The 223,614-nt window shown below is 69.4% G+C and carries 206 protein-coding genes and 9 tRNA genes (1 of these 215 cut by a window edge); 84 read left to right on the top strand and 131 right to left on the bottom strand.

Going from position 1 to position 223,614, the window contains the following annotated elements; genetic code table 11:
- Positions 1–23 precede the first annotated feature (23 nt).
- The 5 genes from phaR to EV670_RS13065 all read right to left on the bottom strand — a co-directional run bounded on the left by phaR (position 24) and on the right by EV670_RS13065 (position 4,508).
- The gene (phaR, locus tag EV670_RS13085; protein ID WP_130432727.1) at positions 24–626 is read right to left on the bottom strand and encodes a polyhydroxyalkanoate synthesis repressor PhaR; all 603 of its coding nucleotides are present in this window, start codon (positions 624–626) and stop codon (positions 24–26) included.
- A 135-nt stretch (positions 627–761) separates the two neighbouring features.
- Positions 762–1,007: a hypothetical protein gene (locus tag EV670_RS13080; RefSeq protein ID WP_130432725.1), complete on the bottom strand. Its 246-nt coding sequence runs from the start codon at positions 1,005–1,007 to the stop codon at positions 762–764.
- 105 nt (positions 1,008–1,112) lie between these two features.
- Positions 1,113–1,189 (bottom strand) — tRNA-Val (locus tag EV670_RS13075).
- Positions 1,190–1,232: 43 nt separating this feature from the next.
- Complete coding sequence (locus EV670_RS13070; RefSeq protein ID WP_130432723.1) at positions 1,233–3,521, bottom strand: RelA/SpoT family protein; 2,289 nt, start codon at positions 3,519–3,521, stop codon at positions 1,233–1,235.
- A 90-nt stretch (positions 3,522–3,611) separates the two neighbouring features.
- Entirely contained in the window at positions 3,612–4,508 is an 897-nt protein-coding gene (locus EV670_RS13065; protein WP_207225061.1) for an alpha/beta fold hydrolase, read from the bottom strand.
- Between the two features lie 79 nt (positions 4,509–4,587).
- Between EV670_RS13065 and EV670_RS13060 the strand changes: the two genes are divergently transcribed.
- On the top strand, positions 4,588–5,376 hold the full coding sequence (locus tag EV670_RS13060; RefSeq protein ID WP_130432721.1) for a 3-hydroxybutyrate dehydrogenase: 789 nt from the start codon (positions 4,588–4,590) through the stop codon (positions 5,374–5,376).
- A 76-nt stretch (positions 5,377–5,452) separates the two neighbouring features.
- A complete protein-coding gene (locus EV670_RS13055; protein ID WP_130432719.1) occupies positions 5,453–5,941 on the top strand; it encodes a hypothetical protein in 489 nt (162 codons plus the stop codon).
- 12 nt (positions 5,942–5,953) lie between these two features.
- On the opposite strand, the gene EV670_RS13050 is transcribed toward EV670_RS13055, so the two are convergent.
- The 4 genes from EV670_RS13050 to EV670_RS13035 all read right to left on the bottom strand — a co-directional run bounded on the left by EV670_RS13050 (position 5,954) and on the right by EV670_RS13035 (position 10,444).
- Positions 5,954–6,772: a thioesterase family protein gene (locus EV670_RS13050; protein ID WP_130432717.1), complete on the bottom strand. Its 819-nt coding sequence runs from the start codon at positions 6,770–6,772 to the stop codon at positions 5,954–5,956.
- A gap of 102 nt (positions 6,773–6,874) precedes the next feature.
- Complete coding sequence (locus tag EV670_RS13045) at positions 6,875–7,606, bottom strand: SIMPL domain-containing protein (protein WP_130432715.1); 732 nt, start codon at positions 7,604–7,606, stop codon at positions 6,875–6,877.
- 47 nt (positions 7,607–7,653) lie between these two features.
- Positions 7,654–8,844: a DUF1501 domain-containing protein gene (locus tag EV670_RS13040; RefSeq protein ID WP_130432872.1), complete on the bottom strand. Its 1,191-nt coding sequence runs from the start codon at positions 8,842–8,844 to the stop codon at positions 7,654–7,656.
- Between the two features lie 22 nt (positions 8,845–8,866).
- On the bottom strand, positions 8,867–10,444 hold the full coding sequence (locus EV670_RS13035; protein ID WP_242616943.1) for a DUF1800 domain-containing protein: 1,578 nt from the start codon (positions 10,442–10,444) through the stop codon (positions 8,867–8,869).
- A 231-nt stretch (positions 10,445–10,675) separates the two neighbouring features.
- On the opposite strand from EV670_RS13035, the gene ompR reads away from it, so the two are divergent.
- Positions 10,676–11,410 (top strand): osmolarity response regulator transcription factor OmpR, encoded by a 735-nt coding sequence (ompR, locus tag EV670_RS13030; RefSeq protein WP_130432713.1) that lies wholly within the window; start codon positions 10,676–10,678, stop codon positions 11,408–11,410.
- 303 nt (positions 11,411–11,713) lie between these two features.
- On the top strand, positions 11,714–13,087 hold the full coding sequence (locus EV670_RS13025; RefSeq protein ID WP_130432870.1) for a sensor histidine kinase: 1,374 nt from the start codon (positions 11,714–11,716) through the stop codon (positions 13,085–13,087).
- 105 nt (positions 13,088–13,192) lie between these two features.
- Here EV670_RS13025 and ispF read toward each other — a convergent pair whose 3' ends face one another.
- From ispF to ispD, 3 genes are read right to left on the bottom strand one after another with little or no spacing between them, the layout of a single operon-like run.
- Entirely contained in the window at positions 13,193–13,708 is a 516-nt protein-coding gene (gene ispF / locus EV670_RS13020; protein ID WP_278044421.1) for a 2-C-methyl-D-erythritol 2,4-cyclodiphosphate synthase, read from the bottom strand.
- Positions 13,701–14,282: a GNAT family N-acetyltransferase gene (locus EV670_RS13015; protein ID WP_207225060.1), complete on the bottom strand. Its 582-nt coding sequence runs from the start codon at positions 14,280–14,282 to the stop codon at positions 13,701–13,703. Before EV670_RS13015 ends, ispF begins: the two co-directional genes overlap by 8 nt.
- A complete protein-coding gene (gene ispD / locus EV670_RS13010; RefSeq protein WP_130432711.1) occupies positions 14,282–15,343 on the bottom strand; it encodes a 2-C-methyl-D-erythritol 4-phosphate cytidylyltransferase in 1,062 nt (353 codons plus the stop codon). Before ispD ends, EV670_RS13015 begins: the two co-directional genes overlap by 1 nt.
- Before the next feature lie 80 nt (positions 15,344–15,423).
- Between ispD and mfd the strand changes: the two genes are divergently transcribed.
- The gene (mfd, locus tag EV670_RS13005; protein WP_130432709.1) at positions 15,424–18,909 is read left to right on the top strand and encodes a transcription-repair coupling factor; all 3,486 of its coding nucleotides are present in this window, start codon (positions 15,424–15,426) and stop codon (positions 18,907–18,909) included.
- Positions 18,910–19,013: 104 nt separating this feature from the next.
- Here the strand turns inward: mfd and EV670_RS13000 are convergent, their stop codons facing one another.
- The gene (locus EV670_RS13000; RefSeq protein ID WP_130432707.1) at positions 19,014–19,721 is read right to left on the bottom strand and encodes a winged helix-turn-helix transcriptional regulator; all 708 of its coding nucleotides are present in this window, start codon (positions 19,719–19,721) and stop codon (positions 19,014–19,016) included.
- A gap of 105 nt (positions 19,722–19,826) precedes the next feature.
- Here EV670_RS13000 and EV670_RS12995 point away from each other — a divergent pair, with 105 nt between their 5' ends.
- Together EV670_RS12995 and EV670_RS12990 are read left to right on the top strand one after the other, a co-directional pair.
- A complete protein-coding gene (locus EV670_RS12995; protein ID WP_130432706.1) occupies positions 19,827–20,768 on the top strand; it encodes a carbon-nitrogen hydrolase family protein in 942 nt (313 codons plus the stop codon).
- Positions 20,769–20,826: 58 nt separating this feature from the next.
- Positions 20,827–22,248, top strand: coding sequence for an FAD-binding oxidoreductase (locus EV670_RS12990; RefSeq protein ID WP_130432704.1), 1,422 nt, complete (start codon positions 20,827–20,829; stop codon positions 22,246–22,248).
- Positions 22,249–22,328: 80 nt separating this feature from the next.
- On the opposite strand, the gene EV670_RS12985 is transcribed toward EV670_RS12990, so the two are convergent.
- Positions 22,329–24,272 (bottom strand): sigma-54-dependent Fis family transcriptional regulator, encoded by a 1,944-nt coding sequence (locus EV670_RS12985; protein ID WP_130432702.1) that lies wholly within the window; start codon positions 24,270–24,272, stop codon positions 22,329–22,331.
- Between the two features lie 314 nt (positions 24,273–24,586).
- Between EV670_RS12985 and exaC the strand changes: the two genes are divergently transcribed.
- From exaC to EV670_RS12970, 3 genes are all read left to right on the top strand, one after another.
- Entirely contained in the window at positions 24,587–26,110 is a 1,524-nt protein-coding gene (exaC, locus tag EV670_RS12980; protein WP_130432700.1) for an acetaldehyde dehydrogenase ExaC, read from the top strand.
- A gap of 80 nt (positions 26,111–26,190) precedes the next feature.
- Positions 26,191–27,864 carry a PQQ-dependent dehydrogenase, methanol/ethanol family gene (locus EV670_RS12975; RefSeq protein WP_130432698.1) on the top strand — a complete coding sequence of 558 codons (1,674 nt, stop codon included), beginning with the start codon at positions 26,191–26,193 and terminating at the stop codon, positions 27,862–27,864.
- Positions 27,865–27,869: 5 nt separating this feature from the next.
- Positions 27,870–28,985: a c-type cytochrome gene (locus tag EV670_RS12970; protein ID WP_130432696.1), complete on the top strand. Its 1,116-nt coding sequence runs from the start codon at positions 27,870–27,872 to the stop codon at positions 28,983–28,985.
- 91 nt (positions 28,986–29,076) lie between these two features.
- On the opposite strand, the gene EV670_RS12965 is transcribed toward EV670_RS12970, so the two are convergent.
- Entirely contained in the window at positions 29,077–30,537 is a 1,461-nt protein-coding gene (locus EV670_RS12965) for a carotenoid oxygenase family protein (protein ID WP_130432694.1), read from the bottom strand.
- 75 nt (positions 30,538–30,612) lie between these two features.
- On the opposite strand from EV670_RS12965, the gene serB reads away from it, so the two are divergent.
- The 3 genes from serB to EV670_RS12950 all read left to right on the top strand — a co-directional run bounded on the left by serB (position 30,613) and on the right by EV670_RS12950 (position 33,533).
- Positions 30,613–31,320 (top strand): phosphoserine phosphatase SerB, encoded by a 708-nt coding sequence (gene serB, locus EV670_RS12960; RefSeq protein ID WP_130432692.1) that lies wholly within the window; start codon positions 30,613–30,615, stop codon positions 31,318–31,320.
- The gene (locus EV670_RS12955) at positions 31,317–31,895 is read left to right on the top strand and encodes a flavin reductase family protein (RefSeq protein ID WP_130432690.1); all 579 of its coding nucleotides are present in this window, start codon (positions 31,317–31,319) and stop codon (positions 31,893–31,895) included. Before serB ends, EV670_RS12955 begins: the two co-directional genes overlap by 4 nt.
- 111 nt (positions 31,896–32,006) lie before the next feature.
- Positions 32,007–33,533: a Na+/H+ antiporter NhaC family protein gene (locus EV670_RS12950; protein WP_207225059.1), complete on the top strand. Its 1,527-nt coding sequence runs from the start codon at positions 32,007–32,009 to the stop codon at positions 33,531–33,533.
- Between the two features lie 19 nt (positions 33,534–33,552).
- Here the strand turns inward: EV670_RS12950 and rraA are convergent, their stop codons facing one another.
- Both rraA and EV670_RS12940 read right to left on the bottom strand, forming a co-directional pair.
- Positions 33,553–34,092, bottom strand: a complete 540-nt coding sequence (rraA, locus tag EV670_RS12945; protein ID WP_130432688.1) for a ribonuclease E activity regulator RraA — start codon at positions 34,090–34,092, stop codon at positions 33,553–33,555.
- A gap of 39 nt (positions 34,093–34,131) precedes the next feature.
- On the bottom strand, positions 34,132–34,635 hold the full coding sequence (locus tag EV670_RS12940) for an Lrp/AsnC family transcriptional regulator (RefSeq protein ID WP_130432861.1): 504 nt from the start codon (positions 34,633–34,635) through the stop codon (positions 34,132–34,134).
- Positions 34,636–34,737: 102 nt separating this feature from the next.
- Between EV670_RS12940 and EV670_RS12935 the strand changes: the two genes are divergently transcribed.
- Positions 34,738–35,670 carry an EamA family transporter gene (locus tag EV670_RS12935; RefSeq protein WP_130432686.1) on the top strand — a complete coding sequence of 311 codons (933 nt, stop codon included), beginning with the start codon at positions 34,738–34,740 and terminating at the stop codon, positions 35,668–35,670.
- An 11-nt stretch (positions 35,671–35,681) separates the two neighbouring features.
- Here the strand turns inward: EV670_RS12935 and EV670_RS12930 are convergent, their stop codons facing one another.
- From EV670_RS12930 to EV670_RS12920, 3 genes are all read right to left on the bottom strand, one after another.
- Positions 35,682–36,164 carry an META domain-containing protein gene (locus tag EV670_RS12930; RefSeq protein ID WP_165393317.1) on the bottom strand — a complete coding sequence of 161 codons (483 nt, stop codon included), beginning with the start codon at positions 36,162–36,164 and terminating at the stop codon, positions 35,682–35,684.
- 22 nt (positions 36,165–36,186) lie between these two features.
- Positions 36,187–37,920 (bottom strand): thiamine pyrophosphate-binding protein, encoded by a 1,734-nt coding sequence (locus tag EV670_RS12925; protein WP_130432682.1) that lies wholly within the window; start codon positions 37,918–37,920, stop codon positions 36,187–36,189.
- Between the two features lie 63 nt (positions 37,921–37,983).
- A complete protein-coding gene (locus EV670_RS12920; protein WP_130432680.1) occupies positions 37,984–39,258 on the bottom strand; it encodes an MFS transporter in 1,275 nt (424 codons plus the stop codon).
- 64 nt (positions 39,259–39,322) lie between these two features.
- Between EV670_RS12920 and EV670_RS12915 the strand changes: the two genes are divergently transcribed.
- The 5 genes from EV670_RS12915 to EV670_RS12895 all read left to right on the top strand — a co-directional run bounded on the left by EV670_RS12915 (position 39,323) and on the right by EV670_RS12895 (position 43,192).
- Positions 39,323–40,198: an AraC family transcriptional regulator gene (locus tag EV670_RS12915; RefSeq protein ID WP_130432678.1), complete on the top strand. Its 876-nt coding sequence runs from the start codon at positions 39,323–39,325 to the stop codon at positions 40,196–40,198.
- Positions 40,199–40,226: 28 nt separating this feature from the next.
- Positions 40,227–41,339: a quinolinate synthase NadA gene (gene nadA / locus EV670_RS12910; RefSeq protein WP_130432676.1), complete on the top strand. Its 1,113-nt coding sequence runs from the start codon at positions 40,227–40,229 to the stop codon at positions 41,337–41,339.
- 30 nt (positions 41,340–41,369) lie between these two features.
- Positions 41,370–41,819 (top strand): hypothetical protein, encoded by a 450-nt coding sequence (locus EV670_RS12905; RefSeq protein WP_130432674.1) that lies wholly within the window; start codon positions 41,370–41,372, stop codon positions 41,817–41,819.
- 57 nt (positions 41,820–41,876) lie between these two features.
- Entirely contained in the window at positions 41,877–42,761 is an 885-nt protein-coding gene (gene nadC, locus EV670_RS12900) for a carboxylating nicotinate-nucleotide diphosphorylase (RefSeq protein ID WP_130432672.1), read from the top strand.
- A 134-nt stretch (positions 42,762–42,895) separates the two neighbouring features.
- Positions 42,896–43,192: a late competence development ComFB family protein gene (locus EV670_RS12895; RefSeq protein WP_130432670.1), complete on the top strand. Its 297-nt coding sequence runs from the start codon at positions 42,896–42,898 to the stop codon at positions 43,190–43,192.
- Positions 43,193–43,199: 7 nt separating this feature from the next.
- Here the strand turns inward: EV670_RS12895 and nadB are convergent, their stop codons facing one another.
- The gene (gene nadB / locus EV670_RS12890; protein WP_130432668.1) at positions 43,200–44,882 is read right to left on the bottom strand and encodes an L-aspartate oxidase; all 1,683 of its coding nucleotides are present in this window, start codon (positions 44,880–44,882) and stop codon (positions 43,200–43,202) included.
- Positions 44,883–45,018: 136 nt separating this feature from the next.
- Between nadB and EV670_RS12885 the strand changes: the two genes are divergently transcribed.
- The gene (locus EV670_RS12885; protein ID WP_130432666.1) at positions 45,019–46,242 is read left to right on the top strand and encodes a hypothetical protein; all 1,224 of its coding nucleotides are present in this window, start codon (positions 45,019–45,021) and stop codon (positions 46,240–46,242) included.
- A gap of 46 nt (positions 46,243–46,288) precedes the next feature.
- On the opposite strand, the gene clpB is transcribed toward EV670_RS12885, so the two are convergent.
- The 10 genes from clpB to EV670_RS12835 all read right to left on the bottom strand — a co-directional run bounded on the left by clpB (position 46,289) and on the right by EV670_RS12835 (position 56,765).
- Positions 46,289–48,901: an ATP-dependent chaperone ClpB gene (gene clpB, locus EV670_RS12880; RefSeq protein ID WP_130432664.1), complete on the bottom strand. Its 2,613-nt coding sequence runs from the start codon at positions 48,899–48,901 to the stop codon at positions 46,289–46,291.
- A 79-nt stretch (positions 48,902–48,980) separates the two neighbouring features.
- On the bottom strand, positions 48,981–49,379 hold the full coding sequence (gene crcB / locus EV670_RS12875) for a fluoride efflux transporter CrcB (protein ID WP_242616942.1): 399 nt from the start codon (positions 49,377–49,379) through the stop codon (positions 48,981–48,983).
- Positions 49,380–49,452: 73 nt separating this feature from the next.
- A complete protein-coding gene (locus EV670_RS12870; protein ID WP_130432660.1) occupies positions 49,453–49,950 on the bottom strand; it encodes a molybdenum cofactor biosynthesis protein MoaE in 498 nt (165 codons plus the stop codon).
- Positions 49,951–49,984: 34 nt separating this feature from the next.
- A complete protein-coding gene (locus EV670_RS12865; protein WP_130432658.1) occupies positions 49,985–50,635 on the bottom strand; it encodes a hypothetical protein in 651 nt (216 codons plus the stop codon).
- A 62-nt stretch (positions 50,636–50,697) separates the two neighbouring features.
- Complete coding sequence (locus tag EV670_RS12860; protein WP_130432656.1) at positions 50,698–50,955, bottom strand: MoaD/ThiS family protein; 258 nt, start codon at positions 50,953–50,955, stop codon at positions 50,698–50,700.
- Positions 50,952–52,232 (bottom strand): molybdopterin molybdotransferase MoeA, encoded by a 1,281-nt coding sequence (locus EV670_RS12855; RefSeq protein ID WP_130432654.1) that lies wholly within the window; start codon positions 52,230–52,232, stop codon positions 50,952–50,954. Before EV670_RS12855 ends, EV670_RS12860 begins: the two co-directional genes overlap by 4 nt.
- A complete protein-coding gene (gene mobB / locus EV670_RS12850; protein WP_130432652.1) occupies positions 52,141–52,758 on the bottom strand; it encodes a molybdopterin-guanine dinucleotide biosynthesis protein B in 618 nt (205 codons plus the stop codon). Before mobB ends, EV670_RS12855 begins: the two co-directional genes overlap by 92 nt.
- On the bottom strand, positions 52,755–54,164 hold the full coding sequence (gene thrC, locus EV670_RS12845) for a threonine synthase (RefSeq protein WP_130432650.1): 1,410 nt from the start codon (positions 54,162–54,164) through the stop codon (positions 52,755–52,757). The genes mobB and thrC overlap by 4 nt, the downstream gene beginning before the upstream one ends.
- The gene (locus tag EV670_RS12840) at positions 54,164–55,492 is read right to left on the bottom strand and encodes a homoserine dehydrogenase (RefSeq protein WP_130432648.1); all 1,329 of its coding nucleotides are present in this window, start codon (positions 55,490–55,492) and stop codon (positions 54,164–54,166) included. The genes thrC and EV670_RS12840 overlap by 1 nt, the downstream gene beginning before the upstream one ends.
- A 43-nt stretch (positions 55,493–55,535) precedes the next feature.
- Positions 55,536–56,765, bottom strand: coding sequence for a pyridoxal phosphate-dependent aminotransferase (locus EV670_RS12835; RefSeq protein ID WP_278044420.1), 1,230 nt, complete (start codon positions 56,763–56,765; stop codon positions 55,536–55,538).
- Positions 56,766–56,934: 169 nt separating this feature from the next.
- On the opposite strand from EV670_RS12835, the gene EV670_RS12830 reads away from it, so the two are divergent.
- The 7 genes from EV670_RS12830 to EV670_RS12800 all read left to right on the top strand — a co-directional run bounded on the left by EV670_RS12830 (position 56,935) and on the right by EV670_RS12800 (position 63,280).
- Positions 56,935–57,315, top strand: coding sequence for an Mth938-like domain-containing protein (locus tag EV670_RS12830; RefSeq protein WP_130432644.1), 381 nt, complete (start codon positions 56,935–56,937; stop codon positions 57,313–57,315).
- A gap of 144 nt (positions 57,316–57,459) precedes the next feature.
- Entirely contained in the window at positions 57,460–57,966 is a 507-nt protein-coding gene (locus EV670_RS12825; protein WP_130432642.1) for a peroxiredoxin, read from the top strand.
- Positions 57,967–58,155: 189 nt separating this feature from the next.
- Complete coding sequence (locus EV670_RS12820) at positions 58,156–59,820, top strand: PhoH family protein (RefSeq protein ID WP_130432640.1); 1,665 nt, start codon at positions 58,156–58,158, stop codon at positions 59,818–59,820.
- Positions 59,821–60,059: 239 nt separating this feature from the next.
- Positions 60,060–60,593 (top strand): FxDxF family PEP-CTERM protein, encoded by a 534-nt coding sequence (locus tag EV670_RS12815; protein WP_130432638.1) that lies wholly within the window; start codon positions 60,060–60,062, stop codon positions 60,591–60,593.
- Between the two features lie 26 nt (positions 60,594–60,619).
- Positions 60,620–61,660 carry an EpsD family peptidyl-prolyl cis-trans isomerase gene (locus EV670_RS12810; RefSeq protein WP_278044419.1) on the top strand — a complete coding sequence of 347 codons (1,041 nt, stop codon included), beginning with the start codon at positions 60,620–60,622 and terminating at the stop codon, positions 61,658–61,660.
- 28 nt (positions 61,661–61,688) lie between these two features.
- Positions 61,689–62,597 (top strand): exosortase, encoded by a 909-nt coding sequence (gene xrt / locus EV670_RS12805; protein ID WP_130432634.1) that lies wholly within the window; start codon positions 61,689–61,691, stop codon positions 62,595–62,597.
- Positions 62,594–63,280, top strand: a complete 687-nt coding sequence (locus tag EV670_RS12800; protein WP_130432632.1) for an exosortase C-terminal domain/associated protein EpsI — start codon at positions 62,594–62,596, stop codon at positions 63,278–63,280. The genes xrt and EV670_RS12800 overlap by 4 nt, the downstream gene beginning before the upstream one ends.
- Positions 63,281–63,315: 35 nt before the next feature.
- On the opposite strand, the gene EV670_RS12795 is transcribed toward EV670_RS12800, so the two are convergent.
- The 10 genes from EV670_RS12795 to paaA form a co-directional block, all read right to left on the bottom strand.
- Positions 63,316–63,392: transfer RNA gene (locus tag EV670_RS12795), tRNA-Arg, on the bottom strand.
- A gap of 31 nt (positions 63,393–63,423) precedes the next feature.
- On the bottom strand, positions 63,424–64,734 hold the full coding sequence (gene paaK / locus EV670_RS12790; RefSeq protein WP_130432630.1) for a phenylacetate--CoA ligase PaaK: 1,311 nt from the start codon (positions 64,732–64,734) through the stop codon (positions 63,424–63,426).
- A gap of 15 nt (positions 64,735–64,749) precedes the next feature.
- The gene (gene paaI, locus EV670_RS12785) at positions 64,750–65,148 is read right to left on the bottom strand and encodes a hydroxyphenylacetyl-CoA thioesterase PaaI (RefSeq protein ID WP_242616959.1); all 399 of its coding nucleotides are present in this window, start codon (positions 65,146–65,148) and stop codon (positions 64,750–64,752) included.
- Between the two features lie 104 nt (positions 65,149–65,252).
- A complete protein-coding gene (gene paaG, locus EV670_RS12780) occupies positions 65,253–66,041 on the bottom strand; it encodes a 2-(1,2-epoxy-1,2-dihydrophenyl)acetyl-CoA isomerase PaaG (protein ID WP_130432626.1) in 789 nt (262 codons plus the stop codon).
- Positions 66,042–66,055: 14 nt separating this feature from the next.
- Entirely contained in the window at positions 66,056–66,664 is a 609-nt protein-coding gene (locus EV670_RS12775; protein WP_130432624.1) for a phenylacetic acid degradation protein PaaY, read from the bottom strand.
- Between the two features lie 11 nt (positions 66,665–66,675).
- Entirely contained in the window at positions 66,676–67,764 is a 1,089-nt protein-coding gene (locus tag EV670_RS12770) for a 2Fe-2S iron-sulfur cluster-binding protein (protein WP_130432622.1), read from the bottom strand.
- Positions 67,765–68,304, bottom strand: coding sequence for a 1,2-phenylacetyl-CoA epoxidase subunit PaaD (gene paaD, locus EV670_RS12765; RefSeq protein WP_130432859.1), 540 nt, complete (start codon positions 68,302–68,304; stop codon positions 67,765–67,767).
- Positions 68,305–68,306: 2 nt separating this feature from the next.
- Positions 68,307–69,050, bottom strand: a complete 744-nt coding sequence (gene paaC, locus EV670_RS12760; protein ID WP_130432620.1) for a 1,2-phenylacetyl-CoA epoxidase subunit PaaC — start codon at positions 69,048–69,050, stop codon at positions 68,307–68,309.
- Entirely contained in the window at positions 69,047–69,334 is a 288-nt protein-coding gene (gene paaB, locus EV670_RS12755) for a 1,2-phenylacetyl-CoA epoxidase subunit PaaB (RefSeq protein WP_130432618.1), read from the bottom strand. The genes paaC and paaB overlap by 4 nt, the downstream gene beginning before the upstream one ends.
- A complete protein-coding gene (paaA, locus tag EV670_RS12750) occupies positions 69,331–70,326 on the bottom strand; it encodes a 1,2-phenylacetyl-CoA epoxidase subunit PaaA (protein ID WP_130432616.1) in 996 nt (331 codons plus the stop codon). Before paaA ends, paaB begins: the two co-directional genes overlap by 4 nt.
- 97 nt (positions 70,327–70,423) lie before the next feature.
- Here paaA and EV670_RS12745 point away from each other — a divergent pair, with 97 nt between their 5' ends.
- Complete coding sequence (locus EV670_RS12745; protein WP_130432614.1) at positions 70,424–71,083, top strand: TetR/AcrR family transcriptional regulator; 660 nt, start codon at positions 70,424–70,426, stop codon at positions 71,081–71,083.
- Here EV670_RS12745 and EV670_RS12740 read toward each other — a convergent pair.
- From EV670_RS12740 to EV670_RS12725, 4 genes are all read right to left on the bottom strand, one after another.
- Positions 71,046–72,194, bottom strand: a complete 1,149-nt coding sequence (locus EV670_RS12740) for an ABC transporter substrate-binding protein (protein WP_130432612.1) — start codon at positions 72,192–72,194, stop codon at positions 71,046–71,048. The two genes, EV670_RS12745 and EV670_RS12740, sit on opposite strands and share 38 nt — an antisense overlap.
- A 169-nt stretch (positions 72,195–72,363) precedes the next feature.
- Positions 72,364–72,440: transfer RNA gene (locus tag EV670_RS12735), tRNA-Pro, on the bottom strand.
- A 43-nt stretch (positions 72,441–72,483) separates the two neighbouring features.
- Positions 72,484–76,422 carry an ATP-dependent RNA helicase HrpA gene (hrpA, locus tag EV670_RS12730; RefSeq protein ID WP_423213581.1) on the bottom strand — a complete coding sequence of 1,313 codons (3,939 nt, stop codon included), beginning with the start codon at positions 76,420–76,422 and terminating at the stop codon, positions 72,484–72,486.
- A gap of 42 nt (positions 76,423–76,464) precedes the next feature.
- A complete protein-coding gene (locus tag EV670_RS12725) occupies positions 76,465–76,857 on the bottom strand; it encodes a VOC family protein (protein WP_130432610.1) in 393 nt (130 codons plus the stop codon).
- Positions 76,858–76,968: 111 nt separating this feature from the next.
- Here EV670_RS12725 and argA point away from each other — a divergent pair, with 111 nt between their 5' ends.
- The 4 genes from argA (at position 76,969) to EV670_RS12705 (ending at position 80,254) form a co-directional block, all read left to right on the top strand.
- Complete coding sequence (gene argA / locus EV670_RS12720) at positions 76,969–78,309, top strand: amino-acid N-acetyltransferase (RefSeq protein ID WP_130432608.1); 1,341 nt, start codon at positions 76,969–76,971, stop codon at positions 78,307–78,309.
- A 14-nt stretch (positions 78,310–78,323) separates the two neighbouring features.
- Complete coding sequence (locus EV670_RS12715) at positions 78,324–78,596, top strand: oxidative damage protection protein (protein WP_130432606.1); 273 nt, start codon at positions 78,324–78,326, stop codon at positions 78,594–78,596.
- A 146-nt stretch (positions 78,597–78,742) separates the two neighbouring features.
- On the top strand, positions 78,743–79,780 hold the full coding sequence (locus EV670_RS12710) for an extracellular solute-binding protein (protein WP_130432604.1): 1,038 nt from the start codon (positions 78,743–78,745) through the stop codon (positions 79,778–79,780).
- 138 nt (positions 79,781–79,918) lie between these two features.
- Positions 79,919–80,254 (top strand): H-NS histone family protein, encoded by a 336-nt coding sequence (locus EV670_RS12705; RefSeq protein ID WP_130432602.1) that lies wholly within the window; start codon positions 79,919–79,921, stop codon positions 80,252–80,254.
- A gap of 94 nt (positions 80,255–80,348) precedes the next feature.
- On the opposite strand, the gene EV670_RS12700 is transcribed toward EV670_RS12705, so the two are convergent.
- The 23 genes from EV670_RS12700 to senB form a co-directional block, all read right to left on the bottom strand.
- Positions 80,349–80,424: transfer RNA gene (locus EV670_RS12700), tRNA-Glu, on the bottom strand.
- A gap of 63 nt (positions 80,425–80,487) precedes the next feature.
- A tRNA-Ala gene (locus EV670_RS12695) sits at positions 80,488–80,563 on the bottom strand.
- A gap of 88 nt (positions 80,564–80,651) precedes the next feature.
- Positions 80,652–82,064: a glutamate--tRNA ligase gene (gltX, locus tag EV670_RS12690; RefSeq protein WP_130432600.1), complete on the bottom strand. Its 1,413-nt coding sequence runs from the start codon at positions 82,062–82,064 to the stop codon at positions 80,652–80,654.
- Complete coding sequence (locus EV670_RS12685; protein WP_130432598.1) at positions 82,061–83,311, bottom strand: O-succinylhomoserine sulfhydrylase; 1,251 nt, start codon at positions 83,309–83,311, stop codon at positions 82,061–82,063. The genes gltX and EV670_RS12685 overlap by 4 nt, the downstream gene beginning before the upstream one ends.
- Before the next feature lie 70 nt (positions 83,312–83,381).
- Entirely contained in the window at positions 83,382–84,914 is a 1,533-nt protein-coding gene (gene purF, locus EV670_RS12680) for an amidophosphoribosyltransferase (RefSeq protein ID WP_130432596.1), read from the bottom strand.
- Positions 84,915–84,917: 3 nt separating this feature from the next.
- The gene (locus EV670_RS12675) at positions 84,918–85,448 is read right to left on the bottom strand and encodes a CvpA family protein (RefSeq protein WP_130432594.1); all 531 of its coding nucleotides are present in this window, start codon (positions 85,446–85,448) and stop codon (positions 84,918–84,920) included.
- Positions 85,449–85,470: 22 nt separating this feature from the next.
- Positions 85,471–86,223 carry an SPOR domain-containing protein gene (locus EV670_RS12670; RefSeq protein ID WP_130432592.1) on the bottom strand — a complete coding sequence of 251 codons (753 nt, stop codon included), beginning with the start codon at positions 86,221–86,223 and terminating at the stop codon, positions 85,471–85,473.
- Positions 86,224–86,289: 66 nt separating this feature from the next.
- A complete protein-coding gene (gene folC, locus EV670_RS12665) occupies positions 86,290–87,615 on the bottom strand; it encodes a bifunctional tetrahydrofolate synthase/dihydrofolate synthase (RefSeq protein WP_130432590.1) in 1,326 nt (441 codons plus the stop codon).
- Positions 87,616–87,681: 66 nt separating this feature from the next.
- Positions 87,682–88,554 carry an acetyl-CoA carboxylase, carboxyltransferase subunit beta gene (accD, locus tag EV670_RS12660; protein WP_130432588.1) on the bottom strand — a complete coding sequence of 291 codons (873 nt, stop codon included), beginning with the start codon at positions 88,552–88,554 and terminating at the stop codon, positions 87,682–87,684.
- Positions 88,551–89,384: a tryptophan synthase subunit alpha gene (gene trpA / locus EV670_RS12655; protein WP_130432586.1), complete on the bottom strand. Its 834-nt coding sequence runs from the start codon at positions 89,382–89,384 to the stop codon at positions 88,551–88,553. Before trpA ends, accD begins: the two co-directional genes overlap by 4 nt.
- Positions 89,381–90,649, bottom strand: coding sequence for a tryptophan synthase subunit beta (gene trpB / locus EV670_RS12650; protein ID WP_130432584.1), 1,269 nt, complete (start codon positions 90,647–90,649; stop codon positions 89,381–89,383). The genes trpA and trpB overlap by 4 nt, the downstream gene beginning before the upstream one ends.
- Positions 90,650–90,673: 24 nt before the next feature.
- The gene (locus tag EV670_RS12645) at positions 90,674–91,324 is read right to left on the bottom strand and encodes a phosphoribosylanthranilate isomerase (RefSeq protein ID WP_130432582.1); all 651 of its coding nucleotides are present in this window, start codon (positions 91,322–91,324) and stop codon (positions 90,674–90,676) included.
- Positions 91,321–92,106 carry a tRNA pseudouridine(38-40) synthase TruA gene (gene truA, locus EV670_RS12640; protein WP_130432580.1) on the bottom strand — a complete coding sequence of 262 codons (786 nt, stop codon included), beginning with the start codon at positions 92,104–92,106 and terminating at the stop codon, positions 91,321–91,323. The genes EV670_RS12645 and truA overlap by 4 nt, the downstream gene beginning before the upstream one ends.
- A gap of 47 nt (positions 92,107–92,153) precedes the next feature.
- On the bottom strand, positions 92,154–94,622 hold the full coding sequence (locus EV670_RS12635) for a motility hub landmark protein FimV (RefSeq protein ID WP_479725210.1): 2,469 nt from the start codon (positions 94,620–94,622) through the stop codon (positions 92,154–92,156).
- 314 nt (positions 94,623–94,936) lie between these two features.
- A complete protein-coding gene (gene asd / locus EV670_RS12630; protein ID WP_130432576.1) occupies positions 94,937–96,064 on the bottom strand; it encodes an aspartate-semialdehyde dehydrogenase in 1,128 nt (375 codons plus the stop codon).
- Positions 96,065–96,157: 93 nt separating this feature from the next.
- On the bottom strand, positions 96,158–97,276 hold the full coding sequence (gene leuB, locus EV670_RS12625) for a 3-isopropylmalate dehydrogenase (protein WP_130432574.1): 1,119 nt from the start codon (positions 97,274–97,276) through the stop codon (positions 96,158–96,160).
- Positions 97,273–97,650: a hypothetical protein gene (locus EV670_RS12620; protein ID WP_130432572.1), complete on the bottom strand. Its 378-nt coding sequence runs from the start codon at positions 97,648–97,650 to the stop codon at positions 97,273–97,275. Before EV670_RS12620 ends, leuB begins: the two co-directional genes overlap by 4 nt.
- Before the next feature lie 3 nt (positions 97,651–97,653).
- Positions 97,654–98,301 (bottom strand): 3-isopropylmalate dehydratase small subunit, encoded by a 648-nt coding sequence (gene leuD / locus EV670_RS12615; RefSeq protein WP_130432855.1) that lies wholly within the window; start codon positions 98,299–98,301, stop codon positions 97,654–97,656.
- Positions 98,302–98,310: 9 nt separating this feature from the next.
- Positions 98,311–98,445, bottom strand: a complete 135-nt coding sequence (locus EV670_RS12610; RefSeq protein WP_130432570.1) for an entericidin A/B family lipoprotein — start codon at positions 98,443–98,445, stop codon at positions 98,311–98,313.
- Positions 98,446–98,466: 21 nt separating this feature from the next.
- The gene (gene leuC / locus EV670_RS12605) at positions 98,467–99,879 is read right to left on the bottom strand and encodes a 3-isopropylmalate dehydratase large subunit (protein ID WP_130432568.1); all 1,413 of its coding nucleotides are present in this window, start codon (positions 99,877–99,879) and stop codon (positions 98,467–98,469) included.
- The gene (locus tag EV670_RS12600; protein WP_130432566.1) at positions 99,876–100,814 is read right to left on the bottom strand and encodes a LysR family transcriptional regulator; all 939 of its coding nucleotides are present in this window, start codon (positions 100,812–100,814) and stop codon (positions 99,876–99,878) included. Before EV670_RS12600 ends, leuC begins: the two co-directional genes overlap by 4 nt.
- Before the next feature lie 284 nt (positions 100,815–101,098).
- Positions 101,099–102,166 (bottom strand): selenide, water dikinase SelD, encoded by a 1,068-nt coding sequence (selD, locus tag EV670_RS12595; protein ID WP_130432564.1) that lies wholly within the window; start codon positions 102,164–102,166, stop codon positions 101,099–101,101.
- Complete coding sequence (gene senB, locus EV670_RS12590; RefSeq protein WP_130432562.1) at positions 102,153–103,127, bottom strand: selenoneine biosynthesis selenosugar synthase SenB; 975 nt, start codon at positions 103,125–103,127, stop codon at positions 102,153–102,155. Before senB ends, selD begins: the two co-directional genes overlap by 14 nt.
- 216 nt (positions 103,128–103,343) lie before the next feature.
- On the opposite strand from senB, the gene EV670_RS12585 reads away from it, so the two are divergent.
- From EV670_RS12585 to EV670_RS12550, 8 genes are all read left to right on the top strand, one after another.
- Positions 103,344–104,204 (top strand): putative selenate ABC transporter substrate-binding protein, encoded by an 861-nt coding sequence (locus EV670_RS12585; protein WP_130432560.1) that lies wholly within the window; start codon positions 103,344–103,346, stop codon positions 104,202–104,204.
- 13 nt (positions 104,205–104,217) lie between these two features.
- Positions 104,218–105,045 carry a phosphonate ABC transporter ATP-binding protein gene (locus EV670_RS12580; protein ID WP_130432558.1) on the top strand — a complete coding sequence of 276 codons (828 nt, stop codon included), beginning with the start codon at positions 104,218–104,220 and terminating at the stop codon, positions 105,043–105,045.
- Positions 105,042–105,887 carry a PhnE/PtxC family ABC transporter permease gene (locus EV670_RS12575; RefSeq protein ID WP_423213580.1) on the top strand — a complete coding sequence of 282 codons (846 nt, stop codon included), beginning with the start codon at positions 105,042–105,044 and terminating at the stop codon, positions 105,885–105,887. Before EV670_RS12580 ends, EV670_RS12575 begins: the two co-directional genes overlap by 4 nt.
- A 7-nt stretch (positions 105,888–105,894) precedes the next feature.
- A complete protein-coding gene (gene phnE, locus EV670_RS12570) occupies positions 105,895–106,728 on the top strand; it encodes a phosphonate ABC transporter, permease protein PhnE (RefSeq protein WP_130432554.1) in 834 nt (277 codons plus the stop codon).
- A gap of 129 nt (positions 106,729–106,857) precedes the next feature.
- Positions 106,858–107,229 carry a hypothetical protein gene (locus EV670_RS18690; protein WP_165393313.1) on the top strand — a complete coding sequence of 124 codons (372 nt, stop codon included), beginning with the start codon at positions 106,858–106,860 and terminating at the stop codon, positions 107,227–107,229.
- Complete coding sequence (locus EV670_RS12560; RefSeq protein WP_130432552.1) at positions 107,226–108,284, top strand: NAD(P)H-dependent flavin oxidoreductase; 1,059 nt, start codon at positions 107,226–107,228, stop codon at positions 108,282–108,284. The genes EV670_RS18690 and EV670_RS12560 overlap by 4 nt, the downstream gene beginning before the upstream one ends.
- Positions 108,285–108,325: 41 nt before the next feature.
- Entirely contained in the window at positions 108,326–108,787 is a 462-nt protein-coding gene (locus tag EV670_RS12555) for a YccF domain-containing protein (protein WP_130432550.1), read from the top strand.
- Between the two features lie 5 nt (positions 108,788–108,792).
- On the top strand, positions 108,793–109,671 hold the full coding sequence (locus EV670_RS12550; protein WP_130432548.1) for a rhamnogalacturonan acetylesterase: 879 nt from the start codon (positions 108,793–108,795) through the stop codon (positions 109,669–109,671).
- 60 nt (positions 109,672–109,731) lie between these two features.
- On the opposite strand, the gene EV670_RS12545 is transcribed toward EV670_RS12550, so the two are convergent.
- The 7 genes from EV670_RS12545 to EV670_RS12515 form a co-directional block, all read right to left on the bottom strand.
- Positions 109,732–111,042: a citrate synthase gene (locus tag EV670_RS12545; RefSeq protein ID WP_130432546.1), complete on the bottom strand. Its 1,311-nt coding sequence runs from the start codon at positions 111,040–111,042 to the stop codon at positions 109,732–109,734.
- 54 nt (positions 111,043–111,096) lie between these two features.
- Positions 111,097–111,387 carry an FAD assembly factor SdhE gene (locus EV670_RS12540; protein ID WP_130432544.1) on the bottom strand — a complete coding sequence of 97 codons (291 nt, stop codon included), beginning with the start codon at positions 111,385–111,387 and terminating at the stop codon, positions 111,097–111,099.
- Between the two features lie 24 nt (positions 111,388–111,411).
- The gene (locus tag EV670_RS12535) at positions 111,412–112,119 is read right to left on the bottom strand and encodes a succinate dehydrogenase iron-sulfur subunit (protein ID WP_130432542.1); all 708 of its coding nucleotides are present in this window, start codon (positions 112,117–112,119) and stop codon (positions 111,412–111,414) included.
- 25 nt (positions 112,120–112,144) lie between these two features.
- Positions 112,145–113,884, bottom strand: a complete 1,740-nt coding sequence (gene sdhA / locus EV670_RS12530) for a succinate dehydrogenase flavoprotein subunit (RefSeq protein ID WP_242616957.1) — start codon at positions 113,882–113,884, stop codon at positions 112,145–112,147.
- Positions 113,885–113,953: 69 nt separating this feature from the next.
- A complete protein-coding gene (gene sdhD, locus EV670_RS12525; protein WP_130432538.1) occupies positions 113,954–114,316 on the bottom strand; it encodes a succinate dehydrogenase, hydrophobic membrane anchor protein in 363 nt (120 codons plus the stop codon).
- Between the two features lie 11 nt (positions 114,317–114,327).
- The gene (gene sdhC / locus EV670_RS12520) at positions 114,328–114,762 is read right to left on the bottom strand and encodes a succinate dehydrogenase, cytochrome b556 subunit (protein WP_130432536.1); all 435 of its coding nucleotides are present in this window, start codon (positions 114,760–114,762) and stop codon (positions 114,328–114,330) included.
- 110 nt (positions 114,763–114,872) lie between these two features.
- Positions 114,873–115,655, bottom strand: a complete 783-nt coding sequence (locus EV670_RS12515) for a GntR family transcriptional regulator (protein ID WP_130432534.1) — start codon at positions 115,653–115,655, stop codon at positions 114,873–114,875.
- Between the two features lie 194 nt (positions 115,656–115,849).
- Between EV670_RS12515 and EV670_RS12510 the strand changes: the two genes are divergently transcribed.
- The 10 genes from EV670_RS12510 (at position 115,850) to EV670_RS12465 (ending at position 124,645) form a co-directional block, all read left to right on the top strand.
- Positions 115,850–116,836: a malate dehydrogenase gene (locus EV670_RS12510; RefSeq protein WP_130432532.1), complete on the top strand. Its 987-nt coding sequence runs from the start codon at positions 115,850–115,852 to the stop codon at positions 116,834–116,836.
- Positions 116,837–116,938: 102 nt separating this feature from the next.
- Positions 116,939–117,964, top strand: coding sequence for an HpcH/HpaI aldolase/citrate lyase family protein (locus EV670_RS12505; protein ID WP_130432851.1), 1,026 nt, complete (start codon positions 116,939–116,941; stop codon positions 117,962–117,964).
- 5 nt (positions 117,965–117,969) lie between these two features.
- Positions 117,970–118,854 carry a methylisocitrate lyase gene (gene prpB, locus EV670_RS12500; protein WP_130432530.1) on the top strand — a complete coding sequence of 295 codons (885 nt, stop codon included), beginning with the start codon at positions 117,970–117,972 and terminating at the stop codon, positions 118,852–118,854.
- Positions 118,855–118,876: 22 nt separating this feature from the next.
- A complete protein-coding gene (prpC, locus tag EV670_RS12495) occupies positions 118,877–120,037 on the top strand; it encodes a bifunctional 2-methylcitrate synthase/citrate synthase (RefSeq protein ID WP_242616941.1) in 1,161 nt (386 codons plus the stop codon).
- A 95-nt stretch (positions 120,038–120,132) separates the two neighbouring features.
- Positions 120,133–120,741, top strand: coding sequence for a hypothetical protein (locus EV670_RS12490; RefSeq protein ID WP_130432526.1), 609 nt, complete (start codon positions 120,133–120,135; stop codon positions 120,739–120,741).
- 29 nt (positions 120,742–120,770) lie between these two features.
- Complete coding sequence (locus EV670_RS12485; protein ID WP_130432524.1) at positions 120,771–122,222, top strand: bifunctional 2-methylcitrate dehydratase/aconitate hydratase; 1,452 nt, start codon at positions 120,771–120,773, stop codon at positions 122,220–122,222.
- A gap of 86 nt (positions 122,223–122,308) precedes the next feature.
- Positions 122,309–122,815, top strand: a complete 507-nt coding sequence (locus EV670_RS12480; protein ID WP_130432522.1) for a hypothetical protein — start codon at positions 122,309–122,311, stop codon at positions 122,813–122,815.
- 7 nt (positions 122,816–122,822) lie between these two features.
- A complete protein-coding gene (locus tag EV670_RS12475) occupies positions 122,823–123,179 on the top strand; it encodes an ArsC family reductase (protein WP_242616940.1) in 357 nt (118 codons plus the stop codon).
- A gap of 87 nt (positions 123,180–123,266) precedes the next feature.
- Positions 123,267–124,052 (top strand): class I SAM-dependent methyltransferase, encoded by a 786-nt coding sequence (locus EV670_RS12470; RefSeq protein ID WP_130432518.1) that lies wholly within the window; start codon positions 123,267–123,269, stop codon positions 124,050–124,052.
- Between the two features lie 149 nt (positions 124,053–124,201).
- Positions 124,202–124,645 (top strand): YciI family protein, encoded by a 444-nt coding sequence (locus tag EV670_RS12465; RefSeq protein ID WP_130432516.1) that lies wholly within the window; start codon positions 124,202–124,204, stop codon positions 124,643–124,645.
- A gap of 142 nt (positions 124,646–124,787) precedes the next feature.
- Here EV670_RS12465 and EV670_RS12460 read toward each other — a convergent pair whose 3' ends face one another.
- On the bottom strand, positions 124,788–125,735 hold the full coding sequence (locus EV670_RS12460; RefSeq protein ID WP_130432514.1) for a hypothetical protein: 948 nt from the start codon (positions 125,733–125,735) through the stop codon (positions 124,788–124,790).
- Positions 125,736–125,923: 188 nt separating this feature from the next.
- Between EV670_RS12460 and EV670_RS12455 the strand changes: the two genes are divergently transcribed.
- Positions 125,924–128,371, top strand: coding sequence for an ATP-binding protein (locus EV670_RS12455; protein ID WP_207225058.1), 2,448 nt, complete (start codon positions 125,924–125,926; stop codon positions 128,369–128,371).
- A 63-nt stretch (positions 128,372–128,434) separates the two neighbouring features.
- Entirely contained in the window at positions 128,435–129,169 is a 735-nt protein-coding gene (locus EV670_RS12450) for an aldolase (RefSeq protein ID WP_130432510.1), read from the top strand.
- Positions 129,170–129,219: 50 nt separating this feature from the next.
- Here the strand turns inward: EV670_RS12450 and EV670_RS12445 are convergent, their stop codons facing one another.
- From EV670_RS12445 to EV670_RS12435, 3 genes are read right to left on the bottom strand one after another with little or no spacing between them, the layout of a single operon-like run.
- Positions 129,220–129,531: a DUF6958 family protein gene (locus tag EV670_RS12445; RefSeq protein ID WP_130432508.1), complete on the bottom strand. Its 312-nt coding sequence runs from the start codon at positions 129,529–129,531 to the stop codon at positions 129,220–129,222.
- On the bottom strand, positions 129,524–130,060 hold the full coding sequence (locus EV670_RS12440; RefSeq protein WP_130432506.1) for a GFA family protein: 537 nt from the start codon (positions 130,058–130,060) through the stop codon (positions 129,524–129,526). The genes EV670_RS12445 and EV670_RS12440 overlap by 8 nt, the downstream gene beginning before the upstream one ends.
- Before the next feature lies 1 nt (position 130,061).
- Positions 130,062–130,811, bottom strand: a complete 750-nt coding sequence (locus EV670_RS12435) for a TetR/AcrR family transcriptional regulator (protein WP_242616939.1) — start codon at positions 130,809–130,811, stop codon at positions 130,062–130,064.
- A gap of 100 nt (positions 130,812–130,911) precedes the next feature.
- Between EV670_RS12435 and EV670_RS12430 the strand changes: the two genes are divergently transcribed.
- Positions 130,912–132,576 (top strand): FAD-dependent oxidoreductase, encoded by a 1,665-nt coding sequence (locus EV670_RS12430; RefSeq protein WP_130432504.1) that lies wholly within the window; start codon positions 130,912–130,914, stop codon positions 132,574–132,576.
- 60 nt (positions 132,577–132,636) lie between these two features.
- Here EV670_RS12430 and acnA read toward each other — a convergent pair whose 3' ends face one another.
- The 8 genes from acnA to EV670_RS12390 all read right to left on the bottom strand — a co-directional run bounded on the left by acnA (position 132,637) and on the right by EV670_RS12390 (position 139,833).
- Complete coding sequence (acnA, locus tag EV670_RS12425) at positions 132,637–135,357, bottom strand: aconitate hydratase AcnA (RefSeq protein WP_130432502.1); 2,721 nt, start codon at positions 135,355–135,357, stop codon at positions 132,637–132,639.
- Positions 135,358–135,417: 60 nt separating this feature from the next.
- Positions 135,418–135,849, bottom strand: a complete 432-nt coding sequence (locus tag EV670_RS12420) for a type II toxin-antitoxin system VapC family toxin (RefSeq protein ID WP_130432500.1) — start codon at positions 135,847–135,849, stop codon at positions 135,418–135,420.
- Positions 135,846–136,109: an AbrB/MazE/SpoVT family DNA-binding domain-containing protein gene (locus EV670_RS12415; RefSeq protein WP_130432498.1), complete on the bottom strand. Its 264-nt coding sequence runs from the start codon at positions 136,107–136,109 to the stop codon at positions 135,846–135,848. Before EV670_RS12415 ends, EV670_RS12420 begins: the two co-directional genes overlap by 4 nt.
- Before the next feature lie 77 nt (positions 136,110–136,186).
- A complete protein-coding gene (locus tag EV670_RS12410; RefSeq protein WP_130432496.1) occupies positions 136,187–137,062 on the bottom strand; it encodes an aldo/keto reductase in 876 nt (291 codons plus the stop codon).
- Entirely contained in the window at positions 137,059–137,964 is a 906-nt protein-coding gene (locus tag EV670_RS12405) for a recombination-associated protein RdgC (protein WP_130432494.1), read from the bottom strand. The genes EV670_RS12410 and EV670_RS12405 overlap by 4 nt, the downstream gene beginning before the upstream one ends.
- Before the next feature lie 114 nt (positions 137,965–138,078).
- Positions 138,079–138,672: an IMPACT family protein gene (locus EV670_RS12400; protein WP_130432492.1), complete on the bottom strand. Its 594-nt coding sequence runs from the start codon at positions 138,670–138,672 to the stop codon at positions 138,079–138,081.
- Positions 138,673–138,741: 69 nt separating this feature from the next.
- On the bottom strand, positions 138,742–139,317 hold the full coding sequence (locus EV670_RS12395; RefSeq protein WP_130432490.1) for a BPSL1445 family SYLF domain-containing lipoprotein: 576 nt from the start codon (positions 139,315–139,317) through the stop codon (positions 138,742–138,744).
- Between the two features lie 138 nt (positions 139,318–139,455).
- Complete coding sequence (locus EV670_RS12390) at positions 139,456–139,833, bottom strand: SHOCT domain-containing protein (RefSeq protein WP_130432488.1); 378 nt, start codon at positions 139,831–139,833, stop codon at positions 139,456–139,458.
- Between the two features lie 77 nt (positions 139,834–139,910).
- Between EV670_RS12390 and EV670_RS18940 the strand changes: the two genes are divergently transcribed.
- A complete protein-coding gene (locus tag EV670_RS18940; protein ID WP_278044418.1) occupies positions 139,911–140,042 on the top strand; it encodes a hypothetical protein in 132 nt (43 codons plus the stop codon).
- A gap of 131 nt (positions 140,043–140,173) precedes the next feature.
- On the opposite strand, the gene EV670_RS12385 is transcribed toward EV670_RS18940, so the two are convergent.
- Positions 140,174–140,250 (bottom strand) — tRNA-Asp (locus EV670_RS12385).
- Positions 140,251–140,526: 276 nt separating this feature from the next.
- Here EV670_RS12385 and EV670_RS12380 point away from each other — a divergent pair.
- A complete protein-coding gene (locus EV670_RS12380; RefSeq protein WP_130432486.1) occupies positions 140,527–143,592 on the top strand; it encodes a bifunctional diguanylate cyclase/phosphodiesterase in 3,066 nt (1,021 codons plus the stop codon).
- A gap of 13 nt (positions 143,593–143,605) precedes the next feature.
- Here the strand turns inward: EV670_RS12380 and EV670_RS12375 are convergent, their stop codons facing one another.
- The 4 genes from EV670_RS12375 to EV670_RS12360 all read right to left on the bottom strand — a co-directional run bounded on the left by EV670_RS12375 (position 143,606) and on the right by EV670_RS12360 (position 148,164).
- Positions 143,606–144,565: an NAD(P)H-dependent flavin oxidoreductase gene (locus tag EV670_RS12375; protein WP_130432484.1), complete on the bottom strand. Its 960-nt coding sequence runs from the start codon at positions 144,563–144,565 to the stop codon at positions 143,606–143,608.
- Between the two features lie 17 nt (positions 144,566–144,582).
- Entirely contained in the window at positions 144,583–146,373 is a 1,791-nt protein-coding gene (locus tag EV670_RS12370; RefSeq protein WP_130432482.1) for an acyl-CoA dehydrogenase, read from the bottom strand.
- An 85-nt stretch (positions 146,374–146,458) separates the two neighbouring features.
- Positions 146,459–147,394, bottom strand: a complete 936-nt coding sequence (locus EV670_RS12365; protein WP_130432480.1) for an electron transfer flavoprotein subunit alpha/FixB family protein — start codon at positions 147,392–147,394, stop codon at positions 146,459–146,461.
- A gap of 14 nt (positions 147,395–147,408) precedes the next feature.
- Entirely contained in the window at positions 147,409–148,164 is a 756-nt protein-coding gene (locus EV670_RS12360; RefSeq protein ID WP_130432478.1) for an electron transfer flavoprotein subunit beta/FixA family protein, read from the bottom strand.
- A 164-nt stretch (positions 148,165–148,328) separates the two neighbouring features.
- Between EV670_RS12360 and murI the strand changes: the two genes are divergently transcribed.
- The gene (gene murI / locus EV670_RS12355; RefSeq protein WP_130432476.1) at positions 148,329–149,153 is read left to right on the top strand and encodes a glutamate racemase; all 825 of its coding nucleotides are present in this window, start codon (positions 148,329–148,331) and stop codon (positions 149,151–149,153) included.
- 418 nt (positions 149,154–149,571) lie between these two features.
- Here the strand turns inward: murI and EV670_RS12350 are convergent.
- The 9 genes from EV670_RS12350 to EV670_RS12310 form a co-directional block, all read right to left on the bottom strand.
- Positions 149,572–149,645 (bottom strand) — tRNA-Cys (locus EV670_RS12350).
- Between the two features lie 75 nt (positions 149,646–149,720).
- A tRNA-Gly gene (locus EV670_RS12345) sits at positions 149,721–149,796 on the bottom strand.
- A 109-nt stretch (positions 149,797–149,905) separates the two neighbouring features.
- Positions 149,906–152,335, bottom strand: coding sequence for an endopeptidase La (lon, locus tag EV670_RS12340; protein ID WP_130432474.1), 2,430 nt, complete (start codon positions 152,333–152,335; stop codon positions 149,906–149,908).
- A gap of 134 nt (positions 152,336–152,469) precedes the next feature.
- A complete protein-coding gene (gene clpX / locus EV670_RS12335; protein ID WP_130432472.1) occupies positions 152,470–153,744 on the bottom strand; it encodes an ATP-dependent Clp protease ATP-binding subunit ClpX in 1,275 nt (424 codons plus the stop codon).
- Positions 153,745–153,845: 101 nt separating this feature from the next.
- Entirely contained in the window at positions 153,846–154,454 is a 609-nt protein-coding gene (gene clpP, locus EV670_RS12330; RefSeq protein WP_130432470.1) for an ATP-dependent Clp endopeptidase proteolytic subunit ClpP, read from the bottom strand.
- 133 nt (positions 154,455–154,587) lie between these two features.
- Positions 154,588–155,898 (bottom strand): trigger factor, encoded by a 1,311-nt coding sequence (tig, locus tag EV670_RS12325; protein WP_130432468.1) that lies wholly within the window; start codon positions 155,896–155,898, stop codon positions 154,588–154,590.
- A gap of 69 nt (positions 155,899–155,967) precedes the next feature.
- Positions 155,968–156,054 (bottom strand) — tRNA-Leu (locus tag EV670_RS12320).
- 78 nt (positions 156,055–156,132) lie between these two features.
- On the bottom strand, positions 156,133–159,330 hold the full coding sequence (locus tag EV670_RS12315) for an efflux RND transporter permease subunit (RefSeq protein ID WP_130432466.1): 3,198 nt from the start codon (positions 159,328–159,330) through the stop codon (positions 156,133–156,135).
- 13 nt (positions 159,331–159,343) lie between these two features.
- Complete coding sequence (locus tag EV670_RS12310) at positions 159,344–160,540, bottom strand: efflux RND transporter periplasmic adaptor subunit (RefSeq protein ID WP_130432464.1); 1,197 nt, start codon at positions 160,538–160,540, stop codon at positions 159,344–159,346.
- A gap of 209 nt (positions 160,541–160,749) precedes the next feature.
- Between EV670_RS12310 and hpnC the strand changes: the two genes are divergently transcribed.
- The 3 genes from hpnC to hpnE all read left to right on the top strand — a co-directional run bounded on the left by hpnC (position 160,750) and on the right by hpnE (position 163,859).
- Positions 160,750–161,616 (top strand): squalene synthase HpnC, encoded by an 867-nt coding sequence (hpnC, locus tag EV670_RS12305; protein WP_242616938.1) that lies wholly within the window; start codon positions 160,750–160,752, stop codon positions 161,614–161,616.
- Positions 161,617–161,683: 67 nt separating this feature from the next.
- Positions 161,684–162,547, top strand: coding sequence for a presqualene diphosphate synthase HpnD (hpnD, locus tag EV670_RS12300; RefSeq protein WP_130432847.1), 864 nt, complete (start codon positions 161,684–161,686; stop codon positions 162,545–162,547).
- Positions 162,537–163,859: a hydroxysqualene dehydroxylase HpnE gene (gene hpnE / locus EV670_RS12295; RefSeq protein ID WP_130432460.1), complete on the top strand. Its 1,323-nt coding sequence runs from the start codon at positions 162,537–162,539 to the stop codon at positions 163,857–163,859. Before hpnD ends, hpnE begins: the two co-directional genes overlap by 11 nt.
- A gap of 7 nt (positions 163,860–163,866) precedes the next feature.
- On the opposite strand, the gene EV670_RS12290 is transcribed toward hpnE, so the two are convergent.
- Positions 163,867–167,175, bottom strand: coding sequence for a UvrD-helicase domain-containing protein (locus tag EV670_RS12290; RefSeq protein ID WP_130432458.1), 3,309 nt, complete (start codon positions 167,173–167,175; stop codon positions 163,867–163,869).
- Positions 167,172–169,835, bottom strand: a complete 2,664-nt coding sequence (locus EV670_RS12285; protein ID WP_130432456.1) for a PD-(D/E)XK nuclease family protein — start codon at positions 169,833–169,835, stop codon at positions 167,172–167,174. The genes EV670_RS12290 and EV670_RS12285 overlap by 4 nt, the downstream gene beginning before the upstream one ends.
- A 112-nt stretch (positions 169,836–169,947) precedes the next feature.
- On the opposite strand from EV670_RS12285, the gene trxA reads away from it, so the two are divergent.
- The 5 genes from trxA (at position 169,948) to EV670_RS12260 (ending at position 175,421) form a co-directional block, all read left to right on the top strand.
- Complete coding sequence (trxA, locus tag EV670_RS12280; protein ID WP_130432454.1) at positions 169,948–170,277, top strand: thioredoxin TrxA; 330 nt, start codon at positions 169,948–169,950, stop codon at positions 170,275–170,277.
- 253 nt (positions 170,278–170,530) lie between these two features.
- The gene (gene rho / locus EV670_RS12275; protein ID WP_130432452.1) at positions 170,531–171,799 is read left to right on the top strand and encodes a transcription termination factor Rho; all 1,269 of its coding nucleotides are present in this window, start codon (positions 170,531–170,533) and stop codon (positions 171,797–171,799) included.
- A gap of 166 nt (positions 171,800–171,965) precedes the next feature.
- Positions 171,966–172,232: a type B 50S ribosomal protein L31 gene (locus tag EV670_RS12270; RefSeq protein WP_130432450.1), complete on the top strand. Its 267-nt coding sequence runs from the start codon at positions 171,966–171,968 to the stop codon at positions 172,230–172,232.
- A gap of 151 nt (positions 172,233–172,383) precedes the next feature.
- The gene (locus tag EV670_RS12265; protein WP_130432448.1) at positions 172,384–174,042 is read left to right on the top strand and encodes a hypothetical protein; all 1,659 of its coding nucleotides are present in this window, start codon (positions 172,384–172,386) and stop codon (positions 174,040–174,042) included.
- Positions 174,039–175,421 carry an MATE family efflux transporter gene (locus EV670_RS12260; RefSeq protein ID WP_242616937.1) on the top strand — a complete coding sequence of 461 codons (1,383 nt, stop codon included), beginning with the start codon at positions 174,039–174,041 and terminating at the stop codon, positions 175,419–175,421. Before EV670_RS12265 ends, EV670_RS12260 begins: the two co-directional genes overlap by 4 nt.
- A gap of 7 nt (positions 175,422–175,428) precedes the next feature.
- Here EV670_RS12260 and phoR read toward each other — a convergent pair whose 3' ends face one another.
- The 7 genes from phoR to pstS form a co-directional block, all read right to left on the bottom strand.
- Positions 175,429–176,805, bottom strand: a complete 1,377-nt coding sequence (gene phoR, locus EV670_RS12255; protein ID WP_130432446.1) for a phosphate regulon sensor histidine kinase PhoR — start codon at positions 176,803–176,805, stop codon at positions 175,429–175,431.
- A gap of 67 nt (positions 176,806–176,872) precedes the next feature.
- A complete protein-coding gene (phoB, locus tag EV670_RS12250) occupies positions 176,873–177,574 on the bottom strand; it encodes a phosphate regulon transcriptional regulator PhoB (RefSeq protein ID WP_130432444.1) in 702 nt (233 codons plus the stop codon).
- 13 nt (positions 177,575–177,587) lie between these two features.
- Positions 177,588–178,295: a phosphate signaling complex protein PhoU gene (phoU, locus tag EV670_RS12245; protein ID WP_130432442.1), complete on the bottom strand. Its 708-nt coding sequence runs from the start codon at positions 178,293–178,295 to the stop codon at positions 177,588–177,590.
- A 19-nt stretch (positions 178,296–178,314) separates the two neighbouring features.
- A complete protein-coding gene (gene pstB, locus EV670_RS12240; protein ID WP_130432440.1) occupies positions 178,315–179,100 on the bottom strand; it encodes a phosphate ABC transporter ATP-binding protein PstB in 786 nt (261 codons plus the stop codon).
- A gap of 16 nt (positions 179,101–179,116) precedes the next feature.
- Positions 179,117–179,989 (bottom strand): phosphate ABC transporter permease PstA, encoded by an 873-nt coding sequence (gene pstA, locus EV670_RS12235; RefSeq protein ID WP_130432843.1) that lies wholly within the window; start codon positions 179,987–179,989, stop codon positions 179,117–179,119.
- 82 nt (positions 179,990–180,071) lie between these two features.
- Entirely contained in the window at positions 180,072–181,094 is a 1,023-nt protein-coding gene (pstC, locus tag EV670_RS12230) for a phosphate ABC transporter permease PstC (RefSeq protein ID WP_130432438.1), read from the bottom strand.
- 105 nt (positions 181,095–181,199) lie between these two features.
- The gene (gene pstS, locus EV670_RS12225) at positions 181,200–182,243 is read right to left on the bottom strand and encodes a phosphate ABC transporter substrate-binding protein PstS (protein WP_130432436.1); all 1,044 of its coding nucleotides are present in this window, start codon (positions 182,241–182,243) and stop codon (positions 181,200–181,202) included.
- 242 nt (positions 182,244–182,485) lie between these two features.
- On the opposite strand from pstS, the gene EV670_RS12220 reads away from it, so the two are divergent.
- The 6 genes from EV670_RS12220 (at position 182,486) to EV670_RS12195 (ending at position 186,400) form a co-directional block, all read left to right on the top strand.
- Entirely contained in the window at positions 182,486–182,965 is a 480-nt protein-coding gene (locus tag EV670_RS12220; RefSeq protein WP_130432434.1) for a fasciclin domain-containing protein, read from the top strand.
- A 107-nt stretch (positions 182,966–183,072) separates the two neighbouring features.
- Positions 183,073–184,248: an ABC transporter substrate-binding protein gene (locus EV670_RS12215; protein WP_165393310.1), complete on the top strand. Its 1,176-nt coding sequence runs from the start codon at positions 183,073–183,075 to the stop codon at positions 184,246–184,248.
- Between the two features lie 66 nt (positions 184,249–184,314).
- Positions 184,315–184,653 carry an ArsR/SmtB family transcription factor gene (locus EV670_RS12210; RefSeq protein ID WP_130432430.1) on the top strand — a complete coding sequence of 113 codons (339 nt, stop codon included), beginning with the start codon at positions 184,315–184,317 and terminating at the stop codon, positions 184,651–184,653.
- Between the two features lie 39 nt (positions 184,654–184,692).
- Positions 184,693–185,154 (top strand): ArsI/CadI family heavy metal resistance metalloenzyme, encoded by a 462-nt coding sequence (locus EV670_RS12205; RefSeq protein ID WP_130432428.1) that lies wholly within the window; start codon positions 184,693–184,695, stop codon positions 185,152–185,154.
- Positions 185,155–185,195: 41 nt separating this feature from the next.
- The gene (locus tag EV670_RS12200; protein ID WP_130432426.1) at positions 185,196–185,714 is read left to right on the top strand and encodes an arsenate reductase ArsC; all 519 of its coding nucleotides are present in this window, start codon (positions 185,196–185,198) and stop codon (positions 185,712–185,714) included.
- A 5-nt stretch (positions 185,715–185,719) separates the two neighbouring features.
- The gene (locus EV670_RS12195) at positions 185,720–186,400 is read left to right on the top strand and encodes an aquaporin (protein WP_130432424.1); all 681 of its coding nucleotides are present in this window, start codon (positions 185,720–185,722) and stop codon (positions 186,398–186,400) included.
- A gap of 4 nt (positions 186,401–186,404) precedes the next feature.
- On the opposite strand, the gene glmM is transcribed toward EV670_RS12195, so the two are convergent.
- The 4 genes from glmM to EV670_RS12175 all read right to left on the bottom strand — a co-directional run bounded on the left by glmM (position 186,405) and on the right by EV670_RS12175 (position 191,403).
- A complete protein-coding gene (glmM, locus tag EV670_RS12190; RefSeq protein ID WP_130432422.1) occupies positions 186,405–187,742 on the bottom strand; it encodes a phosphoglucosamine mutase in 1,338 nt (445 codons plus the stop codon).
- Complete coding sequence (gene folP / locus EV670_RS12185) at positions 187,739–188,608, bottom strand: dihydropteroate synthase (RefSeq protein ID WP_130432420.1); 870 nt, start codon at positions 188,606–188,608, stop codon at positions 187,739–187,741. The genes glmM and folP overlap by 4 nt, the downstream gene beginning before the upstream one ends.
- A gap of 67 nt (positions 188,609–188,675) precedes the next feature.
- Complete coding sequence (gene ftsH / locus EV670_RS12180) at positions 188,676–190,589, bottom strand: ATP-dependent zinc metalloprotease FtsH (protein ID WP_130432418.1); 1,914 nt, start codon at positions 190,587–190,589, stop codon at positions 188,676–188,678.
- Between the two features lie 139 nt (positions 190,590–190,728).
- The gene (locus EV670_RS12175) at positions 190,729–191,403 is read right to left on the bottom strand and encodes an RlmE family RNA methyltransferase (RefSeq protein ID WP_130432416.1); all 675 of its coding nucleotides are present in this window, start codon (positions 191,401–191,403) and stop codon (positions 190,729–190,731) included.
- 32 nt (positions 191,404–191,435) lie between these two features.
- On the opposite strand from EV670_RS12175, the gene EV670_RS12170 reads away from it, so the two are divergent.
- Positions 191,436–191,918 carry a YhbY family RNA-binding protein gene (locus tag EV670_RS12170; RefSeq protein WP_130432414.1) on the top strand — a complete coding sequence of 161 codons (483 nt, stop codon included), beginning with the start codon at positions 191,436–191,438 and terminating at the stop codon, positions 191,916–191,918.
- Here the strand turns inward: EV670_RS12170 and EV670_RS12165 are convergent.
- The 4 genes from EV670_RS12165 to carA form a co-directional block, all read right to left on the bottom strand.
- Positions 191,907–192,365 carry a DUF4149 domain-containing protein gene (locus EV670_RS12165; protein WP_242616936.1) on the bottom strand — a complete coding sequence of 153 codons (459 nt, stop codon included), beginning with the start codon at positions 192,363–192,365 and terminating at the stop codon, positions 191,907–191,909. The two genes, EV670_RS12170 and EV670_RS12165, sit on opposite strands and share 12 nt — an antisense overlap.
- A gap of 5 nt (positions 192,366–192,370) precedes the next feature.
- On the bottom strand, positions 192,371–192,853 hold the full coding sequence (gene greA, locus EV670_RS12160; protein WP_130432412.1) for a transcription elongation factor GreA: 483 nt from the start codon (positions 192,851–192,853) through the stop codon (positions 192,371–192,373).
- Between the two features lie 124 nt (positions 192,854–192,977).
- Positions 192,978–196,250, bottom strand: a complete 3,273-nt coding sequence (gene carB, locus EV670_RS12155) for a carbamoyl-phosphate synthase large subunit (RefSeq protein WP_130432410.1) — start codon at positions 196,248–196,250, stop codon at positions 192,978–192,980.
- On the bottom strand, positions 196,243–197,430 hold the full coding sequence (carA, locus tag EV670_RS12150; protein ID WP_130432408.1) for a glutamine-hydrolyzing carbamoyl-phosphate synthase small subunit: 1,188 nt from the start codon (positions 197,428–197,430) through the stop codon (positions 196,243–196,245). The genes carB and carA overlap by 8 nt, the downstream gene beginning before the upstream one ends.
- 290 nt (positions 197,431–197,720) lie before the next feature.
- On the opposite strand from carA, the gene bfr reads away from it, so the two are divergent.
- The 3 genes from bfr (at position 197,721) to EV670_RS12135 (ending at position 198,952) form a co-directional block, all read left to right on the top strand.
- Complete coding sequence (gene bfr / locus EV670_RS12145; RefSeq protein WP_130432406.1) at positions 197,721–198,203, top strand: bacterioferritin; 483 nt, start codon at positions 197,721–197,723, stop codon at positions 198,201–198,203.
- Between the two features lie 164 nt (positions 198,204–198,367).
- Positions 198,368–198,586 carry a (2Fe-2S)-binding protein gene (locus EV670_RS12140; protein WP_130432404.1) on the top strand — a complete coding sequence of 73 codons (219 nt, stop codon included), beginning with the start codon at positions 198,368–198,370 and terminating at the stop codon, positions 198,584–198,586.
- Between the two features lie 144 nt (positions 198,587–198,730).
- A complete protein-coding gene (locus EV670_RS12135) occupies positions 198,731–198,952 on the top strand; it encodes a hemin uptake protein HemP (RefSeq protein ID WP_130432402.1) in 222 nt (73 codons plus the stop codon).
- A 32-nt stretch (positions 198,953–198,984) separates the two neighbouring features.
- Here the strand turns inward: EV670_RS12135 and EV670_RS12130 are convergent, their stop codons facing one another.
- Positions 198,985–199,389 carry a GlcG/HbpS family heme-binding protein gene (locus EV670_RS12130; protein WP_130432400.1) on the bottom strand — a complete coding sequence of 135 codons (405 nt, stop codon included), beginning with the start codon at positions 199,387–199,389 and terminating at the stop codon, positions 198,985–198,987.
- 133 nt (positions 199,390–199,522) lie between these two features.
- On the opposite strand from EV670_RS12130, the gene EV670_RS12125 reads away from it, so the two are divergent.
- Positions 199,523–200,218, top strand: coding sequence for a Bax inhibitor-1/YccA family protein (locus tag EV670_RS12125; protein WP_130432398.1), 696 nt, complete (start codon positions 199,523–199,525; stop codon positions 200,216–200,218).
- Between the two features lie 57 nt (positions 200,219–200,275).
- Here the strand turns inward: EV670_RS12125 and rlmD are convergent, their stop codons facing one another.
- On the bottom strand, positions 200,276–201,649 hold the full coding sequence (gene rlmD / locus EV670_RS12120) for a 23S rRNA (uracil(1939)-C(5))-methyltransferase RlmD (RefSeq protein WP_130432396.1): 1,374 nt from the start codon (positions 201,647–201,649) through the stop codon (positions 200,276–200,278).
- A 54-nt stretch (positions 201,650–201,703) separates the two neighbouring features.
- On the opposite strand from rlmD, the gene EV670_RS12115 reads away from it, so the two are divergent.
- Entirely contained in the window at positions 201,704–202,054 is a 351-nt protein-coding gene (locus EV670_RS12115; protein WP_130432394.1) for a hypothetical protein, read from the top strand.
- Between the two features lie 30 nt (positions 202,055–202,084).
- Here the strand turns inward: EV670_RS12115 and rpoS are convergent, their stop codons facing one another.
- From rpoS to surE, 4 genes are read right to left on the bottom strand one after another with little or no spacing between them, the layout of a single operon-like run.
- Complete coding sequence (rpoS, locus tag EV670_RS12110; protein WP_130432392.1) at positions 202,085–203,098, bottom strand: RNA polymerase sigma factor RpoS; 1,014 nt, start codon at positions 203,096–203,098, stop codon at positions 202,085–202,087.
- Positions 203,099–203,111: 13 nt separating this feature from the next.
- Positions 203,112–204,077: a peptidoglycan DD-metalloendopeptidase family protein gene (locus EV670_RS12105; protein WP_130432390.1), complete on the bottom strand. Its 966-nt coding sequence runs from the start codon at positions 204,075–204,077 to the stop codon at positions 203,112–203,114.
- Positions 204,078–204,109: 32 nt separating this feature from the next.
- Complete coding sequence (locus EV670_RS12100) at positions 204,110–204,907, bottom strand: protein-L-isoaspartate(D-aspartate) O-methyltransferase (protein ID WP_130432388.1); 798 nt, start codon at positions 204,905–204,907, stop codon at positions 204,110–204,112.
- 18 nt (positions 204,908–204,925) lie between these two features.
- The gene (gene surE / locus EV670_RS12095; protein ID WP_130432386.1) at positions 204,926–205,684 is read right to left on the bottom strand and encodes a 5'/3'-nucleotidase SurE; all 759 of its coding nucleotides are present in this window, start codon (positions 205,682–205,684) and stop codon (positions 204,926–204,928) included.
- 133 nt (positions 205,685–205,817) lie between these two features.
- Between surE and EV670_RS12090 the strand changes: the two genes are divergently transcribed.
- The 3 genes from EV670_RS12090 (at position 205,818) to EV670_RS12080 (ending at position 210,026) form a co-directional block, all read left to right on the top strand.
- Positions 205,818–206,804, top strand: coding sequence for an NADPH:quinone oxidoreductase family protein (locus EV670_RS12090; RefSeq protein WP_130432384.1), 987 nt, complete (start codon positions 205,818–205,820; stop codon positions 206,802–206,804).
- A gap of 127 nt (positions 206,805–206,931) precedes the next feature.
- Positions 206,932–207,690 (top strand): LuxR C-terminal-related transcriptional regulator, encoded by a 759-nt coding sequence (locus EV670_RS12085; RefSeq protein ID WP_130432382.1) that lies wholly within the window; start codon positions 206,932–206,934, stop codon positions 207,688–207,690.
- 26 nt (positions 207,691–207,716) lie between these two features.
- Entirely contained in the window at positions 207,717–210,026 is a 2,310-nt protein-coding gene (locus EV670_RS12080) for a sensor histidine kinase (protein WP_130432380.1), read from the top strand.
- Here EV670_RS12080 and EV670_RS12075 read toward each other — a convergent pair.
- Entirely contained in the window at positions 210,023–211,354 is a 1,332-nt protein-coding gene (locus EV670_RS12075) for a mechanosensitive ion channel family protein (RefSeq protein ID WP_242616935.1), read from the bottom strand. The two genes, EV670_RS12080 and EV670_RS12075, sit on opposite strands and share 4 nt — an antisense overlap.
- Positions 211,355–211,374: 20 nt before the next feature.
- Positions 211,375–212,316 (bottom strand): histone deacetylase family protein, encoded by a 942-nt coding sequence (locus EV670_RS12070; RefSeq protein ID WP_130432378.1) that lies wholly within the window; start codon positions 212,314–212,316, stop codon positions 211,375–211,377.
- A gap of 56 nt (positions 212,317–212,372) precedes the next feature.
- On the opposite strand from EV670_RS12070, the gene EV670_RS12065 reads away from it, so the two are divergent.
- The 3 genes from EV670_RS12065 to EV670_RS12055 are packed head-to-tail and all read left to right on the top strand — an operon-like array spanning position 212,373 to position 216,405.
- Positions 212,373–213,305 (top strand): AAA family ATPase, encoded by a 933-nt coding sequence (locus EV670_RS12065; protein ID WP_130432376.1) that lies wholly within the window; start codon positions 212,373–212,375, stop codon positions 213,303–213,305.
- A gap of 8 nt (positions 213,306–213,313) precedes the next feature.
- On the top strand, positions 213,314–214,279 hold the full coding sequence (locus EV670_RS12060) for a DUF58 domain-containing protein (protein ID WP_130432374.1): 966 nt from the start codon (positions 213,314–213,316) through the stop codon (positions 214,277–214,279).
- Positions 214,276–216,405, top strand: a complete 2,130-nt coding sequence (locus EV670_RS12055) for a transglutaminase TgpA family protein (protein WP_130432372.1) — start codon at positions 214,276–214,278, stop codon at positions 216,403–216,405. Before EV670_RS12060 ends, EV670_RS12055 begins: the two co-directional genes overlap by 4 nt.
- A 4-nt stretch (positions 216,406–216,409) precedes the next feature.
- Here EV670_RS12055 and EV670_RS12050 read toward each other — a convergent pair whose 3' ends face one another.
- Complete coding sequence (locus EV670_RS12050) at positions 216,410–216,661, bottom strand: DUF3297 family protein (protein WP_130432370.1); 252 nt, start codon at positions 216,659–216,661, stop codon at positions 216,410–216,412.
- A 93-nt stretch (positions 216,662–216,754) separates the two neighbouring features.
- Here EV670_RS12050 and mltB point away from each other — a divergent pair, with 93 nt between their 5' ends.
- Positions 216,755–217,891, top strand: a complete 1,137-nt coding sequence (gene mltB / locus EV670_RS12045) for a lytic murein transglycosylase B (RefSeq protein ID WP_130432368.1) — start codon at positions 216,755–216,757, stop codon at positions 217,889–217,891.
- On the opposite strand, the gene EV670_RS12040 is transcribed toward mltB, so the two are convergent.
- Together EV670_RS12040 and EV670_RS12035 are read right to left on the bottom strand one after the other, a co-directional pair.
- Positions 217,867–218,073 carry a hypothetical protein gene (locus tag EV670_RS12040; RefSeq protein WP_130432366.1) on the bottom strand — a complete coding sequence of 69 codons (207 nt, stop codon included), beginning with the start codon at positions 218,071–218,073 and terminating at the stop codon, positions 217,867–217,869. The genes mltB and EV670_RS12040 overlap by 25 nt on opposite strands.
- A gap of 293 nt (positions 218,074–218,366) precedes the next feature.
- On the bottom strand, positions 218,367–221,123 hold the full coding sequence (locus tag EV670_RS12035) for a serine/threonine-protein kinase (RefSeq protein ID WP_165393309.1): 2,757 nt from the start codon (positions 221,121–221,123) through the stop codon (positions 218,367–218,369).
- Between the two features lie 121 nt (positions 221,124–221,244).
- Between EV670_RS12035 and EV670_RS12030 the strand changes: the two genes are divergently transcribed.
- The gene (locus tag EV670_RS12030; protein ID WP_165393308.1) at positions 221,245–221,826 is read left to right on the top strand and encodes an ECF-type sigma factor; all 582 of its coding nucleotides are present in this window, start codon (positions 221,245–221,247) and stop codon (positions 221,824–221,826) included.
- Here EV670_RS12030 and EV670_RS12025 read toward each other — a convergent pair.
- Entirely contained in the window at positions 221,796–222,710 is a 915-nt protein-coding gene (locus EV670_RS12025; protein ID WP_130432360.1) for an SDR family NAD(P)-dependent oxidoreductase, read from the bottom strand. The two genes, EV670_RS12030 and EV670_RS12025, sit on opposite strands and share 31 nt — an antisense overlap.
- Positions 222,707–223,614, bottom strand: partial view of an alpha/beta hydrolase fold domain-containing protein gene (locus tag EV670_RS12020; RefSeq protein WP_130432358.1) — the 3' portion only. Its footprint extends 190 nt past the window's final position; only the last 908 of its 1,098 coding nucleotides appear in the window; the start codon falls outside the window, past its right edge — the gene reads right to left on this strand; it ends in the stop codon at positions 222,707–222,709. The genes EV670_RS12025 and EV670_RS12020 overlap by 4 nt, the downstream gene beginning before the upstream one ends.

The raw sequence follows: 223,614 nt of genomic DNA, 5'->3' as shown, positions 1-223,614 counted from the left end.
CAGCGGTCGCGGAGCCGGGACGCTCAGCGCTTCGGCGCGACGAAGCCCGGCGGGAACAGCGTCTCGGCCTGCTTGTGCATCTGGTCCTGCATCTGCACGAACAGGTTCTTCGACTGGTCCAGGTAGCTCGTCATCAGGCCCTGCATCATCGGCGCCTGCACGTTCATGAACTGGGTCCAGACCTCGGGGCTGAAGCGGGCACCGCCGATTGCCGGCGACTGCTCGGCAAGCCGGCCCTGGATGTCGATGAAGGCCTGGATGTTCTTCTCCAGGTAGGAGCCCATCAGGCCCTGCATCGTGTGGCCGTAGAAGCGGATGATCTGGCCCAGCATCTGGGTCGTGAACATCGGCACCCCGCCCGATTCCTCCTCGAGGATGATCTGCAGCAGGATGCTGCGCGTGATGTCCTCGCCGGTCTTGGCATCGCGCACGACGAAGCGCTCGGTGCCGAGCACCATCTGCTTGACGTCGGCCAGCGTGATGTAGCCGCTGGTGCGTGTGTCGTAGAGGCGGCGGTTGGGGTACTTCTTGAGGATGCGCAACCCTTCCGACGCGGCAGCGTCGGCGGTCGGCTCATGGCCCTCGGCACTCTCGGCCTTGGCTGCGCGCGCGCGCCGGTCGGTCATCCTCGGATCTCCAGGGTGGGGTCCCGAGCATTCTAGGAGTCGGCTTTCGCACCCCGCCGAGGGGTTTTCCCGTCTGCGGCAACGCAGCACAAGCCCGGCCCGCCACCGCTCGGGTGGCAGCTCGCGTACGCGAGTTCAGGCGGCCTTGCTCAGCTGCTGCTCGAGTTCGGCACAACTCGGCGCGCACACCGGCTGCGACTTGCCGAGCAGCTTGCGCGTCTTGAGCATCGCGCGCGGGCGATGCTTGCCACACAGGAAGCAGGACATGGTGCCCGAGGAGTAGGTAGTGCCGACTCCGAAGGGCGACCCCGGCGCCTTGCTGCGGTAGCGCAGGCCGTCGGCGTCGACGGCCGTCTTGATCTGGTCTTTGCGTTTGGTCATCTGGGCAGCGGGCTTTCAGCACGAACGCGTCCGCGGCAGACAGATGCCACCAACAAGGCAGAAAGGAAAAAGGCCACTCCGGGGAGCGGCCTTCCTCTGCAATGTTGGTAGGCGCGATTGGATTCGAACCAACGACCCCCACCATGTCAAGGTGGTGCTCTAACCAACTGAGCTACGCGCCTGCGGAATCCGTAACTATAGCAGAAACGCGGCGGCCTTCGGCGCTCACCTGCGCCGCGCGCTGCGTACCCCGGGCACCTGGCGCACCGCGGCGAGCACCGTCGCCAGCCGCGCGACCGAACTCAGCTCGATCGTGAAGCTCATCCAGGCCAGGCCCTTGGCACTATGCGTCTGGACGCCGATGACGTTGGTCTTCTCCTTGGCGAAGGCCTCCGAGATGTCGCGCAGCAGGCCTTGCCGATCGTTGGACTCGACCATCACGTCGACCGGGTACAGCGCCACCTCGCCCTTGCGGTTGGCGGCCGCCGCGCCCCAGGTCACCGGGATCACCCGCTCGGGCTGGCGACCGGCCATCTGGCGAAACATCGAGCAGTCGGCGCGGTGCACGGCCACGCCCTTGCCGCGCGTGACATAGCCGCCGATCGCATCCGGCGGCGCCGGCTTGCAGCAGCGCGCCAGCGTGGTCAGCAGCGACTCGACGCCGACCACCAGCACGCCACCCTTGCCGCCCGTCGGTGCCTCGCTCGGCGCGCGCTGCAGACGCTGCGCCAGCTGCTCGTCGGCATCGGGCACCGGCTCGGCCGGCCGCAGCAGCTGCTCGATGGTGCGCAGCGAGAACTCGTCCTTGCCGACCACCTCGAACAGTGCGTCGGCTTGGCGAAAGCCGAGCCTGGACGCCAGCTCGTCGAGCTTGATCGCGGTCTTGCCCTCGCGCTGCAGCAGCTTCTCGACCGCCTCGCGGCCACGAGCGATGGTCTGCTGCTGCGCCAGCGCGTTGAACCAGGCGCGCACCTTGGTGCGGGCACGCGAGCTGCGGATGTAGCCAAGCTCGGCGTTGAGCCAGTCGAGCGAGGGGCCACCCTCCTTGAGCGCGGTGACCTCGACCGTCTGCCCGCTCTGCAACGGCGTGTTGAGCGGCACCATCGCGCCGTCGACGCGGGCGCCGCGGCAGCGATGGCCGAGGTCGGTGTGCAGCGTGTAGGCAAAGTCGACCGGCGTCGCGCCGGCCGGCAACTCGACGATCGCGCCCTGCGGCGTGAAGACGTAGATGCGGTCGTCGAACAGGCCCGAGCCACCGCTCGTGCCGCCAGCAGCTGCGTTGGCGTCGGCGCGCGCCGGCTCGGCCAGTTCGCGCTCCCAGGCCAGCAACTGGCGCAGCACGGTCCGGCGTGCCTCGGCCACCCGCTCCTCGAAGTTGCCGGCCGCGGTGACGCCGGCATAGCCCTTGGCGCCGGCCTCCTTGTAGGCCCAGTGCGCCGCCACGCCGCTCTCGGCATGCTCGTGCATCGCGCGGGTACGGATCTGGATCTCGATCGGCCGCTCGCGCTCGTCGAGCACCACCGTGTGCAGCGACTGGTAGCCGTTGGGCTTGGGCCGGGCGATGTAGTCGTCGAACTCCTCGGGCAGCGACTTCCACAGTTCGTGCACGGCCGACAGCGCGGCGTAGCAGTCGGGCACCGAGTCGACGATCACGCGCAGCGCGCGCACGTCGAGCACGCGCCCGAAGTCCAGCTGCTTGCCCTGCATCTTCTTCCAGATGCTGTAGAGGTGCTTCGGGCGCCCGTTGACCTCGGCCTTGAGCCCGGCCGCGCGCAGCGCCTGCGCCAGCCGCTCGCGCACCGCCTCGATGCCCTGCTCGCGCTCGACCCGCTTCTCGTCCAGCAACTTCGCGATCTGCTTGTAGGCCTCGGGCTGCAGGAAGCGAAAGCTCAGGTCCTCGAGCTCCCACTTCACGGGCCAGATGCCGAGCCGGTTGGCCAGCGGCGCAAAGACATCGGCCGACTCCTGCGCCAGCAGGCGCGGGCAGGGTTGCTTGGTGATCGCGTAGTGGCGCAGCGTCTGCAGCCGCGAGGCCAGGCGCAGCAGCACCACGCGCAGGTCGCGCGAGAAGGCCAGCAGCATCTTGCGCACGCGTTCGATCTGTTCGCTGCGCAGCGCCGCGTCGAAGCCCTCGTCGGCCAGCGTGTGGCGGGCGCTGCGCTGGATCTGCACCAGCTTCCTGGTGTGCGCCACCAGGCTCGCGTACTCGGCGCCGAAGGCCTTGGCGATCAGTTCCTCGGGCTGGGTCAGGAAATCGCCGGCGTAGACGAGGTACGCCGCCGCGCGCAGAGAGGGCGCGGCGCCGATGCCCTGCAGGATCGCGGCCGCACCGTCGGCGTGCGCCAGCGCGTCCTCGCCGGTGTCGAGTGGCGCGCCGGCTAGCAGCGGCGCGGCGAAGGCGCGCGCGCGGGCCACGACATCGTCGCCGGGTGTCGACTCGGCGACGCCGCCGGCGACCCAGACGATCGGCGCGGCGGCATCGGTGGCACCGGCCAGCAAGCCTGCCGTTTTCATGAGTGGCTCAGGCCGAGCGCCGGGCCGCCCCAAGCCGGCCTGCGCCCCCTCCGGGGGGCAGCGAACGCAGTGAGCGTGGGGGTCGTCACTTCAACCCTCGCCCTCGAGCAGGAACTCGCGCACCAGCGCCACCTGCTCGGGCGCCACCAGCGTCGGCGCGTGGCCGATGCCGGGCAGCTCGACCAGCCTCGCCTTCGGCCCGCGCCGCGTCATCTCGAGCGCGGTCTCGTGCGAGAGCAGGTCGGATTCGGCGCCGCGGATCAGCAGTGTCGGGCAGCGCAGCGCGTCGAAACGCTGCCACAGCATGGCCTCGCCCAGCGCAGCCATCTCGGGCGTGGTCGCGCCGAAGGGCACGGCGATGGCCGGGTCGTAGCGCGGCATCCAGCCCTCGCCCTGCGCGTCACTCACCCGCTTGAACTGCGGCCGGCTCAGCGCCAGCCATGTCTCGTCGGAGTGAGGCCCGAAGCCGGACGAGATGCTGCGCAGGTACTCGGCGCCCTCCTCCAGCGTCGCCCAGCGCTGCGGCAGGCCGAGATAGCTGCCTATGCGCTTCACCGCCTCGACCCGGATCGTCGGCCCGACGTCGTTGAGCACCAGGCGGCGCACCGGCGAGCGGCCCTCGCGATCGAGCAGGCTGGCGACGCCGAGGCCGATCAGCCCGCCCATCGAGGTGCCGACCCAGTCGACCTGCTGCGCGCCGCTGCGTGCCAGCAGCGTCACCATGTCGGCCGCGTAGCTCGGCACGATGTAGCCCATCGGGTCGGCCAGCCAGTCGGACTCGCCGCGGCCGGCAACGTCCGGGCAGAGCACGCGGTAGCGATCGCTCATCGCCAGCGCCAGCGTGTCGAAGTCGCGGCCCTGGCGCGTCAGCCCGTGCACGCAGACCAGCACGCGCGGATTGGCCGGATCGCCCCACTCGCGGTAGACCATGCGATGCAGGCCGCGGCTGTCGAGGCAACTGACGTGGTGGGTTCTGGGTGCGGTCATCAAAGCGTCCTTCATGTCCCGATAATCATCCTAACCAACCGCAACGGCCGCATCCGGCATATCCAAACAGGAGAAACGAATGAGTTCCTTGAAGGGCAAGACCGCACTCGTCACCGGCTCGACCAGCGGCATCGGCCTCGGCATCGCGCTCGAACTGGCCAAGCAAGGTGCGAACCTGGTGCTCAACGGCTTTGGCGATGCGAGCGCGCCGCAGGCCGAGGTGAGCGCAGCCGGTGCCGAGCTCGGCATCAAGGTCGGCTACCACGGCGCCGACATGAGCAAGCCCGAGCAGATCGAGGCGATGATGGCCTACGCCGCGGCCGAGTTCGGTGGTGTCGACATCCTCGTCAACAACGCCGGCATCCAGCATGTGGCCAACGTCGAGGACTTCCCGGCCGCCAAGTGGGACGCGATCATCGCGATCAACCTCAGCTCGGCCTTCCACACCACGCGGCTGGCGATCCCGGCGATGCGCCAGAAGAACTGGGGCCGCATCCTCAACATCGCCTCGGCCCACGGCCTGGTGGCCTCGGCCGGCAAGAGCGCCTACGTCGCCTCCAAGCACGGCATCGTCGGCTTCACCAAGGCGGTGGCGCTGGAGACCGCGACCAGCGGCATCACCGTCAACGCGATCTGCCCGGGCTGGGTGCTGACGCCGCTGGTGCAGAAGCAGATCGACGACCGCGCGACGCGCGAAGGCATCCCGGTGGCGCAGGCCGAGAAGGAGTTGCTGGGCGAGAAGCAGCCCTCGCTGCAGTTCACGACGCCGGCGCAACTGGGCGAACTGGCGGTGTTCCTCTGCTCCGCCGCCGCGGCCAACATCAAGGGCCAGGCCTGGGCGATGGACGGCGGCTGGACGGCTCAATAAGAGGCCGGAACCGGTCGCAGCGCGAACTCCGCGCCGCGACCCCGCTCCAAGCTGCATGCATCGCTGCCTTCTCGCCTTGCTTGCCGCGCTGGCCGGTAGCGGCGGATTGGCGCAGCAGCCGGATCCGCTCGGATCGGCCGGATGCGCCAAGGCGCTCGACGCGCTGCGAGCCGAGGAGGACCTGGCGCTGCTGCCGCCACCTGCCGGCACGAGTTCCGACGAATCTGCGCGACGCGCCGTCCGCGGTCGCATCACTGTCTTGCGCCGACAGGCCGCTGCGGTCTGCCTGGGCGGCCAGCCGGGCCCGCAGCCGCCATCGCCGCGCTTCGCCCAGCCACCGATCAGCGTCGTGCCTCCTGTCGTCGCCCCGCCGGTGCGATCGCCGGCCGCACCGGTCGGCCCGTTGAAGCCGTCGACGCGGCTCGGTCCGGCACCGACCATCGTGAGCTGCGACCCTCTCGGCTGCTGGGCCAGTGACGGCTCGCGCCTGCCGCGGGTTGGCCCCAGCCTGGTCGGGCCCAGCGGCCTGTGCAGCGCCCTGGGAACGTCGCTGAACTGCCCTTAGGGCGCCGGCGCCTCATTCGCGCAGACGAATCGACAGGCTCTGCGTGGCTCGGCCGATCAACCCGTCGGTGTCGTAGAGCGCCGATTCGGCAAGCCCGCAGCCGTCGGGGCCGAGATAGGTCCGCGCGTCCAGGCAGATCCACTCGCCGCGGGGTCGGCGCAGCAGGTTGATCGTCAGGTCCGAGTTCACGAACAGGTACTTCTTGAAGTCGAGGATCGCGCTGATGCCGTTGCCGGAGTCGGCCGCCACCACCACGCGCTGGTAGACGCTCGGCGCCTCGCCCTCGAGCAAGGCATGGCGCAACCGGAACCAGGTCGCGCAGGGGCCGTCGAAGAAGCGCCCGCGCGCGACACGGGTCTCGACCAGGTCGCCGTAGCCGACAAGACGCCGGCCGGAGAAGGGGATGCTGGCCGCCGGCGACGCATCCGGCCCTTGCGGCGCGGCCGGCAACGGGTGGCCCGGCAATGCATCGGGCAGCGGCACGGTGCTCTCGCGCTGGACCAGCGCGGTGAAGCGCGCCACCTCCTTGGCGCCGGCCACCAGGCGGGCCGAGTAGTGGCCCGCGTTGCGCCCCGCGTAGTCGACGGCCACCTCGACCGCCAGTTCGCCGATCGGCACCGGCCGCAACAGGTTGGCGGTGAGCCGCGAGACATGCGTGAGCCCGTGCTCCAGCGCCGCTCGCTCGATTGCGCGACAGACCAGCGCAATCGGCGGGCCGGCATGCTGGTGATCGGGATGCCAGGGGCCACGCGTCAGCTCGGTGGCCCGGTAGCGGCCCTCATCGCCCTCGGCGTAGGCACTGGCGGGTGGTGGTCCCTCGGTCTCGGTCATGCTGGCATCGGGCCGGCTCGCAGCCCGCCTTCGGGCAATGCGGAGGCCGAAGTCTAAGCAGCGGCAATGACCGCGTCGGGCCAGAGGGTCGAAGCCCGCAGGCTACTTCTGCAACTGCACGCTGCCGTTGACACTGGCCGTCACCAGGCCCTTGCCGGCCTCGATCGGCACTGCCGCCTCGGCGCTGGACATCATCGCGTCGGCGCGCATGCGGTACATCGGTCGCGGCGCCGGGCTGCCCTCGCCGCTCTGCACCGAAACCTCGCGCAGCGTGTAGCCGCTGAAGCCGAACTGGCGCGCCAGCTCGGTCGCGCGGGCACGGAACTTCTGGATCGCCTGCGCCGTGACCTCGGCCTCGTGCTTCTCGGCGAGCTCGCGCGACAGGCTCTGGCTGACGCCCACGATGTTCATCGTCGCGTTCAGCCTGCCGGCGGTCTGCGCCACGCGCTGCATGTCCTTGCCCTCGAGCACCAGTTCGGCCGAGCCTTGCCAGCCGTTGGTCTTGCCGTCCTTGCCGAAGCGCGGGTTGATCGAGAAGTTGCCGGTGCGCACCTCCATCGCACCCGGCGCGGCGGCCTTGCGGGCCTCGGCCAGCGCGGCGTCGAGCGTCTGCTTCAGGCCGGCCTGCACCGCGGCCGCATCGGGGCCCTCGCGCACCGCCTGCAGCGTGATCGACAGCAGATCCTTGGTAACCTCGAGGTTCGCGCTGGCGCCGAGGTTGAGCAGGTTGGCTGCTGTGGATGTAGGCAACGAGGGCTCGGCCGCCCGCGCCGCCGGCAGCCAGACGGCAGCGGCAAGCAGGGTGGCGATCAGGGCGTGGCGATGAAGCTGCATGCGAAAAACTCCTTGATGCACAGTGAGACAGACGGGAAGGACGCGGATCAGGTACGCAGGAAGTCGATGGCGTCGAAGCGACCGCGCACCACCGGCTCGGGGTCGACGCCCCACCAGCGCTGCGCCACCGTGGCGCAGACGCTGCGGAAGTCGGCGCCATGGTGCAGATTGCCGCTCGCGTCGAACTGGTCGAGGGCCGGCTGGCGGCCATGGACCCCGCCCTTCACGGCGCCGCCGAGCGCAAAGTGGGTGGCAGCGGTGCCGTGGTCGGTGCCGTTGCTCTGGTTCTGGCGCGCGCGCCGGCCGAACTCGGCATAGCTGAGCACCAGCGTGCGCTCCCAGGCGCCGGCCTCGACCAGCCCGCCCTGCAGCGCGGCCAGGCCTTCGGCCAGCTGGCGCAGCAGGTTGGCATGGAGGCTGGGCTGGTTCTGGTGGGTGTCGAAACTGCCATGAGTGAGGTGGAACACCGGCACCCCGCCCTTGCCGCGCTGGCCGGCGACGATCTGGCAGACCGCCTTGCAGGCCTGGCCAAAGGCGGTGGGCGGGAACTCGGTGGCGAGCGGCACCGGCGCACCGCGCAGCCCCTCGGCGGCCTGCGAGACATCGCCCTCGACGCGCAGGATGTGCTCGAGCGCCGCGTTGTTGCCGCGTGGCGCCACCGGCTTGAGCGAGCGCGCCTGGTTCACGAAGACCTCGGGCCGGGTCAGCGAGACCGCCTTGGCGCCGGCCAGCGCGCCCAGCCCGGCGCTGCCGACCGCGACGCCCTCGGTCGTGAAGCGGCCGGCGTCGCGCAGCCCGGCCTCCATCGCACGTGCGATCCAGCCCTCGTCGAGCACCTCGTCGGCGCGCGAGGCGGTGTCCCAGATCTCGATCGAGCGAAAGTGCGAGAGGTTCGGCTGCGGATAGCCCAGGCCGGCCAGCAACGCCATCTCGCGCTTCTGCCAGAGCGGCATCAGCGCCGCCAGCGCCGGATGCAGGCCCAGCGGCTGCGGGCCCCGGTCGAGCTTGAGCAGTTCGTCGGGGCGCAGGCCGATGCCCGGCCGCAGCTGCGCGTAGAGCGGGTCGGCGTAAGGCACGACCGTGTTGAGCGAGTCATTGCCGCCGCGCAGCTCGACCAGCACCAGCACGCGGTCGGCGGCGCCGCTGGCGCGCGGTGCCTGCGCCGCCGCCATGCCGGGCAGCCACAGGCCACCGAGGGCGGTGGCGGCCGCGGCTCCGAGCAGATCGCGTCGTTGCATCGTCATGGTTGCGCGTCCCCGATCACTTGAGCTGGTAGGCCGGATCGAGCGCTAGCGCCCGCAGCACGGCCAAGCCGGTGGTGCCGGCCGGCACCGGGTTGACCGCCGGCGCGGCGAGCAGCTCGGCCTCGATCGCGGCGCGCGCCGCGGGCGTGGGTTCGCGGTCGGGCCAGGCGCCGTGGCGCGCCAGCCAGGCCTCGGCATCGAAGCCGGCCGTCATGCGCTGGCCGGCAACCTGGTCGAGGCGGGCGATGAAGCGCTCGCGGCGCTTCATCGGCTCGTTCATGTCGGGTGCCATTTCGCGCATGCCCATGCGTTCGGGCGGCTCGGCGCCGACCAGCATCGGCGCCACGCCGTCGTCGCGCCCGCGCAGCAGACGCTCGGCAAAGCGGCGCCGCTCGAGCAGTTGGTTGGCGTCGATCCAGTCGGTGTAGCCGGGCCAGCCCTTGACGTTGGGCGGCATGAACAGGGCCTGTCCCATGCGCGTGCTCATCAGCGCGGCCGCCATGCCGTCGGGCTGGCGCACGCCGAACTGGCGGAAGCTGCCGACCACCAGTTCGACCGGCGACTTGATCAGCGCCGCCCGGTTGGCCTCGGCCCAGAAGGCCTCGCTCAGCAGCAGCTCGCGCAGGGCCGGCGCGATCTGCCAGCCCTGCCCCAGGCGACGCGCGACGCGCTCGAGCTCGGCCTGCTCGGCTGCGCCGGACGGCTCGGGCGAGACGAACTCGCGCCACAGCTTGGCCGCCACGAAGGGCGGCGCCGCCGGCTGCGCGAGCAGGATGTCGAGCACCGCATCGCCGTCGAAGCGGCCGCTGCGGCCAAGCACGGTCTTGACGCCGTGGTCATGCCGGCGCGGGCGGAAAGCCGCCTGCCAGTCGGCCCGGTCGACGGTCCAGCCGCTGAAGGCGCGCGCCGCCTCCTTGATGTCGCGCTCGCCGTAGTGCCCCTCGCCGAGCGTGAACAGCTCCATCACCTCGCGCGCGAAGTTCTCGTTCGGTGCGCGGTCGCGGTTGCTGGCGCCGTCGAGGTAGACCAGCATCGCGGGGTCGCGCGCGATGCCATGCAGCAGCGCGCCGAAGTCGCCCAGCGCCTCGCGACGCAACAGCCGGTGCTGAATCCACATGCCCTGCGGCTGGCGCACCTTCTGCTGCGAGGTGGCGAAGTGGTTGTGCCAGAACAGCGTCATGCGCTCGGCCAAGGGCGCCGGTGACAGCGTCATCTGCTGCAGCCACCAACCGCGCAGCTCGAAGATCTGCAGTTGCTGCTCGACCAGCGCGCGCTTGCGCTCCTCGTCGGACAGGCGGCCGAGCGTCGTGGCGATCGGCTCGCGGGTGAAGGCCGGCGGCGCCAGGCGCGGCTCGCCGCGGCGGCTTTCGGCACCGGCCTCGGCCAGCAGCCGGTCGACCGCCTGCGCCGGGCTCAGGCCAAGCAAGGGCCGCACTTCCCCCGGCGTCGGGGCGAAGCCGGTGCGCAGCAGCAGGTGGCGCGCGGCCGCCTCGTCGAGCACGACCGGCAGCGCGCACGCCCAGCCGGCTGCGAGCAGCAGCAGCAGCACGAGCCCCAGCACAGGCCGCATCAGCGGTGGCAGCAAGCGTGGCATCGGGTCTCCTCGGTGTTCTTTTCCTTGGCGTTGCGAACCACAACGCCGATGCTGAGTCTCAGGACGACCCGAGTTGGCGCCGCCACCGTAAAGCTGCGTAAATCCCCGCCCGCGAGTTGGAGGCAGCTCTCGGCAAGTGTTGTAACAACGGGTCAGATTCGGCCCAAAATGGGCTGGGGCGAGGGCCGCCGCTGCGTACCATCGCCTCTGTTACAAGTTTCGGAGCCGCCCATGAACGCAGAAGCCAAGACACGCGCCGACCGGATCGTCGTTGTCGACGACGATGCCCGCATTCGCGACCTGCTGCGACGCTACCTGACGCAGGAAGGATTCGAGGTCCTGCTGGCCGAGGACGCCAAGGCGCTCAACCGCCTGCTGACCCGCGAGACGCTCGACCTGATCGTGCTCGACCTGATGCTGCCCGGCGAAGACGGCCTGTCGATCTGTCGCCGCCTGCGCGCGGCCAATGACAGCACGCCGATCATCATGCTGACCGCCAAGGTGGAGGACGTCGACCGCATCGTCGGCCTCGAGGTCGGCGCCGACGACTACCTGCCCAAGCCCTTCAACCCGCGCGAGCTGCTGGCCCGCATCCATGCGGTGCTGCGCCGGCGTCCGACGCAGGAAGCCCCTGGCGCGCCGGCGCGCGAGCCGCAGACGGTCAGCTTCGGCCCCTTCGAGTTCGACCTCGCGCTGCGCCGCCTGAGCAAGGACGGCGAGCAGATGGCGCTGACCACCGGCGAGTTCTCGATGCTCAAGGCGCTGGTGCGCCACCCGCGCCAGCCGCTGAGCCGCGACAAGCTGGCGCAGCTGGCGCGTGGCCGCGAGTTCGAGCCCTTCGACCGCAGCCTCGACGTGCAGATCAGCCGCCTGCGCAAGATGCTCGAGCCCGACCCGGCCCAGCCGCGCTACATCCAGACTGTCTGGGGCGTGGGCTATGTGTTTGTGCCGGACGGCAACGGCTGAATGAATGATGGCCCCCACGCTCGTCGCTTCGCGCCGCGGCTGCCCCCCGCGGGGGCGCAGTCCGGCTTGGGGCGGCCCGGCGCCGGCCTGAACCTGCAGTAGGGGCGCGCAATGGCTGAAATGAGAATGCGCGCCCCGCAGCATCGGCCGTACGCGGCCGACTCTGCGGCAGGACCGCCGACCACGCCGAACCCGGCCAGCCACGCGCCAACGCAACCGGCGTCGCAAAGCCCGAGTTCGATCTCACCGACGACCACCTCGCCGCCGCCGAGCCAGGCCCGACGCAGCGCGCGCCGCGCCGCGATGGGCATCGAGCGCGAGCGCGAGCGGCGCAGTCCCTTTGCGCTGAGCCTGTTCTGGCGCACCTTCTTCCTGCTCGCGCTGCTGCTTGGCGGAGGCATCTTTGCCTGGCTGATCACGCTGCGCCAGCTCGAATTCGAGCCGCGCGCGGTACAGGCGGCACAGCAGATCGCGAGCCTGGTCAACGTCTCGCGCGAGGCACTGCGCTTTGCCGACCAGGTCAATCGCACCGCGCTCGTCAAGAGCATCGCCGACCAGGAGTCGGTCAAGCTGCTGCCGCGCGAGCCGAGCGACGTCTTCGAGGCCTTCGCCAGCGACCGCTTCTCGCGCCGCATCAGCGCCGAACTGCAGTCGCGCCTTGGCCCGGGCACGGTGGTCGCGCAAAGCGTCAACGGCGCGCGGGGGCTGTGGGTCGGCATCTCGATCGACAAGGACCAGGTCTGGCTGCAGGCCGACCCGCGCCGGCTCCAGGCCGAGGTCAACGACAGCACCTATTTCGTCTGGATCGGCATCGCGCTGGTCGCCACCCTGCTCGGCTCGGCCGGCGTCGCGGGGCTCATCAACCGCCCGCTGCAGCAGCTGAGTTTTGCCGCCAGCCGCATCCGCGACGGCGAGTTCGATTCGCGCCTGGACGAACGCACCGCGACGCGCGAGATCCGCGAGGTCAACATGGGCTTCAACCGCATGGCGCGCGAGCTGGCCAAGGTCGAGGAAGACCGCGCGGTGATGCTGGCTGGCATCAGCCATGACCTGCGCACACCCTTGGCTCGTTTGCGTCTCGAAGCCGAGATGAGCGTCGAGGACGACGACGCCAAGCGCAACATGGCCGCCGACATCGAGCAGCTCGACGCGATCATCGACAAGTTCATGGACTACGCGCGCCCCGGCGACGCGCAGTTGGTGGCGGTGCCGGTGAGCTGGCTGCTCGACCGCGAGATCGCCGCCTTCCGCGACCCCGAGCATCTGCGCATCGAGAGCCGCGTGGCGATCGACGTGCGGGTGATGGCCGACGAGACCGAACTCGGCCGCGTCTTCGCCAACCTGTTCGAGAACGCGCGCCGCTACGGCCGCGGCACCGACACCGGCATCGCCCGGGTGCAGATCGGCCATGTGCGCACCGGGCCATGGGTGATCCTGAGCGTGCGCGACCACGGGCCGGGCGTGGCGCCCGAGAAGCTGGCCCAGCTCACGACGCCCTTCTTCCGCGGCGACGCGGCGCGCACGGCCGCTACCGGCGCCGGCCTCGGGCTGGCGATCGTCGACAAGGCGGTGCAGCGCATGGGCGGCCAACTCGAACTGGCCAACGCTCCCGACGGCGGGCTGGTGGCGCACATCCGGCTCAAGAGCGCGGATGCGCCGGCGGCGCATCGTGCATGAACGATGAACCCTCGGTGCTGCGCACCGTCGGATGAACGATGAATCAAGCGAGCGGCGTCGAAGGCGCCGATTCATCGTTCATGCGTTGCCGCGCAGCGACGAGCGTCATCGTTCATTCTCGGCGCGCAACGGCACCAGCAACGCCACCGCCCTCGCCTCGATCGCCTCGCCGCGGCCGACCGGCCCCATCTTCTCGGCGGTCTTGGCCTTGACGTTGACCTGGGCCGAACTCACGCCGAGCGCCTGCGCGATGCGCTCGACCATCGCCGGAATGTGCGGCGCCATTTTCGGCGCCTGGGCAACGATGGTGCTGTCGATGTTGCCGATCTCGTAACCCGCGGCGCGCACGCGGCGCGCGGCCTCGGCCAGCAGCGCGTGCGAGTCCGCACCCTTGAAGGCGGCGTCGGTGTCGGGGAAATGGCGACCGATGTCGCCGAGTGCGGCGGCGCCGAGGATCGCGTCGGTGATCGCGTGCAGCAGTGCATCGGCGTCAGAGTGGCCGAGCAGGCCGTGGTTGTGCGGGATCGTCACGCCGCCAAGCACCAGCGGTCGCCCGCTGACCAGCGCGTGCGTGTCCCAGCCCTCGCCGATGCGTGGCAGCAGGATCGTCGGGTCAGCCATCGGAATTCCTTGTTGTCTCGAAGTACTCGTTGCGGCGCAGGCCCCACAGGCCGTGGGCGGCGAGCGGGCTCGCCGGATCGATGCGCGGATGGGTGAAGCGGCCCAGCGCCTGCAGGCCAATGCGCCGCATCACCGCCTGCGAGCGCAGGTTGGACAGCGCCGTGAAGCTGACCACGAGATCGAGGTCGAGCCGCTCGAAGGCCGTCGCCAGCGCCGCGCGCGCGGCCTCGGTGGCGTAGCCCTGGCCCCAGGCACCTGCCGCCAGGCGCCAGCCGATCTCCAGGGCCGGCCCGGCGCCGGCCGGCACGTCGATGCCGGGCGGCACGTCGGCCAGGCCGGCGAAGCCGATGAAGCGGCCGCTGCCGCGCTCCTCGAGCGCCCACAGGCCATGGCCGCGCTCGGCGATGCGGCGCTCGGCGCTGGCGGCGCGGGCATCGCTCTCCTCGCTGCTCAACAGCGCCGGGAAATGCTCCATCACGCGCGGGTCGGCGTTCATCGCGGCAAAGGGCGCGCGATCCTCGGCGCGCCACTGACGCAGCAGCAGGCGGGAAGTCTGCAGCTCGATGAGGTCCATCAGCCCGCCTGCGCGACGCGCCACAGCACGCCGGCCGGGTCGATCACTTCGGCGTCGCGCCGGCCCCAGGGTCGGTCGGCGGGCGGGTTGGCACGCGCGCCGAAGCGTTGGCCCAGATCCGACCAGTCGACTCCGGCCCACCAGGCGTCGAGGTCGTCGACGTCCATCAGCATCACGAAGTTCTCGCGATGCGCCGCCACGTCGAAGCGCTGCAGCAGGAAGGAAGCACCGCGCCAGCGCAGCAGTGCGAGGTCGGCATCGAGTCGGCGCGACTCGAAGCCGAGCGCCTCGTAGAAGGCGAGCGAGCGTTCGAGGTCCGGGGCCGGCACCATGGCCTTGATCTCGACGGTCGGGCTCGGCCGCAGCAGGCGCTCGGCGACCTCGAAATCGCCCGGCCAGGTCAGCTTGAGATTCTCGATCGAGCCGGGCACCAGCTTCGGCGAATGACCCAGCGCCTCGATCGCGCTGGCCTCGTCGGTGACGCTGGCGCCCGCGGCGGCCAACGCCGGCCGCAGCAGGCCGAGGCGGAACATCTGCGGCGTCTGCGCGGCCCATTTGCCGCGGCGGTCGACGGTGGCGCTCACGCGGCCATCGGTCTCGTCCTTGAGCGTGTCGGCGATCGGCAGCGCGAGCAGGCCGCCGACTTCGTCGTCCTCGCAGGCCGCGATCAGTCGCTCGACCCACTCCGACCGCAGCAGGCAGCGCGCCGCGTCGTGCACCAGCACCCAGTCGTGTGGCTGGGCACCGCGCGCCAGCAGCTCGGCCAGTCCGTTGGCCACGGTCTCGGCACGCGTCGCGCCGCCACAGCGCGCGATCCAGCCGCGCTCGCTGGCAAAACCCGGCACATGCTCTTCGAAGACCCGATCCTCGGGCGCCAGCACCACCAGCGTGGCCTCGATGCGAGGCACCTTCGAAAGCGCCTCGAGTGTGTGCGCCACCACCGCCCGACCCGCCAGCCGGTGATATTGCTTGGGGCCACCGACACCGGCCCGTTCGCCGACGCCGGCACAGGGCACCAGCGCATAGCAGCGAGGGGCGAATTCGGGGGAGGCTATGTGCATGTGGGTGCGATTCTAGAATTCATGCGTTCGCGCCCCTCCGCACACTGCGGCGGGGCGTCGCGCATTTGCGGTTCCATTCCATGCAGCTTCCTTCGATCGCCACCGGCAAGCGCTTCACACTGCCGCGCCCGCTGGCCAGCGCCGACGCCGCGCAGCTGGCCGCCTTTGCCCGCGCCAACGCCGCGCAGCGCAAGCTCACGGCGATCGTCTGCGCCGAGCCGGCCGACGCCCAGCGGCTGCAGGACGAACTCGGCTTCTTCGCGCCCGAACTCAGCCTCGCCCAGTTTCCGGACTGGGAAACGCTGCCCTACGACAACTTCAGCCCGCACCAGGACCTGATCTCGGAGCGCCTGGCCACGCTCTGGCGCATCCTGCAGAACCAGCGCAAGCACGAGCTCGACGTGGTGCTGGTGCCGGCCACCACCGCGCTGCTGCGGGTGGCGCCACCGAGTTTTCTGGCCGGCACCACCTTCCTGTTCAAGCAGAAGCAGAAGCTCGACGAGGCCGCACTCAAGGCCCAGCTCACGCTGGCCGGCTACCAGCATGTGAGCCAGGTCGTTTCTCCCGGCGAATACGCGGTGCGCGGCGGGCTGATCGACCTGTTCCCGATGGGATCGTCGGTGCCGTTCCGCGTCGACCTCTTCGACGACGAGGTCGATTCGATCCGTACCTTCGACCCCGACAGCCAGCGCAGCCTCTACCCGGTGCCCGAGGTGCGGCTGCTGCCGGGCCGCGAGTTCCCGATGGACGATGCGGCGCGCGGCGCCTTTCGTAAGCGCTGGCGCGAGCAGGTCGAGGGTGACCCGACCAAGGCCCGGCTCTACAAGGACATGGGCAACGGCGTCGCCGGGCCCGGCATCGAGTTCTACCTGCCGCTGTTCTTCGACGAGACGGCGACACTGTTCGACTACTTCGGATCGTCTGCCCAGGTCGCGCTGCACGGCGAGGTCGACGATTCGCTGAAGAAGTTCTGGGGCGAGACGCGCGAGCGCCATCGCTTCCTGCAGCATGACCCCGAGCGGCCGATCCTGGCGCCGGAGTCGATCTACCTGGCGCCCGAGGCCTTCTTCACGCGCTGCAACGAGCATGCGCAGCTCTCGTTGCGTGGCAGCGAGGCCATCGACTGGGCACGTCCGCTGCCGGACCTCAGCGTCGAGCGCGGCACGCCGGATCCGATGCGCAAGCTCGAACAGCATCTCGAACGCAGCACCAAGGCTGCCGATTCGAGGACTCGCGTGCTGCTGGTCGCCGAGAGCGAGGGCCGGCGCGAGAGCCTGCTCGAGCTGTTGCGAGAGCACCGCCTGGAGCCGCCAGCGGTCGAGTCGCTGGCCACCTTCCTGGCCAGCGACCACCGCTACGCCATCACGGTGGCGCCACTGTCGGCCGGCTTCTTCTGGATCGACCACCAGCTCCAGCTCGTCACCGAGACCGAGCTCTTCGACGCCGCGCCGACCCTGCGCCGGCGCAAGCGCCAGGAGCAGACCAGCGATGTCGATGCGCTGATCAAGGACCTCTCCGAGCTGCGCCCGGGCGATCCGGTGGTCCACATGAACCACGGCATCGGCCGCTATGTCGGGCTGATCAACATCGACCTCGGCGAGGGATCCAACGAGTTCCTGCACCTGGAGTACGCCGACAAGGCCACGCTCTACGTGCCGGTCTCGCAGCTGCAGCTGATCAGCCGCTATACCGGCGTCAGCGCCGAGGAGGCGCCGCTGCATCGCCTGGGCTCGCCGCAGTGGGAAAAAGCCAAGCGCAAGGCCGCCGAGCAGGTGCGCGACACCGCGGCCGAGCTGCTCGCCCTCTACGCCCGCCGCTCGGCGCGCGAGGGCTACGCCTTCCGTTTCTCTCCGCAGGACTACGAGGCCTTTGCCGCCAGCTTCGGCTTCGAGGAGACGCCGGACCAGCGCGCCGCGATCCATGCGGTGATCCAGGACATGGTGAGTCCCAAACCGATGGACCGGCTGGTCTGCGGCGACGTGGGCTTCGGCAAGACCGAGGTCGCGCTGCGCGCGGCCTTCGTCGCCGTCACCGGCGGCAAGCAGGTCGCCCTCCTCGCGCCGACCACCCTGCTCGCCGAGCAGCACTACCAGAACATCGCCGACCGCTTTGCCAAGTGGCCGGTCAAGGTGGCCGAGATGAGCCGCTTCAGGTCGGCCAAGGAGATCAAGGCCGCGCTGGCGGGTCTCGCCGACGGCACCATCGACATCGTGGTCGGCACCCACAAGCTGCTGAGCCAGGACACGAAGTTCGCCAACCTCGGCCTGCTCATCATCGACGAGGAGCACCGCTTCGGCGTGCGCCACAAGGAGCAGATGAAGGCGCTGCGGGCCGAGGTCGACGTGCTGACGCTGACCGCGACGCCGATCCCGCGCACGCTGGGCATGGCGCTCGAGGGACTGCGTGACCTCTCCGTGATCGCCACCGCGCCGCAGCGGCGCCTGGCGATCAAGACCTTCGTGCGCAGCGAGACCAACGGCACGATCCGCGAGGCGGTGCTGCGCGAGCTCAAGCGCGGCGGCCAAGTCTACTTTTTGCACAACGAGGTCGAGACCATCGAGAACCGGCTGCTCAAGCTGCAGGAGCTGATCCCCGAGGCACGCATCGCGATCGCCCACGGCCAGATGCCCGAGCGCCAGCTGGAACACGTGATGCGCGACTTCGTTGCGCAGCGCCACAACGTGCTGCTGTGCTCGACCATCATCGAGACCGGCATCGACGTGCCGACCGCGAACACCATCGTGATGAGCCGGGCCGACAAGTTCGGCCTGGCCCAGTTGCACCAGCTGCGCGGCCGCGTCGGCCGCAGTCACCACCAGGCCTACGCCTACCTGCTGGTGCCCGATGTCGAGGGCCTCTCCAAACAGGCCGCGCAGCGGCTCGACGCGATCCAGCAGATGGAGGAGCTCGGCTCCGGCTTCTACCTGGCGATGCACGACCTCGAGATCCGCGGCGCCGGCGAGGTGCTCGGCGAGCACCAGAGCGGCAACATGCAGGAGATCGGCTTCCAGCTCTACAACGAGATGCTGGCCGCCGCGGTGCGCGAGCTGCGCGCCGGCCGCGGCGCCGAGGTCAGCGACCTGCTCGGGCCGAACGGCATGCTCTTCGGCAGCAACACCGAGATCAACCTGCACGCGCCGGCGCTGCTGCCAGACGCCTATTGCGGCGACGTGCACGTGCGGCTCTCGCTCTACAAGCGCCTGGCCACGGCCGACAAGCTGGAGCGCATCGATACCCTGCTCGAGGAGATCGTCGATCGCTTCGGCAAACTGCCCACGCAGGCCCAGACGCTGTTCGACCTGCACCGGCTGCGGGTGCAGGCCCGGCCCTACGGCATCACGCGCATCGACGCCGGCCCGCAGCTGATGAGCATCAGCTTCCGGCCCAAGGCGCCGGTCGATCCGATGCGCATCATCGAACTGGTGCAGAAGAACCGCCACATCAAGCTGGCCGGCAACGACAAGCTGCGCATCGAGCGCGCGCTGTCCGAGCCCAAGGACCGGGCGCAGTTCGTACGGGATCTGCTGAGGTCACTCGGGCAGCCGGTGGGGGCGGTGGCGGCCTGAGTCGGCGGGGCGGCTGGGCTGCGGCGTCGAGGGCGACCGAGGCCACTTGGGGCCAAGGACTGCGTTCAGGCCCGGAGCATGGCGAGCGTCAGCCCTGTAGCCCGTCAGGTCAGCGCTGCGTCGCGGGGGGCATCCCTGGCGCGGCGCGTCGAAGCAAACGCGCTGGTACCCAGCCACCGCCACAGGTCTTGCGCATCGCGCTTCGCCCCATCCACGCGGATCTCGCGCGACTGCAAGGCCTGCTGGGGTGTGCGGTCGCCCGCCCATATCTCGGTCAAGGCTCGCACGGTCGAATCCACGACGAGCGTCAACTCGCGCCCCGGGTCATCACGGCAGAGGTCGGCCACGCCGTCCTCGACCACCAGCCACCATGAGCCCTCCCCGGCCCGAGCGTCCCGGAACTGGAAGTTGATGACGACGGGCCGGGTCGGGAATTCCGGGATGCAGGCGAAGCGCCGGACGTCCCACATCAGCAGGCCCGCATCCAGCTCGTCGTCGCGCAGGCGGCTGCCGATCCAGCGCGCGCCCCAATGGCCGAGCGCCATGACGATGGGCCGCAGTTCCTCGCCAGCCGCCGTGAGGCCGTACTCCCAGACCTTGCCGGCGGCGACGCGCCGCACGATGCCGAACTCCTCGAGACGCTGGAGCCGCTGTGCCAGCAGGCTGGTGGACATGCGCGGCACGCCGCGGCGCAGGTCGTTGAAGCGCTTGCTGCCGCAAAGCAGCTCGCGCACCACCAGCGGCGTCCAGCGCTCGCACAGCACCTCGGCCCCTCTTGCGACGGTGCAGAACTGGCCGTAGGTGTTTTCCATTGCCTCGCCTTCCAAGCGCAAACGCTTCAGATTCTGGACTGGCCTCGGTGATCTGTCATGCGCATGCTGTCCGCGTCGGGCAAGGGCTGCCCGGGAAGGATTCCCATGACGAAGATCGCCATCATCCAGCGTGCGCCAGTCCTGCTCGATCGCGGTGCCACCATCGCCAAGGCCCTGCAATGGGTTGCCGAGGCCGCCGCCGCCGGGGCCTCGCTGATCGTCTTTCCCGAGACCTTCATTCCGGGCTATCCATCCTGGATCTGGCGCCTGGCAGCCGGGCGGGACGGTGCGCTCATGGGGCAGTTGCACGCGCAGCTGCTGGCCAATGCGGTCGATATCGGCCGAGGGGATCTGACGGCGCTCTGCGAGGCCGCCGGCGCCCACGCCGTGACGATCGTGTGCGGCGTCAACGAGAAGGATGGCAGTCGAGGCGGCGGCACGCTCTATAACACCGTCGTGACCATCGGCCCCGACGGCACCTTGCTGAACCGGCACCGCAAGCTGATGCCCACCAACCCCGAGCGCATGGTCCATGGCCTGGGCGATGCGTCCGGCTTGCGCGTGGTGGACTCGGCCGTCGGCCGGATCGGCACGCTCATCTGCTGGGAGAACTACATGCCGCTCGCCCGCTATGCGCTCTACGCGCAGGGCGTGGAGATCTACATCGCGCCCACCTACGACAGCGGTGACGGCTGGATCGCCACGATGCGGCATGTGGCGCTCGAAGGCCGGTGCTGGGTGATCGGCAGCGGCACGGTGCTGTGCGGCAGCGACCTGCCGCCAGCCTTCCCGGGCCGCGCCGAGCTGTTCCCCGATGCACAGGAATGGATCAACGATGGCGACTCGGTGGTCATCGGCCCCACGGGCAAGATCGTGGCGGGGCCGATGCGCCAGGAGACGGGCATCCTGTATGCGGAGATCGACGCCGGGCAGGTCGCGGCCGCGCGCCGGACTCTCGACGTTGCCGGGCACTACGCGCGCCCGGACATTTTCGAGCTGCAAGTGCGCCGCACGCCGGCGATAGCCGTGCGCTTCGCCGACGGATGAGCGCGTCGCGCGCCGTCGGCAGAACCTGAACTCTTGTCACTCTCCAAGGAGGTCAACCATGGCAGTCAAGCTCACACGAATGGATGGCGGGATCGTGGATCTCCCGCCCGAAGCCCTGCAGTCCTTCAAGGCCGCATTCAAGGGCCGCGTGCTGACCGCGGAAGACGCCGAATACGAGGAGTCGCGCCAGGTCTGGAACGCGATGATCGACCGGCGTCCCGGCCTGGTGGCGCGCTGCACCGGGACGGTCGACGTCGTGCAGGCGGTGCGCTTCGCGCGCCAGCACGGGCTGCTCTGCTCCGTGCGCGGCGGCGGCCACAACATCGCCGGGCTCGCCGTATGCGAGGGGGGGCTCATGATCGACATGTCAACTCTCCGAGGCGTCTGGGTCGATCCGGTGCGCCGCACGGCGTGCGCGCAGGCAGGCTGCACCTTGGGCGACGTCGACCGCGAGACGCAACTGCACGGGCTCGCGGCCGTGCTCGGCTTCGTCTCCGCGACAGGGATCGCGGGCCTCACCGTCGGTGGCGGCTTCGGCTACCTCACGCGCCGCCATGGATGGACCTGCGACAACGTGCTCTCGATGGAGGTGGTGACGGCCGATGGCCGGGTCCTGCGCGCCTGCGCGGACGAGAACGCAGACCTGTTCTGGGCCCTGCGCGGCGGCAGCGGCAACTTCGGCATCGTCACGTCCTTCGAGTACCGGCTCTTTCCCGTCGGGCCCGAGATCCTGGGTGGTGCGATCGCCTGGCATGGCGAGGACGCCGCGCAGGTCCTCGAGGCCCACCGCGCGTTCAGCGCCACGGCGCCGCGCGAACTCACCAGCGTGGCCGTGCTGCGGATCGCGCCGCCGGCGCCCTGGCTGCCGAAGGAGGTGCACGGCAAGCCGATCGTCGCCATCTTCGTCTGCCATTCGGGCAAGGTCGAGGACGGCGAAGCCCTGCTGGCGCCGCTGCGCGCGACCGGCCGGCCGATCGCCGACATCGTGACGCGCCGGCCCTATGTGCAGATGCAGAGCCTGCTCGATGCCACGCAGCCCAAGGGACGGCGCTACTACTGGAAGTCGCACTACCTGCCCGCCATCGATCGCCCGCTCATCGACGTGGCCGTGGCGCACGCGGCGCGGATCGCATCGCCCCATTCGGCCATCCTGATGTTCCAGATCCAGGGGGCGCTGAACGACCTGCCTGCCGGGCACTCGCCAGCAGGCAACCGCGACGCGGCCTATGTGCTGAACATCACCGGCTCCTGGGAGAAGTCTGAGGACGACGCCGTCAACATCCAGTGGGCGCGTGACTGCTTCGAAGCCACGCGTTCCTTCTCGACCGGCGGCACCTACATCAACTTCCTGACCGAGGAGGAAGGCCCCGACCGCGTGGAGGCCGCCTATGGTCGGCCCAATCTCGACCGGCTCGCGACGGTCAAGCACGCCTACGACCCCGAGAACTTCTTCCGACACACGAAGAGCGTCAGCGGCTGACTGGCCAGCTTGAAGAAAGCCTCTGTGTTGCAGATCGGCGCCGGTGGCGAGCCGAGGCCGCGAGCCTCGTGCGCCGCAGCCTAGCGCTGCCGCAATCCGAACTCGGCCATCTTGCGGTACAGCGTGTTGCGGCTGATGCCGAGCCGGCGCGCGGCTTCCGAGAGGTTGTCCGGGCAGTCCTGCACCGCCAGGCGCACGCTGCGCTCGGCTTGCGCGCGCAGGCCGGCGCTGTCGGCCTCCGCCCGCACGCCGGGCGCCGGGCAACGCAGCGCGGCGGCCAGGTCGTCGGGGAGGTGGGCCCAGCCAATCTGCACCTCGCTGTCGTCGACCAGGGCGCAGGCGGTGCGCAGGGCGTTCTGCAACTGGCGCAGGTTGCCGGGCCAGCGGTAGGTGGCAAAGGCTCGTTGCAGTTCGGGCGCCAGGCAGAGCTCGCGTTCGGGCTGCAACTCGCGCAGCATGCGCGCGGTCAGCGCAGCCAGGTCCTGGCGTTCGCGCAGCGGCGGCAGTTGCAGCGTCAGGCCGTTGAGGCGGTAGTAGAGGTCTTCGCGGAAGCTGCCCTGCTCGATGGCCGTCGTCAGGTTGCGGTGCGTGGCGCAGACGAGGCGAAAGTCCACCGCCACCGGCTTGCCGCCGCCCAGCGGCACCACCTCGCGGTCCTGCAGCACACGCAGCAGCCGCGCCTGCAGCGACAGCGGCATGTCGCCGATCTCGTCGAGGAAGAGCGTGCCGCCCTGCGCTTCGCGGATGCGCCCCGGGGCGCCTTCGCGACTGGCGCCGGTGTAGGCGCCGGGCCGGTAGCCAAAGAGTTCGGCCTCGATCAGTGCTTCGGGCAACGCGGCGCAGTTGACGGCGACGAAAGGCCCCGCGGCGCGCCCGCTGCTCTGGTGCACGGCGCGCGCAAAGACCTCCTTGCCTACACCCGACTCGCCTTGCAGCAGCAAGGCGATGGGCTTGTCGAGCACCCGCCGCGCGCGGCCGGCGGTGGCGGCCATCGCCGGGTCGCCGGTTTCCAGCGCGGCCAGCGCGTCGGTCGCCGGCACGCTGAGCGCACGTGCTGCCGCACTGCTGTGCTGTGCCGCCAGCACCGAGCGGCTGGCCTCCACTCGCGCCCACAGCGTGCCGCCATCGAAGCGCCGCAGCGCGTGCGGCGCGCCGCTGCCCTGGCGGCCCCACGCGAAGAGCGCGGCCATGTCGAGTTGCAGCACGCGCTCGAGCATGCTGGTGCCGATGGCCGACTGCGGCAGGCCCAGCAGCGTCAGCGCAGCGCCGTTGGCGCCGATGATCCAGCCCTCCTCGGACAGCGCCAGCAGCCCTTCGGTCACCGTGCCCAGGCCCTCGGGTTGGGCGTGCAGGCGCAGTCGCAGGCCGCAGGCATGACGGGTTTCGAAGAGCCTGTTCTCGATCATGCGCACGGCACTCTTCACCAGCGCCAGCGTGTGGCGGTGGTAGCCGCGGTGGTCACCCGAGATGTCGAGCACCCCCAGCAGACGGCCGGCGGGGTCGGCAATCGGCGCGGCGGTGCAGGTCAGGAAGCCGTTGCGTTCGAGAAAGTGCTCGCCGGCGTGCACCACCATCGGCGCGGCGTCGGCAATGGCCGTGCCGATCGCATTGGTGCCACGCCACTGCTCATGCCAGTTGGCGCCGGGGCGCAGCGCCACGCGTTCGGCGCGGTCGAGGAAGCTGGCATCGCCCAGCGACTGCAGCAGCATGCCCTGCGGGTCGGCCAGGATGACCATGCTGTCGGTGTCGCGCGTCTGCTCGAACACGAACTCCATCACCGGGCGGGCGTGCGAGACCAGTTCGTGCCGGTGATCGATCGCGCGCGCCAACTGCGCGGCCGAGGCGTGCGGCGCACCCTGCATGCGGCCGGTGGGCGCCAGCCCGTAGCCGTTGCAGCGCTGCCAGCTGTGGCTCAGCGTGGCGGCGATCAGGCCGTCGCCGACGCTGCCCGTCTCCAGCAACTGGCGGCGGGCGGCACGTAGCAATGCGGGCGCGGGACGGGTGGCCAGGGCATGGCTGCTCATGATCTTGTCTCCAGGCGGGCTTCTGACGAGCCGTTTGGGTCTGTTGACCCTAGCTACAGCCTAGCCGGAACTGCCGGGTCGGCAAGCGGTTCGGCGCCAATCGGGTGTGCACCTGTCCCAACGTGTGACAGGTGTTCAGCGGCGGGCGCCGGCGACGCAGTGTGCGGCCCGTTCCTGACCGTGTTCTTGCGCAAGATCGGGCCGAACCGGGCCCAGCGAGCGCTGGCACACCCTTTGCGATGGGGCCCGCCCGGCTGGCGCAGTGCCCGGTTTGCCCAGCTCCTTGCAGCCCACCTACCGGACGGAGACAGAACATGACCCTCTACGCCAAACCCAACACGCCGAACGCCAAGCTCGTCTTCAAGCCGGTCTACGACAACTTCATCAACGGCAAGTTCGTGCCACCGGTCAAGGGCCAGTACTTCGAAGTGATCACGCCGATCGACGGCAGCGTCTACACCCGGGCCGCGCGCTCCACCGCCGAAGACATCGAACTCGCGCTCGACGCCGCCCACGCCGCGGCCGACGCCTGGGGCCGCACCAGCGCCGGCGAACGCGCCGGCGTGCTGCTGAAGATCGCCGACCGGCTGGAGAAGAACCTCGAGCTGCTGGCCTACGCCGAGACGGTGGACAACGGCAAGCCGATCCGCGAGACGCTGAACGCCGACATCCCGCTGGCCGTCGACCACTTCCGCTACTTCGCCGGCTGCGTCCGTGCGCAGGAGGGCGCGCTGAGCGAGATCGACGAGAACACCATCGCCTATCACTTCCACGAGCCGCTGGGCGTGGTCGGCCAGATCATTCCGTGGAACTTCCCGATCCTGATGGCGGCCTGGAAGCTGGCCCCGGCGCTGGGCGCCGGCAACTGCGTGGTGCTCAAGCCTGCCGAGAGCACGCCGGTCAGCATCCTGGTGCTGGCCGAGCTGATTGCCGACCTGTTGCCACCGGGCGTGCTGAACATCGTCAACGGCTACGGCCGCGAGGCGGGCATGCCGCTGGCGCAGAGCAAGCGCATCGGCAAGATCGCCTTCACCGGCAGCACGGCCACCGGCCGCGTCATCGCGCAGGCCGCCGCCACCAACCTGATCCCGGCGACGCTGGAGCTCGGCGGCAAGAGCCCGAACGTGTTCTTCGCCGACGTCGCCGACCACGACGATGCCTTCCTCGACAAGGCCATCGAAGGCCTGGTGCTGTTCGCCTTCAACCAGGGCGAGGTCTGCACCTGCCCGAGCCGCGCGCTGATCCACGAATCGATCTACGACAAGTTCATCGCCAAGGCATTGAAGCGCGTGCAGGCGATCAAGCAGGGCAGCCCGCTGGACACCGACACGATGATGGGTGCGCAGGCCTCGGCGGTGCAGATGGACAGGATCCTGACCTACATGGACATCGGCAGGCAGGAAGGTGCGCAGCTGCTGACCGGTGGCGGCCGCGCCGAGCTCGGCGGTGACCTGGCCGGCGGCTACTACATCCAGCCGACGCTGTTCAAGGGCGACAACAGCATGCGCATCTTCCGCGAGGAGATCTTCGGCCCGGTGCTGGCCGTGACCACCTTCAGGACCGAAGCCGAAGCGCTGGCCATCGCCAACGACACGCCCTACGGCCTGGGCGCCGGGGTCTGGACCCGCGACAGCAACACCGCCTACCGCATGGGTCGCGGCATCAAGGCCGGCCGTGTCTGGACCAACTGCTACCACGCCTATCCGGCGCACGCGACCTTCGGTGGCTACAAGGAATCGGGCATCGGCCGCGAGACCCACAAGATGATGCTCGACCACTACCAGCAGACAAAGAACCTGCTGGTGAGCTACTCGCCGGACAAGCTCGGCTTCTTCTGATCGCAGCGGCTGGCCGACCCCTCTGCCGCGACGCGGGATCGAGGGGCTCGAACGCACATCCACATTCCGGAGACAAACCCATGAACCGCAAACGCACCCTCATCGCGCTCGTCGGCGCCTTGCTGCTGGCCACCGGCGCCGCGCATGCCGCCGACGAAGGCTGGCCGATGTATGGCCACGGCTACGACAACACCCGCTACTCGCCGCTGGCGCAGATCAACCCGTCCAACGTCGGGCAGCTCAAGCTGGCCTTCTCGCTGCAGCTCGGCTCGCTGCGCTCCAACGAGTCCTCGCCGATCGTCATCGGCGACACGATGTACGTCAGCACCTCGTGGGGCCCGAAATACGTCTACGCCGTCGACGCCCGCACCGGCGCCACCAAGTGGACCTACCAGCCCGATGTGCCCGACGACACGCTGCAGTACGCCTGCTGCGACGTCAACAACCGCGGCGTGACCTATGCCGACGGCAAGATCTTCGTCGGTCGCCTCGACGGCAAACTCTCGGCGGTCGATGCCGCCACCGGCAAGGAGCTGTGGACGACGACGGTGGTCGACTACAAGCAGGGCTCGGTGATCACCTCGCCGCCGCTGGTGGTGCGCAACATGGTCATCACCGGCTTCGGCGGCGGCGAGTACGGCGCGCGCGGCAGCCTCCAGGCCTACGACATCGCCACCGGCAAGGAGATCTGGAAGACCTGGACCGTGCCCGGTCCCGGCGAAGCCGGCAACGACAGCTGGAAGGGCGACAGCTGGCAGCATGGCGGCGCGGTGGCGTGGCTGATCGGCAGCTACGACGCGAAGACCGACACCGTGTTCTGGGGCACCTCGAACCCCGGTCCGTGGAACACCGTGGTGCGCAGCAGCGGCGACGGCAACTACGGCAAGCTGACCAACCTGTACTCGGCCAGCACCGTGGCCTTCGACGCCGCCACCGGCAAGATCAAGTGGTGGGTGCAGGCGACGCCGGCCGATGCCTGGGACTACGACGGCGTCAACGAGCTGGTGCTGGCCGACCTGAACGTCAAGGGCGCGAAGACGCCGGTCTACATGAAGGCCGACCGCAACGGCTTCTTCTACGTGGTGAACCGCGACAACGGCAAGATCGTCTCGGCCGAGAAGTACGTGCCGACGACCTGGGCCAACAAGATCGACATCGCGACCGGCAAGCCCGACGAGGTGGCCGACAAGCGCCCCGGCCCCGGCCGGCCGGCCAAGGGCATCTGCCCGAACCTGATCGGCGGCAAGAACTGGCAGCCGATGTCGTTCAACCCCGGCACGGGCCTGGTCTACATCCCGACCAACAACGTCTGCATGGACTGGTCGGTCTCGGAGGTGAACTACCGCAAGGGCGTGTTCTATCTCGGCGCCGACTTCCCGACCGTGCCCGGCCCCGGCGGCTACATGGGCGAGCTGGTGGCCTGGGACCCGGTGGCGCAGAAGAAGGTCTGGGGCGTCAAGACCGACCTGCCGTTCAACGGCGGCACGCTGACCACCGCCGGCGGCCTGACCTTCTGGGGCGACCTGCACGGCGTCTTCCACGCCTACGACGCGAAGAACGGCAAGGAACTCTGGAAGATGCCGCTCGGCTCGGGCATCGGTGCCGGGCCGATCAGCTACTCGGTGAACGGCAAGCAGTACGTGGCGGTGGTCGTCGGTCGCACGGCGGCGATCCCGGCCTTCCTCGGTGACGTCGGCAAGAAGATGACGGAGGCCACGCCCGAAGGCGGCGCGCTCTTCGTCTTCTCGGAGTAATTGCGATGCGTGCCGTTCAAATCCTCGGACTGGCGGCTGCCCTGGCCTGCGGGGCAGCCGCCTCGCAGGCTGCGGTGGCGCCTGCCTCCGCATCGCCGCTGCGCCTGTGCGCCGACCCCGCGAACCTGCCGTTCAGCAGCAGCACGGCCGACCCGGCTGCGCCCGGGCTGTACGTCGAGATCGGCAGCGCGGTCGCGCAGGCGCTGGGCCGGCCGCTGCACACCGTGTGGTCGCTCAGCATCTTCGGCAAGCGCAACCTGCGCACGACGCTGCTCGCCGGCCAATGCGATCTGGCCGTCGGCCTGCCCGCCGAAGCCGGCTTCATGGGGCCGCGGCTGATCTTCACGCAGCCGATCCTGCAGCTGGGCTACGCGCTGGTGCTGCCGCCGGACAGCCCGGCGCGCAGCATCGACGACCTGAAGGGCCTGCGCGTGGCGGTCCAGTTCGGCTCGCCGCCGCAGGGCCTGCTGGCCGCGCGCAGCGACATCACGTCGGTGACGGCGATGGACCCCGAAGAGGCGATGCGCCGCCTGGCCGCCGGCGAGGCCGACGCGGCCTTTCTGTGGGGCGCGAGTGCCGGCTACATCAACCGCGTGCTGCTGAACGAGCGCTACAGGCTCGTGCCGGTGCAAGGGCCGCAGCTGCAGTTCCAGGCCGCGATCGGGCTGTCGAACAAGCAGCCCGGCCTGCGCGACGAGGTCGACGCCGTGCTGCCGGCGCTGGCACCACGCATCCGCGAACTGAGTGCCAAGTACGCGGTGACCGCCGGCGCGCCGGTCGTGCTGGCGGCCGCGGGGTCGCAGCAGTTGGCGCTGGCCGAAGCGCTGGCATCGCCGGCCGCAGCTGCGACCGCCGATGCCCGGCGCGTCGACCCGGGCAAGGGCAAGGAGATCTTCAACAGCACCTGCGCCCATTGCCACGGTCCGAGCGGCGTGGTCGAGGACCGCAAGATCAACCTGCGCCGCCTGCAGCTGAAGTACGGCGAGCAGCTCGAGGAGACCTACTTCACGACCGTCAACGGCGGCCGTCCGAGCAAGGGCATGCCGGCATGGAAGGAGGTGTTCACGCACCAGGATCTGAGCGACATCCTCGGCTACCTGCGGACCATCCAGGAGAAGTGAGGAAACCCGGATGCCAAGCCGGGCGCGTGAGCGCTCGATTGGCCGCTGCGCGCCCAAAGCTGGCGGCCTCGACCGCCGGCCAGGCGCCCGATCAGAACGACTGCGCCGCTGGCTCGAATGCGGCGTGGAAGCCGAAGGGGATCACCTGCGGCGCCTCCAGCATCGCCAGACCTTCGAGGCTGCGTGCATCGAGCACGCCAATCATGCCGCCGGTGTCGCCATCGGCCAGGGTCGGCACCAGCAGCACGCCGTCGTCTTCGACCGCACTGCCCGGCCGCGGCACGAACAACGGCTCGAGTTGCACCGCGTTCGGTCGCTGCCAGACGCGGCGCTCGCCGCTGCGCAGGTCCAGCCGCACGGTGCGGTCGAGAAAGGTCGCACGCCGCTCGGGGTCGAGCCCGCTGCCCCACATGCAGGTCGCCGCCCCGGCACCGATGCGCGCGGGGTGCACCTGCGGCAGCTCGACGCCGGCGGCCACCAGTTCGGGCAGCGCGTCCGAGTGCCCGGGCCGCAGGCGGTAGCGCACCAGTTGCGGCAGCACCTGCTGCGGTGCGCAGTTGCGCAAGGGCTGCAGGCGCAGATCGTCGACGACGCTCGCGTCCTCGTAGGTGATCAGCTCGACGAGGATCTCGTCGCCCTGCTCCCAGGCCTGCACCGCGTGAAAGCAGAAGATGGGAGGCAGGGCCCAGCTGCGCACCGAACCGTCGTCGAGACTGATCGCATGCAGCATCGAGCCGCCGCCGGCGTCCCATTTGAAGGCGCGAATGTAGGGCTTGCCGCTGAAACGCAGGCTCAGCGGCTGGGCCCGCAGCGCGCATTCCCAGACCAGCGCGTGGCGCTCGCTGCGGGCAAAGGCATGCAGGTAGCCGGCCTGCGCGACCCTGATCTCGCCACGCGGCTCGCGCCGGCGCGTACCGGCGGCAACGCGGAACAGGCGGTAGACCGACTTGGGGCCGAGCTGGATGCCCACGTTCCACCAGTTGCCATCGGCATCGGTGAAGCCATGCGCGGCCATCAGGTCGATGTGCAGATCGTCCTCGAAGCGGACGCGGCCGATGGTGGTCAGCGTCGCGGCGTCGAACTCGGTCACCATCGGCGTCTCTGTCATCGAGATCCAGTCCTCGCCGATGCGTGCCATCACGACGGCGCCGTTGTCGGTGTTGCGCGGCGAGATCACGCGGGTGAACCAGCGATCGTGCTTGGGCGTGTCGAAGGCGCCGAGCGCCGGTGCGCCGAGCGCGATGCTACGCAGGTAGTCCTCGCTGTGCTGGAAGCGGCTGCGATAGCGCGCCGTGCCGGCTCCGCCATTGATCGCGATGCCGTGCAGCATCGCCAGCCCGTCGAACCAGTGCTCGTACTGGCCCTTGGGCAGCTCCCACAGCGCCGGGCCGTTGAGCAGCAGGCGCCCGCGCAGCCAGCCCGGCAGCGTGCCGTGCACCCGCATCGGCGCGTCGTCGATCTCGCGCGCGCCGGACTGGAAGCCGCGCAGGCGGCCGGGCAGTGCCGGCTCGACGCGCGGCTTCGACTCGGGGCGTTCCAGCACCGCGGCCATGGGTGACTCCTGAATGGCGAGGACTGCCGCATAGACTAGTCGGCTTTCGCCGACCCGCACTCCCTATACAGAGCCATGCAATTCTTCGCTCACGGTCTCCACCTGCGCGGATTCACGCCGCCGCTGCAACTGGCCGACTTCCGCCTGATCGCCTTCGACATGGACTCGACGCTGATCAACATCGAGTGCGTGGACGAGATCGCCGACGCCGCGGGCCGCAAGGCCGAAGTGGCTGCTATCACCGAGGCCGCGATGCGCGGCGAGATCGCCGACTACAAGGAAAGCCTGCGCCGGCGCGTGGCGCTGCTCGCCGGCGTGCCGGCGGCGGCGCTGGAAGACGTCTACACGCGGCGCCTGCGGCTGAACCCCGGCGCCGAGGCGCTGGTGCGCGGCTGCCAGGCGGCCGGGCTGAAGACGCTGCTGGTCTCGGGCGGCTTCACCTTCTTCACGGACCGCCTGCGCGACCGGCTGCAACTCGACTTCACGCGCAGCAACGTGCTCGGCATCGTCGACGGCAAGCTCGACGGCACGCTGGTCGACCAGCCCTGGGGCGACATCTGCGACGGCGCCGAGAAACGCAAGATGCTGCTCGAGACCTGCGCCGCGCTCGGCGTCGACCCGAAGCAGTCGATCGCGATGGGCGACGGCGCCAACGACCTGCCGATGATGGGCGCGGCGGGGCTCTCCGTGGCCTACCACGCCAAGCCCGCGGTGCGCGAGCAGGCGATGGTCTCGATCGAGAGCGGCGGGCTCGACCGGCTGCTCGAGGTCGTGCGACCGTGAACTTCGCCACCGCGGACCGATCGGCCCGGGTCGAGGTCGAACTCGCCAAGGCCTACCGCCTGCTGAACCACGGCCCGACGGTGCTGGTCGGCGCCCGGCATGGCGGCGTGCGCAACGTGATGGCGGCGGCGTGGAACATGCCGCTCGACTTCACGCCCCCCAAGATTGCAGTGGTGATCGACAAGAGCACCTTCACGCGCGGGCTGGTCGAGGCCTCGGGGCGCTTCACGCTGTCGGTGCCCTGCCGCGCCCAGGCGGCGCTGGTCACCCGCATCGGCGCTTGCAGCGGCCGTGAGATTGACAAGGCGGCGACGCTCGACGGCCTGCGCTACGCCGACATCCCCGACGCAACGCTGGTCGAGGGCTGCGTCGCCTGGCTCGACTGCCGCCTGCTGCCCGAGCCACAACTACAGCAGAACTACGACCTGTTCCTCGGCGAGGTCACGGCCGCCTGGGCCGACCCGCGTGTCTGGCGGGCCGGACGCTGGGTCTTCGACGGACACGACGAGCTGCGCACGCTGCATCACGTGGCCGGTGGCAACTACTTCCTGCCGGGAGCGATGGTGAGCGGCTAAAAAGGCCGAAGCATTCCGGAGCGGGCTTGCACTGGCAGGGTCGGCCCGCGAAGATGCGGCGATCCGAGGAGTCGACACCGCTGCCCGTCGGGCCTGCCCAGGAGTTCCGCGTTGAATGCCGTTCAAGCCCGCCCGATCCGCGAGCCCTCGCTGGCCGATGCGCTCATTCCCCTGGTGACGCTGGCGGTGCTGATCGGCGGCTCGCTCGCCCTGTTCGGGCTGGGCGCGCTGAGCGGCCCGATCCAGACCGCGCTGGTGCTGTGCACGATGGTGGCCGCGATCATCGCGCTCAAGAACGGCCATTCGTGGGAGGCGGTGCAGGCCTCGGGCCAACGGGCCATGGCCTCGGTGACGAGCGCGGTGTTCATCCTGCTCGCGGTGGGCGCGCTGATCGGCACCTGGAACATGTCGGGCACGATCCCGACGCTGGTCTACCTGGGCATCCAGCTGCTCGAACCGAGCTGGTTCTACGCGGCCAGCGCCTTGATCTGCGGCGCGATCGCGATGGTCATCGGCAGCAGCTGGACCACCGCATCCACCATCGGCGCCGGCCTGGTCGGCATCGGCGTCCTGCTCGGTGTCTCGCCGGCCATCACGGCCGGCGCCGTGATCTCGGGCGCCTACCTCGGCGACAAGCTCTCGCCCTTGTCTGAAACCACGATCCTGACCGCGCAGCTGGTCAAGGTCACGGTGCCCGAGCACATCAGGCGCCAGGCCTGGACCTCGGTGCCGGCGTTCCTGATCGGGCTCGTCCTGTTCGCGCTGCTCGGCCTGGGCTTCGGGCCGGAGGTCGTCGACGGCGTCTCTACCGAGATCGAGCTCGGCAAGCTCGGCGAGATGTTCAACATCACGCTGTGGAACCTGCTGCCGCTGGCGTTGCTGATGCTGCTGTCGTTCCGCAAGGTGCCGGCCTCGCTCGCGCTGATGGCGGCGGCGCTGACCGCGGGGCTGACCGGCGCCATCCTCCAGCCGCAGGTGCTCCACAACTTCGTCGGCGAGCCGGGCGGGCCGCTGCTGACCGCGATCAAGGCGACCTGGCTGGCCATGGCCACCGGCTTCCACATCCAGACCGGCGTCGCCGAGATCGACCAGCTGCTGTCGCGCGGCGGCATGAGCAGCATGCTCTCGACGCTGTGGATCATCTTCGGCGCCGTCACCTTCGGCACGCTGCTCGACGAGTTCGGGCTGATCATGCGGCTGATCAACCCGCTGCTCTACGCGGCCAAGACCACCGGGCGCCTGTTCGCCACCGTGCTGGGCTGCTCGCTCGGGCTGAACATCGTGGCCGGCGACCAGTACATCGCGCTCGTGCTGCCGGCGCGCGTGTTCCGCGCCGAGTTCGCCAAGCGTGGCCTGGCGCCGACCAACCTGTCGCGCCTGGCGGCCGACGGCGGCACCGTGACCTCGCCGCTGGTGCCGTGGAACTCCTGCGGCGCCTTCATGGCCGCCGCGCTCGGCGTGCCGACGCTGCTTTACCTGCCGTTCGCCTTTTTCTGCATCTTCAGCCCGCTGCTGAGCCTGCTCTACGGCATCACCGGCTTCAAGATCGAGCGCATCGAGCCGCACCTCATCGAACCGGAAGTCGCGCAGCCGGCGACGGCGCCGGGCCCGCAAGCCGGCCAGGCCGCCGAGGGCTGAAGCGCGCGCGGCGCCCGGCTCAGCGCCCGCGCCTGGCGCGGGCCAGCATCAGCTTCTCCGGCTGCTCGAGCACGACGATGCCATCCTCGTCGGCGTAGAGCCAGTCGCCGGGATGCACCCGCACGCCCTGGATCTCTACCGGTAGGTCGCGCTGGCCCTCGCCGCGCTTCTCGGTCGGCAGCGGCATCGAGGCCAGTGCGCGGATGCCGATCTCGCATTCCTCCAACTCGGCCACGTCGCGCACGCAGCCGTCGATCACGATCCCGGCCCAGCCGTTGCGCACCGCCGCGGCGCCGAGGTTGCCGCCGAGCAGCGCACGCCGCAGCGAGCCGCCGCCGTCGACCACCAGCACCCGCTGCTCGCCCGGCGACTCGACCGCCGCCTTGACCAGCGAGTTGTCCTCGAAGCACTTGACCGTGACCACCTCGCCGCAGAAGCGCTCGACCGCGCCGAAGTCGAGGAACACCGGTGGCAGCACGCGGAAGGCGCCGCTGCTGTCGGCCTTGTGCACGTCGCACAGGTCGCAGGTGGGGACGAAGCGGGGGGCGGTATCGGTCATGGACGGTTCCCTCGGAATTGGGCGCGGCGCCGCGCGGGTTCAGCTCTTGCGCCGCTCGCGCGCCGCCCTGGCGGCCGGCACCTCGGAGATGGCGCGCGGCGGCAGCAGCGGCTGGTGGTCGCGCGGCGTGCGCAAGATCACCGAGGTCGAGGTCTCGGTGAGGTCGGACAAGTTCCACAGCACCGCATCGAGATGGGCCACGTCGCGCACCGCGATCTCCATGACCCAGCTGTCCTCGCCGGTCACGTTCCAGGCGCTGCGGACTTCGGGCAGCTTCTCGATGCGGCGCATCACCTCGGGGTACTCGCAACGGCCGACGCGCACGATCGCGCGGATGCCGTAGCCCAGCCGCGTCGGGTCGACCACCGCGCGGTAGCCGGTGATGACGCCCGCGCCCTCGAGCTTGCGCACGCGCTCGGTCACCGCCGGCTGGCTCAGGTGGACGCGGCGGCCGAGTTCGGCCATCGACAGCCGCGCGTCGGCCTGCAGTTCCGACAGGATCCGCGTGTCATAGCTGTCGAGAACGGGCAGATCTTGAGCAATCAAGGCAAAGACCAGGTTTTTCGGTGATTCTCAAACTCGAGATGAGATTCTTCCTGCAAGCCCATCTCGATAGCGTCGCGCTGCGTTTTTACCATGCTGGCCATGACGAGCCTGAGCATCCCCCTCCCGCGCCGGCACCTGCAGCCGCTGCCACCGCTGATCCTGCTGTGCCTGGCCGCGACCTGGCTGGTCTGGGGCTCGACCTACCTGGCGATCAAGTTCTCGCTGGCGAGTTTTCCACCCTTCGTCGGCATGGGCTCGCGCTTCATCGTCGCCGGCCTGCTGCTGGCGGCCTGGATGCGCTGGGTGCGCCGCGCACCCTGGCCCGACGCGCGCCAGTGGCGTCATGCGCTGGTGCTCGGCGCGCTGATGCTCGGCGGCGGCATGGGCGGCACCGCCTTTGCCGAGCAGAGCGTGGGCTCCGGCCTGGTGGTCGCCTTCATCGCGATCGTGCCGGTGATGATGGCGGCCGGCCAGGCCCTGATGGGCCACTGGCCGCGCCGGCTGGAGGCGGTCGGCATCGGCATCGGGCTGCTCGGCGTGCTGCTGCTGACGCAGGGCCAGGGCTTCGGCGGCTCGACCGCGGGCCTGGTCGCGATCGCGCTGGCCTGCCTGACCTGGACGATCGGCAGCCTGCTGAGCCAGAAGCGCCTGCCGCTGGCACCCGGCGCGATGGGCTTTGCCAGCGAGATGATCTGCGGCGGCCTCGTGCTGCTGCTGATGGCGACCATCGCCGACGAGTGGCCGGTACTGGCCGCGCAATGGCCGCCCGAGCCGCTGGCGGTGGCGTCCTGGATCTACCTGGTCGTGGCCGGCTCGCTGATCGCCTTCAACGCCTACATGGTGCTGCTGGCGCGCGCGCCGCAACTCGCCTCGAGCTACTGCTACGTGAACCCGGTGATCGCGCTGCTGCTGGGCACCACGCTGGGCGGCGAGGCGGTCAGCCGCGGCGAATGGCTGTCGGCCGGCGTGGTGCTGCTCGGCGTGGTGCTGCTGCTGGCGGGGCAGGCCCGGTCGCAGCGCGCCGCGGCCTGAGCGGGACGGACTCAGCCCGGCGCGCTCGCGGCCTTCGCGGCCGAGGCCGGCGCGGCGCGAATCAGCAGCTTGCCGTCGCCGCTGAGTTCGAGCAGGCCGTTGACCAGCGCCGCGCTGTTGACGCGCGAGACCGCGCCGAGCACGCGCTTCTCCTGCTCCATCTGCGCCTCGGCGCACAGGCGGCGGGTCGTCGCCACGTTGTCGATCGCAATCGCCGCGCCGCTCTGCTTGAAGGTGCCCATCAGGCTGTTGCAGCTCGCATTGCCGGTGACGCGGGCGTCGGCGCCGAAGCTCAGCCGGGCCGGGCTGGAGTCGATCACCGGCCGCGTCTCGACGGACTCGATCAGCCAGTCGCCGAAGATGTTGGGCTTGGGGCCCGCGACTTCCGGGCTCTTGGCCGCCGGCGTCATGTTGCAGGCGCTCGAGACCAGGCCGATGCCGGCGAACAGCGCGGCCAGCCAGGGCCGGCGCGAGACGGGTTGAACTGCACGCATGGGAGAACTCCGGAACTGCCGTTCATGACGACGGCCCCAGCGTGCCCGCATCGCCGCGCGCACGCAAGGCCGCGGCGCGAATCTGCGACAGGCTCTGGCGGCTGGTGCTGAGTTCGGGATCGACAGGCAGGTGCAACAGCGTTGGTTCGCGCCGCGCCAGCGCCGCCGCGAGCGCCGGCGCGAAGGCGGCGGTCTGCTCGATGCGCTCGCCGACCCAGCCGTAGGCGCGCGCCAGCGCCGCGAAGTCGGGATTGGCCAGCGCCGTGCCGCTGACCCGCTGCGGGAACTCGCGCTCCTGGTGCATGCGGATCGTGCCGTAGCTGCCGTTGTCGACGACCACCACGATCGGCCGCCCGCCATGGGCGGTCGCGGTCGCCAGTTCCTGGCCGTTCATCAGGAAGTCGCCGTCGCCGGCAAAGCAGATCGCCGGACGCCCGGGTTGCAGCAGGCTGGCCGCCACCGCCGCCGGCAGCCCATAACCCATCGCGCCCGAGGTCGGCGCCAGCTGGCTGCGGCCATGGCGATGCAGCACCGGATAGAGGTGAAAGCGGTGGACCCATCCGCTGAAGTTGCCGGCGCCGTTGCAGATGACGGCATCGGGCGCCAGTGCATGCACCGCGCGCACGACCTCGGCCAGGTCGATCGGCGCGACCGGCTCGCCGCCCTCCAGGTTGGCGCGATGGTCGGCGTTGGTCGCCCGGGCCCAGGCCAGCCAGCCGATCTGCGGCGGCGCTGCCAGCGTCTCGAGCGCCTTGGCCGCATGGCCCATGCTCGACTGCAGCAGCAGGTCGGCGGCGAAGACCCGGCCCAGTTCCTCGGCGCCGGCGTGGATGTGGATCAGCTTCTGGCGCGGCCGCGGTGATTCGATCAGCGTGTAGGTCCCGGTCGTCATCTCGTCGAGCCGGGCGCCGAGCGCGATGATCAGGTCGGCCTCGCGCACCCGCTTGGCCAGCTTCGGATCGATGCCGATGCCCACATGCCCGGCGCACAGCGGATGCTCGGGGTCGAACAGGTCCTGGCGGCGGAAGGCGCAGCCCACCGGCAGTTGCCAGCCCTCGGCAAAGCGCTCCAGTGCGCGCGTGGCCTCGGGCGTCCAGCCGCTGCCGCCGGCGATCACCAGGGGGCGCTCGGCCGCCAGCAGCATGGCGCGCAGATCGCGCAGCGCGCCCGGCGCCGGCCAGGCCTGTGCCGGCTCGACGCGCGGCAGCACCGGCGCGGCGGTCACGGCGGTCAGAACCTCTTCGGGCAGCGCCAGCACCACCGGTCCTGGCCGGCCCTGCTGCGCGATATGGAACGCCCGCGCCACGTACTCGGGCAGCCGGCCGGCGCTCGGCACCTCGGCCACCCACTTGGCGAAGCCGCCGCTGTTGGGGCCGAAGACGGCGCGGTAGTCGAGTTCCTGGAAGGCCTCGCGGTCGCGCACCTCGGTGCCGACCTGGCCGATGAACAGGATCAGTGGCGTGCTGTCCTGGAAGGCCGTGTGCAGGCCGATGCTGGCGTTGGTCGCGCCCGGCCCGCGGGTGACGAAGCAGATGCCGGGCCGGCCGCTGAGCTTGGCGCCGGCCTCGGCCATGAAGGCCGCACCGCCCTCGTTGCGACAGGCGATGAAGCGGATGCGCTCGCCATGCTCGAAGAAGCCGTCGAGCACCGGCAGGTAGCTTTCGCCGGGAACGCCGAAGCAGGTCTCGATGCCCTGCTCGATCAGGGCCTCGACGAGAACATGGCCGCCGAGGCGTGGAGTGCGGGGATCAGGCATGCACCACTGTAGCGACCGCGGGCCGACGATCGCTGCGGATCAGCCCTAGCCGCTCACAGGCGACTACGCAGCGGCGGTCAGCGTCGGCCGCTGTCGCGCCACGCGCAGCCCGACCAGCGAGGCCGATCCGACGCCGAGCGCGAGCGACAGCGCGGCGCCGTAGAACACGCCGTTGGGCCAGCCGCTGTCGAGGATGGCGCCGAAGACCGGCGCGGCCACCGCAAAGCCCAGGTCCAGACCCGAGTAGACGGTGCCGTAGACGCGGCCGGTGGCACCCGGTGGCGCGGCGCGCTTGATCAGCATGTCGCGCGAGGGCCCGGCCAGGCCGGTGCCGAAACCGGCCAGCGCCACCACGGCGGCCGCCAGCAGGCCGGGCAGCAGGCCGGTGCCGGCCGCGAACAGCAGCACTGCCGCCGCACTCATCGCCAGCGCGATCAGCTTCTCGAGTCGCGCCACCCGCACCACGAGAAAGCCACCGACCACCATGCCGGCCGCGCCGCACAGCATGTAGGCGGTGACGACGAAGGCGGTGATCGACAGCGGCAGGCCGTGGAGCTGCTGCAGCGCCGGGCCGGCAAAGCTCTGGATCGCCGCCAGCGCCGCGGTCGAGAAGAAAAAGAACGAGAAGCACAGCCAGACCGAGGGCAGCTTCAGGAAGGCCATCGGATGCTCCTGCGCAGCACCGGCGCGCGCATGGTGGGCGTCGTGGGTCCACGCGCCCTGGCGATCGTCGATCGCGTCGCGATTGAGCAGCATCAGCAACAGCACCAGCGCCGCCACCAGTGCCGCGCCCAGGTAGGCCGCGCGCCAGTTGCCGAAGGCGGCGGCGAGCCCGGTCAGGAACACCGGCGCCACCGCCCAGCCGAGGTTGCCGCTGATCCCGTGCACCGAGAAGGCGTGACCAAGGCGCGGCGCCGAAACCCGCTTGTTGAGGATCGTGAAATCGACCGGATGGAAGGGCGCGTTGCCGAGGCCGGCCAGCATGGCCGCCAGCAGCAGGCCGTGATAGCCGCTGGCACCGGCCGCTGCGAGCGCGGCGGCGACGAAGCAGCCGAGCGCGACGAACAGCACCGGCCGAGCGCCGATCCGGTCGACCAGGAAGCCGGCCAGCGCCTGGCCGATGCCGGAGACGACGAAGAAGGCGCTGACCAGCAGCCCCATCTCGGAGTAGCTCAGGCCGAAGTCCCGCATCAGGAACGGGAACATGGGCGGCAGCAGCATGTGGAAGAAGTGCGAGGTGCCGTGGGCGAGGCCGATGAGGCCGATGGTTCGGACGTCCTTGCGGGCGACGGCCGAAGCCGCGGGAGACGCGGAGGGGCTCGAGGTGCTGCTGCTCATGCCCTCACTGTAGGCGTGGGCGCCGCGGCCGACTTACGATAGATCGTCAAACTCTGTCGAAATCATGCCAAAGCAGCACTCGCGCCCCGCCCCCCGTGGTCGGCTCACCTCGCCGCTGACGCCTCATCTGTTCGCGCCGACCCGGGCGCGTCCGCTGCGCGCCAAGCAGCATGCGCTCGAAGCCGAAGCCCGAGTCGAGCCGCACAGCCATCCCTGGGCCCAGCTCGCCTTCTCGGCCACCGGCGTGATGCGGCTCACCGCGCAGCAGGGCACCTACCTCGTTCCGCCCTCGCGTGCGGTCTGGATTCCGCCCGGCGTCGAGCATGCGATCACGGTGGTCGAGGACTGCGAACTGCGCACGCTCTACCTGCACCAGCCACGCACGCGCTGCGGGCCGCGGGCCGCGATCGGCGACGAAGCGGTGGCGGCTGGCGTCGACTGGGAGCGCTGCCGAGTGCTCGAGGTCTCGCCGCTGCTGCGCGCACTGGTGCTGGCGCTGCCGACCGCGGCCGACGGCCAGCCGCAACCCGCCGCCAGCGAACGCCGGCGCGAGCAGTTGCTCGGCGAACTGGTCTGCGCCGAGCTCGAGGCGGCCGCGCCGGTGCCGCTCGGCGTGGCGTTGCCGCAGGACAAGCGACTGCGCGCGCTGTGCGAGGCGGTGATCGACGAGCCGACGCGCCACGCCACGCTGGCCGGCTGGGCGCGCGACAGCGGCGCCAGCGAGCGCACCGTCGCACGCCTGTTCCGCGACGAGCTCGGCACCAGTTTTCTGCAATGGCGCCAGCAGGTGCTGCTTGCCCGCGCGCTGCTGCTGGCGGCACGCAAGCGGCCGATGAGCGAAATCGCCGCCGAACTGGGCTACGCCAGCCCGAGCGCCTTCTCGGCCATGGTGCGGCGCTCGGTCGGCGCGCCGCCAAGCCGCTTCTTCGCGTCGATCTGATGTCACGCTGCCCTGCGAGAATTGCAAGATGAGTCAAGTTCTCTACGACTTCACGCGCCAGGACGCGAGCGGCGCAAGTTGCACCGCGCATGCTTGGGCCAAGGTGCCCGCGCTGCTGACGCCACCTGAGCGCGAGGCCGCCAAGGCGCGCGCCAGGGCGCTGCTCAAGCAGCACGATGCGGTGCTGGTGGCGCACTACTACGTCGACGGCGACCTGCAGGACCTGGCGCTGGAGACCGGCGGCTGCGTCAGCGATTCGCTCGAGATGGCGCGCTTCGGCCGCGAGCATCCGGCCAGGACGCTGGTCGTGGCCGGCGTTCGTTTCATGGGCGAGACGGCCAAGATCCTGAGCCCCGAGAAGCGGGTGCTGATGCCCGATCTCGACGCCACCTGCTCGCTCGACCTCGGCTGCCCCGCGGATGACTTCGCCGCCTTCTGCGATGCGCATCCGGATCGCAAGGTCGTGGTCTACGCCAACACCAGCGCCGCCGTGAAGGCACGCGCCGACTGGATGGTCACCAGTTCCTGCGCGCTGGCCATCGCGCGTCACCTGCACGAGCAGGGCCAGAAGATCCTGTGGGCGCCCGACCGCCATCTCGGCCGCTACATCCAGGAAGAAACCGGCGCCGACATGCTGCTGTGGAACGGCGAGTGCATCGTGCACGACGAGTTCAAGGGCCTCGAGCTCGAGCTGATGCGGCGCGAGCACCCCGAAGCGATGGTGTTGGTACACCCCGAGTCGCCCAGGCGCGTGGTCGAGCTGGCCGACGTGGTGGGCTCGACTTCGCAGCTGATCAAGGCCGTGGTCGAGGGTACGGCGTCGACCTACATCGTCGCCACCGACAACGGCATCCTGCACCGCATGCGCCAGCTCGCGCCCGGCAAGACACTGCTCGAGGCGCCGACCGCCGGCACCAGCGCCACCTGCAAGAGCTGCGCCCATTGCCCGTGGATGGCGATGAATGCGCTGCAGGGTGTCGCTTCCTGTCTCGAGACGGGCGACGGTGAGGTCTTCGTGCCCGAGCCGGTGCGCGGCCAGGCGCTGGGCTGCATCGAGCGCATGCTCGACTTCGTACGTGCCAACCCGGCCGCGCTGGCGACGCCGCAGCGCGGTTTCGTGCCGAACATCGGAAGTGCCTGAAAGGCTGTCGTGCGTCGCGAGTCTCCTCGAGTGATTGAGCTGGAGTTGTGGTCCGCGCCGGGTCAGGACCTGCCTGCAGGCTTTGGAAAGGTGGTCAGCGAGCTTGCTCGGCTTGCGCTCGGCCTGTCGCCGAACGTGGTGCTCGGGCTGTCGCGTGTTCCCGACGAAACCGACTCGGACAACCTCCAGGCGGCCATTCGCGAGGGCGAGTTGTCTGAGTACGAGTTCGAGCGATTCTGCGAAGCGAGGTCGCTCGAGGCCGACGTAAGGTGTAGCCACAGTGCGTGCCGCTTTCTGGCCTATGCCTTCGGCGAGCCACTTGCCTGGGTGCACATCCCGGACGGCGAGGAAGGTGCAGACGCCGCGCATCGCGTGCTTCATTGGGCACGTGGTGAAGGGCACTGCCTGATCGAGCCGCATCAACTTTTCTGCGTCCTTGACGCAGCACAGGTCGTCCGGCGCCTGCCGGTCGCGTCGTAAACACTAACCAGTGGCAAGCGCTCGATCGCCAGGTCGCTACCTTGTCCCAAGCTTGAGATGCTGAGCTTCGACCACAACGAAAGCCTCGACGAGGCCCGCGCCCGCAACATCCGCGACGCGCTCGCCGAGGACATCGGCGTCGCCGACTGGACCGGCCGCCTGGCACCGGCCGGCGAACGGGTGCGCGCGCGCGTGATCGTGCGCGAGACCGCCGTGCTGTGTGGGCGCGACTGGTTCGCGGGCTGCCTGCTGGCGCTCGATCCGCGGGCCACGATCCGCTGGCACCAGGACGAAGGCGCCGACATGCTGGCCGACAGCGAGGTCTGCCACATCGAGGCCGACGCCCGCGCGCTGCTCGCCGCCGAGCGGCCGGCGCTGAACTTCCTGCAGCTGCTCTCGGGCACCGCGACCATCACGCGCCAGTTCGCGCGCGCGGTCGACGGCGCCTCGCCGCGGCCGCGCGGCTGCGCGGTGCTCGACACGCGCAAGACCGTGCCCGGCCTGCGCCTGGCGCAGAAGCACGCGGTGCGCGTCGGCGGCGGCCAGAACCAGCGGCTGGCGCTCTACGACGGCATCCTGATCAAGGAGAACCACATCGCGGCGGCCGGCGGCGTGGCTGCCGCGCTGCGCACAGCGCAGGCGCTGGTGGCCAGCGAGGCGCCGGAGGTCGGCATCCAGGTCGAGGTCGAGAGCATCGAGCAACTGGTCGAGGCACTCGAGGCGGGCGCGACCAGCGTGCTGCTCGACAACTTCAGCTTCGGCCGCATGCGTGAGGCGGTCGCCGTGACCGCCGACCGCGCGCTGCTCGAGGTTTCGGGCGGCGTCGGGCTGGAACAGTTGCGCGCCATTGCCGCCACCGGCGTCGACCGGATCTCGGTCGGCAAGCTGACCAAGGACGTGCGCGCGGTCGACTTCTCGATGCGCGTCATCGAGGTCGTCTGACCGGCACCACAGCGATCCGGCGCGCGGACCGCGACGCCGCGAAGCACGTCACGGCTGACGCAGCCGCGGGGTGTCCGGCGGCGACCCGCAGTGACACACTCGGCCGCTCCGATGACCGCCCTGCCTCAAGCGCGATGAGCACGCCCGCCGCCGATTTCTCGTCGATCCACAACCACCAGGAGCGCCTGGTGCTGCAGGCGATCGCGCTGCGCTCGCGCGAGTTTCCCAGCCTCAACGCCGAGCAGTTGCCCGACGTGGCCTGCGTCGCGCTCAACCGGCTGCCGTCGCGCTATATCCGGCACGGCGTCCAGCACCTCTCGTCCTACGAGACGGAGGCCGAGCGCGAGGCCGCGCGCCAGGCCGCCGACGAGGCGGTGCGCTATGCGCTGGGCTTCATCCAGGCGCGCGAGGCGATGCGCGCCAAGAGCTGAACTCGGCTCAGGGCAGCCACGCGTCGCGCTTCTTGAGCTTGCGCGAGACGATGGTAGGAAAGCTCACCGGCAGCGTGCGCGGGAAATCGCGGCTGTAGTGCAGGCCGCGGCTCTCGTGGCGGCTCAACGCCGAGCGCACGATGAGTTCGGCGCAGTCGACCAGGTTGCGCAGTTCGAGCAGGTCGCGCGTGACGCGAAAGGCCGCGTAGTAGGCGTCGATCTCGTCCTTGAGCAGCTTGATGCGATGCAGCGCGCGCTCCAGCCGCTTGGTGGTGCGCACGATGCCGACGTAGTTCCACATCAGCAGGCGCAACTCGTCCCAGTTGTGGGCGATGACCACCGCCTCGTCGGCGTCCTCGACCTGGCTCTCGTCCCAGGCCGGCAGCGGCGGCATCGACTCCGGCACCTGCTCGAGGATGCGCGCGCTGCAGGTCTGGCCGAGCACCACGCATTCGAGCAGCGAGTTGCTGGCCAGCCGGTTGGCGCCGTGCAGGCCGGTGTAGGTGGTCTCGCCGACCGCGAACAGCCCCGGCAGGTCGCAGCGGCCGTCGAGATCGGTGACCACGCCGCCGCAGGTGTAGTGCGCGGCCGGCACCACCGGGATCGGCTGCCTCGCGATGTCGATGCCCAGCGCCAGGCAGCGCGCGTGGATGGTCGGGAAATGCTCCTTGAGAAAGCTCTCGCCAAGGTGCGTGGCGTCGAGCCACACATGGTCGAGGCCATGCTTCTTCATCTCGAAGTCGATCGCACGGGCAACGATGTCGCGCGGCGCCAGCTCGGCGCGCTCGTCGTGCTGCGGCATGAAACGGGTGCCGTCCAGGAGCTTCAGGTGGGCACCCTCGCCGCGCAGCGCCTCGGTGATGAGAAAGCTGCGCTCCTGCGGGTGGTAGAGGCAGGTCGGGTGGAACTGGATGAACTCCATGTTGCCGACCCGGCAGCCGGCGCGCCAGGCCATCGCGATGCCGTCGCCGGTGGCCGTGTCGGGGTTGCTGGTGTAGCGGTAGACCTTGCCGACGCCGCCGGTGGCCAGCACCACGGCCGCGGCCGGCAGCGTCTCGACGCGACCGTTGTCGATGTCGAGCGCATAGACGCCGTAGCAGCGCGAGCTGTCGTCGCGCCGTCGCGCGGCGTGGCCCTCGCCGCGCTGCAGGTGGCGCGTCGTGATCAGGTCGACCGCCATCCAGCGCTCGCGCAGGTCGATGTTGGGATGCGCGCGCGCCAGTTCCAGCAGCACCTGGTGGATCGCCAGGCCGGTGGCGTCGGCCGCATGCGCGATGCGGCGCACCGCATGGCCGCCCTCGCGCGTGAGGTGCAGGCCGAGCGGTCCGGCGGGATCGGGCGAGAACGGCACGCCGCGCTGCACCAGCCACTCGATGGCCTGCGCGCTGCGTTCGGCAATGAAGCGCGCGGTCTGCTCGTCGACGAGACCGGCGCCGGCATCCTGCGTGTCGCGCACATGGCTGTCGACGCTGTCGTCGTCGCCCAGCACGCCGACGATGCCGCCCTGGGCCCAGGCGGTCGCGGCCTCGCCCAGGTTGCGCTTGGCCAGCACGATCACCGGCCGCTGCGCCGCCAGTTCGAGTGCCGTCGTCAACCCGGCCAGCCCGGCACCGACGATGACGACCGGCCCCCCCGATCCTGACGACGACGTCAGCGAGTCGTGCGTGCGCGCAACAGAAGTGGCATTCATGCACGGATTCTAGAGAGGCACCGCAACAGCACTAAGCAGGCGCCCGGGAGCACCCGCATACACTTGTTTACACATCGCCCCTCCACGACAACCCGCGTGGCGCGCAAGCTCCCGCCGGTCCGCCTCTCTGCTCACGATGAACCCCTCGAACAACCGCCCGAGCACCGACGCACCGACCTGGGAAACGACCCGCATGCAGACGCAGGTCGCCACGCAGCTCGGCGCCGACGACGAGGGCAGCGAAGGTCGCGACATCGGGCGCGCGGTCGGCCCCGGCATCCGTGAGCTGTTCGTCTCGTGCGACCCGGCCGATGCGATGGTCCAGCAGTTCAACCATCTGCAGCCGAACTTCATCGCCGTGCATGACCTGGGGGCGCCCGGCATCGCCAAGCAGTTGCTCGGCAGCATCGCCACCGCCGGCCGCAGCCAGTTGCAGAAGCTCGTGATCCGGCGCGCCGGCATGGGCACCACGCTGGCCTCGATCGAGTACGTCGACTGCCCGGCGCAGAACGGCGAGACCGTGCGGCTCTACCTGACCGACGTCGAGGCCGACACCACCCAGCGCCAGGCGCTGGCGCGCACCCTGATCGGCCGCAGCCGGCTCGGCATGGTGCTGGTCGGCGCATTGCCCGGCCATGTGCTCGCCAGCAGCCTCGATCCCTGGCAGCAGGCGGTCCTGAGTGGCGGCTGGAACTGCCGGCGCATGGTGTTCCTGCCGCTGGTGGCCGGCCCGGCGCTGGCCACGCAGGTCAACCTCTTCCGCGGCAAGACGGCGATCGACACGCTGGTGACGGCGCCGGTCTCGAAGCCGGCCGAGGTCTGGTCGCAGCTGTGCAGCGTCTGGAACGACCTTGAAAAGCGCAGCCATCCCGGCAAGACCAACGATCAACTGGCCCTGCTTGGCGCGGCGCGACCGGCACCGACCGGCGCCGCCGTGCCGCAGCGCCGCGCAAGCGACCTCGCACCGCCCACGCCGATGCCGGTCGCCGGCGCCAGCGGCCCGGCCGACAACACCCCGCTGGCCGCCTACCTGCACGCGGTCGGCCAGTTGCCCGGCGTGGTGAGCGCCTGCGCCTTCGATCTCGGCAGCGGCCGCCCGCTAGGACACGCGGGTGCCAGGCCGGGCCCGGAAGACCTGGCCCGTCACGGCCATGCGCTGATCACCGCGATGGCCGGTGCCGCGCGCGGTCTGGGTCTCGGCGGCGCGCTACCCGACACCATCATCACGCTCGGCTCGCACCACCTGCTGCTGCGCCCGGTACCCGACGCACCCGGCGTCGTGCTGCACGCGGTGATCGACAAGCCGCACGCGCGGCTCGATGCGCTGCTGCTGGCGCTGAAGCGACTGGAAGGGCGCTGAACGACGCATGAAAAAGGACCCCGCGAGGGGTCCTTCTTCATTCTGGTCAGTGCACCACTCTCTCGAACTTGAACTCCCCCGGCGACCGGATCGGATCCACGTCGACCGGGATCACGTCCTTCGGTGCGAAGCGACCTTCTAGCAGCAGCTTCGACAACGGGTTCTCGATCCGCTGCTGGATCGCGCGCTTCAGTGGCCGCGCACCGTAGACCGGGTCGAAGCCGACCTTGGCCAGTTCGGCCAGCGCCGCCGGCGTGACCTGCAGCGACAGGTCGAGCTTGGCCAGCCGCTGCTCGAGCACCTTCAGCTGAATACCGGCGATGCGTTCGATGTGCGTCGCGTCGAGGGCGTGGAAGACCACCGTCTCGTCGATGCGGTTGAGGAACTCGGGGCGGAAATGCTGCTTGACCTCGGCCATCACCGCCTCGCGGATCAGCTCGTCGTCCTGGCCCGCCATCTGCATGATCATGTGCGATCCGAGGTTGCTGGTCATCACGATGACGGCGTTCTTGAAGTCGACCGTGCGGCCCTGGCCATCGGTCAGGCGGCCGTCGTCGAGCACCTGCAGCAGCACGTTGAAGACATCGGGGTGCGCCTTCTCGACCTCGTCGAGCAGCAGCACGCAGTAGGGCTTGCGGCGCACCGCCTCGGTCAGCGCCCCGCCCTCCTCGTAGCCCACGTAGCCGGGCGGCGCGCCGATCAGGCGGCTCACCGAATGCTTCTCCATGAACTCGCTCATGTCGACCCGGATCATGTGGTCCTCGCTGTCGAACAGGAAGCCGGCGAGCGCCTTGCACAGCTCGGTCTTGCCGACGCCGGTGGGACCGAGAAACAGGAAACTGCCGGTCGGCCGGTTCGGGTCGGACAGCCCAGAGCGTGAACGGCGGATCGCGTTAGCCACGGCGGCAATCGCCTCGTCCTGGCCGACCACGCGCTCGTGCAGCTTGCTCTCCATCTGCAGCAGCTTGTCGCGCTCGCCCTGCATCAGCTTCGAGACCGGAATGCCGGTCGCGCGCGAGACCACCTCGGCGATCTCCTCAGCGCCGACCATCGTTCGCAGCAACTGCGGGCCCTTGCCCTCCTTCGCACCCTTGGCCTTGCCGGCCTCCTTGGCCTGCGCCTCCTTGAGCGTCTTCTCGAGTTCGGGCAACTTGCCGTACTGCAACTCGGCCACCTTGTTGAAGTCGCCCTGGCGCTTGAACTCCTCGATCTGCTGGCGGATGCGCTCGATCTCTTCCTTCACGTGGGCCGAGCCCTGGGCAGCGGCCTTTTCGGACTGCCAGATCTCCTCGAGGTCGGCGTACTCGCGCTCGAGCTTGGCGATCTCTTCCTCGATCAGGCCCATGCGGCGCTGCGAGGCTTCGTCCTTCTCGCGCCGCACCGCCTCGCGCTCGATCTTGAGCTGGATCAGCCGGCGGTCGAGCCGGTCCATGACCTCGGGCTTGGAGTCGAGCTCGATCTTGATCTTGGCCGCCGCCTCGTCGATCAGGTCGATCGCCTTGTCGGGCAGGAAGCGGTCGGTGATGTAGCGATGGCTCAGCTCGGCCGCGGCGACGATCGCCGGGTCGGTGATCTCGACGCCGTGGTGCACCTCGTACTTCTCCTGCAGCCCACGCAGGATGGCGACGGTGGCCTCGACGCTCGGTTCGTCGACCATCACGCGCTGGAAGCGGCGTTCGAGCGCGGCGTCCTTCTCCACGTACTTGCGGTACTCGTCGAGCGTGGTCGCGCCGATGCAATGCAACTCGCCGCGCGCCAGCGCCGGCTTGAGCATGTTGCCGGCATCGATCGCGCCCTCGGCCTTGCCGGCGCCGACCATGGTGTGCAACTCGTCGATGAACAGGATGATGCGGCCCTCGTCCTGTGCCACTTCCTTGAGCACCGACTTCAGCCGCTCCTCGAACTCGCCACGGAACTTGGCACCGGCCAGCAGGCCCGCCATGTCGAGCGAGAGCACGCGCTTGTTCTTCAGCGAATCGGGCACCTCGCCGTTGACGATTCGTTGCGCCAGGCCCTCGACGATCGCGGTCTTGCCGACGCCCGGCTCGCCGATCAGCACCGGGTTGTTCTTGGTGCGTCGCTGCAACACCTGGATCGCGCGCCGGATCTCGTCGTCGCGGCCGATCACCGGATCGAGCTTGGCCGCGCGGGCGCGCTCGGTGAGGTCTAGCGTGTACTTCTTGAGCGCCTCGCGCTGGCCTTCGGACTCGGCCGAGTCGACCGTCTGGCCGCCGCGCAGCGCCTCGATCGCCGCCTCCAGCGCCTTGCGCGTGAGGCCGTGGCCGCGGACGATGCCGCCGAGGTCGGTCTTGGCGTCGGCCAGGGCGAGCAGGAACATCTCGCTGGCGATGAACTGGTCGCCGCGCTTGGCGGCCTCCTTTTCGGCCGCCTGCAGCAGCGTCACCAGGTCGCGCCCCGGCTGCACCGGGCCGCCGCCCTGCACCTGCGGCAGGCCGGCGAGTGCGGTGTCCATCGCGGTCTTCAGCGCCGGGCTCCTGGCGCCGGCGCGATCGAGCAAGGCCTTGGGGCCGTCGGGCTGGACCAGCATCGCCGCCAGCAGGTGCGCCGGCTCGATGTAGGGGTTGTCGCGCGTGACGGCCAGGCTCTGGGCATCGGCCAGCGCTTCTTGAAACTTGGTCGTGAACTTGTCGGGTCGCATGGGAGCCCTCGAATCTTTGAGTTGATTCGAAGCTAAGGGCGGGCGCGGCGCTTTTCAAGCACCCTGCGCTTGACGCAGCTCAAGCTGTCCGCTGCAGACCCATCAGCGCGTGCGCGAGCCACCAGCCGAGTGCGGCGCAGGCCACCGCGCCGCCCAGGTGAGCCGCGGCGTGCAGCAGCGCGAGGCCGCCCTGCCCGTGCTGCAGCAGGCTGAACGATTCGATCGAGAAGGCCGAGAAGGTCGTCAGGCCGCCGAGAAAGCCGGTCACCAGCAGCAGGCGCAGCATCTCGCTGGGCTGGTGCACGAGCCATGCACTGACGATGCCGACCAGCAGTCCGCCGACGCCGTTGACGACCAGGGTGCCGAGCGGAAAGCCATGCCACATCGGGTTGAGCCAGAGCCCCACGGTCCAGCGCAGCAGGCCGCCGACCGCCGCCCCGGTACCGACCGCCGCGGCCTGCAGGAGCAGGCCGCTCACCGGAGCACCCTGGCGCCTGGCGCCGTCCAACCAAGCGGGAGCGAGCCGACTTCCGGGCGGCCGGGCCGTCGGCTCATGCGTTGGACGCCTCGATGCCCCAGCGCTCGAGCGCGGCGTCGTCCGCGACCCGGGCATCGACCCAGCGCGCACCGGCCGGCGTGTGCTCCTTCTTCCAGAACGGGGCCTGGGTCTTGAGATAGTCCATCAGGAACTCGCAGGCGGCGAAGGCTTCGCGGCGGTGCGCCGAGGCCACGACCACCAGCACGATCTGCGCACCCGGTGCCAGCGAGCCGACACGGTGCACCACGCGTGCGCCGAGGATGTCGAAGCGGGCATGGGCGGCGTCGATCATGGCCTCGATCGCGCGCTCGGTCATGCCGGGGTAGTGCTCGAGTTCGAGCATGGAAACGCCCTGCCCCTCGTCGGGCCGCGGCGAACGCTCGCGCACGGTGCCGATGAAGCTTGCCACCGCACCGGTGGCCAGGCCCGCGGAGCCCTGGGCGCGCAGCCGTGCCACCTCGGTCGAGAGATCGAAGTCTTCGGACTGGATCGAAACGCGGTCGAAGGGCATCGAGCCAAATTCTCGCACCGGCCCGGGCCCTGCTTCAGCGCCCGTCGGCCGAATCGGCGCGCTCGCGCACCGCGACGCACTGGCGGTGATCGACGAACTTGGCGCGCTTGCACTGAACCTCCATGCAGCGCTGGAAGGCCGCGCTGGTGCGGACGGTGCAATTCGCCGCCGGCGATTCGCGCCGTGGTCCGGGCTTGCGCACGGGAGCTGCTGCCGCCGGCGCGGCATCGGCGGCAGCCACGGCAGCGCCACCGGCCTCGGCGGACGGCAAGGCACCCGCGGCTCCCGGCGGCGGGCCGGACGAGGACTCCATCGAAGCCGCGGGCACGGGCGTCGCCGGCGCAGCCAGCTTCGACGCCGGCACCGGTGCGGTCGCGACGACACCCTGCGCGGCGCGCCCGTAGTAGCTGGCCAGGGCCGCCTCGCGCTGTTCCAGCCTGCGAAGCTCGTGCACCAGGCTCGTGCCCGCGATGCCAAGCACCAGACCCAGCAGCCCCCACAGCCAACGTGACCGCAGCCACTGTCCGCGCGGCAACGCGGCGTCGGCCGACCAGAGCGGCCGAACGCCGCGCATCTGCGGCCCGGGGATCGCGGTGGCTACCGGCGCATGGGCGACGACATCGTCGAGCATGGCGTTGATCGCGGCGGCGCCGCCGGCCTCAGCGCTGGATGGTGTGTTGCTCATCGCCCCTCCACATCCGTCGATTCAGGCGCAACGTCGGGATGGCTATGGTCCCGATGTTGCGCTCAGCCGCCCGTCACCGGCGGAAAGAACGCGACCTCGGCGCCATCGGCGATCGGCGTAGCCTCGTCGACGACCATCTGCTGGTCGATCGCAGCACGCAGCGCACGCCCGTGCGCCAACACCTCGGCATGGCGTCCACCACGCGCAATCAGCAATTCGCGCAACACGCCGAGCGTGAGCACGCCGGACTCGGCCTCGAAGCTCTCGCCCGGGCCTAGCGCCTCGCGGATCGAAGCGAAGTAGCGCAGGTCGATCTTCATGGTGACAGCAGCTCCGCAAAGGCAATGAAACGCACCGTCTGGCCGCGGGCGATGGTCTGGCCCGGCGGATTGTCGACCAGGCCCTCGGCCCAGACCGCCGAACTCAGCACGCCCGAACTCTGGTTGGGAAACAACTCGAGACGACCATCGGCGCCGCGACGGGCACGGAGAAACTCCCGGCGCCGGTCGGGCCGCGGCCAGTCGAAGCCGGCCACCGCATCGACGGCGCGCGGCTCGGCGTGCGCCACGCCCTGCAGCGCCAGCAGCACGGGCCGCACGCAAAGCAGGAAGGTCACGAAGCTCGAGACCGGGTTGCCGGGCAGCCCGATGAAGAGTGCCTCGCCACCGCCCGCGTCACGCCGCACGGTGCCATGCGCCGGCTCCGGCCGGCGCACCGCTCCGAACGCAAGTGGCTTGCCGGGCTTGATCGCGATCTGCCAGAGATCGAGCCGGCCCTCGGCCTGCACCGCGGGCTTGAGATGATCTTCCTCGCCGACCGACACCCCGCCGCAGGTCAGGATCAGGTCGCTGGAGGTCGCGGCACGCCTCAGCGCCTCGCGCGTCGGATCGAGCCGGTCGGGCACGATGCCCAGGTCGATCACCTCGCAGCCCTGCGCCTGCAGCAGCGCGCGCAGGGTGAAGCGGTTGCTGTTGTAGATCGCGCCGGGCGGCAGCGGCTCGCCAGGCATCACCAGTTCGTCGCCGGTGGAGAACAGCGCGACCCGTGGGCGCCTCAGCACCGCCAGCGTCGCGGCGCCGACCGAGGCGGCCAGGCCGAGCGCCTGCGGCGTGAGGCGCGTGCCGCGCGGCAGCACGACGCTGCCTTCGCGCACGTCTTCGCCGCGCCGGCGGATCCACGCACCCGGCTCGGGCACGGCGTCGATGCGCACGCGGCCCTCGGGCAGCGCCTCGCACTGCTCCTGCATCACGATCGCGTCGGCCCCTGAGGGCACCGGCGCACCGGTGAAGATGCGTGCCGCGCTGCCGGCCTCGAGCACGCCGCCGACCTGTCCGGCGGCGATGCGCTGCGTCACCGGCATTTCGATGCCGACGGCCGCCACGTCGGCCACGCGCAGCGCGTAGCCGTCCATCGAGCTGTTGTCGTGCGGCGGCACGTCGAGCAGCGAGCGCACGTCCTCGGCCAGCACGCGGCCGAGCGCGTCGAATGTGGAGAGGCGCTCGGTCTCAGCCAGCGCCGGGGTCGCGGCGAGCAACTGCTGCACCGCCTGATCCAGGCTGAGCATCGGCCGCGCCGGGGTCGTCGGGGTGGTGGTCATCGAAGAGCGGGCTGCGGTAGTCGAAGCGCCCGGGGTTGGCGAGCAGGAAGCGCACGATCGCGTCCGGGTCGTTGAGGTCGAGCACCGGCAGTGCGGTCGGGTGTGGCAAGGCCTGCGGGCTGTCGGTGGCGATGGCGACGACGAAGGGGTCGTCGCCGTACTGGGCCGGCTTGCCGTTGGTGGCACGCCAGACCTCGATCTTCAGCAGGTCGGCATGCTTGAAGCCCTCGACCAGGGCCCAGTCGCAGTCGTAGAGCTCGGCCAGCAACTGGTGCGCGGTGGGCTCGGCCTCGAGCTCGTACTCGCGGATCTTGGCCAGCCGCCTGCGCGAGGCGATCACGACCTCGAAGGCGCCGGCCGCGCGGTGGCGGTAGGAGTCCTTGCCGGGCTGGTCGATGTCGAAGGCATGGTGCGCATGCTTGATCACCGAGACGCGTTGCCCCGCCAGGCGCAGGTGCGCGATCAGCTGCTCGACCAGCGTGGTCTTGCCCGAACCCGAATAGCCACTGAATCCAACAACTCTCATTGGCCAGCATTGTGGGCGATGTAGTCCTTCACCGCATCGGCGGAAACCGGCATGACCTTGAAGCGCTTGGGCACCTGCTCGATGCCGACCAGCGCGACCGGTCGATCGGGCTCGCGGCCGAGCGCCTCGACGATGGTCGCCGCGAACTTGGCCGGCAGCGCGGTCTCGAGCACGATCATCGGCTCGGGCCTGCGCAGCAAGGCGGCGACCTTCAGGCCATCGGCGGTGTGGGGGTCGACCACGACGCCGCTGCTCTCGAAGGTGGCGCGGATCGTCGCCACCCGGTCGGCATGCGTGCTGCGGCCGGAGACGAAGCCGAAGCCGGCGATGCGATCACGGTCCTCGCCCGTCAAGGCAAATCCGCCCTCGCGCGCCACCGATTCGCCGAACAGCGCGCGCGTGCGCTGCGCGTCGCGGCCGAGCAGGTCGAACACGAAGCGCTCGAAGTTGCTGGCCTTGGAGATGTCCATCGACGGGCTCGAGGTCTCGTGCGTCTGCTCGCTGCCGCGCACGCGATAGGCGCCGGTGCGGAAGAACTCGTCGAGCACGTCGTTCTCGTTGGTCGCCACCACCAGCCGCGCTATCGGCAGGCCCATCATCCGCGCCACGTGGCCGGCGCAGACATTGCCGAAGTTGCCCGAGGGCACCGCGAAGCTGACGCGCTCGGCGTTCGAGGCCGTGGCCTGGAAGTAGCCCGCGAAGTAGTAGACGACCTGCGCCAGCAGCCGCGCCCAGTTGATCGAGTTGACCGTGCCGATCTGCCAGCGGCGCTTGAACTCGAGGTCGGCGCTGACCGCCTTGACGATGTCCTGGCAGTCGTCGAACACGCCCTCGACCGCGATGTTGTGGATATTGGTGTCCTGCAGGCTGAACATCTGGGCCTGCTGGAACGGGCTCATCCGGCCGTGCGGGCTCAGCATGAAAACTGTGATGCCGCGCTTGCCGCGCATCGCGTACTCGGCGGCGCTGCCGGTGTCGCCCGAGGTGGCGCCGAGGATATTCAGTTGTCGCCCGCGCCGCGCCAGTTCGTACTCGAACAGGTTGCCGAGCAACTGCATCGCCATGTCCTTGAAGGCCAGCGTCGGGCCGTTGGACAGGGCCTGCAGGTACAGGCCATCGTCGAGCTTCTTCAGCGGCGTGATCTCGGGCGTGCCGAAGACCTCGGCCGTGTAGGTGCGATCGACGATGCCGCGCAGATCGGCAGTCGGGATGTCGTCGATGTAGAGCGAGAGGATCTCGAAGGCCAGCTCGGCGTAGCTCAGGTCGCGCCAGCGCGCGAGCGTGGTGTCGTCTATCTGCGGGTAGGTCTCGGGCAGGTAAAGGCCGCCATCGGGGGCAAGGCCTTCGAGCAGGATGTCGCAGAAGCGCGGGCGCGCGGCGTCGCCGCGGGTGCTCAGGTACCGCATCAGGCGAGTTCTTCCTTGCGCAGCTTGACGATCGGCGCCAGCACGGTCGGCAGCGCCTGCATCAGCGCCAGCGCCGCGTCCATGTCGCCCTCGAGCGTGTCGTGGGTCAGGATGATCAGGTCGGTCTGGTTCTCGCCGTCGGCCCCACCCTCGTGATTCGGGCGCTGCAGCACCGCATCGATCGAGATACGACGGTCGGCCAGGATCCGCGTCAGGTTGGCCAGCACGCCGGCCTCGTCGGCCACGGTCAGCCGCAGGTAGAAGGCAGTGATGGTCTGCGCGATCGGCAGCACCTGGGTCGCGGCCAGCGCATCGGGCTGGAAGGCCAGGTGCGGCACGCGATGCTCGGGATCGGCGGTGATCAGGCGCGTCACGTCGACCAGGTCGGCGATCACCGCCGAGGCGGTCGGCTCGGCGCCGGCGCCGCGGCCATAGTGCAGCGTGGCGCCGACCGCGTCGCCCTTGACCAGCACCGCGTTCATCGCGCCCTCGACGTTGGCGATCAGACGGGTCGCGGGGATCAGCGTCGGGTGCACGCGCAGTTCGATGCCGCCGACGTCGTCGCGCCGCTTGGTGATGCCGAGCAGCTTGATGCGGTAGCCGAGCTGTTCGGCGTAGCGGATGTCGGCCGCCTGCAGCTTGGAGATGCCCTCGATGTGGGCGCGTTCGAACTGCACCGGCGTGCCGAAGGCGATGGCGCTCATGATCGTCGCCTTGTGAGCGGCGTCGACGCCCTCGATGTCGAAGGCCGGGTCGGCCTCGGCGTAGCCGAGTTCCTGCGCCTTCTTGAGCACCACATCGAAGTCCAGCCCCTTCGAGCGCATCTCGCTGAGGATGAAGTTGGTGGTGCCGTTGATGATGCCGGCGATCGACTCGATGCGATTGGCCGAGAGCCCCTCGCGCAGCGACTTGATGATCGGGATGCCGCCGGCCACCGCGGCCTCGAAGCCGATCGCGACGCCGCGCTCGCGCGCCGCCTCGAAGATCTCGGTGCCGTGCACGGCGAGCAGCGCCTTGTTGGCGGTGACCACCGGCTTGCCGGCGGCGATGGCCGCCAGCACCAGGCTGCGCGCACGCTCGGTGCCGCCGATCAGTTCGACCACGATGTCGATGTCGGGCCGACGCACCAGGGCCTCGAAATCGTCGCCGATCGGCACCGAGTCGCCGAGAGAATGCCGCGCCTTGGCGACGTCGCGCGCGGCGACCGCCGCGATCTCGATGCCGCGCCCGGCGCGGCGCCGGATCTCGGCCTGGTTGCGTTGCAGAACCTGCACCACGCCGCCGGCGACGGTGCCGGCCCCGAGGAGGCCCAACTGGATTGCTTTCATGTGCGCTGCTGGCGAGCCGGCCGCGGCCGGCGGATGAAGATCTTCAGACCGAGTGACGCTTGCGGTAGTGGTCGAGGAAGCGAGCGATACGCCCGATCGCCTCGCTCAGGTCGTCCGAGTTGGGCAGGAAGACGAGCCGGAAATGGTCGGGCTTGGCCCAGTTGAAGCCGGTGCCTTGGACGATCAGCACCTTCTCCTCGGCCAGCAATTCGTAGGCGAACTGCTGGTCGTCCTCGATCGGGTACATCTTCGGATCGAGCCGCGGGAACATGTAGAGCGCGGCCTTGGGCTTGACCACGCTGACACCCGGGATCTGCGTGAGCAGCTCGTAGGCGAGATCGCGCTGGCGGCCGAGGCGGCCGGTCGGCGCGACCAGGTCATCGATGCTCTGGTAGCCGCCGAGCGCGGTCTGGATCGCGAGTTGCCCCGGCGTGTTGGAGCACAGGCGCAGCGAGGCCAGCATGTTCAGGCCCTCGATGAAATCGCGCGCGCCGCGCTTGGCACCCGAGACCACCATCCAGCCGGCACGATAGCCGCAGGCGCGGTAGTTCTTGGACAGGCCGTTGAAGGTCAGGAACAGCACGTCGTCGGCGAGCGAGGCCATGCTGGTGTGGCGATGGCCGTCGTAGAGCGTCTTGTCGTAGATCTCGTCGACGAACAGCACCAGATCGTGCTTGCGCGCCAGTTCGATGATCTGCAGCAGCAGGCTGTCTGGATAGAGCGCGCCGGTCGGGTTGTTGGGGTTGATCACCACGATGCCGCGCGTGCGCGGCGTGATCTTGGCCGCCATGTCGGCGATGTCGGGCATCCAGTCGGAAGCCTCGTCGCAGACGTAGTGCACCGGCTTGCCGCCCGACAAGCCGACCACCGCGGTGTAGAGCGGGAAGTCGGGCGAGGGAATCAGCATCTCGTCGCCGTCGTTGAGCAGCGCGTTGATGCTCATCGTGATCAGCTCGGAGGCGCCATTGCCGAGATAGACGTCATCGACGGTGACGCCGGCAATGCCCTTCTGCTGCGTGTAGTGCACCACCGCCTTGCGCGGCGCGAACAGGCCCTTGCTGTCGGTGTAGCCCGAGGCATGCGGCAGGTTGCGGATCATGTCCTGCACGATCTCGTCAGGCGGTTCGAGCCCGAACGCGGCCACGTTGCCGATATTGAGCTTGATGATCTTCTGGCCCTCGTCCTCCATCTGGCGGGCCTTGTCGAGGACAGGCCCGCGGATGTCGTAGGCCACGTTGGCCAGCTTGCTGGATTTGACGATCGGCTTGCTCAAGACGGGGCTCCGCAACGACAGGCGCGCCGAGCAGGTTCGGCGCTGTAGATCGGCTCCGGGCTGCATGCCCTGCCGCGCGGCGTGGGAACACCCGAAAGCTAGAATTTAACCACAGGGGTTTGTGCTCATCCGGAGCACACCGTCGCGCCCCGGCATGCCTGCCCAGCCCATGAAATTCCAGCCCGAGCGTGTCGCGCCGCATCTCAACCTGATCAGCTTCTACGGCCCGGACGGCCTGCGCGTCGGCGAGCGCGAATGGCGTCGCAGCGTGCTGCTGCCATGGCAGGGCGAGGTGGTCGACTGGGCGCCGGCCAGCTTCGAGGCGTTGGAGGCCGCGCACTTCGAGCAGATTGCGGCACTGAAGCCCGAACTGGTGCTGTTTGGCAGCGGCAGCCGGATGCGCTTCGCGCGTCCGCAGTTGCTGCGCAGCCTGATCGAGCGCGGCATCGGCGTCGAGACCATGGACAGCCGCACCGCCTGCCGCACCTTCAACGTGCTGGTGACTGAAGGCCGGCCGGTGGTGGCGGCGCTCGTCATGGAGTCGGTCTGAACGGCCCGATGCCACGGCAGCCCGCAGACACGGCGCCGAAGAGACAAACCCCCGCAGGGGTGGAGGCCGACCCGCCGCATGCATTTATAATTCGGGGTTGACCTTCAACGTGTTCTTGACCGGTCATAACCTGCAGCATCCTTCATGACGCCCGCACTCAACAAATCCCTCCCCGAGTTCGAAGCGAAGGCCACCGGCGGTGTGACGTTCACGCCGCAGGCCTATTTGGGCCAGACCGTCGTGCTGTACTTCTATCCGAAGGACAACACCCCCGGCTGCACCACCGAGGCCATGCAGTTCCGCGACAAGCACAAGGAGTTTGTCAAGGCCGGAGCCGTCGTGTTTGGCGTCTCGCGCGACAACATGGCCTCGCACGACAAGTTCAAGCAGAACCTTGAGCTGCCCTTCGAACTGGTCGCCGACACCGAAGAGAAGCTCTGCCACATGTTCGGCGTGGTCAAGAACAAGATCATGTACGGCAAGAAGGTCAAGGGCATCGAACGCAGCACCTTCCTCATCGACCCCAAGGGCGTGCTGGTCGCCGAATGGCGCGGCATCAAGGTTGCGGGGCATGTCGACGAGGTGCTGCAGGCGGTCAAGGCCATCAAGAAGGGCGCTCCCATTCCGGCACCGCAGGCAGCCGCGGCCTGAAGGCAAGCGTTTTCGCGCCGGGGTTTTCACCGGCGTGATTTCCGCGCGACGGCCAGGGCGACGTCACGTTGGCCCGGCACGCAATGTGCATAATGGATTTCATGCCTGAGAGCAGTCTCTTCTCACCGCATCCGAGCAAGCCGCACAGGTGACTGTGCGGCTTTTTCTTTTTTGAGGTCGCCGAAGTCCATGCCACTGCCCAAGCCCCCCACCAAGAAAGCCGCCCTCCTCCACGCCAGCGATTTCGACGCCCAGGCCGCGCCCAGGGCCGGCAAACGCACCGCCCCGGTGCAATCGGCGCCACCGCTGGCCGCCGACACCGCCCCCGCGGCGCTGCTCGAACTCTTCGATCCCAACCCCGCCACGCCGACGGCGGCGAGCCGCGCCCCAGCGGCCAACACCACCTACGTCCGCCCCACGGCCGCACGCAGCCCCGAACCCAAGCCCCGCAAGCCGCGCACCAGCGGCCCGGCCAAGCTGTTCGTGCTCGATACCAACGTGCTGATGCACGACCCGATGTCGCTGTTCCGCTTCGAGGAACACGACATCTACCTGCCGATGATCACGCTCGAGGAACTCGACGGCCACAAGAAGGGCATGAGCGAGGTCTCGCGCAACGTGCGCCAGGTCAGCCGCGAGCTCGATGCGCTGGCCACCGACAGCAAGTTCGACCCGGCCGCCGGCATCCCGCTGGCCAAGACCGGCCGCCGCGAGGCCGGCGGCAAGCTGTTCTTCCAGACCCAGTTCCTCGACGCCAAGCTTCCGGCCGGGCTACCGCAGGGCAAGGCCGACAACCAGATCCTCGGCGTGGTCCAGAGCCTGCGCGAGCAGCAGCCGCAGCGGGAGGTGGTGCTGGTGTCCAAGGACATCAACATGCGCGTCAAGGCGCGCGCGCTCGGCCTGGCGGCCGAGGACTACTTCAACGACAAGACGCTCGAGGACGGCGACCTGCTCTACACCGGCGTGCTGCCGCTGCCGGCCGACTTCTGGGACCGCCATGGCAAGACCATGGAGAGCTGGCAGCAGGGCAATCACACCTTCTACCGGGTCGCCGGGCCGCTGGTGCCGGCGCTGATGATCAACCAATTCGTCTACCTCGAGACCCCTGGCGCGGCACCCCTCTACGCCAAGGTCACCGAGATCACCGGCAAGAGCGCGGTTCTCAAGACCCTGAAGGACTACTCGCACGCCAAGAACGCGGTCTGGGGCGTGACCACGCGCAACCGTGAGCAGAACTTCGCGCTGAATCTGCTGATGGACCCGGACTGCGACTTCATCACGCTGACCGGCACCGCCGGCACCGGCAAGACGCTGATGACGCTGGCAGCTGGCCTGAGCCAGGTGCTCGACGAGCGCCGCTACACCGAGATCATCGTCACCCGCGTGACGGTGCCGGTGGGCGAGGACATCGGCTTCCTGCCCGGTACCGAGGAAGAAAAGATGGGGCCCTGGATGGGTGCGCTCGACGACAACCTCGAGGTGCTGGCGCGCAACGACAACGGTGCCGGCGAATGGGGCCGCGCCGCGACCAACGACCTGGTGCGCAGCAAGATCAAGATCAAGAGCCTGAACTTCATGCGCGGGCGTACCTTCCTCAACAAGTACGTGATCATCGACGAGGCGCAGAACCTGACGCCCAAGCAGATGAAGACGTTGATCACGCGCGCCGGCCCCGGCACCAAGATCGTCTGCCTGGGCAACTTGGCGCAGATCGACACGCCCTACCTTACCGAGGGCAGTTCGGGCCTGACGTATGCGGTCGACCGCTTCAAGGGCTGGCCGCACAGTGGGCATGTCACGCTGGCCCGCGGCGAGCGCTCCCGGCTCGCGGACTACGCGTCAGACGTGCTGTAGAGGCGTGCTCTGCCGCTCGGAGCAAGGGGCCGTTGGCCCCTTGTTCTGGCTCTCATTGAGCCAGCGCGGATCACGACCAAGTCGTAGAACCGATCACTAGCCGTGCGCCGCGCTACGGCGTGAGCCACATGATCCGGGGGGACATGCGCCGACTCGCACGATCGACAATCACGTAACAACTAGTGACGGTAGGGTTGCATTCGCGCACTGCCAACTTGGCGCCTCTGAGGATCGATGCCATGAAACTCAAAACTGCTGTGGCCGGTATTGCGGTAGCTCTTGGGGCTTCATCTGCGATGGCGGCGCCAAGTTGCAACAGCACGACCGATTGGGTGACGCTCGGCCCGCCGGGCCTCGAGCTTTTCGGCAAGTCTTTCACCGCGGCGACCAACGGCACGCATCACGACTGCTATACCTTCTCGCTGAGTTCAGCGGCCACGTCCTTCGGTGGCGTGCTCGAGATCAACACGCTTTTCAACAAGCTCGACATCGACGTCACCAAGGTTTCGCTATTTCGGGACAGCGCGCTCGTCGGCGAAGACTCCGATCCACTGACCTTTAGTTTTGCCAGCCTCCTCAGCGGCGGGGCCTACACGCTCATGATCGACAGCATCGTGAGCAGGGACCCTGGATTGTGGAGCGTCCCTGTCGGATATGCCGGGATGATCGCAACAACGATCGCCGCGCCTGTGCCGGAACCTGCGCTGCTCGGACTTGTGCTCGCCGGCTTGGTCGGTGTCGGCGCGGCAGCAGCCCGACGAGGCAAAGCCTGACGTCCTGGCCGGTCAACGTCAGCAAGGTGGCGCCGTATCACATTCGGGATCGGCGTCTTCTTGTCGCGTGGGTTCGTGGCGCTGTTGCTGGTCGCAGTGGCCCGTTTCCGACCCGCCGAGCGGGCATCGGTTCGAGCAACGGGGCTTGCGCCCTAGCGTTTGATCGATCTGGTCGACGTCTCACCGTTCAACAGAATCCTTCGCGCCCCCTGCTGTGGGCACTGGTGTTCGGCGTCCTCGTCGCGGGGTGCCGCGAGGACGGCGCCGTTCCCGAATCGCAGGTGGCTGCGCGCGTCAACGGCGAAGACGTCTCGGTGCACCAGGTCCAGGCCGTTCTGGCGCGCCAACCGCGGCTCCTGGCAACAGCCGGCGAAGCCTCGGCCCAGCGCGTGCTTGAAGCGCTGATCGACCAGGAAGTCGCCAGTCAGGCTGCCCGCGAACAGGGGTTGGCGAGCGACCCGCTTGTAATCCAGTCGAAGCATGCGACCGAACGAGAACTGCTGGCACGCGCCCACCACGATCGAATCGCCGCCAAGGCTGGTGGATCGACCAGCGACGAGATCGATCGGTACTACGACAGTCGTCCCGGCCTGTTCGCGCAGCGACGCCTGTATGTTCTGCAGGAAACTGCCATCGAAGCGTCCGATGCGCAGATCAAGGAGGCGAAGGCAATCGCCCTCCGATCGCGAGGTGCCGACGAACTTGTTCGCGCTTTGAAGGAAGCGGGGTTCCGGCCGGCTTCCCGTCAGTTCGTACAGGCGGCCGAGGACTTGCCAATGGTCCTGCTCGAGCCGCTCGCATCCGCCGAACCGGGACAGTCAAGGCTGTTCCCGCAGGCAGGTGGCGCACGGATCTTCACGATCATTTACGCCCACGCTGCACCAGTGGATCGGCGCACTGCCGCCCCGGCCATCACCGAGTTTCTCCTGGCGGAGCGCAAGCGACAGCTTGTCGCAGACGAGATGAAGAGACTGCGCCAGGCGGCCCAGGTGAGCTACGGTGGCACCTTTGCCAGGAGCGCCGCTTCGGCGCCCCTGGCAGGGCCGTCTGCTTCCGTGCCGCGCTGAACGTCTGCCCAAGCAGCCGGCGAACACCATGAACTCGCTGGTGGGTCGAACGCTGATCAATCCGGGCACCCTACCGACGCCGGTCGACGCCATTCCACCCCGCGCCGACTGGGCCCCCGCCGCGATTCTCGCGACCGGCTTTGCGCTACTGGTCCTCTCGCTCATGTGGGACTGGCCGGCCGCCATGCGGGCCGACGCCGCCCAGGGGCACGAGCCGTTCATCCTCGCGGTTTCCGCGTTCCTGCTGTATCGGCGGCGCGTGTACCTCTTCGCTCTGCCAGCCGCACCGGCAACGGTGCTTGGCGGCGCTCTCTTCTGCGCGGGCTTGCTGCTGTTCGTGCTGGGGCAGGCCTACGACGTGCGGCTGTCACTGGTGTCGCTGATGATGATCCTCGCGGCCGTGCTGCTGATCCTGAAAGGACCGGCAGCGTTGCGAGCGAGCTGGTTTCCGGTGCTCTTCACGCTGTTTGCCTTGCCGCTACCGCTGGACTTCGTGCTGGCGATCACCGGCCCGATGAAGCAGGCCGTGTCGCAGGTTGCGACGTGGCTGCTCGACTTGCTCGGCTACCCCATAGGACGGGCCGGCGTCGTGATCACGATCGGTCAATACCAACTCCTCGTCACCGAGGCCTGCGCGGGGTTGCAGACGATGTTCACGCTCGAGGCAATGGGCTTGTTGTACGCCAACCTGGTGAGTCACGGCTCGGTTCTGCGCAGCACGCTGCTGGCAGTGCTGACGCCACCGATCGCTTTCATGGCGAACGTCGTGCGTGTGGTCGTGCTTGCACTGATCACCTGGTACCTTGGCGATGGTGCCGGGCAAGGCTTCCTGCACGGCTTCTCCGGCATCGTCCTGTTCATGGTGGCGCTGGCGATGGTGATCGGCTTGGACTCCGCGCTCGCGCGCCTGCCGTCGCTGCGAGGCCGGTCGAAATGAACGCCACCCTCAGCCGCCGCCGCGCCCTCGTCCTGACCGCCGGCATGGGTGCCGCCGCGGCATTGGGCAGCGTCGCCCGGCCGACCCGGTTGGACGACGCACAGCCCCCACCGGACCTCGAGCAGATCTTCCCCAGTGCATTCGGCGCGTGGCGCGTCGAGCAGTTGTCGGCAGCCTTCATTCGTCCTGCTAACGACCTGAGCAAGCGCCTCTACCAGCGGCTGCTGGAGCGCGTCTACACGGACTCGGCCCGGCGCCGGGTGATGCTTTCGGTTGCCTGGGGCAGCGAACAGTCGTCGAACTTGCAACTCCATTGGCCCGAGGTCTGCTACCGCTACAGCGGCTTTGCCGTGCATGGCCGCCACCAGGAACAGATCATGAGCAACGGCCGGTCGGTGCCGGTCACGCGTCTGGTCGCCGAGATGCCCTTGCGCCCCGAACCGGTCACCTACTGGGCCGTTCTCAGCGGCGAGCGCACCGCGGACGCGAATACCTTCCGTCTGCGCCGGCTCGCCCACGCCGTGCGCCACCAGAGCGCCGACGGCTTGCTCGTTCGCGTCTCGAGCATCGATGCTGACGCCCAGCGAGGCTTCGCGCTGCACGCCGAATTCATCGACGCGCTCTCGCGTGCGCTCTCCCCTGCCGACTTGGCTCGAGTCGAAGGTACTCTCGACCAGACCTAGTTCTCGGTCGTCGACGCGCCCGCGGCGCGACGACATGGCCTGCCCGGAGGGACTCGAACCCCCGACCCCCAGCTTAGAAGGCTGGTGCTCTATCCAGTTGAGCTACGGGCAGTGTGGCCGCGAGTTTACGGGGCCTGCCGGCTTCAGCCCCGTGGTCGCTGATCGATGACGCGACGCGCCTTGCCGACCAGCGTGCGCTCGATGGCGTCGGGTGCCAGCACGCTGACGCGGCAGTTCACGCCGATCAGCGTCTTGATGCGCTCGGCGAGCGCAGCGCCAACCGCCGCTGCCTCGCTCTCGGCCACCGAGGCTAGGCGCTCACAACGGACCTCCAGTTCATCGAGCGGCCCCTCGCGCGTCACGACCAGCTGGTACTGCCCGCCGAGCCGGCCTTCCTTGAGGATCAGTTCCTCGACCTGCGTCGGGAACAGGTTCACGCCGCGGATGATCAGCATGTCGTCGCTGCGGCCGACGATCTTGCCGATGCGCCGGAAGCTGCGCGAGGTCGGCGGCAGCAGGCGCGTGAGGTCGCGCGTGCGGTAGCGCACCACCGGCATGCCTTCCTTGCTCAGCGTGGTGAACACCAGTTCGCCCTCTTCGCCGTCGGCCAGCACGGCGCCGGTGTCGGGGTCGATGATCTCCGGGTAGAAGTGGTCCTCCCAGATCACCGGCCCGTCCTTGCTCTCGATGCACTCGTTGGCCACGCCTGGGCCCATCACCTCCGACAGGCCGTAGATGTCGACCGCGTCGATGCCGGCGCGTGCCTCGATCTCGGCGCGCATCGCCTCGGTCCAGGGTTCGGCGCCGAAGATGCCGATCTGCAGCGATGTGCTGCGCGGGTCGATGCCGGCCTTCTCGAAGCCCTCGATCAGCACCTGCATGTAGCTCGGCGTGACCATGATGATGCGTGGCTTGAAGTCGCAGATCAGCTGGATCTGCTTCTCGGTCTGGCCGCCGCTCATCGGCACCACGGTGCAACCGAGCTTCTCGGCGCCGTAGTGCGCGCCGAGGCCGCCGGTGAACAGGCCATAGCCGTAGGCCACGTGCACCATGTCGCCACGACGGCCGCCCGAGGCGCGGATCGAGCGCGCCACCAGATCGGCCCAGTGCTCGATGTCGCCCTGCGTGTAGCCGACCACGGTCGGCTTGCCCGTGGTGCCACTCGAGGCGTGCACTCGCGCGATCTGCTCGCGCGGCACCGCGAACATTCCGAAGGGGTAGTTGGCGCGCAGGTCGGCCTTGGCGGTGAACGGAAACTTCGCCAGGTCGGCCAGCGTGCGCAGCTCGGCCGGATGGACGCCGGCCGCATCGAAGGAGGCCCGGTAATGCGGCACGTTGGCGTAGACACGCTCCAGCGTGGCGCGCAGCCGCTGCAGCTGCAGCGCGGCGATCTCGTCGCGGCTGGCCAGTTCGATGGGGTCCAGTTCTGCGGGCTTGGGGGCAAAGCGGTGCATGCGCGTCCTTGGCAATCAGGGCTTCGGCGGGGCGTCGACCACGCTGCCTTCGAGTCGGCGGCTGCGCCCGCGCATCAGCGCCACGGTGGCTCCCTGTTCGTTGCTGACCCGGATGTCGTAGACCCCGCTGCGTCCGCTGCGGGCGCGCTCGACTCCCTCGGCCAACAGCAGTTCGCCTTCGCCGGCCGGCGCGAGATAGTCGATCTGGCATCCGGCCGCGACGCAGACCTGGTTGTAGCTGTTGCAGGCAAAGGCGAAGCAACTGTCGGCCAACGCGAAGATGAAGCCGCCGTGGCAGCTGCCATGACCGTTGAGCATGTCGATGCGCACCCGCATCTGCATCACCGCGCGGCCGGGGCCGATCTCGTCGAGCCGCATGCCCAGCGCCTGCGAGGCATGGTCGCGCGCCCACATCGCGCGGCCGCAGGCCTCGGCCAGCGCCTGCGGGTCGGAGGGCAGCGTCGTCTCGCCAAAGGCGCTCGGGTCGACGCTGCGCGGATCGACGCCGGGGCCGGTGCTCATCGCCCGCTGAAGCGCGGCGCGCGCTTCTCGGCAAAGGCCGCCACGCCCTCGGCGAAGTCGGGGCTGGCGCCGAGTTCGCGCTGCAACTTCACTTCGAGCTGCATCTGCGCGAGCAGGTCGTTGCCTTCGCTGGCATCGAGCGCCTGCTTGATGCGTGCCAGCGCCTGGGTCGGCGCCGTGGCCAGCCGCGCGGCCAGCGCGTCGACCTCGGCAGGGAAGGCGGCGTCATCGACACAGCGCCAGATCAGCCCCCATTGCTCGGCCTGCTCGGCGCTGAGCTTGTCGCCCAGCAGCGCCAGGCCCATCGCCCGCTGGCGGCCGACCAGCCGCGGCAGCAGCCAGGTGCCACCGGCGTCGGGCACCAGCGCGATCTTGCTGAAGGCCTGGATGAAGCTGGCCGAGCGCGTCGCGATGACCAGGTCGCAGGCCAGCGCGAGGCTGGCGCCGGCACCGGCGGCGACGCCGCCCACGGCAGCGATCACCGGCTTGCGCAGCGCGCGGATTCGAGTGATCAGCGGCAGGTAGTTCTGTTCGAGCGTGCGACCGAGGTCGAGCGACTCGCCCGGACCGGCCGCGGCGCCCTCGCCCAGGTCCTGGCCGGCACAGAAGCCGCGCCCGGCGCCGCCGATGACGACGACGCGCACTGCCGGATCCTCGGCCGCGCCGAGCGCGTCGCGCAACTCGGCGTGCATCGCGTCGTTGAAGCTGTTGAGCCGGTCCGGCCGGTTGAGCGTGATGCGGGCGATCCCCTCACGCGTGTCGACGATCAGATTTGCATAGGCCATGCTTGCTCCCGCGATCAGTCCGTATCCTGCCGCTGCTGCACCAGCGGGCGCAAGTCCTCGGCCTGCCAGCGCGGCCGGTCCATGTCGTCCAGCGTGCGGGCCATCACCGGATGCAGGCTCGCGTGGCAGCGCTGCGCGAGCCGGTGGTAGGTGGCGGTGCCCTCGATCTTCCAGGCCAGTTCGGCGGCCGTGAGCTCGCGCACCACCTTGCCCGGCACGCCGGCCAGCAGGCTGCGTGGCGGTACCTTCAGCCCGGCCTTGACGAAGGCCATCGCGGCGACGAAGGAATCCTCGCCGACCTCGGCCAGGTCCATCACCACCGCGTTCATGCCGACCAGCGCGTTGCGCCGCACGCGGCAGCCATGCAGCACCGCGCCGTGGCCGATGTGGCCGTTGATCTCGACCACCGTGTCGGCACCCGGAAAGCCGTGCATCGTGCAGTGGTCCTGCAGGTTGCTGCCGGCCTCCAGCACCAGCCGGCCGAAGTCGCCGCGCAGGCTGGCGCAGGGGCCGACGTAGACGTTCTCGCCGACCCAGACATCGCCGATCAGTTCGGCACTCGGGTGCACGAAGGCGCTCGGATGCACCACCGGCACCAGGCCGTCGATCTCGTAGCAGGGCATGGCTTGCTTCCCTATTGATCCTGGTCGAAGTCGACCGTCACGGCCGCGGTGGCCGGATAGCTCTGGCAGGCCAGCCTGAAGCCGCGCGCGATCTCGTAGTCCTCGAGCGCGTGGGCCGCGTCCATGTCGATCTCGCCGGCGGTGAGCTTGCAGCGGCAGGTGGCGCAGACCCCGCTCTTGCACGAGTGGCGCACGTCGATGCCGGCGCCGAGCGCCGCGTTGAGCAGCGAGATGCTGCCGTCGCGCGGCATCGAGAACACGCGGGTGCTGCCATCCATCACCAGCGCGACTTCGCAATGCTCGTCGGATTGAGCGACGTCGATCCGGCGCGGCTTGGGTGCGCCGGCCACCACGAACAACTCGGTGCGGATGCGCTCCGGCGCCAGCCCTTCCTCGCGCAGCACGTCGCGCACCGCCTCCATCATCGGCTGCGGCCCGCAGGCCAGCGCCGCGTCGACATCGGCCAGCGGCAGCCACTGGCGCAGCAGCGCGAGCACGCGCTCGCGGTCGATCCGGCCGTGCAGCAGGTCGATGTCCTGCGGCTCGCGGCTGAGCACGTGCAGCAGCGTGAAGCGATCGAGATGGCGATCCTTCAGCCCCGCCAGTTCGTCGCGGAACATCACGCTCGAAGAGGCCCGGTTGCCGTAGACCAGGCTGACGCGCACGCCCGGCTCGCTGGCGAACAGATGCTTGACGATCGCCAGGATCGGCGTGATGCCGCTGCCGGCGGCGAAGGCCAGCACATGGCGCGCCGCGCCCGGCGCGGCCGGTGCCGGCACGCCGAAGCGGCCGTCGGGCGGCGCCACCTCGATGCTGGTGCCGGCCTTCAGATGGGCGTGGGCCCATTCGGAGAACAGGCCACCATGAACCCGCTTGATCGCGACCTGCAGACGCCCTTCGTGCGGCGCGCTGCAGATCGAGTAGTTGCGACCCTGCTCCGCGCCATCGACCGTCGCCTTCAGCGTCAGGAACTGGCCGGGCCTGAAGCCGAGGAAGGTCTCGCGCAGGGCGGTCGGTAGCTCGAAACCGAGCACCAGTGCATCGCGCGTGTCGGCGCGGGCTTCGGCAATCCGCAGCGGGTGAAAGCGCAGTTCAGTCATTCAATGGCACTTGAAGCGCTCGAAGGGTTCGAGGCAGTCGTTGCAGACATGGGCGGATTTGCAGGGCGTCGAGCCGAAGCCGCTGACCAGCCGCGTGTGCGCCGAGCCGCAATGCGGACAGACCGGCGCCGCCTCCGCATCGAGCGAGCGGATGTCGAGCACACGGCCCGGCCGCTGTGTCGGACCTGTTGGCGAAAGCGGTGGATCGCGCCGACCCGGCGGCGCGATGCCGAAGGCGCGCAGTTTTTCGCGCGCCGGCTCGGCCAGCCAGTCGGTGGTCCAGGCCGGCGCCAGCCGCGTCTCGATGCGGACCTGCTCGATGCCATGGGCCCGCAAGGCGCCTTCGATGTCGGCGCTGATGACTTCGGTCGCCGGGCAGCCGCTGTAGGTCGGCGTGACGGTGACGACCAGGGACTCCTCGCGCCAGGCCACCTCGCGCACGATGCCGAGCTCGACCACCGAGATCACCGGGATCTCCGGGTCCAGCACGGCCGACAGCCATTGCCAGACCGTCTCGACCGCGGGCCGCGCGGCGACCATGCTCACCAGTGCGCTCCCGGATGCGCGCGCGCCACGACCTGCATCTCGGCCAGCAAGCGCGACAGGTGCTCGGTGTGGCGCCCCTGGCCGCTGCCCTGCTGGGCCCAGGTGCTCGCGGGCCGGCACAGCGTGGCGTCGGCGAGCACCGCGTCGACCTGCGCGTCCCAGTCGGCGCGCAGCCCTTCACCATCGATCTCGTCGATCAGGAACATCTCGCCGGCGTGAGGCCACAGCAGATCGAGCGTGGCCTGCGTGCGGGCATGGCTCTCTTCGGTGCCATCGCCGAGCCGCACCACCCAGTCGGCACTGCGCCGCAGGTGGTAGAGCACCTCCTTGTGGGCTTTGGCGGCGATGGCCGCGACGCGCGAGTCGTGGTGCTCGCCCAGCCGCTCGAGCACGAGCCGGTGCCAGGCGTCGAACAGGAACTGGCGCACCATCGTCTGTGCGTAGTCGCCGTTGGGCTGTTCGGTGATCAGCAGATTGCGGAACTCGCGGTCGTCGCGCCAGTAGGCCAGCGCGTCCTCGTCGCGGCCGGCGCCCTCGACCTCGCCCGCCAGCGACAGCCAGAGCCGCGCTTGGCCGAGCAGATCGAGCGCGGTGTTGGTCAGCGCGATGTCTTCCTCCAACGCCGGGCCGTGACCGCACCAGGCACCGAGCCGCTGCGAGAGGATCAGCGCGCTGTCGCCCAGGCGCAGGCACAGCGCGAAAAGCGACGCGTCGACAGTGCTGGCGGCGACGGCGCTCACAGATGCTCCACGCCAGCCGGCACGTCGTAGAAGGTCGGATGGCGGTAGACCTTGTCGGCCGCCGGGTCGAACAGCTCGCCGCGCTGCGAGGGTTCGCTCGCGGTGATGTCGGCCGAGCGCACGACCCACAGGCTCAGGCCCTCGTTGCGACGGGTGTAGACGTCGCGCGCGTTCTCCAAGGCCATCGCGGCGTCGGCGGCGCGCAGGCTGCCCACGTGCTTGTGGGCCAGGCCATGCTGGCTGCGCACGAAGACCTCCCACAGCGGCCATTCGGCGTTGCTCATGCGGCCTCCCCGATCGATCGCTTGGCTCGCTTGGCCGCATGGGCCAGCGCCGCCTCGCGCACCCAGGCGCCCTCGTCCCAGGCCTTGTTGCGCGCCGCCAGGCGCTCGACATTGCATGGCCCCTCGCCCTTGATGACGCGATAGAACTCGCTCCAGTCGATCGCGCCGATGCGCCAGTGACCGCTGGCCGCGTCGAAGGCCAGATCGGCATCGGGGATCGTCAGCCCAAGGTGCCGCGCCTGCGGCACCGTCTGGTCGATGAACTTCTGGCGCAACTCGTCGTTGCTGAAAAGCTTGATCTTCCAGGCCGCGCTCTGCGCCGAGTGCACCGACTCGCCGTCGGGCGGGCCGAACATCATCACCGCCGGCCACCACCAGCGGTTCAGCGCGTCCTGCGCCATCTGCTTTTGCGCCGGCGTGCCCTTGCACAGCGAGACCATGATGTCGAAACCCTGGCGCTGGTGGAAGCTCTCTTCCTTGCAGATGCGCACCATCGCCCGCGCGTACGGGCCGTAGGAACAGCGGCAGAGCGGGATCTGGTTGATGATCGCCGCGCCATCGACCAGCCAGCCGATGGTGCCGATGTCGGCCCAACTCAGCGTGGGGTAATTGAAGATGCTCGAGTACTTCATGCGCCCAGCGAGCATGTCTTCGTAGAGCGCGTCGCGTGAGGCACCCAGCGTCTCGACCGCGCCGTAGAGGTACTGCGCGTGGCCAGCCTCGTCCTGCACCTTGGCCAGTAGCACACACTTGCGCTTGAGCGAAGGCGCGCGCGAGATCCAGTTGCCCTCGGGCAGCATGCCGACCACCTCTGAGTGCGCATGCTGGGCGATCTGGCGCGTCAGGGTCTTGCGATAGGCGGCCGGCATCCAGTCGCGCGGCTCGACCTTGATGTCGGCATCGATAGCTTCCTGGAAGGCGCGCTCCTCGGCCGACAGTTCCTCGGCCGAGCGCAGATGGGTGGCACCGGTATCGACGAGTTGGGCGTACATCACGACTCCTGGCAGAAAGCACCACCCTGTTTATAGGCCTGACCGACCGGTCAGTCAAGGTTGACCTCCGACGGCGACCCGACTATCGTGCGCCGCCATGCCGACCCGCTCCGATACCGCACCGATCAGCCCGACGCAGCAGTCGCTGATCCTCGACCAGGCCGCCCTCGCCTTCGCCGAACTGGGCTATGCGGCGGCCTCGATGAGCGACCTGGCGGCGCGCTGCGGCGTCTCCAAGTCGCTGCTCTACCACTACTTCACGAGCAAGGAATCGATTCTGCTCGCGCTCTTCGACGGCTACACGCGGCGCCTGCTCGCGCTGTGCGAGGAGGTCGCCGCGCGCGAACTCGAAGCTCAGGCCCATCTCGACGCCCTGGTGCGCGCCTTTCTCGACGAGTACCAGACCTCGCAGGCAGTCCACAAGCTGCTGCTGCAGGACGTGGAGCATCTGCCCACCCGCGAGCGGCGCCGCATCCGGGCCCAGGAGCGCCAGGTGGTCGAGGCCTTTCGCGGCGTCGTCCAGGCCGCGCTCGCGCCCGGGATCGACGGCGCCGAGCTCACCGCCGCGACGATGATGCTGCTCGGCATGATCAACTGGACCTTCACCTGGCTCGACCCGAAGGGCGAGCTCAGCTACGAAGACTTCGCCGCCGCCGTGCTGGCGGTGTGTCGGGGCGGCTTCGGCGCGCTGCCGGCGCGGGCGCCGGCAGCAGCGCGCGCTACTTCACGTACTTCCAGGCCCCGTTCTCGATCCTGACCATCACGCGCGCGCGCTGGTCGAGGCCGAGGTGGTCGGTCGGGCTCATGTTGAAGATGCCGTGCGCGCCGGCCAGGTCGGTGGTCTTCTCGAGCGCGTCGCGCAAGCCGGCGCGGAAGGCCTTGGTGCCTGGCGCGCCGGCCTTGAGCGCGGCCGGAATCGCCGCCTCGAGCAGCTTGGCGGCATCCCAGGCATGGCCGGCGAAGGTGCTGGCGCTGCCCTTGCCGTACTTCTCTTCGTAGGCACGGACGAACACCAGCGCCGACTTGCGCACCGGGTTGTCGGCTGGCAACTGGTCGGCAACCAGCATCGGCCCGGCCGGCAGGTAGGTGCCCTCGCAGTCCTTGCCGCAGACGCGCAGGAAGTCGGCGTTGGCCACACCGTGCGTCTGGTAGATCTTGCCGGCGTAGCCGCGATCCTTGAGCGTCTTCTGCGGTAATGCGGCCGGCGTGCCGGAGCCGCCGATCAGCACCGCGTCGGGGTTGACGCCGACGATCTTGAGCACCTGGCCGGTGACCGCCATGTCGGTACGGGCAAAGCGTTCGCTCGCCACCACCTTGAGGCCGCGCAACTCGGCGATGTTGCCGAACTCGCGTGCCCAGCCCTCGCCGTAGGCGTCGGCAAAGCCGATGAAGGCCACCGTCTTGATCTTGTTGTCGATCATGTGCGAGACGATCGCGGTGGCCATCTGGGCGTCGTTCTGCGGCGTCTTGTAGATCCAGCGTCGCTTGCCCTCGACGGGTTCGACGATCGCCTTGCTGGCCGCCATCGAGATCATCGGCGTCTCGCTCTCGGCGACCACGTCGATCATCGCCAGCGAGTTGGGCGTGGTAGTCGAGCCGATCACGACGTCGACCTTGTCCTCGGTGATGAACTTGCGCGCGTTCTTGACCGCGGCAGTGGTGTCCGAGGCATCGTCGAGCACGATGTAGTTGATCTTCTGCCCTGCCACCGTGGTCGGCAGCAGCGCCACGGCGTTGCGCTCGGGAATGCCGAGCGAGGCGGCCGGCCCGGTGGCCGAGAGCGTGATGCCGACATTGATGTCGGCCTGCGCCGCCAGCGCCGCGAGTGCGAGGGCGAGGCCGGTGGCGAGCTGGGACAAGCGATTCATGGGCGGAACTCCTGTGGCGATGCCGATGGGCTGACCGATCGGTCAGTCGTGATCGCAGTCTAGGCAGAGTCGTCGCGCGCAAAACGGGACTAACCCGCAAGCCGGCCGCCAAAGCGCACCATGAACGACAAAGGCCCGTCGGCGTCGCCGACGGGCCTTGCTGATTTCTTGGTCGGGGCGAAAGGATTCGAACCTTCGACCCTCTGGTCCCAAACCAGATGCGCTACCAGGCTGCGCTACACCCCGACTGAGGCTCGATTGTAGCGGCCGGCCAGGCGCGAGCCCTCGGTCAGGCGGTGATCTGGGCCCACGCCTTCTCCAGTCGCTTCACCGAGACCGGCTGCGGCGTGCGCAGCTCCTGCGCGAACAGGCTGATGCGCAGTTCCTCGAGCAACCAGCGGAACTCGTCGAGCCGGGCGTCGGCCGCTCCTTTCAGCTCGGCCATGCGACGCGTCCAGCGCTGGTCGAGCGGACGTAACTCGGCCAGCCGCTGCGTGTCGCGCGCGGGATCGGCCCGCAGCTTGTCGAGCCGCATCACGATGCCCTTGAGGTAGCGCGGCAGATGCTGCAACTGGGCATAGGGCGTGACCTGCAGGAAGCGCTTGGGCACCAGCCGCTGCAACTGTGCAGCAATGTCATCGGCCACCTCCTTGGGCGGCCTGCTGTCCTTGAGCTTGCGCTGCGCAGCGGCGGCCTCCTGCAGCACGCTGGCCGCCAGGCGCGCCACTTCCTGCGCCACCAGGTTGAGCCGGGCGCGGCCCTCCTCGACCACCGCCTTGAAGCGCTGCGCGTCGGTCGGCAGCGGCTCGCTGGCGAGGAAGGCGCGATCGAGGGCCACGGCGACGATCTGCTCGCGCAGTTCATCCGAGCTGCCACCGAGCGCCATGAACTGCACCGCCATCCGCGCGAGGTCGGGAATGTTCTTCTCGAGGTACTTCAGCGGCTCCTTGATCTGCAGCGCCACCAGGCGGCGCAGGCCGGCGCGGTGCTTCGATGCCGCGACGTCGGGCTCGTCGAAGACCTCGATCTCCACGTGGGTGAGCTTGTCGATCAGCGCCGGAAAGCCGACCATCTTCTGGCCGCCGCGGCCGATCTCCATCAGCTCGGGCAGTTCGCCGAAGCTCCAGTCGGTGTAGCGCTCGGGCGCGGCGGACGCCTTGGTCGCGGCAACCTGCGGCGCCGGTTTAGCAGAAGTCGAGGCCAGCGTCGGCGCGGGCTCCGTGGCCGGCTTCGGCGTGCCCAACTTCAGCGCCGCCAACGCCTGGAACGCCGAGCGCGCCTGCCCGCCCAGCTCGGCCTTCAGCGTGGGCAGGTGGCGTCCCATGCCGAGCTGGCGACCGTGCTCGTCGACGACGCGGAAGTTCATGAACAGGTGCGGCTGCAGCGTCTCGAGCTTGAAGTCGTTGCGCTGCACCGCGAGCTGGGTGCGCTCGCGCACCGCCTTCAGCAGCGCGTCCATCAGCGAGCCTTCGCCGAAGTTCGCGGTCTCGCAGAACTCGGCCGCGTAGTCGGGCAGCGGCACTAGGCGTGAACGCGGGCGCTGGTGCAGGCTCTTGACCAGCGCCAGCACCTTGTCCTTCAGCAGCCCCGGCACCAGCCACTCGCAACGCTCGTCGCCGACCTGGTTCAGCGCATAGATCGGCACCATGACGGTGACGCCGTCCTTGGCATCGCCCGGCTCGTGCAGGTACGTCACCGCGCAGTCGACGCCGCCCAGGCGCAGCGTCTTGGGGAAGGTGGCGGTGGTGATACCGGCCGCCTCGTGCCGCATCAGCTCCTCGCGCGTGAGCATCAGCAGCTTCGGTTGCCTCTTGCTCTCCTCGCGGTACCAGCGCTCGAAGCTGTGGCCCGAGCAGACGTCGGCCGGCAGCTGTTGATCGTAGAAGGCGAAGATCAGCTCGTCGTCGACCAGCACGTCCTGCCGACGCGACTTGTGCTCGAGCTCCTGCACCTGGCAAATCAGCTTGCGGTTTGCGCCGAGGAACGGCAGCTTCGTCTCCCACTCCTCGCCGACAAGCGCCTCGCGGATGAAGATCTCGCGCGCCGCGGCCGGGTCGACGCGACCGAAGTTCACGCGCCGGCCGTTGTAGAGCACGATGCCGTAGAGCGTGGCACGCTCCAGCGCCACCACCTCGGCCGCCTTCTTCTCCCAATGCGGCTCGAGCAACTGCTTCTTGAGCAGCGGCCCCGCGACCTGCTCGATCCAGCCCGGCTCGACGCCGGCCAGCCCGCGACCGAACAGCCGCGTGGTCTCGACCAACTCGGCCGCGATCAACCAGCGTCCCGGCTTCTTGCTCAGATGCGCGCCCGGATGGCGCCAGAACTTGATGCCGCGCGCGCCGAGGTACCAGTCCTCGTCGTCGCTCTTGCAGCCGACGTTGCCGAGCAACCCGGCCAGCATCGCCAGGTGCACCTGCTCGTAGGTGGCGGGCGAGCCGTTCGGTCGCCAGCCATGCTCGGCCACCACGGTCAGCAGCTGCGAATGGATGTCGCGCCACTCGCGCACCCGGCGCGGGCTGATGAAGTTCTCACGCAGCCGTTGCTCCTGCTTGCGGTGGCTGAGCTTGTGCTCGACCGGCGCAGCCGGCGCGCCGGCAAGCTTCGCGCCCCGGACTTCCTCGAGCCAGTTCCACAGCTTGAGGTAGCCCATGAACTCCGAGCGCTCGTCGTCGAAGGGCTTGTGCCTGGCATCGGCCTGCTGCTGCTGGTCGGGCGGACGGTCGCGCACGTCCTGGCCGCTCAGGGCCGAGGCAATGATCAGCACCTCGTGTAGCGCCTGACGGTCGCGCGCGGCGAGGATCATGCGACCGACGCGCGGGTCGAGCGGCAGCTTGGCGAGTTCCTGCCCGATCGGCGTCAGCTCGTTGTCCTCGTCCATCGCGCCGAGCTCGCCCAGCAGCGCGTAGCCGTCGGCGACCGCCTTCTTCGGCGGCGCCTCGAGAAACGGAAAGTCCTCGACCCGGCCGAGTCCGACCGACTTCATGCGCAGGATCACGCCGGCCAGCGAGGAGCGCAGGATCTCCGGGTCGGTAAAGCGCGGCCGCTCGACGAACTCCTGCTCGCTGTAGAGCCGAATGCAGATGCCGTCGGCCACCCGGCCGCAGCGGCCGGCGCGCTGGTTGGCGGCGGCCTGGCTGATCGGCTCGATCTGCAGTTGCTCGACCTTGTTGCGATAGCTGTAGCGCTTGACGCGCGCCAGCCCGGGGTCGATGACGAAGCGGATGCCGGGCACCGTAAGTGAGGTCTCGGCGACGTTGGTCGCCAGCACGATGCGCGGCGCGCCATGCGGCTCGAAGATGCGCTGCTGCTCGGCCTCGGACAGCCGCGCAAACAGCGGGAGAACATCGACGCCCGGTGGATGGTGCTTGCGCAGGTGCTCGGCCGCCTCGCGGATCTCGCGCTCGCCGGGCAGGAAGACCAGCACGTCGCCGGCGCCGGCACCTCGCCCGCGCCACAGTTCGTCTACGGCGTCGGTGATGGCATCGTTGAGGTCGTACTCGCGCCGCTCCTCGAAGGGCCGGTAGCGCTGCTCGACCGGGAACAGCCGGCCGCTGACCATGATCACCGGCGCCGGGCCGTCCTTGCCGGCAAAGTGCTTCGCAAAGCGATCGGCGTCGATCGTCGCCGAGGTCACGATGATCTTCAGATCGGGCCGCTGCGGCAGGATCTGGCGCAGGTAGCCGAGCAGGAAGTCGATGTTGAGGCTGCGCTCGTGGGCCTCGTCGATGATCAGCGTGTCGTAGGCGCGCAGCAGCGGGTCGCGCTGGGTCTCGGCGAGCAAGATGCCGTCGGTCATCAGCTTCACCGAGGCGCCGGGCTGTAGCCGATCCTGGAAGCGGACCTTGAAGCCGACCACCTCGCCGAGCGGCGTCTTGAGCTCCTCGGCGATGCGCCTGGCCACGCTCGACGCGGCCAATCGCCGCGGCTGGGTGTGGCCGATCAGCTTGCCGCGGCCCTGGGTGGCGTTGGCCGCGCCACGACCGAGCAGCAGCGCGATCTTTGGCAACTGCGTCGTCTTGCCCGAGCCCGTCTCGCCGCAGACGATGACGACCTGGTGTTCGGTGATTGCGCGCGCGATCTCGTCGCGCCGTGCCGAGACCGGCAGCGACTCTGGAAACTCGATCGGCGGCAACGGCCGGGCGGGTGCCGCAGGGCGTGGCGTGGCGGCTGGTGGGCGCTTGGTGCGGCCTGCTGCGGGGCGGGGAGAGATGGTGGGGCGATCGGTCACGGGCCGCGGATTATCGGCGGCCCGGGCATCCCGGGCCGCGCGTCACTTGTGGGCCGGCGCCTCGTAGGTGATCAGGTTCAGCACCGCGCCCTGCGGATCGGCGATCACGCTGAAGCGACCGACGCCGGGAATGTCGGTCGGCGCCACGAATACCTTGCCGCCCAGGCCCGGCACCTTGGCCACCAGCGCGTCGACGTTGTCGACCGTGACGTAGCCGCCCCAGGCCGGCGGCATCGGCCCGGCCTCGGGCGGCGTCTTCATGATGCCGCCGATCGAGGCGTCGCCAACCTTGATCACGTGGTACGGGCCGGAGGGCATGTGCATCGTCTCGATGCTCCAGCCGAGCAGGCTCTTGTAGAAGCCCATCGCGGCCTCGGGATCGCTGGTCATCAGCTCGTTCCAGCTGAAGGCACCGTGGGTCTGGAAGACTTCCATCGCGTTCTCCTTACGGGCGTTTAAGACCGAGCATCCTCGGTCCGGCGTGGCGTGCCGTCAACGACCGCCGCATGACGCGTACGGCACAATTCCGGCGCTGCCCCACACACCATGAGCCTCGTCTTCCCGCACACCTTCGTCCCCTGGTTCCGCTCGGTCGCGCCCTACATCCACGCGTACCACGGCAAGACCTTCGTGGTCGGCATGGCGGGCGAGCTGATCGCCGCCGGCAAGCTCAACGCCTTCGTCCAGGACTTGGCGATCATCCACGCGATGGGCATCAAGCTGGTGCTGGTGCACGGTTTCCGCCCGCAGGTCAACGAGCAACTGGCCGCCAAGGGCCATCCCTCGCGCTTCAGCCATGGCCAGCGCATCACCGACGCGCCGGCGCTCGACGCCGCGCAGGAGGCCGCCGGCCAGCTGCGCTTCGAGATCGAGGCCGCGTTCTCGCAGGGCCTGCCGAACACGCCGATGGCCAACGCCACGGTCCGCGTGGTCTCGGGCAACTTCCTGACCGCGCGGCCGGTGGGCATCGTCGACGGCGTCGATTTCATCCACAGCGGCGTGGTGCGGCGGGTCGACTCGCCGGCGATCCGCCGCGCGATCGACATCGGCGCGCTGGTGCTGCTGAGCCCCTTCGGTTTCTCGCCGACCGGCGAGGCCTTCAACCTGCGCATGGAAGACGTCGCCACCAGCACCGCGATCGCGCTGCAGGCCGACAAGCTGATCTTCCTGACCGAGGTGCCGGGCATCCGCGAGAACCCGGCCGACCCCACGACCGACATCGACACCGAACTCGTGCTGGCCGAGGCCAAGCGCCTGCTGGCCACGCTGCCACCGGCCGAGCAGCCGAGCGACCTCGGCTTCTACCTGCAGCACTGTGTGAAGGCCTGCGAGGAAGGCGTCGAGCGCTCGCACATCCTGCCCTTCGCGGTCGACGGCGCGATCCTGCAGGAGGTGTTCACGCACGACGGCATCGGCACCATGATCGTCGACGAGAAGCTCGAGAGCCTGCGCGAGGCCGGGCCCGACGACATCGGCGGCATCCTGCAGTTGATTGAACCCTTCGAGCGCGACGGCACGCTGGTCAAGCGCGACCGCACCGAGATCGAGCGCGACATCGACCACTACACCGTGATCGAACACGACGGCGTGATCTTCGGTTGCGCCGCGCTCTACCCCTACCCCGAGGCACGCACCGGCGAGATGGCGGCCCTGACGGTCAGCGACGCGGTGCAGGGCCAGGGTGATGGCGAACGCATCCTCAAGCGTGTCGAGCAGCGCGCCCGCGCGACCGGGCTCGACAGCATCTTCGTGCTGACGACGCGGACGATGCACTGGTTCATCAAGCGCGGCTTCAAGGTGGTCGACCCCGAATGGCTGCCCGAGGCGCGCAAGCGCAAGTACAACTGGGACCGGCGCTCGCAGGTGCTGGTCAAGAACCTCAAGTAGTTTTGGAGAAGCACATGGCCCGTACCGTCAATTGCGTGATGCTCAAGAAGGAGGCCGAAGGCCTCGACTTCTCGCCCTACCCGGGCGAGCTCGGCGTTCGCATCTACAACAACGTCAGCAAGGAAGCCTGGGCCGCGTGGCTCAAGCACCAGACCATGCTGGTCAACGAGAACCGCCTCAACCTCGCCGATGCGCGAGCCCGTCAGTACCTGGCGCGGCAGATGGAGCGCTACTTCTTCGGCGAAGGTGTCGACCAGCCGGTCGGCTACGTGCCGCCTTCGGCCTGAGGCTCGGCGCGGAAGTCATGGGGCGCTGCGGCGCCCCTTTTCTTCGCCTGCAGCAATGCATGCGAATCATTCGCGTTGGCGTTTATGATCGACCACCCAGTCGCTTAACGCCTCATCTTCCGGAAACCGAAGCCATGACGTCATCCATGAATTTCTTCGCCCGTACCGCGTTCGCCGTCGCGGCAACTGTCGCCAGCGGCCTGGCCGGCGCCCAGCAGTCGGAACTCAATCTCTATTCGGCGCGCCACTACCAGACCGACGAGGCGCTTTACGACAATTTCACCAAGGCCACCGGCATCAAGATCAATCGGGTCGATGCCGACGATGCCGGCATCCTCGCGCGACTGCGCAGCGAGGGCGCCGCGAGCCCGGCCGACGTGATTCTGCTGGTCGACGCCGCGCGCCTGGTGCGCGCCGATGCCGAGGGTCTTTTCCAGCCGGTGAAGTCCAAACTGCTCGAGCAGCGCATTCCCGCCTCGCTGCGCGACAAGGACGACGGCGACGGTTCGGACTGGTTCGGTTTCTCGACCCGGGCCCGCGTGATCGTCATCAACAAGGCCAATGTCAAGCGCGAGGACGCCGATACCTACGAGGAACTGGCCGACCCGAAGAACAAGGGCAAGGTCTGCACCCGCTCGGGCTCGCACCCGTACAACCTGTCGCTGTTCGGCTCGATCTACGAGCACCTGGGTGCCGAGAAGACCGAGGCCTGGCTCAAGGGCGTCGTCGCCAACATGGCGCGCGACCCCAAGGGCGGCGATACCGACCAGATCAAGGCGGTTGCCAGCGGTGAGTGCGGCATCGCGCTCTCCAACAGCTATTACGTGGCGCGCCTGATGCGGTCGACCAACCCGGCCGACCGCGAGACCATGGAAAAGGTCAGCGTGATCTTCCCCAATCAGCAAAGCTGGGGCACCCACGTCAACATCGCCGGCGGCGCGGTCGCCAAGAATGCCAAGAATCGCGAGGCGGCCGTCAAGTTTCTCGAGTATCTGGCGAGCGACGCGGCCCAGGGCTACTTCGCCAACGGCAACAATGAATATCCGGCGGTGAGCACGGTCAAGGTCGCTAACCCGGCGCTCGATACGCTCGGACCCTTCAAGTCCGAACTGGTACCGGTGGCGCTCGTCGGCGCCAATTCGATGCGCGTCCAGCAGTTGCTCGACAAAGCCGGCTACAAGTGAGCCGCGGGCGGCGTCCGAAACCACCAACAAACCCGGCCTCGGCCGGGTTTGTCGTTCTGGCCGGGTGGCCGCCGGCAATTGAATTTGCCTAGAATCAGTGCAACGCCTCATTTCGATGGCGTGCAGGAGCGGACAAGTATGGCAACGTATCAGGAACTGCTCGCCCAGCGAGCCACCCTCGAACAGCAGCAGGCCGAACTGGAGCGCCAGATCGCCGACGCCCGGCGCGCCGAACGAGCCGGTGTGCTGGCCCAGATCAAGTCGCTGATGGCCCAGCATGGCGTGACGCTGGCCGAACTCGGCGGCGCCGGCGCCAAGGCCGCGCGCGGCGCCAAGCCGGCCGGCACCAGCAAGGTGGCACCGAAGTATCGCAACGCCGTCACCGGCGATACCTGGAGCGGGCGCGGCCTCAAGCCCAAGTGGCTGCAAACCGCGATCGCCAGCGGCCGCAAGCTCGAAGACTTCAAGATCTGAGCCCGGCTCGCAAACCGCAGGCAAAAAGACAAACGGCGCCTCGCGGCGCCGTTTGCTTTTTTGCCGATCTGCCGCCGATTGCTCGGCAGGTATCTGGCGTCCCCTAGGGGATTCGAACCCCTGTAATCACCGTGAAAGGGTGGTGTCCTAGGCCTCTAGACGAAGGGGACTGAAACCTTCCTGCTTACCCGAACCGCGCGCCACCGCTGCTGCCGACGGTTTCCCGAAGGTTTTGGTGGAGGTAAGCGGGATCGAACCGCTGACCTCTTGCATGCCATGCAAGCGCTCTCCCAGCTGAGCTATACCCCCGTTGGTTTTTTGGTTTTGGCCTTTCGACCGCCACCTGCCACCAGGGCAACGCTGTTCAAGCAAGACCGCAAGTATAGCCGGAATCGCGTCAGCGACGCAAGCGCTCGAGCACGATGGCCCTGTCGAACAGCGCCAGCACCGCATCGACCGAAGGCGTCTGTGCCCTGCCGCACACCAGCACGCGCACCGGCACCGCGAGTTGCGGCATCTTCAGGCCGTGCTGGGCGATGGTGGTCTTGATCGCAGCGCTGATCGACGCCGCGTCCCACGCGGGCAGCGCCTGCAGCGCATCGGCCAGCGTGGCCAGCGCCGGCCGAACCGCGTCACCCACGTGCTGCGCCAGATCCTCGGGCGTCGGAGTCACCTCGGCGTAGTACATCGCCAGCCAGCCGGCGAGTTCGACGGTGGTGGCGCAGCGATCCTTGAACAGTCCGCAGCGCGCGGCGAGGCGCTCGTCGACCGCCACGCCTGCAGCGAGGCCGAGACGTTCCATCTGCTGCGCGACGAGCCCGGCAAGACGCGCGTTGTCGGCCAGCTTCAGGTGATGCGCATTGACCCAGCGCAGCTTGGCCGGGTCCCATTGCGCGGGGCTTTTGGCGAGGTGGCTGCCGTCGAACCAGGAGACCATCTGCTCGCGCGTGAAGAGCTCTTCGTCGCCGTGGCTCCAGCCCAGGCGCGCGAGGTAGTTCAGCATGCCCTCGGGTAGGTAGCCCTCGTCGCGGTACTGGATCGCGCTGACCGCGCCATGGCGCTTGCTCAGCTTCTCGCCATCGGGGCCAAGGATCATCGGCGCGTGGCCGAACACCGGCAGCGGCGCGCCCAGCGCCCGCATGATGTTGATCTGGCGCGGCGTGTTGTTGACGTGATCGTCGCCGCGGATCACGTGGGTGATGCGCATGTCGATGTCGTCGACCACAACGCAGAAGTTGTAGGTCGGGATGTCGGAGGCGCCGTCCGGCGCCGGCCGCATGATGATCAGGTCGTCGAGTTCCTCGTTCGAGAACGAGATCGGCCCCTTGATCATGTCGTCCCACGCGACCTGGCCACCAAGCGGATTGCGAAAGCGCACCACCGGCCGCACGCCGGCCGGCACCGCCGGCAGCGTCTTGCCGGCTTCGGGCCGCCAGCGGCCGTCGTAGCGTGGCTTGAGGCCGGCGGCGCGCTGCGCCTCGCGCATCTCGTCGAGTTCCTGCGGGCTGCAGTAGCAGTGGTAGGCGGTGCCGGCAGCGAGCATCTGCTGCACCACCTCTGCATAGCGCTCCAGGCGCTGCATCTGGTAGTACGGGCCCTCGTCGTGATCGAGCTCGAGCCAGTGCATCGCCTCGATGATCGAGTCGACCGCGGCCTGGGTGGAGCGGGCGACGTCGGTGTCCTCGATGCGCAGCACGAAGCTGCCGCCGTGGTGGCGCGCAAAGGCCCACGAGAACAGCGCGACGCGCGCGGTGCCGAGATGCAGGAAGCCGGTGGGCGATGGCGCGATGCGGGTACGGACGGTGCTCATGCGGCGAGGGGGTCGAGGCCGCGCGCGAGGTCGGCCTTGAGGTCATCGAGATGGTCGAGCCCGACCGCGACGCGGACCAGCCCCTGGGTGATGCCGGCGGCCAGGCGCTGCTCCTCGCTGAGCCGGCCATGCGAGGTGCTGGCCGGGTGCGTGATCGTGGTCTTCGTGTCGCCGAGATTGGCGGTGATCGAGCAGATGCGGGTCGCGTCGATCACCGCAAAGGCGCGCTCGCGCGCCTGCGCCGCGTCGCTCGCGTTGACGACAAAGCTCGCCACCGCGCCGCCGTTGCCGGCCTGCTGCGCCATCGCCAGCGCGTGCTGAGGATGCGAGGCCAGACCCGGGTGCAACACCCGCGCCACCGCGGGATGAGACTCCAGCCAGCGCGCCAGTTCGAGCGCGCGCGCGCTCTGCGCCTGCATGCGGATGTCGAGCGTCTCAAGCCCCTTCAGCACGACCCAGGCATTGAACGGCGACAGGCTCATGCCGGCGCTGCGCATGGCCGGCATGAAGGCATCGTCGATGAGCTGTTGCGAGCAGCAGATCGCACCTGCGAGCACCCGGCCCTGGCCGTCGAGGTACTTGGTACCGGAGTGGATGATCAGGTCGGCACCGAACTCCACCGGCCTCTGCAGCGCCGGCGTGCAGAAGCAGTTGTCGACCGCCAGCAGCGCGCCGCCCGCATGGGCAATCTCGGCCAGCGCGCCGATGTCGCAGACCTCGGTCAGCGGATTGCTCGGCGTCTCGGCGAACAGCAGCTTCGTGTTGGGACGCATCGCGTCGCGCCACGCTCTCACGTCGGTCTGCGAGACGAAGCTGCTCTGCACGCCGAACTTGCCAAACTCGCCCTGGATCAGCTTGATCGTCGAGCCGAACACACTCTGCGAGCAGACCACGTGGTCGCCGGCCTTCAGCAGTCCCATGCAGAGCAGCAGGATCGCGCTCATGCCGCTCGAGGTGGCGATGCAGGCCTCGGTGCCCTCGAGCGCCGCCAGCCGGCGCTCCATCATCATCACCGTCGGATTGGTGAAGCGGGAGTAGACGAAAGCCTCCTCCTCGTTGGCAAAACGCGCCGCCGCCGTGGCGGCGTCGGGATGACAGAAGCTGCTGGTCAGGAACAGCGCTTCCGAGTTCTCGCCCCAGGCCGAGGGGGGCAGCCCCTCTCGCACGGCGAGCGTTTCGCGGCGCGCTCCGCTCGGCAGGTCGACCCGCGGCAACAGCGTCTTCTGACGCGGCGTGTCGTCGCTCATTGCCGCTCCCTTGGCGCTGCGCGCCGTCCCTCCGAGAGGGAATGAGCCCCTTCGGGCGGCCGCGCGTGGCTCATGAGCCCTCCGCCGTGCCCTGCAGCGCCAGGCGCTGCGCGCTGCTGTCCTCTTCCTCGGGCTGCGCCAGGCGCTGGCTGCGCATCGCCGCGAAGTCGGCGACGCTGACGTCCCCGGTGATGTAGCTGCCGTCGAAGCACGAGGCCTCGAAGCCGGAGATCCTGGGATTGAGCGCGCCGACTACCCGCTTCATTGCGGCCAGGTCCTGGTAGATCAGCGCGTCGGCGCCGATGTAGGCACGGATCTCCTCGGTGCTGCGGTCATGGGCGATCAGCTCGGCCGAGGTCGGCATGTCGATGCCGTAGACGTTGGGGAAGCGCACCGGTGGTGCCGCCGAGGCCATGAACACCTTGGCCGCGCCGGCCTCGCGCGCCATCTGCACGATCTCCTTGCTGGTGGTGCCGCGCACGATCGAGTCGTCGACCAGCAGCACGTTGCGGCCCTTGAATTCGCTCGCGATCGCGTTGAGCTTCTGGCGCACCGACTTCTTGCGCATGCCCTGCCCCGGCATGATGAAGGTGCGGCCCACGTAGCGGTTCTTCACGAATCCCTCGCGGTAAGGCTTGCCAAGCTTCTGTGCGAGTTGCATCGCGCTCGGCCGGCTCGACTCGGGGATCGGGATTACGACGTCGATCTCGCTCGGCGGCATCGTCGAGATGACGCGCTGCGCCAGCGTTTCGCCCATGTTGAGCCGCGCCTGGTAGACCGACATGCCGTCGATCACCGAGTCGGGACGCGCCAGGTAGACGAACTCGAAGATGCAGGGGTTGAGCGACGCGCTCGGCGCGCACTGGCGCGCATGCACATTGCCCTCGAGATCGATGAACACCGCCTCGCCCGGCGCCACGTCGCGCACCAGCTTGTGGCCGGTGCCCTCGAGCGCGACCGACTCGCTGGCGACCATGACCTCCTTGCCGGCCGCGGTATGTGCCTCGCCGAGGCACAGCGGACGGATGCCGTAGGGGTCTCGAAACGCGAGCAGCCCATAGCCCGCGATCAGGCACACCACCGCGTACGAACCCTTCACGCGCCGATGCACCGCGCTCACCGCCTTGAACACCTCGTCCGGCGACAGCGGCAGGTCGCGCGCCGCGAGCTCGAGCTCGTGCGCCACCACGTTGAGCAGCACCTCGGTATCGCTGTCGGTGTTGACGTGGCGACGATCGATCGCGAACAGCTCCTTGCGCAGCGCGTGCGCGTTGGTGATGTTGCCGTTGTGGACCAGCACCAGGCCGAAGGGCGCGTTGACGTAGAAGGGCTGCGCCTCCTCTTCGCTGTAGGCGTTGCCCGCGGTCGGATAGCGCACCTGGCCGAGCCCGATCAGGCCCGGCAGCGCGCGCATGTTGCGAGTGCGAAAGACATCGCGCACCATGCCGCGCGCCTTGTGCATGAAGAACTTGGTGCCGGCCTGGTCCGGACCGGCGGTGACGATGCCGGCCGCGTCCTGGCCGCGGTGCTGCAACAGCAGCAGCGCGTCGTAGATCAGCTGGTTAACCGGCGATCTGGATATGACGCCAACGATGCCGCACATGATTCATCCTTTCGATTGCACACCGGCCGGCGATGCCGCGGCGCGCAGATGGCGCGCCACGGACGCCGGCAACAGCGGCTTGAGTTCTGCCAGAACATAGTGCAAGCCGGCCGCGCCGTGCGAGGCACGCCAGGCCGGTTCTTGCGATAGAGGGGTAAGCAGCGTCAGCGTTCCGACCAGCAGCACCAGTACCAGCCCGCGCGCCAGGCCGAACACCGCGCCGAGCGTGCGGTCGATCGGATTGAGCAGCGAGGCCTTCACCATCTTGCTGACCATCCAACTGCAGATGCTCCAGGCCACCAGCGCGGCCACCAGCACCACGACGAAGGCGGCCGCCAGGTTGAGGCCCGAGCCCGGCGCGCCCAGCGGCACCTCCGGCGCGACCCGCGCGCAGAAGGCCTGCGCCGCCAGGTAGGCCACGACCCAGCCCGCCAGCGACATGATCTCGCGCGTGAGTCCGCGCACGATGCCGAGCAGTACCGACAGCGCGACGATCGCGATCAATGCCCAGTCGACCCATCCCAGCTCCGTCATCGGCCTCGGACCACGCCCGCCATCACAGCGTCAGCACCGCCGCGCCCAGGCCCGAGGCGCGCAACTGCGCGGCGGCCTTGTCGGCATCGGCACGCGCCGCGTAGGGGCCGACACGCACCCGGATGCGCTTGCCTTCCTTGGTCTCGACGACCTGGGTGTAGGTCTTCAGTCCCAGCTTCTCGACCTTGGCACGGGCCTCGCGGGCACCGGCGCTTTCGGCGAAGGCGCCGACCTGCACCACGTAGCGGCCCTCGCCGGCAGCCACTTCGTTGCCGGCCAGCAGCGACGCGGCGCGTGCGCCGTCGCTGCTCGGGGCTGGCTTGGCAGCGGCCTTGGGCTCGTCCTTCACGACCGGTTTGGCGGCGGGCTTGGGTTCGTCCTTCGCGGCCGGCTTGGGCGGTGACGGCGCTACCTCGCGCGATTCGGGCGGAAGCTCGGCGCGCGCGGCCGCGGCCTTGGCCACCGCAGCGTCGTCCGCGCCCGCAGACGGCGCCGACGCTGTGGCGCGCGCCGCCGGCGTGGCAGCCCGTGGGGCCGTCGCGTTCGGCGCCACCAGCGGCGGCACCGCCTCCTTGCGCGGGATCTCGATCGGCAGATCGGCCGCCACCGGACGCGGCGCGGTGTCGAGCAGCAGCGGCAGGCCGATGACCGCCAGCGCCACCAGCACCGCGGCGCCGATCAGCCGCTGGCGGGCCCGGGTGCGTGCGCGCTGCACGTCCTCGGCCGAGCCCTGGTCGGTGGCCGGCTTGCGCTTGAAGAAGGAGAGTAGGCCCATGCTGGGGTCAGAAGGCGTGCCGACAAGGAAACCGGACACCGCCAAGGGCACCGGCGCAGCGGCCGTTCACGACAGGTGGCGCGCCGTCAGGCGGGGCACGCCGTGCTCCAGAACACCGCCCACCGTATAGAACGATCCGAAGACCAGGATTCTATCTGCCGGGTCGGCGCCGGCGACCGCCGCCCGCAGCGCCGCGGCGGGGTCGGCATGTTCGTGGATGGGGGCGTCGGGTGGCAGCACCGCGCCACGCTGGCGCAAGGATTCGCGCACCGCCTCGAGCCGCAGCCGCAGGGCCGCGGGCAACGCCGCCCGCGCCGTCGGCAGCAGCGGCAGATGCCAGGCGTCGACCAGCGGCAGCATGCGCTCGAGCATCGCGTCGAGATCCTTGTCGGCCATGGCGCCAAACACGGCGTGGGTGCGCGGATAAAAACCCATCTGGTCGAGGTTGGCGGCCAGCGTGGCCACCGCGTGCGGGTTGTGCGCCACGTCCAGGACCAGGGTCGGCTCGCCGGGCACGATCTGGAAGCGCCCGGGCAGTTCGACCAGTGCGAGGCCGTTGCGCACCGCCTGTGCCGTGACCGGCAGCCGATCGCGCATCGCCTCGAGTGCGGCCAGCACGCCGGAGGCGTTGAGCAACTGGTTGGCACCGCGCAGCGCCGGATAGGCCAGGCCCGCGTGGCGCCGCGCGCGGCCGGCCCAGTTCCACTGCTGCTTGTCGCCGCTGTAGTTGAAGTCGACCCCGAAGCGCCAGAGCTCGGCGCCGATCGCGGCCGCGTGATCGAGCACCGCTTGCGGTGGCACCGGGTCGCCGACGATGAGCGGCCGCCCCGGCCGCGCGATCGCCACCTTCTCGCGGCCGATGCTCTCGCGATCGGGGCCCAGGTACTCCATGTGGTCGAGGTCGATGCTGGTCAGGATCGCGCAGTCGGTATCGAAGGCGTTGACCGCATCGAGCCGGCCGCCGAGGCCGACCTCGAGCACCACCGCATCGAGCGGCTGGCTCGCGAAGTGGCGCAGGATCACCAGCAGCGTGAACTCGAAGAAGGTCAGCTCCTCGTCGCCACGCGCCTCCTCGACCGCGGCGAAATGCGGCAGCAACGCGGCGCCGTCGACGATCTCGCCGTTGATGCGGCAGCGCTCCTCGAAGCGCACCAGGTGCGGCGAGGTATGCACGCCGACCCGCCATCCCGACTGCAGCAGGATCGCCTCGAGCATCGCGCAGGTCGAGCCCTTGCCGTTGGTGCCGCCGATGGTGAACAGCGGCACCTCGAAGTCGAGCGCCAGCCGCTGCTTCACCCGCGCCACGCGCTCGAGCGAGAGGTCGATCGTCTTGCGGTGCAGGCGCTCGCAGTGGGCCAGCCAGTCGGCCAGCGTCAGAGGAAGCTCGTTCATCGATTCATGCTAGGAAAACAAAACAGGGCGGCCTGCGCCGCCCTGGTGCCTGCGGCTCGAATCCGCTCAGGCCACCGCGTCGGCGCTCTGGCGTTGCAGCATCGACAGCATTCGCGCGATCGCGCCGCGCAGTTCGCGGCGGTCGGTGATCATGTCGACGGCGCCCTTGTCCATCAGGAACTCGGCGCGCTGGAAGCCCTCGGGCAGCTTCTCGCGCACGGTGTTCTCGATCACGCGCGGGCCGGCAAAGCCGATCAGCGCCTTCGGCTCGGCGATCACCACGTCGCCCATGAAGGCAAAGCCGGCCGAGACGCCGCCCATGGTCGGGTCGGTCAGCACGCTGATGTAGGGCAGCTTCGCCTTGGCCAGGCGGGTCAGCGAGGCGTTGGTCTTGGCCATCTGCATCAGGCTCAGCAGGCCTTCCTGCATCCGTGCGCCGCCGGTGGCGGTGAAGCAGATGAACGGCACCTTCTGATCGATCGCGGTCTCGACGCCGCGCACGAAGCGCTCGCCGACCACCGAACCCATCGAGCCGCCCATGAAGTCGAACTCGAAGGCCGAAGCCACCACCGGCACGGTGTGGACCGAGCCGCCCATCACGATCAGCGCATCGGTCTCGCCGGTGGCTTCCATCGCCGCCTTCAGGCGCTCGGGGTACTTCTTGCTGTCCTTGAACTTCAGCGGGTCGACCGGCAGCACCTCCTCGCCGATCTCGTAGCGGCCCTCGGGATCGAGAAAGCCGTCGAGCCGGGCCCGCGCGCCGACGCGGTGGTGGTGGGTGCACTTGGGGCAGACGTTGAGGTTCTGCTCGAGATCGGTCTTGTAGAGGACCGTCTCGCACGAAGGACACTTGATCCACAACCCTTCCGGCACCGAGCGCCGCTCGGCGGGGTCGGTCTGCTGGATCTTGGGCGGCAGCAGTTTTTCGAGCCAGCTCATGCTTTGGTTCCTTCCTCGGTGACTTCGTCCAGCGCGGCGCGGATCGAAGTGATGAATTGTCGCCCAGCTTCGACCATGCCGGCACGCGGAGCTTCCTCGAGCAACTGCACCAGGCGCGAGCCGATCACGACCGCGTCCGACACGGCGGCCACGGCGCGGGCGGTGGTCGCATCGCGGATGCCGAAACCGACCCCGACCGGCACGCTGACATGGCAGCGGATGCGCGGCACGGCCGCAGCCACCGCGCCCACGTCGAGGTGGCCGGCGCCGGTCACGCCCTTGAGCGAGACGTAGTAGACATAGCCGCCGGCAATGCGCCCGACCTGGGCCATGCGCTCCTCGGTCGAGGTCGGCGCGAGCAGGAAGATCAGGTCGAGCCCGACCCGCTGCAGCGCCGCGGCGAAGGCCTCGCACTCCTCGGGCGGGTAGTCGACCACCAACACGCCGTCGACACCGGCGGCCGCGGCATCGGCGACGAAACGGCCCTCGCCATGGCGCTGGTCGTAGCGCTCGACCGGGTTGGCGTAGCCCATCAGCACCAGCGGCGTGACCTGGTTGCGGGCGCGGAAGCCGCGCACGATCTCCAGCACCTGGGTCAGGCCGATGCCCTTGGCGAGCGCGCGTTCGCTGGCCTTCTGGATCACCGGGCCGTCGGCCATCGGATCACTGAACGGCACGCCGAGCTCGATCACGTCGGCGCCGGCCTCGGCCAGCGCCAGCAGCAGATCGACGCTCAATTCGGGATACGGGTCGCCGGCGGTGACATAGGGAATCAGCGCCTTGCGGCCCTGAGCCTTCAGCGCGGAAAAGGTAGCGGCGATGCGGCTCATCGCTGCTTCACCTCGATGCGCTGCTCACCACCCTTGACGCCCTGCCCCTGGCACGAGGGCCGGCAGAAGAAGTCGGCGCCGGAGAGGTCGGCCACGGTGCCGATGTCCTTGTCGCCGCGGCCGCTGAGGTTGACCAGCAGATGCTGGTCGGGCCGCAGCGTCGGTGCCAGCTTCATCGCGTAAGCCACCGCATGGCTCGACTCGAGCGCCGGGATGATGCCTTCGGTGCGGCACAGGCGGTGAAAGGCCGCGAGTGCCTCGACGTCGGTGATGCCGACGTACTCGGCGCGGCCGATGTCCTTGAGATAGGCATGCTCGGGCCCGACGCCGGGGTAGTCGAGCCCGGCCGAGACCGAATGGGTCTCGGTGATCTGGCCGTTGTCGTCCTGCAGCAGGTAGGTCCGGTTGCCGTGCAGCACGCCGGGCGAGCCCTTCTGCAGCGAGGCCGCATGCTTGCCGCTCTCGAGGCCCTCGCCGGCCGCCTCGACGCCGATCAGGCGCACGCCCTCGTGCCGGATGTAGGGGTAGAAGATGCCCATCGCATTGCTGCCACCGCCGACGCAGGCGATCACGGCGTCGGGCTGGCGGCCGATCTGGGCCGGCATCTGCGTCAGGCATTCCTCGCCGATGACGCTCTGGAAGTCGCGCACCATCTCCGGATACGGCGCCGGACCGGCGACCGTGCCGATGATGTAGAAGGTGTTCTCGACGTTGGTGACCCAATCGCGCAGCGCCTCGTTCAGCGCGTCCTTCAACGTGCGGCTGCCGCTGTCGACCGGCACCACGGTGGCGCCGAGCAGCTTCATGCGATAGACGTTGGGGCTCTGGCGCTTGATGTCCTCGCTGCCCATGTAGACCACGCACTCGAGGCCGTAGCGGGCGCAGATGGTCGCCGTGGCCACGCCATGCTGGCCGGCGCCGGTCTCGGCGATCACGCGCGGCTTGCCCATGCGCCTGGCCAGCAAGGCCTGGCCGATGGTGTTGTTCACCTTGTGGGCGCCGGTGTGGTTGAGATCTTCGCGCTTGAGGTGGATCTGGGCGCCGCCGAGCTCGCGGCTCAGCCGCGCCGCGTGATAGACCGGGCTCGGCCGGCCGACGAAGTGCGCCAGTTCGTGGCGGAACTCGCGCAGGAACTCGGCGTCGTTTCGGTAGTGCGCGTAGGCGGCCTTGAGCTCGTCGAGCGCATGGACAAGCGTCTCGGCGACGAAGCTGCCGCCATAGGGGCCGAAATGCCCGCGCGCGTCGGGCTGCTGGTAGTTCAACATGGTGTGTGGGATTCGATTCGGGGTTCAGCGCGTCGCGGCATCCTCGAGACGGGCATCCGCCTCGCGTACCGCTTCGCAGAACCGGCGGATCAGCCCGGCATCCTTGATGCCCTTGGCCTGTTCGACGCCGGAGCTCACGTCAACGGCCCAAGGCCGCAGCGCGAGCACCCCCTCGCCCACGTTTGCTGCATTCAACCCACCAGACAAAACGACCGGAGCGGGAACGCTGGGTGGAATGAGTGACCAATCGAAGACCTTTCCGCCACCGCCATAGCCCTCGACATGGGCGTCGAGCAGCAAGGCAGCCGCGCTTGCGTACTGCAGCGCAAAGTCTACCAAGTCGAAGCCCGGCGCCATGCGGGCGGCGCGAATGAAAGGCCGCTCGAAGGACTCGCAGGTGGCCGGCGTCTCGTCGCCATGGAACTGCAGCAGCAGCGTCGGGATCGCGGCGCAGGCGGCCTCGATCTCGTCGCGCCCGGCATTGACGAACAGGCCCACCGGCGTCACGAAGGGCGGAAGGGTCGCCGCCAGCTCGGCGGCGCGGTCGAGCGAGATCGCGCGCGGGCTGGCCGGGTACAGCACGAAGCCGATCGCGTCGGCCCCGGCCTCGACGGCGGCCCGCACATCAGCGTCGCGCGTGAGGCCGCAGATCTTGATGCGCGTACGGTGGGTCATGCGGGAAGCCAGTCGAAGGCCGGCGTGTGCTCGGCGATGCCAAGGGCCGCATCGTAGTAGGGACCGAGGAAGTACAGACCGGCCGGGGAGAAGGTCGGCGCCGCGGCGTCGCGCGAGCGCGAGGCGATCACCTCGGCCATCCAGCCCGGCGGATGCCGGCCCTGCCCGATCGCGACCAGGCAGCCCATGATGTTGCGGATCATGTGGTGCAGGAAGGCGCTGCCGTCGAAATCGAAGCGCCAGTAGGCGCCGCGCCGCGTGATCGTGACCGAGCGCAACTCCTTGATCGGCGAGGCCGCCTGGCACTCCGACGAGCGCAACGCGCTGAAGTCGTGGGTGCCGACCAGGTGCAAGGCCGCGGCGCGCATCGCCTCGCCATCGAGCGGCCTGAAGGACCAGCCGACCAGCCCCGTCTCCAGCGCCGGCCGCGCGACCGACTCGCGCAGCACGTAGGCGTAGCGTCGTCCGCGCGCGTGGTTGCGCGCGTGAAAGTCGTCGGGCACCGCCTGCGCCCACTGCACGGCGATGTCTTCGGGCAGGTAGCGGTTGGTGCCGCGCACCCACGAAAAAGCCTCGCGCTCGACCGCGGTGTCGAGATGGACGACCTGGTTGAGCGCGTGCACGCCGGCGTCGGTACGGCCGGCGCAGACGGTGCGCACCGGCGCGGCGACAAAGGCGGCCAGTGCCGCCTCGAGCGCGTCCTGCACGGTGCGGCCATCGCGCTGGCTCTGCCAGCCGTTGTAGCCGTCACCCCGGTAGGCGATCCCCAGGGCTACCCGCATGGCAGCCACCGGGGATTCGAACGGGAAGCGCTGGATCGAACCGGGCCTCAGCCCAGTTCGTCGAGCATGCCCTTCGCCTTGGCCTTGAGCGCGCCGGTGGCCTTGCTCGCCACTTCCTGCAGCAGGTCGCGGGCACCGTCCTTGTCGCCGATCTGGCGGAACTCGTCGGCGAGGTCGAGCTTGCGCGCCAGCGCGTCATCCATCGAAGCACCGGCGCCGCCGTCGACCGGCAGATCGAGATTGCTCAGGTCCGGCAGGTCGCTGCCGAGCTCGACCGCCGGCGCCGAGGCCGGCGGCTCCAGCGAGAAGCTCTGCAGGTCGAAGTCGAGCGCCGGCTCGGCCGGCGGCGTAGCCGCGGCGGCGCCGAACTCGCTTCGATCGAAGGGCTGAGTGCTCTGCGAGCCCATGCTGGGCGCCAGGGCATCGAGCTTGCCGGGCTGCGAAACGTCCAGGTCCAGGTCGACCGCCGGATCCTCGCCAAAGGCGGAGCGCTGGGCGTTGAAGCCCGACGGCGTCGGCAGCACCGACTGCGGCATCGTGCTCGCACCCAGGGGCTCGACCACCGCGCCACCACCCGCAGCCGGCATCGAAGCCGGACGGCCGCCGCTCTGGTACATCGGATTCTCGGCGTCGATCGAGCGGCCGAGTTCCTGCGCCTTGAGCCAGTCCTCGCCCACCCCGCCGGTCAGCGCGAAGAGCTGCGTGGCCAGCGGCTCGAAGCCGCGCGAATCGCGCCGCTTGGCGTAGACCTCGAGCAGCTTGCCGCGGATCGCCATGCGTTCCGGGTTGGCCCGCATCGCTTCCTTGAGGATTTCCTCGGCCTGCAGGTCGCGGCCGTAGGCAAGGTAGACGTCGGCCTCGGCCACCGGATCGACATCGCCGATCGCGTCGAGCTGGCTCAGCGAGTAGCTCATCGACGAGGGCACGCCGGTCGCGTCGCGGGTGTCGACGCGCTGGCCGCCGCTGGCGCCGAAGAACGAGTCCGGTTGCAGCCGGCTTTCGAGGAACGAGGTTTCCGCACTGTCGCTCTTGCCCTGGCGACGCAGGCGGTAGAAACCGAAGGCCGCCATCAGCGCGACCAGCAGGCCGGCAATCGGCAGCAGCAGCGGGTTCTCGAGAAGGCCGCCGAGCGCGCCAGGCTCCTCGACTGCCGGCGCGGGCGCCGGAGCCGGACGTGCCACCGGAGTTGCAGGCGCCGGCACGCTGGCGGCGCTGGTCTCGGGGGCCGACGCGGCAGCGATCGGAGCCGGCGCCGGGGCGACCACCGGTGCCGGGGTCGCGGCAGCAGCCGGCGATGCGGCCGTAGCCGGAGCGGTGGCAACAACTGCTGGCGCGGGTGCAGGCGCCGCAACCGGCGCGGGGGCCGGGACCGGCGCGGCCACCGGCGGCGCACCGAGCGCGACGCCGGGCTTGGCACCGGGCACGCCCGGAGCGGAGCCGGCGGCGGCGCCCTGGAGCTTCTTCAACTCCTCGACGTTCTTCGACAGTTCGGCCATGCGGGCCGCGCTGTCCTTCTGTTCGCGGCTGGCGGCGACCTGCGCGGTCTCCTTGCTGGCAACGGCGGCGCCCTTGCTCAGCGTCAGCTTGTCGCCGCTGGGCGCGGCCGCGGGCTTGCGATCCTGCACTTCGGCCTGCACCTGGCCACCGGCCTGGCGCGTGGCGCTCGGTGCAGCGGCCTTGACGCCGCTGGCCAACCGCTCGCGGTAGGCACCGAAATCGGCGCTCTGGGCCTGGATGATCTGCTTGGCCTCGCTCGCGCTGATCCCGGCCGCCTGCTCGGCGCTCGGCACGTCGAGCTTCGCGCCGGAGCGCAGGCGGTTCATGTTCGATTCGATGAAGGCACCGGGGTTGGCCCGGTACAGCGACACCAGCATCTGATCGAGCGAAACGCCACCGCGGCGGGTGCGTCCGGCGATGCCCGACAGCGTGTCGCCCGGCTGCACGACCACCTGGTCGGGGCCGGTGCCAGCCGCGACGGTCTCGGCAGGGCGGGCAGGAGCAACCGGGGCCGGCGCAGGTGCGGGAGCCGGAGCGACGGCACGCGGGGCCATCGGCGTCGGCGCCGCAGCGCGCGGAGCTACCGGGGCCGGCGTCGCCAGCGGCGCGGTGCCCGGCACGGGCGCCGGTGCACGGGCGACCGGCGGATCGAAGAGCATCGTGTACTCGCGCACCAGACGGCCGGAGGACCAGTCGAGCTCGAGGATCATGTCGACGAAGGGTTCCTGCACGACCCGGTCGCTGGTCACTCGCAGCACAGGCTTGCCGTCGGCGCGCCGTTGCAGGGACACCGAAGTGCCAGGCAGCACCGCGTTGTAGTCGACCCCGGCCGCTCGGTAAGAGTCGGCCGGCGCCACGCGCACCTTCAGCGTTGCCGCCTCTTCGGGCGTGATGCTGTTGACCTCGATCTCCGCGCGCAGCGTCTCGCCAAGCGCGGACTGCACGTTCATGCGACCCAGGCCAAGGGCCCAAACGTCGAGCGGCAAGCCGGCTGCCATCGCGCAAGCAGCAGCAGCCACCCCGTTCCAGACCCACGGGGTCGAGCGGGTTCCGGTTCGAGCAAGATGTCGTTTCAAGGCGTCTCCCAATGCATCAGCGAGCGTCCGCGCGACGCCCCTTCGGTGCCCGGCATCATGCGGCCGGACTGCCTCCCGCAAAACATGGCGGGAATGAACAAAATCACAATAACAGCAGGCAGATAGGCTGACAAGCTGAAGCAAAGGCTGATGTTCCAAAGCGGCCAAGGGTGCGCTTTACGCCACCCGGCCGCGTTGTCGGTTGACAACGCGGCGTTACCGGGCGTCACCGGCCGCCGGCGCGCCCAAACTGGCCGTCATTGCTCGAGCAGGATCCGCAGCATGCGGCGCAGCGGCTCCGCGGCACCCCACAGCAACTGGTCGCCGATGGTGAAGGCGCCCAGGTACTCCGACCCCATCGCCATCTTGCGCAGGCGACCGACCGGGATGCTCATCGTGCCGGTCACGGCCACTGGCGTCAGTTCACGGATGGTCGCCGCGCGGGTGTTCGGCACCACCTTCACCCAGTCGTTGTCGGCGGCGATCATGGCCTCGATGTCGGCCAGCGGCACGTCCTTCTTGAGCTTGAAGGTCAGCGCCTGCGAGTGGCAGCGCATCGCGCCGACGCGCACGCAGAAGCCGTCGACCGGCACCGCGGCGCTGCCGAAGCCCGCGCCCTGGCCGAGGATCTTGTTGGTCTCGGCGCCGCCCTTCCACTCTTCCTTGGAGACGCCGTTGCCCAGGTCCTTGTCGATCCACGGAATCAGCGAGCCGCCCAGCGGCACGCCGAAGTTGGCGGTCTGCTCGGGGCTCAGGCCGCGCTGGGTCTCGGCCACCAGGCGGTCGATCTCGAGGATCGCGCTCTTCGGGTCGTCGAGCAGCGGCCGCACCGCGTCGTTGAGCGTGCCGTACTGCGTGAGCAGTTCGCGCATGTGCTGCGCGCCGCCGCCGCTGGCCGCCTGGTAGGTCTGGGTGCTCATCCACTCGACCAGGCCGGCCTTGTAGAGCGCGCCGACGCCCATCAGCATGCAGCTGACGGTGCAGTTGCCGCCGATCCAGTTGCGGCCACCCTTGGCGAGTGCGTTCTTGATGACGGGCAGGTTGACCGGGTCGAGCACGATCACCGCGTCGGGCTCCATGCGCAGCGTCGAGGCGGCGTCGATCCAGTGGCCTTTCCAGCCCGCCGCGCGCAGCTTGGGGAACACCTCGGAGGTGTAGTCGCCGCCCTGCGCGGTGATGATGATCTCGCAGCGCTTGAGCGCCTCGATGTCGAAGGCGTCCTGCAGCTTCGTCTCGTTCTTCGCCCAGGCCGGGGCGAGGCCGCCGGCATTGCTGGTCGAGAAGAACAGCGGCTCGATGAGCGCGAAGTCGCCCTCGGCCTGCATGCGGTCCATCAGCACGGAGCCGACCATGCCACGCCAGCCGACGAGTCCTGTGAGTGCCATTTCCTGATCCTTCTATCGTTTCGATGATCCCGAACCCTGCTGCTCTGCCCGGCTCGTTCGCCGGGTCCGGGTGGGACGAGACGAACCGGCGCGTCAGCGCTTGGTGGTGATCGAAATGGTTTTGTGGCCAGCGCTGTTGCCAAGGACAGCGGCAACGACCGCATCACCCATCTCGCGGGTGCTGACGGTCGCGGCGCCGGCGGCGGCGATGTCTGCGGTGCGCAAACCGGCGTCCAGCACCGCGCCCACGGCCGCTTCGATGCGGTCGGCGGCGTCGGGGTTCTGGAGCGAGTAACGAAGCATCATGGCGGCCGACAGGATTGTAGCCAAGGGGTTGGCCACGCCCTTGCCGGCAATGTCGGGCGCGCTGCCGTGGCTGGGCTCGTACAGGCCCTGGCCGCGCTCGTTGAGCGAGGCGCTCGGCAGCATGCCGATCGAGCCGGTCAGCATGGCCGCCTCGTCGCTGAGGATGTCGCCGAACATGTTGCCGGTCACCAGAACGTCGAACTTCTTGGGCGCCTTGACCAGCTGCATCGCCGCGTTGTCCACGTACATGTGGTCGAGCGCGACGTCGGGGTACTGGGCGTGGACCTCGGTCACGACGTCCTTCCAGAACTGGAAGGTCTCGAGCACGTTGGCCTTGTCGACGCTGGTGACCTTCTTGTTGCGCTTGCGCGCGGCCTGGAACGCCACATGGGCGATGCGCTCGATCTCGGGCCGGCTGTAGCGCATGGTGTCGAAGGCTTCCTCGGCGCCGGGGAAATGGCCGTCGACCGCGGTGCGGCGGCCGCGCGGCTGGCCGAAGTAGATGTCGCCCGTGAGCTCGCGGATGATCAGGATGTCCAGGCCCGCGACCAGCTCGGGCTTCAGGCTCGAGGCATCGGTCAGCGGCGCGTGGCAGATCGCCGGGCGGAAGTTGGCGAACAGGCCGAGCGCCTTGCGCAGCCCGAGGATCGCCTGCTCCGGCCGCAGCCGGCGCTCGAGCGTGTCGTACTTCCAGTCGCCGACGGCGCCGAACAGCACCGCGTCGGAGTCGAGCGCGAGCTGCAGCGTGGCCTCGGGCAGCGGATGGCCGTGCAGCTCGTAGGCGGCACCGCCGACCGGCGCCTGCTTCAGCTCGATCGGCAGCTCGAGCGCCGCCAGCACCTTGAGCGCCTCGGCCATGATTTCCGGGCCGATGCCGTCACCCGGCAGGACTGCAATCTTCTTCATCGTGACTTCTTGCTGTGGGAACGGGAGGTGGTGGTCGTGGGCACCGGTCGCGCCGGTGCACCGGGAATGATCGGCCGGGTGCCGGGCTCGGGCTCATCGACGAACCAGTGCACCAGGCTGTGCTCGCAGGACTTGAACAGCACGTAGGCCGCCATGCTCACGGCGCCGGTCAGCATCAGCTCGCCGAACTGCATCGCGGCGCCGTCCATCAGCGCCTGCCAGCCATGCTCGAGCACGAGCCCGGTGTTGGCCTTGAGCAGCAGGAACAGGTTCAGCGTGCCGGCGCCAAAGACGAAGAAGCTCAGGCACAGCACGATGAACGTGAGCCAGCGGCGCGCGAACAGTGCGCGATGCAGCCAGCGCCGCAGCTTCATGCCTCAGAGCACGCGGTGCGCGAGCCAGGGTTGCCGGGCCAGGCGCTCGGCCTCGAAGGCGCGGATCTTGTCGGCATGCTGCAGCGTCAGGCCGATGTCGTCCCAGCCGTTGAGCAGGCATTGCTTGCGAAACGGTTGCACCTCGAAGGGCAGTTCCTCGCCGTCGGCCTTGACCACCACCTGGCGCGGCAGGTCGATGGTGAGCCGGTAGCCGGGGAAGGCCGCGACCTCGTCGAACAACCGCGCCACCTGGGCCTCGGGCAGCACGATCGGCAGCAGGCCGTTCTTGAAGCAGTTGTTGAAGAAGATGTCGGCGAAGCTCGGCGCGATCAGCGCCCGAAAGCCATATTGCTCGATCGCCCACGGCGCGTGCTCGCGGCTCGAGCCGCAGCCGAAGTTGGCGCGCGCCAGCAGCACCGAGGCGCCCTTGTAGCGCGGCAGGTTCAGCACGAAGTCGGGGTTGGCCTTGCGCGTGGCCGGGTCCTGACCCGGCTCGCCATGGTCGAGGTAGCGCCACTCGTCGAAGAGATTGGGGCCGAAGCCGCTGCGCTTGATCGACTTGAGGAATTGCTTGGGGATGATCGCGTCGGTGTCGACGTTGTCACGGTCGAGCGGCGCGACCAGCCCCTGGTGGGTGGTGAAAGCTTGCATGGCCACGACTCACTTCTTCGACTTGTCCTGCATCTTCTCGCCGACCTTCTCGAGATCCTTGCCGAAGCCGGCCACGGTATTGCAACCGCTGACCAGCAGCGCCATCCCGCACAGCAGCAGCGCGGGGAGAAAACTCTTCTTCATGACTCTTGATCCTCGGGTCGTTCAGGTAATGCGCCGCACATCGACAAAATGCCCGGCCAGCGCGGCGGCAGCCGCCATCGCCGGGCTCACCAGATGGGTGCGGCCACCGGCGCCCTGGCGGCCTTCGAAATTGCGGTTGCTGGTGCTGGCACAGCGCTCGCCGGGCTCGAGGCGGTCGGCGTTCATCGCCAGGCACATCGAGCAGCCCGGCTCGCGCCATTCGAAGCCGGCCGCCTTGAACACCGCATCCAGCCCCTCGCGCTCGGCTTGCTCCTTCACAAGCCCCGAGCCGGGCACCACCAGCGCGAGTTTCACGTTGCTGGCGAGCCGGCCGCCGACGCGCTTCACCACGCCAGCCGCCTCGCGCAGATCCTCGATGCGGCTGTTGGTGCAGGAGCCGATGAAGACCTTGTCGATGCGGATGTCGGCCAGCGGCTTGTTGGGCTCGAGAGCCATGTAGGCCAGCGCGCGCTCGATGGCGCCGCGCTTGACGGCGTCCTTCTCCTTGTCCGGATCGGGCACACGTGCGTCGATGCCGAGCACCATCTCCGGGCTGGTGCCCCAGCTCACCTGCGGCTGGATCTGTGCCGCGTCGAGCTCGACCACGCGGTCGAAAGCGGCGTCGGCGTCGCTGTGCAGCGTGCGCCAGTGCGCCACCGCCTGCTCCCATTCGACGCCGGCCGGGCTGAACGGCCGACCCCGCACGTAGCTGATCGTGGTGTCGTCCACCGCGATCAGCCCGGCGCGCGCGCCGGCCTCGATCGCCATGTTGCAGACCGTCATCCGGCCTTCCATGCTCAACGCGCGGATCGCGCTGCCGCCGAACTCGATGGTGTAGCCGGTGCCGCCGGCGGTGCCGATGCGGCCGATGATCGCCAGCACGATGTCCTTGGCGCCGCAGCCGCGCTGAAGCTGGCCGTCGACCCGCACCAGCATGTTCTTGGCCTTGCGCGCCAGCAGCGTCTGCGTGGCCAGCACATGCTCGACCTCGCTGGTGCCGATGCCGTGGGCCAGCGCGCCGAAGGCGCCATGGGTGCTGGTGTGGCTGTCGCCGCAGACCACCGTCATGCCCGGCAGCGTGGCGCCCTGCTCGGGCCCGATCACGTGGACGATGCCCTGGCGCTTGTCGCTCATCTTGAACTGCGTGATGCCGTGGCGATCGCAGTTGGCGTCGAGCGTGTCGACCTGGAGCTTGCTGACCGGGTCGGCGATGCCGTGGCTGCGGTCGGTGGTCGGCACGTTGTGGTCGCTCACCGCAAGATTGGCCGAGAGCCGCCAGACCTTGCGGCCGGCCAGCTCGATGCCCTCGAAGGCCTGCGGGCTGGTGACCTCGTGCACCAGGTGGCGGTCGATGTAGAGCACGGTGGTGCCGTCGTCTTCGGCGTGGACCACATGCTCGTCCCAGAGCTTGTCGTAGAGAGTGCGGGCGTTCATGAGGGCTTGACCTCGCTGGTCGTCGGATGGGATTGTCTCGCGTTCGGCGCGGGCGTCGGGCAGAGCGCGGTGACGAAGCGCTGCACGACGCTCGGCAGCACTGGCTGGGCGCGCACGACGAGCTGATAGTCGCGCGTGGCCCAGGGTTCGTCGAGTGCGAGCACGCGGATCGAGAAGAGTTGCGCGAAGCGCTCGGCCACCACCGCCGGCAGCACCGCCACGCCGAGCCCGGCGCCGACCATCTGCGCGATCGCGTCGAAGCCACGCACCTGCAGCCGCGCCTTGAGCGTACGCCCGAGCGCCAGCGCCTGCCCGTGCATCAACTCCTGGACCGAGGCGCCCACGTGCAGGCCGACGAAGTCGTCGTCGAGCAGTTCGTCGAAGCGAACCCGCTTGCGGCCGGCCAGCGCGTGCTTCCTCGGCACGATCGCCGCCAGCGTGCCGCTGCGGTACGCCACCGCCTGCAGCCGCGCGTCGAGCACCGGCGGCGCGCAGATGCCGACGTCGGCGCGGCCCTCGGCCACCGCCGCCTGCACCTCGGCGCTGGTCAGGTCTTCGAGGCTGATGCGGATCAGCGGATGGGCGGTGGAAAAGGCCGCCAGGTCCGGCGGCAGGCATTCGGCGATCGCACCGGCGTTGGCAACGATGCGCAGGTGGCCCTTGATGCCACGCGAGAACTCGACCACCTCGCTCTCCAGCGCCAGCAGCGAGGCGTTGAGCGAGCGGATGTGGCGCACCAGCGCGCGGCCGGCTTCGGTGAGTTCGACCCCGCGCGCGCGGCGCTCGAACAGCGCCACGCCCAGGCGGGTCTCGAGGTCTGACAGGCGCTTGCTCGCCGCCGCCAGCGCCAGGCTCTCGCGCTCGGCACCGCGCGTGATGCTGCTCGTCTCGGCGATTGCCAGCACGAGGTTGAGGGTGACGAGGTCGAAGCGCATGAATCCTTCATGATGCGCGAAGGAGCGCTGGTGGCGCTGCGGAATGCTTCAAGCGAGCCTTCGCGACCGGCGAATTCTCGACGATAGAACAAGGCGGAACGCCGCGCCGCGCTCCGGCTCACGCTGGTGAGCGTGGACGGGGCGAGGGAAGGCGGCCTCGTGAGCCTGCGGCGTTCCGCAGGCGGATCATGCGGGCGGCGGCGTGGCCGAGCGTGCGTGCTACGGCCAGCGAGGGTTCGCCGCCAGCGAAGCCACGACCGCGGCGACCGGTCGGGCTCCGGCAGCTATCGCACGCGCAGGCCCGGCTCGCCCGGCGCCGGCGCCGTCACGCGGCCGATCTCCGCCGCCGCCTCAAACCCGTGCCGGCCGAAGATCGCCAGCACCTCGTCGACCGCGCCCGGATCGCAGCTCACCAGCAGGCCACCGCTGGTCTGCGGATCGGAGAGCAGCGCCTGGTCCTCGGCCGCAAAGCCGGCCGGCAGCGCGACCTGCGCGCCGTAGCCGGCCCAGTTGCGCCCCGAGGCGCCGGTGACGAAGCCTTCGCGTGCCATCTCGCGTACGCCCGGCAGCAGCGGTACCTTGCTCCAGTTGATCTCGATGCGACAGCCGGCGCCGCGCGCCAGTTCGAGCGCATGGCCGGCGAGGCCGAAACCGGTGATGTCGGTCAGCGCGTGCACGCCATCCAATGCGGCGAGCTCCGGCCCTGGCGTGTTGAGCCTGGTCGTGCAGTCGATCATCGCCTTGTAGCCGGCGGCGTCGAGCTGCTCCTTCTTGAGCGCGGCCGAGAGGATGCCAACGCCGATCGGCTTGCCGAGGATCAGCCGATCGCCGGGCTTGGCATCAGCGTTGCGTTTTACTCGCTTCGGGTGCACGAGTCCGAGCGCCACCAGGCCATAGATCGGCTCGACCGAGTCGATCGTGTGGCCACCGGCAATCGGGATGCCGGCCGCACGGCAGACCGACTCGCCGCCCTCGAGGATGCGGCCGATCACCTCCAGCGGCAGCACGTTGATCGGCATGCCGACCAGCGCCAGCGCCATGATCGGCGTGCCGCCCATCGCGTAGACGTCGCTGATCGCGTTGGTGGCGGCGATGCGGCCGAAGTCGAAGGGGTCGTCGACGATCGGCATGAAGAAGTCGGTGGTGGCGATCAGCGCCTGCTCGTCGTTGAGCCGGTAGACCGCGGCATCGTCGGCGGTCTCGATGCCGACCATCAGTTCGGGCGGCATCGGCAGCTTGGCGGTGTTCTTCAGGATCTCGGCCAGCACGCCGGGCGCGATCTTGCAGCCGCAGCCGCCGCCGTGCGAGAGCGAGGTCAGGCGCGGGCCGGGCCGGGGATCAGGGGCGTTCATCGGACAACTCCAACAGGTCTTTGATCAGCGCCAGCAGCGTGGCGCGTTCGCGCGCCGGCTCGAACAGCGGTGCGCGCCGCGCGCACTGAAGGCGCAATGCGTCGAGCTTAAGCGGATCGTCGCGACACTGGCACAGCAGGGCCGCCAGCGCCGCATCGTCGCCCGGCTCGAAGTAGCCGCCGTAGTCGACGCCGAGCAGGCCTACGTTGCCATCGATGCGCGAGGCCAGCACCGGCGTGCCGCTGGTCACGGCCTCGATCACCACGTGGGCGCCGCCTTCGAGAGCGCTTGGATGCACCAGCAGGTGGGCACGCTGCAGGCGCGCGCGCGTAGCGCCATGCGGCTGCGCGCCGAGCCAACGGTAGCGGGGCTGCTCGCGCGCCAGCGCGGCGGCGGCCGCGCCGAGCGCCGGGTCGAGCGCGGCGCCGATGTGGTCGATGAAGATGTCCTCGCGCGCCGTCAGCCGTCGCGCGGCGGCGAACAGCGTCTGCGGCGCCTTCTCGGCGCGCAGGTGACCGATGGCGATGGCGCGCAGGTGGCGCCCGGTCCTGGGCAGCGTGCGCCGCGCCGGCGTCGACTGCACGCAGACCACCGCCTTGTGGCGCAGCGCCGGCGGCAAGGCGTTCACGCCGAGCGGCTGCAACACCACCAGCCGATCGGCCAGTTGCAGCGAGCGCTGCGCGGCGGCGTCGGTCGCGATGTCGCCGTAGAGATCGGTGCCGGTCAGCACCAGCACGAGCGGGCGGCTGCCGGCCTCGTCACGCCAGCGCGCCACCGACGCCGCGCTCTTGCGCGCATGCAGCGCGATCAGCGCGTCGGCCGGCTCGCCCTGCCACTGCTGCGCGAGGCGAACATCATGATGAATCGAGAGCATCCGCGCCCAGCGCGACGCGGTCTGCCAGTTGCCGTTGTTGGCCTCGGCCAGCGCAGGACTCACGATCAGGATCTGCGCACGCGCCATGCCCGAGCTTCTAGCACGCCAGGTTGTGGAGGCCGGTCCATCCCGACGCGCTCCACGACCCGGGCCGCGCGGTGCGTTCATTGCCACTGTGTCCGCGCTGCACGGTCCGCGCTGTCGCAGCTTTGTCGAGCCGCATCGCGACGAGCTCGTTGCCGGCCTCCGCGGCGCTGCGCTTCCATAATCCGCCAGCTCCGAACCCGTCCACGAGGCTTGCTCATGTATCTCACGTCCTTCCTGCGTCGCCGCGCCCTGCTGCTCGCCGGGCTCCTCTCATTGGCCGCCGGCGTCCAGGCCCAGCAGGTCTTCCGCGTCACCGCCATCCCCGACGAGTCACCGACCGAGCTGGCGCGCAAGGCCGCACCGTTGATGAAGCACCTCGAGAAACGGCTCGGCATGAAGGTCGAGTTCGTGCCGGTCACCGACTACGCGGCCGCGGTCGAGGCGCTGGTCAACAAGAAGGTCGACCTGGCCTGGTTCGGTGGCTTCACCTTCGTGCAGGCCAACAATCGCTCGGGTGGCAAGGTGCTGCCGCTGGTGCAACGCGAGGAGGACGAGAAGTTCCGCTCGGTCTTCGTCACCACCGACCCGGCGATCAAGACCCTGGCCGACCTCAAGGGCAAGGACGTCAGCTTCGGCTCGCAGAGCAGCACCTCGGGCCACCTGATGCCGCGCAGCTTCCTGCTGCAGGCCGGCATCGACCCCGACCGCGACTTCAAGCGCGTGGCCTACAGCGGCGCGCACGACGCGACCGTGGCCGCGGTGGCCTCGGGCAAGGTTCAGGCGGGTGCGCTCAACATCTCGGTCTGGGACAAGCTCGTCGCCGACAAGAAGGTCGACACCGACAAGGTGCGCGTGTTCTTCACGACCCCGCCCTACTACGACTACAACTGGAGCGTGCACGCCGACATGCCGGCCGCGCAGCGCGAGAAGCTCACCAAGGCCTTCACCGAGCTGAGCCGCGACACGGCCGAGGGCAAGGAGATCCTCGAGCTGCAGCGCGCCACCCGCTACGTGCCGAGCAAGGTCGAGAACTACAAGGGCATCGAGGCCGCGGCCAAGAGCGCGGGCCTGCTCTGAACCGGCGTCGCCCGTGCAACTGAGCCTGGAAGGCGTCAGCGCCCGGCATCCGGCCGCCCGTTCCGGGAGTGCCGCTGCGCTGCGCGACTGCAGCCTGCAACTCGCGGCCGGCGAGGCGGTGGCGGTGATCGGCCCCAGCGGCGCCGGCAAGACCACGCTGTTGCACACCGCGGCGCTGGCGCTCGCGCCCTCGGCCGGCACCTTGCGGCTGGACGGCGTCGAGCCCTGGGCCTTGTCGCGCGGCGCGCTGCAGCGCCAGCGTGGACGCCTTTTCCTCGCGCCGCAGGCACCGCCGCTGCCACCGCGCCAGCGCGTGATCACCGCGGTGCTGGCCGGCCGACTGCCGCAGTGGAGCCTGGCGCGCAGCCTGCGCTCGCTGTTCTACCCGGTCGACATCGCGGCCGCCCACGCGGCGCTGGCGCGCTTCGACCTCGCCGACAAGCTCTTCGAGCGCGTCGACCGGCTCTCCGGTGGCGAACGCCAGCGCGTGGGCCTGGCGCGCGCGCTGCTGGCGCCGGCCTCGCTGTGGTTGGTCGACGAGCCGCTGTCGGCGCTCGACCCGACCCGTGCCGCGCGCGCGATCGACACGCTGGTCGATGAAGCGGCGGCGCGCGGCGTCACGCTGCTGGCCTCGCTGCACCACGTGGAGATGGCGCTGAGCCGCTTTCCGCGCATCGTCGGCCTGCGCGCCGGCGTGATCGAGTTCGACCTGCCTGCGGCCGAGGTCACGCCCGATCGCCTGGCCCGGCTCTACGCGCACCATGAAGACGAACTGAGCGGGCCCGCCCCCGAGGCCGCGCCGCTGGCGCCGCCGGTGCCGGTGGCGATGCAGTGCCGGTGAGCAGCACACCGGCGCTCTCCTCGGCCGCGCCGGCGCTGCGCGACCCGGCCTGGCTCGGCCGGGTGTTCTGGGCGCTCGCCGGCCTGGCGTTGCTGTGGCCACTGTTCGTGGCCACCGAGTTCGCGCTGTGGGAGTTGCTGCAGCCCGCGAACCTGAAGCCCGCGTTCGCCTTTGCCGGCAGCTTCTTCCCGCCCGCCACCGAGCCCGAGTTCCTGCGCCTGGTGGCGCGCGAAACCTGGCGCACCGTCGCCATCGCCACTGCCGGCATCACGCTGGCGCTGCTGCTGGCGGTGCCGCTGGCGCTGCTGTCGAGCGAGACGCTGTCGATCTCGGCGCTGTCGGGCCGCATGGCGCCGTTGCCACGCGCGCTGCGCCAGGCGGTGCGCGCGCTGCTGATCGTGCTGCGCAGCGTGCCCGAGTTGGTCTGGGCGCTGGTCTTCGTGCGCGTGGTCGGCCTCGGGCCTACGGCCGGTGTGCTGGCCATCGCGCTCACCTACGGCGGCATGCTCGGCAAGGTCTACGCCGAGATCCTCGACAGCGGCGACCCGCAGGCCGCGCGCAGCCTGCTGCGCAACGGCAGCGGCCGCCTGCAGGCCTTTGCCTACGCGCTGCTGCCGCAGAGCGCGGCAGAGCTGGTGTCGTACACCGTCTACCGCTGGGAATGCGCGGTGCGCTCCTCGGTCGTGCTCGGCTTCGTCGGCGCCGGCGGCCTCGGCCAGCAGATGGACAACTCGATGAAGATGCTGGCCGGTGGCGAGGTGGCGACGATGCTGCTGGTGTTCTTCGCGCTGGTGGCGCTCGCCGACCGCACCAGCGCGTGGCTGCGCAAGGCGCTGGGCTGAGGTCGCCATGAGTTCGCCCTCCCCCGATCACACCGCAGCGCCGCAGCAGTTGCCGCCGCCGATCTTCGACGCGCGCTGCAAGGCCTGCTGGTTCGTGCTCGGGTTGCTGCTGCTCGTGGTGGCCAGCTTCTGGAGCCTCGACCTGCAATGGGTGGCCTTCTTCTCGCTCGACGCGCTGCGCTCGATGGCGCGCTTTGGCGGCGAGTTCTTCCCGCCTGACCTGAGCCCGGTCTTCGTGCGCAAGGTGGTACAGGCGAGCGTCGAGACGCTGGCGATGTCGGCGCTCGGCACCTTGCTCGCGGTCGTCTTCGGCCTGCTGCTGGCGCTGCCGGCGAGCCGGCTCCACGCCGCTGATCGCTCGTGGCTGCGCCAGCCGACGCGGCTGCTGCTCAACGCGCTGCGCTCGATTCCCGAGCTGGTGTGGGCCGCGCTGCTGCTGGTGGCGGCCGGGCTCGGCCCCTTTGCCGGCACGCTGGCGCTCGCGCTGCACACTACCGGCGTGCTCGGCCGGCTGTTCGCCGAGGCGATCGAGAACGCCGAGCCCGGACCCGCCGCCGCCCTGCGCGCGCAGGGCAATAGCACGCCGGCGGTGCTGCTCTACGCCACGCTGCCGCAGGTGCTGCCGCAGCTGCTGAGCTACACGCTCTACCGCTGGGAGAACAACATCCGCGCCGCAGCGGTGCTCGGCGTGGTTGGCGCCGGCGGCCTGGGCCAGATGCTGGCCTTTCACATGGGGCTGTTCCACATGGGCAAGACCGCGACCATCCTGATCGCGATGCTGGCGCTGGTGGGCCTCGTCGATGGCTTGAGCTTTGCCTTGCGCAGGAGACTGACGCGATGAACACCCTGCCGCTGCTCGCCGCCCGCTGGCGCCTCGGTCGCCTCGACCCGGCGGCGATGCAGCGCGCCGTCGGCCAGCTGGTCCATCGGGGCTTCGTGTCGGGGCACTCGGTGCACGCGCTCAGCGCGCTTGCCGCGCGAGGAGGACGTGCTGCCGGCCTTTCTCGATGCGCTGGCGCGCTGCGATGTGGCGATCCCCGCGCGCGACGCGGCACTGCGTACGCTGATCGACCACCACCTCGGCTGCCTCGTCGACGACGCCATCGATGCCTGGGCCGGCCTGAAGGCGATGTTGGCCGAGCTCCAGCCGCTGCTCGAACCGGGCGACGACGAGATCGACGAGCTGCGCGCTCTCACCGGCCTGTACTGGACCGCCGACGATGCCCTCGGCCGCCAGGGTGAATTCGGCTGGCGCGAACATGAGGGCAACGCTGCCTGGCAGGCACTCAAGACCGACATCCGCGCCGCCGCACGCACAGCCCTCGACCGGAGACCCCGATGACGATGAGCCTCGCCGCCCTGCTCGGCACCGAACTCCCGCTGATCCAGGCCCCGATGGCGGGCGTGCAGACCCACGCGCTCGCGGTGGCGGTCAGCAACGCCGGCGCGCTGGGCTCGCTGCCAAGCGCGACGCTGTCGACGGAGCAGTTGTGCGCCGAAATCGAGGCCCTGCGCGCCGGCACGCAGCGGCCGTGGAACCTGAACTTCTTCTGCCACGAGCCGCCGGTGGCGGACGCCGCGCGCGAGGCGGCCTGGCGCGCGGCGCTCGCGCCCTACTACGCCGAATACGGCATCGACGCCGCGACGATCGCCCCCGGCGCCGGTCGCGCGCCGTTCAGCGCCGAGGCACTGGCGCTGATCGCTCCCTTCAGACCGCCGGTCCTGAGCTTCCACTTCGGCCTGCCCTCGGCCGATCTGCTGGCGCAGGCGCGCGCCGGCTGGGCGCCACGCATCCTCGCCTCGGCAACGACGCTGGAGGAGGCGCTGTGGCTGCAGCAGCACGGCGTCGACGCGGTGATCGCGCAGGGCCTGGAGGCCGGTGGCCACCGCGGCCATTTCCTCGACCACGACCTCAGCCGCCAGGCCGGTCTGTTCGTACTGCTGCCGCAGCTGGTGCGCGCGTTGCGCGTGCCGGTGATCGCCGCCGGCGGCATCGCCGACGCGCAGGGCGTGGCGGCGGCCATGGCGCTCGGCGCCGCCGGCGTGCAGGTCGGCACCGCCTACCTGCTGTGCGACGAGACCGCCACCACGCCGCTGCATCGCACCGCGCTCGCCAGCGACGCGGCGCGCCACACGGCGTTGACCAATCTGTTCACCGGCCGGCCGGCGCGCGGCATCGTCAACCGGCTGATGCGCGAGCTCGGCCCCCTGTCGGGGGCCCCGCCGGCCTTTCCGCTCGCGCCGGCCGCGCTGGCGCCGCTGCGGGCGGCGGCCGAGGCACGGGGCTCGAGCGACTTCACGCCGCTGTGGAGCGGCCAGAACGCCAGCGGGTGCCGCGCCGTGCCGGCGGCCGAGCTGACGCGCGCGCTGGCACGCGGCTTCGCGCCCGCCGCGTGACATGATCGCCTCAGGCTGAACCACCGGATCCGACCGTAACCATGAGCACCCTCGGCAACGTCCTCTGGCTGATCCTCGGCGGGCTCGTGATGGGCCTGGGCTGGTGGCTCGTCGGGCTGCTGGCCTTCATCACCATCGTCGGCATTCCCTGGGGCCGGGCCTGCTTCGTGATCGGCCAGTTCGCCTTCCTGCCCTTCGGCCGCACCGCGATCGACCGCGAGCAACTCAGCGGCCGCAGCGACATCGGCACCAGCGCCTTCGGCACGCTCGGCAACGTCCTCTGGTTCCTCTTCGCCGGCGTCTGGCTGGCCATCGGCCACGTGCTGTCGGCGGTGGCCAGCGCGCTGACGATCATCGGCATTCCCTTTGCGATCCAGCACCTGAAGCTGGCGGCGATCGCGCTGGCGCCGATCGGCAAGACCATCGTCAGCAACGAAGTCGCCGCGGCAGCGCGAGCACAGGCGGCGCAGGCCGAGGTGCAGCAGCGGCGCGCCGGCGTCTGAGCAGCGTGCGCAGACGCTGCGGCGACGGCGCCCGGCCGCTGAACCGCCGCCAGGCATTGATCGGCCTGGCCGCCTGCACCACGGCGGCCTACGCGACAGAGCCGGCGCCTGCGCCAACGACGGCAGCGCCGGCCGGCAGGACGGCGAGCGAGGCCGCAGCGGCGCTGGCGCCCTGGCCGATGCCGCTGGCCACCGTACACCCCGCCCTGCACCTGGCCGGCGACTCGACGATGGCCGACAAGCGCACCCCGCCCGCCTTCCCCGAACGCGGCTGGGGCCAGCTCTACCGCGGCCTGCTCCGGGAGCCCGAGCGCCTGGTCAATCACGCGGCCAACGGACGCAGCACGAAGCGCTTCATCGACGAGGGGCGCTGGGCGCACCTGCTCGGCCAGCTCGCGGCCGACGACTTCGTGCTGATCCAGTTCGGCCACAACGACCAGAAGGCCGACGACCCGCAGCGCTACGCGCCGGCAGCCACCGCCTTCAAGGACAACCTGCGCCGCTTCGTGCGCGAGACCCGCGAGCGCGGCGCGATACCGCTGCTGGCCACGCCGGTGATGCGCCGCAGTTTCGATGCCGAGGGCCGCCTGCTGCCGACGCTGGGCGACTACCCCGAGGCCACGCGCGAGGTGGCGCGCGAGCAGGGCGTGGTGTTGCTCGACCTGCACGCGCGCACCCGCGACTGGTTGCAGGCGCTGGGCCCAGAGGCCTCGAAGGCGATGTTCATGTGCTTCGCCCCCGGCGCTCACCCGGAGCTGCCGCAGGGCCGCCAGGACAACACGCATTTCGTCGAGGCCGGCGCGCTGGCCGTGGCGCGCCTGGCCGCCGTGCAGATGCGCGAGCAGCGGCTGCCGCTGGCCGACTGGCTGCTGCCGTCGGCCTGAAGTCGCCAGAAAGTCAAAGAGGCCCCGCGGGGCCTCTTGTGCTTGCGCCAAGCTTCAGCCTCAGCGCTGCCCGATCGGCTTGACGTCGCGCGCGGTCGCGCCGACGAAGAGCTGGCGCGGGCGGCCGATCTTGTACTCGGGGTCGGCGATCATCTCGTTGAGCTGGGCGATCCAGCCGACGGTGCGCGCCAGCGCGAAGATCGCGGTGAACAGCGAGACCGGGATGCCGATCGCGCGCTGCACGATGCCCGAGTAGAAGTCGACGTTCGGGTAGAGCTTGCGGGCGACGAAGTACTCGTCCTCGAGCGCGATCTTCTCGAGCGCCATGGCCAGCTTGAACAGCGGGTCGTTCTCGAGGCCGAGCGCCTCCAGCACCTCGTGGCAGGTCTCGCGCATCAGCTTGGCGCGCGGGTCGTAGTTCTTGTAGACCCGGTGGCCGAAGCCCATCAGCTTGATGCCGGAGTTCTTGTCCTTGACCTGCTTGATGAACTCGCCGATCTTCTCGACGCCGCCGGCCTTCTGGATGTCTTCCAGCATGTTCAGCGCGGCCTCGTTGGCGCCGCCGTGGGCCGGGCCCCAGAGGCAGGCCACGCCGGCGGCGATCGCGGCGAAGGGGTTGGTGCCCGACGAACCGCACAGGCGCACGGTGCTGGTGCTGGCGTTCTGCTCGTGGTCGGCGTGGAGGATAAAGATGCGGTCGAGCGCGCGCACCACGACGTCGTTCGGCTCGTACTTCTCGCACGGCGTGGCGAACATCATGTGCGTGAAGTTCGCCGTGTAGCTCAACTCGTTGCGCGGGTACATGTACGGCTGGCCGAGCGCGTACTTGTAGGCCATCGCCACCAGCGTCGGCATCTTGGCGATCAGGCGGATCGCCGAGATCTCGCGATGCTGCGGGTTATTGATGTCGGTGCTGTCGTGATAGAAGGCCGAGAGCCCGCCGACCAGGCCGGTCATCACGGCCATCGGGTGCGCGTCGCGGCGGAAGCCGCGCAGGAAGAACTGCATCTGCTCGTTGACCATCGTGTGATTGGTCACCAGCTTGTGGAAGTCCTTCTGTTGCTGCGCGTTGGGCAGCTCCCCGTACAGCAGCAGGTGACAGGTATCGAGGAAGTCGCAGTGCTGCGCCAACTGCTCGATCGGGTAGCCGCGGTACAGCAGCTCGCCCTTGTCGCCGTCGATGTAGGTGATGCTCGAGTTGCACGAGGCGGTACTCAGGAAACCGGGGTCGTAGGTGAACTTGCCGGTCTGCGCGTAGAGCTTGCGGATGTCGATCACGTCCGGGCCCACCGAGCCCTTGTAGATCGGCAGGTCCATGCTCGGGCTGCCATCGGAGAAGGCCAGCGTGGCTTTGACATCGGACGGGGTCATGGTCGTTCCTTCACAGAGCGAGGTTTTGAATCTTTGTCTCGTTCGCTGCGCGCTTCAGAAGGCGCGCTGGCGCATGCGTTCGAGCACCGAGCGCAACTCGGGGCCGTCGATCTCGGGGGTCGGCTCGGTGCGCCGCAGCAGCAGGTCGAGCAGGTCGTTGTCGGGCAGGTCCATCAGCGCCGAGAGCCCGGCCGCGTCGCGGCGCGTCAGCGTGGGCTCGAAACGCTGGAAGAAGCGCTCGACGAAGAGGTCGTTCTCGAGCAGTCCGCGCCGGCAACGCCAGTGCAGCCGGCTGAGCTCGCGCTCATCCAGCAACTGGTCGAGGTCTTCGGTCACGGCGCTCATGGCTTGGCAGGTGCTGGCACGGCCTCAGACGGCGCGGCGCACCATCAGCTCCTTGATCTTGCCGATTGCCTTGGTCGGGTTCAGTCCCTTCGGGCAGACGTCGACGCAGTTCATGATCGTGTGGCAGCGGAACAGGCGGTACGGATCCTCGAGGTTGTCGAGACGCTCGGCGGTGCCCTGGTCGCGGCTGTCGGCGATGAAGCGATAGGCCTGCAGCAGGCCGGCCGGGCCGACGAACTTGTCCGGGTTCCACCAGAAGCTCGGGCAGCTCGTGCTGCAGCTCGCGCACAGGATGCACTCGTAGAGGCCGTTGAGCTCGTCGCGTTCCTCGGGCGACTGCAGGCGTTCCTTCTCGGGCGGCACGTCGTCGTTGAGCAGGTACGGCTTGATCGAGTTGTACTGCTTGAAGAACTGCGTCATGTCGACGATCAGGTCGCGGATCACCGGCAGCCCGGGCAGCGGCTTGAGCACGATCGTGCCCGGCAGCGTGCGCATGTTGGTCAGGCACGCGAGGCCGTTCTTGCCGTTGATGTTCATCGCGTCGGAGCCGCAGACGCCCTCGCGGCACGAGCGGCGGAAGCTCAGGGTCGGATCGACCTCCTTGAGCTTCATCAGCGCGTCCAGCAGCATGCGCTCGTTGCCCTGCAGCTCGACCTCGATGGTCTGCATGTAGGGCTTGGCGTCCTTGTCCGGGTCGTAGCGGTAGATCTGGAAGCTGCGCTTCTGGGTCATGAATCTCTCTCCTGGATGCGCAAACTTAGAAGGTGCGGACCTTGGGTGGAATCGATTCCACCGACAGCGGCTTGAGCTGCACCGGCTTGTACGTGAGGCTGTTGCTCTCGCTGTGCCACAGCGTGTGCTTCATCCAGACCTTGTCGTTGCGGCCGAGCGGGGTTTCCGGATCGTCGGCGCCGCGCTCGTAGTCCTTGACGGTGTGGGCGCCGCGGCACTCGTGGCGCGCGGCGGCCGAGACCATCGTCGCCTGCGCGGCCTCGATGAGGTTGTCGACCTCGAGCGCCTCGATGCGCGCGGTGTTGAAGACCTTGCTCTTGTCCTTGAGCGTGATGCCGGCCACGCGCTCGCGGATCGCCGCGATCTGCTTGACGCCCTCGTCCATCATGGCCTGGGTGCGGAACACGCCGGCGTGCTGCTGCATGCTGGTGCGCATGTCCTCGGCCACCACCTGCGCGTATTCGCCGCCGGTGCTGGCGTCCAGGCGTGCCAGGCGTGCCAGCGTGCGGTCGGCGGCGTCCTTGGGCAGGAGCTTGTGGGCCTTGGGTTCCTTCGCCAGCGACTCGACGATGTGGTTGCCGGCGGCGCGACCGAACACCAGCAGGTCGAGCAGCGAGTTGGTGCCGAGGCGGTTGGCGCCGTGCACGCTGACGCAGGAGCATTCGCCCACCGCGTAAAGCCCGTTCAGCACCGCGTTGTGCACGCCGTCCCTGGGCACCACGACCTGGCCATGGATGTTGGTCGGGATGCCGCCCATCTGGTAGTGGATGGTCGGCACCACGGGAATCGGTTCGCGCGTGATGTCGACGTTGGCGAAGTTGTGGCCGATCTCGAACACGCTGGGCAGGCGCTTCATGATCGTCTCGCCGCCGAGGTGGGTCATGTCGAGCTCGATGTAGTCCTTGTTCGGACCGCAGCCGCGCCCTTCCTTGATCTCCTGGTCCATGCAGCGCGAGACGAAGTCGCGCGGCGCCAGGTCCTTGAGCGTGGGCGCGTAGCGCTCCATGAAGCGTTCGCCGCTGGCATTGCGCAGGATCGCGCCCTCGCCGCGGCAGCCCTCGGTGAGCAGCACGCCGGCGCCAGCGACGCCAGTCGGGTGGAACTGCCAGAACTCCATGTCCTCGAGCGGGATGCCGGCGCGTGCCGCCATGCCCAGGCCGTCACCAGTGTTGATGAAGGCGTTGGTGCTGGCGGCAAAGATGCGGCCGGCGCCGCCGGTGGCCAGCAGCACGGTCTTGCCTTGCAGGATGTGGACCTCGCCGGTCTCCATCTCGAGGGCGCTGACGCCGATGCAGTCGCCTTCGGCATCGCGGATCAGGTCGAGCGCCATCCACTCGACGAAGAACTGGGTGCGCGCCTTGACGTTCTGCTGGTAGAGCGTGTGCAGCATCGCGTGGCCGGTGCGGTCGGCCGCGGCGCAGGCGCGCTGCACCGGCTTCTCGCCATAGTTGGCGGTGTGGCCGCCGAAGGGGCGCTGGTAGATCGTGCCGTCGGCATTGCGGTCGAAGGGCATGCCGAAATGCTCGAGTTCGTAGACGACCTTGGGCGCCTCGCGGCACATGAACTCGATCGCGTCCTGGTCGCCGAGCCAGTCGGAGCCCTTGATCGTGTCGTAGAAGTGGTAGTGCCAGTTGTCCTCGCTCATGTTGCCGAGCGAGGCACCGATGCCGCCCTGCGCCGCCACCGTGTGCGAGCGGGTCGGGAACACCTTGGACAGCACCGCGACGTTGAGGCCGGCGCGCGCCAGTTGCAGCGAGGCACGCATGCCCGAGCCGCCGGCGCCGACGATGACGACGTCGAACTTGCGCGTCGAGAGAGTTGTTGCGGTCACGATTTACAGCCTCCAGAGCACCTGGATCGCCCAGCCGGCGCAGCCGACCAGCCAGACGATCGTGAACACCTGCAATGCCAGGCGGATGCCGACCGGCTTGACGTAGTCCATCCAGACATCGCGCATGCCGACCCACACATGGATCAGCAGCGAGACGATGACGACGAAGGTGAAGACCTTCATCCATTGAGCCGAGAAGATCGCGGCCCAGCGGTCGTAGCCGAGCGGCCCGCCGAAGAGCAGCTGGGCGATCAGGACGATGGTGAACAGCGCCATCAGCGTGGCGGTGACGCGCTGGCTGAGCCAGTCGCGCAGGCCGTAGTGCGCACCGACGACGATGCGCTCGGATCCGTAGGTCTTGGTCATGTCCGATCGCCTCAGAAGAACAGCTTGTAGCCGAGCACCAGCGTCAGCAGTACGCTCAGCGCCAGCGTGACGATGGCCGAGCTGTGGCCGAACTCCTTGGTCACCGCGTGCGTGGCGTCCATCCACAGGTGGCGCAGGCCGGCGATGAAGTGATGCAGGTAGGCCCAGATCAGCCCCAGCACCACCAGCTTGAGGAACCAGCCCGGGAAGATCCAGAGCCCGGCGACGAAGGCGCTGGTGAACTGTTCGTAGCTGAACTCGGACGTCAGGCTCTTGTCGAACAGCCAGATCACGAAGGGAAGCAGCAGGAACATCAGCACGCCGCTGACCCGGTGCAGGATCGACACGATGCCCGCCGGCGGCAGTCGGTACGAGACGATCTGCGAGATGTGGATGTTGCGATAGACCGGGCGTTGCCGCGGTGTCGGTGCTGGGGTGGTCGCCATGCCGAACCTTCTCGTTGCTTGCAAGGACTGAAACCGTCTGAGTTTATTGCATCGCAGCAGATCGACCGGCCCGCTCGGGTGTTGGGCGAGCCGCGGATCGGCTGCTCGATTCAGTTCAGTTCGTTTCGGTAGAAATGGGTCGCCGTCTGGTAGAGGCCGCGCCGCAACTCGACAGGCTTGTCGCCGAAGGTCAGCGTGCGCCGCTCGACGCTGAGCAGCGGCGCGCCTTCGGGCACCGCCAGCAGCTCGGCCTCGGCCGCGCTCGCCGCCACTGCGCGGATCTTTTCCTCGGCGCGGAGCATGCGCACGCCGAACTCGGTCTCGAACAGCGCGTAGAGCGGCCCGCGGTACTCCGACAGGCGCTCGGCGGTGAGTCCCTTGAACAGCGCACCGGGCAGCCAGATCTCGTCAAGCACCACCGGCACGCCGGCAAACAGCAGCAACCGGCGCACCTGCACCGCCGGCTCGCCGAGCTTGAGTTCGAGCGCGCGCGCCACCTCGGCGCTGGCGCGCAGGCGCCGGCAATCCAGAAAGCGGCGCTCGACCGGCCCCGCCGCACCCTCCGGATCGGGCTCCAGCCGCAGGAAGCGGTACTGCACATGCTCCTCGGCATGGGTGGCGACGAAGGTGCCCTTGCCCTGGCGCCGCACGACCAGGCCGTCGACCGCCAGTTCGTCGATCGCCTTGCGCACCGTGCCCTGGCTGACCTTGAAGCGCGCCGCCAACTCCATCTCGCTCGGGATCGCCTCGCCCGGCTTCCACTCGCCACCCTGCAGGCTGCGCGTCAGCAGCGCCTTGATCTGCTGGTAGAGCGGGCTGAAGGCGGGGCCGTCGATGGTGTCGTCGAGCACCGTCGAGAAGGGAGGCGAGGCAGGAGGCAGGGCGGCGGACATGATCGGGCTCGATTGCATCACAGCCGGGCCGGCTCGGCACGCATTCCCATGAATGATGTCTTATATAAGACATAAGACTATTGACGGCCTTGGGTGAGACCCTTAGACTTGCCTACACTTCGACGGCTTCGCGCCATCGGCCTGAACTCACGGCCCTGCGCCGCGCGCCTGTCCACCCCTTCCGGAGTCCTCCCATGAGCAAGAAACCCGTCCGAGTCGCCGTCACCGGCGCCGCTGGCCAGATCGGCTACGCCCTGCTGTTCCGCATCGCCTCCGGCGAAATGCTGGGCAAGGACCAGCCGGTGATCCTGCAACTGCTCGAGATCCCCGACGAGAAGGCCCAGAAGGCGCTCAAGGGCGTGATGATGGAACTCGAGGACTGCGCCTTCCCGCTGCTGGTCGGCATGGAAGCGCACAGCGATCCGATGACCGCCTTCAAGGACACCGACTACGCGCTACTGGTCGGCTCGCGTCCGCGTGGCCCGGGCATGGAGCGCGCCGAGCTGCTGTCGATCAACGGCGCCATCTTCACCGCCCAGGGCAAGGCGCTCAACGCGGTCGCCTCGCGCAACGTCAAGGTGCTGGTGGTCGGCAACCCGGCCAACACCAACGCCTACATCGCGATGAAGAGCGCGCCCGACCTGCCGCGCAAGAACTTCACCGCGATGCTGCGCCTGGACCACAACCGCGCCGCCAGCCAACTCGCGGCCAAGACCGGCAAGCCGGTCTCGGCGATCGAGAAGCTCGCGGTCTGGGGCAACCACTCGCCGACCATGTACGCCGACTACCGCTTCGCCACCATCGGCGGCGCCAGCGTCAAGGACATGATCAACGACCAGGTCTGGAACAAGGACGTGTTCCTCCCGACCGTCGGCAAGCGCGGCGCCGCCATCATCGAGGCGCGCGGCTTGAGCAGCGCGGCCTCGGCCGCCAACGCCGCGATCGACCACATGCGCGACTGGGCCCTGGGCACCAACGGCAAGTGGGTCACGATGGGCATCCCGAGCAACGGCGACTACGGCATCCCGAAGGACGTGATGTTCGGCTTCCCGGTCACCTGCGAGGGCGGCGAGTACAAGGTGGTCGAGGGCCTCGCGATCGACGCCTTCAGCCAGGAATGCATCAACAAGACCCTGGCCGAGTTGCAGGGCGAGCAGGACGGCGTCAAGCACCTGCTCTGATCGCCAGGACGGCCGGCCCCGACAACTCGTCAGCCGGCCTTTTTTTCGCATTCCCGTTGACGTGAACGTCAACGTCAACCGCCACCGCCGCGATCTGTCGTGATCCGCAACGCCGTCACTCCGCGCCAAGCCCTGTTCGGCTCGAATGAGCCGCGCAGCGCGCTGCCGGTCTGCGACCACTACGCCGGGATCGAGCCGCGCATGAGGAAGGCGCTCGCGCTGCAGGCCGAGATGGGGCCGCGTGCGCTCTTCGACGTCACGCTCGACCTCGAAGACGGCGCCCCGGTCGGCGGCGAGCACGAGCATGCGCTGCTGGTGGCCGAACTGCTCAACGGTGCGGCCAACCGCTTCGGCCGGGCCGGCGCGCGCGTGCACCCGCTGGCCCATGCACGCTTCGTCGACGACCTGCGGGTGCTGATCGGTCGCGCAGGCGAGCGACTCGCCTACCTGATGGTGCCCAAGGTGACCGGGCTCGCCGAGTTGCAGAGCGCGGTCGAACTGATCGCGCGCACCTGCACCGAGTTCGGGATCCGGCGCCGCATCCCGGTCCACGCGCTGGTCGAGACGCATGGCGCCCTGCGCGACGTGGCGCCGATCGCCGCGCTGCCGCAGATCGAGTCGCTGTCCTTCGGCCTGATGGATTTCGTCTCCGCACACGCCGGCGCGATCCCGGCCTCGGCGATGAATGCACAAGGCCAGTTCGCGCATCCGCTGGTGCTGCGCGCCAAGCTCGAGATCGCTGCCGCCTGCCATGGCGCGGGCAAGGTCGCCTCGCATTGCGTGGTCACCGAGTTCAAGGACGCGGACGCGATCGCCGAGGCCGCCGGCCGCGCGGCACGCGAACTCGGCTACCAGCGCATGTGGAGCATCCACCCGCTTCAGATCCGGCCGATCATCGAGGCCTTCGCGCCGGTGGCGGCCGAGATCGACGACGCGATCGAGATCCTCAGCGCGGCGCAGGCCGCGCACTGGGCCCCGATCGCCCACCATGGCGTGCTGCACGACCGCGCCAGCTACCGTTACTGGTGGCATGTGCTGGAGCGCGCCGAGCGCACCGGCCAGCCCTTGCCGGCCGAACTGCGCATGGCGTGGTTCGACATGCCGCAAGCTGTTGAATCGAAGGAGTGATTTCCATGAGCCTGCCCACCCCGGGCGCCGCCTTTCGCGCGGCGCTGAAGCAAGAGTCCCCGCTGCAGGTGATCGGCGCGATCAACGCCAACCATGCCTTGCTGGCGCAGCGCGCCGGCTACCGCGCGATCTATCTCTCGGGCGGCGGCGTCGCGGCCGGCTCGCTCGGCCTGCCCGACCTCGGCATCAACAACCTCGACGATGTGCTCACCGACGTGCGCCGCATCACCGATGTCTGCACGCTGCCGCTGCTGGTCGACATCGACACCGGCTTCGGCCCGAGCGCCTTCAACATCGCGCGCACGGTCAAGAGCCTGATCAAGGCCGGCGCCGCGGCCTGCCACATCGAGGATCAGGTCGGCGCCAAGCGCTGCGGACACCGGCCGGGCAAGGAGATCGTCAGCCAGGGCGAGATGGTCGACCGCGTCAAGGCCGCGGCCGACGCCAAGACCGACCCCGACTTCTTCCTGATCGCACGCACCGACGCAATCCAGGTCGATGGCGTCGATGCCGCGATCGAGCGCGCGGTGGCCTGCGTCGAGGCCGGCGCCGACGGCATCTTTGCCGAGGCCGCCTACGACCTGCCGACCTATCGCCGCTTCGTCGATGCCGTGAAGGTGCCGGTGCTGGCCAACATCACCGAGTTCGGCAAGACGCCGCTGTTCACGGTGGACGAGCTGCGCAGCGCCGGTTGCGGCATCGTACTCTACCCGCTGAGCGCGTTTCGCGCGATGAACAAGGCGGCCGAGGCGGTCTACACCGCGATCCGGAAGGACGGTCACCAGAAGAACGTCGTCGAGCTGATGCAGACCCGCGACGAGCTCTATGACCGCATCGGCTACCACGCCTACGAGCAGCGCCTGGATGCGCTGTTCGCCGCCAAGAACTGAACGCCCGCCGAGGAGAGAAGACATGAGCGAAGCCACCCCCGCGAGCAGCGGCCCCAAGCCCAAGAAGTCGGTCGCGCTGTCCGGCGTGACCGCCGGCAATACCGCGCTGTGCACCGTCGGCCGCACCGGCAACGACCTGGCCTACCGCGGCTACGACATCCTCGACATCGCCGAGACCTGCGAGTTCGAGGAGATCGCCCACCTGCTGGTGCACGGCAAGCTGCCGACGGTAGCCGAGCTGGCCGGCTACAAGAGCAAGCTGCAGAGCCTGCGCGGCCTGCCGGCGGGCGTGAAGGCGGCGCTCGAGGCGCTGCCGGCCGCCAGCCACCCGATGGACGTGATGCGCACCGGCGTCTCGGCGCTCGGCTGCGCGCTGCCCGAGAAGGACGATCACAACCATCCGGGCGCGCGCGACATCGCCGACCGCCTGATGGCCAGCCTTGGCTCGATGCTGCTGTACTGGTACCACTTCAGCCACAACGGCCGGCGCATCGAGGTCGAGACCGACGACGACTCGATCGGCGGCCATTTCCTGCACCTGCTGCATGGCAGGAAGCCGAGCGCAGCCTGGGTGCGTGCGATGCACACCTCGCTGAACCTCTACGCCGAGCACGAGTTCAACGCCAGCACCTTCACCGCACGCGTGATCGCCGGCACCGGATCGGACATCTACTCGGCCGTCACCGGCGCGATCGGCGCGCTGCGCGGCCCCAAGCATGGCGGCGCCAACGAGGTGGCCTTCGAGATCCAGAAGCGCTACGACTCGCCCGAGGAAGCCGAGGCCGACATCCGCGCCCGCGTCGAACGCAAGGAGGTCGTGATCGGCTTCGGCCACCCGGTCTACACGGTGAGCGACCCGCGCAACGTGGTCATCAAGGGCGTCGCCCAGCGGCTGTCGCAGGATGCCAACAACACCAAGATGTTCGACATCGCGGCCCGGCTCGAGTCGGTGATGTGGGAGATCAAGAAGATGTTCCCCAACCTCGACTGGTTCAGCGCGGTGAGTTATCACATGATGGGTGTGCCTACCGCCATGTTCACGCCGCTGTTCGTGATCTCGCGCACATCCGGCTGGTCGGCCCACATCGTCGAGCAGCGCCAGGACGGCAAGATCATCCGCCCGAGCGCCAATTACATCGGCCCCGAGGATCGTGCATTCGTGCCGATCGGCGCGCGCGCCTGACGCGGGCCTTGCCACGGATGCATCTTGCAACGATGGTTGATGATCGGGCTCGCGACAATCCGAACTTCGTTCAACTTCGTCCGTGGGAACCTGACATGAGCCTCTCCATCCGTTCCGTCCTGACCCTGATCGCAGCCGGCCTGCTGCTGGCGGCCGGCGCTCAGGCGCAGGGCACCGCCGCGCCGGCCAAGGCCGCTGCCGCGCAGCCCGCGGCGGCCAAGCCCGCGCCCGTCAAGAAGCCGGTCTCGCAGTCGCGCAAGGAACTGCGCAACGAGGCCAAGGGCCTGGCCCTGGCGACCGACGTCACCGAAACCATCAGCGACAACCAGCTGCAGATCGCCAACCGCGTGCTGACCGGCACCGCGCAGTGCGAGTTCAACCAGGGCGTCACGATCGACCCGGTGGCCGAGAAGCCGGGCATGTTCCGCGTGGTCTACAAGCAGGTCGCCTACGTCATGGTGCCGCAGGAAACGACCACCGGCGCCGTGCGCCTCGAGGACAAGAGGTCCGGCGTGGTGTGGCTGCAGATCCCGAGCAAGTCGATGATGATGGACCAGACCGCCGGCAAGCGCCTGGTCGACAGCTGCACGATGGCCGAGCAGCGCGCCGCGGTTGCCGCATCCGTCGGTGCCGCATCGAGCCTCGGCATCAACGCCGACAACGCCGTCAAGGAGCCCGAGGCTCTGAAGGCGGCGAAGAAGTAATTCTTCCCCCGCAAGCAACAAGAGGTCCCATGTCCGCTCACATCTCCAACGTCCGCCCGAAGCCCGACCAGGTGCTGGTCGACATCGTCGACTACGTCAGCAAGTACAAGATCAAGAGTGCGCTCGCCTATGACACGGCGCGCAACTGCCTGATCGACACGCTGGGCTGCGGTCTCGAGGCGTTGGAGTACCCGGCCTGCACCAAGCTGCTCGGACCGGTGGTGCCGGGCACGGTGGTGCCGAACGGGGCCAAGGTGCCGGGCACGCCCTACCAGCTCGACCCGATCCAGGCCGCGTTCAACATCGGCGCGATGATCCGCTGGCTGGACTTCAACGACACCTGGCTGGCGGCCGAGTGGGGCCATCCCTCCGACAACCTCGGCGGCATCCTCGCCACCGCCGACTGGCTCAGCCGCAACGCCATCGCATCGGGCAAGAAGCCGCTGCTGATGAAGGACGTGCTGACGGCGATGATCAAGGCCCACGAGATCCAGGGCTGCATCGCGCTGGAGAACTCGTTCAACAAGGTCGGCCTCGACCACGTGGTGCTGGTCAAGGTGGCCTCGACCGCGGTGGTGGCCGAGATGCTCGGCCTGACGAAGGACGAGATCATCAACGCGGTCTCGCTGGCCTGGGTCGACGGCCAGTCGCTGCGCACCTACCGCCATGCACCCAACACCGGCTCACGCAAGAGCTGGGCCGCGGGCGACGCGACCAGCCGCGCGGTGCGCCTGGCGCTGATCGCCAAGACCGGCGAGATGGGCTATCCCGGCGTGCTGAGCGCCAAGGGCTGGGGCTTCTACGACGTGCTGTTCAAGGGCAAGGAATTCAAGTTCCAGCGCCCCTACGGCAGCTACGTGATGGAGAACGTGCTGTTCAAGATCAGCTTCCCGGCCGAGTTCCACAGCCAGACCGCGGTGGAGGCGGCGATGACGCTGCACGATCAGCTCAAGAAGGCCGGCAAGACCGCGGACGACATCAAGAAGGTGACGATCCGCACCCACGAGGCCTGCATCCGCATCATCGACAAGAAGGGTCCGCTGAACAACCCGGCCGACCGCGACCACTGCATCCAGTACATGGTCGCGGTGCCGCTGATCTTCGGCCGCCTCACGGCCGCCGACTACGAGGACAACATCGCCGCCGACAAGCGCATCGACGCGCTGCGCGACAAGATCGTCTGCGTCGAGGACAAGAGCTTCAGCGCCGACTACCACGACCCCGAGAAGCGCAGCATCGCCAACGCGCTGACCGTCGAGTTCAAGGACGGCAAGAAGCTCAAGGAGATCGTGGTCGAGTACCCGATCGGCCACAAGCGCCGCCGCAAGGACGGCATCCCGCTGCTCGAGGCCAAGTTCCGCACCAACCTCGCGCGCCGCTTCGCCAGGAAGCAGCAGGACGCGATCCTCGCGGTCAGCCTCGACCAGAAGAAGCTCGAGGCGATGCCGGTCAACGAGTATGTTGATCTGTACGTGAACTGATCTGCCGGACGGCGCATCGTGCAAGGCCCGCCTCGGCGGGCCTTCTTCTTGTTCGTGCCAGACTGCGTGCCGAGGAGCAAGCCATCATGTCGAATGCACTGATCACCCGTCTTGTCACCCTCCTGCTGGCCCTGTCGCTCGGCGCCTGCGCCTCCGGCAGCTACGGCCCGGGACCGCTGGCGCCGGGCGCCACCTCGGCCGAAGCGATCGCGCGCATGGGCCAGCCCACCGGCGTCCACCCGCTGGCGCCGGATGGCAAGCGCCTGGAGTTCGCGCGCGGCCCGATGGGCCTGCATACCTTCATGCTCGACTTCGACGCCGGCGACCGCCTCGTCAAGATCGACCAGGTGCTGACCGAGAGGCATTTCCTGGAGTTGCAGAACGGCATGACGGCCGACGAGGTGCGGGCGCGCATCGGCCGCCCCGGCCAGATCACCAGCCTGCCCCGCCAGCGACATCAGCTCTGGTGGTACTGGTACGACACGCCGTTCTGCATCGTCTGGCAGGTCAGCATCAGCGACGACGACGGCAAGGTCGCCGAGATGGGCCACAACAGCAACCCGCGCTGCGATGGCAGCCGTTTCGGGCTGTAGGACACCGATGAGCGAAATCACTCTCTACGGCATCTCCAACTGCGACACCGTCAAGCGCGCCCGCGCCTGGCTAGCCACGAACTCGGTGCCCTACCGCTTCCACGACTTCAAGAAGGCCGGCCTCGATGCCGAGCGCCTCGCGCACTGGGTCGCTGCCGTCGGCTGGGAGCCGCTGCTCAACCGGCGTGGCACGACGTGGCGCCAGCTGCCCGCCGAACGGCAGGCCGCCGCGCTCGATGGTGCCGGCGCGCAGGCGCTGATGCTCGATCAGCTCAGCGTGATCAAGCGCCCGGTGGTCGAGTGGTCGGACGGGAACGTGACGGTGGGCTTCGCCGAGGCGGTGTTCGAGGCGCAGCGCGGTTGAGGTGGCGACGAGCGCGCCGAACGGGCCACCCGCGCCGCCGCGCCACGCCGCCACCCCTGCCATCCTTCGCCCTCCCCTGGAGATGCCATGACCGACGAGACGATCCGCTTCGACGACGGCGCCAGCTACGAGCTCCTGATGGGTCGCTGGAGCCTGCTCGTCGGCGAGCGCTTCATCGACTGGATCGACGTGCCGAAGCGGTCGCGCTGGCTGGACGTCGGTTGTGGCAACGGTGCATTCACCGAACTACTGGTCGAGCGCTGCATGCCCGCGCAGGTCCAGGCCTTCGATCCCTCGCCGGGCCAGCTGGCCTACGCGCGAACTCGCCTGCCTGCGGCCGCGCCCGTGACGTGGGCCGAGGCTGACGCAATGTCGCTGCCGGTCACGGATGGCAGCAGCGACGCAGCCGTGATGGCGCTGGTGCTGTTCTTCGTGCCCGAGCCGGCCGTCGGCTTGGCGGAAATGTGCCGCGCCGTGCGCTCCGGGGGCGTCGTGGCGGCCTACCACTGGGACGTCCTGGGCGGCGGATTTCCGCTGGCCGCCATCGGTGCCGAGATGCTCAAGCTCGGCATCCCGCCGCGCATGCCGCCCAGCGTCGCGGCCTCCACGATCGAGGCGTCCACGACGCTGTGGCAGGACGCAGGGCTGCGCGATGTCCGGACCTGCCAGATCACCGTGCAGCGCAGCTTCGACCGCTTCGACGACTACTGGAACAGTGCCGCGACCAGCAACACGCTGCGACCGATGTTCGACGCGCTGACGGATGAGCGCAGAGAACAGCTGAAGGCCAACGTGCAGCGCCGGCTGCGGGCCGGCGACGGCCCGCTGACCCTGAGCGCGCGTTCGAATGCGATCAGCGGCATCAAGCCGTGACCTGGAATCTCGTCGTGGTGTTGAGTTAGGTCTCAGGAAGGCGCCAATTCCAGGGCGGCCATTCGTTCAAGGCCATGGACTTGTCGATCTGGCCAGCACTCGCTCGTCGTAGCTTCACCAGGCAACAACCTACATTCGGAGAGCGGGACATGCGGTTCATCATCACGGCGCAGGCGAGTGCGGACAAGAAGGCGACCGAACAACAGGCGGACTTCGATGTGGAACTCTTCAAGGCCTACATGCGCTTCAACGAGGAGATGCATCAGGCCGGAGTACTTGTGGCCTCCGAGGGCCTCAACCCCTCGGCTCCAGGAGCCCGCATCGCGGTGGCTGATGGCAAACGCTACGTTGTGGACGGTCCCTTCGCCGAGTCGAAAGAACTGGTGGGAGGCTTCTACCTCATCGAGGTGAACTCGCTTGACGAGGCGATTCAATGGGCCCTCCGCGCCCCGTCTGGTTTCGGGGCGGACGACATTCTGGAGATTCGCCAACTGACAGGCTCGGGAGACCTGCCACCTGAAATTCTCCGACTCATCACCGAAGCTGCGCCGACATGGAGCGCCTCGGCTTGGCAGTCGCGCAACGCGAACTAGTCGCCGGTGGGCGACAGCCTGCCGCCGAAGCTTCGCCGTCCTGTGACGCCGCTCCCCGACTGGCTGGCGCGCAGCGGCGTCTGGCCTTCGCGCCGCCACGCTGCGGCGATGCCAGCCAACGTGGCGGCATCGGCCTCCAGCCTCAGTGCGCCAAGCCGGCAATGGGCGCCAGTGCGGCGTTGATGCGCGCGCCTTGCTCGGCATTGATCATCGAGCCCAGGATCTCGAGGAACCGCGGATCCTGAACGCCGCTGAGGATGTATTGCCAGCGGTAGGCGCGCAGCGTCGTCTCCTGGATGGCCAGTTCCTGCTCGGCACTGAAGCGACGACCGGCCACCTGAACGAAGTAGTCGGCGTCAGCCCTGGCCTGCGCCTGGCAGATGCCGTCGACCGCGCCAACCAGACCGATCAGCTCGTCGACGGCCTGGTCGCGCTGCGCGGGATCGAGCCTCTCGTCCTCGCGCATCCATTCCATTTCGTCGAGGATCGCGTGCTGCGACTCCTCCTTCCAGTGGAAGAGGAACACGTCCTTCCACAGCGGGTCGATGCGCGTTTCCGGCTCGATGCTGCTGCGGTAGTGCGCTTGCGAGAACAGCTCGATGTCGCAGGTCAGCGCCAGCACGGCCCAGGTCGAGGCGGCCAGCACGGCCTGGGCGACGTCGTTTGCCTGCGGCACGAAGCGATACCCGGGCGGCATGCCGGTGGCGGCCATCGTCTCGAGGCGCCGGAACATCTCCTGGTGCTTGAGCTCCTCGTCGGTGAGGCGCACCAGCGCCTCGAGCGCGACCTGGTCGCCGAGCCAGTGCTCGCGGCTGATCTCGAGCACCTTGGCGCCGATGAATCTCTCGACGAGCGCGAACATGTTCGCGTAGGTGCGGCCCTGCACTTGCGAGAACAGGCGCTCCTCGTCCGCCAGCAGGAAGGGCAACTGCATGACCTTCGAGAGACCGTCGGGCAGGAACTTCCTGCCGAAGTCGAACTGGCGGCCGCGAATCACGTCGCGGTCGGTGTCCCAGCGGATCCGCTTGGACACCTCGACGCACTTGGCGTAGCGGCTCGAATCGATGGTGTGCTGTGCAACGTGCGACATGGTCGAATCCTCCAGGGAGCGGCGGGTTGGCGGCGGAAGGCGTCGACCGGCAAGCGGTGGGCGCCTGTTGCACAGTCTGCGCAGCGCCGGGCGGGCCGTCCTCAAGGGCGGCTCAAGCCTTCTCAAACCTTGTCAAAGGCCGGATGATCGGCACGCCCCGTCGCTGCCCGACCACTGCGAGCGTGTCCATGCCGCCTGACACCGCCGACACACCGTTGCGCTTCGGACGCTTCGAGATCAGTCCGACCGAGCGCCTGCTGCGAGTGGACGACCGCGCCGCCGCACTGGGCGCGCGCGCCTTCGACGTGCTGCTCGCGCTGGCCCAGCGCCGCGAACGCCTGGTCGCGAAGCAGGAACTGCTCGACCTCGTCTGGCCCGGCGTGGTGGTGGAGGAGCACAACATCGCCGCGCAGATCAGCAGCCTGCGCAAGGTGCTCGGCCCGGACGTGATCGCCACCGTGCCGGGTCGCGGGTACCGGTTCACGGCGACGCTCGAGGTCTCGACGAACGGCGCGCAGGCAGGCGTGGCGGCGCCTGCGCAGCAGCGCCACAACCTGCCGGAGCAACGCACCCGCTTCATCGGTCGCGAAGTCGCGCTGGCCGAGCTCGGGCGCCTGCTGCCGCAGACCCGGCTGCTGACGCTCGTCGGCATCGGCGGTTGCGGCAAGACCCGGCTGGCATTGCACTTCGCGCGCCAGCAACTCGCGAACTTCGCCGATGGCGTCTGGTTCATCGACCTGGCGCCGCTCGAGGACCCGCAGCGCGTGCCTTCGGCCTGCGCCAGCGCGCTCGACCTCGGCACGGAGTCCGACGCGGCGCTGCCAGATCAGCTTGCGGCCCACCTCGCCGAGCGCCAGGCGCTGGTCGTGCTGGACAACTGCGAGCATGTGCGCGAAGGTGCCTCGGCGCTGGTCGATGCACTGCTCGCCCACCCGGGACGGAGCCGGATCCTGGCCACCAGCCGCGAGCCGCTGGCTGTTGCCGGAGAGCAGCTCTACCCAGTGCGCTCGCTGTCATTGCCGGCGACTGCGGACCTGGACGAAATCCGCGCCGCCGATGCGGTGCGCGTGTTTGTAGCTCGCGCCCGTCTGGCGCTGCCCGAGTTCGAGGTCGGCGCCGGCAACGCGAGCGCGCTCGTCGAGATCTGCCGACGACTCGATGGCATCGCACTGGCCATCGAGCTGGCCGCCGCCCGCGTGACGATGCTCTCGGTGTTCGACATCGCGGCGCGGCTCGAGGATCGCTTCCGCCTGCTGACGGGCGGCGCCTCGGCGGCAGCACGCCAGCAAACGCTGCTGGCCACGATGCAGTGGAGCTACGACCTGCTCGACCCGCACGAGCAGCGCCTGCTGCGCCAACTGGCGGTATTTGTCGGCGGCTGCACGCTGGAGGCCGCCACGGCCATCGCGCAGGCCGTCGACGAGTACGAACTGCTGATGCGGCTGACCGCGCTGCACGACAAGTCCCTGCTGACGGTCGAAGGCGGCGCGGCTGGCGACGCCGGCAGCCGACCGCGCTACCAGATGCTGGAAACCACGCGCCAGTATGCGAAGCAGCGGCTGGACGAGAGCGGCGAAACCGACGCGGCACTGGCGCGCCATGCCTGGCACTTCCTCGCCCTCGCCGAAGCCGCCGCACCGCACCTGCAGGGCCCGCAGCAGTCGCTGTGGATGGCGCGGTTGCGCGACGAACACGAGAACCTCGTTGCGGCGATGAACTGGTGCGCCCGGACGCCGGACCCGGTCGGTGCGCAGTGCTGCCTGCGGCTGGCGGCCGCCACCGGCCGCTACTGGCTCTTCAACGATGTCGAACTCGGCTGCCGACTCACCCTGGACGCGCTGGGCCGCGACCCCGACGCCGCGGACAGCGAGGCGCACTTCCAGACGCTGCGCGGCCTGGCCGCGATGTTCATGCACCGGGGCCAAGGCGAGGTGGGACAGCCGCATGCGCGGGCGGCACTGGCGATGGCGCAGCGCCTGGGCGTGGTCGAGTGGCAAGCAATGGCGCACAGCGCCATCGGCACCTGCCTGGGCAGGATGGACGAGGAGGAGGAGATGGCTGCGCTGCGGCATTACGAGCAGGCGCGAGACCTCGCGCAGGCCAGCGGCAGTGCCCTGCCGCTCGGAGTCGCGCTGAACAACATCGCCACGATCGACTTCCGCCACGGCCGGCTCGAACCCGCCGAGCAGAGCTTCCGGCAGTCGCTGCATCTTGCGCGGGCGCGGGGCGACATCCGCCTGGCCCTGATCGTCCTGCACAACCTGCTTCGCGTGCTGGTGGCGGCGCGCAGGCACGCGGACGCACACGCTTGCGCGGTCGAGGCCGAGCTGCTGCTGCGCGGTGTCGGGGAGGACGTGCTGAGGTTCGAACTGCTCGAGGTGGCTGCCGGACTTGCCTCGAGCCAGGGGCAGCACGAGCTTGCGGCGCGCTTCTGGGGCGTTGCCCGGCCGCGCTACACGGATGCGGGCTACCGCCGTCCCTTCGAGGACGAGGCGCACCTGACGCGCCTGCGAGCGGGGGCTCGGCAGGCGCTGGGCGAGCTCGGGTTCGAGAAGGCCGAGGCGGCGGGCCGCACGCTCGCTCTCGACGCCGCCATGCTTGAACTGCGGCAGTGGCTGGAGCGCCCTCTCCAGTGAGCTGGCACCATCGATGGCCCGCCCGAACTGCAGCCCGGACCAAGATTCAGGAGCCAGAAGCGCATGACCACAGCGACCGCTCACCAAGCCGACTTTGATTCCGCGGAAGTGCTTCGCCTTCGGGCCGATCTGGCCCTGGCCTTGCGCGCCGCGGCACACCACGGCCTGTCCGAGGGCGTCTGCAACCACTTCAGCCTCGAGTTGCCCGACGGCTCGGGACGCTTTCTGCTGAACCCGCGCGGCTTGCAGTGGAGCGAAGTCCGGGAAGACGACATCGTGATGGTCGACGGCAGCGGCAAGCGGCTGGCGGGTCGCCATGCGGTCGAGCCCACGGCGATGTTCATCCACGCCGCGATCCATCGCATGTGCAAGCAGGCTTGCGTGCTGCACACCCACATGCCCTATGCCACGGCACTGACGCTCACGGTCGATCGATGCCTGGACACCACCCTGTCGCAGAACGCGATGCGCTTTCACGGGCGGGTTGCGGTCGATGATCACTACGGCGGCCTGGCACTCGACGCGTCAGAGGGCGAGCGCATCGCTCGGACCACGCAGGGCGCCGACGTGGTCTTTCTCGGCAACCATGGCGTCGTCGTGTGCGGCGAACGGATCGCCTACGCCTACGACGACCTGTACTACCTGGAGCGTGCCTGCATGGCGCAGGTGCTCGCCGGGTCCACGGGGCGGCCCCTGGCCCCGGTCGACGGCTCGATCGCCGAACAGGTGTGCGCGCAGACCTTGGGCGAAAGGCTGCAGTCCGAACTGTTCTTCGAAGCTCTGCGGCGTACCGTCTGATCTACTCCGCCGACCGGGTGCCCGACTCGAGTACCGCGTCGACGGTCTTCTCAGACCTGGCTCGATGACCTGAACAGCCGCACCGGCTTGCCCTGCGCGCGTTGGATCAGGCCCTTCGCTTCGAGGTCGAGTTGAACCGCCTTGAGCCACCATCCGGCCTTGGCGCCGCCGGGGAACAGATCGTCGGGCAGATGGGGCAGAAGCGCCTCCTTGGCTTCAGCGACGCTGAGGCCGGGTCGCTCCGCAGGCAGGGCGGCCATCAGCGCATCGCGCATCGCCATGTACTTGGCGCGGTTCACGCGCTCGGTGCGGCCGGGCGTGGTGATGCTCTGGATCGCGATCTTGTCGTCGGCCTCAGACATGGAGTTCTCCGTTGACCGCGATCTTCGGGCTGCGAAAGCCCATCGCCATCCATGCACCCAGGAGCTTGAGGACGAACGAGACGCTCTGCCGGGAAGCATTCGGAACGTCGTCCGGCAGCACAGTGCCGGCCGGCAGGTCCATCGTCATGGTTCGCATCTCGAGCGCGGGAAGCCTGCCCGCGGGCCACAGACAGCCGTAGAGGCTCAGCCAGTGGCCGTTCTGGAACTCAAGGAAGACCGGCGTGTTGCAACAGGTGGCGACGACTCGGCGAGTCTTCGATTCGGGTGTCAGGCGAAACTCCTTGAGCTTGGCCGCGCCCTGCACGAAGCGGATGCGATCCTTGCGGTAGAGAACGAAGCGGGTGTCACCGTTCGGTCCGAGTATCGGCGGGGCCGATGGCAGGGCCTGCAATCGGGCGCCGGCCGCACGGCAACTGTTGCAGCAGCACCCGGCATTGACGATCGACGTTCCTTCCACCTCGAGACGGACTTGCCCGCAGGCGCAGGAGAGTTCGGTGGTCGTTTTCATGTCAGCGCTTTCTCCGGGTTGGGGCAACCGCAAAAAGGAGACGGATGTAGCGATCGAGGTGATCGAGGCTTTCACGCGCCAGCGCGGCATCGTTTCCGGCCTTGGCCAGCACGAAAGCACCCTGGATCACCGCCTGCGTATGGCGCGCGAGGCTGGCGGCGGTCCAGTCGCCGGAGATGCCACGATCCTTCATCGCTGCCGCGAGATCCGCCTCGAGCGTCGCGGCATGGTCGAAGATGCTCGCGCCGCAGGCGTCGCGAATGGCCGGCCAATCTGCATGGACCTCCTGCACCATCGTGCCCACCAGGCAGGTGAACGCCGGCAGTTCGCCGTCGATGATCGACTTGCGGAAGGCCACGTAGGCCAGCACGCGGTCAAGAGGGTCGCGCGGCTCGTGGTAGGGCGCGCTCACGAAGAAGGCGCTCGTCGTCTCGGCCCAGTACCTTGCGGCCTCGACGCCAAGCGCCTCCTTGCTCTTGAAGTGATGAAAGACCGAGCCTTTGGTCACTGCGGCGACCCGGCACAACTCGTCGACGGTGGTCGCGGCGAAGCCCTTGGCGCGAATCGTGTCGCACGCGGCATCCAGCAGGCGCGTCCTGGCATCGCCGCGCTCGGGGTGATGCTTCGTCAGTCTTGGCACGAACAAGAACATACCAAGTGGTCGGTATGATTTCAAGGCGACGGACGCCCTGTCGGCCCAACGACCATTTCCGCACTTGCCTACCGCCCGCCGCAGGTCGATTGCCGCCACTCGTCGGCCGCGGTCAACCCACCGCGCCCGCCGACACGGGTAGCATCGCCGCGCGCGTGGTGCGCCTTGCTCCGCGCCAGGACCGGGAGTTCCACCAGCGATGCTGACGCCCGACGAAGTTCGCACTGTCCCCTTGTTCGCCCACCTGTCCGACGCCGATGTCGATCGGCTGGTGCGCAGCTCGGCCGACATCCGGCTCCACCCCGGCGAGTACGCCGTGCACGAGGGTGGCGAGCGGGCGCTGTACGCCGTGCTGTCCGGCAAGTTCGAGGTCGTCAAGCACTTCGACGGCATCGAGCGCACGCTGGGCTGGCGCCTGCCCGGCACGATCTTCGGCGAGGTCCCGCTGGCCTTTGCCACGCCCTTCCCCGGCGGCTACCGCGCCGCGGAGCCGTCGCGCGTGATGCGCGTCGAGCCGCACCACTACTTCGCCATCGCCGCGTCGTCGCCCAAGGTCGCCGAGATGGTGGGTGCGCTGGCGCGCGAACGCATCGGCGGGCTGCAGGGCATCGCGATGCAGCCGCCGAAGGCGCAGGTCACGGTCTACGGCGAGCGCTGGGACCCGGCCTGCAGCGAGCTGCGCCGCTTCCTGTCGCGCAACCAGATCGTCCACGACTGGCTGTCCCCGGAAACGCCGGACCTCGCGCACTCGTGGGCTGGCGCAGTGCCCGAGGCCGCCGACTGCCCGGTGGTGCGGCTGCCGGATGACACGCTGCTGCAGCAGCCGACGCTGCGCGAGCTGGCGGTGCGCCTGGGCCTGCAGACGCGCCCGCAGCACGCCGAGTACGACACGCTGATCATCGGCGCCGGGCCGGCCGGACTGGCGGCCGCGGTCTACGGTGCCAGCGAGGGGCTGCGCACGCTGGTGATCGAGCGCGAGGCGCCGGGCGGCCAGGCCGGCACCTCCTCGCGCATCGAGAACTACCTGGGCTTCCCCAACGGCGTCTCGGGCGACGAACTCGGCAGTCGCGCGCTGCAGCAGGCGCGCCGGCTGGGCGCGGAGATCGTCGTCACGCGCCGCGTCGAAGGCATGGACCCGGCCACGCGCGAAGTCACACTCGACGGCGGCGAGCGCGTGCGCGCGCACAGCGTGATCCTGGCCACCGGCGTGTCGTGGCGACGGCTGGTGATCGAGGGCTTCGACCAGCTCATCGGCAAGGGCATCTACTACGGCGCCGCGCGCAGCGAGGCCGCGTCCACGCACGGGCAGGACGTCTACCTCATCGGCGCCGGCAACTCGGCCGGGCAGGCGGCGCTGCACTTCGCCAACTACGCGCGCCAGGTGACGCTGCTGGTGCGCGGTGACTCGCTCGAGAAGAGCATGTCGCGCTACCTGGTGGAGCAGCTCGCCGGCAAGTCGAACATCGCGGCGCGCTTGCATTGCGAGGTACAGGCGGCGCTCGGGCAGTCGCACCTGGAGGCGATCGACATCGCCGACCGCGAGCAGCAGAGCGTGACGCGCCACGCCTGCGGCGGCCTGTTCGTCTTCATCGGTGCCGACGCCGACACCGGCTGGCTGCCGGTCGAAGTGGCGCGCGACAGGAACGGCTACGTGCTGACCGGCGACGACGTGCGCAAGGCCGGCCGCTGGTCGCAAGATCGCGACCCCTTCCTGCTCGAATCCAGCGTGCCCGGCGTGTTCGTCTGTGGCGACGTGCGGCTCAGCCCGATCAAGCGGGTGGCGGCCGCGGTGGGCGAAGGCAGCATGGCAATCGCCTTCGTGCACCAGTACCTGGCGCGCGAGGGACTGATCACCCGCCCCTGAGCGCTACAAGAAAAAAGCCGCCGGCCTCGCGGCCGGCGGCTTTGCTTCTGGAGCGACCGATCAGGCCGCCAGCAGCTGCCGGAGCACGAAGGGCAGGATGCCGCCGTGCTTGTAGTAGTCGACCTCGATCGGCGTGTCGATGCGCAGCGTCACGGTCACTTCCTGCTTGCTGCCGTCGGCGCGCGTGATCACCAGGGTCGCGTCGGCCTGCGGCTTGAGTTCACCGCCGATGACCACGTCGATCAGCTCGTCGCCCTTCAGGCCCAGCGTCTCCCACGAGTCGGCGCCCTTGAATTGCAGCGGCAGCACGCCCATGCCGACCAGGTTGCTGCGGTGGATGCGCTCGAAGCTCTTGGCGACCACGGCCTTGATGCCCAGCAGTTGCGTGCCCTTGGCGGCCCAGTCGCGGCTGGAGCCGGTGCCGTATTCCTCGCCAGCAAAGATCACGGTCGGCACCTTGGCCGCCATGTACTTCATCGCCGCGTCGTAGATGAACTGCTGCTGGCCCTTCTCGGCGCCGTCGAGCTGGAACACCGTGTAGCCGCCCTCCTTGCGCGCGCCATCGGCGGCGGCCGGGATCATCAGGTTCTTGATGCGCACGTTGGCGAAGGTGCCGCGCATCATCACGTCGTGGTTGCCGCGGCGCGAGCCGTAGCTGTTGAAGTCGGCCTTGAGCACGCCGTTGTCGGTGAGGAACTTGCCGCCCGGCGAGGCTTCCTTGATAGCGCCGGCCGGCGAGATGTGGTCGGTCGTGATCGAGTCGCCGAACAGCGCCATGATCCGGGCGTCCTTGACGCCGACGTCGGCCGCTGCCGGCTGCATCGTGAAGCCCTCGAAGAACGGCGGCTGCGCGATGTAGGTGCTCTTGGGCCAGTTGTAGACTTGGCCCTTGACGCCCTTGACCTTCTCCCACAGCTTGCCCGGCTCGTTCTTGACCTTGTCGTAGTTGGCCTTGAAGGCCTTGCCGTTCATCGCGAACTTCATCAGCGCGTAGACCTCGTCGCTGGTCGGCCAGATCTCGCCGAGGTAGACATCCTTGCCGCCCTTGCCCTTGCCGACCGGCTGCGTCATCAGGTCGCGCGTGACGTTGCCGGCGATCGCGTAGGCCACCACCAGCGGCGGGCTGGCGAGGAAGTTGGCCTTGAGGTTCGGATGGATGCGAGCCTCGAAGTTGCGATTGCCCGAAAGCACCGCGGCGCAGATCAGGTCGTTGCCGGTGATGACTTCGTTGATCTCCGGCGTCAGGTCGCCGGCGTTGCCGATGCAGGTGGTGCAGCCGTAGGCGGCGACGCTGAAGCCGAGCTTCTCCAGGTACGGCAGCAGGCCGGCCTTCTCGAGGTACTCGGTGACGATGCGCGAGCCCGGGGCGAGCGAGGTCTTGATGTGCGGCGCGACCTTCAGGCCCTTCTCGACCGCCTTCTTGGCCAGCAGGCCGGCCGCCAGCAACACGCCCGGGTTGCTGGTGTTGGTGCAGGAGGTGATGGCGGCGATCAGCACGTCGCCGTTGTGGATGTCGACGCCGTTGCTGGTGGTGAAGGTCTTGGCCAGCTTGTCGGCCGGCTGGTTGAAGCCGTTGGCCTCGATCGGCTTGGAGAACAGCTCGCTGAACTTGGTGGCGAGGTCGGTGATCTCGATGCGGTCCTGCGGACGCTTCGGGCCGGCCAGGCTGGGCGCGACGGTCGACAGGTCGAGCTTGACCACGCTGCTGTAGTCGATCTCGCCGGTGCCGGGCACGCCGAACAGCTTCTGCGCCTTGAAGTAGGCCTCGAAGGCCTCGATCTCGGCCTTGGTGCGGCCGGTGCCCTGGAAGTACTCGATGGTCTTCTCGTCGACCGGGAAGAAGCCCATCGTCGCGCCGTACTCGGGCGCCATGTTGGCGATGGTGGCGCGGTCGGGCAGCGCCAGCGTGCGGGTGCCTTCGCCGAAGAATTCGACAAACTTGCCGACCACCTTGTGCTTGCGCAGCGTCTCGGTGACGGTGAGCACCAGGTCGGTGGCAGTGACGCCCTCGCGCAGCTTGCCGCTGAACTCGAAGCCGACCACGTCGGGCGTCAGGAAGTAGACCGGTTGGCCGAGCATGCCGGCCTCGGCCTCGATGCCACCGACGCCCCAGCCGACCACGCCGATGCCGTTGATCATCGTCGTGTGGCTGTCGGTGCCGACCAGGGTGTCGGGGTAGTAGACGCCCTGCTTCGTCTTGTGCACGCCGCGCGCCAAGTACTCGAGGTTGACCTGGTGCACGATGCCGAAGCCCGGGGGCACGACGCCGAAGGTGTCGAAGGCCTGCATGCCCCACTTCATGAACTCGTAGCGCTCCTGGTTGCGCTGGAACTCGAGCTTCATGTTGAGGTCGAGCGCCTTCTTGGAGCCGTAGTGGTCGATCATCACCGAGTGGTCGACGACGAGGTCGACCGGCACCAGCGGCTCGATGGTCTTGGGGTTCTTGCCCATCGCGGCGGCGACGTTGCGCATCGCGGCCAGGTCGGCCAGCAGCGGCACGCCGGTGAAGTCCTGCAGCACCACGCGGGCGACGACGAAGGGGATCTCGTCGGTGCGATCGGCCACCGGCTTCCAGTTGGCAAGCTGCTTCACATGCTCGGCCGTGACCTTCTTGCCGTCGCAGTTGCGCAGCACGCTCTCGAGCACGATGCGCACCGACACCGGCAGCCGGCTGACGTCGACGCCGAGTTCCTTGCCGAGTTGCGGCAGCGAGTGGAACTTGCCCTCCTTGCCGGAGGCGGTCTTGAAGCTCTTGAGGGTCTTGGCGAATGCGTGTGACATGGTGCTGCCTTGGAAGGAGGTGGCTGGGGGTGGGGTTTCGCGCCGAAGCGCGAGTTTGAATCAGGAAGCCTTCGGGATGATGACCTTCAGGCCCTTGAAATAGTCGCGGAAGAAGCCGTCGTCGCGCGTGATGAGCGCCTGGCACTGCAGCAGGGCATGGGCACCGATCAGGAAGTCGGGCACCGAGCGCTGCAGCGGCGCGCTGCGGCCGGTTGCGCTGCTGGCACGAACCCGCTCCTTGTAGCGGCGCTGCATTTCGCCCGCCCGCACCGCCGATCGAAACTCGAGCGCCGAAAACCCGATGCCGGCCTCTTCGAGCGTGTCGATCATCTGCGAGCCGTGGCCGAGACCGGCGACGACCTCGCTGACCACGACGTCGCAGGCCACGACGGGGCCATGGGCCAGCGCCTCGCGCAGCGCGGCCTCGGCTGCGTCGGCGCGCGCGTCGTCGCCGAGCAGATCGACCAGCACCGAGGTGTCGATGGCGATCATGCGGCCGTGTCGTCTGGCGGCGGGTAGGGGTCACCCGGCGCCCGGCCACGCAGCTCGCGCATCACATCGTCGGTCGTCACGCCCGGTGGCAGCTTGAAGCGGCCGCGCAAGCGCGAGATCGCGTCGTCAACGTCCTTGCGCAGGATGATCCGGCTGCCGTCGAGTTCGACCTTGAGCGTGGTGCCCTTGGTCAGGCCCAGCGCGTCACGCACCGCCTTGGGCAGGGTGATCTGGCCGCGTTCAGCGACAGTGGCTTCCATGCGGGACTCCGGACTTTGGTATGCATTGATTATACGTACCGATCAATGCGTATTCAAGAACGGATCGCTCGCAGGACTCATGCCACCTCATGGCCGGCACTGGCCTGCCAGACGTCGAACCAGGACTCGCGGTCGAGCCGCAGGGAGGTGGCCGCCAGCGCCTCGCGGATCGCGTCGATGCGGCGCGTGCCGGTGATCGGCAGCGGGCGCGAGGGATGGCGCAGGATCCACGCGTAGGCTGCGGTGGCGATCGAGACGCCGTGTTCGGCCGCGATGCGCTCGAGCGCATCACGAACCCGGCGCTCGCGCTCGTCGTGGCCATTGAGCAGCCGGCCGCCACCGAGCGGCGACCAGGCCATCGGCCGGATGCCGAGATCCAGGCACTGGTCGAGCGTGCCGTCGTGCAGCGGCTGCAGGTGCAGCGGCGAGAACTCGATCTGGTTGGCGGCCAGCGGCAGCGCACGCTGCAGCAGGCTCGCCTGCGACGGCGTGTGATTGGAAACGCCGAAATGGGCCAGCTTGCCCTCGCGTCGCAACGCGTCGATCGCACCCGCCACCTCGGCCGGATCGAGCAGCGGATCGGGGCGGTGGATCAGCAGCAGTTCGATGCGCTCGACGCCAAGCGCCCGCAGCGAAGCTTCGACGCTAGCGCGCAGATGCGCGGCCGAGGTGTCGTAGGACTTGAGCCGATGCAGCGGCCGTGCCGGCGACACCAGCCTGATGCCGCACTTGGTGACGATCTGCAGGCGCTGGCGCAGCGCGGGCGTTGCCAGCCGCAAGGCCTCGCCAAACAGCGTCTCGACGCTGTAGCCGCCGTAGATGTCGGCGTGGTCGAAGCTGGTCACGCCGAGCTCGACGCATTGCTCGATCCAGGCCAGCCGCTCGGCCGGCGACCAGCCCCACTCGTGCATGCGCCAGGTGCCGGCGACGACCGGCGAGAGCTGCGGACTCATGCTGCCAGCTGCTCGCCGCCAAGCGCCTCGATCAGGTCCGGGATCAGCCGCGCCAGTTCGCCGGTGCCGATCGCGGCGTCGGCGTCGAAGGCCTCGTCCTGGTGCTGCTGGCTGCTCTTGCGGCCCTCGAACACCACGTCGAGGAAGTCGAGCTTCTTGATCTGCATCGCGTCGGTCAGCATGAACGAGACGCGGCCCTGCCAGCTCATCGCCAGCCGGGTCGGCTGCTTGCCCATGCCGATGTGCTGGCGCACCTCGTCGGTGTCGAGCGGATGGCGCGCATAGCGCACCACGGACTTCATCTCGTCGGCGCCCTTGAGCTCGCACTCGCGGTCGACCGAGAAGGCCGGCGGCGGCTCGCCACTGGCCAGCCAGGCCGACATCGCCGTCGCGGCCGACTGCGCGGTCTGCAGCGGCGTGAGCGCAAGGCCATCGAGACACTTGATCAGCAGTTCGGCCACCTCGGCGGCACGCGCCGGGCTGCTCGCATCGACCATCAGCAGCCGGCGTTGCGGATCGAGCCAGACGTTGATCGCCGCCTGCTTGGTGAAGGCCATCGGCAGCAGTTCGAGCGTGGCCTGCTCCTTGATCTCCTTGAGCTGCTTCTTGCCGGGCTTGCGGCCGCTGCTCTGCTCGATCTGCTGCGCGACTTCTTCGACCCGGCGCTTGACCACCGCGGCCGGCAGCACGCGCTGCTCGGTCTGCAGCTTGAACAGCCACTGGCCGCCCACGCCTTCGGCGAGCGGGCCATGGGCCACGCCACGCGGCTCGACCCAGCCCGCCGAGCGCGGCTGGGTCAGGCCACAGGCAACGAAGCGCGCCTTGGCCAGGCCCTCTTCGACCTGCGCCAGCGTGGCCGACCAGTCGGCCCCGATGCGATACACGGTAAGGTTCTTGAACAAGGGAATCCTCTGCGATGGGTACTGATGTCGTGCCGGCCGGCATGGCGCCGGCGGGATCGACGAACGAGAACGGGAAAGACGGAGCGCGGAAGCGGACGACGATTGTCCCGTCTCTCAGGCGTCCGGATCGCGCCAGACGAGGTGTCCGTGGCACGCTTCGTCGAGGCGCGCGACCAATGTCGCGCTATCGGCCTCGGGCAGCCGGAAGCTGAACTCGACACCCATGCCGTGGCGCACGGCCAGCAGGCTGGCGCCGACGGCCTCGATTTCGCGCCGCAGCAGGCCCTCCAGCGCGTAGGGCACCAAGCAGTCCAGGGTGAGCAGCCGCTGCAGCGGCTGCTTCTCGGCGTGCAGCAGGGCCTGGGCGACCGCGTCGGTGTAGGCCCGTACCAGGCCGCCGGCGCCGAGCTTGACGCCGCCGAAGTAGCGCACCACGGTGGCAAGCACGCCTTCGAGATCCTGATGCCGCAGCACCTCGAGCATCGGCCGGCCGGCGGTGCCGCCGGGCTCGCCGTCATCGACCGCGGCCGATTCGCCGCCGGCCAGCAAGGCCCAGCAAACGTGGACGGCGCCGGGATGCTCCGCCCGCAGGACCGCGACCCGAGCCTGCGCTGCGGCACGGCCCGCCATCGGTTCCACGCAACCGATGAAGCGGCTCTTGCGGATCAGCAGGTCGCTTTGAACGGAAGCTGCCAGCGTGAACGGCACGATGTGCGGCTCAGCGCTGCCGGGGCAGCGCTAGGTGTCGGGCCAGGCCCGGCCCGACACCTGGGACCATCAGAGATCGAGCCTGTTGATGCGCGTGCCGTCGAGGGTGAGGTTCGCCATCAGGCCGGCGTTCGTGAGCACGAAGGCGACGATCGGCTGCTGCACGCTGCGCGTGTCGACGCGCGCGTTGGTACCCACCGAGATCAGTGTCACGCCAGCGTCGACGCCAACCTGCCAACCACGGCTCGCATTGAACTTGGCGAGCGCCTCCTGCGTCATGAACAGGTAGATCACCGCGGTCGACTGGGCGCCGGCAATGAGCCCGACCGACAACGAGCTCGTCCGGAAGAAGCCCGTGGTGACACCGGCCTCTCGCATCGCGCCCTCGCCTGTCGCGCCGCCGACGCCCAGGCCGGCGGCAATGACGCTCGGGAACACCAGCACGCCGCGCGCAGACTTGACCAGTTCCTCCGATCCGCCCACCTGCGTGTAGAGGTTGCTCAGGGCACGATCGACACTGGTGTTGATGTCGTTGCGACGAGCCTGCGGATCACTCGATGCGCTCGTGGTGGTCGTGCAGCCGGCCGACAGCAGCGAGACGGCGGCGACCGACGCGCCAGCTACGAGAAAAGTGCGCTTGTCCATGATTCACCTCCCCGAACAAGGTTGGGATTTCGCGCCGGACGTCCGGGTTGCCCGGCGCGAAACGGGATCTGGCCTCGGCCTGCGCATCGCACACGGGTGAGGTGCGCGCGGCGAGCGCCGCAAGAAGCATCAGTTTCTTCAGCCCAGTGCCTTGGCCTTGAGCTTGGCGAACTCTTCGGCACTGATCGTGCCCGCGTCCAGCAACTTCTTGGCGTCGCCGATCTGATCGGCAGCCGACTTGCCGGCGATGGAGCGGATGTAGGCGTCGGTTTCCGACTTGGCGTCGTGGATGGCCTTGAGCTGACGATGCCCCATGCCCTTGCCGCGGGCAATGATGTAGATCAGCGCGGTCAGGAACGGCAGGAAGATCAGGCCGAGCACCCACAGCGCCTTGGCAAAGCCGCCCAACTCGGGGTCGCGGAACAGGTCGATGACGATCTGGAAGAGGACGAAGAGGTAGGCGATGAAAACGAATGTCCAGATCATCAACCACATGATTTCCCAGAAGCTGCTCATGAACGTTCTTCCTTCAGACAATTAATGTTGAACTGCCTTGCAAGAGCCGGGATCGACAACCGCATCTTCCCTGCGCAATGGCCACCCGCGCCGGCCGATTTGCCACCGTGGGCGATTGGATTCTGCATCAATCGATTCGTGACGGATGCACGATTCACATCGCATTGACCGCCGACAAACTGCTCGTCAAAGAGCGCCGGTGTGCCTGAACCACACCGCCTGAACGAGTGATTGGCAGCGCACCTGGCAGCGCCGCAGCGCGCGATCGTTGCGTCGCGCGCGGCCCTCGACACGGGACGAGAAAAAGCCCCCAGAACTTGCGCTCTGGGGGCTGGATCTTTGGCGGAGTGGACGGGGCTCGAACCCGCGACCCCCGGCGTGACAGGCCGGTATTCTAACCAACTGAACTACCACTCCACGTTGGTTCACACTGATGATCTGTCGCGATCAGGTGAAGCAGCGAGTGTACAACATTTTCCGCTCCTCGCGCAAGGCTGCGGCCCTTTGCTCACTGCAGGCGCGGCGGTACACGGAGGTCTGCGGCCGAGCCGTCGCATTCAGGCATCGGCCGCAAAAAACGCCCACCGCAAGAGGGCCGGCGTGGGGTTGCCGTTGCTACAGTCCGCTCGCACCTGCGTGTGTCGATGCGAGCCGCACCTGGGAGCGCTCCAACACCCCAGCTGCAACCCGCGCATGCCCCAACCGCCCGCCGTCTCTTCGAGCCTGATCGACGTGATGCTGCCTGCCGCCCAAGCGCCGCAAGCCGTCGGCGTAGCATCGGCGAGCCGGCTGCGCTGGCTCTGGCGTTCGCTCGTCGTCGGCCTGGCCTACTACCTGACCGGCCGCCTGGGCCTACTGCTGCCCTACCAGGATGCCCACATCACGCTGCTGTGGCTGCCGTCCGGCATTGCCATGGCCGCCCTGCTGCGTTGGGGCTCCGCAATGGCGCCGGCCATCGCACTCGCGGCCGCCTGCACGGCGCTCTCGATCGGCTCCTCGTTCGCGCTGTCGCTGGCGCTGGCCTTGGGCAACACGGCAGGACCGTGGTTGGGCAGCATCTGGCTGCGCAGAGTCGGCTTTCGCCACGCGATGGACCGCCCGCGCGACGTGCTCGCCTACCTCGCGATCGGTGCCGGCTTCGGCATGGTGGTCACGGCCACCAACGGCGTCGTCGCATTGATGTCGGCCGGGCTCATCGGCTCGGCCGCGGCGCCGGCGGCCTGGCTTGGCTGGTGGCTTGGCGATGCCATCGGTGCGCTGATCGCCGGGGTGCCGCTGCTGACCTGGCCGCCGCGCGGCACGCTGCGGCGTCGCATCAGCGCGGTCGACCGACTGTTGAACGCGGCGCTGGTGGTGGTGGCGTTCGGCACCGGCAGCATCAGCTTCCTTCAGCCGCCAGGCTCGGCGTTCACCCCCTTTGTCTTCATTCCGCACCTGCTGCTTGCGGTGCTGGCGATCCGCGCCGGGCTGCACTACGCATCGCTCACCGCGCTCGTGCTCGCGGCCGTCGCCGCGTGGGGCACCGCGACCGGCCAGGGTCCGCTCTACAGCGACAACGTCCGCGAGGGACTGTCGCTGCTGTGGGGCTATATCGCCACGCTGACCGCGCTGCCGCTGCTGATCGCGGTCCTGGTGGCCGAACGCAGCCGCAGCGAGGATCGCTGGCAGCTCGCGCTGGAGGGCACCGGCACCGGCGTCGCCGACTGGGACGTGCGCGAGGGCCGGGTCCAGTACTCGCGGCGCTGGAAGGCGATGCTGGGCTACGCCGTGCACGAGATCGGCACCGGGATCGACGAGTGGCGCGGTCGCGTCCACACCGACGACCTTGCACGCCTGCAGGCGGCACTCGACGAGTTGCTCGCAGGCCGTCGCAACGAGCTGCGCATCGAGCATCGGCTGCGCTGCCGCGACGGTCGCTGGAAGTGGTTCGAGTTGCATGCACGGGTGGTCGAGCGTTCCGAACGCGGCAACCCGCTGCGGCTGATCTCGACCGCGATCGATGTCACCGAGCGCCATGGCGCGGCCGAGCGACAGCGCCTGTCGACCAACCTCGTGCAGCACCTGCACGAGGGCCTGGTGATCACCGACGCACAGTGCCGCATCCTGCACGTCAATCCGGCCTACACGCGGCTGACCGGCACCGCGCGCGAGGAACTCATCGGCACCGTGCCGGCACTGTTGCAGCCCGACAGCGACGACGGCCCGCGCGATGAACTGGGCGAGGACCTGCGGCGCCGGCGCGCCGAGCTGCGCAACGCGCTCAAGGCCGGCGACGTCTGGCGCGGCGAGCTGATCGCGCAGCGTCGCAGCGCCAGTCGCTACACCCAGCAGATCACGGTGTCGGTGGTGCGCAACGCGACCGGCGACGTCGAGCACCATGTGCTGGCGGTCTCGGACATCACCACCGCGCGCCAGCAGCGCGAGCAGCTCGAGCGCCAGGCCCACTACGACCCGCTGACCCAGCTACCCAACCGCCTGCGGCTGGCCACCTTGCTGCGCGAGGCGATCGCGGCGGCCGACCGCGACGGCCACTCGTTGGCGATCGCCTATCTCGACCTCGACCACTTCAAGCCGCTCAACGACCAGTTCGGCCATGACGCCGGCGATCGCCTGCTGGCCGAGCTCTCGCAACGGCTGCGCTCGGCGCTGCGCGGCCACGACGTGGTCGCGCGCCTCGGAGGCGACGAGTTCGTGCTGCTGATGCGCACGACCTCGATGCAGGAATGTTCGCAGGCGCTGCAGCGCGTGCTGCAGGCCGTCACGCAGCCCTACACGATGGGCATGCCGCGCGCCTGGAACGTCACCGCCAGCATCGGAGTCACGGTCTATCCGAGCGACCGCGCCGACGCCGACACTCTGCTGCGCCACGCCGACCACGCGATGTACGGGGCCAAGCAGGCCGGCCGCAACCAGGTTCAGTTCTTCGACCCCGAACTCGACCGCCAGACCATGGCGCGGCGCGAGGCGGCGCGCCGCGTGGACGCCGCCATCGCCGCCGGCGAGTTCATCCTCTACTACCAGCCCAAGGTCGACATGCGCCTGCGCGAGGTGGTCGGCTTCGAGGCGCTGCTGCGCTGGCAGCGGCCACAGTACGGCCTGCTGCCGCCGTCGGAGTTCCTGCCGCTGGTGGAAACCGCGGAGCTCGCGGTCAAGCTCGGCGACTGGGTCATCGACCAGGCGCTGCGCCAGCTCAGCAACTGGAGCGCCGACGGCCTGCACCTCAACGTCAGCGTCAACATCTCGGGTCGCCACCTGCAGCACCCGGAGTTTGCCGAGCGCCTGCGCGAGTTGCTGACGCAGCACGACCCCTTGCTGGCGCGCCGGCTCGAACTCGAAGTGCTCGAGACCGCCGCGCTGGCCGACCCGCGCCGCACCTCGGAGGTGATGGACCGCTGCCGCACGCTCGGCGTGCGCTTCGCGCTCGACGACTTCGGGACCGGCTACTCGCAGCTCACCTACCTGCGCGATCTGCCGATCGACGCGCTCAAGATCGACCGCAGCTTCGTGCGCGGCATGCTCGAGGCAGCTGCCGATCGCGCCATCGTCGAAGGCGTGATCGCGCTGTCGCGCACCTTCGGCTGCGCCGTCATCGCCGAGGGCGTGGAGTCAGCCGAGCAGGCGTCGGCGCTGGTCGCTGCCGGTTGCTCCATCGGCCAGGGCTACGGCATCGCCGCACCGATGCCGGCCGCGGCGGTGCCGGGCTGGGTCGACGGCTACCGCGCCCACGTGGCGGTGACGCAACCGGCCGAGCCGGTCTAGTTCGGCAGCGGCCTCAGGCCGCCAGCAGCGCGGCCCGCGCGGCGCGGTACTCGGTCGCGAGACGCGCCACCATCGCCGCGGCCGGCACGACCTCGCGCACCGCGCCGATGCCCTGGCCGCAACCCCAGATGTCCTTCCAGGCCTTCTTTGCACCGTAGTCGCTGCCGAAGCTCATCTTGCTCGGGTCGCTGTGCTCGAGGTTGTCGGGGTCGAGCCCGGCGGCACGGATCGACGGCTTCAGGTAGTTGCCGTGCACGCCGGTGAAGAGGTTGCTGTAGACGATGTCGTCGCTGTCGCTGTCGACGATCATCTGCTTGTAGGCCTCGGCGGCGCGCGCCTCGTCGGTGGCGATGAAGGCCGAACCGATGTAGGCGAAGTCGGCGCCCATCGCCTGCGCCGCCAGCACCGCACCGCCGGTGGCGATCGAGCCCGACAGCGCCAGCGGCCCGTCGAACCACTGCCGGATCTCCTGCACCAGCGCGAACGGGCTCTTGACGCCCGCATGGCCACCGGCCCCGGCAGCCACCGCGATCAGGCCGTCGGCGCCCTTCTCGATCGCCTTCTTCGCGAAGAAGTTGTTGATGATGTCGTGCAGTACCACGCCGCCCCAGCCGTGCACCGCGTCGTTGAGGTCGGTGCGCGCGCCCAGCGAGGTGATGATGATCGGCACCTTGTACTTGGCGCAGAGCTCGAGATCGTGCTCGAGCCGGTCGTTGCTCTTGTGCACGATCTGGTTGATCGCGAAAGGTGCGGCCTTCTGCTCCGGATGGTCACGGTCCCAGGCCGCGAGGGTCTCGGTGATCTCGGCCAGCCACTCGTCGAGTTGCGAGGCCGGGCGCGCGTTGAGCGAGGGCATCGAGCCGACGACGCCGGCCTTGCACTGTTCGATCACGAGCTTGGGATTGCTGATGATGAACAGCGGCGAGCCGATGATCGGAAGCGGCAGGTTCTGGAGGATCTTGGGCAGCGGCAAGGTGGACTCCCTTGGGTTCAGAAGGACTCGAGGGCCATCGCGTTGGCGCTCTCGCCGCCCTCGACGATGGCGTCGCGCAGCGCGCCGGTGCGACTCAGGATGTGCTCGGCATAGAAGCGCGCGGTGGTGATCTTGGCGTTCATGAACGGCAGGTCTGCACTGGCCGCGGCCTTGTCCTCGGCCGCCATCAGCGCGCGCGCCATCTGCCAGCCGGCGACCAGGTTGCCGGCCAGCATCAGGTAGGGCACCGATCCGGCGAACACGGCGTTCGGGTTGCCCTTGGCATTCGACGCGACGAAGCCCACCGCCTCCAGCCAAGCCTCGCGCGCCGCCTTCAGGTGCTTCAGCATCGAGCGCGCCGCCGCGCTGCTGCGGTCCGAGAGTCGCGCCTCGGTGGCGGCGATCTGCGCCGCGATCGCACGCGCCGTGGCGCCGCCATCGCGCGCCGTCTTGCGGCCGACCAGGTCGTTGGCCTGGATCGCGGTGGTGCCTTCGTAGATCGTGAGGATCTTGGCGTCGCGGTAGTACTGCGCGGCGCCGGTCTCCTCGATGAAGCCCATGCCGCCATGCACCTGCACCCCGAGGCTCGTGACCTCGAGGCTCATCTCGGTGCTGTAGCCCTTGACCAGCGGAACGAGAAATTCATAGAAGGCCTGGTTCTGCTTGCGCACGTCGGCATCCGGATGCGCGTGCGCCGCGTCGTAGGCCGCGGCCGCGACGCTCGCCATCGCGCGGCAACCCTCGGTCAGCGCGCGCATGGTCATCAGCATGCGCTTGACGTCGGGGTGGTGGATGATCGGCGCCGCGCCCGGCAGCGAGCCGTCGACCGGGCGGCTCTGCACGCGGTCCTTCGCGTACTGCACCGCCTTCTGGTAGGCCCGCTCGGCCAGCGCGATGCCCTGCACGCCAACGCCGTAGCGGGCCGCGTTCATCATGATGAACATGTACTCGAGGCCGCGGTTCTCCTCGCCGACGAGATAGCCGATGGCGCCACCGTGGTCGCCGTACTGCAGCACCGCGGTCGGGCTCGCCTTGATGCCTAGCTTGTGCTCGATGCTCACGCAATGCACGTCATTGCGCGCTCCGAGCGAGCCGTCGGCGCCCACCATGAACTTCGGTGCGACGAACAGCGATATGCCCTTGACGCCCTCGGGCGCGCCGGCCACGCGCGCCAGCACCAGATGGACGATGTTGTCGGCCACATCGTGCTCGCCCCAGGTGATGAATATCTTGGTGCCGAAGATCTTGTAGGTTCCGTCGCCCTGCGGCTCGGCGCGCGTGCGCACCAGCGAGAGGTCGGAGCCGGCCTGCGGCTCGGTCAGGTTCATCGAGCCGGTCCACTCGCCCGAGACCATCTTCGGCAGGTAGACGCGCTTGAGTTCGTCGCTGCCAGCGGTCAGCAGCGCCTCGATCGCGCCGTCGGTCAGCAGCGGGCACAGCGCGAAGCTGAGGTTGGCGCTGTTGATCATCTCGCCGCAGGCGGCGGCAATGGTCTTGGGCGCGCCCTGGCCGCCGTGGTCGGCCGGGTGCTGCAGCCCCTGCCAGCCGCCCTCGGAGAACTGGCGATAGGCCTCCTTGAAGCCGGGCGTGGTCGTGACCTTGCCGCCCTTGAAGAACGAAGGGTTCTTGTCGCCCTCGAAGTTGAGCGGCGCGATCACGCCCTCGTTGAACTTGGCGCATTCCTCGAGCACCGCCTGCGCGGTCTCGACGCCGAAATCCTCGAAGCCGGGGATCTTTGCCACCTCGTCGAGGGCGGCCAGTTCGGCCATGCAGAACAGCATGTCCTTCACGGGGGCCTGGTAGCTCATCGCTGTCTCCTGAACTGCAAAAAGAAAAGCGCCCGGACGCTGGATCGTCGGGGCGCTTCGGTGCGGTTGTCGCGCGGGACGCGCGTCAGCCGAGTTCCTTGACCAGTGCCGGCACCGCCTCGAAGAGATCGGCCTCGAGGCTGTAGTCGGCGACGCTGAAGATTGGGGCTTCGGGGTCCTTGTTGATCGCGACGATCACCTTGGAGTCCTTCATGCCGGCCAAGTGCTGGATCGCGCCGCTGATGCCGGCCGCGATGTAGAGCTGCGGGGCGACGATCTTGCCGGTCTGGCCGACCTGCCAGTCGTTGGGCGCGTAGCCGGCGTCGACCGCGGCGCGCGAGGCGCCGAGCGCGGCGCCGAGCTTGTCGGCCAGCGGCGTCAGCACCTCGTTGAACTTGTCGCTCGAGCCGAGCGCGCGGCCGCCGCTGACGATGATCTTGGCGGCGGTCAGCTCGGGCCGGTCGTTCTTGGCGATCTCGCTGCCGACGAAGCTGGACTTGCCGCTGTCGGCCACCGCGGCGACCGCCTCGACCGCAGCGCTGCCGCCGCTGGTGGCCGCCGGGTCGAAGCCGGTCGTGCGCACGGTCAGGACCTTGGTGGCGTCCAGGCTCTGCACGGTGGCGATCGCGTTGCCCGCGTAGATCGGGCGCTCGAAGCTGTCGGCTGCCAGCACCTTGGTGACGTCGGAAACCTGCGCCACGTCGAGCAGCGCGGCCACGCGCGGCGCGACGTTCTTGCCATGCGCGGTGGCCGGGAACACCAGGTGGCTGTAGCCACTGGCGATGGCCAGCACCTGAGCAGCAACGTTCTCCGCCAGTTGCTCGGCGAGTTGCGGTGCGTCGGCATGCAGCACCTTGGCGACGCCGGCGATCGCCGCTGCGGCCTGCGCGGCACCGGCGGCGTTGTGGCCGGCGATCAGCACGTGGACATCGCCACCGCACTGGGCAGCGGCGGTGATGGTGTTGAGGGTGGCGCCCTTGAGGGTGCCGTGGTCGTGTTCAGCAATGACGAGAGCGGTCATGACGGCGGTACTCCTCAGATCACCTTGGCTTCGGTCTTCAGCTTGGCCACCAGCGTGGCGACGTCGGGCACCTTGATGCCGGCGCTGCGCTTGGGCGGCTCGCCGACCTTGAGCGTCTTGATGCGCGGGCTCACGTCCACGCCCAGGTCGGCCGGCTTGACGACCTCGAGCGTCTTCTTCTTGGCCTTCATGATGTTGGGCAGGGTCACGTAGCGCGGCTCGTTGAGGCGCAGGTCGGTCGTGATCACCGCCGGCAGCGTGAGCTCGAGCGTCTCGAGGCCGCCATCGATCTCGCGCGTGACGCGCACCTTGTCGCCGGCCACTTCGACCTTCGAGGCGAAGGTAGCCTGCGGCCAGCCGAGCAGCGCAGCCAGCATCTGGCCGGTCTGGTTGCAGTCGTCGTCGATGGCCTGCTTGCCGAGGATCACGAGTTGCGGCTGCTCCTTGTCGACCAGTGCCTTGAGCAGCTTTGCCACGGCCAGCGGCTGAAGCTCGAGGTCGGCAGCGGTCTCGACCAGCACCGCGCGATCGGCACCGATCGCCATCGCGGTGCGCAGCGTCTCCTGGCACTGCGTCACGCCGCACGAGACCGCGATCACCTCGGTCAGCACGCCCTTCTCCTTGAGCCGCGTCGCCTCTTCGACGGCGATCTCGTCGAAGGGGTTCATGCTCATCTTGACGTTGGCGATGTCGACGCCCGTGCCATCGGACTTCACGCGAACCTTCACGTTGTAGTCGACGACCCGCTTGACCGGAACCAGAGCCTTCATGCGACGCACTCCTAGCGAATGTCAGAAAAACAGTCTGTGATTCTAGAAAGCGAATCGACCCTGCGCGGGCCGTGTCTCGCCTAAAAAAAGCACGATCGTTCGATTCTATATCAACCCGTACCGGGCTCCGGCCGCCGAGGCGCGCCGGCTAGACTCGCCCGCGCATGATTCATACGCCCAAAGACCCGGTCCGCATCGGCCTCTTCGACTCCGGCGTCGGCGGTCTGTCGGTGCTGCGCGCCTTGCAGCGGCGACTGCCCGGCGCCGAGCTGTTCTACATCGCCGACTCGGCCCACGCGCCCTATGGCGAACGCGATGCGGCCTTCGTGCAGCAGCGCTCGATCGCACTCACCGACGCGCTGCTCGGCGCCGGCGCGCAGATCGTCGTCGTCGCCTGCAACACCGCGACGGCGCTCGCGATCGACATGCTGCGCGCGCGTTACCCCGGCACGCGATTCGTCGGCGTCGAACCCGGGTTGAAGCCAGCGCTGGCGTCGAGCCGCAACGGCCGCATCGGCGTGATGGCAACCAGCGCGACGCTGGCCAGCACCCGCTTTGCCCGCCTGCTGGCCGAGCAGCAACGACCGGCCGTGCAGTTCCTGTTGCGAGCCTGTCCAGGCCTCGCGCAGGCGCTCGAGGAGGGCGACGTCGGCAGTGCTTCGGTCAGCGCCATCGTCGCGCGTGACGCCGGCGCCCTGCGCGCCTCGGGGGTCGACACCGTGGTGCTGGGCTGCACCCACTATCCCTTCGCCAGCAGCGCGATCGCCGAGGTCCTCGGCGCCGACGTGGTGCTGGTCGATACCGCGCCGGCCGTTGCCGAGCAGTGCGCACGACTGGCCGACGAACGGGGCGCCGCTGGCCGCCGCGCTGCGCGCAGGATCGTTCTGTCGACGACCGGTGATCAGCAGCGCCTGCGACAGATCGCCGAACGCTGGCTCGACTTCGAGTTCGAACTGCAGCCGCTGGCAGCTGCGATGAACGCAGCCTGAAGAACTTGGTGCCCCGGGCCAGGCTCGAACTGGCACGCCGCCTTACGGCTAAGCCGCGGATTTTCTTGCCACTTCGGCTTTCGCCGCCGTTGCCGCGAGGGCGACGTTCGTGGTCTGGAATGCGCCTTGACCATGGCGGCTCGCGCCGCGACAGGCCCCCGCCGTCCACTCTCTACACCTTCCGCCGTGTCGGTCGGTTCAGGACCGGCGCGGGGCTTGGCTCGGCATCACCTCGGCGCGTGCATCGGCAGGCGCCAGGGGCTTCACCGACTTTGACGGGATTCACGCCGGGCGTTTCCGACCCGGGTGCTCAAATTGATCTCAAGTCCGCTGTGTCTACCGGTTTCACCACCGGGGCATGACCGCAATCCTAGCCGCACAAACGAAAACGGCTCCCATAGGGAGCCGCTCGATCGTCTGGAGGCGCGGGGCGGAGTCGAACCGCCCTGGACGGATTTGCAATCCGCTGCATAACCGCTTTGCTACCGCGCCGTCGTGAGCCCAGCTTGCGCTGCACTCTCGCTTGCTCTGACGAAAAAGGGAAGCCGGAGCTTCCCTTTTTGAATCTGGAGCGGGAGACGAGTCTCGAACTCGCGACCTTAACCTTGGCAAGGTTACGCTCTACCAACTGAGCTACTCCCGCGTCGCTCGCTTCAACTTTTTTCTGCTGCTTTGACTGCAGCGTCGCTTCGTTGTCGCGAGCCTCGCATTCTATGGCACTTCCGCGAATCGCGCAAGTGCCCCGGCCTTCATCAATGCTTGAGCGCGTCTCCGGCTACCCCTTCCGCGGGCGCGTCGGTCTTCGCCGCCGCGACTTCGGCCTTGGCCACCTCCTCGTCAGGCAACGACTCCGGCATGCGCTCGAGCGCCAGTTCGAGCACCTTGTCGACCCACCTGACCGGAACGATCTCGAGATGGTTCTTCACGTTCTCCGGAATGTCCTGCAGATCCTTGACGTTCTCTTCGGGGATCAGCACGGTCTTGATACCGCCACGATGCGCCGCGAGCAACTTCTCCTTGAGACCGCCGATCGCCGTGACCTCGCCACGCAGCGTGATCTCGCCGGTCATCGCCACGCCGGCCTTGACCGGGATGCCGGTGAGCGAGGACACCAGCGCCGTCACCATCGCCGCGCCGGCGCTCGGGCCGTCCTTGGGCGTGGCGCCGTCGGGCACGTGCACGTGCACGTCGCGCTTCTCGAACATCTCGTCCTTGATGCCGAGCCGGCGCGAGCGTGAACGCACCACCGAGCGCGCCGCCTCGACCGATTCCTTCATCACGTCGCCGAGCGAGCCGGTGCGGATGATGTTGCCCTTGCCCGGCATCACCGCGGCCTCGATCGTTAGCAGGTCGCCGCCGACCTCGGTCCATGCCAGGCCGACCACCTGGCCGACCTGGTTCTGCTTCTCGGCACGACCGAAGTCGTACTTGCGCACGCCGAGGAAGTCATTGAGGTTTTCTTCCTCGACGACCACCCGGCCTTCGTACTTCTTCAGCGCCAGGCCCTTGACCACCTTGCGGCAGATCTTGCCGATCTCGCGCTCGAGCGAGCGCACGCCGGCCTCGCGCGTGTAGTAGCGAATGATCCCGCGGATCGCCGACTCGCTGACCTCGAGCTCCTCGTCCTTCACGCCGTTGTTCTTGCGCTGCTTGGGCAGCAGGTACTTCTGCGCGATGTTGAGCTTCTCGTCCTCGGTGTAGCCGGCGAGGCGGATCACTTCCATCCGGTCGAGCAGCGCCGGAGGGATGTTCATCGAGTTGCTGGTGGCAACGAACATCACATCGCTCAGGTCGAAGTCGACCTCGATGTAGTGGTCGCCGAAGGTGTGGTTCTGCTCCGGGTCGAGCACCTCGAGCAGCGCGCTCGACGGATCGCCGCGGAAGTCCATGCCCAGCTTGTCGATCTCGTCGAGCAGGAACAGCGGATTGCGGGTGCCGACCTTGCTGAGGTTCTGCAGCACCTTGCCCGGCATCGAGCCGATGTAGGTGCGGCGGTGGCCGCGGATCTCGGCCTCGTCACGCACGCCGCCAAGCGCCATGCGCACGAACTTGCGGCCGGTGGCACGCGCCACGCTCTGGCCGAGCGAGGTCTTGCCAACGCCCGGGGGGCCGACCAGGCACAGGATCGGCGCCTTGACCTTCTCGACGCGCTGCTGCACCGCGAGGTACTCGAGGATGCGGTCCTTGACCTTCTCGAGGCCGTAGTGATCCTCGTTGAGCACTTCCTCGGCGTGCGGCAGGTCGTGCTTGATCTTGGTCTTCCTGCTCCACGGCAGGTTGACCAGGGTGTCAATGTAGTTGCGAACGACGGTCGCCTCGGCCGACATCGGCGACATCAGCTTGAGCTTCTTGAGCTCGTTCTCGGCCTTCTTGCGCGCTTCCTTGGGCATGCGCGCGGCCTTGATCTTCTTCTCGAGCTCGTCGAGGTCGGCACCTTCCTCGCCCTCGCCGAGTTCCTTCTGGATCGCCTTGACCTGCTCGTTGAGGTAGTACTCGCGCTGGCTCTTCTCCATCTGGCGCTTGACGCGGCCACGGATGCGCTTTTCGACCTGCAGGATGTCGACCTCGTGCTCGAGCTGCTCGAGCAGCTTCTCGAGCCGCTTGCCGACCGAGACCAGGTCGAGCACGGCCTGCTTGCTGTCGAGCTTGAGCGGCAGGTGGGCGGCGATCGTGTCGGCCAGGCGGCCGGCATCGTCGATGCCGGCGATCGAGGTCAGGATCTCGGGCGGGATCTTCTTGTTGAGCTTGACGTACTGGTCGAACTGCTGCGTCACGGCGCGGCGCAGGGCCTCGACCTCGCTCGATGCGGTCGCCTCCGGCGGCACCGGCAGCACTTCGGCGGTGAAGTGTTCGCCGTTGTCGTCGATGCTGCGGGTGGTCGCGCGCTGCACGCCCTCGACCAGCACCTTCACGGTGCCGTCGGGCAGCTTGAGCATCTGCAGGATGCTCGAGACGCAACCGACCTCGAACATGTCCTCGGGCTTGGGCTCGTCCTTGCCGGCGGCCTTCTGTGCCACCAGCATGATCTGGCGGCCGGCTTCCATGGCCGCCTCGAGCGCCTTGATCGACTTGGGGCGCCCCACGAACAGCGGGATCACCATGTGCGGGAAGACCACCACGTCGCGCAGCGGCAGCAGCGGCAGCGTGATCGGTTCGGCGGGGAGGATCGGGTGACCTGACATTGAAGCCTCTCTTTCTCAGACCGCGCAGGTGCGGGTCGAGTGGCGGATTGCAAGAACGGGACCGCCGGCGCTACAAGGCCGCACCCAGCTGGGCGGGGCCGCGCGACGGCAGGTCATGAAGAGCGGCGGATGTTTCAGGCGCTGGCCTTCGCTTGCTCGCGATAGACGAGCAGCGGCTTGGCGCTCTCGTCGATGGTGTGCTCGTCGATCACGACCTTGGCGACGCCGTCGAAGGTCGGCAATTCGAACATCGTGTCGAGCAGCGCCAGTTCCATGATCGAGCGCAGCCCGCGGGCGCCGGTCTTGCGCGCCAGTGCCTTGCGCGCGATCGCGTTCAGCGCCGACGGCCGCACCTCGAGTTCGACCCGGTCCATCGCGAACAGCGCCTGGTACTGCTTGACCAGCGCGTTCTTCGGCTCGGTCAGGATCTGCACCAGCGCGTCCTCGGTGAGTTCACCCAGCGTGGCGACCACCGGCAACCGGCCGACCAGTTCAGGGATCAGCCCGAACTTGATCAGGTCTTCGGGCTCGACCTCGCGGAACACCTCGCTGACACGCTTTTCGGCCTTGCTCTTGACCGTTGCGCCGAAGCCGATGCCCGACTTCTCGGAGCGGTTCTGGATCACCTTCTCCAACCCGTCGAAGGCGCCGCCGCAGATGAACAGGATGTTGGTCGTGTCGATCTGCAGGAAGTCCTGGTTCGGATGCTTGCGTCCGCCCTGCGGCGGCACGCTGGCCATCGTGCCCTCGACCAGCTTGAGCAGCGCCTGCTGCACGCCCTCACCCGAGACGTCGCGCGTGATCGACGGGTTGTCGGCCTTGCGGCTGATCTTGTCGATCTCGTCGATGTAGACGATGCCGCGCTGGGCGCGCTCGACCTCGTAGTTGCAGTTCTGCAGCAGCTTCTGGATGATGTTCTCGACATCCTCACCCACGTAGCCGGCCTCGGTCAGCGTGGTGGCGTCGGCGATCACGAAGGGCACGTTGAGCATGCGCGCCAGCGTCTGCGCCAGCAGCGTCTTGCCGGAGCCGGTCGGGCCGATCAGCAGGATGTTGCTCTTGCTGAGTTCGACCTCGTCCTTCTTCTTGCCGTCGCCGATGTGGCGCAAGCGCTTGTAGTGGTTGTAGACCGCCACCGCCAGCGTGCGCTTGGCGGCGTCCTGGCCGATCACGTAGCCGTCGAGCAACGCCTTGATCTCGCTGGGCACCGGCAGGTCGCCCTTGGCGGCCTTGGCGTCGACCGCGTCGGCCGGTACTTCGTCACGAATGATGTCGTTGCAGAGCTCGATGCATTCATCGCAGATGAACACCGAGGGGCCGGCGATCAGCTTCTTGACCTCGTGCTGGCTCTTGCCGCAGAACGAGCAGTACAGCACTTTCTCGCTGGAGGAGCCTTTTTTCTCGGGCATGGTACGACGTGCCGTAAGGGGGTTCTGAAGGATGATAGTTCAAAAGAAAACGGGGCCTAGCACGCTGGAAAGGCCCCGTTTCCTGCGATGTGAAAGCCGTCTCAGCCGCGTTGGCTGATCACCTGATCAACCAGTCCGTAGCCGCGCGCCTCCTCGGCCGACATGAAGTAGTCGCGCTCGGAGTCGGCCTTGATCTTGTCGAGCGACTGTCCTGTGCGCTCGGCCAGGATGCCGTTGAGCTGCTCGCGCAGCTTGAGGATCTCGCGCGCCTGGATCTCGATGTCCGTGGCCTGGCCCTGGGCGCCGCCCGAGGGCTGGTGAATCATGATGCGGGAGTTCGGCAGCGCAAGCCGCTTGCCCTTGGCGCCGGCGGCCAGCAGGAAGGCGCCCATGCTCGCCGCCATGCCCATGCACATCGTCGAGACGTCGGGCTTGATGAAGTTCATCGTGTCGAAGATCGACAGCCCGGCGCTCACCGAGCCGCCCGGCGAGTTGATGTAGAGGAACACGTCCTTGTCGGGGTTCTCGCTCTCGAGGAACAGCAGTTGCGCGACCACCAGGTTCGCGACCTGGTCGTTGACCGGGCCGACCAGGAAGATGATCCGCTCGCGCAGCAGCCGCGAGTAGATGTCGTAGGAGCGCTCGCCACGCCCCGACTGTTCGATGACGATGGGCACCATGCCCAGGTTCTGCGTGTCCAGCGCGCTCATGGCTTGTTCCGTGAAGTGAAGGCTTCGGGTAGATGTGGGTGGATCATACGAGCACAAGAAGCCCTCGCCGCCACAAGCACAAAGGCGCCGGCCTTGCGGCACGGCGCCCCTGCTGTCCTGGCCGCGGGCCGGATCAGGCGGCCTGCATCAGCTCGTCGAAGGCGACCGCCTTCTCGCTGACCTTGGCCCGGCCGAGCACGAACTCGGTGACGTTGTTCTCGATCACCACCGCCTCGACCTCGGCCAGGCGCTGCTGGTCGCCGAAGTACCAGCGCTTGACCTCTTCGGGCTTCTCGTAGCTCTGAGCGAGTTCCTCGATGTGGGCCGTGATCTGCTCGGGCTTGGCCTGCAGGTTGTTGCCACGCACCAGTTCGGCCACCACCAGGCCCAGGCGCACGCGCTTCTCGGCCTGCGGCTGGAACATCTCGGTCGGGATCGGCGCCTTGTCGGCGTCCTTGACGCCGCGCTGCTTGAGGTCGGCGCGGGCCTGCTCGACCATGCGGCTGACCTCGTTGCTGACCAGCGCCTTCGGCAGTTCGAGTTCGGCGGCGCCGACCAGCGCGTCCATCACCGCCGCCTTGTTGCGCGCGATGACGCGGAAGCGAACCTCGCGCTCGAGGTTCTTGCGGACGTCGGCGCGCAGGCCCTCGACCGTGGCGTCGGCGATGCCGAGCGACTTGGCAAAGGCCTCGTTGACCTCGGGCAGGTGCTGGGCCTCGATCTTCTTGAGCGTGACCAGGAAGTCGGCTTCCTTGCCGGCCACGTCCTTGCCGTGGTAGTCCTCGGGGAAGGCGAGCGGGAAGGTCTTGCTCTCGCCACTCTTCATGCCGCGCACGGCCTTCTCGAAGGCCTCGAGCATGCGACCTTCGCCGAGGATGAACTGGAAGCCCTGGGCGCTGCCGCCCTCGAAGGGTGTGCCGTCGAGCTTGCCCTCGAAGTCGATCGTCACGCGGTCGCCATCGGCGGCCGGCTCGCTGGCCGCGCGCTGGGCGAAGGTGCGACGCTGCTTGCGCAGGATGTCGAGCGTCTTGTCGATCGCCTCGTCGGTCACCTCGCTGGTGGCGCGCTCGATCGAGACGTCGGCCAGGTCGGCGATCTTGACTTCGGGGTAGACCTCGAAGGTGGCGTCGAAGGCCAGTTGGCCCTCGGGCGCGCCGTCCTTCTCGCTGATGCGCGGCATGCCGGCCACGCGCAGCTGGGCCTCGTTGGCCGACTGCGCGAAGGCCTCGCCGACCTTGTCGTTCATGACCTCGTACTGCACCGAGTAGCCGTAGCGCTGCGCGACGACCGACATCGGCACCTTGCCGGGGCGGAAGCCGTCGGCCTTGACGGTCTTGGCCAGGCGCTTCAGGCGCTGCTCGACCTCGTTGCGAATGGTGTCGGCCGACAGCGTCAGCGTGATGCGACGTTCGAGCTTCTCGAGGGTTTCCACAGTGACAGCCATGATTGCTTCTCTCTAGCGTGCTGGGCGTTGCCAGGCGTTGTAGTACGGGCGACCGGGTGAGGTGGACCGTGGTGCGCGGGGCGGGACTCGAACCCGCACACCATTGCTGGCGTCAGGACCTAAACCTGGTGCGTCTACCAATTTCGCCACCCGCGCGAATGAAGCGGCCGCCCGCAGGCGACCGCGGCAGTTCATCGAACCCGCCATTTTAGCCGGGCTCGCGACCTCCCCCGTTCAGGCCGGCGTGAAGCCTTGCCGAAGTGGGCCACCAACCGGCTCGCTGGCGGGCTCGCGCCGCACCCTGAACCACGCCGCGTACATCGCCGGCAGCGCCAGCAGCGTCAGCGCGGTGGCGACGATCAGGCCGCCCATGATTGCCACCGCCATCGGACCCCAGAACACGCTGCGAGAGAGCGGGATCATCGCCAGCACCGCCGCCGCCGCGGTCAGCGTGATCGGCCTGAAACGCCGCACGGCCGCCTCGACGATCGCGTCCCAGCTCGGCACGCCACGGGCCCGGTCATGCTCGATCTGGTCGATCAGGATGACGGAGTTGCGCATGATCATTCCCGACAGCGCGACCACGCCGAGCAGCGCGACGAAGCCGAAGGGCCGGCCGAGCAGCATCAGCGCGCCTGCCACGCCCATCAGGCCGAGCGGGCCGGTCAGGAACACCAGCACCGCGCGACTGAAGCTGTGCAACTGCAGCATCAGCAGCGTGAACATGATGAACAGCATCAATGGCGCGCCGGCGGCGATCGAGCCCTGGCCCTTGCTGCTTTCCTCCACCGCGCCGGCGATCTCGATCGTGTAGCCGGGCAGCATGCGGCCCTTGAGCGCCTGCAACTCGGGCCAGACCTGCGCCGTCACGGTGGCGCCCTGCAGGCCCTCGGCGACATCGCCCTGCACCGTCACCGCGTACTGGCGACCTTCGCGCCACAGCACGCCGGGCTCCCAGCCAAAGCCGATCTGCGCGATCTGAGTGATCGGGATCGAGCGGCCGCTGGCGGTCGGCAGGTAGGCGTTGCCGATGTCGCTGATCGCATTGCGCTCCTCCAGCGGCTGGCGCAGCACGATGTCGACCAGCCTGTCGCCCTCGCGGTACTGGCCGACCGTGGTGCCCGAGACGATGGTGCGCGAGGCCTGCGCGATCGACTGGCTCGAGACACCGAGCGCGCGCGCCTTGTCCTGGTCGACCTGCAGCCGCAGCACCTTGACCGACTCGTTCCAGTTGTCGTTGACCCCACGCATGTTGGGATTGGCGCGCAGCACCGCCTTGGCCTCGTCGGCATAGGCGCGGACCTGGGTTGCGTCGATGCCGGCCACGCGGAACTGCACCGGGTACGGCACCGGTGGCCCGTTCGGCAGCAGCTTGACGCGACCGCGCGCCTCCGGGAACTCCTCGGCCAGCAGCAACGGCAGGCGCTTGCGCAGTTCCTCGCGCGCGGCCAGATCCTTGGGCAGCAGGATCGATTGCGTGACGTTGGTCTGCGGGAAGATCTGGTCCAGCGGCAGGTAGAAGCGCGGCACGCCGGAGCCGACCCAGGTGCTGACGCTGTCGAGCCCGGGCTCCTTCATCATCCGCGCCTCGAAGCGCTTGGCCAGCGCCTCGCTCGACTCGAAGGCCGAGCCCTCGGGCAGCCACAGGTCGACGAGGATCTCGGGCCGGCTCGAATCGGGGAAGAACTGCTGCTGCACCTTGCCCATGCCGTAGATCCCGAGCGCAAAGCTCAGCACGGTGGCGCCGATCGTGATCCAGCGATGCTCGACGCACCAGTTCACGGTGCGCCGGAAGCGCTCGTAGAACGGCGTATCGAAGAGCTCGTGCGGGCCGGCATTCGGATCGTGCGGCTTGGCCTTGAGCAGCAAGGTGCCGAGGTAGGGCACGAAGTAGACCGAGACGAACCACGAGATCAGCAGCGCCGCGGTGGTGACCGCGAAGATCGCGAAGGTGTATTCGCCGGTCACCGACTTGGCCAGGCCGATCGGCAGGAAGCCGGCGGCGGTGATCAGGGTGCCGGTCAGCATCGGCATCGCGGTCAGCTCGTAGGCGAAGGTGGCCGCGCGCATCTTGTCATAGCCCTCCTCCATCTTGCGCACCATCATCTCGACCGCAATGATCGCGTCGTCGACCAGCAGGCCGAGCGCGATGATCAGCGCGCCGAGCGAGATCTTGTGCAGGCCCACGCCCCAGAAGTACATGACGACGAAGGTGATCGCCAGCACCAGCGGGATCGTGATCGCCACCACCAGGCCGGGGCGCACGTCGATGCGCAGCGGCCGCGTGTGAAGACCGAGCGCGATGAAGCTCACCGCCAGCACCACCGCGATCGCCTCGATCAGCACCTTGACGAACTCGCCGACCGAGCGCGAGACCGCCTTGGGCTGGTCCTGCAACTGGATCAGCTCGACGCCGGCCGGCAACTCATGGCGGATCTGTTCGGCCTTCTCGGTCAGCGAATGCCCGAGCCGGATGATGTCGCCGCCCTTGGCCATCGAGATGCCGATGCCGATCACGTCGCGGCCCTGGTGGCGCACCTTGGTCGCCGGCGGATCGACGTAGCCACGGGTGATGGTCGCGATGTCGGCCAGCCGCAGCGTCGAGCTGGCGCCGGTAGTCGCGTTGACGGCGCGGATCGGGAACGCACCCAGTTGCTCCACCGAGTTGAAGGCGCCGCCGACGCGAACCTGCATCGACTGCCCGCCCGCCGTCAGCACGCCGGCGCTCTCGACCGCGTTCTGCGCGCCGAGCTGGGCCAGCACCGCGTTGAGGTCGAGGCCGAGCTGGGCCAGGCGCTTCTGCGAGATCTCGACGAAGAGTTTTTCGTCCTGCACGCCGAACAGCTCGACCTTGGCCACGTCGGGCACCCGCAGCAGGCGCTGGCGCGCATCGTCGGCAAAGCGGCGCAACTCCTCCTGCGAGAAGCCGTCGGCCGATACGGCGTAGATCGTGCCGTAGACGTCGCCGAAGTCGTCGTTGAAGAAGGGGCCGATGACGCCCGGCGGCAAGGTGCCGCGCATGTCGGCCACCCGCTTGCGCACCTGGTACCAGGCCTCGGACACCTCCTTCGGCGGCGCGCTGTCCTTCAGCTGCATGATCGTGAAGGACTCGCCGGGCTTGGTGTAAGAGCGGATCTTGTCGGCGTGCGGCGCCTCCTGCAGCGTGCGCTCGATCTTGTCGGTCACCTGCTCGGCCACCTGCTGCGCGGTCGCGCCCGGCCAGTAGGCGCGCACCACCATCGCCCTGAAGGTGAACGGCGGATCCTCGTCCTGGCCGAGCTGGAAGTAGGCCGCGAAGCCCAGCACCATCAGAACCACCATCAGGTAGCGCGTCAGTTCCGGGTGTTCGAGCGCCCAGCGCGAGATGTTGAAACCCGAGGCAGGTACCTCGCCCGGAGCGCCGCCGTGGTCGGGCGTGGTGTTCGTCGTCATGCGCAGCTCCGACTCAGCGCGCCGCAGCGGCGACGCCCGCGCCGCCGGCTCCGCTGGCGCCATCGCGCACCGGGGTCGAGACCGAGCCGAGCGCCGCCGCCGCGCGATGCGGGTCGATGTAGCGCTTGACCGTCTGGCCCGGCGTCAGCACATGGGCACCGGCACTCACGACCTCCTGCCCCGGTCGCAGGCCGGCGGCAACCACCACCGCGTTGCCGTCGGCCGTGGCCACCTGCACCGGCTGCGGCTGTACCGTCATGCTCTTGTCGTCGAGCACCCAGACCGCGGTCTTGCCGCCGGTCTCGAACACCGCAGTCAGCGGCAGCTTGACGATGCCTTCGGTGCGCGGCACCTCGATCTTCACCGTCACCGTCTGGCCGAGTTGCAGGCCGGCGCCACGGGCCACATCGGCCTTGACGACGAAGGTGCGCGTGGTCGGATCGGCCGCCGCCGCGACCTCGCGCACCGTGGCCGCCACCGGCGCGCCGCCGCCCCAGGGCTGAACCTGCAGCGCGCCCTTGCTCCCCTCGAGCGAGCGGACGAAGGCCACCCTGTCCTCGGGCACCGTGAACACCACGTCGCGCGGGCCGTCGAGCGCGACGCGCACCACCGGCGCGCCAGCCGCGATCACCTGGCCCGGCTCGGCATCGACCGCCGTCACGACGCCGGCGGCGTCGGCCACCAGCGTGGCGTAAGCGGCCTGGTTGCCCTGCACCCCAGCCTGCGCCTGGGCCTGCTGGTAGGTCGCCTGGGCCGACTTCAGCGTCGCCTCGCGCCGCTCGAGTTCGGCCGCGCTGATGAAGTTCTGCTGGCGTAGGTCGGAGAAGCGCTTGAAATCGGCCTCGGCCAGTTCGAACTGGACCTTGGCGGCGTTGACGCCGGCGCGCGCCGATTCCTGCCCCAGCCTGAGGTCCTGCGGATCGATCTGGGCCAGCACCTGGCCGGCCTTGACGGTGTCACCCAGATCCACCGAGCGGCGCGTCATCTTGCCGCCGACCCGAAAGCCCAGGCGCGACTCGACCCGCGCCCGCACGTCGGCGGCGTACTCCATCACGCCGCCGGCGCTGTCGGTGCCGACCGTCAGCGTGCGCACCGCGCGCACCGGCTCGGGTGCGGGCGCCGGCCGCGAACAGGCGGCGAGCGCGATGGCCCCGCTGACAACCATCACCGCAAGAGCGGCGCGCGAAACGGGAAGTGCGGGGTGCTTCATCGGACCACCAGGGCTGCGGCTCGCGTCGGGGGCTAGGAGAGGCCACGCGACATCGAGCCAAAATAAATGACTGACTGGTCAGTAATATATTCAGCGGCAGGCCGGCGTGTCAAATGCCACGTCGCCTCGAAGGAAGAAATAGTTCATTGCGCGGCGCACGCACAATGCGCCGCCCCATCCCCGCATCCGCTCGTGCCGCAAGCCCCTCGATGAGCCCAGCCTCCGGCGTCGGCCACTACGAAAACTTCCCCGTCGCCTCGTGGCTGTGCCCGTGCGCGCTGCGGCCGGCGGTGGTCGCAATCTACGGCTTTGCGCGCACCGCCGACGACATCGCCGACGAAGGCGGTGCCAGCCCCGAGCAGCGCCGCGCCGATCTGCAGGCCTATCGCACCGAGTTGCATCGGGTGGCTGCCGGCGCCGCGCCGGCGCCGCGCTGGGCCAGCGTCTTTGCGCCACTGCAGCGCGCGATCGATGCTCACGCGCTGCCGCTCGCGCTGCTCAACGACCTGCTCGACGCCTTCCTGCAGGACACCGCCGTCCAGCGCTACGCCGACCGCGCGACGCTGCTCGACTACTGCCGTCGCTCGGCCAATCCGGTCGGTCGGCTGTTGCTGCACCTGTACCGGCCGCTGGCGCCGATCGCCGGCAGCGAGACCGCGCTGGCGCAGTCGGACGCGATCTGCACCGCGCTGCAATTGATCAACTTCTGGCAGGACCCGAGCCTCGACCACGCGCGCGGTCGCATCTACCTGCCGCAGGAGGCCTGGGCCCGTCATGGCGTCGACGAGGCAACGCTGCTGGCGCGCAGCGACAGCGCCGCCACCCAGGCCCTGATCGCCGACGAATGCCGCCAGGCGCGCGAACTCATGCTGCAGGGCGCGCCACTGGCGCTGGCCCTGCCCGGGCGCCTGGGCTGGGAACTGCGCGGCGTGGTGCAGGGCGGCCTGCGCATCCTCGACCGCATCGCAGCACTCGACCACGCCACGCTGTCGCAACGACCCAGCCTCGGCGCCACCGACTGGCCGCTGATCGCGTGGCGTGCACTGCTGATGCCCGGTATCCCGCGCCAGACGTGATGCCGATGCGAGAATGCGCCCGCCCCAGCCCGCCACCGCCATGCCCGCCATGCCCTCCTCCGCCGCGATGAGCCCCGAGCAATACGTGCAGGACAAGGCGGCCGCGAGCGGCTCGAGCTTCTACTACGCCTTCCTGTTCCTGCCGCCGCAGCGGCGGGCCGCGATCACCGCGTTCTACGCCTTCTGCCGCGAGGTCGACGACGTGGTCGACGAGGTCAGCGACCCCGGCGTCGCCGCGACCAAGCTGGCCTGGTGGCGCAACGAGGCAGTGGCCGCGTTCGACGGCCGGCCCAACCATCCGGTGACGCGGGCGCTGATGCCGCACGTGCAGCCCTTCGGCCTGCGCGCCGAGCAGTTGCTGTCGGTCATCGACGGCTGCGAGATGGACCTGCGCCAGAACCGCTACCTCGACGAGGTCGCGCTGCTGCGCTACTGCCACCTGGTGGCCGGCGTGGTCGGCGAGGTCTCGGCCTCGATCTTCGGCGCCGAGCCGGGACGGCCGGTCAGCGCCGAGACGGTGCGCTACGCCCACCTGCTCGGCCGTGCCTTCCAGCTCACCAACATCATCCGCGACGTCGGCGACGACGCCCGCCGCGGCCGCATCTACCTGCCGGTCAACGAGTTGCAGCGCTTCGACGTCAAGGCCGCCGAGTTGCTGAAGACCGCGGCGCCCTACGGCTACAGCGAACGCTTCGACGCGCTGATGAAGTTCCAGGCCGCACGCGCCCAGGCCGCCTACGACGAGGCGCTGGCACTGCTGCCGGCGGCCGAGCGGCGCGCCCAGCGCCCCGGCCTGATGATGGCGACGATCTACCGCACGCTGCTGGCCGAGATCGAGCGCGGCGGCTTCCAGGTGCTGCACCAGCGCGTGGCGCTGACGCCGATCCGCAAGCTCTGGCTGGCGTGGAAGACGAACTGGCGTGAGCGCTGAGTCGGGCGCGGCGTCCGGCGCGCGCGTCGCCGTCGTCGGTGCCGGCTGGGCCGGACTGGCGGCCGCCTGGCGCGCCACGACGCTGGGCCACGCGGTCACGCTCTACGAGATGGCACCGATGGCCGGCGGCCGGGCGCGCCGCTTGCCGACCGAGGCCTCTCCGCTGCCCGGTCTCGCACTCGACAACGGCCAGCACATCCTGATCGGCGCCTACACCGCCACGCTCGGGCTGCTGGCCGAACTCGGCGTCGACGAGCGGCGCGCGTTCAACCGACGACCGCTGGCGCTGGTCGATGCGCGGGGCCACGGCCTCGAGCTGCCGCCCGGGTCGGCGGTGCCGGCCTTCGTGCGCGGCGTGCTGGCCGCTCGTGGCTATTCGCTGCGCGAGCGCCTGGCGCTGCTGGCGGCGGCCGGCGGCTGGTTCATGCGCGGCTTTCGCTGCGATCCCAGGCTCACGGTGGCCGAGTTGACCGCGACGCTGCCGACCGCGCTGCGCGCTGGCCTTATCGATCCGCTGTGCGTGGCCGCGCTCAACACGCCGGCCCGGCTGGCCAGCGCCGCCGTCTTCCTGCGCGTGCTGCGCGACGCGCTGTTCGCCGGCCCCGGTGCGGCCGATCTGATGCTGCCGCGGGTCGACCTCGGCGCGCTGCTGCCCGACGCGGCGTCGCGGGCCCTGGCCGCGCGCGGCGCCATGCTGCGCAGCGGCCAGCGCGTGCAGGCGATCGAGCGTCACGCATCGGGCTGGCGCGTCGACGGCGAAGACTTCGACGCGGTGATCCTGGCCGCCAGCAGCGTCGAGTCCGCACGCCTGGCGCGCCCGCATGCGCCGGACTGGAGCACGACGGTCGAGGCGCTGCGCCACGAGCCGATCATCACCGTGCTGGTCCGTGCGCCACAGGCGCGGCTGGCGCAGCCGATGCTCGCGCTGGAGGACGGCCCCGGGCAGCCGGCGCAGTTCCTGTTCGACCTCGGACGCCTGCGCGACCCGGCGCTCGAACCCGCGGCCCAGGGCGTGCTGGCGGCCGTGATCAGTGGCGCCTCGGACTGGGTCGAGCGCGGACTCGACGCGACCGCACTCGTCGTGCAGTCGCAGTTGCAGTCTCAGCTCGAGCTGGCCGAACCGCCGACCCTGCTGCGCACCCTGTGCGAGAAGCGCGCGACCTTTCTCTGCACGCCGGGGCTGGCGCGCGCGCCGATGCTCGTCGCGCCCGGCCTGTGGGCCGCCGGCGATCACGTCGACGGGCCCTACCCGGCCACGATCGAAGGCGCGGTGCGATCCGGGCTCGCCGCGGCCCAGGCGATCTCGCGCTGAGCCGGCGTCAGGGCGCGTCGAGTTCGATGCAGCCGCCCTCGGCGGTCAGGAAGGCCGCGCGCACCTCGTCGTCCGGCTGCAAGGCCCGCACCGCGTCGCGGTAGCGCGCGAGTTGCTCGCACAGCGCCGGCACCGTGTGCGGCGCCGGATGCAGCTTGTGGTCGAGCACCCACCACTGCCGTCCCTGCGGCGTGTCGAAGGCCACCAGCCGGTCGATGCGCAGCGCCTGGCCCTGCCAGTGCAGCGGCAACTCGTTGTGCGCGGCGCGCAGTTGCGCGGCGTCGAAGAAGCGGCGCGTGGCCGACCCGTGCAGCACGCGCTGCGCGGCCATGCGCAGGCTCTCGATCTCGGCCTCGGCCGTGACGCCGAAGGCTTGCGCGGCGGCGGCCACCGCACGCTCGAGCCCCGCGCCGGGCGCCGGGCCCCACTCCAGCACCCGATGCAGCGCCGTGCCCAGGCGCGCCAGCGCCGCCTGCGGCTCGTCGACGCGGGCTTCGTCGACGCCGGGCCAGGCCGTGGCATCCGCCACCGGCAACTCGCGCAGCAGGATCGGCATCGCGGCCTCGGCGCGCGCCGGCGCCGCGACGTCCTGCGGCCGCGCCTGCACCTCCACGCCGGCGGCATCCAGCCGCGCCCATGCGTTGCGGCCGGGCGCCGCGCGATGGGCCGCGGTCGCGCTGAGCTGGAGCCACTGCTTGGCACGCGTCATCGCCACGTAGAGGCCGTTGAGCTCCTCGCGCAGGCGCGCCTGCAACTCGGACTCCAAGTCCGCCCGCAGCGACGGCGGGCAGCGCGCGGCCGACGCCAGGAAGGCCACGCTGCGCGGCGCCGCCGCGCCCGGTGGCCAGTCGACCAGCAGCGAGGCGCTGTCGCCCTGGCTGGCCTCGGGCTGGGTGTCGATCAGGAATACCGCCGCCGCCTCCAGGCCCTTGGCGCCATGCACCGTCAGCAGTTGGACCGCGTCGGCGTCGGCGCGACGCGGCAGCATCAACGGCCGCCGGCGCAGTTCGCGCACGAAGCGATAGGGCGTGAGCCGGCGCCCGCCGTCGAGCGCCAGCGACTGCGCCAGCAGCGCATCGATCGCCGCCAGCGCGTCGGCCCGCTGCAGCGGCGGCACCGCGGCGGCATAGCGCGCGCGCAGATCGCCCTCGGCAACGATGCGGTCGAGCAGGTCGTGCGGCGGCAGCACGCGCGCGGCCGCCTGCCAGCCGGCGAGCAGGCCGGCGGTGCGCCGCAGCGCGGCCTCCTCCAGCGGATCGAGGCCCGGCGGTGGCGGCTGATCGACCACCGCCGGCCACCAGTCGGCCGCGCGGCGCGCGCCGCTCTGCGCCAGCGCGATCAGCGCCGCGTCGCCGACGCCGAAGATCGGGCTCTTGAGCGCCTGTGCGAGCGACAGCGCATGCATCGGCGAGACCAGTGCATCGAGCAGCGCCAGCAGGTCGCGCACCTCGGGCGCGTCGAGCAGCGCGCGTTCCTCGGGCATCACGCAGGGCAGGCCACGCTCGCGCAGCGCCTGCGCCACGTGGCCGAGCGGCACCCGCTTGCGCGCCAGCACCATCACGTCCTTCGGACTCAGCCGCTCGCGCTGCAGCAGCGCATCGACCCCGGCGGCGACCGCCCGCGCCTCGATCATGCGCAGCGCCTCCTCGGCCGCTTCGCGTGGCTCCAGCAGCGTGTCGCGCCAGACCGGTAGCTCCTCGCCGCCACGCGCGCCCCGCGGCGGCCGTGGCACCGCCTCGATCAGCCGCACCGCGCCCGCCAGCTCGGGCCGGGCGCTGGTGTGCGGCCTGAAGCCTCCGTACTCGCCCTCGGCCTGGGCCTGGCCGAAGACCTCGTTGAGCGCCGCCAGCACGACCGGCGAATTGCGCCGCGTGTGGTCGCAGCTGAGCACGACGCCGTCGAGCGCCTGCACCACGAACTCGGCCGCGGCCGTGAACAGGCGCGGGTCGGCGCGGCGGAACCGGTAGATGCTCTGCTTGGGGTCGCCGACGATGAACACCGACGGCGGCCGCTGGCCGCTGGCGCCGCCGCCGGCGCCGGCGTAGCCCGCGAGCCAGGCCTCGAGCGTGCGCCACTGCAGCGGGCTGGTGTCCTGGAACTCGTCGATCAGCAGATGCCGCACGCGCGTGTCGAGCCGCTCCAGCACCCAGCCCGAGAGCACCGGGTCAGACAGCAGCGCCTCGGCACCGAGCTCGAGGTCGGCCATGTCGAGCAGCGCGCGCTCGCGCTTGAAGTCGCGCCATGCCTGGAGCAGGCAGCGCGACAAACGGGCCAGGCGCAGTTGCTCCTCATGGGCCGCCTGCTGGTCGATGGCGTCCTTGATGCGCCAAAGCGCTTCGACCACCGGCTCGACCGCGTCGCGCAGATCCTCGGCCTGCAGCGGCGCGCGCAGTTCGTCCTTCTTGGTGTGGATCGCCAGCCAGAGCGCATCGAAGCCCGGCACCGCATCACCGCTCGCGTCGAAGGCGGTCAAGGCCATCTCGATCTCGCGCGCCGCCTGCTGCGACTTGGCGCCTTTCTGCGCGCCGAGCCGCCGTGCCAGCACGGTCAAGGTGGCGCGCAGGCCGGGGTCAGCCAGGCGCAGACGCGGCTCGGAAAGACCGAGGAACTCCGGCCAGAGCTCGTGCGGCGGCGGCACGCTCGCATCCACCTGCCCGGCGGCGTCGGCACGCTCGAACTCGATGCGCTGGCCGAGCACCGCCTCCAGCCACTTGTTTGCTGTGAACCGCCCGCGCTGGCGGACCAGGGTCTCGAAGTCGGCGCGCAGCGCGGGATCGGCTGCCGCCGCCGTCAGGAACTCGCGCCACAGCGCCGGCAGCCATTCGTCCATCTGCTCGACCAGCCGCGGCTCGGCGCTCAGCCCGAGCGCATCGAGCACCGCCGATGGCGCCGCGCGCAGCAGCTGGCTGAACCAGCCGTGGAAGGTGCGGATCTCGACCGCGCGGGGCAGCGCCAGCAGTTCGCCCTCGAGTGCCGCCAGCCGCGGCGCCAGCGCGCGCGCCTCGGCCTCGCTGCAGCCGCGCAGGCGCAACTCGGCCATGCGCTTGCCGTCGTCGCACAGCGCGAACTCGCGCAGCCAGTCGTCGAGGCGCTCGCGCATCTCGCCGGCCGCCTTGCGGGTGAAGGTGATCGCCAGGATCTCCTGCGGCGCCACGCCGTCGAGCAGCGCGCGCAGGATGCGCGAGACCAGCATCCAGGTCTTGCCGGCGCCGGCGCAGGCCTCGACGACGACGCTGCGGCGCGGGTCGCAGGCGAGCGCGTAGAAGACCTCGGGTGCAACGACCTCGCCGTCGATGCGATAGGCGGCCGCGCTCACTCTTCGTCGCTCCAGTGGTCGCGCCGGCACAGGCCGCGCGCGTTGCAGTACTCGCAGGCCGCGCCCTCGCCCAGCGCCGGCAGCGGCGCGCCGGCACGCAAGCGCGTCCAGTCCTGCTGCAGGCCGGCGAGCAGCGCGTCGGCACTGAGATCGACCCGCGGATGCTCGACCGGCGCCAGCGCTGCGTCGCGCTTGAGCTCGAGCGGCAGGTACTGCGCCCTCACGCCACCGGCCGCGGCCGGATCGGCAAGCAGCGCGAGCAGCGCGTAGAAGGCCAGTTGCGTGTCTTCGAAGGGCTGGCGGACCGCCTCACGCTGGCGCCCGCCGCCACCGGCCTTGTAGTCGACGATGCGCAGGGCCCGGCCCTCGGCCGGCGGCGCCAGATCGAGGCGATCGACGCGGCCCTCCAGCGCTAGGCCGTCGAGTTCGGGAACCGCGGCGCGCAACTCGGCCTCGGTGCGCTCACCGACCTGCCAGCCGGCCGCCTCGTCCTGCGCCACTTGCGCCACGTAGGCCGGCGCCAGCGCCTCGAAGGCGGCCTCGAAGGGCAGGAACTGCGCGCCGTCGTGCGGCTGCAGCGCCAGTTCCTCGGCCGCGATCGCGCGCAACCGGGCCAGGTCCGCCGCCTCGCCCGCGCCGGTCTGGCGCTCGGCGTGGAAGCGCTGCAGCACGCGGTGCAGCCAGAGTCCGTGGTCGCGGGCGTCGACCTCGTCGTCGAGTTCCTCGTCGAGCCGCAGCCCCAGCATGCGCTCGGCGAAGAAGCGGTAGGGACAGGCCCGCAGCGCCTCGCAGGCGGTGGCGCTGATCGAGGCCGGCAGCAGCATCGGCGCGACCGGTTGCGGTCGCAGCCCCGGCGCGGGCTGCACGGTGCGCTCCTCGCGTTCGTCGGCGGCCTCGGCCCAGGCTCGGCCTGCCGCCAGCGCGGCGCGCTGCGCCAGGCGCAGCAGCGGGCTCGGCGCGAGCGGCGTCTCGCTGTCGGCGTGACGGTAGGAGAGCGTCAGACGCGGCGCGCGGAACAGCTGGCCGAAGGCACGCGCCTCGTCGGCACTGCGCCGGGCGGCAGCCGGCACGCCGAGCGCCTGCGCGGTCGACTCGCCCAGCAGCGGGTCCGCCGCGGGCCAGGCCCCGAGCCGGGTGGCGTCGGCCGCCGGGCAGACGATCGCAGCGAAGGGCCGCAGCAGCGCGCGCGCCAGCGGCGTGATGACGACCGGCGCCTGCGCCGGCGCCGCCGGCCTGAAGCTCGATTGCTCGAGCACCGCGTCGACCCAGGCGGCGAACTCGTCGGCCGACAGGCGCGCTTCGAGGGCCTCGGGCCCGGCCTGCGCCGGGCCGCCCAGGCGCAAGGCCACCAGGACCTGGGCACCGGCGGCGTCGTCCTGCAGCGGCTGCCACTGACCGGCGGCCTGCAGCGAGGCGCGCAGTTGCTGCAGCCAGAGTGCCACCGGTCGCGTGCGACCACCCTCCATGAGGCGGTCGCGCGCCTGAACGAAATGCAGCCATGCCGCGGCGGCCTGGTCGGCCAACTCGAGCCGCTCGATCTGCATCACGCGGGTCGTGCCGGCACGCCGCAAGGCTCGCTCGAGCACGTCGGCATCGTCCCAGCCGCCGGGCGCCGACTTGAGCGCATCGAGCAGGGTGTCGGTGTCGGCACGCGGGTTCAGGGTCGCCGCCAGCCAGAGGGAGAGCGCGGCGCCGGCACGGGTGGTGGACAGCCGCCAGCCGGTCTCGTCGGCGATCGGCACCCGGGCGCGCTCGAGCAGCGCCCGCACCCGGCGCAGCAGTTCGCGGTCCTGGGCGACCAGCGCCACCGGCTGCTCGCCGCGCCGCAGGTGGGCGAGCACGGTGGCGGCGGCGTGCTGCGCCTCGTCCTCCTCGTCCCGGCAGACGGCAAGCCGCACCGCCGCCGGCGTCCCGGCGCTGGAGGCCGGATCGAAGTCGGCGTCCAGCCGCAGCACCGGCCGATCGAGGCCGACCCGGTCGGCCAGGGCCGCGGCCAGCGGCTCGACGCCGCCGAGTTGCAGCACGACGAGCCCCTGGCAGTCGGCGCTGTCGGCAAAGCGCCACAGCGCGGCCTCGGCCCCATCGTCGGTGCTCAGCGACCACTCGAGGGCGACCCGCGCGAGGCCGCGCTCGAGCTGGTCGGGCGCGCCGGGCAGCGCGGCGCTGCACGCGCGCGCAGTCTCGAGCCAGTCCGCCTGCAGCCGCGGGTCGACGCCAAGGCGAGCTCGCGCCAGCGCCTGCGCGCTGGCGACCAGCCGCGCGCAGGCGAGTTCGAAGCCGCGCCGGTCCTCGCGCGGCCAGGCCGGTCGGGCCTCGCGCAGCAGCCGGTCGGCCTGCAGCCGGTCCAGCGCGGCATCGAAGCGCAGGGCCCCGGCGGTCGGACTCGACGGCGGCGCGAGCCGCGCGGCCAGGGTCTGCGTGGTCTCGAAGGCGGGAGGCCAGCGCACGGCCCCGCGCTCGGCGCGCGCCGCCCAGGCCTGGCGCGCCAGTGGCAGCAGGTAGGCATGGGGCAGCAGCACGACGACCCGGCGCGCGTCGAGCCGGTGAAGGTCGAGCAGGGCCTCGATCGACGCCGCGACGCCGTCCCAGCAGCCGGCGACGTCGAGCGCCGGCGCCAGCGCCGCGCTCACCCCTGCCGTCGACGCGGGTCTGGCCGGCATGGGGTCGGGCCCCCTTGTGTCAGAATTTTGCAAAGCGGGAAGATTGTGCCGTGCGTTCGCAAGGGCGACGCGCAGGCAGCAAGCCACCGCAGCCCGCAAAGGATCTCCACCCATGGCCAGCGAACTGATCAAGCATGTTTCCGACGCGTCCTTCGACAGCGACGTCCTCAAGTCCGGCACGCCGGTGCTGGTCGACTACTGGGCCGAGTGGTGCGGTCCCTGCAAGATGATCGCGCCGATCCTCGACGACGTGGCCGGCGAGTACCAGGGCAAGCTGCAGATCGCCAAGATGAACGTCGACGAGAACCGTGACGTGCCGGCCAAGTTCGGGATCCGCGGCATCCCGACCCTGATGCTGTTCAAGGACGGCCAGTTGGCCGCGACCAAGGTCGGCGCGCTGTCGAAGGCGCAGTTGACCGACTTCCTCAAGAGCCACCTATAATTCATCGCTAACGGACACCGGGCGGCAGACACAAGCTGCTTGCCCGAGTCCCACGCGTCAAAGCCCTCCGCGCTGCCCAGAGCGCGCGGATTCGGCCCCTACCCCAAAGAACGACCCCTCCGGCACGAGGCCGCCGTACCAACGGCCGCAAGTGCCGCTCTTGCGTCGGAACGAGCGCGCCGCCTGGCCGCTGGTCCCGATCGCCCCCGGTGGCGCCGCCGCGCGGCTGCCACGTCTGAATGAAGGTGCGTCCATGCATCTATCCGAACTCAAAGTCCTCCACATCGCCGAGCTGGTCAAGATGGCCGAAGAGCTCGAGATCGAGAACGCCAGTCGCCTGCGCAAGCAGGAGCTGATGTTCGCGATCATGAAGAAGCGCGCCAAGCTGGGCGAGCAGGTCTTCGGCGACGGCGTGCTCGAAGTGCTGCCTGACGGCTTCGGCTTCCTGCGCTCGCTCGACAGCAGCTTCCTCGCCAGCACGGACGACATCTACCTGTCGCCGAGCCAGATCCGCCGCTTCAACCTGCACACCGGCGACATGATCGAGGGCGAGGTGCGGGTGCCCAAGGACGGCGAACGCTACTTCGCTCTCGTCAAGGTCGATGTCGTCAACGGCATCACGCCCGAGGAGAACAAGCAGAAGATCATGTTCGAGAACTTGACGCCCTTGTTCCCCAAGGAGCAGTTCAAGCTCGAGCGTGACTCGGTCAAGAAGAGCGAGGAGAACATCTCCAGCCGCATCATCGACCTCATCGCGCCGATCGGCAAAGGCCAGCGCGCGCTGCTGGTCTCGCCGCCCAAGAGCGGCAAGACGGTGATGATGCAGCAGCTCGCGCACGCGATCGTCGCCAACCACCCCGACGCGCACCTGATCGTGCTGCTGGTCGACGAGCGGCCCGAGGAAGTGACCGAGATGCAGCGCACCGTGCGCGGCGAGGTCATCAGCTCGACCTTCGACGAGCCGGCCGCGCGCCACGTGCAGGTCGCCGAGATGGTGATCGAGCGCGCCAAGCGCCTAGTCGAGCTCAAGAAGGACGTCGTGATCCTGCTCGACTCGATCACCCGCCTGGCCCGCGCCTACAACAACGTGCTGCCGAGCTCGGGCAAGGTGCTGACCGGCGGCGTCGACGCCAACGCGCTGCAGCGCCCCAAGCGCTTCTTCGGCGCCGCGCGCAACATCGAGGAAGGCGGCTCGCTGACCATCATCGGCACCGCGCTGGTCGACACCGGTTCGCGCATGGACGAGGTGATCTACGAGGAATTCAAGGGCACCGGCAACTGCGAGATCCATCTGGACCGCCGCATGGCCGAGAAGCGCGTCTACCCCTCGATCCTGATCAACAAGTCGGGCACCCGGCGCGAAGAGCTGCTGCTGCAGCCCGAGATCCTGCAAAAGACCTGGATCCTGCGCAAGCTGCTCTATCCGATGGACGAGATCGAGGCGATGGAGTTCATCCTCGACAAGATGAAGGCCACCAAGACCAACCTCGACTTCTTCGACATGATGCGAAGAGGCGGTTGAGTCGGTGGCCGGCCGGTGCCGCGGCGCTGCCCCCCGGAGCCCCTTGTTGCCAGGCATCAGGGGGGCTTCTTCGTTTCAGGCTATAATTGCAGGCTTTCCCGCACTCCCGGAAAGTGCGCCACGCAGGGTGGCGTGGCTCCCGGAACAGCTCCCAGCGAGGACCCCCATGAAAGACGGCATTCACCCCAACTATCGCGACGTCTGCTTCGTCGACCTGAGCAACGGCTTCAAGTTCGTCACCCGCTCGGTCCTGAACTCGCGCGAGACCATCAAGATGGACGACGGCCGCGAACTGCCGCTGTTCAAGCTCGAGACCTCGAGCGAGTCGCACCCGTTCTACACCGGCACGCAGAAGAGCGTGGACAACCTCGGCGGTCGCGTCGAGAAGTTCCGCAACAAGTTCGCGGGCCTGGGCGTCGGCACCAAGAAGTAAGAGCACCCGCTCGATGCAGGAAGGCAGCCTCGGCTGCCTTTTTTGTTGCCCGCCCCTCGCAAGCCCCGGTGTGGCACCGGCCGACTTTGGGCAAGATGCGGGACGGCTCCGGCATCGCCCGACGGCCCCTGCTGATCCGCTGCTGCCTCCCTTGAACACCCCCACTCCCGCCCTCGTTCCACAACGCGCCGCGGAACGCCTGCCGCGCATCCCGCTGCTGCTGCTGTGCGCGGCCTACGTGCTGCCGGGACTGTTCGGGCGCGACCCCTGGCGCAGCGCCGATGTCACCGCCTTCGGCTACATGGCGAGCATCGCGCGCGGCGCCAGCGCCTGGTGGGCGCCTTCGCTCGGCGGCCTGCCGGCCGATGGCGCGCTGCTGCCCTCGGCGCTCGGCGCGGCATCGATCCACCTCTTCGGTGGCTGGCTCGGCGCGCCGCTGGCGGCCCGGCTGCCGTTTGCGCTGTTGCTGGTCGGGGTGCTGATCTGCACCTGGTACGCGGCCTTCCACCTGGCCCGTACCGAGGCCGCGCAGCCGGTGGCCTTCGCCTTCGGTGGCGAGGCCAAGCCGGTCGACTACGCACGCGCGATCGCCGACGGCGCCTTGCTCGCCCTACTGGCCACGCTCGGCCTGCTGCAACTGGGCCACGAGACCACGCCAGAGCTGACCCAGTTGTTCGGCGGCGCGCTGTTCCTCTACGCCATGGCCGCGGCGCCCTGGCGGGCCCGGGCCGCGCGCCTGGCCGTGATCGTCGCCCTGCCGGTGATGGCGATGAGCGGAGCACCGGTCATCGCGCTGGCGCTAGCCGCGGCCGGCCTGCTGATCTGCCTGCGTTCGCGCTACGCCCAGGCCCGCGCCTTTGCGCCCTGGCTGTTCGGCGCGGCGCTACTGGCAGCCGCGCTCGCCTCGCTGCTCGGGCAGTGGGCCTGGCGCCTGGAGGCGCCGCGCGGCCTGTGGCAGCCACTGCAGCTGTTGCTGTGGTTCGCCTGGCCGGCCTGGGCGCTGGCCGGCTGGACGCTGTGGCGCTGGCGCGCCCACCGCTTCCATCGCCACATCTCGATCCCGACGCTGGGCGCGCTGGTGCCGATGGTCGCCAGCCTCGCGCTCGGCGGCTCCGACCGCGCGCTGCTACTCGCACTGCCGCCGATGGCGGTGCTGGCCGCCTTCGCGCTGCCGACGCTGCAGCGCAGCCTGTCGGCGGCGATCGACTGGTTCTCGGTGTTCTTCTTCAGCCTGGCCGCACTCGGCGTCTGGGTGTTCTATCTCTCGCTGCGCACCGGCGTGCCGGCCAAGCCGGCCGCCAACGTGATGAAGCTGGCGCCGGGCTTCGTGCTGGAGCGCGACTGGCTGGCGCTGCTGCCCGCGCTGGCCGCCACCCTGGCTTGGGCGCTGCTCGTGCGCTGGCGCACCGGGCGCCATCGCCATCCGCTGTGGAAGAGTCTGGTGCTGCCAGCCGGTGGCGTCTCGCTGGTCTGGCTGCTGGTCATGACGCTGATGCTGCCGCTGATCGACTACGCGCGCAGCAACCGGGCGCTGATCGAGCGCATCGCGACCCATGTGCCGGCCGGCGGATGTGTGGCTGCGCCTGGCGCCGACCGGGCATTGATCGCCTCGCTCGAGACCCAGGGCGGCTGGCATGTGGTCGCCGATCCGGCCAACCCCGAACAGTGCCCGTACATGGTGATCGAGCGCTCGCCGCGCGAGCCGGGCGCCACCGAGCGCAAGGGGTGGACGCGGATCGCCAGCGAGCGTCGCCCCACCGATCGCGAAGACCGCGTGCACGTGTTCCGTCGCGGCGCCGCCGCGTCGTGAGCGCGACAGCCGAAGTGGCGGCGTTGCCGGCGGCGCGCCGCCCGGCGCTCGCGATCGCGCGCCACGCGGCCTCGATCCTGGTCGGCCAGCTCGCGGTCATCGGTTTCGCGGTCGCCGACGCGGTGATGGTCGGGCGCCACGACAGCGTCGACCTGGCCGCGCTCTCGATCGGCGCCGCGGTCTACGTCAGCGTCTACATCGGCGTCACCGGCGTGGTGCAGGCCCTGATCCCGATCGTCGGCCACCACCACGGCGCGCGCGACCAGGACGGCGTGCGGCGCAGTTTCCAGCAGGGCGTCTGGCTGGCGCTGATGCTGGCGCTGCTGGGCTTTGCGCTGCTGCAGTGGCCGCAACCTCTGCTCGACCTGACCCAGGCCGAGCCGGCAGTGCTCGAGCGCGCCCGCGCCTACCTCGGCTGGCTGGCCTGGGCGCTGTGGCCGGCGCTGCTGTTCCGGGTCTACAGCTCTTTCAACCTCGGGCTCTCGCGACCCTGGTTCGTCACCGCGCTGCAGCTCGGCGCGCTGCTGCTCAAGGTCGCGCTCAACGCCTGGCTGATCGGCGGCGGGCTCGGCGTCCCGGCACTCGGTGTCGTTGGCTGCGCGGTGGCCACGCTGCTGATCCAGCTCGCGCTGGTCGCCACCGGCGGCCTGATGCTCGCGCGCCACGCCGCGTACCGCTCGCTGCAGCTGTTCAGTCCCTGGTCGCGACCGCACGGCCCGACGCTGCGCGAGCTGTTGCGGCTGGGCATACCGGCCGGCGCCAGCGTGTTCTTCGAGGTCACCGGCTTCACGCTGATGGCGATCTTCATCGCACGCCAGGGCACCACCGCACTGGCCGCGCACCAGATCGCGGTCAGCCTCGGCAGCGTGATCTACATGCTGCCGCTGTCGATCGGCATCGCCACCGGGGCGCTGGCCGCGCAGGCGCTCGGCGCCGCCAACGCCGGGCTGGCGCGGCGCATCTGCGTGCAGGGGCTGGCGCTGGCACTGTGCTGCGCGCTGCTGCTTGGCCTGGTGCTCGGCTTCGGACGCGAATCGGTAGCGTCGCTCTACAGCCGCGACGCCGCGGTGCTCGCGCTGGCCGCGCCGCTGCTGCTACTGGTGGCCGCGATGCAACTGCTCGACGCGACCCAGTGCGTGGTCTCCTTCGCGCTGCGCGCCTATCGCGTCGCTGTGCTGCCGGCGATCGCCTACGCGCTCGGGCTCTGGGGCATCGGCATCGGCGGCGGACGCTGGCTGGCGGCCAACCCGCCGCCCGGCTGGCCCGCGATGCTGTCGGGGCCGGGCGCGTTCTGGTTCATGAACATCGTCGCGCTGGCCGCCGTCTGCGCGGTGCTGGTGCCGCTGCTGCAGCGGGTGTCGCGCCGCGCGCGCGACTGAGGCCGGCTCAGGCCGCCGGCGGCATCGCGGCCTCGACCGCGTTCGGCAGCCGGCGCGGATCGGGCGCCGGCTCGAGGAAGCGCACCCGCGGCGCCGGGAACAGGATGCGGAAGGTCGAGCCCTTGCCCGGCTCGCTGGCGATCTCGAGCAGGCCGCCATGGCGCTGCGCCACATGCTTGACGATCGACAGCCCGAGGCCGGTGCCGCCGGTGTCGCGCGAGCGGCTGCCGTCGACGCGGTAGAAGCGCTCGGTCAGGCGCGGCAGGTGCTCGCGCCCGATGCCGACGCCGTTGTCGCGCACCGTGAACTCGCCCGCACCTTCAGCGGCCAGGCGCCAGCCGATCTCGATGCGGCCGCCCTCGGGCGTGTAGCGCACCGCGTTGTTGACGAGATTGGCCAGCGCGCTGAGCAGTTCGCTCTCGGCGCCCGCGATCTGCAGCGCATCGTCGACGCTGTCGACCTCGATCTGGTGACGCCCCTTCGACAGGGCCCGCGCGTCGCTGCCGACCTGCCCGAGCAGCTTGGCGACCGAGACCCAGCGGTCGGCCGGCGGTCGCGGGCTGCCCTCGAGATGGGCCAGCGTCAGCAGGTCCGCCACGAGGCTTTGCATGCGCTGCGTCTGCTGCGTCATCAGGCCGAGCACGCGCTTGCGCTCGACCTCGGTCAGCGGCAGGTTGCTCATGGTCTCGATGAAGCCGGCCAGCACCGTCAGCGGCGTGCGGATCTCGTGCGAGACGTTGGCGACGAAGTCGCGTCGCATCCCGTCGGCGCGCTCGCGCTCGGTGATGTCCTGCGACAGCACCAGCAGCTGGCCCTCGCCGTAGGGCCGCACCAGCACCGACAGCGAGAGGTCGCCGCGCGGGCCGGTGAACTGCACCGACTCCTCGAAGCGCCCGCCCTGCAGGTAGGCGACGAAGGCCGGCGCCCGTACCAGGTTGGTCACGCGCTGCAGGCGGTCGCGCTGCGGGTCGAGGCCGAAGTGATCGGCGGCGACCGAGTTGCACCACTCGATCTGCTCGCCGCCATCGAGCAGCAGCACGCCGTTGGGCGAGGCCTCGATCGCGGCGAGGAACTGCGCCAGCCGCGTCTTCTCCTGGCTCGCGCGCTGCTCGCGCGCCTTCAGCGAGCGCTCGATCAGGTAGGCGATCTCACCCCAGAAGCCCGGGTCGCGCGGCGCCAGCGTCTGCTGCGAGCCGCGCAGCCAGGCCAGCAACCGCACGCCGCGCAGCGTGTCGATGATCGCCAGCAGCGCCACCGCCAGCGCGGCGCCGAGCAGCATGCTCAGCATCGGCGCGTGGGCCGGGCTGCCGAGCGCATAGCCGAGCGCCGCGCCCACGGCCAGCGCAACCAGCCCGGCGACGATCCGTGGCAGCAGCCATTCCATGCCGGTCATTGTCCGAGGTTCCTGCGCTGGCCGTCGCGCGCCGCGGGCCGCGGCGCGCGAAGCTCGCTCAAGCCTGCAGCGCGCCGGCCTGCTGCGTCAGCCGGTAGCCGGCGCCGCGCACGGTCTCGATCATCGAGCTGCAGCCCGAGGGGCTCAGCGCCTCGCGCAGCCGCTTGACGTGGACGTCGACCGTGCGTTCCTCGATGAACACATGGTCGCCCCAGACCCGGTCGAGCAGCTGGGCCCGGCTGTGCACCCGCTCCGGGTGGGTCATGAAGAAATGCAGCAGGCGGAACTCGGTCGGCCCGACCTTGATGTCCTGCTCGCCGCGGCTGACGCGGCGCGTGGCCGGGTCGATCTTCAGCGGCCCGAGTTCGACCGCGCTGTCGAGCGCCTCCGGCGCGCGCCGGCGCAGCACGGCGCGGATGCGCGCCATCAGCTCCTGGGTCGAGAAGGGCTTGGTCAGGTAGTCGTCGGCGCCGGCATCGAGGCCGTGGATCTTGTCGCCCTCGTCGGCACGCGCGGTCAGCATGATGATCGGCAGCTCGCGCGTGCGCGTCTCGCCGCGCCAGCGCCGTGCCAGTTGCAGGCCGCTGGCGCCGGGCAGCATCCAGTCGAGGATCACCAGATCGGGCAGCACGCGATCGACCTCGCTCTGGGCCTGGTCGGCGCTGGCCGCCAGCGTCACCTCGTAGCCCGCATGACGCAGGTTCAGCGAGATCAGCTCGGCGATCGCCGACTCGTCTTCAACCACCAGAACTAGACTCATTCAGTGCTCCGCCTCACTTGGCCAGAGACTCGATCGTCTCCACCGGGTTGTGGCGGACGTCGGTTCCCTTGACGATGTAGATGATCTGTTCGGCCAGGTTCTTGGCGTGGTCGCCGACGCGCTCGATCGCCTTGGCCACGAACACCAGGTCGATCGCCGCGCCGATGGTGCGCGGGTCTTCCATCATGTAGGTGATCAGCTTGCGCATCAGGCCGTCGAACTCCTGGTCGATCTGGTTGTCGTCCTTGATGACTTCGACCGCCTTCTCGGTGTCGAGCCGGGCAAAGGCATCGAGCGCCTTGCGCAGCGAGGCGGTGGCCAGGCTGCATTCGTAGCTGAGGTCGGCCACCGGCTTCAGCAGCCGGCTCGAGACGCCGGTGTTGATCAGGCGCTGCACGGTGCGCGCGATGCGCGCTGCCTCGTCGCCGACCCGCTCGAGGTTGCCGATGGTCTTGCTGACCGCGATCAGCAGCCGCAGGTCGCGCGCGGTGGGCTGGCGGCGGGCAATGATGGTCGAGAGATCGCGGTCGATCTCGATCTCCATCTGGTTGACCCGGTTCTCCTGCACCAGCACCTGGGCCGCGGTCTCGCTGCTGAAATTGGCCAGCGCGTAGACCGCCTGCGCCACCTGGGCCTCGACCAGCCCGCCCATCTCGAGCACGCGGGTCGAGATGCCGGCCAGTTCGGCGTCGAACTGGGTCGAAAGATGCTTGTCGGTCATGTCGTTCTCTCCCCAACGTTCAGCCGAAGCGGCCGGTGATGTAGTCCTCGGTGTCCTTCTTCTTCGGCTTCATGAAGAGTTCCGAAGTCGGCCCGAACTCGATCAGGTCGCCGAGGTACATGTAGGCCGTGTAGTCCGAGCAGCGTGCCGCCTGCTGCATGTTGTGGGTGACGATCAACACCGTGTAGTCGTTCTTGAGTTCGTGGATCAACTCCTCGATCTTGCCGGTCGAGATCGGGTCGAGCGCCGAGCAGGGCTCGTCGAGCAACAGCACCTCGGGCTTGATCGCGATGCCGCGCGCGATGCACAGCCGCTGCTGCTGGCCGCCCGACAGACCCGAGCCGCTCTGCTGCAGCTTGTCCTTGACCTCGTTCCACAGCGCCGCCTTCTTCAGCGCCCACTCGACGCGCTCGTCCATCTCGACGCGCGGCAGGTTCTCGAAGAGCTTCACACCGAAGGCGATGTTGTCGTAGATCGACATCGGGAACGGCGTCGGCTTCTGGAACACCATGCCGATCTTGGCGCGGATCAGCGAGACGTCTTCCTTGCTCTGCAGGATGTTGTCGCCGTCGAGCAGGATCTGGCCCTCGGCGCGCTGCTCGGGGTAGAGCTCGAACATGCGGTTGAAGCAGCGCAGCAGCGTGCTCTTGCCGCAACCGGATGGGCCGATGAAGGCCGTGACCTTGCGCTCGGCGATCTCGAGATTGATGTTCTTCAGGGCGTGGAAATGCCCGTAGTAGAAGTTCAGGTTGCGCACCGAGAGCTTGGACTTCTCGGTCACGGGCAGTTCGACTTTGGTGTCCATGGTCGGAGCCTTGGGTTCAATGCTTGTTGCGCAGGAAGACCCGCGCCAGGATGTTCAGCGCCAGCACGCCCATCGTGATCAGGAAGACGCCGGCCCAGGCCAGCTTCTGCCAGTTCTCGTAGGGGCTCATCGCGAACTTGAAGATCGTCACCGGCAGGCTCGCCATCGGCGCGCTCAGGTCGGAGGTCCAGAACTGGTTGCTCAGCGCGGTGAACAGCAGCGGCGCGGTCTCGCCGGAGATGCGCGCCAGCGCCAGCAGCACGCCGGTGATCACGCCGGCGCGCGCTGCCTTGAGCGTGACCGACAGGATCACCTTCCACTTCGGCGTGCCCAGCGCGTAGGCCGCCTCGCGCAGCGCGTTGGGAATCAGGCGCAGCATGTCCTCGGTGGTGCGGACCACGACCGGGATCACGATCAGCGTCAGCGCCAGGATGCCGGCCCAGCCCGAGAAGCTCTTGAAGCGCGACACCACCACCGCATAGATGAACAGGCCGATCACGATCGACGGCGCCGACAGCAGGATGTCGTTGATGAAGCGGGTCAGCTCGCCGAGCCAGCCCTTCTGGCCGTACTCGCCGAGGTAGACGCCGGACATGATGCCGACCGGCGTGCCGATCAGCGTGGCCAGTCCCACCATCAGCAGCGAGCCCGCGATCGCGTTGGCCAGCCCACCGGTCTCGGCCTGCGGCGGCGGGGTCATCTCGGTGAAGATCTGCCACTCCAGTCCGCCGATGCCGAGCCGGATCGTGTCGAACAGGATCCAGCCCAGCCAGAACAGGCCGAAGGCCATCGCCGCCATCGACAGCGTCAGCGCGATCACGTTGATGCGCTTGCGGCTGCGATGCTTGGCCAGCTTCGATTCGTGCTCAGCGTCGCGCGGCTTGCTCATGACGATGCTCATTGGTACCCCCTTGGCGCTGCGCACCGTCCCCCCAGGGGGGAATGAGCCCCTTCGGGCGGCCGTGCGGGGCTCATGACCGCGTCCCCTCGTTCTTGCGAAGCTGCATCAGCATCAGCTTCGACAGCGAGAGCACGACGAAGGTGATGAAGAACAGCACCAGGCCCAGGTAGAGCAGCGAGGCCTGGTGCAGGCCTTCCTGCGCCTCGGCGAACTCGTTGGCCAGCGCCGAGGTGATGCTGTTGGCGGCCTGGAACAGGCTCAGCGAGTCGAGCTGGTTGAAGTTGCCGATGACGAAGGTCACCGCCATCGTCTCGCCGAGCGCGCGGCCGAGGCCGAGCATGATGCCGCCGATGACGCCGCTCTTGGTATAGGGCAGCACGACCTTGGACACCACCTCCCAGGTCGTCGAGCCCAGGCCGTAGGCCGACTCCTTGAGCAGGGGCGGCGTCACGTCGAACACGTCGCGCATCACCGCGGCAATGAACGGGATGATCATGATCGCCAGGATGATGCCGGCCGACAGGATGCCGATGCCCACCGGCGGACCCGAGAACAGCGTGCCGAGCACCGGTGTGTCGCCGAACGCGGCCTGCAGCGGCTGCTGCACGTAGGTGGCCAGCACCGGCCCGAAGGCGAGCAGGCCCCACATGCCATAGACGATCGACGGCACCGCGGCGAGCAGTTCGATCGCCGTGCCGAGCGGCCGCTTGAGCCACGCGGGCGACATCTCGGTGAGGAACAGCGCGATGCCGAAGCTGACCGGCACCGCGATCAGCAGGGCGATGATCGAGGTGGCCAGCGTGCCGTAGATCATCACCAGGCCGCCGAACTTCTCTTCGACCGGGTCCCAGGTGGTGGTCCAGAGGAAGGGCAGCCCGAATTCCTTGATCGCCGGCCAGGCGCCGATGAGCAGCGAGCCGATGATGCCGGCCAGCATCGCCAGCGTCACGAGCGCCGCACCATGTGCCAGCGCGGAGAAGACCGCATCGGCCCAGGGCGCGACCATGCGCCGCTGTGGCGGACGGCCCTGGGGCGCAGACCGTTCCATGATTTTCTTGTGCTCGTTGGGGGTCGCGGGCAGTGTAGCGGCCATGGCGCCTCCTCCTTCGCGGTGCGGGGCGACGCGCGGCGTCACCCGAAGATCGACCGGTGCCCGCTAGCGGGCACCGCGGCTACAGAAGCTCGAAGCGCAGCCGGCTTACTTGTAGGCAATCGTCTTGCCCGCCGGGTCCTTGAGGTTGTCGGCCCACTGCTTGCGCACCAGATCCTTGACGTTGGCCGGCAACGGCACGTAGTCGAGGTCATCGGCCATCTTGTCGCCCTGGCCGTAGGCCCAGTCGAAGAACTTCAACGTGCTCGCCGCGCTGGCCGGCTTCTCCTGCTGCTTGTACATCAGGATGTAGGTCGCGCCCGAGATCGGCCAGCTCTCCTTGCCCGGCTGCTCGGTCAGGATTTGGTAGAAGCTCTTGTTCCAGTCCGCACCCGCGGCCGCTGCCTTGAAGGCACTGTCACTCGGCGCAACGAAGCCGCCTTCCTTGTTCTTCAGCAGCACGTGCGACATCTTGTTCTGCTTGGCGTAGGCGTACTCGACATAGCCGATCGAGTTGGGCAGGCGCGTAACGAAGGCCGAGACGCCCTCGTTGCCCTTGCCGCCGGCGCCGGTCGGCCAGTTGACCGCGGTGCCCTCACCCGCCTTGGCCTTCCACTCCGGGTTCACCTTCGAGAGGTAGTTGGTGAAGATGAAGGTTGTGCCCGAGCCGTCGGCGCGGCGCACCACGGCGATCGGTGCATCGGGCAGCGGCACGCCCGGGTTCAGCGCCGTCAGCGCCGGGTCGTTCCACTTGGTGATCTTGCCGAGGTAGATGTCGCCCAGCACCTCGCCGGTCATCTTGATCTGGCCCGGCGTGATGCCCTTGATGTTGACCACCGGCACCACGCCGCCGATCACGGTCGGGAACTGGATCATGCCGTCCTTGGCCAGTTCGTCGTCCTTGAGCGGCATGTCAGTGGCGCCGAAGTCGACCGTCTTGCCCTTGATCTGGCGGATGCCCGCGCCGGAACCGACCGACTGGTAGTTGATGCGCGCGCCGGTCGCCTTGTTGTAGGCGTCGGCCCACTTGGCGTAGATCGGCGCCGGGAAGGTCGCACCGGCGCCGGTCACGTCCTGCGCCAGGGCGGCTGCGCTCAGCGCGAGGCCGAGCCCGGTGGCAACGAAGGTCGAGCGGATCAGGGAAAGACTCATGAACGGTCTCCGGGTAGCTGAAGCTTGGATGGGCGGATTCTGGTGCCCGCTTGTGACGGCTCTATGACATGAATCGCCGGCGCCACCGGGCTCTGCCACACGCACGCCACGCGTGACAGCCGATTCACGAAACCGTCACCGAAGCGTCACGACAGCTTCCTAAGCTCCCGGCGGTCAAGAGTCGCCATGCCGAGCCGGCGCGGCGACCCGGCAACCCCACCCGATTGGAGTCATTGCACATCATGAACAAGAGCACCTGGCTGATCGCCTGCGCCACCCTCCTCGCCCTGGCCGGCTGCGCCTCGACCCCGGCGCCCAAGACCATCGCCGACGTCGCCGCGACGACGCCCGAGCTGTCCACCCTCGACGGCCTCATCAAGCAGGCCGGCCTGACCGACACGCTCAAGGGCACCGGCCCCTACACGGTCTTCGCGCCGACCAACGCCGCCTTCAAGGCGGTTCCGGCCAAGACCCTGGAGTCGCTCGGCAAGGATCCTGAGGCGCTCAAGGGCGTGCTGCTGTTCCACGTCGTGCCCGGCACCGTGATGGCCGCCGACGTCAAGCCCGGCAACGTGAAGACGGCGCAGGGCGCCAACATCGCCGTGTCGAAGGCGGGCACGATGGTGACCGTCGAGGACGCGGTGGTCGAGAAGGCCGACATCCGGGCCAGCAACGGCGTGGTGCATGAGGTCGACCGCGTGCTGATGCCGCCGAAGAAGTAGGTTATCCGCCACGGCCGTGCGCCGCGCCGGCGCCGGTCCGTTCAAGAATGAATATCGAGGGCACGCCACCGGACGGTGAGCGTGCCCCGTCCGTCGTTGAGGAATCCATGAACCAAGAACTAGAGAACCGCCCGCGTGGCGGCCTGCGCCGACGCGACTGGCTGGCAGGTCTGGGCGGCCTGCCGCTCGGTGCCGGCCTCCTCGGCGCCGCCGCGTCCAGCCCGGCCCAGGCCCAGCCGCGCACCAGCCGGCCGCTGCGCGTGGCGCAGCTGCTCGACGTTTCGACCGAGCAGCAGGAGCTCTCGCGCGACTACTCGACCGGCCTTCGCATTGCCGTCGCCGAGCTCAATCGCGGCGGCCGTCCCTGGCAACTGATCAGCATCGAGTGCGATGGCTCCAAGCCCTCGCTCGACGCCGCGGTCCAGCGTCTGCGCGAGGATGGCTCGATCGCGATGCTGATCGGCACCGCCGGCGAGCGGCTCGCGCTCGAGAGCGCGGCCGCCCTGCGACGCGATGGCGTGGCGATCGCCCAGGTCGGACCCTGGGCCTCGGACACGCGTGCCGAGGACGACCCGGCCGTGCTGCCGCTGTTTGCCTCGCGCGAAGACCAGCTGCGCCGCGCGATGCAGGACCTGGGCTCGATGGGCGTGCTCGACATCGGCGTCGTCTACTCGAGCGCCCGCGAGCGGCAGGCACTGGCGCCCGGCGTCGAGTTGCTGGGCACGCGCCTGAAGCTGCGCACGCGCAGCTTCGTGGCTCCGGCCGGGGCCGACTTCGCCGCCTGGGGCGCGAAGATCGCGGGCGACTCGCCGGTGGTCATGCTCTTCCTCGGCGGCTCACCCGAGCTGGCGCGCCTGACCCAGGGCATCGCCAGCGCCGGCCGCCAGCGCTACGTCGTCAGCCTGGCCGACGTCGACCTGCCGACGCTGATGCAGCTCAGCCCGGCGCGCAGCGTGCCGCTGATCCTGACCCAGGTGGTGCCGAACCCGCAGACCTCGGTCCACCCGGCCGTGCGCAGCTACCGCGCGTTGCTCAAGGAACTCTACGAGGAAGCGCCCTCGCACCTGAGCCTGGCCGGCTACCTGGCCGGGCGCTACGCGGCGCAGGTGGTCGGCCGCTTCGACGCCGCGCCGCCGTCGCGCGCCGAGTTGCTGGCCGCCTTCCAGCGCCGTCCGGGCGCCGACGTCGGTGGCTTCCAGGTCAGCTTCGCCAACGAGGCCCGGCGCGGTAGCAGCTTTGTCAGCCAGACGATGCTCACGGCCGACGGACGACTGCTCGGCTGAGCGCCAGGTCGGCGCGGATCGGTCATCGGTCTTGCAAGACTTTTATATTTCCACCATACTGGAAGTATGGATTCACAGATCACCGAAGACGCCGTGGTGCGCGCCCTCGCGGCGCTGGCCCAGCCGGCCCGCCTGCGTGCCTTTCGCGAGCTGGTCGTCGCCGGTCCGACCGGGCTCAACCCGGGCGTGCTGGCCGAGCGGCTCGAGATGCCGGCGACCACCCTCTCCTTCCACCTGAAGGAACTGGTCGGCGCCGGCCTTGCGCAGGCCGAGCGCGACGGCCGCTTCCTGATCTACCGCGCCGGCTTCGGCCAGATGAACGCGCTGCTGGGCTACCTGACGGCCCATTGCTGCGAGGGCGCGAGCTGCGAACTGGCCGATGCCGACAGCCGCTGCGCCTGCTGAACGACACCCGATCCTTCCAACCACAAGACGGAGCCTGCGATGCGACGCTTCCACGTTCACCTTCATGTCGATGACCTGCCGCGCAACCTCGCCTTCTACAGCGCGATGTTCGGCACCGGGCCGGCCCGCGTCGAGGCCGACTATGCGAAATGGATGCTCGAGGACCCGCCGCTCAACTTTGCGATCTCGACGCGTGGCAGCCAGCCCGGCATCGACCACCTCGGCATCCAGGTCGACAGCAGCGAGGATCTCGCGCACCTTCAGGCGCAGGCCCGCAGCGCCGACCTGGCGCTGCTCGACGAGGGCGAGACCACCTGCTGCTACGCGCGCAGCGAGAAGCACTGGCTGACCGACCCGCAGGGCCTGGCCTGGGAGCACTACCACACGCTCGACAGCATCCCGGTGTTTCGCGAGGCCGGGGCGAGTTGCGCGCCGGCCGCGGCCGAGCGCGGCAAGCCGGTGTCGATTCCGGTACGCGCCGGCGGCGGCAACTGCTGCTGATCCCGCGCGCGATCCCTGCCCCGTTCCTGCCTTCGCCAACCATGAACTCCAACGACCGCCCGCTCAACGTGCTGTTCCTGTGCACGCACAACTCGGCCCGCAGCATCCTGGCCGAGGCCTGCCTCAACCACATCGGCCGCGGCCGCTTTCGCGCCTTCTCGGCCGGCAGCCAGCCGCGCAGCGCACCCAACCCGCTGGCGCTGCGCGCGCTCGAAGAGGCCCGCATCGCCACCGACGGGCTGAGCAGCAAGACCTGGGACGTGTTCGGCGCCGCCGACGCGCCACAGATGGATCTCGTGATCACGGTCTGCGACAACGCCGCCGGTGAGACCTGCCCCTACTGGCCAGGCCAGCCGGCCACCGCGCACTGGGGCTATGCCGATCCCTCGGCCACCGAGGGCAGCGAAGAGGAACGGCTGGAGGCCTTCCGCCGCACGCTGATCGCGATCCGGCAGCGACTCGAACTGCTCGTTAACCTGCCGCTGACGTCGCTCGACCGGCTCGCGCTGCAGACCCGGGTGCGCGGCATGACGGCGCCCGACACGACCACCACGGCGTGAAGGCCATGCATGCCGCCCGCGCCGACCTCCAGGCGCTGCGGGCGGTCGGCGCCGAGGCGCTGGGCACCATGGCGCTGCTGGCAATCGTGATCGGCTCGGGCGTGATGGCCGAGCGCCTGGCCAGCGGCAACGACGCCGTCGCGCTGCTGGCCAACACGCTGGCCACGGTGCTCGGGCTGATGGTGCTGATCGAGTTGCTGGGGCCGGTCAGCGGCGCCCACTTCAACCCCGCCGTCACGCTGGTGCAGGCAGCGCGCGGTGCGCTGCCACGCGGCCGCGCCCTGCCCTACGTCGGCGCGCAACTGCTGGGTGCGGCCGCCGGCGCCTGGCTCGCGCACGCAATGTTCGATCTGCCGATCCTGCAGTTCTCGACCAAGCTGCGCGACGGTCCGGGCCAATGGCTGGCCGAGGGTGTGGCCAGCGCGGGCCTGCTGCTGGTGGTGCTACGTGCGACGCCGCAGCGGGCAGCCACGCTGGTGGCCGCGTGGATCGGCGCCGCCTACTGGTTCACCGCCTCGACCTCGTTCGCCAATCCGGCCGCCGCGTTTGGGCGCATGTTCAGCGACAGCTTTGCCGGCATTGCGCCGGCCAGCGTGCCCGGCTTCGTGCTGGCGCAGTTGGCCGGTGCGGCAGTCGGCTTGGCGCTGCACCGCGCGCTGGGGCCGACCCGAACAGCAGCGGGCTGAGCGCTCAGCCGGCGCGCGCCGCCTCGGCCAGCCGTTCGGCGCCGCGCGCGGCAAGCGCGGCGTCCTGCGCCTCGACCATCACCCGCAGCAGCGGCTCGGTGCCCGAGGCGCGGATCAGCACCCGGCCGTGGCGGCCCAGCTCGGCCTCGACCTCGGCCTGAGCGGCGGCCAGCCCGCTGTTGCGCTTCCAGTCCTGCTCCGGGCGCAGTCGCACGTTGAGCAGGGTCTGCGGGAACAGGTTCAGGCCCTCGAGCAACTGCGCCAGCGTGCGGCCCGAGCGCGACATCGCCTGCAGCACCTGCAGCGCGCTGACGATGCCATCGCCGGTGCTGTGCTTGTCGAGCGCAATCAGGTGGCCCGAGCCCTCGCCGCCGAGTTGCCAGCCGCGCGCCAGCAACTCCTCGAGCACGTAGCGGTCGCCGACCTTGGCGCGCACGAAGTCAACGCCGAGCGCGCGGATCGCCTGCTCGACCGCGAGGTTGGTCATCAGCGTGCCGACCGCGCCCTTGACCGGCAGGCCCTCGGCGAGCCGGTCCTTGACCATGAGGTAGAGCAGTTCGTCGCCGTTGAACAAACGACCCTCGGCGTCGACGATCTGCAGCCGGTCGGCGTCGCCGTCGAGCGCGACGCCGAGGTCGGCACGGTGCTCGCTGACCGCGGCGACCAGTGTCCGGGGATGCGTGGCACCGACGCCATCGTTGATGTTGAAGCCGTCGGGCTTGACGCCGATCGCCACCACGTCGGCACCGAGTTCGTGGAACACGGAGGGCGCCACCTGGTAGGCGGCGCCGTGGGCGGCGTCGACCACCAGCTTCATGCCGCGCAGCGAGAGATCGCCGCCGACGGTGCTCTTGCAGAACTCGACGTAGCGGCCCTGGGCATCGTCGAGCCGGCGCGCCTTGCCGAGGTTGCGCGAATCGGCCCATTGCGGCGCCTCGTCGAGCGCGGCCTCGACCGCCAGTTCCCATTCGTCGGGCAGCTTGGTGCCGCGCGCCGAGAAGAACTTGATGCCGTTGTCGGCGTAGGCGTTGTGCGAGGCGCTGATCACCACGCCCAGGCTCAGGCGCAAGGCACGCGTGAGATAGGCCACGCCGGGGGTCGGCAGCGGGCCGGTCAGCAGCACGTCGACGCCGGCCGAGGCAAAACCGGCCTCGAGCGCCGACTCGAGCATGTAGCCCGAGATGCGCGGGTCCTTGCCGATCAGCACCGTGGGCCGCGCATCCTTGCTCTTGAGCACGCGGCCGACCGCATGACCCAGGCGCAGCACGAAGTCGGCGGTGATGGGGGGCTGGCCGACCGTGCCACGAATGCCGTCGGTACCGAAGAATCGTCTGCTGCTCATGGGAGCGGATTGTGCCGCGCCGTCTTGGTGCCCAGTCCGGCGGCGTGCCACACCTTCAGCGCATCGACGGTTGCCGCCACGTCGTGCACCCGCACGATGCGCGCACCGCGTTGCACCGCGGCCAGTGCGGCGGCGACGCTGGCGACCAGCCGATCGCCCATTTCGCGGCCGGTCAGCTTGCCGAGCGAGCCCTTGCGCGACCAGCCCGCCAGCAACGGCAGACCGAGTGCGAGCAACTCCTCCTGCCGCTCGAGCAGCGTCCAGTTGTGAGCGTTGGTCTTGCCGAAGCCGATGCCGGGATCGAGCGTGATGCGCTCGGGCACCACACCGCGCGCGCGCAGCGCGTCGGCGCGCTCGCGCAGGAAATCGCGCACCTCGGCGACCAAGTCGTCGTAGCTCGGATCGAGCTGCATCGTCTTCGGCTCGCCGCGCATGTGCATCAGGCACACGCCGCAGGACGGATGCGCGGCGACGATCGCCTCGGCGCCGGGCGCGCGCAGCGCGTTGATGTCGTTGACGACGTCGACGCCAAGATCGAGCGCGGCGCGCATCAGCTCGGGCTTGTAGGTGTCGATCGAGATCGGAACACCGAACTTCAGCGCGCCCTCGAGCACCGGCAGCGCGCGCGCCATCTCGGCCGCGAGCGGCACCGGTTCGGCACCCGGACGGCTCGATTCGCCGCCGATGTCGAGGATGTCCGCACCCTCCCGAAGCAGCCGTTCGCAATGCGCCAGCGCAGCGGCGCTGCTGGCATGGTGGCCACCGTCGGAGAAGGAGTCCGGCGTGACGTTGACGATGCCCATCACGCGCGGGCGCGACAGGTCGATGCGAAAGCGGCTGGTCTGCCAGTACGGTGCGTCGGACATCGCCGCAGCCTAGCGCAAAAGCAACGGGGCCCCGCTGGGGCCCCGTCACTGGTTCGAGTCAAGGGACTCAGGCCGTCGCCGTCGCGCCATCGGTGTTGACCGGCGGCACGCTGCCACCACCACCGGCCGGCTTGTTGCTCGACGAGGTCCAGTCCTTCGGCGGCCGCGGCGGCTTGCCGCCCATGATGTCGTCGATCTGGTCGGCGTCGATGGTCTCCCACTCGAGCAGCGCCTTGGCCATCGCGTGCATCTTGTCCTGGTTGTCCTCGATCAGCTGGCGGGCCTGGGTGTACTGCTCGTCGATGATCCTGCGGATCTGCTTGTCGACCTTCTGCATCGTCTCTTCGGAGACGTTGACCTGCTTGGTGATCGAGCGGCCGAGGAAGACCTCGCCCTCGTTCTCGGCGTAGACCATCGGACCCAGTTCGTCGGTCATGCCGTAGCGCGTGACCATGTCGCGTGCGATCGCGGTGGCGCGCTCGAAGTCGTTGCTGGCGCCGGTGGTCATCTGATGCATGAACACCTCTTCGGCGATGCGACCGCCGAACAGCACGCTGATGGTGCTGAGCATGCGCTCCTTGTCCATGCTGTAGCGGTCGCCTTCGGGCAACTGCATCGTCACGCCGAGCGCACGGCCGCGCGGGATGATCGTGACCTTGTGGACCGGATCGGTCTTGGGCAGCATGCGCGCCACCAGCGCATGACCGGCCTCGTGGTACGCGGTGTTGCGGCGCTCCTCCTCGGGCATGATCATCGACTTGCGCTCGGGGCCCATCATGATCTTGTCCTTGGCCTTCTCGAAGTCGACCATCTCGACCACGCGCGCGCTTCGGCGGGCCGCAAAGAGCGCCGATTCATTGACCAGGTTGGCGAGGTCGGCGCCCGAGAAGCCGGGCGTGCCGCGGGCAAGAATGTCGGCCCGCACGTCCTGGCCGATCGGCACCTTGCGCATGTGCACGTTGAGGATCTGCTCGCGGCCGCGCACGTCGGGCAGCGTCACGTAGACCTGGCGGTCGAAGCGCCCCGGGCGCAGCAGCGCCGGATCGAGGATGTCGGGCCGGTTGGTCGCCGCCACCACGATCACGCCGAGGTTGGTCTCGAAACCATCCATCTCGACCAGCATCTGGTTGAGCGTCTGCTCGCGCTCGTCGTTGCCGCCGCCGAGGCCGGCACCGCGATGGCGGCCGACCGCGTCGATCTCGTCGATGAAGATGATGCAGGGCGCGTTCTTCTTGGCCTGCTCGAACATGTCGCGCACGCGCGCGGCACCGACACCGACGAACATCTCGACGAAGTCGGAGCCCGAGATGCTGAAGAACGGCACCTTGGCCTCGCCGGCGATCGACTTGGCCAGCAGCGTCTTGCCGGTTCCCGGCGGGCCGACCATCAGCACGCCGCGCGGAATGCGGCCGCCGAGCTTCTGGAACTTCTGCGGGTCCTTGAGGAAGTCGACCAGTTCCTTGACCTCTTCCTTGGCCTCGTCGCAGCCGGCCACGTCGGCGAAGGTCACCGCGTTGTTGGTGTCGTCGAGCATGCGGGCGCGGCTCTTGCCGAAGCTGAACGCCCCGCCCTTGCCGCCACCCTGCATCTGGCGCATGAAGTAGACCCAGACGCCGATCAGCAGCAGCATCGGGCCCCAGGACAGCAGCAGCGTCATCAGGACCGAGGGTTCCTCGCGCGCCTTGACGTCGAACTTGACGCCGTTGTTGATGAGGTCGCCGACCAGGCCGCGGTCGAGGTAGGTCGCGGTGCTGCGGATCTGCTTGCCATCGGTGGTCGTGGCGCGGATCTCGGTGGTGCCGGTGCCGGATTCCTGGAGCACGACGCTCTGGATGCGTTTGCCGCGCACCTCGTCGAGGAACTCGGAGTAACCGATCTGGCCGCTACCGACCGCCGTGCGGTCGAACTGCTTGAACACGGTGAACAGCACGAGGGCGATCACCAGCCAGACAGCGACCTTTGAAAACCATTGGTTATTCACCGCGGCTCCTTGAGAACAGACAAAAACGCGTTTACTGCGCGGTATATGTGGCCGATTCTAGGCCAGTCAAGGGCACCGAGGCGGTTTCACCACGATGGCGCTTGCCTCTGGTAACGATAGGACGCAGCCTCAAAAGGGCTCACCGACCCTTGAGACCGATGCCGACCAGGAAGGTTTCGGCCGACTTGTCACGAGATGCCTTCGGCTTGATCGCCTTGACCACGCGGAAGGTGCGCTTGAAGGACTCGACGATCTGGCTGTAGCCGCTGCCGTGGAAGACCTTGACGACCAGCGCGCCCCCCGGCTTGAGGTGATCGACCGAGAACTCGACCGCCAGTTCGATCAGCCCGGCGATGCGCGCCGAATCCGAGGCGGCGATCCCCGACAGGTTGGGCGCCATGTCCGACACGACCACGTCGACCGGACGACCACCGACGGCTGCCTTCAGGCTCGCCGCCACCTCGTCGTCGTGAAAGTCGCCCTGGATGAACTGCACGCCCTCGATCGGATCCATCGGCAGCAGGTCGAGCGCGATGATGGTGCCGTCCAGCGCCCCGACCGCCGCGCCGCCGATGCCGGCCGCCTTGGGCGCAAAGCGCCGGCGCAGGTACTGGCTCCAGGCGCCGGGCGCGCTGCCGAGGTCGACGACGACCTGGCCCGGCCTGAACAGGCCGAGCGCCTCGTCGATCTCCTTGAGCTTGTAGGCCGCGCGCGCGCGGTAGCCCTCCTTGGCGGCGAGCTTCACGTAGGGGTCGTTGACATGGTCGTTGAGCCACGCCTTGTTGACCTTCTTGCTTTTGGTCTGGACTTTCATCTTTGCTCTGCTGTCGCGTCGATAATACGGGCATGACTGCCATTGCCCTCACGCCTGCCCAACGCAAGGTCCACCGTTCCGACGCCCATCACCTCGATCCGGTCGTGATGATCGGCGCCGACGGGCTGACGCCCGCGGTCGTCAAGGAGACCAACGTGGCGCTCAAGGCCCATGGCCTGATCAAGCTGCGCGTGTTCTCCGACGATCGCCCGGCGCGCGAGGCGATGCTGGCCGAACTGGCCGACAAGCTCGACGCCGCGCCGATCCAGCACATCGGGAAGCTGCTGGTCCTTTGGCGGCCAATCCCGCCCAAGGAAAAGGTCGAGGACGAAAAGCGCAAGGCCGGCCCGCGCGTGGTCAAGGTGCTCAAGTTCTCCAAGAGCGGCAACCACCGGGCCCAGGTCAAGAAGCTCACCATCCTGGGCAACGAACGCCTGACGCCGGGCGGCACCGTCAAGCGTGCCAAGCCGGCACGCCAGGTCAGCGCCAAGAAGCGCTCGAGTTCAGTCGAGTGAATCCCGGCGGGCAACCCGCCAGGCCAAGGCCAGCACCAGCAGCGCCTTGAGGCCGAACAGGCCGGCCGAGGCCATGTGCAGCGTCGCGAACGAGAAGGCGCCCTGCCCGGCCCGCGCCGCCTGCAGCATTGGCTGCAGCGCGAAGTAGCCGGCCACCGTGCAGAACAGCGCCCCGAGCACCAGCCCGAGTTCGACGCTGAACACCGAGCCGGTACCCGCCGCAGCCATTGCGCGCGCCCGGCGGCGTTCGACGAAGTACAGCAGCACCGACAGCGCCAGGCTCAGGTAGGCCTCCTGCGCGAAGACCCGTGCTACCACGCGGCCAGCGTCGGCCGGCTGCAGCGTCGCAAAGGGCGCCGGCGCCGCGATCAGGCCGACACACAGCAGGATGCCGGCCCACAGGCCGGGCACCAGGATGCGAAGTCGTGCTTGCAGGCTGGCGCTCACGCGGATCAGACGTAGCGCACGCCGGTGATCTCGTAGCTGCGCACGCCGCCCGGGGCCTGCACCTCGGCCACGTCGCCGACGCGCTTGCCGATCAGCGCGCGCGCGATCGGCGAGCCGATCGAGATCAGGCTCAGCTTCAGGTCGGCCTCGTCCTCGCCGACGATCTGGTAGGTCAGCGCCTTGCCCGATTCCTCCTCCTCGAGGTCGACCGTGGCGCCGAAGACCACGCGGCCACCGGCGTTGTCGGCCAGCGAGGCCGGATCGATGACCTTGGCCGCGGCCAGCTTGCCCTCGATCTCGAGGATGCGGCCCTCGATGAAGCCCTGCTTGTCCTTGGCCGCCTCGTACTCGGCGTTCTCGCTCAGGTCGCCCTGGGCCCGCGCTTCGGCGATGGCCTGGATCACGGCGTGGCGGTCCACGCTCTTGAGGCGCTGCAGTTCCTGCTTCAGGCGCTCGGCGCCGCGCGTGGTCAGCGGGATCATGCTCATGGTCTTCAGCTCTCGTCGTCTCGTCTTGTCGGGTCAGCCCGCGGGAGTGCCCGGGCATCGGCGATAAAAAGTTCGGCCGCCCCCGGTGACCCGGCGGCGGCCGCTTGTTGGTTTTGCCGCGATTTTAGTGGAGTTCGGCGTGCAGTTCCTGCAGCGAGACGACCGTCAGGTCGTCGCCGTGCTTGAGCGCCTCGGTCGCCGCCTCGCAGCCGGCCATCGTCGTGTAGTAGGTCACGCGGTTGGCCAGCGCCGCGGTGCGGATGTAGCGCGAGTCGGCGATTGCGGTGCGTGTCTCGTCGACCGTCGTGAAGACCAGCTGGATCTCGCCGGCCTTGATCAGGTCGGCGATGTGCGGACGGCCATCCTTGATCTTGTTGACCGCCCGCACCGGCACGCCGGCGGCGGCGATCGCCGCCGCGGTGCCCTTGGTGGCGACCACGTTGAAGCCGAGGTCGACCAGGTCGCCGGCGATCTTGACCGCGCGATCCTTGTCGTTGTTCTTGACCGTGATGACCACCGTGCCCTGGCTCGGCAGCTTGGAGCCGGCGCCGAGCTGGCTCTTGAGCATGGCCTCGGCGAAGGTGCGCGCCACGCCCATCACCTCGCCGGTCGAGCGCATCTCGGGCCCGAGCACCGGGTCGACGCCGGGGAACTTGTTGAACGGGAACACCGCTTCCTTGACGCTGAAGTAGGGCGGGATCACCTCGCGCGGCGCGCGACCGTCGGGGCTCTTCTGCTGTGAAAGCTTCTGGCCGGCCATGCAGCGCGCCGCGATCTTGGCCAGCGGCTGGCCGGTGGCCTTGCTGACGAAGGGCACGGTGCGCGAGGCGCGCGGGTTGACTTCGAGCACGTAGACGATCGCCTCGTCGCCCTCGCCTTGAATGGCGAACTGCACGTTCATCAGGCCCTTGACCTCGAGCGCCTTGGCCATCAGCGTGGTCTGGCGGCGCAATTCGCTCTGCAGTGCCGGGCTCAGGGAGTACGGCGGCAGAGAACAGGCCGAGTCGCCCGAGTGCACGCCGGCCTGCTCGATGTGCTCCATGATGCCGCCGATCATGACCTCGCTGCCGTCGCTGATCGCGTCGACGTCGACCTCGATCGCGTCGTCCAGAAAGCGATCGAGCAGCACCGGCGACTTCTCGCTGACGCGCACCGCCTCACGCATGTAGCGCTCGAGGTCCTTGTCGCCGTGCACAATCTCCATCGCGCGGCCGCCAAGCACGTAGCTCGGGCGCACCACCAGCGGGTAGCCGATCTCCTGCGCCAGCGCCAGGGCCGCCTCTTCAGTGCGCGCGGTGCGGTTGGGCGGCTGCTTCAGACCGATCGAGTGCAGCAGTTGCTGGAAGCGTTCCCGGTCTTCGGCCACGTCGATGCTGTCGGGCGTGGTGCCGATGATCGGCACGCCGGCGCGCTCGAGGTCGAGCGCCAGCTTCAGCGGCGTCTGGCCGCCGTACTGCACGATCACGCCGACCGGCTTTTCCTTCTCGACGATCTCGAGCACGTCTTCCAGCGTCACCGGCTCGAAGTAGAGGCGATCCGAAGTGTCGTAGTCGGTCGAGACCGTCTCCGGGTTGCAGTTGACGATGATGGTCTCGTAGCCGTCCTCCCGCATCGCGAGTGCCGCGTGCACGCAGCAGTAGTCGAACTCGATGCCCTGCCCGATGCGGTTGGGCCCGCCGCCCAGCACCATGATCTTCTTCTTGTCGGTCGGCTCGGCCTCGCACTCCTCGTCGTAGGTCGAGTAGAGGTAGGCGGTCTGCGTCGCGAACTCGGCGGCGCAGGTGTCCACGCGCTTGAACACCGGCCGCACCCCCATCGACCAGCGAGCCTGGCGCACGCTGTGCTGGTTGGTGCCGAGCAGCTTGGCCAGGCGTTTGTCGGAGAAGCCCTTGCGCTTGAGATGGCGCAGTTCCTCGGCCGACAGGCTGGCCAGGTTGCGTGCCTTGACCTGCGCCTCGGTGGCGACGATGTCCTCGATCTGGGCCAGGAACCACGGGTCGATCGCGGTCTCGTCGAAGATTTCGTCCAGGCTCATGCCGATGCGGAAGGCATCGGCCACGAACAGCACGCGCTCCGGGCCGGCCTCGCCGATCTCCTGCACGATCTCCTCGCGGTCGCTGCTGCGCTCGCTGAGCCCGTCGATGCCGGTCTCGAGGCCGCGCAGCGCCTTCTGGAAACTCTCCTGGAAGGTGCGGCCCATCGCCATCACCTCGCCGACCGACTTCATCTGCGTGGTCAGGCGCGAATCGGCGGCCGGAAACTTCTCGAAGGCAAAGCGCGGGATCTTGGTGACGACGTAGTCGATGCTCGGCTCGAAGCTCGCCGGCGTGGCACCGCCGGTGATGTCGTTCTTGAGCTCGTCGAGCGTGTAGCCCACCGCCAGCTTGGCGGCGATCTTGGCGATCGGGAAGCCGGTGGCTTTCGACGCCAGCGCCGAGCTGCGGCTGACGCGCGGGTTCATCTCGATGACGACCATGCGGCCGTCCTTCGGGTTGATCGAGAACTGCACGTTGGAGCCGCCGGTGTCGACGCCGATCTCGCGCAGGATCGCGATCGAGGCGTTGCGCAGCAGCTGGTACTCGCGGTCGGTCAGGGTCTGGGCCGGCGCCACGGTGATCGAGTCGCCTGTGTGGATGCCCATCGGGTCGAGGTTCTCGATCGAGCAGACGATGATGCAGTTGTCCGCCTTGTCGCGGACCACTTCCATCTCGTATTCCTTCCAGCCGATCAGCGATTCCTCGATCAGCAGTTCCTTGGTCGGCGAGAGGTCGAGGCCGCGCTTGCAGATCTCCTCGAACTCCTCCGGGTTGTAGGCGATGCCGCCGCCGGTGCCGCCGAGCGTGAAGCTGGGGCGGACGACCATCGGGAAGCCGGTGCCGCCGATCTGCGACTGGATCGCCTTCTGGACCGCCAGGGCTTCTTCCATCGAGTGCGCGATGCCGCTCTTGGCCGAGCCGAGACCGATCTTGGTCATCGCGTCCTTGAACTTCAGGCGGTCCTCGGCCTTCTCGATCGCGTGCTCGTTGGCGCCGATCATCTCGACCTCGTACTTGGCCAGCACGCCATGCCGGTGCAGGTCGAGCGCGCAGTTGAGCGCGGTCTGGCCGCCCATCGTCGGCAGCACGGCCATCTTGTCGTGCGGACGCTCGGCACGCTCCTTGGCGATGATCTTCTCGACCACCTGCCAGGTGATCGGCTCGATGTAGGTCGCGTCGGCGGTGCCCGGGTCGGTCATGATCGTCGCCGGGTTGCTGTTGACGAGGACGACGCGGTAGCCCTCCTCTCGCAGCGCCTTGCAGGCCTGGGCGCCGGAGTAGTCGAACTCGCAGGCCTGGCCGATGACGATCGGGCCGGCGCCGATGATCAGGACGCTCTTGATGTCGGTGCGCTTAGGCATTGTTGTGATCCTTCTTGTGCGCAGTCATCAGGGCGGTGAAACGGTCGAACAGGTAGCCGATGTCGTGCGGGCCGGGCGAGGCTTCTGGGTGGCCCTGGAAGCAAAAGGCCGGGCGATCGGTGCGGGCCAGGCCCTGCAAGGTGCCGTCGAACAGGCTCACGTGGGTCGCGCGCAGCGTCGCCGGGAGTGACGTGGCATCGACCGCGAAGCCGTGGTTCTGGCTGGTGATGCTGACGCGGCCGTCGTCGAGATCCTTGACCGGATGGTTCGCGCCGTGGTGGCCGAACTTCATCTTGAAGGTCTTCGCACCCGAGGCCAGCGCCATGATCTGGTGGCCGAGGCAGATGCCGAAGGTCGGGATGCCGCGCTCGATCAGCTCGCGCGTTGCCGCTATCGCGTAGTCACAGGGCTCGGGGTCGCCCGGACCGTTGGAGAGGAAGACACCGTCCGGCTCCAGCTTGAGCACGGCGGCGGCCGGCGTCTGGGCCGGCACCACCGTGAGCTCGCAGCCGCGCTCGGCCAGCATGCGCAGGATGTTGCGCTTGACGCCGAAGTCGTAGGCCACCACGTGGAAGCGCGGCGCGCGCTGGCTGCCGAAACCGGGCTTGCCGTCGTCGCCGACCAGGCGCCATTCGGTCTCGGTCCAGAAGTGCGGCTCGTTGGTGCTGACGACCTTGGCGAGATCGAGGCCGGACATGCTCGGCGCGGCCTTGGCGCGGGCAACGGCGGCATCGATCTGGTCCTGGCCGATCGCGGTGCCGGCCGCGAAGCCGACGATGCATCCGTTCTGCGCACCATGCGTGCGCAGGTGGCGCGTCAGACGTCGGGTGTCGACGCCGGCGATCGCGACCGTGCCTTCGCGCACCAGGTAGTCCGACAGCGAGGCCTGCGAGCGGAAGTTGGACAGCCGCAGAGGCAGGTCCTTGATGACGAGTCCGGCGGCATGGACCTTCGGGGCCTCGACATCCTGCTCGTTGACACCGGTATTGCCGATGTGCGGATACGTCAGCGTGACGATCTGCCGGCTGTAGCTCGGGTCGGTGAGGATTTCCTGGTAACCGGTGAGCGCGGTGTTGAACACCACCTCGCCGACCGTGTGGCCGGCAGCGCCGACCGAGAGGCCCGAGAAGACCGTGCCGTCTGCGAGTGCAAGGAGAGCGGGAGGCAGAGTGGGCAGCACGGAAAAGCTCCGAAGTGCGCGCCCAGCTCTGCTCGCGACCGGGCCTGAGCGGCACTCGGTGGCGGGCATTCCGGCGAGGAAACGACGGGGTTTCGCGTGGGCGGCGGGTGAATGCGGGTAAACCTGTGGATTGTAGCCGACCGGATCCGCTTTCCCGTGGCGGACGGCCGTGACGCGCCTTGTTCTCGTTCGCGTCCAGAGTGCCCGATCATGGGTTTGGAGCGCGGCTTGCGCGGCGCATGGCGATGCCCATAATCAAACGCTCTTCGCACTACAACAACGGAGTTCCCATGCAAGGCGATGCCAAGGTCATCGAGTACCTCAATGCCCAGCTCAAGAACGAGCTGACGGCCATCAACCAGTACTTCATGCACTACCGGCTGCTGAAGCATTGGGGCTTCGACCGGCTGGCCAAGAAGGAGTACGAGGAGTCGATCGGCGAGATGAAGCATGCCGACAAGCTGATGGACCGCATCCTCGTTCTCGACGGCCTGCCGAACCTGCAGGATCTGGGCAAGCTGCTGATCGGCGAGGAGCCGGTCGAGGCGCTCAAGGGCGATCTGCAACTGGAGCGCGCCGCGCAGGCCTGCGTCAAGGACGGCATCGCGCATTGCGAGTCGGTGCGCGACTACGTCTCGCGCGCGGTGCTGCAGGACATCCTCGACGACACCGAGGAGCACATCGACTTCCTCGAGACGGAACTTGGCCTGGTCGACCAGGTCGGGCGCCAGAACTGGCTGCAGTCGCACATGCGCGAGTCGGGCGACTCCTGAGCAGGGTCACCATGACTTGAAGAACGGGCGCCGGCGGCGCCCGTTTTCATTGGTGCTTGCCCGTATCCCCACGGGCTGTCGATCAGCGCACCTATGGTTTTGCTTGCAATGCGAATCGTTCGCATTTATAGTCGCGATCAAGACACCGAATCGCCACATCCACCATGATCGTCTGCATCTGCCGCCGGGTCTCCGACCGCGATATCGCCCGCCACGCGCCGGCCTGTGGCGACTTCGACGAGCTCCAGATGGAGACCGGCGTGTCCACGTCCTGCGGGCGCTGCCGCGACTGCGCCCAGGCGCTGTTCGAACACCATGGCCGCGTCGGCGGCGCCTGCGAGCTGCGCTGCGAGGGCGCGGTGTCGATGGTGCTGGCCGCATGAGCCGGCGACGCCATGTGGCTGCTGGCCGCGCTCCCCGTCGTGCTGATCGCGGCCTGCTGGGTTCTACATGACCCCGCGGCCCGATCCTTCGATGAACAGCGCGTCCCCGGCTCCGCGGACCGCGCCTAGCACGGGGACCAATCAATGAGCGCCGCCAATTTCGAAGCCCTCGCTCCCGCGACCGCAAACGCGCCCTGCGAGACGCCGCCCCTGTCCCACCTCGACGGCGCCGCCGACCTGGCCTGGGGCTGCGTGGTCCGCAGCGATGAGCTCATGCACGGCCGCCCGGTGCTTCACATCGAGCACAACGGCGCGCTCTACCAGCTACGCGCCACGCGCCTGGGCAAGCTGATCCTCACCAAGTAGGCCGACCCTGGGCCGGCGGCCGCAGGCCCCGATCAGCCCAGCGCCGCAATGCCGGCGCGCGCGATCTGCGCGTCCTCGGTCGACTTGACGCCGCTCACGCCAACCGCGCCCACGTGGTGCCCGTCGACCACAATCGGCACGCCGCCCTCGAGCAGCCCGCTCAGGCCCGGCACGCTGAGAAACGAGACGCGGCCCTGGTTGATCATCTCCTCGTAGATCCGGCTCTCGCGCCGCCCCAGCGCCGCGGTATGGGCCTTGGCCGGTGCGATCTGCGCCGACACCGGTGCCGCGCCGTCCAGCCGCTGCAGCCACAGCAGGTGGCCGCCGTCATCGACGATGGCGATACTGACCGCCCAGCCGTTCTGGGCGGCCTCGGCTTCGGAGGCGGCGGCGATGAGCTTGACGTCGGCGAGCGTGAGTACAGGCTTGTTGTTCATATGCATCCGGACAAGGGCTGAATCGAAGACGCCACTTTAAGCGCCGGCATCGACCCCCATCTATGCCGAGTCCAGGAACTAGAATCCTGTGAGCGCCTCAAAGCGTCACTGTCCCCACTCGGAGGTTCAAAAGATGAACGAGACCCTGCAGACCACCTACACCGGCAGCGCCGGCGCACTGGACACCCAGCGCAACCGCGTGTTGCGCAACACCTACTGGCTGCTCGCGCTGTCGCTCGTGCCCACGGTGCTCGGTGCCTGGATCGGCGTGGCAACGGGCTTCAGCTTCTTCGCCGGCAGCCCGTTCATCGGCTTCATCCTGTTCATGGCCGTTGCCTTCGGCTTCTTCTGGGGCATCGAGAAGAACAAGAACTCGGGCCTCGGCGTCGCGTTGCTGCTCGGCTTCACCTTCTTCATGGGCCTGATGCTGTCGCGCCTGATCGGCGCGGTGCTCGGCTTCAGCAACGGCGCCACGCTCATCGCGGTCGCCTTCGGCGGTACCGCGCTCGTGTTCTTCGCGATGGCGACACTGGCCACCACGATCAAGCGCGACATCTCGGGCTGGGGCAAGTGGCTGATGGTCGGCGTGATCGGCCTGATCGTCGCCAGCGTCGCCAACATCTGGCTGCAACTGCCGGCGCTGATGCTGACCGTCTCGACGCTCGCGATCGTGATCTTCTCGGCCTTCATCCTCTACGACGTCAAGCGCATCGTCGACGGCGGCGAGACCAACTACGTGAGCGCGACGCTCGCGATCTACCTGAGCATCTACAACATCTTCCAGAGCCTGCTGAGCATCCTCGGCATCTTTGGCGGCGACCGCGACTGACGCGGATCAGAGCAGATGCAAACGGGGCCTTCGGGCCCCGTTTCTCTTTGCGCGGGTCTAGGGCCGCTCGAAGACCGCCATCGACTCCACGTGGGCGGTATGCGGGAACATGTTGACCGCTCCCGCGTGCGTGCAGCGGTAGCCGGCTTGGTGCACCAGCAGGCCGGCGTCGCGCGCCAGCGTGGCCGGGTTGCAGCTGACGTAGACGATGCGAGAGGGCGGCGTCCAGCCCGGCGCCAGCGCCGGCTCCTGCACCGCGTCGGCCACCGCCTTGACGAGCGCGAAGGCGCCCTCGCGCGGCGGGTCGACCAGCCAGCGGCTCGCGCTGCCATAGGACGCCAGGTCGGCCGGCGCCAACTCGAACAGATTGCGCGCCTCGAAGCGCGTCTTGCCCGTCAGGCCGTTCAACGCCGCGTTCTCGCGCGAGCGCGCCACCAGTGTCTCGCTGCCCTCGATGCCCAGCACCTCGCTGGCCTTGCGCGCGATCGGCAGCGTGAAGTTGCCCAGACCGCAGAACCAGTCGATCACGCGCTCGCCGGGCCGGGCGTCGAGCAGCAGCAGCGCGCGGTGCACCAGCGTGCGATTGATCGCGTGGTTGACCTGGGTGAAGTCGGTCGGCTTGAACGGCATCACGATGTCGAACTCCGGCAGCGTGTAGGCCAGCGCCGGCGTGCCATCGTCCGGATCGAGGCGGTGCACGGTGTCCGGCCCCTTGGGCTGCAGCCACCACTGGATGCCATGCTCGGCGCCGAAGCTTGCGAGCCGCTGCAGATCGGCCGCGGACAGTGGCTCGAGGTGGCGCACCACCAGCGCCGTGACCAGGCCCTCGGGCGCCTCGCCGACGGCGAGCTCGAGTTGCGGCAGCGTCTCGCGCGCATCCATCGATCCCACCAGTTCGCGCAGTGGCATCAGGAGCGCGCTCACATGCGGTGGCAGCACCTGGCAGCTCTGCATGTCGGCGATGTAGCTCGACTTGCGCTCGTGAAAGCCCACCAGCACCGTGCCCTTCTTGCGCACATGCCGCACCGACAGACGGGCCCGGTAGCGGTAGCCCCAGGTCGGCCCCTCGATCGGCCGCAAGACCTGCTCGGGCTTGACCTTCGCCAGATGCCAGAGGTTGTCCTCGAGCACCCGCTGCTTGGTCGCGACCTGCGCCGCCACATGCAGATGCTGCATCTTGCAGCCACCGCAGGCGCCGGCATGCAGGCCGAAGTGCACGCAGCCGGGCTGCACCCGCTGCGAGCTCTCGCGGCCGAGTTCGGCCAGCGTCGCCTGCTCCCAGCTCGCCTTGCGCCGGTTCACGCTGACGCGCACCCTCTCGCCGGGCAACGCGCCCTCGATGAACACCACCTTGCCTTCGCTGTTGTGGGCCACGCCCTGGGCCTCGAGGTCGAGCGAGTCGACCTGCAGCCATTCATTCCGATCCGTCATGGGCCCGGATTATCCGGGGCGCGTAGCATCGTCACTCACCCTTGAGGAGACCGCATGGACTCGACAGCCTTGTCTCGCCGCAGCCTCGTCGTGCTTGGCGCACTGCTGCTGGCCGCCTGTGTCGCCTATCCAGTGGCGCCCTATCCGCCAGGTCCGAGCGCCTTCGATCGCTCATGGGACGCCGCGCTGGGTGCTGCCGCCGATGCAGGCGTGCAGGTGCAGTCCGCAGACCGCGCCAGCGGCCGGATCGCAGGCACCAAGGGCGGCGCCGCAGTGGCGATCGATGTCCAGACCCGCGCCGACGGCCGGATCCAGGTCGCCTTCAATGCGCCGGACTCGAAGCAGAGCAACCCATCGCTGGCCGACCAACTGAGCCAGGCCTACAACCACCGCATGGGCCGCTGATCCGGCACGACTGCCGGGCTCGCGGCAAGATCAGAAGATCGAGTCGCGGTGAATGCCGCTGCGCGCCATGCGCCGCTTGAGCTTGAGCAAGGCCTCCTGCTGGATCTGGCGGATGCGCTCGCGCGTCAGGCCCAGGCGCTCGGCCAGCGTCTCCAGCGTCTCGGGCTCGCGGTCGCGCAGGCCGTAGCGGCCGGCCAGCACCTCGCGCTCGCGCTCGCTGAGCGAGTCGAGCCCGCTGTTGAGCAGCGCATCGACCTCGTGGATCAGCCGCTGTCCCATCGGATCGGTGGCCTGGTCGTCGGCCACCATGTCGATCATGGTTTCGCTGTTGTCGCGCTCGAGCGGCGCATCGAGCGAGGTCGGATGCTCGGCAAAGCGCAGCAGCTCGGACACCTCCTGCACCGGCCTGCCGACCGCCTGCGCCACCGCGTCGACACTGACGTTCTGGCCGCCGGCCGAGGCCGCGCTCTCGAGCGCCCGGCGCGCCTTGAGGACCTGGTTGAGTTCGCGCACCACATGCACCGGCAGCCGCACCAGGCGCGCCTGATGCATGATCGCGCGCTCGATCGACTGGCGGATCCACCACGATGCGTAGGTCGAGAAACGAAAGCCGCGCTCCGGCTCGAACTTGCCGATCGCGTGCATCAGGCCGAGGTTGCCTTCCTCGATGAGGTCGGTCAGCGGCAGGCCGCGGCCGAGGTAGTTCTTGGCCACGCTGACCACCAGCCGCAGGTTGCGCTCGATCATCTGCTGGCGCGCCTCGAAGTCGCCGGCCCGGGCCTTGACCGCGGTGTCGTACTCCTCCTGCGGCGTGAACAGCGGCGCCCGCCGGATCTCGCGCAGATAGGTCTGCAGCGTGTCGCTGTTGTCGCGGTCGGCGGCGACGGCCTGGGCCTCGCGCGGATCGTCGCTCGCGATCGGCCCCACTCTTTCATCGGCCTCGGCGCCGAGCACCAGGGGATCGTCGCGCTCGACCGGCTCGGCATCGCTGGCAGGATGGGCGCGACCGTTGAGGTTCGCGTTGGGCTTCCTGCTGCCGGGCATGCGAGGCTCCCCGCTATCTCGGCGGCAGCGCCTTGATCGGGTCGATGGGCTTGCCCGAGCGCCGGATCTCGAAGTGCAGCTGCACCCGTTCGGCATCGCTCGATCCCATCTCGGCGATCTTCTGGCCGCGCTTGACCGGCTGGTCGTCACCGACCAGCAGGACCTTGTTGTGCGCGTAGGCGGTAAGGTAGGTGTTGTTGTGCTTGACGATGATCAGGTTGCCGTAGCCGCGCAGGCCCGAGCCGGCGTAGACGACGCGCCCGTCGGCCGCGGCCAGCACTGGGTCGCCGAGCTTGCCGGCCAGCGAGATGCCCTTGTTGCGCGTCTCGTCGAAGGGATTGAGCAGCGCGCCCGAGGCCGGCCAGGACCAGGTGATTTCGTCGTCGGGCTCGCGCGTCGCGACCGGGCTGCTGGCACCGCCGGCACTGGCCGGCGCCGCGCCGGTGCTCGTCCCGTTGCCGGTGGCCGCTGGCGTTGCGGTCCCGCCCGCGACCACCGCCGGCGCACCGGGGGCGCCGGGGGTGCCGGGCTTGGGCGCATCGAGGGGCTTGGGCTCGACCTTGGCGGCAACCACCGGCTTGGTCGCCGCCACGGACGGATCGGCGCCAGGGGGCGCAACGCGCAGCACCTGACCGACCTCGATCAGATTCGCGTTGTCGATGCCGTTCCAGCGCGCCACGTCGCGCCAGTTCTGGCCGGTCTCGAGGCCGATGCGGATCATCGTGTCGCCCGGCTTGACCGTGTAGTAGCCGGGCTTGCCGGCGTTCTCGGCCCCCGGCAGCGGCTTCGGCGTGGTATCCGTCGCGCCCGACGCCGAGCCGATCGTCGTCGGTGCCCGCGTCGCGCTGCGGTCTTCGACCGGCGCCTTGCGTGACGACGAGGCGCAGCCGCTCACCAGCAGCACCATGCCAAAGACGGCTGCGGCGCCGAGGCGGCGCCGCAGCGGGCGAGAGATCGAGGAAATGGATGTCAGATGCATGAGCAGACGCACAGGGTGCACCAAGCGGGCCGTTATGCGAGACCGGATTTTAGGGGGACAAAGCGCACCGCCTCATGCACGCTGCGCTGCAGGCGACCATCGGCCAGGCGATCGACCACCACCAGCACCTGTCCCGCGCCGCTGCCATCGCCGCTGGGCGCCACCAACCGCCCGCCGACGGCAAGCTGTTCGAGCCACGGCGCCGGCACGTCGTCGCCGCCGGCGGCCGCGATGATGGCGTCGTAGGGTGCGTTCGGCGCGTGACCCAGACGCCCGTCGCCGTAGACGAGCCGGACGTCGCCGGCATCGATCGCCAGCAGGTTGGCACGTGCCTTGTCGTGCAGCGGCTTGAGGCGCTCGATCGAGACCACGCTGCGCGAGAAACAGGCGATCAGCGCCGCCTGGTAGCCGCAGCCGGTGCCGATCTCGAGCACCCGCAACCGCGCCGTGGCTGCATGCGGCGCCAGCATCAACGCCAGCATGCGCGCCACTACCGAGGGCTTGGAGATGGTCTGGCCAAGGCCGATCGGCAGGCTGGTGTCTTCATAGGCTTGCTGCACCAACGCGCTGTCGACGAAGCGATGGCGCGGCACCGCGCGCAGCGCCGCGATCACGCGCTCGTCGCGCAGCCCCTCGCGGACCAGTCGCTCGACCAGGCGCTCGCGAACGCTGTGCGAGTCGAGCCCGACCCCGGCCGGCTGCATGCTGCGGCTGCGCTCGCGCGCCGCGTCGTCGACCGGCCGCTGCGGCCGCAGCACCTCCGACCCGCCGTCGCGTGCGACGACCTGTGAGAGCGAGAGCGGGAAGCGGCGTGGCGGTGTCGAGGTCATCGGATTGCGGTGCGGCGGCTAGGCATTGCCCGCGGCCAGCCAGGAACTGAAGAGCGGCAGCCCCGCGTGGTCGGTCAGGTCGACCTGCAGCGGCGTCACCGACACTTGGCCCTGCGCCACGGCGTGAAAGTCGGTGCCCTCGCCGGCCTCGCGCGCGTCACCGGCGGCGCCGATCCACCAGATCGGTTCGCCGCGCGGATTCATCTGCCGGATCACCGGCTCGCTCGCGTGGCGCTTGCCCAGCCGCGTCAGGCGCCAGCCGGCCAGATCCGCGTACGGCCGGTCGGCCGGGACGTTGACGTTGAGCAGCCAGGGTGCGGCCGCCGGAGGTTGGGCGATCACGCGCGCCAGCAGTTCGCGCGCCACCCGTGCCGCGCTGTCGAGATTCGGCCAGCCCTTCTGCGCCAGCGAGAAGGCGATCGACGGGATGCCGAAGAGATAGCCTTCCATCGCCGCCGCGACGGTGCCCGAGTAGATCGTGTCGTCGCCCATGTTGGCGCCGTTGTTGATGCCCGAGACGACCAGATCGGGCCGTTGCGGCAGCAGGCCGGTGAGCGCGACGTGCACGCAGTCCGACGGCGTGCCGTTGAGATAGCGATAGCCGTTGACTGCCGTGTAGACCGACAGCGGCCGGTTCAACGTCAGCGCGTTCGAGGTACCGCTCGAGTTCTGCTCGGGCGCCACCACGTCGACCTCGCCGAACTCGCGGCACACCTCGACCAGCGCGGCCAGGCCGGGGGCGAGATAGCCGTCGTCATTGGCCACGAGGATGCGCATGCGGGCCATTGTAGGGACGCACCCCGCAGGGCCTTCTCGTCTCGTCACCTCAGCGACGCCACGCCCGCCCCAGGCTGCCTATGATGCGCCGCTTGAGCGGGCGCATCCCCGCGCGCGCCACGAGGAGAAGAACATGCAAGCCTGGCTCTGCGAAACCGCCACCGGACCCGACACGCTGCAGTGGAAGACGCTGCCCCTGCCCGAGCCGCAGCCGGGCGAGGTACGGGTCGCGATCAGGGCCGCGAGCCTGAACTTCCCCGACCTGCTGATCGTGCAGGGCAAGTATCAGTTCAAGCCGCCGCTGCCCTTCGTGCCCGGCTCCGAGTTCGCCGGCGTCGTCGATGCGGTCGGTGCCGGCGTCATGCACCTCAAGCCCGGCATGGCGGTCGCATCCTTCGGCGGGCTCGGCGGTTTCGGCACCCATGCCTGCGTCAACGCGCAGCTGGCGATGCCGCTGCCGCCCGGTTTTGCCTTCGAGGATGCCGCGGCCTTCCTCTGCACCTACGGAACCACCCACCATGCACTGGTCGACCGGGCCCAGCTCAAGGTCGGCGAGACGGTGCTGGTGCTCGGCGCCGCCGGCGGCGTCGGCACCGCAGCGATCCAGATTGCCAAGGCGGTCGGCGCGCGCGTGATCGCGGCCGCCTCGAGCGACGAGAAGTGCAAGCTCTGCGCCGAGCTCGGCGCCGACGCGACGATCAACTACTCGCAGGGCGATCTGCGCGAGCAGATCAAGGCCGCCACCGGCGGCAAGGGCCCCGACGTGGTCTACGACCCGGTCGGCGGCGACTTCGCCGAGCCGGTGTTCCGCTCGATCGCCTGGCGCGGCCGCTACCTGGTGATCGGCTTTGCCGCCGGAGCGATCCCGGCGCTGCCGCTGAACCTGGCGCTGCTCAAGGGCGCCTCGATCGTCGGCGTGTTCTGGGGCGAGTTCGCCAAGCGCGAGCCGGCCAACAACGCCAAGGCGCTGATGGAACTGGCGGGCTGGTATGCAAGGGGCTTGATCAAGCCGGTCATCGAGCACCGGCTCGAAATGCACGAGTTGCCGAAGGCCTTCGAACTGATGGCCGCACGTCAAGTGCGCGGCAAGCTGGTGTTGGTCAATCACGCCGCTTCGTAAGCGTCGGTGTCGCCACCCCGGTCGGGGGTCGGGCGGGTGGCGCTGGCGTGGATAATTTCACGCATGGCGCGATCGGGCGACCCGGGCTTCGTCCCGCGGCGGGCTCGCAGCCTCACAGGAGCACCGGATGGCAGTTCGCGTTCTGATCGTCGAGGACAACCCGGTCGCCAGGTCCTTTCTGGCGCGCGTCGTGCGCGAGAGCTTTTCCGACGTCATCGGCGTTTCGGAGGCCGGTGACCTCGAGAGCGCCCGCCGCAGCCTCGGCATCCTCGGCAGCGGCGCGCATGCGCACGCCGCGACCACCGAGGTCTACAAGCTGATCCTGGTCGATCTCGAGCTGCCCGATGGCAACGGCCTCGAACTGCTGGCCGAGCTCGCGCAGCACGCCGCCACCAAGATCGTCACCACGCTCTATTCCGACGACGAGCACCTGTTCCCGGCGCTGCAGTGCGGCGCCGACGGCTACCTGCTCAAGGAGGATCGCTTCGAGGTGCTGGTCGAGGAACTGCAGAAGATCGTGCGCGGCCAGCCGCCGCTGTCGCCGGCGATCGCGCGCCGGCTCCTCAGCCACTTCCGCCAGGGCGAGTCGGCCAGCGCGCCGGCACCGCTGACATCGGGCTTCGCGCCGGGCGATTTCACGCCCACCACCAGCCCCGGCAAGCTCGCGCCGATGGCGCCGCCGGACCCCGACTTCAGCCGCCTGACGCCGCGCGAGAGCGAGGTGCTGACCTACCTCAGCAAGGGCTTCACGATCAAGGAGATCGCCGGCCTGATGGGCATCAAGTGGTTCACCGTCAACGACCACATCAAGGCGATCTACCGCAAACTCAACGTCAGCAGCCGCGCCGAGGCCGCCGTGCTCGCCAGCAAGCAAGGGCTGGTCTGACCGGGCGCTGAGAGCGCCAGCGCGCCATGTGGACCCCGCCCTCGCGCCGCCGCGCCGCGGCGGCCGAAGCCTCGCCGCTCGAGGCGGCGCTGTCCGAAGAGGAAGACCTCGAGCCCGACTCCCGGCCGATCGACTCGAGCACGCTCGAGCAATGGCTGCCGCCGGGCCTGCGCCATCCGCGCTGGCTCGGCTGGCGCGTCAGGGCGCTGCTGGGCGCGGCGCTGCTCGGCTGCCTGATGGTCGTGCTGCTGGCGCGCGCGCTGGCCGCCGAGCCCTGGTTGCCGGGCACCTGGCGCGCCGGCACCGATGGCCGCCTGGTGCTGGCCGCCAGCGCCGACGAGCAGTTGCGACCCTTCATCGGCCAATGGCTTCAGAGCATCGGCGGCGCCGATGGCCGCCTGACCGATGTCGACGCCCAGTTGCTGACCCGCTCGGCGCGCTGGCTGACGCGCGACGGCGACCGCGCCGAGGCCACCGCGCAGCAACACGCGCTCGCCGCCGCGCTCGAGGGGCCGCGCATGCAGCTGGTCTTCGGCGATGGGAGCGAACTCTGGTTCGAGCCCGAAGCGCGCGGTTTCGGCGGCCTCGGGCCGCTGTTCTGGCTGATCGCGGCGCTCGCGCTGGTGCTCTACGTGGTGGCGATGGCCGTGTTGCTGGCCACGCCGGGCGTGCGCAATGCGCTGTTCGCGCTGATCGCGCTGTCCCAGTGCGGCAACCTGCTCTTCATCGCGATCGAGACCAGCCGCGGCCTGGGCCTGCCGGCAGAGTGGATCGGCGGCGAGGCCTGGCTGCGCACCGCCTTCGACCTCGTCGCGGCGGCCGGCTTCGTCCATGTGAGCACGCTGCATCCGACGCGGGTTCCGCGTGCCACTGCGATCGCCACCGTCTGCTGGGTGCTGGTGCTGGCGCTGGCGCTGGCGATGCAGCGCGGTGCGCTGTCAGGCATCTGGTGGTGGACCCAGGGCGCCTGCTTCGGCCTCGGCGTCGTCGCGATCGCGGTGCTCGGCTGGTCGCACCATCTGCAGCCGCACCCCTTCTCGCTGGTGCTGCGCCGCTTTGGCGTGGTCGCGGTCGGCACCTGGGCACTGCTGACGGTGGCCATCGCCACCGCGGCCGACAGCCCCGGCATCCAGCAGCAGATCGCCCGCATCGGCTCGATGGCATGGGTGGTGTTCCTCGCCTCGCTGCTGCTGCTGCTGCCGTTCCTGGCCCGTTCGCAGCAGGTGCTGCGCGAGTTCTCGCTGCTGGCCGGCATCAGCACGATCGCGTTCTCGCTCGACCTGCTGTTCGTGTCGCTGTTCTCCTTCGGCGCCTTCAGCTCGATCGCGCTCACGCTGTTCCTCTCGATCGGCCTCTACGTGGCGCTGCGCCAGCGACTGATGAGCCAGCTTCGCGGCACCGGCGTGCTGACGATGGAACGTCTGTTCGAACGGCTCTACCGCATGGCGCGCGACGTCGAACGCCAGCCGCAGCAGGCGGGCGCCCAGTTGCTGGCGCTGCTGCGCGAGCTGTTCGAGCCGCTCGAGGCGCTGGTGGCGCCGCGCAGCAGCCGCAGCGCGCGCATCAGCAGCGATGGCTCGACGCTGCTGGTGCCGGTGCCCGACCTCAGCGTCGCCAGCGGTCGTGCCGACCAGACCCTGGTGCTGCGCTTCTCGCGCGGCGGTCGGCGCCTGTTCACCGAGGACGACGCCCGCCTGGCCGAGCGCATCGTCGAGCAACTGCGGCGCGCGGTGGCCTACGACCAGGCGGTCGAGCGCGGCCGCAGCGAGGAGCGCAGCCGGCTCGCGCAGGACCTGCACGACGACATCGGCGCGCGCCTGCTGACGCTGATGTACCAGGCCTCGACACCCGAGCAGGAAGACTACATCCGCCACACGCTGCAGGACCTCAAGACCCTGACCCGCGGCTTGGCGGTCGGCAACCACCGCCTGAGCTACGCGCTCGGCGAGTGGAAGGCCGACGTCCAGCACCGGCTCAAGGCCGCCAACATCGCGCTCGACTGGCAGACCCGCATCGACGCCGAGATCGAACTCGGCGTGGTGCAGTGGTCGGCGCTGACGCGGGTGCTGCGCGAGCTGGTCAGCAACGCGCTGGCCCATGCCCAAGCCACCGAGATCCGGGTGACGGTCAGCTACGACCGCAGCGTGCTCGAGCTCTCGGTGCTCGACAACGGCCGCGGCCGCGCGCCGCAGGCCTGGTCGGCCGGTCTCGGCGTCGGCGGCGTGCGCAAGCGCGTCAAGCAGCTCGGTGGCGAGGTCGCCTGGCACGAGGTCGAGTCGGGTGGCATCGAGTGCCGGGTGCGGCTGCCGCGCGCGGTGCTGCAGCAGCGCCGCTAGGCGCCGGGTGCGACCGGGGACGGCGTGCCGGCCTCGGCGCCAGCCGCGTCGATCGCCGCGACCCGCACGATGCGCTGCGACGCGGCGATCTCGATCCCCTCGCGCGCGAGCAGTTCGAGCACCGCGATGTTCAGGTCCGAGCGCACATTGCCCTGGCCGTTGAGCGGATCGGCGATCCAGAACCAGATCGTGAACTCCAGGCCCTCGGGGCTGATGCCGCTGAGATGAACCGCCGGCGTCCGGTCTTCGTCGCGCATCACGCGCGGCACCGTGGACGCCACTTCGACCAGCTTGGGCCGCAACGCCGCGGCGTCGGTGCCGTGCACGACGCGGAAGGCGGTCGACAGCAGCACCGCGGTGTCGGCCAGCGAGGCGTTCTCGACCCGCTGCAGCACCAGCATCTCGTTGGGCACGATCGACTCGCGGCCATTGATGGCGCGGATCACGGTGTAGCGGGTGTTGATGTCGGTGACGCGTCCCTCGAAGGTGTCGACCGTGATCAGGTCGCCGATGCGCACGCTGCGCTCGGCCAGGATCACGAAGCCCGAGACATAGTTGCTCGCCAGTCGCTGCAGGCCGAAGCCGATACCGACGCCGAGCGCACCGCCGAACACCGACAGCGCCGTCAGGTCGATGCCGGCCGCCGAGAGCGCCAGCAGCAGGCCGACGAACAGCAGCAGCATGCGGGTCGCGTTGGACAGCATCTTGCGCACCGACAGGTGGGCCGACCTGTTGGCCATCAGCCGCGCCTCGATCACCGCGCTCAGCCACAAGGCCAGCACCATCACGATGCCGGCGTTGACGATCGCTTCGAGCACGTTGCGCAGCGACAGCTTGGCACCGCCGACACGCCAGGTCACCTGCTCCATCCACTCGAGCACCAGCGGCAGCACGCCGGTGACCCAGAGAATGACGCCGATCCAGGCCGCCCACGACAGCGTGCGCTCGAAGTTGCGCGCCGCGCGCGAATCGGGCAGCGCCGCGCGCAGCACGCGGCCGGCCACGCGCAGGATCAGCAGCGAGACCAGGATCGGCAGCGCGAGCCTGAACACCAGCGGTGGCACCGCGCCGTAGACCAGGCGCTGCGTGACCAGCATGAAGACCAGCGCCAGCACCGGGAACAGCACGCCCGAGTGCGGCTTGTCACCGAGCAGGATCGGGCTGTCGGCAGTGGTGGCGCGGCGCACCAGGTAGACCGTCAGCCAGGCGCCCGCCAGGCAACCGAGCAGGATCGCGAGGTGGGTCAGGGTGTGCCAGTTCGCCAGCGTGCGCAGCATCACGCCGAAATCTTCGGGGCGCGCCGCGTAGGTCAGGGCGGTTTCGTTCATGGACGACGGGGACCAACCGTTCAGTCGGCCAGGTCGGCCAGCACCCGCAGGTGGCTGGCGACGCTGCGCGCCAGCGCCTCGAGGTTGTAGCCACCCTCGAGGCACGAGACGATGCGGCCATTGCTGTGGCGCTCGGCGACGTCCTTGATGCGGCTCGTGATCCAGGCGTAGTCGGCCTCGACCAGGCCGAGCTGGCCGAGGTCGTCGTCGCGGTGGGCGTCGAAGCCGGCCGAGATGAAGATCATCTGCGGCGCGAAGGCCTCGAGCCGCGGCAGCCAGTTGGCCTCGATCAGGGCCCGGATCTCGGCGCCCCTGGTGTAGGCCGCCACCGGCAGGTTGACCATGTTGGTGCCGAGCGGCACCGCGCCGCTGCCCGGGTACAGCGGATGCTGGAAGAAGCTCGCCATCAGCACCCGCTCGTCGCCGGCGATGATGTCCTCGGTGCCGTTGCCGTGGTGGACGTCGAAGTCGATGATCGCGACCCGCTGCAGGCCGCGCACGTCGAGCGCATGGCGTGCCGCGACCGCGACGTTGTTGAAGAAGCAGAAGCCCATCGCCTGCCCGCGCGTGGCGTGGTGGCCGGGCGGACGCACCGCGCAGAAGGCGTTGTCGACCTCGCCGTCGAGCACCGCATCGGTCGCGGCGACCGCGGCGCCGGCCGCGTGCAGCGCTGCGGTCCAGGTGCCGGGGCCGGCGACGGTGTCGGCGTCCAGGTAGCGGCGCAGTCCCGAGCGGTCGACCTGCTCGGTGAAGCCGCGCAGGTTGGCCACGTAGAGCGATTCATGCGCCAGCGCCAGATCGGACTCGGCAACCGGCGGCGCCTCGCGCTCGTCGAGCGCCAGCGCCAGGCCGGTGGCCAGCAGATGGTCGTGGATCGCGTCGAGCCGCTGCGGGCACTCGGGGTGGCCGGCGCCCATGTCGTGGGCGCGGCAGGTGGCATGGGTGTAGTAGGCGGTGGCCATCCGGCGTCGGGCTGCTTGTTGGGCGTTGATGACAGTGCTTCGGCTATGGTCACGGCATGACGCTCGCCTCCCCGTTTGCCTCGCGACTGCACCTGCTCGCGGACCAGATTAGCACGATCATTGTCGGCAAGCGCCCGCAGATCGAGGACTGTATCGCCTGCCTGCTGGCCGGCGGCCACCTGCTCATCGAGGACGTTCCGGGCGTCGGCAAGACCACCCTGGCGCATGCGCTGGCGGTCTCGCTCGGCCTCGAGTTCCGCCGCGTCCAGTTCACCTCCGACCTGATGCCCTCTGACCTCAGCGGTGTCGCCGTCTTCGAGCGCGGCAAGGAGGCCTTCGTGTTCCATCCCGGTCCGGTCTTCACCCAGGTGCTGCTGGCCGACGAGATCAACCGCGCCGGCCCCAAGACCCAGAGCGCGCTGCTCGAGGCGATGGAGGAGCAGCAGGTCAGCGTCGAGGGCCAGACCCGGGCGCTGCCGAGCCCCTTCTTTGTCATCGCGACGCAGAACCCGAGCGACCAGCTCGGCACCTACCCGCTGCCCGAGAGCCAGCTCGACCGCTTCCTGATGTGCATCACGCTCGGCTACCCCGATCGCGCCAGCGAGCGCGCGCTGCTGGCCGGCACCGACCGCCGCGACGCGCTGCGCGAACTGAAAGCCCTGATGAGTCCGGCCGAACTGATCGAGACCCAGCAGGCGGTGCTGCGCGTGCATGCCTCGGAGGCCTTGCTCGACTACCTGCAGGCGCTGATCGGCGAGACCCGCAACGGCCGCTGGTTCGTCGAGGGCCTGTCGCCGCGCGCCGGCATCGCTCTGCTGCGCGTGGCGCGCGCGCGGGCCCTGCTCGACAGCCGCGACTACGTGGCGCCCGACGACCTGCAGGCGGTGCTGGCGCAGACCGTCGCGCACCGGCTGCAGCCGGTGGCCGGCGCCGGCCGCGGGCGCCGCGAGCAGGTGGCGGCCATGCTGGCGGCGGTGGCGCTGCCCTGAGCATCGCCATGCTCGCTCCGCTGCGCAGACGCTGGCGCCGCTGGTGGGAGGCGCGCCACCCACGCAGCGACACCCTGCTACTGACCCAGCGCAACGTCTACATCCTGCCGACCCGCGCCGGCTGGCTGTTTGCCGCCACGCTGCTGGTGCTGCTCGTGGCCTCGATCAACTACCAGTTGAGCCTCGGCTTCGTGCTGACCTTCCTGCTGGCCGGCAGCGGCATCGTCTCGATGCATGTCACCCACGCCACGTTGCGCGGCCTGGCGCTGCACCTGCGGCCGCTGGCCGCGGTCCACGCCGGGGATGCGGCGGCACTCGAGGTCGTGCTCGCCAGCGAGGCCACGCGGCCGCGCTACGGCGTCGGGCTGCGGCTGCGCGAGAGCGGCCAGAAGCAGTGGATCTGGGTCGACATCGCCGCCGGCGGGCAGAGCACCGCCCGGCTCAGCTTCGTGGCAAGGCATCGCGGCCGAGTCGATCTGCCAAGCGTCGTGCTGGAAACGCGCTTCCCGCTCGGGCTGTTCCGCGCCTGGGCCGAGTGGCGCCCGGCGTCGACGCTGCTGGCCTGGCCACGCGCCGAGGCGCCGGCGACCGCGCTGCCGCCAGCGCGCGCGCTCGGCGGCGCGGCGGCCAGCCTGCCCAGCCGCGGCGGCGAAGAATTCGACGGCGTACGCGCCTACCGGCGCGGCGATCCGCTCAAGCTGGTGGTCTGGAAGAAGGTCGCGCGCACGGGCGGCAGCGAGTTGATCGCGCGCGACACCCGCGGCTCGCAGCGCAGCGAGCTCTGGCTCGACTGGGCCGCCACCGGCTCGCTGGCGCCCGAAGACCGCCTCTCGCGCCTGGCCGGCTGGCTGCTCGCGGCCGAACGCGCGGGGCTGGCCTGGGGCCTGCGGCTGCCAGGCACCGAACTCGCGCCGGGCGCGGGCGAAACCCAGCGCCGCGCCGGGCTCGAGGCGCTGGCGCTGTGGCGAACATGAAGCCGCTGGCGATCACGGCAGCCGCGCACACGCCCACCTGGTGGCAGCGCCTGCCGCGCGACGCGCGCGACACGCTGTTCCTGCTGGCGGTGATCGGTTGGACCATCGCACCGCACCTGGCCACGCTGCCGGCGTGGGCCGGCCTGCTGGCGGCGGCCGTGATGCTCTGGCGCGCCGACCTGGCGCTGCGCGGCGCGCCGCTGCCCGGCCGCTGGACGCTGGTGGCGGTGCTGCTGGTCGCGGTGGCGCTCACGGCGTGGAGCCACCGCACGCTGCTCGGGCGCGAGGCGGGCGTGACCTTGCTGGTGGTGCTGATGACGCTCAAGACGCTGGAGTTGCGCGCGCGCCGCGATGCCTTCGTCGTCTTCTTCCTCGGCTTCTTCCTGGTGCTCACGCATTTCCTGAGCTCGCAGTCGCTCGCCATCGCCGCGGCGATGCTGATCTCGGTCTGGGGGCTGCTGACCGCGCTGGTGCTCGCCCACATGCCGGTCGGCCAGCCGAGCCTGGCCCGCGCCGGTGCGCTGGCCGGACGCTTTGCGCTGCTCGGCGCGCCGATCATGGCGCTGCTGTTCCTGCTGTTCCCGCGCGTGGCGCCGCTGTGGGGCGTGCCGGCCGACGCCGGCGCCCGCAGCGGTCTCTCGGGCGAGATGCGGGTCGGCCAGATCGCCGAACTGGCGCACGATGAAAGCATCGCGATCTGGCTGCGCGTGCGTGGCGGCACGCTGCCGCCGGCCACTTCACTCTACTTTCGGGGCGCGGTGCTCGGTGGCTTCGACGGCACGACCTGGCGCGTGCTGCGGCCCGCGTTTTCGCCGGCGCATCAACCGGTCGCCGAGCCGCGCCTGGCCGGCAACCCGGTCGAGATCGAATACACCTTCGAGCCGCAACGGCTGCGCTGGTTGCCGGTGCTCGAACTCACGCCCGAGTTGCCTCCGCAGCCCGAGTTGCAGGCACAGCGGCGCGAGGATCTGAGCTGGGTCATGCAACGGCCACTGGCCGAGCGCCTGCGTCTGACGGCTCCGGCCTGGACCCGCTTCGAGCACGGCCCGCGTGAGGCGACGGTCGGCCTGGAGGACTACCTCGATCTGCCGCCCGGCTACAACCCGCGCCTGCTGGCCAAGGCGGCCGAGATCCGGCGCGACCCGACCCATGCCAAGGCCGACGGCGACGCACTTGCCAGGCTGCTGATGGCCACCATCCGCAAGGGCAACTTCAGCTACACGCTGAACCCCGGTGTCTACGGCGAGGCCGATCCCAAGGGCGCGCTCGACGAGTTCTGGTTCGACCGCCAAGCCGGCTTCTGCGAACACTACGCGGCGGCCTTCGTGGTGCTGATGCGCGCGGCGGGTGTGCCGGCGCGGGTGGTCACCGGCTTCCAGGGCATCGACGTCGGTCCCGGCGGCAGCTACCTCGTGCGCAACAGCCTGGCCCATGCCTGGGCCGAGTACTGGCAGCCCGGCCGCGGCTGGGTGCGGGCCGACCCGACCGCCGCGGTGGCGCCCGAGCGCATCGACCGCAGCCGGCCGCTGGCGGCACCGCGCGGCCTGGTGGCCGGCGCGATCGACGGCATCGATCCGAACCTGCTGCGGCGCCTGCGCGCCAACTGGGAGGCCATCAACGACCGCTGGAACCAGTGGGTGCTGAGCTACGGCAAGAACAGCCAGATGCAGCTGCTGCAGCGGCTCGGCTTCGACGCGCCGAGCTGGGAAGACCTGGGCCTGCTGCTGGCGATCGTGCTGGCCGTGCTGTCCGGCGGCGCCGCGGCCTGGGCCGCCTGGAGCCAGCATCGGCGCGACCCCTGGCTCGCCGCCTGGCAGCGGGTGCGCGAGGCGGCGGCACGGCGCGGCCTGCCGAGCGAAGACTTCGAGGCGCCGCGCGCATTGATGGGCCGCCTGCGGAGCGCGCATGGCGCGCGGGCCGAAGCGGCGCTCGCGGCACTGAGCGAGTTGGAATCCCTGCGCTACGGCGCTGCGGCCGCGCAGATCAGGAGCCGCGCATCGATGCGGCGCGCGGTTCGCCGGCCCGAGCGGCGCGCTGCCGCCGCGATCGGCGCGCTGCCGGTGCTGGCCGCGCAGCTCGCGCCGGTAGATCTGCCGGCAGAGGCCGAGACCGCCGCAGCGCGATGAGCGCCTAGCGGTAGAACGCCTCCACCTTGCCCTTGAGCTTGATCAGCAGCGGCCTGCCCCGGCGGTCCACGGTCCGGCCCGCCGGCACCTTCACCCAGCCCTCGCTGATGCAGTACTCCTCGATGTCGAAGCGCTCCTTGTCGTTGAAGCGGATGCCGACATCGCGCTCGAACACGGCCGCCACGTGATGCGGGCTGGCGGGATCGACCGACAGTCGGTCGGGCAGCGGGGGCGCGTCTTTGTTCTCGTCGCTCATGGGAAACCTCGGGTCGGGCAAATTCCGGTAGTCCTGCATTGTCCAGGACTCCGACTCCGGGCTGCTCGCCGCGGCCTGCGGCACACTCGGCGGATGCTGTATTTCCCGCTCCGCTCTGGCGCATCCGGTACGCGCCGGCACGCCATCACGCTGGCGCTGGCACTGGTCGCCGCGATCCTTGCCCTGCCCGCTCCGTCCCTGGCCGCCAGCAAGAAGCCGCAGCGCGCGCTGCAGTCTGACAACGCCGCCGACGCCGTCACCTACGGCCGCCGCGACGAGTTGATGAACTGGGCCACCGAGGTGGCCGAGCGCCGAGGGCTCGACGCCGTGCAGTTGCAACAGGCGCTCGCCCAGGCGCGCCTGCAACCAGCGGTGCAGCGCCTGATCGCGCCGCCGCCGGCCGGCAGCGCCAAGAACTGGGCCGCCTATCGGGCCCGCTTCGTCGAGCCGGTACGCATCAAGGCCGGCGTCGAGTTCTGGCGCCAGAACGAGGCCGCGCTCGCGCAGGCGCAGGAGCGCACCGGCGTGCCGGCCTCGGTGATCGTCGGCATCATCGGCGTCGAGACGCTCTACGCGCGCCAGATGGGCAACTTCCGCGTCATCGACGCGCTCACCACGCTCGGATTCGACTTTCCGGCCAATGCCCGGCGCGACCGCAGCGCCTTCTTCCGCGACGAACTCGAGGCGCTGTTCGTGCTGGCGCAGCACCAGGGCATCGACCCGCTCTCGCTCAAGGGCAGCTACGCCGGCGCGATCGGCATGCCGCAGTTCATGCCGAGTTCGATCCTGCGCTACGCGGTCGACGGCGACGCCGACGGCCGCATCGACCTGCATGGCAACCCGGCCGACGTGATCGCCTCGGTGGCCCACTACCTGGCCGAGTTCGGCTGGCAGCGCGGCATGACCACGCACTATGGCGTGGCGGTGCCGGTCGAGGTGGTCGACCGCGCCGTGCTGCTGGCGCCGGACATCCTGCCCAGCTTCAGCGCGGCCCAGTTCGCCGAGCGCGGTGCCGTGCTCGACGCGGCCGGCCTTGGCCACGTCGGCCCGCTGGCGCTGGTCGAGCTGCAGAACGGCGAGGCGGCACCGAGCTACGTTGCCGGCACGCAGAACTTCTATGCGATCACGCGCTACAACTGGTCGAGCTACTACGCGCTCGCTGTGATCGAACTCGGCCTCGCGGTGGAGGCCGTTTGGCTCAAGGCTCAGGGCAGCACCGGCTCGAGCTGACTGACGACCTGCGGCGGCGCGTAGTTCGGCGTCTGCGCGAGTTGCTGCGCGTCGGGCGAGCCGGGCTCGGTCGTCCACGACACCAGGCACACCACCAGCAGCATCGCCACGCTGCCGAGCAGCGTGCGGGTCAGGAACTCGTCGGTCTGGCCAGCGCGATTCGAGAATTCGTTGTGAAACATGGCGTGCTCCGTATGGGGTGGAACGTTCACTTCGACCGTTCCTGACCCACATACGCGAGCACGACGCCAAACCGGACAGGCTCCCCCTACGGAGGGAGCCGGGTGGATCAGCCGACGGCCTCAGGCGGGCGCCTTCGGCGGCCCCTTTGCGGGCTCGACCGGCGCTCTTTGCGGCACCCCGCGCGATGGACCGGGGGGCGGCGGCATCGGAGCGGGTGTGCCTGCCGCGGCGCTGCCCGAGATGCCGAGCGCACACGGATGCATGTCGATGAATCCCATCTTGAGCTCCTGGTTCAGTTGAAGAATTCCGGCGTCGACACTGCATTCTTCGCGATGCCGCCGGTCGCATCACGCAGTTCCGATTGGAGGCGCGCCGCGCGCCTGAAGGCTGGCGAGTCGGCGCCCCACGCGACCCTGAGCCCCGGCAGCGCGGCATCGACCAGTGCCAGCCCCTCGGCCGTGCGACCCTGAGCACGGAGCAGATCCGCAAGGTTCAGACTGACGCTGAGCGTCTGCGGATGCTCCGCTCCCAGCAGGTCCGCGTAGTCCCGGTAAGCGCGCAACAGCGCCTGCTCGGCGCGCACCTTGTCGCCGGCAGCGCGCCAGACCCAGGCATCGACCAAGCCTGCATGGGCCTGCTGGCGCGGCGCCGGCGCTTGCGCTGGCTGCTGCAAGGCGAAACTGCTCAGCCAACGGCGTGCCTCGTCGGCTTTGCCACGGCGCAGCTCCAGCTCGGCCATCACGAGCGCCGAACGCTCGGCCAGCGCCCGCGGCAGCCGCTCGCCCGAAGCCGCCTCGGCCTGGCGCGCGAGTCGCTCGACCAGCTCCGGATGGCGCTCGACCTGGCCGGCACCGATGAGCGAATGCACCGCGACGATCAGGCCCTCGGCGCTGCGCCGGCCCGCGGGGAGTCGATCCAGCACGCCGATCAGTGCCGGCAGCCTGCCCTGCAGGCCGCTTCGGTCGTCCATGCTGAGCATCGACTGCAGTTGCAGTTGCAGCTGGAGCACGCAGGTTTCGTCGGCGGCGCCGAGTTGCTCGGCGCAGCGCGGTTCGCTGTCGGCAGCCGCCGCGGCGGCGTCGCGAAAGCGGCCCCATCGATAGAGCACGTTGACGCGGTCGTAGTCGTTGCCCAGTCGATCGCGAGGCGTCATGTCGGGCGCGCGCTCGACCAGCACCCGCGCACGTTCGACCAGCGCCAGGGCCTCCTCGTACCGGCCACGGTCGGCGACCGCGTTCAGCAGACCGCGCAAGGCGTCGATGGCGGGCAGGCTGGCCTCGCCAAAGGCCACGCGTGCATGCACCAGTGCCTGCTCGAACTGGGCCTGCGCCGCCGGCGATTGCCCCGAGTGAAGCGCAAGCCATCCGCGCTGTTCGGCGATCCTGAACTGCAGTTCGTGGTCGTCGGCCTCTGCCGCACTCGCCGCATCGGCCACCAGGCGAGCGGCCTCGGCGTAGCCGCCTTGCCGGTAGACGTTGTCGGCCAGTTCGAGCTGCGCGATGGCCGCGCCGCGCCGGTCGCCGTCCCGCTGCCGCAGGCGCAGCACCTCCTGCTGGGCGCGTGCCGCGTTCTCGTAGTCGCCGATGAAGAGCTGCACGTCGCCGATTCCGCCCAGCAGGTCAAGCTGCAGTTCTGCCTGGCCCTGCAGCGCTGCCGCCTGGCGGCGACCGGTGTCGAGCAACTCCCGCGCACTCAGCTCGCGACCGCGATTGGTCTGCGGGTCGGCCCAACGAAACAGATCGAGCAGGAAGCTGCGCGCCGCCAGTGCCGTGGCAGCCTCGGAGCGCGCCCGCTGGGCTTGCACGAGCGCCACCGTGGTCAGCACCACCATGCCGGCCAAGGCGGCACTACCGAGCGCCACGCCCACGCGGTGGCGGCCCGCAAACTTGGCGGCGCGCCACCAGGCGCTCGGCGCGCGCGCCTGCACCGGCTCGCCGGCCAGCCAGCGGTCGACGTCGGCCAGCAGCAGGTCGACCGAGCCGTAGCGCCGGGCCGGATCCTTGGCCAGTGCCTTGCCGAGCAGCGCGTCGAGTTCGGACGCCAGCGCCCGCCTCAGCGCGCGCGGCTCGCTGCCGCGCAGCGCAGCTACCGTGGCATCGACGCGCTGACTCGCGGGCCGCGGCTCGATCTCGACGATCGCGCGCTCCAGCGCGCCCGGCAGCGTCGAGCCAGGCTCGCAGGGCTCGTGCCCGCACAGCAACTCGTACAGCACCACGCCGAGCGAGTAGACGTCGCTGGCGGTGCTCAGCGGCCGCCCGAGGATCTGCTCCGGGCTCGCGTAGCGCGGCGTCAGCGGCCGGCCGGCCTCGCGTGTGAGCTCGGTGTCGTCGGTCTGGGACTGCTCCGCCGCCAGCAGCTTGGCGATGCCGAAGTCGAGCAGCTTGACCCAGCCATCGCCCGTGACAAGGATGTTGGCGGGCTTGAGGTCGCGGTGCAGAACCAGATGCGCATGGGCGTGCTGCATGGCCAGCAGTACCTGGCGGAACAGCGCGATGCGCCCACGCAAACCCAGCCGCAGGCGATCGGCATGCTCGGTGATCGGCTCGCCGTCGACGAACTCCAGCGCCAGGTAGGGCCAGCCCTCGGCCGAGGTACCGGCATCGAACAGGCTCGCGATGCGCGGATGGTTGAGGCCGGCCAGGATGTCGCGCTCGCGCTCGAAGCGCGGCGCGAAGGCCGGACCGGCACGCCAGCGGTGCAGCAGCTTGAGCGCTACCGCGCGCTGCGGGCCGCCGTCGTCGCGCCGCGCCAGCCAGACCTCGGCCATGCCGCCGCTGCCCAGCGGGCGCTCGATGCGATAGGGGCCGATGCGGGTGCCGGCCTGCGGCGTGCCGGCCGCCGGTGCGGTGGTCGGCGGCAAGGCATCAAGGAACTCCTCGTCCTCGGCGGCGCGGCGCGCCTCGAGCATCTGCAGCAGGCGCTGCAGCATCGGGTCGCCGGCCTCGCGCAGGGCCTCAAGCCAGGCCGGGCGCTGCTCGTCGGCAAGGTCGAGCGCCTCGTCGTAGAGCTGCGACAAGCGCTGCCAGTCCTGCGGGCCGATCGGCGCCATGCGGAAGTCCCTCCGATGCCGTGAGCATAGGAGGCGTCGGCTCCGCCGCAAGGCCCGGCCTCGGTGCCGGCACGGCGAGGCTGGCAAGTCGGGTCGGTGCCGGCTACGCTCTGGCCCGACGATGGGAACCAGCACACCGCCGATCACCCAGCTGTTGCGCCTGGCCGCCGACGGCGACCGGGTCGCGCTCGACGCCATCTACGAGGCGCTCTACCCGCAGCTGCGGCGCGTGGCTCATGCCCGTCTCTACGCCCAGGGCAGCGCCGAGGACATGGGCACGACGACGCTGGTCCACGAAAGCTTCCTGCGCCTGGTCAGCGCCTCGCAACTGCAGCTCGAGGACCGAAAGCACTTCTTCACCTACGCCGCCAAGACGATGCGCAACATCATCGTCGACGACGCGCGTGCGATTGGCGCACAACGCCGTGGCGGCGACCTCGACCGCGTCACGCTCGACGGCGACGACGCCCTGCCCCCGGCGGCGCAGACCGCAGACACGCAGGCGCTCGACGTGCACGAGGCGCTGGCCGGCCTCGAGGCGATCGACGCCGACCTGGCCGAGCTGGTCGAGATGCGCTTCTTCGGCGGCTACGACGAGGCCGAGATCGCCGAGTTGCTCGGCATCAGCGAGCGCACCGTGCGCCGGCGCTGGGACAAGGCGCGCAGCTTCCTCTACCTGGCGCTGCGCGAGGGCGGCGGCTGAGTCGAAGCCTGTGGTCGTTGCGCGCGCACCGAGCGCCGCGCGAACCACACGAGCACCGGCTGGTAAGCGCTGCCGAGCAGCCGCACGAGGAGATCGAGCAACTTCGCGTCCGGTCCCACCAGCACCCGCCGCGCGTTGCGCTGCACGCCGCGCAGGATCTCCCGGGCTGCGCGCTCGGCGCTGGTGGTGGCGAGCAGCCGGTCGAAGTGCGCCCGGGCCTGCTCGACCGGCATGCCGACCAGCGCCTCGGTGCTGGCGTCCATGCGTGCCGAGCGCGCGATCGCGGTGCGCACGCCGCCGGGGTGCACGCAGGTGGCGCTGACCGGCGTGCCCGTCAAATCGAGCTCCATGCGCAGCGCCTCGGTGTAGCCGCGCACCGCGAACTTGGTGGCGTTGTAGGCGCCGTTGGCCGGCATCGCGAGCAGGCCGAACAGGCTCGAGGTGTTGATCACATGGCCCCTCACGCCGCTCTCGCGCGCGCTCGCCTGCAGATGCGGCAGGAAGGCCTGGGTGCCATGCACCACGCCCCAGAAGTTGATGCCGAAGACCCAATGGAAGTCCTCCGGCCGCACGTTCGCCAACGGCGCGCCGAGCGCGACGCCGGCGTTGTTGAAGAGCAGGTTGACGCGGCCGTGGTCGACCATCACCTGCGCGGCCCAGGCCTCGACCACTGCTCGGTCGGCAACGTCGACCTGCGTGCTGGTGCAGCGGAGCTGTGGCGCCTCGGCAGCCACCAGCCGCGTGGTCTCTTCCAGCCCGGCCGCATCGACATCGCTCAGTGCCAGCTCGCAGCCGCGCCGTGCGAGCTCGAGCGCCAGCGCGCGACCCATGCCGGAGGCAGCGCCGGTGATAGCGGCCACCTCGCCGCGGAAGTCACGGCTCATGGCTGTCGTGCCTCGGGACTTGGCTCAGCTGGCGCCGCCTCGCCGGCCTCGGCCACGGCGATCGTCGCCAAGGCCTCTGCTGCGCCCGCAAGATCGGCCGCCACCAGTTCCGGCATCGACGGTGGCGAGTCGACCGGCAGTTCGGTCGCCGAGGGCTCGACAGACGCAGCGGTCACGGCCGCCTGGGCGTCGGCCAGCGCCTGCAGCAGGAAGTCGCGGCCCTGCTTCAGCGAGGCCATCGCCTCGGGCAGCATCACGAAGATCGGCCACACATGCGGCAGCCTGGGCCGCAGCAGCAGCTCGGCCCAGACGCCATGGCGGCGCGCGGCGTCGACCAGCCGGGTCGAATCGGCCAGCAGCACCTCGTGCTGGCTGGCATGCACCTGCAGCCGCGGCAGGCCGCGCAGGTCGCCGTAGAGCGGCGAGACCAGCGGATCGAGCGGGTCATGACCGTTCAGGTAGAAGGCCGTGGCCTCGGCGAGTTGCTCGCCGCGGAACATGACGTCGCTCTCGGTGTTGGTTCGCAGCGTCGAGCCGGTGCAGGCGAGATCGGTCCAGGGCGAGAACAGCAGCGCCGCGGCCGGCAGCGGCAGGCCGGCGTCGCGCGCGGCGAGCAGGCAGGCCAGCGCCAAGCCGCCGCCGGCCGAGTCGCCGGCAATGGCGATGCGGTGTGCCGGCGTGCCCTCGGCCAGCAGCGCACGGTAAGCGGCGAGCGCGTCGTCGAGCGCGGCCGGAAACGGGTGCTCGGGCGCGAGCCGGTAGTCGACCGCGACCACCCGTGTCCGGCACAGGTGGGCCAGCAGCGCGCAGACCGGACGATGCGAGTCGAGGTCGCAGAAGAAGTAGCCGCCACCGCGGAGGTAGAGCAGCGTGAAGCCCGGCTCGGCCACGCTCAGCACCTCGC

It is taken from the genome of Rivibacter subsaxonicus (assembly GCF_004217215.1).
GTDB lineage: Bacteria > Pseudomonadota > Gammaproteobacteria > Burkholderiales > Burkholderiaceae_C > Rivibacter > Rivibacter subsaxonicus.
The sequence above is the reverse complement of the archived record's forward strand: the minus strand, read 5'-3'. Positions and strand labels throughout refer to the sequence as shown.

Excerpts from the sequence above, each read along its gene's own strand:
- phaR (WP_130432727.1), bottom strand. The coding sequence starts at position 626 with ATGACCGACCGGCGCGCGCGCGCAGCCAAGGCCGAGAGTGCCGAGGGC.
- EV670_RS13080 (WP_130432725.1), bottom strand. The coding sequence starts at position 1,007 with ATGACCAAACGCAAAGACCAGATCAAGACGGCCGTCGACGCCGACGGC.
- EV670_RS13070 (WP_130432723.1), bottom strand. The coding sequence starts at position 3,521 with ATGAAAACGGCAGGCTTGCTGGCCGGTGCCACCGATGCCGCCGCGCCG.
- EV670_RS13065 (WP_207225061.1), bottom strand. The coding sequence starts at position 4,508 with ATGACCGCACCCAGAACCCACCACGTCAGTTGCCTCGACAGCCGCGGC.
- EV670_RS13060 (WP_130432721.1), top strand. The coding sequence starts at position 4,588 with ATGAGTTCCTTGAAGGGCAAGACCGCACTCGTCACCGGCTCGACCAGC.
- EV670_RS13050 (WP_130432717.1), bottom strand. The coding sequence starts at position 6,772 with ATGACCGAGACCGAGGGACCACCACCCGCCAGTGCCTACGCCGAGGGC.
- EV670_RS13045 (WP_130432715.1), bottom strand. The coding sequence starts at position 7,606 with ATGCAGCTTCATCGCCACGCCCTGATCGCCACCCTGCTTGCCGCTGCC.
- EV670_RS13040 (WP_130432872.1), bottom strand. The coding sequence starts at position 8,844 with ATGCAACGACGCGATCTGCTCGGAGCCGCGGCCGCCACCGCCCTCGGT.
- EV670_RS13035 (WP_242616943.1), bottom strand. The coding sequence starts at position 10,444 with ATGCCACGCTTGCTGCCACCGCTGATGCGGCCTGTGCTGGGGCTCGTG.
- ompR (WP_130432713.1), top strand. The coding sequence starts at position 10,676 with ATGAACGCAGAAGCCAAGACACGCGCCGACCGGATCGTCGTTGTCGAC.
- EV670_RS13025 (WP_130432870.1), top strand. The coding sequence starts at position 11,714 with ATGGGCATCGAGCGCGAGCGCGAGCGGCGCAGTCCCTTTGCGCTGAGC.
- ispF (WP_278044421.1), bottom strand. The coding sequence starts at position 13,708 with ATGGCTGACCCGACGATCCTGCTGCCACGCATCGGCGAGGGCTGGGAC.
- EV670_RS13015 (WP_207225060.1), bottom strand. The coding sequence starts at position 14,282 with ATGGACCTCATCGAGCTGCAGACTTCCCGCCTGCTGCTGCGTCAGTGG.
- ispD (WP_130432711.1), bottom strand. The coding sequence starts at position 15,343 with ATGCACATAGCCTCCCCCGAATTCGCCCCTCGCTGCTATGCGCTGGTG.
- mfd (WP_130432709.1), top strand. The coding sequence starts at position 15,424 with ATGCAGCTTCCTTCGATCGCCACCGGCAAGCGCTTCACACTGCCGCGC.
- EV670_RS13000 (WP_130432707.1), bottom strand. The coding sequence starts at position 19,721 with ATGGAAAACACCTACGGCCAGTTCTGCACCGTCGCAAGAGGGGCCGAG.
- EV670_RS12995 (WP_130432706.1), top strand. The coding sequence starts at position 19,827 with ATGACGAAGATCGCCATCATCCAGCGTGCGCCAGTCCTGCTCGATCGC.
- EV670_RS12990 (WP_130432704.1), top strand. The coding sequence starts at position 20,827 with ATGGCAGTCAAGCTCACACGAATGGATGGCGGGATCGTGGATCTCCCG.
- EV670_RS12985 (WP_130432702.1), bottom strand. The coding sequence starts at position 24,272 with ATGAGCAGCCATGCCCTGGCCACCCGTCCCGCGCCCGCATTGCTACGT.
- exaC (WP_130432700.1), top strand. The coding sequence starts at position 24,587 with ATGACCCTCTACGCCAAACCCAACACGCCGAACGCCAAGCTCGTCTTC.
- EV670_RS12975 (WP_130432698.1), top strand. The coding sequence starts at position 26,191 with ATGAACCGCAAACGCACCCTCATCGCGCTCGTCGGCGCCTTGCTGCTG.
- EV670_RS12970 (WP_130432696.1), top strand. The coding sequence starts at position 27,870 with ATGCGTGCCGTTCAAATCCTCGGACTGGCGGCTGCCCTGGCCTGCGGG.
- EV670_RS12965 (WP_130432694.1), bottom strand. The coding sequence starts at position 30,537 with ATGGCCGCGGTGCTGGAACGCCCCGAGTCGAAGCCGCGCGTCGAGCCG.
- serB (WP_130432692.1), top strand. The coding sequence starts at position 30,613 with ATGCAATTCTTCGCTCACGGTCTCCACCTGCGCGGATTCACGCCGCCG.
- rraA (WP_130432688.1), bottom strand. The coding sequence starts at position 34,092 with ATGACCGATACCGCCCCCCGCTTCGTCCCCACCTGCGACCTGTGCGAC.
- EV670_RS12935 (WP_130432686.1), top strand. The coding sequence starts at position 34,738 with ATGACGAGCCTGAGCATCCCCCTCCCGCGCCGGCACCTGCAGCCGCTG.
- EV670_RS12930 (WP_165393317.1), bottom strand. The coding sequence starts at position 36,164 with ATGCGTGCAGTTCAACCCGTCTCGCGCCGGCCCTGGCTGGCCGCGCTG.
- EV670_RS12925 (WP_130432682.1), bottom strand. The coding sequence starts at position 37,920 with ATGCCTGATCCCCGCACTCCACGCCTCGGCGGCCATGTTCTCGTCGAG.
- EV670_RS12920 (WP_130432680.1), bottom strand. The coding sequence starts at position 39,258 with ATGAGCAGCAGCACCTCGAGCCCCTCCGCGTCTCCCGCGGCTTCGGCC.
- EV670_RS12915 (WP_130432678.1), top strand. The coding sequence starts at position 39,323 with ATGCCAAAGCAGCACTCGCGCCCCGCCCCCCGTGGTCGGCTCACCTCG.
- nadA (WP_130432676.1), top strand. The coding sequence starts at position 40,227 with ATGAGTCAAGTTCTCTACGACTTCACGCGCCAGGACGCGAGCGGCGCA.
- nadC (WP_130432672.1), top strand. The coding sequence starts at position 41,877 with ATGCTGAGCTTCGACCACAACGAAAGCCTCGACGAGGCCCGCGCCCGC.
- EV670_RS12895 (WP_130432670.1), top strand. The coding sequence starts at position 42,896 with ATGAGCACGCCCGCCGCCGATTTCTCGTCGATCCACAACCACCAGGAG.
- nadB (WP_130432668.1), bottom strand. The coding sequence starts at position 44,882 with ATGAATGCCACTTCTGTTGCGCGCACGCACGACTCGCTGACGTCGTCG.
- EV670_RS12885 (WP_130432666.1), top strand. The coding sequence starts at position 45,019 with ATGAACCCCTCGAACAACCGCCCGAGCACCGACGCACCGACCTGGGAA.
- clpB (WP_130432664.1), bottom strand. The coding sequence starts at position 48,901 with ATGCGACCCGACAAGTTCACGACCAAGTTTCAAGAAGCGCTGGCCGAT.
- EV670_RS12870 (WP_130432660.1), bottom strand. The coding sequence starts at position 49,950 with ATGCCCTTCGACCGCGTTTCGATCCAGTCCGAAGACTTCGATCTCTCG.
- EV670_RS12865 (WP_130432658.1), bottom strand. The coding sequence starts at position 50,635 with ATGAGCAACACACCATCCAGCGCTGAGGCCGGCGGCGCCGCCGCGATC.
- EV670_RS12860 (WP_130432656.1), bottom strand. The coding sequence starts at position 50,955 with ATGAAGATCGACCTGCGCTACTTCGCTTCGATCCGCGAGGCGCTAGGC.
- EV670_RS12855 (WP_130432654.1), bottom strand. The coding sequence starts at position 52,232 with ATGACCACCACCCCGACGACCCCGGCGCGGCCGATGCTCAGCCTGGAT.
- mobB (WP_130432652.1), bottom strand. The coding sequence starts at position 52,758 with ATGAGAGTTGTTGGATTCAGTGGCTATTCGGGTTCGGGCAAGACCACG.
- thrC (WP_130432650.1), bottom strand. The coding sequence starts at position 54,164 with ATGCGGTACCTGAGCACCCGCGGCGACGCCGCGCGCCCGCGCTTCTGC.
- EV670_RS12840 (WP_130432648.1), bottom strand. The coding sequence starts at position 55,492 with ATGAAAGCAATCCAGTTGGGCCTCCTCGGGGCCGGCACCGTCGCCGGC.
- EV670_RS12830 (WP_130432644.1), top strand. The coding sequence starts at position 56,935 with ATGAAATTCCAGCCCGAGCGTGTCGCGCCGCATCTCAACCTGATCAGC.
- EV670_RS12825 (WP_130432642.1), top strand. The coding sequence starts at position 57,460 with ATGACGCCCGCACTCAACAAATCCCTCCCCGAGTTCGAAGCGAAGGCC.
- EV670_RS12820 (WP_130432640.1), top strand. The coding sequence starts at position 58,156 with ATGCCACTGCCCAAGCCCCCCACCAAGAAAGCCGCCCTCCTCCACGCC.
- EV670_RS12815 (WP_130432638.1), top strand. The coding sequence starts at position 60,060 with ATGAAACTCAAAACTGCTGTGGCCGGTATTGCGGTAGCTCTTGGGGCT.
- xrt (WP_130432634.1), top strand. The coding sequence starts at position 61,689 with ATGAACTCGCTGGTGGGTCGAACGCTGATCAATCCGGGCACCCTACCG.
- EV670_RS12800 (WP_130432632.1), top strand. The coding sequence starts at position 62,594 with ATGAACGCCACCCTCAGCCGCCGCCGCGCCCTCGTCCTGACCGCCGGC.
- paaK (WP_130432630.1), bottom strand. The coding sequence starts at position 64,734 with ATGCACCGCTTTGCCCCCAAGCCCGCAGAACTGGACCCCATCGAACTG.
- paaI (WP_242616959.1), bottom strand. The coding sequence starts at position 65,148 with ATGTGGGCGCGCGACCATGCCTCGCAGGCGCTGGGCATGCGGCTCGAC.
- paaG (WP_130432626.1), bottom strand. The coding sequence starts at position 66,041 with ATGGCCTATGCAAATCTGATCGTCGACACGCGTGAGGGGATCGCCCGC.
- EV670_RS12775 (WP_130432624.1), bottom strand. The coding sequence starts at position 66,664 with ATGCCCTGCTACGAGATCGACGGCCTGGTGCCGGTGGTGCATCCGAGC.
- EV670_RS12770 (WP_130432622.1), bottom strand. The coding sequence starts at position 67,764 with ATGACTGAACTGCGCTTTCACCCGCTGCGGATTGCCGAAGCCCGCGCC.
- paaD (WP_130432859.1), bottom strand. The coding sequence starts at position 68,304 with ATGGTCGCCGCGCGGCCCGCGGTCGAGACGGTCTGGCAATGGCTGTCG.
- paaB (WP_130432618.1), bottom strand. The coding sequence starts at position 69,334 with ATGAGCAACGCCGAATGGCCGCTGTGGGAGGTCTTCGTGCGCAGCCAG.
- paaA (WP_130432616.1), bottom strand. The coding sequence starts at position 70,326 with ATGTACGCCCAACTCGTCGATACCGGTGCCACCCATCTGCGCTCGGCC.
- EV670_RS12745 (WP_130432614.1), top strand. The coding sequence starts at position 70,424 with ATGCCGACCCGCTCCGATACCGCACCGATCAGCCCGACGCAGCAGTCG.
- EV670_RS12740 (WP_130432612.1), bottom strand. The coding sequence starts at position 72,194 with ATGAATCGCTTGTCCCAGCTCGCCACCGGCCTCGCCCTCGCACTCGCG.
- EV670_RS12725 (WP_130432610.1), bottom strand. The coding sequence starts at position 76,857 with ATGGAAGTCTTCCAGACCCACGGTGCCTTCAGCTGGAACGAGCTGATG.
- argA (WP_130432608.1), top strand. The coding sequence starts at position 76,969 with ATGAGCCTCGTCTTCCCGCACACCTTCGTCCCCTGGTTCCGCTCGGTC.
- EV670_RS12715 (WP_130432606.1), top strand. The coding sequence starts at position 78,324 with ATGGCCCGTACCGTCAATTGCGTGATGCTCAAGAAGGAGGCCGAAGGC.
- EV670_RS12710 (WP_130432604.1), top strand. The coding sequence starts at position 78,743 with ATGAATTTCTTCGCCCGTACCGCGTTCGCCGTCGCGGCAACTGTCGCC.
- EV670_RS12705 (WP_130432602.1), top strand. The coding sequence starts at position 79,919 with ATGGCAACGTATCAGGAACTGCTCGCCCAGCGAGCCACCCTCGAACAG.
- gltX (WP_130432600.1), bottom strand. The coding sequence starts at position 82,064 with ATGAGCACCGTCCGTACCCGCATCGCGCCATCGCCCACCGGCTTCCTG.
- EV670_RS12685 (WP_130432598.1), bottom strand. The coding sequence starts at position 83,311 with ATGAGCGACGACACGCCGCGTCAGAAGACGCTGTTGCCGCGGGTCGAC.
- purF (WP_130432596.1), bottom strand. The coding sequence starts at position 84,914 with ATGTGCGGCATCGTTGGCGTCATATCCAGATCGCCGGTTAACCAGCTG.
- EV670_RS12675 (WP_130432594.1), bottom strand. The coding sequence starts at position 85,448 with ATGACGGAGCTGGGATGGGTCGACTGGGCATTGATCGCGATCGTCGCG.
- EV670_RS12670 (WP_130432592.1), bottom strand. The coding sequence starts at position 86,223 with ATGGGCCTACTCTCCTTCTTCAAGCGCAAGCCGGCCACCGACCAGGGC.
- folC (WP_130432590.1), bottom strand. The coding sequence starts at position 87,615 with ATGAACGAGCTTCCTCTGACGCTGGCCGACTGGCTGGCCCACTGCGAG.
- accD (WP_130432588.1), bottom strand. The coding sequence starts at position 88,554 with ATGAGCTGGCTCGAAAAACTGCTGCCGCCCAAGATCCAGCAGACCGAC.
- trpA (WP_130432586.1), bottom strand. The coding sequence starts at position 89,384 with ATGAGCCGCATCGCCGCTACCTTTTCCGCGCTGAAGGCTCAGGGCCGC.
- trpB (WP_130432584.1), bottom strand. The coding sequence starts at position 90,649 with ATGTTGAACTACCAGCAGCCCGACGCGCGCGGGCATTTCGGCCCCTAT.
- EV670_RS12645 (WP_130432582.1), bottom strand. The coding sequence starts at position 91,324 with ATGACCCACCGTACGCGCATCAAGATCTGCGGCCTCACGCGCGACGCT.
- truA (WP_130432580.1), bottom strand. The coding sequence starts at position 92,106 with ATGCGGGTAGCCCTGGGGATCGCCTACCGGGGTGACGGCTACAACGGC.
- asd (WP_130432576.1), bottom strand. The coding sequence starts at position 96,064 with ATGGCACTCACAGGACTCGTCGGCTGGCGTGGCATGGTCGGCTCCGTG.
- leuB (WP_130432574.1), bottom strand. The coding sequence starts at position 97,276 with ATGAAGAAGATTGCAGTCCTGCCGGGTGACGGCATCGGCCCGGAAATC.
- EV670_RS12620 (WP_130432572.1), bottom strand. The coding sequence starts at position 97,650 with ATGAAGCTGCGGCGCTGGCTGCATCGCGCACTGTTCGCGCGCCGCTGG.
- leuD (WP_130432855.1), bottom strand. The coding sequence starts at position 98,301 with ATGCAAGCTTTCACCACCCACCAGGGGCTGGTCGCGCCGCTCGACCGT.
- EV670_RS12610 (WP_130432570.1), bottom strand. The coding sequence starts at position 98,445 with ATGAAGAAGAGTTTTCTCCCCGCGCTGCTGCTGTGCGGGATGGCGCTG.
- leuC (WP_130432568.1), bottom strand. The coding sequence starts at position 99,879 with ATGAACGCCCGCACTCTCTACGACAAGCTCTGGGACGAGCATGTGGTC.
- EV670_RS12600 (WP_130432566.1), bottom strand. The coding sequence starts at position 100,814 with ATGCGCTTCGACCTCGTCACCCTCAACCTCGTGCTGGCAATCGCCGAG.
- selD (WP_130432564.1), bottom strand. The coding sequence starts at position 102,166 with ATGAACGCCCCTGATCCCCGGCCCGGCCCGCGCCTGACCTCGCTCTCG.
- senB (WP_130432562.1), bottom strand. The coding sequence starts at position 103,127 with ATGGCGCGTGCGCAGATCCTGATCGTGAGTCCTGCGCTGGCCGAGGCC.
- EV670_RS12585 (WP_130432560.1), top strand. The coding sequence starts at position 103,344 with ATGTATCTCACGTCCTTCCTGCGTCGCCGCGCCCTGCTGCTCGCCGGG.
- phnE (WP_130432554.1), top strand. The coding sequence starts at position 105,895 with ATGAGTTCGCCCTCCCCCGATCACACCGCAGCGCCGCAGCAGTTGCCG.
- EV670_RS12560 (WP_130432552.1), top strand. The coding sequence starts at position 107,226 with ATGACGATGAGCCTCGCCGCCCTGCTCGGCACCGAACTCCCGCTGATC.
- EV670_RS12555 (WP_130432550.1), top strand. The coding sequence starts at position 108,326 with ATGAGCACCCTCGGCAACGTCCTCTGGCTGATCCTCGGCGGGCTCGTG.
- EV670_RS12545 (WP_130432546.1), bottom strand. The coding sequence starts at position 111,042 with ATGACCCCGTCCGATGTCAAAGCCACGCTGGCCTTCTCCGATGGCAGC.
- EV670_RS12540 (WP_130432544.1), bottom strand. The coding sequence starts at position 111,387 with ATGAGCGCCGTGACCGAAGACCTCGACCAGTTGCTGGATGAGCGCGAG.
- EV670_RS12535 (WP_130432542.1), bottom strand. The coding sequence starts at position 112,119 with ATGACCCAGAAGCGCAGCTTCCAGATCTACCGCTACGACCCGGACAAG.
- sdhA (WP_242616957.1), bottom strand. The coding sequence starts at position 113,884 with ATGCGTGCCTCGCTGCAACTGGCGCGCGCCGGCCTCAACGTCGCGGTG.
- sdhD (WP_130432538.1), bottom strand. The coding sequence starts at position 114,316 with ATGACCAAGACCTACGGATCCGAGCGCATCGTCGTCGGTGCGCACTAC.
- sdhC (WP_130432536.1), bottom strand. The coding sequence starts at position 114,762 with ATGGCGACCACCCCAGCACCGACACCGCGGCAACGCCCGGTCTATCGC.
- EV670_RS12515 (WP_130432534.1), bottom strand. The coding sequence starts at position 115,655 with ATGTCCGCCGCCCTGCCTCCTGCCTCGCCTCCCTTCTCGACGGTGCTC.
- EV670_RS12510 (WP_130432532.1), top strand. The coding sequence starts at position 115,850 with ATGAGCAAGAAACCCGTCCGAGTCGCCGTCACCGGCGCCGCTGGCCAG.
- prpB (WP_130432530.1), top strand. The coding sequence starts at position 117,970 with ATGAGCCTGCCCACCCCGGGCGCCGCCTTTCGCGCGGCGCTGAAGCAA.
- prpC (WP_242616941.1), top strand. The coding sequence starts at position 118,877 with ATGAGCGAAGCCACCCCCGCGAGCAGCGGCCCCAAGCCCAAGAAGTCG.
- EV670_RS12490 (WP_130432526.1), top strand. The coding sequence starts at position 120,133 with ATGAGCCTCTCCATCCGTTCCGTCCTGACCCTGATCGCAGCCGGCCTG.
- EV670_RS12485 (WP_130432524.1), top strand. The coding sequence starts at position 120,771 with ATGTCCGCTCACATCTCCAACGTCCGCCCGAAGCCCGACCAGGTGCTG.
- EV670_RS12480 (WP_130432522.1), top strand. The coding sequence starts at position 122,309 with ATGTCGAATGCACTGATCACCCGTCTTGTCACCCTCCTGCTGGCCCTG.
- EV670_RS12475 (WP_242616940.1), top strand. The coding sequence starts at position 122,823 with ATGAGCGAAATCACTCTCTACGGCATCTCCAACTGCGACACCGTCAAG.
- EV670_RS12470 (WP_130432518.1), top strand. The coding sequence starts at position 123,267 with ATGACCGACGAGACGATCCGCTTCGACGACGGCGCCAGCTACGAGCTC.
- EV670_RS12465 (WP_130432516.1), top strand. The coding sequence starts at position 124,202 with ATGCGGTTCATCATCACGGCGCAGGCGAGTGCGGACAAGAAGGCGACC.
- EV670_RS12460 (WP_130432514.1), bottom strand. The coding sequence starts at position 125,735 with ATGTCGCACGTTGCACAGCACACCATCGATTCGAGCCGCTACGCCAAG.
- EV670_RS12455 (WP_207225058.1), top strand. The coding sequence starts at position 125,924 with ATGCCGCCTGACACCGCCGACACACCGTTGCGCTTCGGACGCTTCGAG.
- EV670_RS12450 (WP_130432510.1), top strand. The coding sequence starts at position 128,435 with ATGACCACAGCGACCGCTCACCAAGCCGACTTTGATTCCGCGGAAGTG.
- EV670_RS12445 (WP_130432508.1), bottom strand. The coding sequence starts at position 129,531 with ATGTCTGAGGCCGACGACAAGATCGCGATCCAGAGCATCACCACGCCC.
- EV670_RS12440 (WP_130432506.1), bottom strand. The coding sequence starts at position 130,060 with ATGAAAACGACCACCGAACTCTCCTGCGCCTGCGGGCAAGTCCGTCTC.
- EV670_RS12430 (WP_130432504.1), top strand. The coding sequence starts at position 130,912 with ATGCTGACGCCCGACGAAGTTCGCACTGTCCCCTTGTTCGCCCACCTG.
- acnA (WP_130432502.1), bottom strand. The coding sequence starts at position 135,357 with ATGTCACACGCATTCGCCAAGACCCTCAAGAGCTTCAAGACCGCCTCC.
- EV670_RS12420 (WP_130432500.1), bottom strand. The coding sequence starts at position 135,849 with ATGATCGCCATCGACACCTCGGTGCTGGTCGATCTGCTCGGCGACGAC.
- EV670_RS12415 (WP_130432498.1), bottom strand. The coding sequence starts at position 136,109 with ATGGAAGCCACTGTCGCTGAACGCGGCCAGATCACCCTGCCCAAGGCG.
- EV670_RS12410 (WP_130432496.1), bottom strand. The coding sequence starts at position 137,062 with ATGAGTCCGCAGCTCTCGCCGGTCGTCGCCGGCACCTGGCGCATGCAC.
- EV670_RS12395 (WP_130432490.1), bottom strand. The coding sequence starts at position 139,317 with ATGGACAAGCGCACTTTTCTCGTAGCTGGCGCGTCGGTCGCCGCCGTC.
- EV670_RS12390 (WP_130432488.1), bottom strand. The coding sequence starts at position 139,833 with ATGAGCAGCTTCTGGGAAATCATGTGGTTGATGATCTGGACATTCGTT.
- EV670_RS18940 (WP_278044418.1), top strand. The coding sequence starts at position 139,911 with ATGGCCACCCGCGCCGGCCGATTTGCCACCGTGGGCGATTGGATTCTG.
- EV670_RS12380 (WP_130432486.1), top strand. The coding sequence starts at position 140,527 with ATGCCCCAACCGCCCGCCGTCTCTTCGAGCCTGATCGACGTGATGCTG.
- EV670_RS12370 (WP_130432482.1), bottom strand. The coding sequence starts at position 146,373 with ATGAGCTACCAGGCCCCCGTGAAGGACATGCTGTTCTGCATGGCCGAA.
- EV670_RS12365 (WP_130432480.1), bottom strand. The coding sequence starts at position 147,394 with ATGACCGCTCTCGTCATTGCTGAACACGACCACGGCACCCTCAAGGGC.
- EV670_RS12360 (WP_130432478.1), bottom strand. The coding sequence starts at position 148,164 with ATGAAGGCTCTGGTTCCGGTCAAGCGGGTCGTCGACTACAACGTGAAG.
- murI (WP_130432476.1), top strand. The coding sequence starts at position 148,329 with ATGATTCATACGCCCAAAGACCCGGTCCGCATCGGCCTCTTCGACTCC.
- lon (WP_130432474.1), bottom strand. The coding sequence starts at position 152,335 with ATGTCAGGTCACCCGATCCTCCCCGCCGAACCGATCACGCTGCCGCTG.
- clpX (WP_130432472.1), bottom strand. The coding sequence starts at position 153,744 with ATGCCCGAGAAAAAAGGCTCCTCCAGCGAGAAAGTGCTGTACTGCTCG.
- clpP (WP_130432470.1), bottom strand. The coding sequence starts at position 154,454 with ATGAGCGCGCTGGACACGCAGAACCTGGGCATGGTGCCCATCGTCATC.
- tig (WP_130432468.1), bottom strand. The coding sequence starts at position 155,898 with ATGGCTGTCACTGTGGAAACCCTCGAGAAGCTCGAACGTCGCATCACG.
- EV670_RS12315 (WP_130432466.1), bottom strand. The coding sequence starts at position 159,330 with ATGACGACGAACACCACGCCCGACCACGGCGGCGCTCCGGGCGAGGTA.
- EV670_RS12310 (WP_130432464.1), bottom strand. The coding sequence starts at position 160,540 with ATGAAGCACCCCGCACTTCCCGTTTCGCGCGCCGCTCTTGCGGTGATG.
- hpnC (WP_242616938.1), top strand. The coding sequence starts at position 160,750 with ATGAGCCCAGCCTCCGGCGTCGGCCACTACGAAAACTTCCCCGTCGCC.
- hpnD (WP_130432847.1), top strand. The coding sequence starts at position 161,684 with ATGAGCCCCGAGCAATACGTGCAGGACAAGGCGGCCGCGAGCGGCTCG.
- EV670_RS12285 (WP_130432456.1), bottom strand. The coding sequence starts at position 169,835 with ATGCCGGCCAGACCCGCGTCGACGGCAGGGGTGAGCGCGGCGCTGGCG.
- trxA (WP_130432454.1), top strand. The coding sequence starts at position 169,948 with ATGGCCAGCGAACTGATCAAGCATGTTTCCGACGCGTCCTTCGACAGC.
- rho (WP_130432452.1), top strand. The coding sequence starts at position 170,531 with ATGCATCTATCCGAACTCAAAGTCCTCCACATCGCCGAGCTGGTCAAG.
- EV670_RS12270 (WP_130432450.1), top strand. The coding sequence starts at position 171,966 with ATGAAAGACGGCATTCACCCCAACTATCGCGACGTCTGCTTCGTCGAC.
- phoR (WP_130432446.1), bottom strand. The coding sequence starts at position 176,805 with ATGGAATGGCTGCTGCCACGGATCGTCGCCGGGCTGGTTGCGCTGGCC.
- phoB (WP_130432444.1), bottom strand. The coding sequence starts at position 177,574 with ATGAGTCTAGTTCTGGTGGTTGAAGACGAGTCGGCGATCGCCGAGCTG.
- phoU (WP_130432442.1), bottom strand. The coding sequence starts at position 178,295 with ATGACCGACAAGCATCTTTCGACCCAGTTCGACGCCGAACTGGCCGGC.
- pstB (WP_130432440.1), bottom strand. The coding sequence starts at position 179,100 with ATGGACACCAAAGTCGAACTGCCCGTGACCGAGAAGTCCAAGCTCTCG.
- pstA (WP_130432843.1), bottom strand. The coding sequence starts at position 179,989 with ATGAGCAAGCCGCGCGACGCTGAGCACGAATCGAAGCTGGCCAAGCAT.
- pstC (WP_130432438.1), bottom strand. The coding sequence starts at position 181,094 with ATGGCCGCTACACTGCCCGCGACCCCCAACGAGCACAAGAAAATCATG.
- pstS (WP_130432436.1), bottom strand. The coding sequence starts at position 182,243 with ATGAGTCTTTCCCTGATCCGCTCGACCTTCGTTGCCACCGGGCTCGGC.
- EV670_RS12220 (WP_130432434.1), top strand. The coding sequence starts at position 182,486 with ATGAACAAGAGCACCTGGCTGATCGCCTGCGCCACCCTCCTCGCCCTG.
- EV670_RS12215 (WP_165393310.1), top strand. The coding sequence starts at position 183,073 with ATGAACCAAGAACTAGAGAACCGCCCGCGTGGCGGCCTGCGCCGACGC.
- EV670_RS12210 (WP_130432430.1), top strand. The coding sequence starts at position 184,315 with ATGGATTCACAGATCACCGAAGACGCCGTGGTGCGCGCCCTCGCGGCG.
- EV670_RS12205 (WP_130432428.1), top strand. The coding sequence starts at position 184,693 with ATGCGACGCTTCCACGTTCACCTTCATGTCGATGACCTGCCGCGCAAC.
- EV670_RS12200 (WP_130432426.1), top strand. The coding sequence starts at position 185,196 with ATGAACTCCAACGACCGCCCGCTCAACGTGCTGTTCCTGTGCACGCAC.
- EV670_RS12195 (WP_130432424.1), top strand. The coding sequence starts at position 185,720 with ATGCATGCCGCCCGCGCCGACCTCCAGGCGCTGCGGGCGGTCGGCGCC.
- glmM (WP_130432422.1), bottom strand. The coding sequence starts at position 187,742 with ATGAGCAGCAGACGATTCTTCGGTACCGACGGCATTCGTGGCACGGTC.
- folP (WP_130432420.1), bottom strand. The coding sequence starts at position 188,608 with ATGTCCGACGCACCGTACTGGCAGACCAGCCGCTTTCGCATCGACCTG.
- EV670_RS12175 (WP_130432416.1), bottom strand. The coding sequence starts at position 191,403 with ATGAAAGTCCAGACCAAAAGCAAGAAGGTCAACAAGGCGTGGCTCAAC.
- EV670_RS12170 (WP_130432414.1), top strand. The coding sequence starts at position 191,436 with ATGACTGCCATTGCCCTCACGCCTGCCCAACGCAAGGTCCACCGTTCC.
- greA (WP_130432412.1), bottom strand. The coding sequence starts at position 192,853 with ATGAGCATGATCCCGCTGACCACGCGCGGCGCCGAGCGCCTGAAGCAG.
- carB (WP_130432410.1), bottom strand. The coding sequence starts at position 196,250 with ATGCCTAAGCGCACCGACATCAAGAGCGTCCTGATCATCGGCGCCGGC.
- bfr (WP_130432406.1), top strand. The coding sequence starts at position 197,721 with ATGCAAGGCGATGCCAAGGTCATCGAGTACCTCAATGCCCAGCTCAAG.
- EV670_RS12140 (WP_130432404.1), top strand. The coding sequence starts at position 198,368 with ATGATCGTCTGCATCTGCCGCCGGGTCTCCGACCGCGATATCGCCCGC.
- EV670_RS12135 (WP_130432402.1), top strand. The coding sequence starts at position 198,731 with ATGAGCGCCGCCAATTTCGAAGCCCTCGCTCCCGCGACCGCAAACGCG.
- EV670_RS12130 (WP_130432400.1), bottom strand. The coding sequence starts at position 199,389 with ATGAACAACAAGCCTGTACTCACGCTCGCCGACGTCAAGCTCATCGCC.
- EV670_RS12125 (WP_130432398.1), top strand. The coding sequence starts at position 199,523 with ATGAACGAGACCCTGCAGACCACCTACACCGGCAGCGCCGGCGCACTG.
- rlmD (WP_130432396.1), bottom strand. The coding sequence starts at position 201,649 with ATGACGGATCGGAATGAATGGCTGCAGGTCGACTCGCTCGACCTCGAG.
- EV670_RS12115 (WP_130432394.1), top strand. The coding sequence starts at position 201,704 with ATGGACTCGACAGCCTTGTCTCGCCGCAGCCTCGTCGTGCTTGGCGCA.
- rpoS (WP_130432392.1), bottom strand. The coding sequence starts at position 203,098 with ATGCCCGGCAGCAGGAAGCCCAACGCGAACCTCAACGGTCGCGCCCAT.
- EV670_RS12105 (WP_130432390.1), bottom strand. The coding sequence starts at position 204,077 with ATGCATCTGACATCCATTTCCTCGATCTCTCGCCCGCTGCGGCGCCGC.
- EV670_RS12100 (WP_130432388.1), bottom strand. The coding sequence starts at position 204,907 with ATGACCTCGACACCGCCACGCCGCTTCCCGCTCTCGCTCTCACAGGTC.
- surE (WP_130432386.1), bottom strand. The coding sequence starts at position 205,684 with ATGCGCATCCTCGTGGCCAATGACGACGGCTATCTCGCCCCCGGCCTG.
- EV670_RS12090 (WP_130432384.1), top strand. The coding sequence starts at position 205,818 with ATGCAAGCCTGGCTCTGCGAAACCGCCACCGGACCCGACACGCTGCAG.
- EV670_RS12085 (WP_130432382.1), top strand. The coding sequence starts at position 206,932 with ATGGCAGTTCGCGTTCTGATCGTCGAGGACAACCCGGTCGCCAGGTCC.
- EV670_RS12080 (WP_130432380.1), top strand. The coding sequence starts at position 207,717 with ATGTGGACCCCGCCCTCGCGCCGCCGCGCCGCGGCGGCCGAAGCCTCG.
- EV670_RS12075 (WP_242616935.1), bottom strand. The coding sequence starts at position 211,354 with ATGAACGAAACCGCCCTGACCTACGCGGCGCGCCCCGAAGATTTCGGC.
- EV670_RS12070 (WP_130432378.1), bottom strand. The coding sequence starts at position 212,316 with ATGGCCACCGCCTACTACACCCATGCCACCTGCCGCGCCCACGACATG.
- EV670_RS12065 (WP_130432376.1), top strand. The coding sequence starts at position 212,373 with ATGACGCTCGCCTCCCCGTTTGCCTCGCGACTGCACCTGCTCGCGGAC.
- EV670_RS12060 (WP_130432374.1), top strand. The coding sequence starts at position 213,314 with ATGCTCGCTCCGCTGCGCAGACGCTGGCGCCGCTGGTGGGAGGCGCGC.
- EV670_RS12055 (WP_130432372.1), top strand. The coding sequence starts at position 214,276 with ATGAAGCCGCTGGCGATCACGGCAGCCGCGCACACGCCCACCTGGTGG.
- EV670_RS12050 (WP_130432370.1), bottom strand. The coding sequence starts at position 216,661 with ATGAGCGACGAGAACAAAGACGCGCCCCCGCTGCCCGACCGACTGTCG.
- mltB (WP_130432368.1), top strand. The coding sequence starts at position 216,755 with ATGCTGTATTTCCCGCTCCGCTCTGGCGCATCCGGTACGCGCCGGCAC.
- EV670_RS12040 (WP_130432366.1), bottom strand. The coding sequence starts at position 218,073 with ATGTTTCACAACGAATTCTCGAATCGCGCTGGCCAGACCGACGAGTTC.
- EV670_RS12035 (WP_165393309.1), bottom strand. The coding sequence starts at position 221,123 with ATGGCGCCGATCGGCCCGCAGGACTGGCAGCGCTTGTCGCAGCTCTAC.
- EV670_RS12030 (WP_165393308.1), top strand. The coding sequence starts at position 221,245 with ATGGGAACCAGCACACCGCCGATCACCCAGCTGTTGCGCCTGGCCGCC.
- EV670_RS12025 (WP_130432360.1), bottom strand. The coding sequence starts at position 222,710 with ATGAGCCGTGACTTCCGCGGCGAGGTGGCCGCTATCACCGGCGCTGCC.